214 protein-coding genes and 1 riboswitch (2 of these 215 cut by a window edge) are annotated in these 230,686 nt (G+C 33.8%); of the genes, 94 read left to right on the top strand and 120 right to left on the bottom strand.

From position 1 onward, the window contains the following. On the bottom strand, window positions 1–792 hold the 5' portion of the coding sequence (locus FDY99_RS09365; protein WP_139420975.1) for a hypothetical protein. Its footprint begins 111 nt before the window's first position; the window shows 792 of its 903 coding nt (coding positions 1–792); it begins with the start codon at window positions 790–792; the stop codon falls past the left edge of the window. 9 nt (window positions 793–801) lie between these two features. Further along, window positions 802–1,899 carry a Clp protease ClpP gene (locus FDY99_RS09360; RefSeq protein WP_139420974.1) on the bottom strand — a complete coding sequence of 366 codons (1,098 nt, stop codon included), beginning with the start codon at window positions 1,897–1,899 and terminating at the stop codon, window positions 802–804. A 171-nt stretch (window positions 1,900–2,070) separates the two neighbouring features. On the opposite strand from FDY99_RS09360, the gene FDY99_RS09355 reads away from it, so the two are divergent. The 7 genes from FDY99_RS09355 (at window position 2,071) to FDY99_RS09325 (ending at window position 8,413) form a co-directional block, all read left to right on the top strand. Continuing rightward, on the top strand, window positions 2,071–2,643 hold the full coding sequence (locus tag FDY99_RS09355) for a hypothetical protein (RefSeq protein WP_139420972.1): 573 nt from the start codon (window positions 2,071–2,073) through the stop codon (window positions 2,641–2,643). A 60-nt stretch (window positions 2,644–2,703) separates the two neighbouring features. Further along, window positions 2,704–4,221: a hypothetical protein gene (locus FDY99_RS09350; protein WP_139420970.1), complete on the top strand. Its 1,518-nt coding sequence runs from the start codon at window positions 2,704–2,706 to the stop codon at window positions 4,219–4,221. Continuing rightward, window positions 4,218–4,643 (top strand): hypothetical protein, encoded by a 426-nt coding sequence (locus FDY99_RS09345; protein ID WP_139420968.1) that lies wholly within the window; start codon window positions 4,218–4,220, stop codon window positions 4,641–4,643. Before FDY99_RS09350 ends, FDY99_RS09345 begins: the two co-directional genes overlap by 4 nt. Then, window positions 4,643–5,950 carry a phage portal protein family protein gene (locus tag FDY99_RS09340; RefSeq protein ID WP_139420966.1) on the top strand — a complete coding sequence of 436 codons (1,308 nt, stop codon included), beginning with the start codon at window positions 4,643–4,645 and terminating at the stop codon, window positions 5,948–5,950. The genes FDY99_RS09345 and FDY99_RS09340 overlap by 1 nt, the downstream gene beginning before the upstream one ends. An 8-nt stretch (window positions 5,951–5,958) precedes the next feature. Next, complete coding sequence (locus tag FDY99_RS09335) at window positions 5,959–7,242, top strand: minor capsid protein (protein WP_139420964.1); 1,284 nt, start codon at window positions 5,959–5,961, stop codon at window positions 7,240–7,242. Between the two features lie 78 nt (window positions 7,243–7,320). Continuing rightward, entirely contained in the window at window positions 7,321–7,842 is a 522-nt protein-coding gene (locus tag FDY99_RS09330; RefSeq protein ID WP_139420962.1) for a phage virion morphogenesis protein, read from the top strand. 1 nt (window position 7,843) lies between these two features. Next, window positions 7,844–8,413, top strand: a complete 570-nt coding sequence (locus tag FDY99_RS09325) for a hypothetical protein (protein WP_139420960.1) — start codon at window positions 7,844–7,846, stop codon at window positions 8,411–8,413. 327 nt (window positions 8,414–8,740) lie between these two features. Here FDY99_RS09325 and FDY99_RS09320 read toward each other — a convergent pair whose 3' ends face one another. From FDY99_RS09320 to FDY99_RS09250, 17 genes are all read right to left on the bottom strand, one after another. Next, the gene (locus tag FDY99_RS09320; RefSeq protein ID WP_139420958.1) at window positions 8,741–9,187 is read right to left on the bottom strand and encodes a hypothetical protein; all 447 of its coding nucleotides are present in this window, start codon (window positions 9,185–9,187) and stop codon (window positions 8,741–8,743) included. A gap of 50 nt (window positions 9,188–9,237) precedes the next feature. Beyond that, the gene (locus tag FDY99_RS09315) at window positions 9,238–9,435 is read right to left on the bottom strand and encodes a hypothetical protein (RefSeq protein ID WP_139420956.1); all 198 of its coding nucleotides are present in this window, start codon (window positions 9,433–9,435) and stop codon (window positions 9,238–9,240) included. Between the two features lie 62 nt (window positions 9,436–9,497). Then, window positions 9,498–9,743, bottom strand: coding sequence for a hypothetical protein (locus FDY99_RS09310; RefSeq protein WP_139420954.1), 246 nt, complete (start codon window positions 9,741–9,743; stop codon window positions 9,498–9,500). Then, window positions 9,740–10,120 carry a hypothetical protein gene (locus FDY99_RS09305; protein ID WP_139420952.1) on the bottom strand — a complete coding sequence of 127 codons (381 nt, stop codon included), beginning with the start codon at window positions 10,118–10,120 and terminating at the stop codon, window positions 9,740–9,742. The genes FDY99_RS09310 and FDY99_RS09305 overlap by 4 nt, the downstream gene beginning before the upstream one ends. Beyond that, entirely contained in the window at window positions 10,120–10,539 is a 420-nt protein-coding gene (locus FDY99_RS09300; protein WP_139420950.1) for a hypothetical protein, read from the bottom strand. The genes FDY99_RS09305 and FDY99_RS09300 overlap by 1 nt, the downstream gene beginning before the upstream one ends. Next, on the bottom strand, window positions 10,536–10,892 hold the full coding sequence (locus FDY99_RS09295; protein WP_139420948.1) for a hypothetical protein: 357 nt from the start codon (window positions 10,890–10,892) through the stop codon (window positions 10,536–10,538). The genes FDY99_RS09300 and FDY99_RS09295 overlap by 4 nt, the downstream gene beginning before the upstream one ends. A 156-nt stretch (window positions 10,893–11,048) precedes the next feature. Continuing rightward, window positions 11,049–11,516, bottom strand: a complete 468-nt coding sequence (locus FDY99_RS09290; protein WP_139420946.1) for a hypothetical protein — start codon at window positions 11,514–11,516, stop codon at window positions 11,049–11,051. 68 nt (window positions 11,517–11,584) lie between these two features. Continuing rightward, the gene (locus tag FDY99_RS09285; RefSeq protein ID WP_139420944.1) at window positions 11,585–11,818 is read right to left on the bottom strand and encodes a hypothetical protein; all 234 of its coding nucleotides are present in this window, start codon (window positions 11,816–11,818) and stop codon (window positions 11,585–11,587) included. After that, window positions 11,799–12,029, bottom strand: coding sequence for a hypothetical protein (locus tag FDY99_RS09280; RefSeq protein ID WP_139420942.1), 231 nt, complete (start codon window positions 12,027–12,029; stop codon window positions 11,799–11,801). Before FDY99_RS09280 ends, FDY99_RS09285 begins: the two co-directional genes overlap by 20 nt. Window positions 12,030–12,049: 20 nt before the next feature. Continuing rightward, the gene (locus FDY99_RS09275; protein ID WP_139420940.1) at window positions 12,050–12,358 is read right to left on the bottom strand and encodes a hypothetical protein; all 309 of its coding nucleotides are present in this window, start codon (window positions 12,356–12,358) and stop codon (window positions 12,050–12,052) included. Further along, the gene (locus FDY99_RS09270; RefSeq protein ID WP_139420938.1) at window positions 12,358–13,005 is read right to left on the bottom strand and encodes an ATP-binding protein; all 648 of its coding nucleotides are present in this window, start codon (window positions 13,003–13,005) and stop codon (window positions 12,358–12,360) included. Before FDY99_RS09270 ends, FDY99_RS09275 begins: the two co-directional genes overlap by 1 nt. Before the next feature lie 167 nt (window positions 13,006–13,172). Then, on the bottom strand, window positions 13,173–13,802 hold the full coding sequence (locus tag FDY99_RS09265) for a DUF3164 family protein (protein ID WP_139420935.1): 630 nt from the start codon (window positions 13,800–13,802) through the stop codon (window positions 13,173–13,175). Further along, complete coding sequence (locus FDY99_RS22985) at window positions 13,802–13,945, bottom strand: hypothetical protein (protein ID WP_162304157.1); 144 nt, start codon at window positions 13,943–13,945, stop codon at window positions 13,802–13,804. The genes FDY99_RS09265 and FDY99_RS22985 overlap by 1 nt, the downstream gene beginning before the upstream one ends. A gap of 17 nt (window positions 13,946–13,962) precedes the next feature. Next, entirely contained in the window at window positions 13,963–14,883 is a 921-nt protein-coding gene (locus FDY99_RS09260) for an ATP-binding protein (RefSeq protein ID WP_139420933.1), read from the bottom strand. A gap of 21 nt (window positions 14,884–14,904) precedes the next feature. Beyond that, on the bottom strand, window positions 14,905–16,998 hold the full coding sequence (locus FDY99_RS09255; RefSeq protein WP_139420931.1) for a DDE-type integrase/transposase/recombinase: 2,094 nt from the start codon (window positions 16,996–16,998) through the stop codon (window positions 14,905–14,907). A gap of 58 nt (window positions 16,999–17,056) precedes the next feature. Beyond that, window positions 17,057–17,185, bottom strand: coding sequence for a hypothetical protein (locus tag FDY99_RS23535; protein WP_262711396.1), 129 nt, complete (start codon window positions 17,183–17,185; stop codon window positions 17,057–17,059). Window positions 17,186–17,190: 5 nt separating this feature from the next. Beyond that, a complete protein-coding gene (locus FDY99_RS09250; RefSeq protein WP_139420929.1) occupies window positions 17,191–17,382 on the bottom strand; it encodes a hypothetical protein in 192 nt (63 codons plus the stop codon). A 54-nt stretch (window positions 17,383–17,436) separates the two neighbouring features. Here FDY99_RS09250 and FDY99_RS09245 point away from each other — a divergent pair, with 54 nt between their 5' ends. Beyond that, window positions 17,437–18,306: a S24 family peptidase gene (locus FDY99_RS09245; protein WP_139420927.1), complete on the top strand. Its 870-nt coding sequence runs from the start codon at window positions 17,437–17,439 to the stop codon at window positions 18,304–18,306. Between the two features lie 911 nt (window positions 18,307–19,217). Here FDY99_RS09245 and FDY99_RS09240 read toward each other — a convergent pair. Then, window positions 19,218–19,604, bottom strand: a complete 387-nt coding sequence (locus FDY99_RS09240; protein WP_139420925.1) for an HU family DNA-binding protein — start codon at window positions 19,602–19,604, stop codon at window positions 19,218–19,220. A 229-nt stretch (window positions 19,605–19,833) separates the two neighbouring features. Between FDY99_RS09240 and FDY99_RS09235 the strand changes: the two genes are divergently transcribed. From FDY99_RS09235 to FDY99_RS09205, 7 genes are all read left to right on the top strand, one after another. Then, the gene (locus FDY99_RS09235; protein ID WP_139420923.1) at window positions 19,834–20,259 is read left to right on the top strand and encodes a hypothetical protein; all 426 of its coding nucleotides are present in this window, start codon (window positions 19,834–19,836) and stop codon (window positions 20,257–20,259) included. Window positions 20,260–20,347: 88 nt separating this feature from the next. Then, entirely contained in the window at window positions 20,348–21,811 is a 1,464-nt protein-coding gene (locus tag FDY99_RS09230; protein WP_139420921.1) for a DUF5687 family protein, read from the top strand. Window positions 21,812–21,986: 175 nt separating this feature from the next. Then, window positions 21,987–22,730 carry an ABC transporter ATP-binding protein gene (locus FDY99_RS09225; RefSeq protein WP_139420919.1) on the top strand — a complete coding sequence of 248 codons (744 nt, stop codon included), beginning with the start codon at window positions 21,987–21,989 and terminating at the stop codon, window positions 22,728–22,730. A 272-nt stretch (window positions 22,731–23,002) separates the two neighbouring features. After that, on the top strand, window positions 23,003–23,563 hold the full coding sequence (locus tag FDY99_RS09220; protein WP_074230726.1) for an RNA polymerase sigma factor: 561 nt from the start codon (window positions 23,003–23,005) through the stop codon (window positions 23,561–23,563). Next, complete coding sequence (locus tag FDY99_RS09215; protein ID WP_139420917.1) at window positions 23,550–24,161, top strand: hypothetical protein; 612 nt, start codon at window positions 23,550–23,552, stop codon at window positions 24,159–24,161. Before FDY99_RS09220 ends, FDY99_RS09215 begins: the two co-directional genes overlap by 14 nt. Before the next feature lie 29 nt (window positions 24,162–24,190). Beyond that, the gene (locus FDY99_RS09210; RefSeq protein WP_139420915.1) at window positions 24,191–25,228 is read left to right on the top strand and encodes an outer membrane beta-barrel protein; all 1,038 of its coding nucleotides are present in this window, start codon (window positions 24,191–24,193) and stop codon (window positions 25,226–25,228) included. A 20-nt stretch (window positions 25,229–25,248) separates the two neighbouring features. Beyond that, on the top strand, window positions 25,249–26,277 hold the full coding sequence (locus tag FDY99_RS09205; RefSeq protein ID WP_139420913.1) for a S41 family peptidase: 1,029 nt from the start codon (window positions 25,249–25,251) through the stop codon (window positions 26,275–26,277). Window positions 26,278–26,406: 129 nt separating this feature from the next. Here FDY99_RS09205 and fumC read toward each other — a convergent pair whose 3' ends face one another. After that, entirely contained in the window at window positions 26,407–27,801 is a 1,395-nt protein-coding gene (gene fumC, locus FDY99_RS09200) for a class II fumarate hydratase (protein WP_139420911.1), read from the bottom strand. Window positions 27,802–28,010: 209 nt separating this feature from the next. Here fumC and FDY99_RS09195 point away from each other — a divergent pair, with 209 nt between their 5' ends. Together FDY99_RS09195 and FDY99_RS09190 are read left to right on the top strand one after the other, a co-directional pair. Next, complete coding sequence (locus tag FDY99_RS09195) at window positions 28,011–29,618, top strand: fumarate hydratase (protein WP_139420909.1); 1,608 nt, start codon at window positions 28,011–28,013, stop codon at window positions 29,616–29,618. Window positions 29,619–29,798: 180 nt separating this feature from the next. Continuing rightward, complete coding sequence (locus FDY99_RS09190) at window positions 29,799–30,089, top strand: hypothetical protein (RefSeq protein ID WP_074230732.1); 291 nt, start codon at window positions 29,799–29,801, stop codon at window positions 30,087–30,089. Window positions 30,090–30,189: 100 nt separating this feature from the next. On the opposite strand, the gene FDY99_RS09185 is transcribed toward FDY99_RS09190, so the two are convergent. Further along, a complete protein-coding gene (locus tag FDY99_RS09185) occupies window positions 30,190–31,080 on the bottom strand; it encodes a helix-turn-helix domain-containing protein (protein WP_139420907.1) in 891 nt (296 codons plus the stop codon). 123 nt (window positions 31,081–31,203) lie between these two features. On the opposite strand from FDY99_RS09185, the gene FDY99_RS09180 reads away from it, so the two are divergent. Both FDY99_RS09180 and FDY99_RS09175 read left to right on the top strand, forming a co-directional pair. After that, window positions 31,204–33,285: a T9SS type A sorting domain-containing protein gene (locus FDY99_RS09180; protein ID WP_139420905.1), complete on the top strand. Its 2,082-nt coding sequence runs from the start codon at window positions 31,204–31,206 to the stop codon at window positions 33,283–33,285. A 202-nt stretch (window positions 33,286–33,487) separates the two neighbouring features. Beyond that, window positions 33,488–35,557, top strand: a complete 2,070-nt coding sequence (locus tag FDY99_RS09175; RefSeq protein ID WP_139420904.1) for a T9SS type A sorting domain-containing protein — start codon at window positions 33,488–33,490, stop codon at window positions 35,555–35,557. Between the two features lie 97 nt (window positions 35,558–35,654). On the opposite strand, the gene trxA is transcribed toward FDY99_RS09175, so the two are convergent. Genes trxA through FDY99_RS09160 form a run of 3 tightly spaced genes read right to left on the bottom strand, consistent with a single transcriptional unit; the run spans window position 35,655 to window position 37,745 of the window. Then, a complete protein-coding gene (gene trxA, locus FDY99_RS09170) occupies window positions 35,655–35,954 on the bottom strand; it encodes a thioredoxin (RefSeq protein ID WP_066678943.1) in 300 nt (99 codons plus the stop codon). 15 nt (window positions 35,955–35,969) lie between these two features. Next, on the bottom strand, window positions 35,970–36,335 hold the full coding sequence (locus FDY99_RS09165) for a rhodanese-like domain-containing protein (protein WP_139420902.1): 366 nt from the start codon (window positions 36,333–36,335) through the stop codon (window positions 35,970–35,972). Continuing rightward, window positions 36,336–37,745, bottom strand: a complete 1,410-nt coding sequence (locus FDY99_RS09160; protein WP_139420900.1) for an MBL fold metallo-hydrolase — start codon at window positions 37,743–37,745, stop codon at window positions 36,336–36,338. Between the two features lie 381 nt (window positions 37,746–38,126). On the opposite strand from FDY99_RS09160, the gene FDY99_RS09155 reads away from it, so the two are divergent. From FDY99_RS09155 to prfA, 15 genes are all read left to right on the top strand, one after another. Then, complete coding sequence (locus FDY99_RS09155; RefSeq protein WP_139420899.1) at window positions 38,127–39,653, top strand: helicase HerA-like domain-containing protein; 1,527 nt, start codon at window positions 38,127–38,129, stop codon at window positions 39,651–39,653. A 123-nt stretch (window positions 39,654–39,776) separates the two neighbouring features. Then, on the top strand, window positions 39,777–41,000 hold the full coding sequence (locus tag FDY99_RS09150; RefSeq protein ID WP_139420897.1) for a 3'-5' exonuclease: 1,224 nt from the start codon (window positions 39,777–39,779) through the stop codon (window positions 40,998–41,000). A gap of 258 nt (window positions 41,001–41,258) precedes the next feature. Further along, a complete protein-coding gene (lysA, locus tag FDY99_RS09145) occupies window positions 41,259–42,458 on the top strand; it encodes a diaminopimelate decarboxylase (protein ID WP_180982805.1) in 1,200 nt (399 codons plus the stop codon). Window positions 42,459–42,637: 179 nt separating this feature from the next. Further along, window positions 42,638–43,879 (top strand): MFS transporter, encoded by a 1,242-nt coding sequence (locus tag FDY99_RS09140; protein WP_139420895.1) that lies wholly within the window; start codon window positions 42,638–42,640, stop codon window positions 43,877–43,879. A 60-nt stretch (window positions 43,880–43,939) separates the two neighbouring features. Further along, window positions 43,940–44,422: an energy transducer TonB gene (locus FDY99_RS09135; protein WP_102979682.1), complete on the top strand. Its 483-nt coding sequence runs from the start codon at window positions 43,940–43,942 to the stop codon at window positions 44,420–44,422. Window positions 44,423–44,425: 3 nt separating this feature from the next. Then, entirely contained in the window at window positions 44,426–44,839 is a 414-nt protein-coding gene (locus FDY99_RS09130) for an energy transducer TonB (protein WP_139420894.1), read from the top strand. An 89-nt stretch (window positions 44,840–44,928) separates the two neighbouring features. After that, window positions 44,929–45,657, top strand: a complete 729-nt coding sequence (locus FDY99_RS09125; protein WP_139420892.1) for a hypothetical protein — start codon at window positions 44,929–44,931, stop codon at window positions 45,655–45,657. A 127-nt stretch (window positions 45,658–45,784) separates the two neighbouring features. Then, window positions 45,785–47,224 carry a tRNA (N6-isopentenyl adenosine(37)-C2)-methylthiotransferase MiaB gene (gene miaB, locus FDY99_RS09120; protein WP_139420890.1) on the top strand — a complete coding sequence of 480 codons (1,440 nt, stop codon included), beginning with the start codon at window positions 45,785–45,787 and terminating at the stop codon, window positions 47,222–47,224. A gap of 69 nt (window positions 47,225–47,293) precedes the next feature. Further along, window positions 47,294–47,725, top strand: a complete 432-nt coding sequence (locus FDY99_RS09115) for a hypothetical protein (protein ID WP_139420888.1) — start codon at window positions 47,294–47,296, stop codon at window positions 47,723–47,725. 84 nt (window positions 47,726–47,809) lie between these two features. Continuing rightward, window positions 47,810–49,102: a sigma-54 interaction domain-containing protein gene (locus tag FDY99_RS09110; RefSeq protein WP_139420886.1), complete on the top strand. Its 1,293-nt coding sequence runs from the start codon at window positions 47,810–47,812 to the stop codon at window positions 49,100–49,102. A 15-nt stretch (window positions 49,103–49,117) separates the two neighbouring features. After that, the gene (locus FDY99_RS22980) at window positions 49,118–49,264 is read left to right on the top strand and encodes a hypothetical protein (protein ID WP_162304156.1); all 147 of its coding nucleotides are present in this window, start codon (window positions 49,118–49,120) and stop codon (window positions 49,262–49,264) included. 3 nt (window positions 49,265–49,267) lie between these two features. Next, window positions 49,268–49,825 (top strand): hypothetical protein, encoded by a 558-nt coding sequence (locus tag FDY99_RS09105; RefSeq protein ID WP_139420884.1) that lies wholly within the window; start codon window positions 49,268–49,270, stop codon window positions 49,823–49,825. A gap of 17 nt (window positions 49,826–49,842) precedes the next feature. Then, a complete protein-coding gene (locus FDY99_RS09100) occupies window positions 49,843–50,367 on the top strand; it encodes an LptE family protein (RefSeq protein ID WP_139420882.1) in 525 nt (174 codons plus the stop codon). A gap of 1 nt (window position 50,368) precedes the next feature. Further along, window positions 50,369–52,501: a hypothetical protein gene (locus tag FDY99_RS09095; RefSeq protein WP_139420880.1), complete on the top strand. Its 2,133-nt coding sequence runs from the start codon at window positions 50,369–50,371 to the stop codon at window positions 52,499–52,501. A gap of 117 nt (window positions 52,502–52,618) precedes the next feature. Further along, on the top strand, window positions 52,619–53,704 hold the full coding sequence (gene prfA, locus FDY99_RS09090; protein WP_074230753.1) for a peptide chain release factor 1: 1,086 nt from the start codon (window positions 52,619–52,621) through the stop codon (window positions 53,702–53,704). Window positions 53,705–53,962: 258 nt separating this feature from the next. Here the strand turns inward: prfA and FDY99_RS09085 are convergent, their stop codons facing one another. After that, window positions 53,963–54,796, bottom strand: coding sequence for a M23 family metallopeptidase (locus tag FDY99_RS09085; RefSeq protein WP_228448763.1), 834 nt, complete (start codon window positions 54,794–54,796; stop codon window positions 53,963–53,965). Between the two features lie 161 nt (window positions 54,797–54,957). On the opposite strand from FDY99_RS09085, the gene FDY99_RS09080 reads away from it, so the two are divergent. Further along, entirely contained in the window at window positions 54,958–55,716 is a 759-nt protein-coding gene (locus FDY99_RS09080; protein WP_102979728.1) for a type III pantothenate kinase, read from the top strand. Next, complete coding sequence (locus tag FDY99_RS09075; RefSeq protein WP_139420876.1) at window positions 55,716–56,258, top strand: GNAT family N-acetyltransferase; 543 nt, start codon at window positions 55,716–55,718, stop codon at window positions 56,256–56,258. The genes FDY99_RS09080 and FDY99_RS09075 overlap by 1 nt, the downstream gene beginning before the upstream one ends. Here FDY99_RS09075 and FDY99_RS09070 read toward each other — a convergent pair. The 18 genes from FDY99_RS09070 to FDY99_RS08985 form a co-directional block, all read right to left on the bottom strand. Next, window positions 56,247–56,678: a nucleoside deaminase gene (locus tag FDY99_RS09070; protein ID WP_139420874.1), complete on the bottom strand. Its 432-nt coding sequence runs from the start codon at window positions 56,676–56,678 to the stop codon at window positions 56,247–56,249. The two genes, FDY99_RS09075 and FDY99_RS09070, sit on opposite strands and share 12 nt — an antisense overlap. Before the next feature lie 131 nt (window positions 56,679–56,809). Beyond that, on the bottom strand, window positions 56,810–57,355 hold the full coding sequence (locus FDY99_RS09065; protein WP_228448762.1) for an energy transducer TonB: 546 nt from the start codon (window positions 57,353–57,355) through the stop codon (window positions 56,810–56,812). A 115-nt stretch (window positions 57,356–57,470) separates the two neighbouring features. Next, window positions 57,471–58,391 (bottom strand): helix-turn-helix transcriptional regulator, encoded by a 921-nt coding sequence (locus FDY99_RS09060; protein WP_139420872.1) that lies wholly within the window; start codon window positions 58,389–58,391, stop codon window positions 57,471–57,473. Between the two features lie 358 nt (window positions 58,392–58,749). Further along, complete coding sequence (locus FDY99_RS09055) at window positions 58,750–59,217, bottom strand: hypothetical protein (RefSeq protein WP_139420870.1); 468 nt, start codon at window positions 59,215–59,217, stop codon at window positions 58,750–58,752. 32 nt (window positions 59,218–59,249) lie between these two features. After that, the gene (locus tag FDY99_RS09050) at window positions 59,250–59,525 is read right to left on the bottom strand and encodes a transposase (RefSeq protein ID WP_228448761.1); all 276 of its coding nucleotides are present in this window, start codon (window positions 59,523–59,525) and stop codon (window positions 59,250–59,252) included. A 170-nt stretch (window positions 59,526–59,695) separates the two neighbouring features. Further along, window positions 59,696–59,986, bottom strand: a complete 291-nt coding sequence (locus tag FDY99_RS09045; protein WP_139420868.1) for a hypothetical protein — start codon at window positions 59,984–59,986, stop codon at window positions 59,696–59,698. A gap of 4 nt (window positions 59,987–59,990) precedes the next feature. Beyond that, a complete protein-coding gene (locus tag FDY99_RS09040; RefSeq protein WP_139420865.1) occupies window positions 59,991–62,606 on the bottom strand; it encodes a hypothetical protein in 2,616 nt (871 codons plus the stop codon). After that, window positions 62,599–62,961: a hypothetical protein gene (locus FDY99_RS09035; RefSeq protein ID WP_139420863.1), complete on the bottom strand. Its 363-nt coding sequence runs from the start codon at window positions 62,959–62,961 to the stop codon at window positions 62,599–62,601. Before FDY99_RS09035 ends, FDY99_RS09040 begins: the two co-directional genes overlap by 8 nt. A gap of 21 nt (window positions 62,962–62,982) precedes the next feature. After that, window positions 62,983–65,091 carry a hypothetical protein gene (locus FDY99_RS09030; RefSeq protein ID WP_139420861.1) on the bottom strand — a complete coding sequence of 703 codons (2,109 nt, stop codon included), beginning with the start codon at window positions 65,089–65,091 and terminating at the stop codon, window positions 62,983–62,985. Window positions 65,092–65,131: 40 nt separating this feature from the next. Beyond that, a complete protein-coding gene (locus tag FDY99_RS09025; protein ID WP_139420859.1) occupies window positions 65,132–66,955 on the bottom strand; it encodes a hypothetical protein in 1,824 nt (607 codons plus the stop codon). 281 nt (window positions 66,956–67,236) lie between these two features. After that, entirely contained in the window at window positions 67,237–69,876 is a 2,640-nt protein-coding gene (locus FDY99_RS09020) for a hypothetical protein (protein WP_139420857.1), read from the bottom strand. Between the two features lie 312 nt (window positions 69,877–70,188). Then, window positions 70,189–70,377, bottom strand: coding sequence for a hypothetical protein (locus tag FDY99_RS09015; protein ID WP_139420855.1), 189 nt, complete (start codon window positions 70,375–70,377; stop codon window positions 70,189–70,191). Window positions 70,378–70,610: 233 nt separating this feature from the next. After that, window positions 70,611–71,648: a patatin-like phospholipase family protein gene (locus tag FDY99_RS09010; RefSeq protein ID WP_139420853.1), complete on the bottom strand. Its 1,038-nt coding sequence runs from the start codon at window positions 71,646–71,648 to the stop codon at window positions 70,611–70,613. A gap of 149 nt (window positions 71,649–71,797) precedes the next feature. Further along, a complete protein-coding gene (locus tag FDY99_RS09005; RefSeq protein WP_139420851.1) occupies window positions 71,798–72,097 on the bottom strand; it encodes a hypothetical protein in 300 nt (99 codons plus the stop codon). Next, window positions 72,094–72,480, bottom strand: a complete 387-nt coding sequence (locus tag FDY99_RS09000) for a zincin-like metallopeptidase toxin domain-containing protein (RefSeq protein ID WP_139420849.1) — start codon at window positions 72,478–72,480, stop codon at window positions 72,094–72,096. The genes FDY99_RS09005 and FDY99_RS09000 overlap by 4 nt, the downstream gene beginning before the upstream one ends. A 398-nt stretch (window positions 72,481–72,878) precedes the next feature. Next, window positions 72,879–73,127 (bottom strand): hypothetical protein, encoded by a 249-nt coding sequence (locus tag FDY99_RS08995; RefSeq protein ID WP_139420847.1) that lies wholly within the window; start codon window positions 73,125–73,127, stop codon window positions 72,879–72,881. Window positions 73,128–73,144: 17 nt separating this feature from the next. Further along, entirely contained in the window at window positions 73,145–75,607 is a 2,463-nt protein-coding gene (locus tag FDY99_RS23195; protein WP_185148722.1) for a hypothetical protein, read from the bottom strand. Between the two features lie 66 nt (window positions 75,608–75,673). Then, the gene (locus FDY99_RS08985) at window positions 75,674–76,174 is read right to left on the bottom strand and encodes a M15 family metallopeptidase (RefSeq protein ID WP_139420845.1); all 501 of its coding nucleotides are present in this window, start codon (window positions 76,172–76,174) and stop codon (window positions 75,674–75,676) included. A gap of 268 nt (window positions 76,175–76,442) precedes the next feature. Between FDY99_RS08985 and FDY99_RS08980 the strand changes: the two genes are divergently transcribed. Next, entirely contained in the window at window positions 76,443–77,723 is a 1,281-nt protein-coding gene (locus FDY99_RS08980) for a Y-family DNA polymerase (protein WP_139420843.1), read from the top strand. Between the two features lie 73 nt (window positions 77,724–77,796). Here the strand turns inward: FDY99_RS08980 and FDY99_RS08975 are convergent, their stop codons facing one another. From FDY99_RS08975 to FDY99_RS08965, 3 genes are all read right to left on the bottom strand, one after another. After that, window positions 77,797–78,411, bottom strand: coding sequence for a YdeI/OmpD-associated family protein (locus FDY99_RS08975; protein ID WP_139420841.1), 615 nt, complete (start codon window positions 78,409–78,411; stop codon window positions 77,797–77,799). A gap of 172 nt (window positions 78,412–78,583) precedes the next feature. Beyond that, on the bottom strand, window positions 78,584–79,717 hold the full coding sequence (locus tag FDY99_RS08970; RefSeq protein ID WP_139420839.1) for a serine hydrolase domain-containing protein: 1,134 nt from the start codon (window positions 79,715–79,717) through the stop codon (window positions 78,584–78,586). 80 nt (window positions 79,718–79,797) lie between these two features. Further along, window positions 79,798–81,339, bottom strand: a complete 1,542-nt coding sequence (locus FDY99_RS08965) for a glycine--tRNA ligase (RefSeq protein WP_102979730.1) — start codon at window positions 81,337–81,339, stop codon at window positions 79,798–79,800. Window positions 81,340–81,621: 282 nt separating this feature from the next. Here FDY99_RS08965 and FDY99_RS08960 point away from each other — a divergent pair, with 282 nt between their 5' ends. Both FDY99_RS08960 and FDY99_RS08955 read left to right on the top strand, forming a co-directional pair. Then, the gene (locus tag FDY99_RS08960; protein ID WP_139420837.1) at window positions 81,622–82,317 is read left to right on the top strand and encodes a pseudouridine synthase; all 696 of its coding nucleotides are present in this window, start codon (window positions 81,622–81,624) and stop codon (window positions 82,315–82,317) included. A gap of 436 nt (window positions 82,318–82,753) precedes the next feature. Further along, window positions 82,754–83,791, top strand: a complete 1,038-nt coding sequence (locus tag FDY99_RS08955; protein WP_139420835.1) for a quinone-dependent dihydroorotate dehydrogenase — start codon at window positions 82,754–82,756, stop codon at window positions 83,789–83,791. A gap of 28 nt (window positions 83,792–83,819) precedes the next feature. Here the strand turns inward: FDY99_RS08955 and FDY99_RS08950 are convergent, their stop codons facing one another. Next, window positions 83,820–84,704, bottom strand: a complete 885-nt coding sequence (locus tag FDY99_RS08950; RefSeq protein WP_139420833.1) for a hypothetical protein — start codon at window positions 84,702–84,704, stop codon at window positions 83,820–83,822. Between the two features lie 27 nt (window positions 84,705–84,731). Further along, window positions 84,732–85,976, bottom strand: a complete 1,245-nt coding sequence (locus FDY99_RS08945; RefSeq protein WP_139420831.1) for a DUF445 domain-containing protein — start codon at window positions 85,974–85,976, stop codon at window positions 84,732–84,734. A 207-nt stretch (window positions 85,977–86,183) separates the two neighbouring features. On the opposite strand from FDY99_RS08945, the gene msrB reads away from it, so the two are divergent. Both msrB and FDY99_RS08935 read left to right on the top strand, forming a co-directional pair. Further along, entirely contained in the window at window positions 86,184–86,627 is a 444-nt protein-coding gene (msrB, locus tag FDY99_RS08940; protein ID WP_102979715.1) for a peptide-methionine (R)-S-oxide reductase MsrB, read from the top strand. A gap of 111 nt (window positions 86,628–86,738) precedes the next feature. Continuing rightward, complete coding sequence (locus FDY99_RS08935) at window positions 86,739–87,500, top strand: murein L,D-transpeptidase catalytic domain family protein (RefSeq protein ID WP_139420830.1); 762 nt, start codon at window positions 86,739–86,741, stop codon at window positions 87,498–87,500. Between the two features lie 205 nt (window positions 87,501–87,705). On the opposite strand, the gene fabF is transcribed toward FDY99_RS08935, so the two are convergent. From fabF to FDY99_RS08890, 9 genes are all read right to left on the bottom strand, one after another. Next, entirely contained in the window at window positions 87,706–88,947 is a 1,242-nt protein-coding gene (gene fabF, locus FDY99_RS08930) for a beta-ketoacyl-ACP synthase II (protein WP_139420828.1), read from the bottom strand. Between the two features lie 83 nt (window positions 88,948–89,030). Then, on the bottom strand, window positions 89,031–89,456 hold the full coding sequence (locus FDY99_RS08925; RefSeq protein ID WP_074230800.1) for a PaaI family thioesterase: 426 nt from the start codon (window positions 89,454–89,456) through the stop codon (window positions 89,031–89,033). 10 nt (window positions 89,457–89,466) lie between these two features. Continuing rightward, the gene (locus FDY99_RS08920; RefSeq protein WP_139420826.1) at window positions 89,467–90,072 is read right to left on the bottom strand and encodes a TetR/AcrR family transcriptional regulator; all 606 of its coding nucleotides are present in this window, start codon (window positions 90,070–90,072) and stop codon (window positions 89,467–89,469) included. A gap of 200 nt (window positions 90,073–90,272) precedes the next feature. Next, complete coding sequence (locus FDY99_RS08915; protein ID WP_139420824.1) at window positions 90,273–90,692, bottom strand: OsmC family protein; 420 nt, start codon at window positions 90,690–90,692, stop codon at window positions 90,273–90,275. A 150-nt stretch (window positions 90,693–90,842) separates the two neighbouring features. Further along, entirely contained in the window at window positions 90,843–93,536 is a 2,694-nt protein-coding gene (locus FDY99_RS08910; RefSeq protein WP_185148721.1) for a TonB-dependent receptor domain-containing protein, read from the bottom strand. A 106-nt stretch (window positions 93,537–93,642) separates the two neighbouring features. After that, window positions 93,643–93,969 (bottom strand): hypothetical protein, encoded by a 327-nt coding sequence (locus FDY99_RS08905; RefSeq protein WP_228418728.1) that lies wholly within the window; start codon window positions 93,967–93,969, stop codon window positions 93,643–93,645. 58 nt (window positions 93,970–94,027) lie between these two features. Continuing rightward, window positions 94,028–94,639 (bottom strand): hypothetical protein, encoded by a 612-nt coding sequence (locus FDY99_RS08900; RefSeq protein ID WP_139420822.1) that lies wholly within the window; start codon window positions 94,637–94,639, stop codon window positions 94,028–94,030. Window positions 94,640–94,803: 164 nt separating this feature from the next. Next, window positions 94,804–95,490 carry a response regulator transcription factor gene (locus FDY99_RS08895; protein ID WP_074230805.1) on the bottom strand — a complete coding sequence of 229 codons (687 nt, stop codon included), beginning with the start codon at window positions 95,488–95,490 and terminating at the stop codon, window positions 94,804–94,806. Between the two features lie 36 nt (window positions 95,491–95,526). Next, a complete protein-coding gene (locus tag FDY99_RS08890) occupies window positions 95,527–97,074 on the bottom strand; it encodes a sensor histidine kinase (RefSeq protein ID WP_139420820.1) in 1,548 nt (515 codons plus the stop codon). Window positions 97,075–97,255: 181 nt separating this feature from the next. Here FDY99_RS08890 and FDY99_RS08885 point away from each other — a divergent pair, with 181 nt between their 5' ends. Further along, entirely contained in the window at window positions 97,256–97,753 is a 498-nt protein-coding gene (locus FDY99_RS08885; RefSeq protein ID WP_139420818.1) for an SRPBCC family protein, read from the top strand. Window positions 97,754–97,897: 144 nt separating this feature from the next. Here FDY99_RS08885 and FDY99_RS08880 read toward each other — a convergent pair whose 3' ends face one another. The 5 genes from FDY99_RS08880 to FDY99_RS08860 form a co-directional block, all read right to left on the bottom strand. Continuing rightward, window positions 97,898–98,239 carry a hypothetical protein gene (locus tag FDY99_RS08880; protein WP_066676445.1) on the bottom strand — a complete coding sequence of 114 codons (342 nt, stop codon included), beginning with the start codon at window positions 98,237–98,239 and terminating at the stop codon, window positions 97,898–97,900. Window positions 98,240–98,286: 47 nt separating this feature from the next. Next, entirely contained in the window at window positions 98,287–98,469 is a 183-nt protein-coding gene (locus FDY99_RS08875) for a hypothetical protein (RefSeq protein WP_139420816.1), read from the bottom strand. Between the two features lie 36 nt (window positions 98,470–98,505). After that, entirely contained in the window at window positions 98,506–100,548 is a 2,043-nt protein-coding gene (locus FDY99_RS08870; RefSeq protein WP_139420814.1) for a S9 family peptidase, read from the bottom strand. 90 nt (window positions 100,549–100,638) lie between these two features. Next, on the bottom strand, window positions 100,639–101,379 hold the full coding sequence (locus FDY99_RS08865; protein ID WP_074231235.1) for a uroporphyrinogen-III synthase: 741 nt from the start codon (window positions 101,377–101,379) through the stop codon (window positions 100,639–100,641). Window positions 101,380–101,391: 12 nt separating this feature from the next. Next, complete coding sequence (locus tag FDY99_RS08860; protein WP_139420812.1) at window positions 101,392–102,060, bottom strand: DUF4271 domain-containing protein; 669 nt, start codon at window positions 102,058–102,060, stop codon at window positions 101,392–101,394. A gap of 75 nt (window positions 102,061–102,135) precedes the next feature. On the opposite strand from FDY99_RS08860, the gene FDY99_RS08855 reads away from it, so the two are divergent. From FDY99_RS08855 to FDY99_RS08840, 4 genes are all read left to right on the top strand, one after another. Next, window positions 102,136–102,852: a polyprenol monophosphomannose synthase gene (locus tag FDY99_RS08855; protein ID WP_074231237.1), complete on the top strand. Its 717-nt coding sequence runs from the start codon at window positions 102,136–102,138 to the stop codon at window positions 102,850–102,852. Continuing rightward, window positions 102,849–103,223 (top strand): DUF4296 domain-containing protein, encoded by a 375-nt coding sequence (locus FDY99_RS08850; RefSeq protein ID WP_139420809.1) that lies wholly within the window; start codon window positions 102,849–102,851, stop codon window positions 103,221–103,223. Before FDY99_RS08855 ends, FDY99_RS08850 begins: the two co-directional genes overlap by 4 nt. A gap of 41 nt (window positions 103,224–103,264) precedes the next feature. Beyond that, window positions 103,265–104,395, top strand: a complete 1,131-nt coding sequence (gene tgt, locus FDY99_RS08845; protein WP_139420807.1) for a tRNA guanosine(34) transglycosylase Tgt — start codon at window positions 103,265–103,267, stop codon at window positions 104,393–104,395. A 72-nt stretch (window positions 104,396–104,467) separates the two neighbouring features. After that, the gene (locus FDY99_RS08840; RefSeq protein WP_102980426.1) at window positions 104,468–105,580 is read left to right on the top strand and encodes an LptF/LptG family permease; all 1,113 of its coding nucleotides are present in this window, start codon (window positions 104,468–104,470) and stop codon (window positions 105,578–105,580) included. Here FDY99_RS08840 and FDY99_RS08835 read toward each other — a convergent pair. Next, window positions 105,574–106,290 carry a biotin--[acetyl-CoA-carboxylase] ligase gene (locus FDY99_RS08835; RefSeq protein ID WP_139420804.1) on the bottom strand — a complete coding sequence of 239 codons (717 nt, stop codon included), beginning with the start codon at window positions 106,288–106,290 and terminating at the stop codon, window positions 105,574–105,576. The two genes, FDY99_RS08840 and FDY99_RS08835, sit on opposite strands and share 7 nt — an antisense overlap. 86 nt (window positions 106,291–106,376) lie before the next feature. Between FDY99_RS08835 and rsfS the strand changes: the two genes are divergently transcribed. From rsfS to FDY99_RS08785, 10 genes are all read left to right on the top strand, one after another. Further along, window positions 106,377–106,745: a ribosome silencing factor gene (gene rsfS, locus FDY99_RS08830; protein WP_074230816.1), complete on the top strand. Its 369-nt coding sequence runs from the start codon at window positions 106,377–106,379 to the stop codon at window positions 106,743–106,745. A 16-nt stretch (window positions 106,746–106,761) separates the two neighbouring features. Beyond that, the gene (gene ftsH, locus FDY99_RS08825; RefSeq protein ID WP_139420797.1) at window positions 106,762–108,771 is read left to right on the top strand and encodes an ATP-dependent zinc metalloprotease FtsH; all 2,010 of its coding nucleotides are present in this window, start codon (window positions 106,762–106,764) and stop codon (window positions 108,769–108,771) included. A 139-nt stretch (window positions 108,772–108,910) separates the two neighbouring features. Next, window positions 108,911–109,492, top strand: coding sequence for an LUD domain-containing protein (locus FDY99_RS08820; RefSeq protein ID WP_074230818.1), 582 nt, complete (start codon window positions 108,911–108,913; stop codon window positions 109,490–109,492). Window positions 109,493–109,515: 23 nt separating this feature from the next. Then, on the top strand, window positions 109,516–110,388 hold the full coding sequence (locus FDY99_RS08815) for a phosphatidate cytidylyltransferase (protein WP_139420795.1): 873 nt from the start codon (window positions 109,516–109,518) through the stop codon (window positions 110,386–110,388). Between the two features lie 63 nt (window positions 110,389–110,451). Beyond that, entirely contained in the window at window positions 110,452–111,108 is a 657-nt protein-coding gene (locus FDY99_RS08810) for a phosphatidylserine decarboxylase family protein (protein WP_139420793.1), read from the top strand. Window positions 111,109–111,362: 254 nt separating this feature from the next. Next, on the top strand, window positions 111,363–111,779 hold the full coding sequence (locus FDY99_RS08805) for a transposase (RefSeq protein WP_139420791.1): 417 nt from the start codon (window positions 111,363–111,365) through the stop codon (window positions 111,777–111,779). Continuing rightward, on the top strand, window positions 111,758–112,111 hold the full coding sequence (locus tag FDY99_RS08800; RefSeq protein WP_228448760.1) for a helix-turn-helix domain-containing protein: 354 nt from the start codon (window positions 111,758–111,760) through the stop codon (window positions 112,109–112,111). The genes FDY99_RS08805 and FDY99_RS08800 overlap by 22 nt, the downstream gene beginning before the upstream one ends. A gap of 445 nt (window positions 112,112–112,556) precedes the next feature. After that, window positions 112,557–113,300 carry a helix-turn-helix transcriptional regulator gene (locus FDY99_RS08795; RefSeq protein ID WP_228448759.1) on the top strand — a complete coding sequence of 248 codons (744 nt, stop codon included), beginning with the start codon at window positions 112,557–112,559 and terminating at the stop codon, window positions 113,298–113,300. Window positions 113,301–113,452: 152 nt separating this feature from the next. Further along, the gene (locus tag FDY99_RS08790; protein WP_139420787.1) at window positions 113,453–115,252 is read left to right on the top strand and encodes an autotransporter outer membrane beta-barrel domain-containing protein; all 1,800 of its coding nucleotides are present in this window, start codon (window positions 113,453–113,455) and stop codon (window positions 115,250–115,252) included. 121 nt (window positions 115,253–115,373) lie between these two features. Next, window positions 115,374–116,144 (top strand): sterol desaturase family protein, encoded by a 771-nt coding sequence (locus FDY99_RS08785; RefSeq protein ID WP_228448758.1) that lies wholly within the window; start codon window positions 115,374–115,376, stop codon window positions 116,142–116,144. A gap of 2 nt (window positions 116,145–116,146) precedes the next feature. On the opposite strand, the gene FDY99_RS08780 is transcribed toward FDY99_RS08785, so the two are convergent. The 4 genes from FDY99_RS08780 to FDY99_RS08765 form a co-directional block, all read right to left on the bottom strand. Continuing rightward, window positions 116,147–116,497 carry a DUF1801 domain-containing protein gene (locus FDY99_RS08780; protein WP_109621314.1) on the bottom strand — a complete coding sequence of 117 codons (351 nt, stop codon included), beginning with the start codon at window positions 116,495–116,497 and terminating at the stop codon, window positions 116,147–116,149. 21 nt (window positions 116,498–116,518) lie between these two features. Next, on the bottom strand, window positions 116,519–118,357 hold the full coding sequence (locus FDY99_RS08775; protein WP_139420785.1) for an ABC transporter ATP-binding protein: 1,839 nt from the start codon (window positions 118,355–118,357) through the stop codon (window positions 116,519–116,521). A gap of 50 nt (window positions 118,358–118,407) precedes the next feature. Continuing rightward, entirely contained in the window at window positions 118,408–119,331 is a 924-nt protein-coding gene (locus FDY99_RS08770) for a M28 family peptidase (RefSeq protein ID WP_139420782.1), read from the bottom strand. Window positions 119,332–119,564: 233 nt separating this feature from the next. After that, window positions 119,565–119,954 (bottom strand): DUF4293 family protein, encoded by a 390-nt coding sequence (locus FDY99_RS08765; protein ID WP_139420780.1) that lies wholly within the window; start codon window positions 119,952–119,954, stop codon window positions 119,565–119,567. Between the two features lie 145 nt (window positions 119,955–120,099). Between FDY99_RS08765 and rho the strand changes: the two genes are divergently transcribed. After that, window positions 120,100–121,986: a transcription termination factor Rho gene (gene rho, locus FDY99_RS08760; RefSeq protein WP_139420778.1), complete on the top strand. Its 1,887-nt coding sequence runs from the start codon at window positions 120,100–120,102 to the stop codon at window positions 121,984–121,986. Window positions 121,987–122,043: 57 nt separating this feature from the next. On the opposite strand, the gene FDY99_RS08755 is transcribed toward rho, so the two are convergent. After that, window positions 122,044–122,637: a hypothetical protein gene (locus tag FDY99_RS08755; protein ID WP_139420776.1), complete on the bottom strand. Its 594-nt coding sequence runs from the start codon at window positions 122,635–122,637 to the stop codon at window positions 122,044–122,046. A 149-nt stretch (window positions 122,638–122,786) separates the two neighbouring features. Between FDY99_RS08755 and FDY99_RS08750 the strand changes: the two genes are divergently transcribed. After that, window positions 122,787–123,383, top strand: a complete 597-nt coding sequence (locus tag FDY99_RS08750) for a superoxide dismutase (RefSeq protein WP_074230833.1) — start codon at window positions 122,787–122,789, stop codon at window positions 123,381–123,383. 53 nt (window positions 123,384–123,436) lie between these two features. Here FDY99_RS08750 and FDY99_RS08745 read toward each other — a convergent pair whose 3' ends face one another. Both FDY99_RS08745 and FDY99_RS08740 read right to left on the bottom strand, forming a co-directional pair. Beyond that, window positions 123,437–123,856, bottom strand: coding sequence for a DUF6146 family protein (locus FDY99_RS08745; protein WP_139420774.1), 420 nt, complete (start codon window positions 123,854–123,856; stop codon window positions 123,437–123,439). 47 nt (window positions 123,857–123,903) lie between these two features. Then, window positions 123,904–125,103 (bottom strand): endonuclease/exonuclease/phosphatase family protein, encoded by a 1,200-nt coding sequence (locus FDY99_RS08740; protein WP_139420772.1) that lies wholly within the window; start codon window positions 125,101–125,103, stop codon window positions 123,904–123,906. A gap of 238 nt (window positions 125,104–125,341) precedes the next feature. On the opposite strand from FDY99_RS08740, the gene FDY99_RS08735 reads away from it, so the two are divergent. The 9 genes from FDY99_RS08735 (at window position 125,342) to FDY99_RS08695 (ending at window position 139,003) form a co-directional block, all read left to right on the top strand. Continuing rightward, the gene (locus FDY99_RS08735) at window positions 125,342–128,080 is read left to right on the top strand and encodes a TonB-dependent receptor (RefSeq protein ID WP_139420770.1); all 2,739 of its coding nucleotides are present in this window, start codon (window positions 125,342–125,344) and stop codon (window positions 128,078–128,080) included. A 12-nt stretch (window positions 128,081–128,092) separates the two neighbouring features. Then, complete coding sequence (locus FDY99_RS08730) at window positions 128,093–130,156, top strand: DUF5689 domain-containing protein (RefSeq protein WP_139420768.1); 2,064 nt, start codon at window positions 128,093–128,095, stop codon at window positions 130,154–130,156. 133 nt (window positions 130,157–130,289) lie between these two features. Further along, window positions 130,290–130,919 (top strand): NAD(P)H-dependent oxidoreductase, encoded by a 630-nt coding sequence (locus FDY99_RS08725; protein WP_139420766.1) that lies wholly within the window; start codon window positions 130,290–130,292, stop codon window positions 130,917–130,919. A gap of 30 nt (window positions 130,920–130,949) precedes the next feature. After that, window positions 130,950–132,527 carry an L-aspartate oxidase gene (gene nadB / locus FDY99_RS08720; protein WP_139420763.1) on the top strand — a complete coding sequence of 526 codons (1,578 nt, stop codon included), beginning with the start codon at window positions 130,950–130,952 and terminating at the stop codon, window positions 132,525–132,527. A gap of 20 nt (window positions 132,528–132,547) precedes the next feature. Beyond that, the gene (gene nadC / locus FDY99_RS08715) at window positions 132,548–133,408 is read left to right on the top strand and encodes a carboxylating nicotinate-nucleotide diphosphorylase (RefSeq protein ID WP_102980410.1); all 861 of its coding nucleotides are present in this window, start codon (window positions 132,548–132,550) and stop codon (window positions 133,406–133,408) included. A gap of 212 nt (window positions 133,409–133,620) precedes the next feature. Further along, window positions 133,621–136,269, top strand: coding sequence for a TonB-dependent receptor (locus FDY99_RS08710; RefSeq protein WP_139420761.1), 2,649 nt, complete (start codon window positions 133,621–133,623; stop codon window positions 136,267–136,269). An 89-nt stretch (window positions 136,270–136,358) separates the two neighbouring features. Further along, entirely contained in the window at window positions 136,359–136,790 is a 432-nt protein-coding gene (locus FDY99_RS08705; protein ID WP_102980408.1) for a hypothetical protein, read from the top strand. A 30-nt stretch (window positions 136,791–136,820) separates the two neighbouring features. After that, on the top strand, window positions 136,821–137,813 hold the full coding sequence (locus FDY99_RS08700) for an aspartate-semialdehyde dehydrogenase (RefSeq protein WP_074230843.1): 993 nt from the start codon (window positions 136,821–136,823) through the stop codon (window positions 137,811–137,813). Between the two features lie 194 nt (window positions 137,814–138,007). Further along, window positions 138,008–139,003 carry a cation diffusion facilitator family transporter gene (locus tag FDY99_RS08695; protein ID WP_139420759.1) on the top strand — a complete coding sequence of 332 codons (996 nt, stop codon included), beginning with the start codon at window positions 138,008–138,010 and terminating at the stop codon, window positions 139,001–139,003. 335 nt (window positions 139,004–139,338) lie between these two features. Here the strand turns inward: FDY99_RS08695 and FDY99_RS08690 are convergent, their stop codons facing one another. Both FDY99_RS08690 and xrtF read right to left on the bottom strand, forming a co-directional pair. Continuing rightward, entirely contained in the window at window positions 139,339–139,779 is a 441-nt protein-coding gene (locus FDY99_RS08690; protein WP_102980404.1) for an exosortase F system-associated membrane protein, read from the bottom strand. Next, window positions 139,766–140,296 (bottom strand): exosortase family protein XrtF, encoded by a 531-nt coding sequence (gene xrtF / locus FDY99_RS08685; RefSeq protein WP_139420757.1) that lies wholly within the window; start codon window positions 140,294–140,296, stop codon window positions 139,766–139,768. The genes FDY99_RS08690 and xrtF overlap by 14 nt, the downstream gene beginning before the upstream one ends. 50 nt (window positions 140,297–140,346) lie before the next feature. Here xrtF and FDY99_RS08680 point away from each other — a divergent pair, with 50 nt between their 5' ends. From FDY99_RS08680 to FDY99_RS08660, 5 genes are all read left to right on the top strand, one after another. Next, complete coding sequence (locus tag FDY99_RS08680) at window positions 140,347–141,369, top strand: aminoglycoside phosphotransferase family protein (protein ID WP_139420755.1); 1,023 nt, start codon at window positions 140,347–140,349, stop codon at window positions 141,367–141,369. Between the two features lie 164 nt (window positions 141,370–141,533). Further along, entirely contained in the window at window positions 141,534–141,944 is a 411-nt protein-coding gene (locus FDY99_RS08675) for a RapZ C-terminal domain-containing protein (RefSeq protein ID WP_074230848.1), read from the top strand. Between the two features lie 97 nt (window positions 141,945–142,041). After that, complete coding sequence (locus FDY99_RS08670; RefSeq protein ID WP_139420752.1) at window positions 142,042–142,755, top strand: nucleotidyltransferase family protein; 714 nt, start codon at window positions 142,042–142,044, stop codon at window positions 142,753–142,755. Window positions 142,756–142,760: 5 nt separating this feature from the next. Then, on the top strand, window positions 142,761–143,513 hold the full coding sequence (locus FDY99_RS08665; protein ID WP_139420750.1) for an LOG family protein: 753 nt from the start codon (window positions 142,761–142,763) through the stop codon (window positions 143,511–143,513). A 57-nt stretch (window positions 143,514–143,570) separates the two neighbouring features. After that, on the top strand, window positions 143,571–144,041 hold the full coding sequence (locus tag FDY99_RS08660; protein ID WP_139420748.1) for a DUF6702 family protein: 471 nt from the start codon (window positions 143,571–143,573) through the stop codon (window positions 144,039–144,041). A gap of 349 nt (window positions 144,042–144,390) precedes the next feature. Here the strand turns inward: FDY99_RS08660 and FDY99_RS08655 are convergent, their stop codons facing one another. The 13 genes from FDY99_RS08655 to FDY99_RS08595 all read right to left on the bottom strand — a co-directional run bounded on the left by FDY99_RS08655 (window position 144,391) and on the right by FDY99_RS08595 (window position 162,532). Continuing rightward, the gene (locus tag FDY99_RS08655) at window positions 144,391–146,661 is read right to left on the bottom strand and encodes a T9SS type B sorting domain-containing protein (protein ID WP_139420746.1); all 2,271 of its coding nucleotides are present in this window, start codon (window positions 146,659–146,661) and stop codon (window positions 144,391–144,393) included. A 196-nt stretch (window positions 146,662–146,857) separates the two neighbouring features. Further along, complete coding sequence (locus tag FDY99_RS08650; RefSeq protein ID WP_139420744.1) at window positions 146,858–149,110, bottom strand: T9SS type B sorting domain-containing protein; 2,253 nt, start codon at window positions 149,108–149,110, stop codon at window positions 146,858–146,860. A 156-nt stretch (window positions 149,111–149,266) separates the two neighbouring features. Next, window positions 149,267–149,743 (bottom strand): ribonuclease HI, encoded by a 477-nt coding sequence (gene rnhA, locus FDY99_RS08645; RefSeq protein WP_139420742.1) that lies wholly within the window; start codon window positions 149,741–149,743, stop codon window positions 149,267–149,269. Between the two features lie 81 nt (window positions 149,744–149,824). After that, window positions 149,825–151,402 (bottom strand): replicative DNA helicase, encoded by a 1,578-nt coding sequence (gene dnaB, locus FDY99_RS08640; protein WP_074230855.1) that lies wholly within the window; start codon window positions 151,400–151,402, stop codon window positions 149,825–149,827. Window positions 151,403–151,555: 153 nt separating this feature from the next. Beyond that, on the bottom strand, window positions 151,556–153,628 hold the full coding sequence (locus tag FDY99_RS08635; RefSeq protein WP_139420741.1) for a T9SS type B sorting domain-containing protein: 2,073 nt from the start codon (window positions 153,626–153,628) through the stop codon (window positions 151,556–151,558). 111 nt (window positions 153,629–153,739) lie between these two features. Then, window positions 153,740–155,818: a T9SS type B sorting domain-containing protein gene (locus FDY99_RS08630; RefSeq protein ID WP_139420739.1), complete on the bottom strand. Its 2,079-nt coding sequence runs from the start codon at window positions 155,816–155,818 to the stop codon at window positions 153,740–153,742. A 90-nt stretch (window positions 155,819–155,908) separates the two neighbouring features. Further along, the gene (locus FDY99_RS08625; RefSeq protein WP_074230858.1) at window positions 155,909–157,144 is read right to left on the bottom strand and encodes an MFS transporter; all 1,236 of its coding nucleotides are present in this window, start codon (window positions 157,142–157,144) and stop codon (window positions 155,909–155,911) included. 94 nt (window positions 157,145–157,238) lie between these two features. After that, window positions 157,239–157,601, bottom strand: a complete 363-nt coding sequence (locus FDY99_RS08620; RefSeq protein WP_139420737.1) for a hypothetical protein — start codon at window positions 157,599–157,601, stop codon at window positions 157,239–157,241. A 135-nt stretch (window positions 157,602–157,736) separates the two neighbouring features. Continuing rightward, on the bottom strand, window positions 157,737–158,114 hold the full coding sequence (locus FDY99_RS08615; protein WP_139420734.1) for a hypothetical protein: 378 nt from the start codon (window positions 158,112–158,114) through the stop codon (window positions 157,737–157,739). A 22-nt stretch (window positions 158,115–158,136) separates the two neighbouring features. Then, window positions 158,137–159,636: a GH3 auxin-responsive promoter family protein gene (locus tag FDY99_RS08610; RefSeq protein WP_139420733.1), complete on the bottom strand. Its 1,500-nt coding sequence runs from the start codon at window positions 159,634–159,636 to the stop codon at window positions 158,137–158,139. A gap of 124 nt (window positions 159,637–159,760) precedes the next feature. Next, window positions 159,761–160,006, bottom strand: a complete 246-nt coding sequence (locus tag FDY99_RS08605) for a hypothetical protein (protein WP_139420731.1) — start codon at window positions 160,004–160,006, stop codon at window positions 159,761–159,763. 79 nt (window positions 160,007–160,085) lie between these two features. After that, entirely contained in the window at window positions 160,086–161,936 is a 1,851-nt protein-coding gene (locus FDY99_RS08600) for a T9SS type A sorting domain-containing protein (RefSeq protein ID WP_162304155.1), read from the bottom strand. Between the two features lie 206 nt (window positions 161,937–162,142). Further along, on the bottom strand, window positions 162,143–162,532 hold the full coding sequence (locus tag FDY99_RS08595; RefSeq protein ID WP_074230865.1) for a hypothetical protein: 390 nt from the start codon (window positions 162,530–162,532) through the stop codon (window positions 162,143–162,145). 241 nt (window positions 162,533–162,773) lie between these two features. Here FDY99_RS08595 and mfd point away from each other — a divergent pair, with 241 nt between their 5' ends. From mfd to pth, 5 genes are all read left to right on the top strand, one after another. Next, window positions 162,774–166,136, top strand: coding sequence for a transcription-repair coupling factor (mfd, locus tag FDY99_RS08590; protein WP_139423786.1), 3,363 nt, complete (start codon window positions 162,774–162,776; stop codon window positions 166,134–166,136). A 124-nt stretch (window positions 166,137–166,260) separates the two neighbouring features. Further along, a complete protein-coding gene (locus FDY99_RS08585; RefSeq protein ID WP_139420727.1) occupies window positions 166,261–167,154 on the top strand; it encodes a hypothetical protein in 894 nt (297 codons plus the stop codon). Window positions 167,155–167,232: 78 nt separating this feature from the next. Next, window positions 167,233–168,114, top strand: a complete 882-nt coding sequence (locus FDY99_RS08580; RefSeq protein ID WP_139420726.1) for a hypothetical protein — start codon at window positions 167,233–167,235, stop codon at window positions 168,112–168,114. A gap of 231 nt (window positions 168,115–168,345) precedes the next feature. Beyond that, window positions 168,346–169,272, top strand: a complete 927-nt coding sequence (locus FDY99_RS08575) for a hypothetical protein (RefSeq protein ID WP_139420723.1) — start codon at window positions 168,346–168,348, stop codon at window positions 169,270–169,272. 90 nt (window positions 169,273–169,362) lie between these two features. After that, window positions 169,363–169,926, top strand: coding sequence for an aminoacyl-tRNA hydrolase (gene pth / locus FDY99_RS08570; RefSeq protein ID WP_139420721.1), 564 nt, complete (start codon window positions 169,363–169,365; stop codon window positions 169,924–169,926). 60 nt (window positions 169,927–169,986) lie between these two features. Here pth and FDY99_RS08565 read toward each other — a convergent pair whose 3' ends face one another. From FDY99_RS08565 to FDY99_RS08515, 11 genes are all read right to left on the bottom strand, one after another. Next, complete coding sequence (locus FDY99_RS08565) at window positions 169,987–170,622, bottom strand: carbonic anhydrase family protein (protein ID WP_139420718.1); 636 nt, start codon at window positions 170,620–170,622, stop codon at window positions 169,987–169,989. 51 nt (window positions 170,623–170,673) lie between these two features. After that, window positions 170,674–172,269 (bottom strand): SulP family inorganic anion transporter, encoded by a 1,596-nt coding sequence (locus tag FDY99_RS08560; protein WP_139420716.1) that lies wholly within the window; start codon window positions 172,267–172,269, stop codon window positions 170,674–170,676. A gap of 146 nt (window positions 172,270–172,415) precedes the next feature. Beyond that, window positions 172,416–172,715, bottom strand: a complete 300-nt coding sequence (locus FDY99_RS08555; protein WP_074230873.1) for a hypothetical protein — start codon at window positions 172,713–172,715, stop codon at window positions 172,416–172,418. A 23-nt stretch (window positions 172,716–172,738) separates the two neighbouring features. Beyond that, window positions 172,739–173,407 carry a carbonic anhydrase gene (locus FDY99_RS08550; RefSeq protein WP_139420714.1) on the bottom strand — a complete coding sequence of 223 codons (669 nt, stop codon included), beginning with the start codon at window positions 173,405–173,407 and terminating at the stop codon, window positions 172,739–172,741. Between the two features lie 344 nt (window positions 173,408–173,751). Next, window positions 173,752–173,994, bottom strand: a complete 243-nt coding sequence (locus FDY99_RS22975; protein WP_228448934.1) for a T9SS type A sorting domain-containing protein — start codon at window positions 173,992–173,994, stop codon at window positions 173,752–173,754. A 549-nt stretch (window positions 173,995–174,543) separates the two neighbouring features. Continuing rightward, window positions 174,544–175,095, bottom strand: coding sequence for a serine acetyltransferase (locus FDY99_RS08540; RefSeq protein ID WP_139420710.1), 552 nt, complete (start codon window positions 175,093–175,095; stop codon window positions 174,544–174,546). A gap of 11 nt (window positions 175,096–175,106) precedes the next feature. Next, on the bottom strand, window positions 175,107–176,258 hold the full coding sequence (locus tag FDY99_RS08535; RefSeq protein ID WP_139420708.1) for a glycosyltransferase: 1,152 nt from the start codon (window positions 176,256–176,258) through the stop codon (window positions 175,107–175,109). Window positions 176,259–176,268: 10 nt separating this feature from the next. After that, window positions 176,269–177,210 carry a glycosyltransferase family 2 protein gene (locus FDY99_RS08530; protein ID WP_139420705.1) on the bottom strand — a complete coding sequence of 314 codons (942 nt, stop codon included), beginning with the start codon at window positions 177,208–177,210 and terminating at the stop codon, window positions 176,269–176,271. Further along, entirely contained in the window at window positions 177,191–178,330 is a 1,140-nt protein-coding gene (locus tag FDY99_RS08525; RefSeq protein ID WP_139420703.1) for a glycosyltransferase, read from the bottom strand. Before FDY99_RS08525 ends, FDY99_RS08530 begins: the two co-directional genes overlap by 20 nt. 2 nt (window positions 178,331–178,332) lie before the next feature. Continuing rightward, window positions 178,333–179,229 (bottom strand): glycosyltransferase family 2 protein, encoded by an 897-nt coding sequence (locus FDY99_RS08520; protein ID WP_139420701.1) that lies wholly within the window; start codon window positions 179,227–179,229, stop codon window positions 178,333–178,335. Then, window positions 179,229–180,380 (bottom strand): glycosyltransferase, encoded by a 1,152-nt coding sequence (locus FDY99_RS08515; RefSeq protein ID WP_228448757.1) that lies wholly within the window; start codon window positions 180,378–180,380, stop codon window positions 179,229–179,231. The genes FDY99_RS08520 and FDY99_RS08515 overlap by 1 nt, the downstream gene beginning before the upstream one ends. 93 nt (window positions 180,381–180,473) lie before the next feature. On the opposite strand from FDY99_RS08515, the gene FDY99_RS08510 reads away from it, so the two are divergent. Beyond that, window positions 180,474–181,250: a class I SAM-dependent methyltransferase gene (locus FDY99_RS08510; protein ID WP_139420699.1), complete on the top strand. Its 777-nt coding sequence runs from the start codon at window positions 180,474–180,476 to the stop codon at window positions 181,248–181,250. A gap of 121 nt (window positions 181,251–181,371) precedes the next feature. On the opposite strand, the gene FDY99_RS08505 is transcribed toward FDY99_RS08510, so the two are convergent. The 3 genes from FDY99_RS08505 to FDY99_RS08495 form a co-directional block, all read right to left on the bottom strand. Then, the gene (locus FDY99_RS08505) at window positions 181,372–182,337 is read right to left on the bottom strand and encodes a glycosyltransferase (RefSeq protein ID WP_139420697.1); all 966 of its coding nucleotides are present in this window, start codon (window positions 182,335–182,337) and stop codon (window positions 181,372–181,374) included. Window positions 182,338–182,345: 8 nt separating this feature from the next. Then, a complete protein-coding gene (locus tag FDY99_RS08500) occupies window positions 182,346–183,368 on the bottom strand; it encodes a glycosyltransferase (protein ID WP_162304153.1) in 1,023 nt (340 codons plus the stop codon). A 225-nt stretch (window positions 183,369–183,593) separates the two neighbouring features. Next, complete coding sequence (locus FDY99_RS08495) at window positions 183,594–184,163, bottom strand: acyltransferase (protein ID WP_139420694.1); 570 nt, start codon at window positions 184,161–184,163, stop codon at window positions 183,594–183,596. 72 nt (window positions 184,164–184,235) lie between these two features. Here FDY99_RS08495 and FDY99_RS08490 point away from each other — a divergent pair, with 72 nt between their 5' ends. Further along, window positions 184,236–185,243 (top strand): glycosyltransferase family 2 protein, encoded by a 1,008-nt coding sequence (locus tag FDY99_RS08490; RefSeq protein ID WP_139420692.1) that lies wholly within the window; start codon window positions 184,236–184,238, stop codon window positions 185,241–185,243. Here FDY99_RS08490 and FDY99_RS08485 read toward each other — a convergent pair. From FDY99_RS08485 to FDY99_RS08395, 19 genes are all read right to left on the bottom strand, one after another. Then, complete coding sequence (locus tag FDY99_RS08485; RefSeq protein ID WP_139420690.1) at window positions 185,221–186,255, bottom strand: glycosyltransferase family 2 protein; 1,035 nt, start codon at window positions 186,253–186,255, stop codon at window positions 185,221–185,223. The two genes, FDY99_RS08490 and FDY99_RS08485, sit on opposite strands and share 23 nt — an antisense overlap. Before the next feature lie 22 nt (window positions 186,256–186,277). Further along, a complete protein-coding gene (locus FDY99_RS08480) occupies window positions 186,278–186,964 on the bottom strand; it encodes an NAD-dependent epimerase/dehydratase family protein (RefSeq protein ID WP_139420689.1) in 687 nt (228 codons plus the stop codon). Between the two features lie 11 nt (window positions 186,965–186,975). After that, complete coding sequence (locus FDY99_RS08475) at window positions 186,976–188,193, bottom strand: hypothetical protein (RefSeq protein ID WP_139420687.1); 1,218 nt, start codon at window positions 188,191–188,193, stop codon at window positions 186,976–186,978. Next, window positions 188,186–189,298, bottom strand: a complete 1,113-nt coding sequence (locus tag FDY99_RS08470; RefSeq protein WP_139420685.1) for a glycosyltransferase — start codon at window positions 189,296–189,298, stop codon at window positions 188,186–188,188. The genes FDY99_RS08475 and FDY99_RS08470 overlap by 8 nt, the downstream gene beginning before the upstream one ends. 9 nt (window positions 189,299–189,307) lie before the next feature. Continuing rightward, window positions 189,308–190,165, bottom strand: a complete 858-nt coding sequence (locus FDY99_RS08465) for a hypothetical protein (RefSeq protein ID WP_139420683.1) — start codon at window positions 190,163–190,165, stop codon at window positions 189,308–189,310. Next, window positions 190,162–191,025, bottom strand: coding sequence for a glycosyltransferase family A protein (locus tag FDY99_RS08460; protein ID WP_139420681.1), 864 nt, complete (start codon window positions 191,023–191,025; stop codon window positions 190,162–190,164). The genes FDY99_RS08465 and FDY99_RS08460 overlap by 4 nt, the downstream gene beginning before the upstream one ends. 3 nt (window positions 191,026–191,028) lie before the next feature. Next, entirely contained in the window at window positions 191,029–192,060 is a 1,032-nt protein-coding gene (locus FDY99_RS08455; RefSeq protein WP_139420679.1) for a hypothetical protein, read from the bottom strand. A 6-nt stretch (window positions 192,061–192,066) separates the two neighbouring features. After that, window positions 192,067–193,194 carry a glycosyltransferase family 4 protein gene (locus FDY99_RS08450; protein ID WP_139420677.1) on the bottom strand — a complete coding sequence of 376 codons (1,128 nt, stop codon included), beginning with the start codon at window positions 193,192–193,194 and terminating at the stop codon, window positions 192,067–192,069. 616 nt (window positions 193,195–193,810) lie between these two features. After that, window positions 193,811–194,701, bottom strand: a complete 891-nt coding sequence (locus tag FDY99_RS08445) for a glycosyltransferase family 2 protein (RefSeq protein WP_139420675.1) — start codon at window positions 194,699–194,701, stop codon at window positions 193,811–193,813. Continuing rightward, entirely contained in the window at window positions 194,698–195,621 is a 924-nt protein-coding gene (locus FDY99_RS08440) for a glycosyltransferase family 32 protein (RefSeq protein WP_139420673.1), read from the bottom strand. The genes FDY99_RS08445 and FDY99_RS08440 overlap by 4 nt, the downstream gene beginning before the upstream one ends. 10 nt (window positions 195,622–195,631) lie before the next feature. Beyond that, window positions 195,632–196,582, bottom strand: coding sequence for a glycosyltransferase family 2 protein (locus FDY99_RS08435; protein WP_139420670.1), 951 nt, complete (start codon window positions 196,580–196,582; stop codon window positions 195,632–195,634). Continuing rightward, entirely contained in the window at window positions 196,582–197,433 is an 852-nt protein-coding gene (locus FDY99_RS08430; RefSeq protein WP_139420668.1) for a glycosyltransferase family 2 protein, read from the bottom strand. Before FDY99_RS08430 ends, FDY99_RS08435 begins: the two co-directional genes overlap by 1 nt. 221 nt (window positions 197,434–197,654) lie before the next feature. Then, a complete protein-coding gene (locus FDY99_RS08425) occupies window positions 197,655–198,566 on the bottom strand; it encodes a glycosyltransferase family A protein (RefSeq protein WP_139420666.1) in 912 nt (303 codons plus the stop codon). Next, window positions 198,559–199,344 (bottom strand): class I SAM-dependent methyltransferase, encoded by a 786-nt coding sequence (locus FDY99_RS08420; RefSeq protein ID WP_139420664.1) that lies wholly within the window; start codon window positions 199,342–199,344, stop codon window positions 198,559–198,561. The genes FDY99_RS08425 and FDY99_RS08420 overlap by 8 nt, the downstream gene beginning before the upstream one ends. Then, on the bottom strand, window positions 199,331–200,572 hold the full coding sequence (locus tag FDY99_RS08415; RefSeq protein ID WP_139420662.1) for an ABC transporter ATP-binding protein: 1,242 nt from the start codon (window positions 200,570–200,572) through the stop codon (window positions 199,331–199,333). The genes FDY99_RS08420 and FDY99_RS08415 overlap by 14 nt, the downstream gene beginning before the upstream one ends. Window positions 200,573–200,640: 68 nt before the next feature. Further along, on the bottom strand, window positions 200,641–201,498 hold the full coding sequence (locus FDY99_RS08410; RefSeq protein WP_139420660.1) for an ABC transporter permease: 858 nt from the start codon (window positions 201,496–201,498) through the stop codon (window positions 200,641–200,643). A 171-nt stretch (window positions 201,499–201,669) separates the two neighbouring features. Beyond that, a complete protein-coding gene (gene rfbA / locus FDY99_RS08405) occupies window positions 201,670–202,533 on the bottom strand; it encodes a glucose-1-phosphate thymidylyltransferase RfbA (protein WP_139420658.1) in 864 nt (287 codons plus the stop codon). An 11-nt stretch (window positions 202,534–202,544) separates the two neighbouring features. Continuing rightward, entirely contained in the window at window positions 202,545–203,624 is a 1,080-nt protein-coding gene (gene rfbB, locus FDY99_RS08400) for a dTDP-glucose 4,6-dehydratase (protein ID WP_139420656.1), read from the bottom strand. 79 nt (window positions 203,625–203,703) lie between these two features. Then, window positions 203,704–205,014 (bottom strand): UDP-glucose dehydrogenase family protein, encoded by a 1,311-nt coding sequence (locus tag FDY99_RS08395; protein WP_139420654.1) that lies wholly within the window; start codon window positions 205,012–205,014, stop codon window positions 203,704–203,706. Window positions 205,015–205,308: 294 nt separating this feature from the next. On the opposite strand from FDY99_RS08395, the gene rimP reads away from it, so the two are divergent. From rimP to pckA, 11 genes are all read left to right on the top strand, one after another. Beyond that, window positions 205,309–205,776 carry a ribosome assembly cofactor RimP gene (rimP, locus tag FDY99_RS08390; protein ID WP_102980432.1) on the top strand — a complete coding sequence of 156 codons (468 nt, stop codon included), beginning with the start codon at window positions 205,309–205,311 and terminating at the stop codon, window positions 205,774–205,776. A 15-nt stretch (window positions 205,777–205,791) separates the two neighbouring features. After that, entirely contained in the window at window positions 205,792–207,027 is a 1,236-nt protein-coding gene (nusA, locus tag FDY99_RS08385) for a transcription termination factor NusA (RefSeq protein ID WP_074230906.1), read from the top strand. A gap of 78 nt (window positions 207,028–207,105) precedes the next feature. Then, window positions 207,106–210,114 (top strand): translation initiation factor IF-2, encoded by a 3,009-nt coding sequence (infB, locus tag FDY99_RS08380; RefSeq protein WP_139420652.1) that lies wholly within the window; start codon window positions 207,106–207,108, stop codon window positions 210,112–210,114. 301 nt (window positions 210,115–210,415) lie between these two features. Then, complete coding sequence (locus FDY99_RS08375; RefSeq protein ID WP_139420650.1) at window positions 210,416–213,175, top strand: SusC/RagA family TonB-linked outer membrane protein; 2,760 nt, start codon at window positions 210,416–210,418, stop codon at window positions 213,173–213,175. A gap of 11 nt (window positions 213,176–213,186) precedes the next feature. Beyond that, window positions 213,187–214,653: a RagB/SusD family nutrient uptake outer membrane protein gene (locus FDY99_RS08370; protein ID WP_139420647.1), complete on the top strand. Its 1,467-nt coding sequence runs from the start codon at window positions 213,187–213,189 to the stop codon at window positions 214,651–214,653. Between the two features lie 88 nt (window positions 214,654–214,741). Continuing rightward, on the top strand, window positions 214,742–216,682 hold the full coding sequence (locus FDY99_RS08365; protein ID WP_139420645.1) for a putative porin: 1,941 nt from the start codon (window positions 214,742–214,744) through the stop codon (window positions 216,680–216,682). A 12-nt stretch (window positions 216,683–216,694) separates the two neighbouring features. Further along, window positions 216,695–218,281, top strand: a complete 1,587-nt coding sequence (bshC, locus tag FDY99_RS08360; RefSeq protein ID WP_139420643.1) for a bacillithiol biosynthesis cysteine-adding enzyme BshC — start codon at window positions 216,695–216,697, stop codon at window positions 218,279–218,281. A 37-nt stretch (window positions 218,282–218,318) separates the two neighbouring features. Further along, the gene (locus tag FDY99_RS08355) at window positions 218,319–220,049 is read left to right on the top strand and encodes an amino acid ABC transporter substrate-binding protein (RefSeq protein ID WP_139420641.1); all 1,731 of its coding nucleotides are present in this window, start codon (window positions 218,319–218,321) and stop codon (window positions 220,047–220,049) included. Between the two features lie 56 nt (window positions 220,050–220,105). Continuing rightward, a complete protein-coding gene (gene fabD, locus FDY99_RS08350) occupies window positions 220,106–220,981 on the top strand; it encodes an ACP S-malonyltransferase (RefSeq protein WP_074230916.1) in 876 nt (291 codons plus the stop codon). Between the two features lie 11 nt (window positions 220,982–220,992). Next, window positions 220,993–221,898 (top strand): GYDIA family GHMP kinase, encoded by a 906-nt coding sequence (locus FDY99_RS08345; protein ID WP_139420639.1) that lies wholly within the window; start codon window positions 220,993–220,995, stop codon window positions 221,896–221,898. Between the two features lie 127 nt (window positions 221,899–222,025). Continuing rightward, window positions 222,026–223,642, top strand: a complete 1,617-nt coding sequence (pckA, locus tag FDY99_RS08340; RefSeq protein WP_102978855.1) for a phosphoenolpyruvate carboxykinase (ATP) — start codon at window positions 222,026–222,028, stop codon at window positions 223,640–223,642. Window positions 223,643–223,791: 149 nt separating this feature from the next. Here the strand turns inward: pckA and FDY99_RS08335 are convergent, their stop codons facing one another. Further along, window positions 223,792–224,199, bottom strand: coding sequence for a type II 3-dehydroquinate dehydratase (locus FDY99_RS08335; RefSeq protein WP_139420637.1), 408 nt, complete (start codon window positions 224,197–224,199; stop codon window positions 223,792–223,794). Between the two features lie 242 nt (window positions 224,200–224,441). Then, a riboswitch (SAM riboswitch) is annotated at window positions 224,442–224,538 on the top strand. A gap of 83 nt (window positions 224,539–224,621) precedes the next feature. On the opposite strand from FDY99_RS08335, the gene FDY99_RS08330 reads away from it, so the two are divergent. The 4 genes from FDY99_RS08330 to FDY99_RS08315 form a co-directional block, all read left to right on the top strand. Next, complete coding sequence (locus tag FDY99_RS08330) at window positions 224,622–227,540, top strand: SusC/RagA family TonB-linked outer membrane protein (RefSeq protein ID WP_139420635.1); 2,919 nt, start codon at window positions 224,622–224,624, stop codon at window positions 227,538–227,540. 19 nt (window positions 227,541–227,559) lie between these two features. Beyond that, window positions 227,560–229,053: a RagB/SusD family nutrient uptake outer membrane protein gene (locus FDY99_RS08325; protein ID WP_139420633.1), complete on the top strand. Its 1,494-nt coding sequence runs from the start codon at window positions 227,560–227,562 to the stop codon at window positions 229,051–229,053. Between the two features lie 119 nt (window positions 229,054–229,172). Next, window positions 229,173–229,592: a Fur family transcriptional regulator gene (locus FDY99_RS08320; protein ID WP_074230922.1), complete on the top strand. Its 420-nt coding sequence runs from the start codon at window positions 229,173–229,175 to the stop codon at window positions 229,590–229,592. Between the two features lie 44 nt (window positions 229,593–229,636). Then, window positions 229,637–230,686, top strand: the 5' portion of a protein-coding gene (locus tag FDY99_RS08315; RefSeq protein WP_139420632.1) for a heavy metal translocating P-type ATPase. 897 nt of this gene lie beyond the right edge of the window; only the first 1,050 of its 1,947 coding nucleotides appear in the window; its start codon is at window positions 229,637–229,639; the stop codon falls past the right edge of the window.

Here is a 230,686-nt window from a genome sequence, read left to right as displayed (position 1 = left end):
TTTGTCGATAGCATACCTCTCTGCTGTTCCTGGAGCCTTTGCAGTCATTGGAGCAAAGAAACAAACTGAAGCTTCCGTACCTGAAGTAGCGCTTCCATAAGGAATCTTTTCACCTGCATCCGTGAACTCAGGAGAATAAATATTATCATAGATTTTGAATCCGTAATATTTTTGAGCGATTACGCCCTCTTCGTGGTTCATGTAACGCTGATTGAATTTCTCATCCTGCTCAAGCAAATCATCTACGTGATCAGAACAAAGAACCAATACACGTCCTTTCTTTGGAACTTTCAGTTTATCCAACTTTTTCTTTAAAGTTCTAAGGTCTTTCGTAATCAGCCTTTTTCTACCTGCATCATCTACTGGACCAGTAGTAACGATTACCGGTGATGTAGCAGTATCGTTTTGTGGAGTAATTGAAAACAAAGCATGTTCTGCTGTCACATCTTCCAATGTTTCACGGTGCTGAACCTGAACATCATTTACCTTTTCATACGGTAAAGCATAAAGCTCATCTGTAGTTACTTCAGTATTTTCAGTTTCATATTTATTTAATGAAAGCTTTAAATGTCCATCCTCTCTCTGAGAGCCACTGATAGGATAAATCGTATTGTTAATTAATACTTTTGGAGCATCTCCCTGGATAGGAATTTTAATCACATCATTTCCGACCCATTGCGGTTTTGATGGTACTTCAGCAAGCCATGTATGCTCATGATTGAACTGTTTAATAAGTTCAGTGACTGCCAATTCGTTTTTTAAAGCGAGAACGCTTACTACTTTTTGTGACATAGTTATTAGTTATTTTTTAAGAGAATATGCTGCATTCATTTTTTTGACAGCATCAGGATCAGAAGCAATTAAAGCATCAAGAGCCTGAGGGTCATTTTTCAAATAATCATCAATCCCCCAGTTTTCTCTTCCTGTAGCAACTTCTTTTCCGGTAGCATTTTCCTGAATACCTGTAGATGCAGCAGTCACACCCTTCATACCATTTAAAAGCGCCTCAGTATTGGCAGGGTCTTGAATGTGCAGGGAAACGTAGATCGGTTTCTGATCTGCTGTGATTTTTTTATCCAGGATCGCCTTGTTTACAAAAGTCTCAGCATTTTGAGCACTTTTTTCCTTTGCGCTTGCTTCTGTTGCAGCAGCCTGATCTGCTTTTGTTTTGTTTTGTGCTAATCTGTCAAGAACTTCCTGTTCTGTTGCAGTTGCCGACATTCCTAATGCCGATCTTAATTGATTGATATCCATGTTGGTATTGTTGTTAGAATTTTCTGCTTTTTTTTCGGTCGGTTTGGGAATGTTGGGACAACCACATGCAACCATCATTGCTACTGTACTTTCATCGACTTCAACATCTTCATCGATAATTTCACTGATCAAGCCTATTTCTTTCGCTTCCTTTGCATCCATCCAATAATCGTTTTTCCATAACTCATCGATCTGAGCTTCCGTTTTATTGAATTTTTTGGCGTATGCTGTACGGTAACTATTGGTAATATTCCCTAAAGCTTTTAAATCAGCTTTAACCTGGTCCTCATTTCCCTGAACATAGGTGAGCGGCTTGTGGATCATAAATTGAGAAGTCTTGTAGCACTTTGCTTTAAATGCACATAAGAACTTTGTCCCGGCAGAAGCTGCTAATGCTCCGACTGTAATATTTACATTTTCTTCACCGAGTCGTAAGAGTTCATTGATAGCTTCTTCAGCTTCAAATACACTTCCGCCTTCCGTGTTCAGATACAGTTGTGCTGTCGTGATCTTTTGAGCCATAGCAGCATCAATTTCCCACTTGAAAGTACTAGCCAGTTCACCCTGCCAAATTCTTCCGGAAACTCTTAATATTAATACCCCATCAATTACTGAGGCTTCGATTTTCATCCGTTTAACTGCCATCCGTTTGCTTTTTCTGTGGCAAATTTTGGGATGTTTTTTTCATCTGTAAAATCGGCATACTAAATCAGTACGATTTACGGTACGATTTGGTAAGATTTACGGTCTGATTCAGTTTTGGAATTTTACAGACATCTTTATTGAATGCAATTTTGCTTCATTAATTCTATACTAATGGCAAAACAAGAGCAGAAGAACCTGGCGTTTTTCTACTTCACAGAAGAGAAGCTTGAAGCAAAGGAAATTGCGATTAAATGCAAGGTACGACCGAATACCGTTGGGGACTGGATCAAAAACGGCAATTGGAAAAGCATTCGTGATTCTAAAACAAACCAGTCAGGCGAACGCCTTGACCGTATTCAGCAGGTTATTGATGATCTCGCAATCGAAAGACTGGAGATCATGAAGCAAATCAAAGAGTATCCGGAACAAATTCGAGAACTGGAGAAAGAAGCCCGTGAAGTATCCAATAAAAACATTCAGGTAGAACTGAAAACACAGATCGCTGATCTGAAAGGTGAGGTCAAAGACATGAAAAGGCAAACCGTTTTTATCGACCAAGGAATTGCCATGTGGAATAAAACACTTTCAAACTTCCATACTGAAAACAAAATCACGCTTACAAAGTATATTGAAATTATGGAGAAGATCTTCTCTGATCTGAGAAAGCATGATGAAAAAACCTACATGAAAACCTTAGACTTTCAGCACGAACACATATTGCAAGCCGCCCTTGTTTACAAATAACGTTTAAAAGGCGTTTAAACGCTTTTTAAAACCTTTCAAAAACTAATACCGAACCAATACATGAAAAGACAGGATAAGGAAGCTTTAGAAGCGTATCTGAAGAAATTGGAATTTGCACGTTCTGCCGGATCACCTAACCTTAACGAAACAAAAAAAGAAAAAGAAGATAGAATAAAAACCTATCATACCGATATCCGTGGAATGGTTGAATACTATTTCCCACATTATGCAACATCAGCATGTGCTGACTTTCAGATCGAGTTTGCTGAACTTATTGGAAAACATAAAACTTTTAAAGGTTTTTGTCAGTGGGGTCGTGCATTGGCAAAATCTGTCTGGAGCAATATCATAATCCCTTTTTGGCGTTGGCTGTGTGGTGAACCTGTGTATTTGGTTATCATCGGAAACAGTTTCGATAAAGCAAAACAGCTACTCGAAGATATCAAAGCAGAATTTGAGGCAAACCCCAGGATCATTTCAGATTTTGGAGAACAGCATCAGATCGGAAGTTGGGAGGATAAAAGGTTTATTGCTAAAGGAGGTTTTATCGGTCAGGCTTTAGGTATGGGTCAATCCGTTAGAGGTCTGAGAGTAAAAAATCTACGTCCCACTATGATTGTCTGTGATGATATCGAAGATAAACAGCTTGTAAAGAATCCTAAACGTCAGAATGAAGTTGTAAAATGGATTGAGTCTGACCTGATTCCTACAATGGACGGTGAATATCGTAGATGGTGGCAGGCAAATAACAGATTTGCACCAGTAATGATTCAGACTAAGCTTCAGGGAAAACACCCGAAATGGATTGTTCATGAAGTTTGTGCTTACGATCCAATTACCTACAAACCTACTTGGCATCAGAAATATTCGGATGATTACTTCAGGGTTTTGATTGAGGATCCTTTTGAAGGAATTGGAACTCTTACAGGAAATGCTGAATACAACCATAAGCCACATGTTGAAGGAACAGTATTTAAGGATGAAATGTTCAACTGGATTGAAATGAACATGAAAGACTTTGAGCACATTGTAGGTCATTGGGATATAGCATACGCCGGAAACGAAAACAGTGATTACAATTCTGTGACTGTAGAAGGATTAAAAGAAAAAAAATTCTACATCTACGATCTTTTTTGCAAACAAACAAAAATGAGAGCCGGGTTACAATGGATGTGCAACTTTGAAAGAAACCTACCGTCAGGCATACGTGTGCATTGGCAGTTTGAATCGCAGTTCTGGAATGATGAAGTACAGAGAACAATTGATGAAGTAGAAGAAGAAGAAGGTATCAAATTACGGCTTGAAAAAGTAACAATCAAGGGTAATAAAGAAGACAGGATTATGTCAATGGTTTCTTATTATCAAAACAACCGGGTTTACTGGAATAACGCTATAAAAGGTAATAATGATACACAGGTAGCAGTAAGCCAACTTAAAGGTATAGAACCTGGATATAATGGTCATGATGACTTTCCGGATAGTCATGAAGCCTGTACCAAAAAACTTGAAAAATACACTCCTTCAAAAAAGGGTAAAATCAGAATGGGAAAAATGAAGCCTAAAAACGAAAGAATATGATTTATTTACAAGACAAAGATTTAAACGCTTATACACAGGAAAGACTTCTTAACGAAAGCACAAAAGATTTTGAAGAAGCGAGAGACGAACTGGAGACCCATAGAATCTCTGAGGTCAAGTCAATGATTTCAAAATACTACAACGTTGAATCCATTTTCTCAACACCTATCAGACATCCCCACATCATAAAGATTCTCGCAAAAATGGTCGGTTATGATATTAAAAAACGTAACGCTACAAGAAAGGTCCCAGATGATGTAAAAGAGGATTTAACCTGGGCTGAACGTGAATTGGATAAAATGCATCGGGGGATAATCAAGTTTGATGATTTACCTGCAAAGGTTAATGATCCAACAAGCCCCGGAACCGCTGCTTCTAAAATGTTGTACGGTAATCTTAAAAATGAAAACTTTTATATCTAATGAAAACACCTTTAAACCGTTTTAAAAACAATAAAATCTACAGAGCCGCTGAAGCTTTCTTTTTGCAAAACGCTTCCTATACTCAGCTTAATTCAATTGTAGCTGCTGGAAAGAGACAAAACACAGCAATGCCTTCAGATGTAGTAAAACATCAGGCAACAATGATGAAAGCTGAAGATTTGAATTCATGGAAAACGGCGGTAATGCTTGCAACCGACCCCGACAACCCGGATAAACAAAACCTTCACCTGTTATACGAGAATCAGAAAACTGATAATCATTTAGAATCAACGATTGAAACAAGAATCGCTAAAACACAACAATCTCCATTTAAACTGGTGAGTAAAACATCAAAAGAACGTGATGAAGAAGCTGAAAAGTTATTTAAAACTTTATGGTTTCAGGAATTTATCAAACTGATAATTGAATATAAATTTGACGGAACCAAACTGATAGAAGCCTTTAAAACAAATGAAGAAGGTTTTTTAACGGAAGTAACAGAAATAAAGCAGCCTTTTTTCAATCCTAAAAAAGGAATCATCCTGAAGGAACCAGGACAAACCACCGGTGAAGATTATAAATTTGGTCCTTTATCAAACTATTATATTCAGGTTGGTAAAGATTATAAAGATTTAGGAACCCGGGCGTTAATAGCACCGATTATCCTGGCTAAAAAATTAGGATTAGGATCATGGTTAGACTTTATTGAGAAATATGGTGTGCCGCCTTTATTTGTAACCACCGACCGTGAAGATGATGATAGGTTACTGGAACTTTTTGAAATGGCAACAAATTTCAAATCAAATAATTTCATGATCGGAAGAGGAAGTGAGAAATTTGAGATTCCAAACATATCCTCAACCAACAGTCAGGAAGCATTTGACGGTCTTATTAAGCGTGCAGATAATGAAGTTTCAAAACGTATTCTCGGTGGAACCGGATTAACTGACGAAAAAGGCTTTGTAGGATCAGTAGAAATACAATTTGAATTAGCACAATTCAGATTTACTTCAGATAAACTTTTGGTCCGAAACATTGTCAATGAAAAGTTGATTCCATTGCTCGTAAAACTATCACCGGTCTATTCAAACCTTGCAAACTTTGATTTTGAGTGGGATGATGAAGACGAAATGACCATTGATAAGCTGATCAAGATTGTACAGGCTTTAGGAGGTTATTTCGACTTTGATCCGGAACAGATTGAACAGATCACCGGATTGAAAATTTTAGGAATAAAAGATGCAGGTTCCGGAACTCCTACAGACAAGCCCGAACCAGGAGCTTCAAAAAAAAAAGTAGTAACATAAATGCTTTTTTGCAAACAAGATCAGTATTGAAAGATATTGAAGCTTCATACACTGCCAATGATTGCGACTGTGATGAATGTTCAACCATGAAAATGAATGCAGTCCTGGCAATCAGCATGGAACCATACACAAAGTTGATTGAAAAGATTGCCAATGATCTGCACGAAGGAAAGATGAAACCGTCAGACCTTAATGTCGATATGGTCAAACAGATGTACAAAGATTTATCAACCGCTACAGAAACGGTGTACGGCGATAAATGGGTAAAGTTTGATATTAAAGAACCTCAATCGCTTGTACAAAAGTTTAAAAAGAACCTTTGGCAGTTCTCATGTGCAAAGACATACGCTGAACTTCAGGAAATGAATAATCTGCTCCTGAATAAAGGAAAAATCAGACCGTTTCCGGAATATCTTCAGGAAGTCCGTAAAACAAATATGAAGTTCAATGAAAACTATCTTCAGGCAGAACACCAAACTGCCGTTAAAGGTTGTCAAGCTGCTGAACAGTGGAAAGCTTTTCTCAAGGACGCTGATTTGTTTCCGAACCTGGAATACAGAACCGTTGGCGATAACTTAGTGAGACCACAACATGCTTTATTAAATGGAACTATAAAACCTATTGGCGATGTATTTTGGACGCTCTACTACACACCAAACGGATGGCGTTGCAGATGTTATGTTGTTCAAACAGCAGCGAAAGCAACACCTGGAAAGATTGACGATCCATCAGTATCTCCTGAGTTCCGTGGAAACGTTGCCCTGGATGAAGAAATTTTCACGAACAAAGGCGGATTTTTCAAGCTTTTAAATATGGACCATAAAGCAAAAGTGAACGCTGAATATATGAAGCTGAATGCACCTTATGACGAAGCATATAAAGCTAAAAACGGCAAAAAAGTACATGCAAACATTTTTGCAGATGAAAGTGATAAGATCGCCAATATTGAGACAGCGATGATTATTGTTGAAAAATTGGAAAAGGATGTTTTTGTAAGACCTCATATTGAAGTACAAAATCATAAGAATCCCGAATACCTTATTGATGGTAAACTGGCAGATAGAAAGGAACAGAAGGGGAAAAACATTTCTTCAAACTTAAACTCAGCTAAAAAGCAAGGTTGTAAAACGGTTGTATTTGACATATCGGCAGATTATCCATATTCACTGGAATACTTCAAAAATCAACTTAAAGGACACATCCTGGCTCATTATAAAGATGCATTTGAGGAAGTGATTATCGTTACCGGAAAAACTGCTGTATCAATTAAAGTAAAGGATTTACTAAAATAAAAAAGGGCGCTTTTACCTTGCGCCCAAAAAAGGAAGAAGATCAGATCACTCTTCTCTTCGTTGCAAATATACAAAAAAATGGAACTAAAAACAGAAATACCTGACTTTGGCGAAATTGCAAAGAATGCTATTAATGATTCAAGACGATATGCAATGGTTTATTGTCTGAATTTCTTCAAAGACAGCTTCAGAAAACATGGTTTTACTAATCAGCATTTTGAACAGTGGGAAAATAGAAACAGTCCTGATTACAGACCGGGTGGGGCTTTGTTGGTTTCCACTTCTTTTTTATTGGAAAGTCTCAAGGTTTTAGCCGGAAACAAACATCAAATCGTTTTCGGATCATACGCTCCTTATGCTGAAATTCATAATGATGGCGGTGTACTGAAGATAAAGATTACAAAAAAAAGCAGGAAATACTTTTGGTACATGTTTAAGAAAACAAAGGATGTAAAGTGGAAAAAAATGGCACTTACTAAAAAAACTGAAATGCAGGTAAAAATTCCGAAACGTCAGTTTATCGGTGAAAGCGCCGTAATGATGGAAGGGCTTGATGAATGGTTCTTTGCTTATATAGTTAAAAAATTTCAAAATTTATAATATGGAAAGTTGGAGTGACTTATACCTCGAAATGGCTGAAATACTTTCAGCTGATCTTAATGAAAAAGAACAAGAAAAGTACGGAAGTTTAAATACTTTACACGGCTACGAAAACAAAACACCGGTCCGGTGGATTGATCTTTGGAAAAATCAGGTAAGCTTTTTATCTGAAGAACTTGAATTTCCTACTCCTGCTGTATTTCTTTCATTCCGTACAAAGCAGGTTGATGACCTGGCTGAAAAGGTTCAACAAATCACATTACAGGTCGATTCCTTTCTGTTTTATGAATCGTTCTCAGAAAGTTTTCAGGGTTCTTTTAACCAGGATGATGCAATGCACTTCCTGAAGATTCTAAACTTTATTAATGGGCGCTTTCATGGGTCCAGTGGCAGCAATTATAATTCAATGCGAAAAGTAGGATTTAACCAGGAAGATACAGGCGGGGCAGGAAGTCTTTACAAAATCGTTTTTGAATGTATTATCAGAGATGAATCGGCAGCGCAAAAAGCGGATGATGGAGCATTTACCGGAATTGAATTTGAAATTAATTATCAAACTACTGTACAATAACAAAGACCCGCACAAAGCGGGTCTTTTCTAATATTTTCTTAATTCTCGCACTCTAAACCCGATGAAAGATGATGTTTTCTACAGTAGCTGTACTGTAAAAAAACCTTTGGGCAACTGATGCTACAATCCAATCAAAAGAGTGTTTTTGCACCCCGAATTCCTGAATGTCCGATAACCGTTTATACTCCGTCCTAACGGCTTTATATCGCTCTTCAGTGGTTATTTTAGTTTTTTTTTTATGGGACATGCCGCAAAAATATAAGACTTTTTTTTTATGGTAAAATATTAAACAAAAAAAATACTGAAACTATTCAGTATTTAAAAATTTCACCAACTTAAAAATCGTATCATCCAATACTCTGGTGACGGTTCACTTATATGGTAATTCCCTTTTCTTTGAGGGCGATTAGTGGTTAGTTTAACCTTGTCAGCTTTAGGGTCTGCCAGTTTTTTCCAAATAGGAAATAATGATAAATATTTGCCTGTAATACTATTTATAGACCATTCTTCTATACCTTTAATTTCTAAGTTTTTATTTTCCCCACTCTTAGAACTTTCATAAAACACATAAATTAAATCGTCATTATTTAATACATTTTTATACTCAAGTATTTTATTGTTTTCATCTTTGTTGAAGGAATAATATTTATAGTTTTTACCAGTTTCACTTAACAAATTCTCAACTTTACTTTTAAAGGTTAAAGAATCAAGTTTACTATAATCGTTTTGAGCGAAAACAAATGTTGATATTAATAATAGTAAGAGTGTTTTCATAATTATTTTTTTGTAAAAATAGAAAAAATCCTGATATCAGGATTTTTAGTTTAATCTTTAGTAAAGTATCCGAACCAAAACATAGCTTCTAAATCAATAGAGCAACCCTCTTTTAAAGTAAAAGTGATTTTGTTGCCTATTCTTTCATAATCCCATGATCTGGCAATTGCCATCCCCATTGTGCCATATTGTAGATGTTCTATAACTTCATCAATAATGTTTCCTTGTTGTGATATTGTAAATGTCATATTGTTTTAATTTTATTCAAATTTAGTTTGTTAAACGATGTTAAAAAAACGGTTTTCCGTAACTAAACTAATTTTGGTTTTACAAAGGTTTGCTGTAACTCTTTTATTGCAACATTTTGCCAAATATTTTCATCTGCAGGTGGTTCTTCACCTTTTACTGCGCATTTGGTATCATACCAATCTTTCTCGAAACGACTGCCATGAATATGCCTTTCATGATAGGTTTTAAATGGCACAATTAAATAACCTTTTATTCTTAATGCTTCCAGAACCTCGCTTTCTGTATATTCAAATCCGTTTATTTTCATTGCCATATAATTTTATTACTATTAAAAAAATTATCTATCTGATCAAAGAACCATTCTAAAAGATATGCCTGATGTTCATCATCATATAGATTGAGTTCAATAGCACGATTTGCATAAAGATTATTAACTAAATGCACACATTCATGTGCAATTACACTTCCTTTAGGAGTTCCTTTGAATGCCACGATATATTGGTCTGTACCATTCTCTGTAATGGCTTCAAAAGCATATCCGTCATGCTTTTCATTTGGTTGTGTAGAATATTTTCGAAGAGCTTCTTTATAAACTTCTTTTAAATGTTCCCAATTTTCACACTTTACAATTGTTAAAAGACCACCATATAGCGGAATCTTTGTTGTTTCTGATCTTAATTTCATTATTCCCAATATTTACCATTTAAATAAGATGATGCATAAGGTATATTTGTACCTTCTTTGTGCTTTTTCGGAAGATATTCACTTAAATAAAGCATTGCATCCATTCGAGCTGCATCGGTAATTTTATCCCAAGCTTTTATTGCTTCAGGTTTCTTTCCTAATTTATTAGGATATTGCTTGTAAAAGCCATCAAATGAAAGATCAGTTACTTCTTTAAATATCCACTGGCTCAAAGTCGATTGCTCTCTAATTTGCGAGATGCAGTATTGAACATTTGCCGGAATTTTCACTTTGATACGTTCCACAAGTTCATCGGTCCATTCACCATCAAACTCTACACTTTTTAAAACACCGTTTAAACCGTATTTAAACGATATTCTAAGTCCTGTTTTTCGTCCAATTGCAATAAAAGTTCTCATAAGCCTGTCAATTTTTGATGAAACTGATTTTTGTAAGTGTCAATACAGTTTCTTTCAAAGATTTTTGTTTGGTTAATTCTTTGATTAAATTGGAAAGCTTCCAATAAAGCAGCTATATGATAACCTTTAAATTTCATAAGAAACTGTTTTCGGGATCCTGCCTTTTGAACTTCTTTTATTATCATTTTATCACGAATTTCTTTCAGTAGTATAATTGTAACTTTTCGTTTTATTTCGTTGTTTTCAACTATTGAATTACCAAATTCGTTAAGATAAATAATCATCACCCTCAAATCCTCTACATCGGTTCTGAATGAGATTTCGGAGTAGTTTTTGTCTAATACGTTGTTCATTTTTATTTATATAATTTTTGCTTGCCAATACCCAATGACCACATTCTCTGCAGTAATATGCTCGAAATGGTAATATGCTACGTTTTGAGGTTTTGCGAATGAAATTCTTTGCTGTATTCGCTGCCTTCTGCGAGAAATAACCTATTTTATTACACATTAATTAGCTGATGGAGGTATAAGTTTATTTTTATGATACCAGGCTTTTGTTCCTGGTGTATTTGCTGATCTTTCATAATTGGACTCAATACCCCGGAACTGAATTTGAAGAGCTTTCAATTCTTCCAGTTTATGATCGTTGAGCTTCTTTTTGTAAAGGCTACTTTTTAGCATCCAATCGTTGAATCTATTCCATGAATCAGGCTCTTTAATACCTAATCTCGTTGCAAGAGTTAAGATATTTGAACGGTAATACTTCAGGTTCTGCTGATTCTTAATGTTTACCAGCTCTTCTTTCGTTGATATTTCTGCTGGGAAAAATACATTGTAAAGAGCTTCAATTTCTTCAGGTGTAAGATCATCAATGTTTGTGGTTCTGCGAGTGTGCAGATACACAGTTTGGCTGATTGCAAACGCAGAATGGTTTGATTCAATCTTTTTTTTTAATGTTGTTAATCTTAAATTCATTTTGTGTGTATTTGTTTTGTTCCCATCGGCGGAATCGAACCGCCGGAAAACCATTTGGGAGCTGTTATTTACTTTGGTCTTATACCTGAGCTATCTTCGTTTACTTCGTAGTCAAGATTGTACATTCTACTATAAAGATTGCTCTTTTCGTTAGTATCATTGTAATTATTATCCCAATCTGAAAAATCATTTTCAAGTATTGCAGCCCAATTTCCAATCAACCAACCTTCATCATTTATGTAGTTGGCAAAGGCGTTATATAATTTATCGCCCCACATTTCTTTAATTTGTTCTTGATCCATATAATTTGTATTGTCTTTTAAGATTTTTAATTTGCTGTTGATACAGCTTTGTTTGCATTTTAGATTCCTTTTTCTTCAGTTCCATGAGTTCATTTTCCTGATAACTTACATACGTTTTACAAATAATGATAAACATCAAATAAACTGTGATAAACGTCCCTATTGCTATAATTAAAGCACGTCCGTAACTTTCAAATTTGTACTGATTCATTTTTGTATAATTTTTTGATTCTAATTTTCTTCATCTTTTAAATTTTGAGGATTTTCAACTTCAACATTTTCGTTGAACATTTTGTTTATGAAATCTATTTCTTCCTGAAAGACAAAAGGAGATCTGAGTTTCATAAATCGATGCCATTTATTGTTTACAAAAGCGTATCGATGTAGACCTAAATAAAGAAAATCCGTTTGCCTGTCATTAAATTGCTCCATTGCTTTGTAAGTATTAAATTCTTTGGAACGCATGTCCTTACCTTTCAAATACTCCAGTTTAAAAGAGGTAGCATTTTCTATGTTGATTCTTCTTTTGAACTTTTTCATTATTCGTCAAATAAAGAATGTAATTTTAACGGCTGATGTGTTGATCGTACAGTTTTAGTATTCGCATCTTTCCAAATCACAAACTCTTTATTCCCGCCAAAACGGCTTGTTGGCATCGGAATCCTGAATTTATCAACGAGCGACTTGATATCACACATAAATTCAATATCCTTTGCATGTTGACTTTTCGGACTTCCGTTTTTTGCCCATGCAACAATGATAAAAGCTTTTTTAGGATAGGTTTTAATTAGGATTTTGAACTGTTCAACCGTCAGTTTCATGTAATCCAGGCTGTCAATAAATATCGTTTTTGCACGACTTTTTTTAACGTATTGTAGCAATTCTTCAAAGGAACCTCCATTAAGAAACATTACCTTTCCAGAAACTTCGTCCATGTTATTACGGATAATTGCATCCTGTAAAGTCTTTGAGATTCCCTGTTCAAAACTGAAATAATACACTTTGCCAAAATTCGCCATGTACTTTGCTAACTTTACGCTCAGTTCGGTCTTTCCTTCACCGGAAGGACCGTACAGTAACATTTTAAAATTCTTTTCGGGCTCTCCGAAACTGTCTAACCATTCGCCTTCAAAAGCGAATGTGTCAAAGCTCTTTTCCATAAAGGCTTTTACTCCGATTGCTCTCATATTTATAAATTTTCTTTGTTCCCATCGGCGGAATCGAACCGCCGGAAAACCATTTGGGATTTATTTTTTTAAGCTTTTGGAAAAAATCAGATAACAGCTGATTGTTCCAAGAAGGAAGCCTGACAAAAAGCACGCTGTGCCAATGAGCATGGCTGTTAGCTCCGTAATCATAAAGCTGAAAAATTAAGTTCTACACCTTCATATTTGCCGTCTTGGTTCTTTACCCAAAGCTTGTAATATGATTTGCTTTTTGGGCGGTAAATAGCACTGTCAATAAGCTGCATTGTTTCGTCCCATTCCTTTTTTAAAGCTTCGTTTTTAATTCTTTGGGAGTGTTTTCTCAAGCCTAAAATCTTTTTTGGATCTAATCTACCGGAAGAAGTCTGAAAAGCATCTTCAGCAATTGAAATAATAAACTCATCACCGTTGATATTGGTTCTGATAAGGTTCATAAGCTTTTCCTTAGCTGAAGCGATTTTAATTTCATCAAATTTGATGGGCTCGCTAAGATCTACCTGTACTTTAATGCTTCTGTCGAAATTATACCAGGTGTAATTTCCTTTACCTTCAAGCTTTACATTGTTGGCTTCACGTTCAGCAGCCAAAACTTCTGCAGTTGCTTTGGCTACAGCTTCTTTCATTTCTGCCAAAAACTTTGTGATGCTTTTACCTTTTTTAACTAAAGCGAAAGCATTTTTCTCTTTCATCCTTTCAATTGCAGTGGTTCTATTATAAGGAATTTGGTTTCCGGATTCATCGATCCATACCTTGTCTTTTGATGTGAATTGTTTTACCATTACTTAAATACTTTAAATGAGTGAAAAACTCCGTTAGTTACTCCGTGAACAAGACCGTCCCAATCGCCGTTAAATTGCGCCGTTGGCTTTACTATCTTGAATGATGTTTTTTCTTTGTTGAAATAAATTGCTACTGATTTCATAAATGTTTAATTATTTGTTATGCGTATTGTAATTTTAATTTTTCTCGTTTTATAACTCGCTTTAGACGGCGTAAATCATCAATTACTTCGATTGTTTGGTTTCCGTCTCTTGTTTTAAGTGTTTTTTTTAGTGGATTACACTCAGAAAACAACTGATTTTGTAAAGCTTTGTCATGAATTCCGTTTGCTGTGCAAATCAGTTGGGTATCTTTCTGTGTAGTTCCGATAAGACCTAAATAAGTTCTTCCAAAACGGCTTTCTATTTCGTCAAAACCTAATTTTTTAAGTCTTACACCGTCTCTGATTCTTTTTTCTAAATATTCAGTTCCTGCAATAAGACATCCCATGTTATCTTCGTTTTCGTCGAATAAATGGATGAACCATCTTAAAGCACTGTCTCTGAGTTTTCCGGCATCATCCACGATTAAAAGCGGTTTTTTGCCTTTTCGCTGATTAAAAAATTCAGATACTTTTGCTCCTAATTTGTCTACGTGTACATAGTATTTTGTGCTGTCAATTCCCAAGCTTTTGCACAGTTCTACAAGGAACTCACGCTTTGCCCATTCACGACATTTGATGTAAAACACCTCATTATCAGAATTAAGCTCAAAGTAAGTTTTTAGAGGTGCAGTTTTACCCATTCCTGCAGGTGATGAAAGCATCATGAAAAAAGCTTCGTTCTTTGCATCAGTGCAGATGTTTGCGACTTTTCTATATCCTAAAGTTTCAGCAATCTGCCATTCGCTTTGGTCGTAACCTAATGCAAAACCAACTTTTAACCACATTTCGGGCTTAATAAGCTCATGGTTTCCGTTAACCATTTGAGAAATGGTTGCAGCACTTACTTCGCACTTTGTAGAAACTTTTTTTTGGCTTCCGAGTCTTTGTGTTTCGGTTTCAATGAGTTGAATTATCTCATTTTTTTGTAAGTTTGTCATATCTAAAATTTTTGAAGTTTTTTAGTAATTGCGATCATTCAAATAATCGCTTTCCAAATTATCCGGTTGTACATCACTTCCGGATACTTTTTTCATAGGTCTTTCGTAGTAATCATCTGCAGTATTGGCAATATCTTTTTTACCGTATTTACCAAGCATTAGATTCTCTTCACCAATCATCTGATCGTAATCAGCCTGCTTTCTATCTTCAATAGCTTTCTCACGAGCTTTAGCGACTCCTACTTGCTGAAGCATTTTATTTGGTCCTTTTGTTTTTGCAGGTTCAAAGAATTCAGCTTCACAAAGTGATTTTAAAAGAATTCCATGCTTTTCCCATAAATACACTACAGTTAAATCTTCGATATCGTATGAAAGAACTACAGATTCCAAATGATAATTTTTAATGATATCATAGTGGTAATCCTGATTTATGAAATAATGCATTTTTAAACCGTAAATCTCAGTAGCTATTTGACCGTTGTTGCTGATTTGAGCTTCTTTTTTAAGACCAAACAACATTGATATCGTAGCTTCTGAAACCTCTGTGATGTGTGGTTTTTCGCTATTTTCGTGAATTTCACGAGGTGAATATTTTACTTTTGAATGTTTACGGCTGTATTTTGAGTACAATGTATCTCTGAAGCTTTCAATGATGAAAGTACTCTCTTCAACTGCAGCATACATATCAAAACCTGCTTTTTTTGATTGCTTTTTAATTTCAGCAATGTATTCAGGAGACCTAAAAGCCGATAGACTTCTTGACATAATACCTTCACCATAATAAAGATCACTGTCAGGCATTGTAATTTGTTGTAGAGTTCTAAAGAATCTTTCAATACCCGCTTTATCATTCGCATTGTGAGAAATCTCAATTTTACATCCTAAAGCTTCCATTCTTGCAAACAGTTCTTCTACTTCAGGAGTGTTGTGACCAGGAAAACGGTCGGTCACTATTTCGAAAGGCAGATATCCCGTCTTTTTAACCGCCATTGCAATTGCATCTGTGTAAACTCTTCTATTTTCTGAATGATCAAAAGAATACCCTAATATATCGCCACTGTGAACGTCTCTGATAGCAACTACCATCAGGAACTTTTCTACTTTTTTCTTTTTACCAGTTGTTTCATCAACGATTTCAACACTGTGACCAGTGATATTAACTCTTGTTGCATCCATTTCCCAACAGTCACCGGCATATAACGCACCTTCTGTAGGAATGTAAGATTTATGAACGTGTGATTTTCTACTGGATCCAAAACGTTTTGATGTTAGAAACTTTGTAGATGGCTGTTGAAGAATACTCTTTTTAAACCAACTTTTAGAAGGCACACGCTTCATCATCATTTCGCACATATCTTCAACCTTACGAATGATATATTCATCACTGTAGTTTTTAGGCATTGATCTCAGCTGAATAATCCATGAAACCAATAGCGGATCTGTAAATACAGTTGAATTGCTGTTACCTGCTCTCGGTAGCTTTATGATATCAGGAATAGCGAGGCTTTCCGTTGCAAAAAGCTCATCAATTTTATCTTTCAGACGTAAATGATGGTGTGGAATATATTGTAGATCCAGTTTTTTAAGAACAGGTTCAAGATCTTTGTACAGTTTATTCTTAGTTCCGGGATAAGAATCTTTGTAATCAAGAATAAAATCAATTACTGCACATGCTTTCGCAAGCGCCGGACGTTGTACTTCATTAGCTTCAGAATAAAATTCTAAATACGATCTATAAACATTGTTTAAATGACGTTTAAATATCGTTTCAAACTCAGAACTTTGATTTCCTTTTGTGAAATCTTCATAGTTTTTCACCAATTCTGAAGCGTCACCGAAAAATTCTCTGTAGTTCTGAGGTGAACGGTTTGGAATTCGTGCAAGATCATAGTAAAAACCTGCATCCATTTTCGCCCAGCGCCATCCTTTTCCTGAATCAGGTAGTATATTATGGTGATGATAGCATTTTTGAACTGAGTTTTTATATGTTGCTCGGTTTTTTCTAAAATGCGAATCAGCAATATCACACACCTCCATTATAAAACGTTGTGAAAGCCAAACTGTTCGTTTGTCTCCACTCTGTTTTGTAATAATGTCGCCTTGTATGAAATTCATAATAATTTTTTGTTCCTATCGGCGGAATCGAACCGCCGAATAAAACCATTTAGGAGGTTTATTTGTAAGAAATGCTCATAGTGATTCCGAAAAGCATTAAGTAAGTTGCTTGTTGCTTTTGTCCGTTTTCTGCATCGATAACAGGTATTGTTCTGTAACTGATAATTGTTTGAAGTAATTTTTTCATAGCTTTTAATGTTTTGATAGTTGTATATTAATTTGTTCTTTAGCTTCTATTAGTTTTTTTTCGCACTTCAAATATGTTTCATATCTGTCTTTAGGTGATTTTCTATCCTTTATAGACTTCGCTGTAGTGTAACTCCAGCCCAACAAAGCGGCTACCTCGCTCACTTTTATTTTAATTTTCTCATTGGTAGTTGCCATATTTTCTTACTTTTGCATATAATTATTACGCAAATATACAAACAAGTTTGAAAAATGCAAACAAATTTGAATAAAGATTCAAACTTCTTTGAAAGAACCTTACGGATTGCCGTAAATTATGGATATTCGGGTATCCCTGAGCTTGCAAAGGCTTTAGGATATAGTTCTCCTGAGAAGTTATACCGTCTTAAGAAGGAAAATGCTAAACCTTCAGTGGATATTTTACAGGATTTATCAAACAAGTTTGAAGATTTGAATTTGAGTTGGTATATAACAGGTCATGGAAGTTTTTCACATAAAACTTCTGTGAAGGAGAAAAATGATATTGATTTAAAAGCTAATTTTATCCGTGAAAAGCAAGAAACATATACTCATCATGCGCCTGCTGTTGTCACTGTAGATTCTCATAACAGAGATAATATAGTTTTAGTTCCACAAAAGCTAAAAGCAGGATATTTGGAAGGGTACAATGACCCTGAATTTATATCTACTTTACCTGCTTTTCGTTTACCCGGATTGAATAACGGTATCTTCAGAATGTTTGAAGTAGAAGGAAATAGTATGTCACCGAGTTTTCCAAACAAAACCTATGTTGTTTGTCAATTTGTTGAAAATTGGATAACTGGAATAAAAGATAATAGGGTTTACGCAATTATTTCTAATGAGGTTCAGGATGGCTTTCTTAAAAGATGTCTAAACAAAATTAAGAAATACGACAATATTGTTTGCAAATCTGACAACCGTCGTCAATACCCAAATCAAAATATAAATCCTCATAGTATAAAAGAAGTCTGGGAGTTTAAAATTCACCTAAATGATCAGGTACCTGATCCAGCAGATATTTATGATAAATTGTATGATTTGGAAGGTGAAGTAGGTAGTTTAAAAGCTGTTTTAAAACGTGCAAATTTACTACTCGATTAATTCAACCAAAAGTAAAAAAAATGTTACCAAATTTTAAGGTAACATTTTTAGTAACATAAACAGTAACATTCTAAAAGTTTAAAAATTGTTACTCTATTAAAATAAGCAATTCATATCGGGCTTAAAAATTGATTATATCGTTTAATCGGTATGTAATATCGTAAAAACACCTTTAATAGCTTTATTAGCGGTTTTTTGCATTATAAAATAGCGGTTTAATAACGGTAAATATCTATTAAATAGCGGTTTTAAAAGCATTACAAAAATTACAATTTCGGTCTTTTTCGCCTGTTTTTCGGCCTTTTTCTAACACTATACTATTTATACATTTAGATATACCCCTTAAGAATATTAAAAACTGAACATCCAATTTTTGATGCTCTTATAAATCTATTTAATACAGAAAGTATTGATTTTTTTGAAAAAAATGAGAAAAATAAGAGTAGGATAGTTTTAGATGGTACCGGCGTGAAAATAACTGTAAATAATAAGGAGAAAATTAAAACTATTTGGTCTCATTCACCACGAGAAGATTCACATCCAGAAATTAGTAGCCTGCTTACTTCAACTCTTGAGATTTTAAGAGATAAAAAATTACTATCTGCAGATAAAAGAATAACTTCCGGATATTAATAACCATAATGTTCTTAATTCAGATAAGTTCTGCTATTTTTATATGAAGCCAAATATAAAGGTACTTAATATGAACAAAAAAGATTTCTACAAATAGATAAGAGAAATATAATATTATAAATAAGAAAAACTCTGCAGTTTTTGGTTGCTCTAAAGCATTTTTCAAACTCCTCTAAAGGATTATTACAAAAGCTCCCGTCGATTTACACAAATCCACGGGAGCTTTTAGAAAAAGCAAGCTTGCTTTTAAGAAATGCACGCCTGCTTTTTAAAATCGCTTACTTAGCTTTTTCAAATTTTATAATGGCAAGCATTTCTTTAAGGTCAATTCCTGGTCGGAAAGCTATTTTGGCGCTTTTAATCATAGAAGAATTAAACTTATCAGAAGTTTCTGCCCCTTCGCTGCTCAGCGAGATGCTGAAAGATCCAAAATCTCCGAATCTTACAATTCTTCCCTCAGAAAGATGCTTAGCAAGTGCTTTCGTCAAATCGTTCAACACGGCAAGAACATCGGTGTCACTCACTGTGGTAGAGCCTCCTGCAATCTCTTTACTGAGACTTCGGAAAGTAACTTCACCTGTAGATTTGGCATTGGCGTAGAATTTTTTTGGAGCTGTTTGATCAGAAGGGTTTCCTTTCTCACTTAGTGAATACTGTACTGGCATATCATTGTGTTTTTAATTGTTAACAGTATCAAATATACTATTTATAATAATATAGTGTTAATTATTTTTATTGATTGTGATGTAATATTGTGAAAAATGTATTTATCCGGGTGTTCTAATTTTAATTATGATATTAAAATATTTTATTATAAAATAAGAATAGTATACTTGAAAATGAATATCTTGGTCTTTACTCTGAAATTAAAAAACTTTTAAAACTATATTAGTGATGAAGAATTATACTTATTCTATTTGCCATCCGGATAAAAAAGAGATTGAATATAAAAAAGAAATACTCTCGCCGAAAAATGTTTTAGACATAGCAAAGAACTATCCATGGATGGAGCAATTGAAATTCTCAGACAGTTTAGATCAGGAATTGGTTTATTACAATCCGTCGTTAGATTTTACATGCATTCAGGATGGGAGGTCTTTTTGTTTAACATCGGATTATAATAAAGAAGAGGTATTAGAATTTTCCTTATGGTATAACAGGCCTAAAAATGTAAAAATCTTATTCGGACTTTTGGGAAAGCGAGAAAGAATGGTTCTTGATGAGGTTTGGTCAATTGATTTTCAGACTTCGTTACAACATCTTCAGTATTTTGTAGATGGAGAATATGATAAAATTGAAAGTCTTTTTATAAAATCTTAATTATTGTAAACTGCAACTATCCCCATATTTAGTGACAAATTCTGTAACATTTTTAAACTTTTCTTTACTAATATTTAAAAAGTAAATTATGTTTAAAAGATTTTTGAAGCTGGAATGGAAAAGTTTTTTTAGAGGATCTTCGGTAGGGATCAATCTTGCCATGAAGATTTTCAGAATGATCGGGATTTGCTTCTTCATTTTATGGCTTGCAATGATGTCTTTTATTGCGTACTTCTATGTACAGGAAGAAATGAAGGAAGATCCGTTGAAAATCATTTCGCGTTTCATGATTATTGGCTGGTTGATAGATTTAGTTTTTAAATATATGATTCAGCAGATTCCGACACAGAATATCAAGCCTTTTCTTACGCTGAATATTCCTAAAAAAGTTGTTGTCAATTATACATTAATTAAAACATTCCTTACGCCACTTAGCTGGTTTAATTCAATATTTATTGTAACATTTTGCGGAATTTTAGCTTTTAATAGTTATGGTTTTCTGGGGATTTTCACTTGGTTTATAGGAGTTTCTTCGTTGTTTTACCTTAATAATTTCATCAATCTTTTATTTAATGATAAAGAAAATATTGCAATCGGCGTAGGAGTTCTGATTGCTGGTTTTGCGGCTTTAAATTATTATGAAATTGTTCCTGTTTTAGCTTACTCAGAAAAGTTTTTCTATAATCTTTACGAGAGACCTTACTTTGCTGTAGTTCCTGTAATGCTCTTTTTCAGCCTTTGGAAAATCACCTTTAATTATATCCGAAAAAGCTTTTATCTGGACGAAGGTCTTGAAGCCAAAAAAGAAATCGGAAAAACCGAAAATATTGCTTTCCTTAATAAATATGGAGCGATCGGAACTTTTATCAATAACGATATTAAAATGCTGAAACGTAATAAAGTCACAAAAGGCGTTCTTATCGGAAGCTTTATGTTTATTTTTTACGGACTTTTGATGTTTTCTAATGACATCTACAGAACACCAACCATGATGATGTTTATGGGGCTTTTTGTAACGGGAGGTTTCCAGTTTACTTTCGGGCAAAGGGTTCCGGCTTTTGACAGTGCATATTATCCGTTGATGATGACGCTGAACGTTCCTTATAAAGAATATCTTAAAGGAAAATGGTGGCTGATGAATATTGTTACTGCAATTTCGATTGTCATTGCTTTGTTTTATGCCTATTTTGGCTGGAATGTTTACTTCGCATTTTTTGCTGCAGGATTATATAATATTGGTGTGAATTCTCAATTTACACTTTGGTCGGGGGCGTACAATAAAAATTTAATTGATCTTAATTCTAAAGAAAAAAGATTCGGACAAAAAAATACAATCACTTTCAAAGCATTTATTTTAATGATTCCCAAAATGCTTTTACCAATGGCTGTTTACGGATTGATGAATTATTTCTTCGGAATTTCTGTTGCCGTAATTTCTGTCGGAATTTTAGGTCTTTTAGGATTTATCTTCCGTGAAAAAATATTCGATATTATTATCAAAAAATATAAAACGGAAAAGTACAGCACTTTGGAAGCGTTCAAAAAAGATTAATTTTTGAAGAGCCTAGGCAAAAGTTAAAAGAGCCAAGTTAAAAAATTAAATATAAGACTTTGTGGACCTCGAAGAGGTCAAACTGAAATAGCCGTGGGTGGAACCCATGGTAATTGAAATGTAAATTAATTATTTAATATCATCACCCAACATCAAACACCCAACATTCAACAACATGATTACAATACAAAATTTAAAGAAAACTTACGGTACATCAACCGTTCTTAATATAGAAAATCTTGAAATTACAAAAGGCGAAACCTTTGGTTTGGTAGGAAACAACGGAGCCGGGAAAACAACGCTTTTCAGCTTAATGCTTGATTTGATTCAACCTACAACGGGATTTGTAAGCGTTGACGGGATTAAAGTAAACGAATCTGAAGCCTGGAAAAATAAAGTTTCTGCTTTTATCGATGAGACATTTCTGATTGGATATCTTACTCCTGAAGAATATTTCTATTTCATTGGTGAATTGAGAGGACAGAATAAAGCTTCTGTAGATGAGTTTTTAAAGCAGTTTCATGATTTATTTAACGGAGAAATCGTAAATGCAGGAAAATACGTTCGTGATCTTTCAAAAGGAAATCAAAAAAAAGTAGGGATTGTCGGTGCGTTAATCGGAAAGCCTGAAATTATTATTTTGGATGAACCTTTTGCTAATCTTGATCCTTCTACACAGATCAAGCTTAAAAATATGATCCGTGATTTTGCAAATGAAAACGGAGTGACATTTTTAATTTCCAGTCACGATCTTGCGCATACCACAGAAGTTTGTAATAGAATTGTGGTGGTGAATAAAGGTGAAGTTGTGCGTGATATTCAGACAACTCCTGAAACTTTACGTGATCTTGAAAAATATTTTGAAGATCAGGTAAATTCAGGAAAACAAGAAATTGTTTCTGAAGAAAAATCTATCTAATCATCATTGTGTTTTTAACCATAAAAGAAACAAAAGATGAAATTGAAAATAAGTGAATCAAAAGTCTGCAAAATGTAGACTTTTTTTTATTGCTTTGTTTGTTTTTGAACATCTTTTACAGTATATCTTTCTTTTGTTGTAAAAATATTTGAATAAATAATTTAATTTTTGGCGTTAATTTTCAGTGAGTTACATTGATTTAATTGAAAAAATAAAAATTTCTGTAACCATTTCAAAATTTCACTGTCTTTACTATAGAAACAGAATAAACCATGAAGCTTTTGTTTAAAAATAAAAAAGAAGATTTGCTGAGCCGGCTGAAGAAGCAGGATCCTGCTGCGCAGAAAATCTTTTATGACCAAAGTGTAAAAAAATTCCTGAGTGTGGCAAAAAGCTATGTCAGCGATTTGTATCAGGCGGAAGATTGCGTGATTAAAGCATTTTGTAAAATTTTTAAACATATAGAAAGCTTTCGCGGTGAAGGAAATTTTGAAGGATGGGCGAGAAAAATTGTAGTCAACGAATGTCTCAATTTTATCAAAAGCCGTAAAACGGTTTTCTATCTGGATGATGTTCACGCATCTGTTTTGGAAGATTTGCATGAAGAGGCAATAGATTTTGATTTTAATGCTCAGGAACTTTTAGATCAGCTTCCGGATGCTTACAGAATGGTTTTCAACCTTTATGTGATTGAAGAATATTCGCATCAGGAAATTGCAGATACGCTAAATATTTCTTTGGCAGTAAGCAAAACCCAACTCTTCAGAGCAAAAGAAAAATTGAGAAAGATTTACTTTCAACAACAAAAAAAACTTAAAAATGAACACGTTTAAAAATAATTTAGAATATCAGATCAAAAAACAAATTGATGAGCGAGAAGTGACTCCTGCAAGAGATTTGTGGTCTGAAATTCAGTCTCAAACCGAAAATACTAGTTCAAAAAAATCTAACCTGAACTGGGTTTTGCTTGCCGCATGTTTTGTTTTGGTATTTGGTTTGGGAGCAGTTTTGTTTTTTAATAATGAAGCCGAACCAAAAGTGCAGGTTGCTGAAACAGTTAAAACACCTTCTTTAAATGAAGAAAGTACAATAACACAACCCGAAAAAATAAATTCACAGGAAATTATTGTAAAAGAAGATCAGGGTAAATTAACTCAAATAAAAAATATTCCTTCAGAAGAAAAAATAGAAAAAATAGTTCCTGTAAAGAATAATTTGACATTAATTAAAGAAAATCCTTCAGGAATTGCTTCTCAGATAACACTGAATCCGCCAACGAAAATCATGGCAAAATCTGATTCTGCTAAAATTCAGAAGAAAAAAAGATATGTAGATCCTTCTACGCTGCTTTTCTCGGTAGAGCATAAAGATGTTATCGAAAAATCTAAGGATGGAAGCAATGTTGCGACGATCGACCTCAATACAAAATAATCCAATTTAAACTAAAAAAATATAATATCATGATTAAGAAATTTATCATCACAGGAATGTTGTGCCTTGTTGCGACCTCAATAAATGCACAAAGAAAATCGTTAAGCTTAAACCTTCAGTCAAAAGAAGATACTACGGTAAGCCCGATTGTAAAAGAGAAAGTCGAAGAATACGCTGCGAAAATCAATACAATTATTCAGGAAGAAAAGAAACAGATGGAAAGTGAATTGTTGGTTCTGCAGGCTAAAAATTTAGATAAAGCAGAATTCGACAAGCAAAAAGCTCAGGTTGCAGACAGTTATTCTCAAAAAATTGATGCAAGAATTGAAAGCTTAGGATTTGATTTAGATCAGGTAATTCAGAAGCAGGTAAGATATTCTTTGTTGAATTCTGATGTAACTTCAAACGAAGAATTAAAAGAAAAATTATTGAAGAAGTTCCGTCCTACAAAAAATCTTGATGGATATTTCTCTTACGGAATCATGACTTTGACGAATGATAAAGCAGATAATGATTTAGATAAAAATTTGGGTTACGCCAATAACCTTGAATTTGGTTTGAAATTTAATTATCAATTCAGCAGAACCAGTCCATGGGGATTGATTTCTGGTTTAGGTTTTTCCTGGAGAACCGTTCGTACAGATAATAATATGATTTTTGCGAAACAAAACGGAGATGTTTTTCTTACAAAATATGAAGGAAGTCTTGATAAAGCTAAATTAAGAACGGGTTACATTATGGTTCCGCTTGGTTTTCAATATAATTTTTCTAAGCTGAAAAGTGCAGGAATGGATGTTCAGTACAGACCTTATTCAGACGGTTTCAGAGTGGGAGCGAATGTTTATGGCGGAATTAAAATGGCATCGAATAATATTGTGAAAGGTGACAGTCAGGGTTTCAGAGATAAATCAAATTATCAGGTAAATCCTTTTGTTTACGGAGCACAGTTTACGCTTTCTTATGATAACCTTTCTCTTTTCGTGAAAAAAGATTTCAGCAATTACTTTAAAGGCTCTTATTTTCCAAACGACAAAGCTTTGGTTTTCGGAGTTGCTTTGGGATGGTAATTTAAGCTAACGAATAAATAATGAAAAAAGCTTTAGGATTAATTTGCTTGCTGTGTTTTGTGCTGAATGTAAATGCACAAAAGTTGAAAACTTTGCAGGATAGTACAAAAGTTTTTTATGATAAAATTTTTAAAGCATTAGAAGTTGCGTATATCTATAAAGAAGATTACGATTGGAAAAAATTAAAAACAGAAACATTTAAAAACCTTGAAACGGCAAAAGATTTTAAAAGTTCTTTAAAAGAAGTGAAGGTTTTATTTGATAAAATTGGAGCAGATCATTCTAAAGTAACCTATCAAGGGAAAAATTACGGTCCTTCAGTAGAGATTTCATGGGAAAATTTCAGCAAGCAATGGATGACAAAGTTTACTACAAAGCCACAATTCGAAGCAAAAGTTTTAGATGAAAAGTATGGTTATATTTTAATGCCAAGTATTTCATTTAATGATTTTAGTTCTGAAAATGTTCATAAAATTGCTCAGCCTTTATATGACAAAATAGCAGAATTGAAAACGAATAATAAATTGGAAGGTTGGATTGTAGATCTTCGTTTTAATACAGGTGGAAATTCTACACCAATGTTGTTAGCTTTATATGATTTGTTGGGAGATAATGTGGTTTGGGGAACTCTTGGTATAGATAAAAAGTTGATTAACTCGACTAAATTGAATAAAGGAGTTTATGATCAGGGAGAAAAGAAATCGGCTTATATAAAACCCAAAGGTGAATTGATCGATAAATCTAAAGTTGCTGTACTTATTGGTGGATTAACGGCAAGTTCTGGTGAAGTGACCGCTTTAGCTTTTAAAGGAAGAGCAAACACAATTTTTATTGGAGAAAAAACCTTAGGAAAAACTACTTCCAATATGGTTGTAACGCTACCTTTTGATGCAATAATGCCAATGAGTACAGGGTATGATTGCGATAGAAATGGAAATTATTACAAGCAAATACCTCCGGATATTATCATTTCGAAAGAAGATAATTTTGATGATTTATTGCAAGACAAAAACATTCAGGAAGCCATACAATTTTTCACTAAAAAATAATTTCATGACAAACTAACGAATATCTCAATTTGGCATAAGAATTGAGTAGTAAAAATCAACATTCACATTAACAAACAAAAACACTCCGCAGGATTTTCTACGGAGTGTTTTTGTTTGATGTTTTGAGCCTTATTTCAAGCTTCCCACCATGTCTTCTGGTTTTACCCATTCGTCAAATTGTTCAGAAGTTACAAAGCCAAGATTGATGGCTTCTTCTTTTAAAGTTGTTCCGTTTTTGTGAGCGGTTTTTGCAATTTTTGCTGCATTTTCATAGCCAATGTGTGTGTTCAAAGCGGTTACCAACATCAAAGATTTGTCAACTAATTCTTTAATTCTTTCATGGTTCGGTTCAATTCCGACTGCACAATGGTCATTGAATGAAATACATGCATCGGCAATCAATTGGGCTGATTGTAAGAAATTGTAAGCCATTACCGGTTTGAAAACATTCAGTTCATAATTTCCCTGAGTTCCTGCAAAAGAAATGGTTGTGTCATTCCCTAAAACTTGTGCACAAACCATTGTTAAAGCTTCGTTTTGAGTAGGATTTACTTTTCCGGGCATAATAGAAGAGCCAGGTTCGTTTTCAGGAATATGAATTTCACCAATTCCGGAACGAGGTCCTGAAGCCAGTAATCTTACATCCTGAGCAATTTTATATAAAGAAACCGCCAATTGTTTTAAAGCTCCGTGAGTTTCTACAATAGCATCATGTGCAGCCAAAGCTTCAAACTTATTTTCTGCCGTTACAAAAGGAAGGTTAGTGAATTTTGCAATATATTCCGCTACTTTTACATCATAACCTTTTGGAGTGTTCAATCCTGTTCCTACCGCAGTTCCTCCTAAAGCAAGTTCAGAAAGATGAGGTAATGTGTTTTTCAACGCTTTGATTCCGTAGTTTAACTGAGCAACATATCCTGAGAATTCTTGTCCTAAAGTAAGCGGAGTTGCATCCATCAAATGGGTTCTTCCGATTTTTACAATGTCTTTAAAAGCAACGGCTTTTTCGTTCAACGTATTTTTTAGTTTCTCAACTGCAGGAATAGTTACTTCAACTACTTTTTTGTAAGCTGCAATATGCATCGCAGTTGGATAAGTATCGTTGGAAGACTGAGATTTATTCACATCGTCATTTGGATGAACTTCTGATTTATCGCCTAAAGTTCCGCCATTGTTTGCGTGTGCTCTGTTTGAAACCACTTCGTTCACATTCATATTCGATTGTGTTCCTGAACCGGTTTGCCAAATCACCAAAGGAAATTGGTCATTCAGTTTGCCTTCCAAGATTTCGTCGCAAACTTTAGCAATCATATCTCTTTTTGAAGCCGAAAGAACTCCCAAATCCGTGTTGGTAAATGCTGCCGCTTTTTTTAAATAAGCAAAAGCTTCGATAATTTCGTGAGGCATAGAACCTTCCGGACCGATTTTGAAATTGTTTCTTGAGCGTTCCGTTTGTGCGCCCCAAAATTTGTCTGCAGGAACCTGCACTTCACCCATAGTGTCTTTTTCTATTCTGTAATTCATTGTGATTGAAATTTTTTTATTAAAGGTTAAGGCTGAGATTAAGTTTAAGGTAAAACTCAACCTAAATCTTAACCTCAACCTTAATTTATAAAATTACTCAATAATAAAAAACCTCGCAATTTATAATCATTATAAATACGATGATAAGTCGCTGATTTTGCTCATGTTTTTTTTCGTAAGCCGTATTTTTGCACTGAAATAGAAAGTAAATGGATTTTAAATATCAAGATCCGTATCCAATTTTAAAAGATGATACGGAATACAAAAAATTGACTTCAGACTACGTGAAGGTTGAAAAGCATGGGGAAAGAGAAATTTTGACGGTAGATCCGAAAGGATTGGAATTGCTGGCTGAAGAAGCAATGGCAGACGTTTCTTTCATGCTTCGTTCTTCGCATTTAGAAAGTTTGAGAAGAATTATCGATGATCCTGAAGCGACTGATAACGACAGATTTGTTGCTTATAATTTATTGCAAAATGCTGCGGTTGCTGTGGAAGGAGCTTTACCTTCTTGTCAGGATACAGGAACGGCAATTGTAATGGGTAAAAAAGGTGAGAATGTTTACACAGGAGTTGACGATGGTGAATATTTAAGCAAAGGAATTTACAATACCTACCAAAAAAGAAACTTAAGATATTCTCAGGTGGTTCCTTTAACAATGTTTGATGAAAAGAATTCTGGTTCAAATCTTCCGGCACAAATTGATATTTATGCTAAAAAAGGAGATTATTACGAGTTTTTATTTTTAACAAAAGGTGGAGGTTCGGCTAATAAAACTTTCCTTTATCAAAAGACAAAATCTTTGTTGAATGAAAAATCTTTGGAAGCTTTTGTAAAAGAAAGAATTTCAGATTTGGGAACAGCGGCTTGTCCGCCTTATCACTTAGCTTTGGTGATCGGAGGAACTTCTGCGGAAGCCAATTTGGCTGCTGTGAAAAAAGCATCAGCAAAATATTATGACAACCTTCCGACTGAAGGAAATGAAGCGGGTCAGGCTTTCAGAGATTTGGAATGGGAAGCAAAAGTTCAGAAGATTTGCCAGGAAAGTGCAATTGGGGCTCAGTTTGGTGGAAAATATTTAACGCATGATGTTAGAGTAATCAGATTACCGCGTCACGCAGCATCTTGTCCGGTTGGAATGGGAGTTTCTTGCTCTGCAGACAGAAATATTAAAGGAAAAATTACCAAAGACGGTATTTTCTTAGAGCAATTGGAGCAAGACCCGAAAAGATTTTTACCTGCAACTCCGCCACATTTGGAAGAAGCGGTTGAAATTAATTTGAATAAACCAATGCCTGAAATTTTGGCTGAACTTTCGAAATATCCAATCAAAACTAGATTAAAATTAAACGGAACTTTGATCGTTGCAAGAGATATTGCTCACGCAAAGATCAAAGAATTATTGGATGCCGGAAAACCAATGCCTGAATATTTTAAAAATCACCCGATTTATTATGCAGGACCGGCAAAAACTCCGGAAGGCATGGCTTCAGGAAGTTTCGGACCAACAACAGCTGGAAGAATGGATGTTTATGTAGACGAGTTCCAAAGTCATGGCGGAAGTATGGTGATGTTGGCAAAAGGAAACAGAACCGCTGATGTAACCAACGCTTGTCATAAATATGGCGGTTTCTACATCGGTTCGATCGGTGGACCTGCTGCAATTTTGGCAAAAGATAATATTTTGTCGGTTGAGGTAGTAGATTTCCCTGAATTAGGTATGGAAGCGGTAAGAAAAATTGAAGTAAAAGATTTCCCTGCATTCATCATCACTGATGATAAAGGAAATGATTTCTTTGCAAATCTTGCCCATTAAAATTTAGGATTAAAAGGTAGATGTAAGAATTTTAGACTAGCAATTGTCATCTAATATCTAAAATCTAACTTCTAATATCTCGATTAATTAGTTTAAAATAAAAATAAATTGCAAAATTTAGGTTCTATATCTTTTGATGAAAAAGAAAAAAGCCCTACTTTTGCTTAAAATTTAAGAAACATGATGTTATCAGCATTTTGGCCGTTTTACCAATTCCTTTGGACAATTTATTTCGTATGTATGTTCCTTGTAGGATTCTGGTGTATCTTAATGTTTTTCGGTTTTATCATTCCTTTGTGGTTAACTGAAGGTTTGAAAGAATATTTTGGTAAAGTAAAACCTTTTGATCCGGAACAGATCAGAAGTAAATTGCTTACTGAGCAGGAAGGTGTTGAAGTTATTTTCAGCCAGCCTAAAGGTCATGGTCCTTTCATTCACGAAAGCCACGGACACGATCACGGACATCATTAATTGATTGTCATTGCTTTCTCACATGAATTCCGAGGAAGTAATATCAAAGCAAAACAACATATATTAAACCACTAAATTTATTTTAGTGGTTTTTCTTTTTTTATCCCAATCTCAGTTTTTCCGGTGATACTCCGAATTTTTTCTTGAAGGCTCGGGTGAAATTCTGAACATATTCATAGCCGCATTCTATTGCAATTTCTTTAATCATAATTCTATTGTTAACGATCATTTTTTTAGCTTTCAGCATTCTGAGCTCTGAAATGTAATTTACAATGGTCGTTTGATATTGCTCTTTAAATTCTTTTCTCAATTTATTCTGATTGATGCCTATTATTTTTGAAATCTCTTCAATTTTTAGATTCTTATGATAGTTTTCATCTAAAAATTTCTTGATTGTTTCAGGAGTTTTAGATAGATCTTCTTCAATATCTTTTTCGTTAAACTGTTCAAATATCAGAATTAAAAGTTTGATAATTTTGGCTTCAATAAAGAGTTTCTGCATTATTCCTTTTTTAGAATATCCCAAAATCTCCTTTAAGATCATATGCATTTCCACCGTCATATTTGGTGGAGTCTGTTTATGAAGAAAAATAAAATTGTTATTCTTCATATTTTCCAGAATTTCTGCGCTTTCAATAGTAGAATGAGGATCAATTAAATCAAAAATGTATTTATAATTGACCTGTATCTGAATGTATTTTAAAACTTCCTGATTTTCTGTCCATAACTCAGCCCGGTTTTCCGAAGAAGAATAATGAAGGATGTACTGATTCTTTTTGAATTTAAATTGAGTGCCACAATCTGAAGCCTGCAAATTGATGTTGAGACTCAGTAAAAACAACAAATTAAAACTAGATTCTCCTTCAATAAAATAAGATTGTAAGTAATTTTCATTCGTTGCATCTTCATTAAAAATCACTTTAATGTCCTCAGATTTAAATAGTAATCCTCTTTTCGTCTGTTTAATTGTTCGAAGTGTTTTTGTTTCCATATTACTCAAGTAAGAGCCTGCATCCGATAAGTGAAAATTTGAAAATGATAACTAGGGATTTAAGATGCAATTTACTTTTGCAAAAGTAAATTAAATTTAGAATAATTAAAAACAATATGTATTATGTTTAGAAATTTATATTTTTCAGTTGCAAAACTCAGCTTAAGTGTTTTTGTGCTATCGATTGCATCAAGTGATTTTGTAAAAGCTCAACAATGGCAAAATGTGGGTTCATCAGCAAATGTTTCTGCAGGAGGAAGCAGTTATAATAATTTAGTGATTGATAATGTAGGGAACTATTATCTTTCGTATTATGATGTTTCGGTTCAGAAAGGTTCAGTTCAGAAATTTAACGGAACTTCATGGTCTTACTTGGGAGGAAGTGCAGGAATTACCTCAAGTTATGCAACTTTCAATTCATTATCGATTAATTCTACGGGAACAGATCTTTATTATACCAATCAAGGAAATGGGTTAGAAGTTCGCCAGTTTAGCGGAAATTCATGGACGCAATTGGTAAGCCCGACAACTTCAACGATTAATTATCACGCTTCAGCGGTTGCTCCGTCTGGAACATTGTTTACATACAGCACTCAAAGTTCAGGAATTGTAAAAAGATTGGTGAATGGAGCTTGGGAACAGGTTGGAAATGTTGGTTTTTCTAATGGAGCCGCATTTGCGGAAATGGTCATTGGCACAAATAATAAAGTGTATACTTGTAATGTAGCGAGTGGAGTAAGGGTTTATGAAAATACAACAACCGCTACAACTTCTGATAATTGGAACTTGGTAGGTGGAAGTATTGTAGATGCATCATCATCAGGTGAACAATATACTTCAGATGTTGCAATCGATAACAATAACAATTTGTATGTTGCTTATGTCTCAAACTCTGCAAATTCTAGAAAAGTAAATGTTAAGAAATTCAACGGCACTAGTTGGGAGCAAGTTGGGAATGCTTATTTTTCTTCGGGAGGGGTTCAGCATGTTGCAATTGCAGTAACATCTGCAGGGAAACCTTATGTTGTAGCAAGTCGTTGGGAAGATGATAATTTTTTGAGAAATACTGCCTATCAACTAGATACAGCTACCAATACTTGGTCTACGTTTGGGGGTGATTTTATTTCTGATGATGAAGCAACTTATAACGATTTGGCAGTTGATAATGCAAATAATTTTCTTGTTTTAGCCTATTCTCAGGATTTTACAAAGGTTAAAAGAATTTCTCTGGAACCTTCAACTCCGGTTTGTAATAATACAGATCCGGGAACCAATCCGGGAGATATTGGTTGTGTAACCTTTAACTACAGAGGTCAATCGGTCACTTACACTACGGTCAGGGGAACGGATGGTAAAATCTGGCTTCAACAAAATCTGGGAAGTACAAAGGTGGCAACTTCACTTACAGATTCAGATGCATATGGAGATCTTTTCCAATGGGGAAGATGGGATGATGGTCATCAGTTGAGAAATTCATCTTTATCAGCTTCAGCTCCTTCACCAAATAATCCTTCAGGGTTAAACGGAGGAAATGCAACTTTCCATTCCGTAGCGTATAATTCGTCATCAAATTTCTGGTCTGGAGGAACTAGTTCTGATACCTGGATGGCTGAAAATGCTTCATCTGCAACCTCAACAAATGGAGCGGATCCTTGTAAAGCAATCGGTTTAAATTGGAGACTTCCAACCGTTGGAGAAATTGACGCAGCTATGACCGCAGAAAATATTTCAGAATATAATTCGGCACTTTCAAGTCATTTAAAACTGATTCCTGCAGGAATGAAAGACTACAGCGGTATTTTCTCTCCTGGAACACGACTTTATCTTTGGTCTTCATCAGCGTCACCTTATACAGGATCTGGTCAACATTTATATATCAGTGGATTCTCAACTTTGTCTAACAGCGCAAGCAGAGATGCAGGAATGTCTGTAAGATGTATAAAAGATGTTACCATCGGATTGGGTACTTCAGAAATTAAAAAAGTAACCATCGGAGTTTATCCTAACCCAACCAATGGAATTTTAAATATTAAAACAGATTCTGAAGTTAATGCCGTAAACGTAACCAATGTTGTCGGGCAAAGATTGAAAATTCAATATTCGAATAATCAAATTAATATGCAAGGATTACCAAGCGGAGTCTATATTGTAGAATTAGTATTGAAAAACGGACAAAAAATTTCTAAGAAAGTGATTAAAAACTAACATTCATTTAATATTTGACTCGCTTTAGACGGTTGTTTCTTTTTGAAATTGCCGTCTAATGCTTTTACAATCAGATGAATGACAATCATCATGTTTGATATGATAACTAAAAAATGGGAAATGATAACTCTTTATTTGGTTTCAGGATTAATTTTGCCGAAAATTATAAAATAATTTAGAATAAATAAAAATAGAATTATTTATGTTTAAAAATTTACAATCAAAAATAAAAAGAATGGGAGCCGGATTTGGTGTCCTCTCTATCGCAATAGGTTTACTGAATGCTCAACAATGGGTTGATGTAGGTTCTGCGGGAAGTATTTCCACAGGTGGAAGTAGTTATAATAATCTGGCGATTGATGCACAGGGAAATTATTATGTTTCTTATTATGATGTTGCTGTTCAAAAAGGTTCTGTACAGAAATTTAACGGAACTTCATGGTCATATCTTGGAGGAAATGCAGGAATTACTACTGCGACTGGAACCTATAATTCGCTTTCATTAGATACTTCTGGAAATGTGTATTATACCAATCAATGGGGTTATCCCAACTCAGGAATGGAAGTAAGAAAATTTGACGGAACATCATGGAGTTTACTTTCTCTTCCATTTACAGATACAACAAATTATCAGGCATCGGCAGTAGCTCCGAATGGTATTCCGTATGTGTATGCTTCTGTAGGTTCAGGAACTGTAAAAAGACTGGTCAACGGAGCTTGGGAACAAGTAGGTCCTACAAATATTGCAGGGGGAAATCCAACTCATGCAGAAATGGTTATCGGAACAAACGGAAAGGTTTATGTTTGTCATATTGCATCCGGAGTAAGAGTTTTCGAAAATAATTTAACCGCATCTGCAACGGATGCGTGGTCTTTAGTTGGTGGAGCTTCAGTGGGTAGCGCATTCACAGAGGGTGCAAATGCAACTTCGGATATTGCAATGGGCTCAGACAATACTTTGTATGTTGTATATTCATCAACAGCAGCAAATAATAGAAGGCTGAATGTGAAGAAATTTGACGGAACAAACTGGGTACAGGTTGGTAACGCCGATTTTGGAATTTCAAATGACTTGTATAATGTTTCTATTGCGGTTACTCCTTCTGGTAAACTGTATACTGTAGCAAGTGGGTGGGCTGTAAACGGAGGGAAAAACACAGTTTACGAATTTGATGCAACAACCAATACGTGGACAACTTTTGGTGGAGATTTTGTATCAGATGGTACCGCTTTATATAATGATTTACAATGTGACGCAGTAAACAATACTTTGGTTCTTACTTATTCTCAAAATGGAGTAAGAGTGAAGAGGGTTCAATTGCCTACTACAACACCTACATGTAATAACGCAGATCCCGGAATGAATCCAGGAGATACAAGCTGTGTAACTTTCACTTACAAAGGTCAGCAAGTAACTTACACGACAGTAAGAGGATCAGATGGTAAAGTTTGGCTTCAGCAAAACTTAGGAAGTAGACAAGTGGCGACTTCTATGGCAGATTCAGAATCTTTTGGTGATCTTTTCCAGTGGGGAAGATGGGATGATGGTCACCAAAACAGAAATTCAGCAATGGCTAATGTTCCTTCACCAAACACTCCTATAGGTTTGAATAATTCCACTTCATTCATTCTCGGATCATGGTGGGGAGGAAACGATCTTAGTGATCAATGGACAGCGACTTCTAATTCTTTTAGCTCAACCAATGGAGCAGATCCTTGTAAAGCAATAGGACAGGATTGGAAGATGCCGTCACAGGCAGACTGGACTGCTACTAAAAACGCTGAAGGAATAAATAATCCTGCAACTGCATACGCAAGTAAACTTAAACTTCCAGCCGGAGGTAACCGATCTTTTGTAGATGGTACTTTTGATTATGTGGGACAAAGAGGTTATTTCTGGAGCTCAACCACAACCGGACTAGGAGCTAAGTATTTTTATGTAGGTACTACTATTGGAAATCCTTCAGCTGGCGGACCAAGAGCTCAGGGTCAATCTGTAAGATGTATAAAAAATGTTACAACTGGTTTGGGAACTTCAGATATCAAAAGAAATGTTATTGGAATTTACCCAAATCCTACGAACGGAATTTTAAATATTAAAACAGATTCTGATATCGATAAAGTGAACGTTACCAATGTTGTAGGACAAAAAATGAATGTACAGTTTTCAAATAATACAATCAATATGCAACAGCTTCAGAAAGGAGTTTATATTGTTGAATTACAATTGAAAAACGGGCAGATAATTTCTAAAAAAGTGATTAAAAACTAATCCGTTTTTAGAATTAAATACTGTTTCAAAAAAAATAAAAGGCTTAGATTTTATAATCTAAGCCTTTTTTCTAAGCCAATATTTAGGCTTAACATTTTTACATATACTGTTCCAACAGTTGCGTCAATCGATTCACATCATGCACGCCGCTTTCTTTGTACAGCAATTCTCCTTTTTTAAAAACCGCCAATGTAGGAACTCCACGCACTCCATACTGAGAAGCGATTGAAGGATATTGATCGACATCAATTTTTATAATTCTGGCTTTTTCGCCAACGTTTTCTTTCACTGTATTCAGAACCGACGACTGCACTTTGCATGGTTGACACCAAGTAGCAAAAAAATCGATTAAAACCGGTCTTTCAGAATCTATTATTTCTTGGAATTTTTGAGACATCGTATTTCGTTTTTATTATTTTTCTTCCTGAATGGCTTTTACATTTTTCCAGGTGGTTCCGTCATAAACCTCAACTCTGTTTTTCTTCAAAATTTCTACAGCCTGATCCGCCTGTATGCCTTTGTTGCAGAAAACCACTACTTTTTTTCCTTTCAGATTTTCAATATTATTTTGAAGTTCAGCCAAAGGAATATTTACAGCATCTTTCGCTGTTGCTTCAGAGTATTGTTCCGGAATTCTTACGTCAACCAAAACAACATCGGAGCTTTTTACAACTTCCTTGATATTGGTTTTAATGGTATTGTCAGATACCGCTTTTGTTTTACAACTATTTAACGCAAATACTGAAATCAGAATTAGCGTACCTATTTTTACTTTCATCTACAATGTTTTAGATTGACATACAAAATCTGAAACAGGAAGTTTTTCTGTTTTTTTGATGCCGTTAAAACCGCCTTCTATTTCTGTGAAATTCCTGATTCCGTGCGAGTTAAGGATGCTTGCCGCAATCATGCTTCTGTAACCTCCTGCACAATGCAAGAAGAAATGTTCAGAATCATCAATGGTAGAAACCCAGTCGCTGATGGTATCTAAAGGTCTGCTGTAAGCGTTGTCGATATGTTCCGCCGAATATTCTCCGATTTTTCTTACATCAATAATTTTTGAATTTTCATTAAATGCTTCTGCAAATTCGGCAGGGGAAATTCTTTTTACTTCGTCGATTTCTTTTGTTGAATTTTTCCAAGCTTCAAACCCACCTTTTAAATATCCTAAAACATTGTCAAAACCAACTCTGCTTAATCTTGTTATAACTTCTTCTTCAGTTCCTTCGTCAGAAACCAGTAGTAGAGGATGTTTTACATCTACAATAAGACTTCCTACCCACGGTGCAAAATCACCTTTTAAACCGATATTAATTGCATTTGGAATATATCCTTTATGAAAATCTGCAGGCCCTCTTGTATCTAAAATCAAAGCTCCGGTTTCTTCAGCAAAACTTTCAAAATCTTCTACCGAAATAGGATTTAAACCTCTGTCCATCACCGTATCTAAACTATCGTAACCACCTTTGTTCATGGCAACATTCATCCCGAAATATTTAGGTGGAGCAGTTAATCCATCTAAAACTTCTCTTATGAATGATTCTTTATCAGGCTGATTCAGTGCGTAATTTGTTCTTTTTTGATTTCCTAAAATATCTACGGTCTCTTTCTGCATGTTTTTCCCACAAGCAGAGCCCGCTCCATGAGCCGGATAAACCGTAATACTGTCATCTAAAGGAAGAATTTTACTGTGTAAACTTTCATATAAAATTCCTGCAAGATCTTCCTGTGTAACACTTCCCGCTTTCTGAGCAAGATCAGGTCGCCCTACATCACCTAAAAACAAAGTATCACCTGTGAAAATGGCAGTTTCTACACCGTTTTCGTCAATTAAAAGATAGGTCGTACTTTCCATCGTGTGACCCGGAGTGTGAAGTACTTTTATTTTGATGTTTCCGATTTCAAAAATCTGGTTGTCTTCAGCGATAATCGCTTCAAATTCAGGCTGTGCAGTGGGTCCGTAAACAATAGGAGCGTTGGTTTTTTTGCTTAAATCTAAATGCCCCGAAACAAAATCTGCATGAAAATGAGTTTCAAAAATATATTTTAAAGTGACATTGTCTTTTTCAAGACGATCAAGATATGGTTTTACTTCTCTCAGCGGATCTATGATTGCTGCTTCATTTTCTGATACGATATAATATGCGCCTTGTGCTAAACAGCCTGTATATATTTGCTCAATTTTCATCTTTAGGGTGAGAATTTTTTGTTCTTTAATCTACAAAAATCGGATTTTATTTTTTAATACCCGCTAAAATAAAATATCTGTTGTAATAGAATAAATCTATAAAGACTTATTTAGTCTAAATTATAAAAGATCTTATAAAATTTCATTGGAATTTTCAGAGATATATTTATCAATTTTAAATTACCTTTTCTAGATTTGTTTTCAGGTTGATCATTCACTCAGATATGTTTATTACTTTTTTGAGAGATTATCTTCTGAAATCTGCTCTAACTGCTAATTTAAATTTATTTTATTACAAACTGTAAAAATGAATGTGATAAAGTAAAAGAGATTATTAAAACTTTTACAAAAAACTTTATCTTTAGGTGTTAAAAATATCAAATGGCAGACAAAACAAAATTTATCGAAGAACTTTCTACAAGATATACTCCAAAAGGAGAACATATTATTTTAGGAAAAGGAATGTTGGATGGTGAAGTGGTTACTGAAGTCAACGTTACCATTCCTTTAAAAACCATTAACCGTCATGGTTTGATTGCCGGAGCTACCGGAACCGGAAAAACAAAAACACTTCAGGTTTTCGCAGAACAGCTTTCTCATGCAGGAATTCCGTCTTTGGTTTTAGATATCAAAGGTGATTTTTCGGGAATTGCACAGGCGGGACAAATGAATCCTATCATTGAAGAACGATATGCAAAAACACAGCTTCCATACAATCCGCAGGCTTTTCCCGTAGAATTGATGAGCATTTCGGGTGGAAAAGGTGTGAAATTGCGTGCAACGGTTACCGAATTTGGACCTGTTTTGTTAAGCAAGATTTTAGAATTGAATGATACTCAGCAAAGCATCATGTCAATTGTTTTTAAATATTGTGATGACAAAGGTTTACCGTTAATTGATTTAAACGATTTAAAGAAAGTTCTGCAATATGTAACCGACAATCCGCAAGGTAAAGCAGAATTGTCTGCCAATTATGGTTCTATTGCTCCAGCTTCTTTAGGCGCAATGTTGAGGTCGATTGTAGCTTTGGAACAACAAGGTGCCGCAGATTTCTTTGGTGAACTGAGTTTCGATGTTCACGATTTATTGGAAACAAGAGATGGAAAAGGAGTTGTCAATATTTTAAGAGTTGCCGATATTCAAAACAAGCCACAACTGTTTTCCACATTTATGCTTTCACTTTTTGCTGAAATTTATATGACTTTCCCAGAAGAAGGCGACAGTGGAAAACCAAAATTGGTTCTCTTCATTGATGAGGCGCACTTGATTTTTGATGAATCTTCAAAAGCATTGGTTTCACAAATAGAAACGATGGTAAAACTGATTCGTTCTAAAGGGGTCGGAATTTACTTTATTACTCAGATTCCTGGTGATGTTCCTGAAAATGTGCTTTCACAATTGGGTTTAAAAATCCAGCATGCATTGAGAGGTTTTACTGCAAAAGATAAAAAAGAGATTTCTAAAGCTGTAGAAAATTATCCTACAACAGAGTTTTACAATGCTTCTGAGTTGATACAGAATTTAGGAATTGGGGAAGCTTTTATCACCGCTTTGGATGAAAAGGGAATTCCAACACCGCTTGTTCACACGTATCTGATTTCTCCAGAATCAAGAATGGATGTGTTGAATGATGCAGAAGTTTCAGAATTAACATCAAGATCTGCTTTAGTTTCAAAATATGAAAAACCAATCGACAACGAATCTGCCTACGAAATTTTAGTAAGAAGAATGGAACAGGCTGTTGAAAATTCGGCTCCAACCCAAAAAACAAAACCCATCAAAGAAGAACCCGGAATGTTTGAGCAGGTTCTTAAAAGCAGTGCAGGAAGAACTTTCGCCAATACTCTAATGAGAGAAGGTGCAAAAGCGATTCTGGGAATGTTTGGCTTGGGCGGAAGAAAAAGATAGTATTTTGAGTGGTTGGTTTTTGGATTTCTTAGTAATTTCATTATTTTAGCAGAATTGCCTTTTAGTAAAATCAAAATTTCAAAAGGTTTGATTTTTGATTATAGAAGATTAAGTTAGATTATAATGTATTCAATTATAGATATAGAAAGCAATGGTGCAGGTTTTAGAAAAGAATGCATTATCGATATCGCCATTTTCAAATATGACGGTCACAAAATCGTAGACCAATTTATTTCGCTCGTTAATCCGGAAAGCGAGATTACTCCCTTTGTACAAAAGTTGACGAATATTAGCCCGAAAATGGTGAAAACTGCTCCGAAATTCCATGAATTGGCTAAAAGAGTAGTGGAAATCACGGAAGGAACAACTTTGGTAGGTCATAATATCGATTTCGATTACAGAATGCTTCGTCAATCATTTCAAAGGCTTGGTTATGATTTTAAAATCAATACTTTAGATACAATTCCTTTAGCGAAAAAGCTGATTCCGGATGAGGTTAGTTATTCTTTGGGGAAACTGGTGAAATCATTAGGAATTCCGTTGGTTAATGCGCATCGTGCAGAAGGTGATGCAAGAGCAACTTTAGAATTGTTTAAATTATTACTTTCAAAAGATACGAATAACGAGATTATTCAGGAGCAGCATGAGGAAACGAATGCTAAAACTTACATTAATAAAATCAAGCTATTAACTCAGGATTTACCAAGTGAAAAAGGGTTTGTGTATTTCCAGAATGAAGCCGGAAAGATTATTTTTTCAGATTATGTGCAGGATATTAATAAGTTTTCTAAAAAGCTTTTTAATTCTAAATCAAAAAAATGGGAAAATATTCAGACTGAGGTTGAGCAAATCAATTTTGAATTGACAGGAACTGATATTATCGCCAAGTTGATTTTAAATTCAAAAGGAATAAAAAAGAGAGAAACTTTATCTTTCGGACTGTATTTTAGAAATAATAAATATTTAGTCGAAAAAAATACGTTAAATAAAACTGAAAAACCAATCCTTAAATTTAAAGCTTTCACACAAGGCTCAAAAGCAGTGCAGTTTATCAGCAAAATAGAAGAATTTAAAGACATCAATGTTTTCAAAAAGAAGATCGATTTCAGAAAAAGAAACGAGCTTTGGCTGGGAAGCGGTAGAAAGCTTGGTGAAAAACTTTTCCTGATCATTGATAACGGAAAAGTGACTTCTTATGGTTTTTATGAATTGTTTACTCAAATTCAGACCATGAGTAAAATTTCAAAACTGAAAATAGACTTGCCTTTGCCGACTGGCGACCTCATCAATGATTTACAATTGGCGCTGCTTCGAGGTGATTTTGAGACGTTACCGTTACCAAAATAAAAGAACTTTTTTGGATGAATCTGTATTTTGGTCAAGAAGAAAACTTTTTTCAAATTAATGTTTTCGCAAAATAAATAGTACTTTTGCAAAAGAATAAAAAAAGCAATGCAAAATTTTAAACAAAATAAAACTGGTAAAAAGGGAACTGTAAGGTTCTCTAAGGTTTGGAATATTTAAGGAGTTGCCTTGCATAAAAAATAATTATTGCGGCAGACTCTTTTGGGAAGAATCTGCCTTTTTTTATGTAAAATTGAAATTATGAATTCAAAAGAATTATTAAAGATTGCCAGCGAATTTGGCACACCGGTGTATGTTTACGATGCAGAATCGATTAAAATCCAATACGAGAAACTTACATCTTCTTTTTTAAAACACACAAAGTTCTTCTATGCTGCAAAGGCATTGACCAACATTAATATTTTAAAATATGTAAAGAACTTAGGTGCTTCTTTGGATTGTGTTTCAATTAATGAAGTTAAATTAGGTCTAAAAGCAGGTTTCCCGAAAGAGAAAATCTTGTTCACTCCAAACTGTGTTGATTTGGCTGAAATTGAGGAAGCAATGACACACGGAGTTCATATCAATATCGATAACATCTCTACTCTTGAGCAATTCGGTAACAAATACGGAAACACCTATCCAATTTTGGTAAGAATCAATCCGCATATTTTTGCCGGTGGTAATTACAAAATTTCTACAGGTCATATCGACTCTAAATTCGGAATTTCTATTCATCAGGTTCGTCATATTGAAAGAGTGATGAAATCTACTAATCTGAATGTAGAAGGTCTTCACATGCACACCGGAAGCGAAATCAAAGATCCGGATGTTTTCCTTCAGGCTCTTGATATTATGCTTGAATTATCTGAACATTTCCCGAATCTGAAATACCTGGATATGGGAAGTGGTTTCAAAATTCCTTACCAAGACAGCGAAGAAGAAACCGATGTGAAAACTTTAGGTAAAAAAGTAGAAAAAGTAATCGCAGAATTTTCAAAATCTACAGGGAAGAAATTCGAACTTTGGTTTGAACCTGGAAAATTCTTAGTTGGAAAAAGCGGTTATTTATTAGTGAAAGCTAATGTCATCAAGCAAACTACTGCAACCGTTTTTGTTGGAGTAAATTCAGGATTTAACCATTTGATTCGTCCGATGTTCTATGATTCTTACCATCAGATTGAAAATTTATCTAATCCAAAAGGGGCGGAAAGAATTTATACCGTGGTAGGAAATATTTGTGAAACCGATACTTTTGCTTGGGACAGAAAACTGAATGAAGTAAGAGAAGGCGATGTTTTGGCATTCCACAATGCAGGAGCTTATGGTTTTGAAATGAGTTCAAATTTTAATTCAAGATTAAAACCTGCGGAAGTTCTTTTCTTAGACGGAAAAGCGCATTTAATCAGAAAAAGAGATGAATTTGAGGATCTTTTGAGAAATCAGATTGAAATTCTTTAAGAATAATATGACTCCACAAGAAATTGTGGAGTTTTTTGTTTAATTTAAATCTCAGAAAACAATCATTGATTCTTTTGGAAGCTTAACAAATGCTTACATTTGATTTCTATAAAATGGTTTAAAAATTTTGGTAAATAACTGCCAAAATATATCTACAAATACAATAAAGAATAGTTATAATGAGTAGTTCTCTGAAGAAATTCTATATCATCGCTTGGGCATTCGGATTGGTCTTTTATTTTTTAGATTATGTGATTCGGTCTGCTCCTGCGGTAATGATCCCTCAATTGGTTGATAATTTCAATACCACCGAGCTGAAACTTATCAGCATGATAGGAACCTATTACTACACATATTCTACCTGTAGCTTGATTGCGGGGATTGCTCTAGATAAATTCGGGGCAAAAAAATCTCTTTTTGTAGGAACTTTAATTTTAGGAATTGGATGTTTGTTATTTTTACTTTCAACCCAGTTTGCGGGAGTTTCAGGAAGGCTTTTGCAGGGAGCGGGTTGTGCATTTGCTTTTCCGGGATGTGTTTATCTTGCGAGTAAAGGATTTTCGTCAAAATCTTTGGCAACAGCAATTGGAGTTACTCAATGTATAGGAATGTTGGGCGGAACAGCGGGACAGTTTGTGGTTGGACCATGGATAGAATCAGGAGTCAGTATTCATACTTTTTGGCTTTGGTCCGGAGTGGCAACTATTATTACAGCATTTTGTTTATTTTTTGTTATTCCTAAAGACCAGAAAAGCGAAAACATTTCTGATGATGAGCCGAAACATTTAGGATATTTGGAACCTTATAAAATCGTTTTTAAAAATCCTCAATCCTGGCTTTGCGGAATTATTTCAGGATTACTTTTTGCTCCGACAACTATTTTTGCGATGACTTGGGCGGTTGCTTTTTTCGAAAAAGACAAACAGTTTGCTTTTCATGATGCGGCAGTAACGAGTGCGATGGTTGCTTTTGGTTGGGTTTTCGGATGTCCTTTGTTAGGTTTTATTACAGATAAAATAGGGCGGAGAAAACCTGTTTTAATTGGCGGTGCAGTTTTAATGATCTTAAGTTTGTTGCAGATGATTGTATTGCCAGATTTATATTCTGCAAAAGTGAGTATGTTTATTTTAGGATTAGGTTCGGGAGCGGCAATGATTCCGTATTCTGTGATAAAAGAAACCAATCCGGATTACGTGAAAGGAAGCTCTACAGGAGCAATCAATTTTATAACTTTTGGTGTGACTACATTGTTAAGTCCTGTGTTTAGTAGCTTTTTTGGTAAAGACTTAGGTTTGTCTGAAGCAAATATTCATTTTCAAAATTCTCTTTTTTTCTGGATTGGAGGAATTGTTTTAGCAATTGTTATTTCGTTAATGCTTAAAGAAACAGGAAGTAAGGTTCAGGTTGAAAATAAAATTTAGATAAAAAAGACAAGCTACTTTTTTTGGCTTAATTTTTTATGTAGTTTTAAAAAATATTTTATGAAAACACTAGCATTATTTATAGGGCTTTTTGCTGCAAACTTCGCGTTTGCTCAGGATCTTGAAGACAGAGATGAATCTTTCATCGTAGAAAATAATAAAAATCTATTAAAAATAGACATTAAAGAACCTTTTATGCAGGTTGCCGTGAAGGGTTGTAACGATTTTCAGGCAGCAAGTTTTGAAGGAGGAGCTGCAGCTTACAAGACTATTCTCAGAAAATATATGTACACATATCTGAATTCAGATTTTTATACTTTAACAGGCGATTTTACATTTACACTCACTATTGATGCGATGGGCAGAGTAATTGATGTAGCTGGAGATCCCAAAGTTTTGAACAGTGATGTTTTCTTTGATGATATGCAATACGTAGTAAGAAGAATTAAAAAAGACTGGAAACCTGCAATGTGTAACGGACAACCCGTAAAATCTGAAATGAAACTTAAGATGAGCTTCTCATCATTATCTGCCGATATGTAAATTATGAAAAAATATTTTTTTGTACTTGTTTTATTAATAGGGTTTAAAAGTTTTGCTCAAGAATTTAAAGTTGAATCTGAAAAATTTACTATAACAGAGAAAGCTGAATTTCCAGGAGGTGATGATGCTTTCAGTAAAGAGTTTTTAAAAATGATTCATGGCTATATTGATATGGATAAATATGCGGTGAATGGTAAGTTTACTTTTCTTTTTGATGTCAGTACAGAGGGGAAAGTTGAGAATCTTAAGGTTTTGCCTAAAGTAAAAGACAGCGAATTGTTTATAGATGATATGAATTTCGCCATTAAAAGAGTTAAGAAAAAATGGAAACCGGCAATGCGGAACGGAGAACCAATTGTTTCAAAAAAAGTAATCAGAATAAATTTTACTTCAGATCAGTTTGATGAGGGAGATTAATTATTTTGAAAATACATTGATAAGTGAATTAATTCATTTATTTTAGTCATTGCGTTTTGTAATGACTTTTTTTATTAAATTTTTTCACGATGAGATATAAATTATGCATTTTTCTATTCCTTTTAAATACAATTTTATTCAAAGCTCAGTTTTTAGACGAATATCCTAAAGGGCAACGTTTTTATGAAGGTGGAGTTGTTCAGTTTTATAAAGAAATTAATGAATATTTAATTAAAAATAAAGTTCCGGAATGTGATTCTAAAGAGATTTATCAACCGAGAATCATCGTTATGCAAGATAAGACGGTAAAACTGGTTCAGGATAATGATACAGATTATATTTCTAAAAACAAATGTGCTTATGACATCTCATTGGATTTGATAAAAAATCTTAAAAACTGGAAGCCAGCTGAAGTAAAAGGAAATAAATTAGGAGCAGTAACGGAGTTTATTATTTATCCTAAAGATTTAATCAGTGGTTATAAAGCTGGTTATAATCCCTATAAGAATGTTACTCGGGCAGAATATCCAAACGGATACACGGCTTTTGATAGCGATTTTGTAAATAATTTCAAGTTTCTTTTCCGAAAATATGCTCTGAATGATGATATTAATCTGGAATTTTACGTTAGTAGAGAAGGTGAGATTGTAAATGCCAGAATCTATCCCGAAGTAAAAAATGAAGCATTTAATATTGATTTTAAAAAAGCCTTAAGTGGTCTTAAAAAGAAATGGAAACCAGCTTACTATTCTGATATTCCTATTAAACAAAGAGTCGCTTTTCCCGGAAAGTTTTCTGCTTATTTTCAGAAAAAATAGTTCTGCCATTCTGGCATAAGATTTTGTATCTTTGCAAACTAATTTAATTTGAAATTAAAAATTTGCAGCCTTAAATTATTTTATTAGTTTCAAAAATTACTAATTTCAAATCTCAAATTTTGAAAAAGTGCAGGAAAAATATATAGACGAAACCAAACAGGGAGAAGCTTTTGCTATTGCAGAAAAAGATGGAAATTCTAAGAAGTTATTCTTGGAAAGCTATGGTTGTCAGATGAATTTCTCTGATTCTGAAATTGTTGCGTCAATTCTTAATGAGCAAGGCTATAATACCACTCTTAAAGTGGAAGAAGCTGATTTAATTCTTCTTAATACCTGTTCTATTCGTGAAAAGGCAGAGCAAACTGTAAGAATGCGTCTTGCTCAGTTTAAAAATCTAAAAAAAGAACGACCAAACATGACGGTTGGTGTCTTGGGTTGTATGGCTGAAAGGCTTAAAACCAAATTTTTAGAAGAAGAACAGCTTGTAGATTTGGTTGTTGGTCCCGATGCATACAGAGATTTACCTAATCTTTTAAAAGAAACCGAAGACGGGAGAGATGCCATCAATGTTATTCTTTCAAAAGAAGAAACATATGCAGATATTAATCCTGTTCGTTTAGGCGGAAATGGCGTTACAGCTTTCGTTACCATTACGAGAGGTTGCGATAATATGTGTACTTTTTGTGTAGTTCCTTTTACCAGAGGTCGCGAGAGAAGTCGTGATCCGCATTCGATTATTGAAGAATGTAAAAGTTTGTGGGAAACCGGTTATAAAGAAATTACTTTATTAGGTCAAAACGTTGATTCTTACCTTTGGTATGGAGGCGGTCCGAAAAAAGATTTTGCGAAAGCATCAGAAATGCAAAAATTAACAGCAGTTAATTTTGCTCAACTTTTAGATATGGTTGCGGTTGCAGTTCCGCAAATGAGAATCAGATTCTCTACTTCCAATCCTCACGAAATGACGGAAGAGGTTTTCAAAGTGATTGCTAAGCACGATAATGTTTGTAAATATGTTCATTTACCGGTACAAAGCGGAAGCGATAGAATTCTGCAATTGATGAACCGTCAACATACACGTCAGGAATATTTAGATTTAATTAAAAGAGGAAAAGAAATCGTTCCGGATATTTCGTTTTCACAAGATATGATTATCGGATTTTGTACCGAAACCGAAGAAGATCATCAATTAACGATGAGCTTAATGCGCGAAGTAGAATACGATTACGGCTATATGTTCTCTTATTCTGAGAGACCGGGAACTCCGGCTCACAAGAAGATGGAAGATGATATTCCGGCAGATGTGAAGCAAAGACGTCTCGCAGAAATAATTGCTTTGCAAGGCGAGCTTTCAAGAAAAAGAATGGAAGGTTATGTTGGAAGAGTTCACGAAGTTTTAATTGAAGGAATTTCTAAAAAGAACAAAAACCAATGGAAAGGAAGAAATTCCCAAAATGCGGTTTGCGTTTTTGATATGCAGGAAGGTCAAAAAATGGGTGACATTGTGAACGTTTTTGTATTTGATAATACACAAGGCACACTTTTAGGGGAAACTGTAAAAAATTAATTAGTTTTTAGTTCATCAGCTTTAAACTTTAGAATAAAAAATATTATCAATTAACAAATAAACAAGACAATGGAAAAGTTTCAGAAGTATTGCCTTAGTGTTTTATTGGTAATTATCTGCAGTAATATTTCGGCACAAATCAGCAGTGGGAATCTTCGAAGTGAAGATTGCAAACAGCTGTATGAAATTTACAATCAATTTCTAAATTCTAAAGAAAGTCATGCGTTAGAAAAGATTTTTTTAAACGAAAAATCGAGACGCAAGTTCGCAATCAGTGACAAACAGAGTGCTGTGGATCTTTTAGGGAATATTTTCTCTAAGAAAAATCAAAACTATTCTCATCATAAAACAGGCATCGCATTTTCTGAAAAAGAAAAGCATTGTCAGATTTTAATCAATTTTTTAAAAGAAAGTAAAGAGAATGTCTTTGCTGAAGTTTTATATTTTAAAAGTAAAGTTTCGAAGATTAGAAACAAAGATTATTTGGATTTGGTTGCTTAAAATTTAAATCAAATTATTTCAACTAATTAAGAATCTACGATGATAAAGTAGACGAAATTTAATCAAACAATCTAAATTTTACTCATGAGTAACGAGCTTCAAAATATAAAAAACCGCTTCGGGATTATCGGAAATTTTCCGGCTTTAAACCGAGCTTTAGAAAAATCTATTCAAGTAGCACCCACCGATATTTCCGTTTTGGTCGTCGGGGAAAGTGGTGTAGGGAAAGAATTTATCCCAAAAATCATTCATTCAGAATCTAAAAGAAAACATCAACCGTACATTGTCGTTAACTGTGGTGCAATTCCGGAAGGAACCATCGATTCAGAACTTTTCGGGCACGAAAAAGGAGCTTTTACAGGAGCAACTGCAACCAGAAAAGGATATTTTGAAGTTGCCGATGGTGGAACTATTTTCCTGGATGAAGTTGGTGAATTGCCTTTGCAAACGCAGGTTCGTTTGTTGAGAGTTCTGGAAAGCGGAGAGTTTATGAAAGTAGGTTCTTCACAGGTACAAAAAACCAATGTAAGAATCGTTGCCGCAACCAATGTGAATATGATGAAAGCAATTCAGGACGGAAGATTCCGTGAAGATTTGTTTTATCGTTTGAATACGGTGCAGATTGATATGCCTGCTTTGAGAGAAAGAAAAGGTGATATTCATTTGCTTTTCAGAAAATTTGCGATCGATTTTGCCGAAAAATACAGAATGCCGGAACTTGAACTGGAACCAAGCGCGGTACATTACATCGAAAATTATACTTTCCCGGGAAATGTGCGTCAACTAAGAAATTTGGTTGAGCAAATGACGGTTGTAGAACGTGAGCGAAATATTTCGGTTGCAAAATTAACAGAGTATATTCCGATGGATGCTCATTTGCCAATGGTTGTGAACCAACCAAGCGGACAAAAGCAGACCGATTTTGGCAACGAAAGAGAAATTATGTATAAAATTCTCTTCGATATGCGGAATGATATTAATGATTTAAAATCCTTAACTTCGGAACTCATTAAGAATCGGGGAACTGCAGATCTGAGCAATCAGGAGAAAAATTTAATAAGCAGAATTTATACACCTGAACCTCAGCAAACTGCAAATGCTAATTCGTTGCTGTATTTTGAAAATAACAACAACGGGAATCAGAATGTTCAGAATCCTACAATTATCTCAAATTCTGACGATACTTACGAAGATTTTGAAGATATTGAAGTGGAAGAAAACAGACCAGAATCTTTATCTCTTCAGAACAATGAAAAAGATCTAATTGTGAAAGCTTTAGAAAAGCACAATGGAAGAAGAAACAGAGCGGCAGATGAATTGGGGATTTCTCAGAGAACTTTATACAGGAAAATAAAACAATATAACTTAGAAGAATAAACAACACCTAAAATCATGAATGTAAATTTAACACCTAAACCGATCAATTTTAAATTTGGCGAATACATCAACAAAGGCTTTGAACTTTTAAAGAAAGACTTTGGAGGAGTTTTTGTTGGCTTTTTGGTCACTTTCTTAATGTCTATTATCCCGTTTTGCTGACTTTTGGCAGTTGGAAACTATTATAAATATCTTAGAAAATTAACTAAAAACCAACCAGCAAGTGCAGGTGAGATTTTTGATTTTAAAGATTTTATGCCGTATTTTATTTTCCAGTTAATTATTATTGGTGGAATGATTGTTCTTTACATTCCGATGATATTTATTGCAGTAATAGGAGGAGCAGCTTCTTATGGTAGCGATGAGCAAAGTGTAATGGGCCCGATTTTAATGTTCCCATATATGTTTATAATGTTTGCCGTAATTCTATATTTTGCTTTAAAGGGATTTTACATTCCTGCCTTAATTACTTTTAAAGGAGTTGCAGACATTAAAACCGCTTGGAATATCTCAAAAGTAATGACCAAAGGAAATCTTTTAAATATTTTCTTGTTCTCTTTTGTAATTGGAATTTTATCACAGATTGGTGTCATAGCTTGCGGAATCGGACTTTTACTAACATTGCCATTTATGTATACTGCAAACTATTTTGCATTTGAAGATGCAATTCAACAAATTGAATACGACGAAATTACCGAAATTGGTATTACCGAAAAATATTAAGTTTAAATTATTTAAAAATGAATCAGTTGAAAAATCTTTTCCTTTTAATCATATCTGTAGGATTTTTAAACTCTTGCTATTCTTTTACAGGTTCATCTCTTACAGATGAAAAGACCGTACAAATCAATGAGTTTCCCAATAATGCAGCGTTCGTAAACCCTACTTTGGCGCAGCAGTTTTCTACAGATATTCAAAATAGGTTTTTGCAGCGTACCACTCTGAAAGGAACAAAACAAAATCCGGATATTTTGATTGAAGGTGAAATTACAGATTATTCAATTTCCCCGACTACCATAAGCTCTACAACTCAGCCGACTTCAGGAGGTGGAACGATTCAGGAGTCTCAGAATAAATTGACAATCACAGTGAAAGTTCGTTATGAAAACAAATTGCATCCAGAGTTGAGTTTTGATAAAAATTTCTCTGATGAAGCTGTATTCAACAGCAGTCTTTCTCAAAGTGATATTGAGGCTTCTCAGGTGAAGATTGTTACGGATAGGGTTATCAATAAAATATTTAATGACATTGTAGCGAACTGGTAATATGATGAATACTAGAGTTTTAGAATTATTAAAAAATCCGAAAAACATACAGTCAGAAGATCTGCATCTTTTGAAAGAAGAAATTAATTCTTTCCCTTATATTCAAAACATTCGTGCTTTGCATTTGTATGGTGTGCACCTTTTTGATAAAGAAAATTATCAGAAAGAATTGTCTACAACTGCGGCTTATACCACAGATAAGAAGATTCTGTATCAGTTGATTAACGGGAAAATTCAGCAAAGAAAAGCTGAATCTATTGAAAAAGAACCTCAAATTATTGCTGATAAACTTGAGGAAAATAAACCTCAGAATACCAAAGAGCCTTTTTGGTGGGTAAAAGAGAAAAAAACGTTTCCGAAACATGATTATAAAGCTGCTTCAGAAGATTTGGCGACTCCAAAAGCTGAAATAAAACATGTAGTTGTTAACGGTGAACGTAACAGAATTTTATTTGAAGGTGAAGAGAATTACCTGGAAGAAAAAAATGCAGATACCATCGATTTGGAATCTACACTCGAATCTGGAGTAATTGTAACTCAAAAATCTTCTTTCCCAATTAAACGTACTGTTGAAGCGGAAGAAACAACAAGTGAAACACCTTCTGTAGCAACTTCTAATGAAATTATTCATGAAGAAATAATTGATTCAGAAAAAATCAAAGAAACTGAGCTTAACGTTCTTGAAACGGAATCTTTTGAACCTGAAACAGAAGTTCTGGAAGAAAAACCTGTTGAAAATAAAAATTCTACAGAAAACACTGATACAGAATACGTTGAAGAAGTTGCAAAATCGGAAGCAATTATCAGTGAAGATACAATTGATTCTGAAAAAATTGCAGAAAAAATTAATGATGAATCTGAGGTGAGTTTTCTAGAAGTAGAATCTTTTGAAGCTGAAAAAGAAATTCAAACAGAAGAATCTATTGATAATGAAAATTCAGAAGAAAATGTTGAAAAAGAAGAGATTACTGAAGTTTTAAATCAGGAAGTCATCATCAATGAAGATGAAATTAATTCTAAAGATGTTGCTGAAAAAATCAATGATGAATCTGAATTAAGTTTCCATGGAACAGATGCTTTCTTACCGGAAGTTAAAATTGAAGCTCCCGTTTCAGAACAAATAAATCCTGCTGAAATAACAAATTCTAATATCAATAAGCATGAAGACGAAATGCGTCGCCTGATTGAAGAAGTTGAGAAAAAGATGAAAGCTGCTCATAAAAAGGAAGCTGAAGCAAAAGCAAACGAACCGGAAGAAGAAAGTGAAAAAGAAATAAGTTTTGCTGAAACCCAGGATTTTGTTGTTTCAAATGAAAATGAAACTAAAGCTGAAGAAAAAGCAGAGGTGATTCAAGCCGAAACTTCAGAAGAAAAAAATCATGCACCTGTTATAGAAGAGGTAAAAGAAGAACGTTCTGGCTGGAAACCAATGAGCATTGAATCTCATATTCCAGATTCATTCAGCAAAAAAATTGAAATAGAATCTGTACAGGAAGAAAAGCCTGAAGAAGTAAAAGAAGTTTTGGAAGAGATTATTTTAGAAGAAGAAAAATCAGAAACTGTTGCAGAAAACATTTCGGAGGAAATTGTGAATGAAGTTGAAAATCCAGAACCTGAAATCGCTGATTCTACTGAAAAAGAAGAAGCTCGTGTGATGAATGTTTCTTTCTTTGGAACTGATATTTCAAGTTTAGCCATAAAAAAAGAAGTAGAGGAACAACAAGATTCTCCAAAAGAAAAAGTTGAAGAATTACCTTTAAAAGAAGAAAATAAAACGCTTTTAGACAGTAATGTTCCGGGCTTTATCAATACTTGGCAAAGCTGGCTGAAAATTGACAGAACCGAAGAAGTTGAAAAGGTAAAAACCGAGACTAAAAATAAAGTGATTGAATCTTTCATAGAAAACAATCCAAAAATCAGTCAGTTAAAAGATGTGGTGAATTTCGTTGTGAAAGAAAAAACAGACGATATTTCTCATTTAATGACCGAGACTTTAGCGAATCTGTATATTGAGCAAAAATTATATACTAAAGCAATTAATGCATTTCAAACATTAATAAAAAAGCATCCTGACCGAAAAGAATATTTTGAAAACAGAATTCAGGAAGTAAAGGATAACAGAGGAAAAAACTAAAATTGAAATAGGTATTTATTCTTAATTCGGATTAAAAAAATTAAAAATCAAAGCTCATGAAAATGGGCTTTTGTTCTTCGTTGTCAATTCCGTATCTTTGCAAACTAAATTTTTAATATGTCTAAATCATTAATTCCAAAATTAGAAGCGATAAAGCAGAGATATAATGAGGTTGCCGATCTTATTATTCAACCTGATGTCATTTCAGACCAGAAAAGATATTCTTCTTTAAACAAAGAATATAGTGATTTGGGGAAAATTGTAAGAGTTTACGATCAATATAAAGGAGCTTTAGATACCATCGAAGAGTCTGATGAAATCATTGCAGATGGTTCAGATAAAGATTTTGTAGAATTGGCAAAAATCGAAAAGAATGAAGCTTTAGAAAAGATTCCAGGTTTGGAAGATGAGCTGAAAGTTCTTTTGATACCTAAAGATCCTGCAGACGATAAAAACGTTATTGTAGAACTTCGTGCCGGAACTGGTGGAGACGAAGCTGCAATTTTCGTGGAAGATGTCTACAGAGCTTATACCATGTATTTTAAAACCAAAGGTTGGAAGCACGAGATCACAGATTCCAGCGAGGCAGCTAAAGGATACAAAGAACTAATTCTAAGAATTGAAGGAGACGGTGTTTACGGAATCATGAAATTTGAATCTGGTGTACACCGTGTACAAAGAGTTCCTGAAACAGAATCTCAAGGTAGAGTACACACTTCTGCGATTACCGTTGCCGTTTTACCGGAAGCGGAAGAAATAGATTTTGAATTGAATCCTGCAGATATCGAAATGCAGACATCACGTTCTGGTGGAGCAGGTGGACAGAACGTAAACAAGGTTGAAACAAAAGTACAGTTGACGCATAAACCATCAGGAATGGTTGTCGTTTGTCAGCAAGCCCGCTCTCAGTTAGCAAACCGTGAGTTGGCAATGGAAATGTTAAGAACTAAATTATACGATATCGAAGTTCAAAAAGCGGTGGGCGATATCGCTGCACAACGTAAATCGATGGTTTCTACAGGTGACCGTTCTGCAAAAATCAAAACCTACAACTATCCTCAAGGAAGAGTTACAGATCACAGAATTGGTAAATCAATGTACAACCTTGATGCCTATATGAATGGTGATATCTCTGAAATGATTGATGCTGTAATCATGGCAGAAAACGCCGAAAAAATGAAAGGAGAAGAAGATAATTACTAAATTATTTCTTTTAATAAATACAAAGCTTCTGAGTAATCGGAAGCTTTTTTGTTTAACAATCTCTGGAGAGTCCCGAAGGGACGATCTATTAAAGGATAGGATAAAATCCTATCAACATTATTACATTGCATTTAGTTACAATTACCATTGTTTGTAATCAAAGTAAAAGTTATTTGATTACAAGCAGTAGCAGTATTGTTTCAACCCAAAGTAAAATATATTTAGCCATAAATAGACCTGCTTGAGTAAAAACGAAACCTAATACGCTCTCGAATATGATTTTCTCTCTTCCAAATATTCAACTTTATCCCCGTATCCGGTTTTAAAAAGAGTTTTTACAGTAATTCTGTTTTTATCACCCGTTGCACTTGGCAAATAAGTGACGAAATGTAAATGCGGACCGCTGCTCCAACCCGTATTTCCACTTAGAGCGATAGGTTGCCCTTTCGTTACAGTATCACCAATTTTCACCTGCGCTCCGTTTTGCTGTAAGTGATAATATTGTGCAATCGTACCATCCGAGTGCAAAATTGAAACGTAATTTCCATAAGGAGCACAATTTCTGGTTGGGCAGCCCTGATTATTGTTTTCTACAACATCGATGACTAAGCCTTCTCTGGAGGATAAAATTTCTGTTCCTTCAGGCATGATAAAGTCTAAAGAATTTTCGTTCTGATGAGAAAATGTTCCGTTATATCCCTGATGTATCCAAAAAGCTTTTCCTTTGCCAAAGGGTAAGTCGTAGGTGTAGTTTTTATCGTAATTTTTAATAGTGATGTCTCCAATATAACTATTATAACCAGGCATTTTCTTTACGCCCCAACCTTTTTGATTGTCATTCACCACAAAATAGGCTATTCTCATTTTTGTGGTTTTTGCAGGAATTACCTGTGTCGTTTTAAAAAGCTCAGGCTTTTTCATATTATTTACTTCAGGTTGACCTCTAAAAACCAAAGAAACAGGATAAATTTCGAGATTGTCTGCATAGTACGTAATAGAGTCGCCGTTTCTTTCGGGATACATTTTTATATTTTTCTGAGCCATTATTGTTACAGCCTGAATAATAAGAATAAATGCAAAAATATTTTTCATAAGTGTTTGGTTTAAAACAAATCCATTACAAGTATAGACCATTTTCATTGATTTTAAAAGCTTATTTTAATGAAAAGTATTATTTTTACCTCTGAAAAATTAATAGGAGCTTCATCTTTCGTTAATAGATTTTGATGAGTTTCCGGCTGAAAAATATGTCAATGAATTCTATCGTAATCAATGTTGGAAACAGCAATATCAGATTTGGTCTTTTTGATGACGACAACTGTGATATTTCATGGATAATCAATACAAAACCTTACCGTACCGCAGACGAACTGCATGGTCAGATGTTGATTTTATATCAAACCTATAAAATTGATCCTAAAGACATTAAAAAAATAATTATAGGTTCGGTAGTACCGCAATTAACAAGAGAAATAACTTCTGCGATCAGAAAAATTCACGGGATCGCTCCTGTAATGGTTGATAGAACGACTCCTTCTGAAGTTGTTGCGAAATCTAAACAGATGGGAACCGATATTTATGCTAATCTCGTTGCGGCACACAATATGTATCCCGGAAGAAAGAAAATTGTTTTAGATTTTGGTACAGCACTTACTGCAAGTTGCGTTGCTGAAGACGGCGAATGTTTAGGCGTAATTATCGCTCCCGGAATTGTAACTTCTTTAAATTCTCTGATCAGTCAGACCGCTCAGCTTCCCGAAATTGAACTTGTAAAGCCAAAATCTGTTTTAGGATTAGATACGATTACCTGTATGCAAAGCGGAATGGTGTACGGTTTTCTCGGAATGGTAGAAGGTTTTATTGACAGAATAAACAATGAAGTGAATGATGAGTGCTTTGTAATCGCAACTGGTGGAGTTTCTCATGTTTACAAGCCTTTAACAGAAAAAATTCATATTGCAGACCGGTTGCATACATTAAAAGGATTGTACTTTTTAGGAAAAGATTTGTAATGAAAAAATTCCCAAGAATAGAAACAGAACGACTTATTTTATCTGAATTAAAAGAATCAGATTTGCCTTTTGTAGTTGAATATCTTCAGGATAAAATTTTCTCCGATCTTACTTCCAATATTCCTTATCCTTATCATATAGAAAATGCAGAATTTTGGTTGAAAATATCAAGAAAAGCTTTTGATAAGAAGAAAGGGTTCACGTTTGCAATTCGAGATAAAGAAGAAAAAATTATAGGTGCAATCGGACTTCACGACGAAGGTTCTGATAAGGCAGAACTAGGCTATTGGATGGCAAAACCTTTTTGGAGCAAAGGTTATGTAACCGAAGCTGCAGAAGCTATTATTGACTTTGGTTTTAAAGAATTAGGCTTTAATAAAATATATGCAACTTACTTTCCCCACAATCCCGCATCAGAAAGAATAATGCAGAAAGTAGGAATGAAACAGGAGGCTATTTTGAAACAGCATATGAAGAAAGATGGAAAATATTATGATATTCTGATGTATTCTATTTTTAAGAATGAAGTTTTAACGCTTTGATTTAAAAAACTCTTTCACAATCATAGAACATTCGTTTTCCATAACTCCTGAAACAATTTCTGTTTTGGGATGAAGGTTTAAATTTTTATTGATAAATCCGCGTTGCTCATCTCTTGCGCCAATCACCACTTTTGAAATCTGTGACCAAGAAAGTGCTCCCGAACACATTACGCAAGGTTCTAAAGTCACATACAAAGTACAGTTGATTAAATATTTTCCGCCCAAATAATTGGCTGCTGAAGTGATTGCCTGCATTTCGGCATGTGCTGTTACATCGTTTAACGTTTCGGTAAGATTATGAGCTCTTGCAATCACACGATTGTTTGCAACGATGACACATCCAATAGGAACCTCATCTTTTTCTAATGCAATCTGGGCTTCCTGAAAAGCCATTCTCATAAAATATTCGTCTGTAAACATAAAAATAAAAGCTTAGTGCAAAACTAAGCTTTTCAATATAATATTTCTTGGAATTTAGAATCTATAACCAATATAAAATTTACCATCGAGTAAAGCAAATTTAGCTAATGATTGTAATGATTATCTTTTGATTAGTCAAAATTAAGTACTAAAGGCAGTCTGAAGCGGTATCTTACAGGATTTCCGTTAGTGTAGGCCGGAGAAAATTTTTCAGAAACAGAGTACAATGCAATTTCTGCCTGTCGGTTGAAAGTGAAATTATCACCTTCAGCTTTTACATCACTGATCGTTCCGTCTTTTTCAACAATAAAAGCAACGTTGGTTTTTAAATTTCCAGTTTCAGAAAATACGCCGTCTCCATAAAAAAGCTGTGCAACTTCTTTTCGTAAAGCATTTATTCCGCCGGGGTAATCTGCAGTTTTTTCAATCGACTTTGGAAAATCCTGTTGTGGTAAGAGAATCGTTTTAGAATTAATTTTTTTTAAATCTTCAAGATTTTTTACTTTAAGCAGGGCTGTAATCAAGGCTACATTTTCAATGCTGTCCATTTTTTTCATAAAAAAAAGGAAGTCATTTTTTACAGCAGCTTTATATAAAGGATTTTTTTCGGCATCAAACTTTTTCTTAAACTCGGTATTCAGCATTGTTCTGTGCTGATTATAATATTTTTTTACCATCTTGAATTCCTCGGTTTGTTGAGAAAAACAAAATGTTGAGATGAGTATAAAGAGAAGATATAAAGCTTTCAATACATGATTATTTATGTAAATGTAATCAAAAAGATGCAAAATTCTACTCTTTCAAATAACTGTTTAGCGATTCCAGTAAATGTTTTTTGATGTCTTCAACTAGATTTATAGGTTCAAGAACTCTTACCTCTTTTCCGTACGATAAAATTTCCTGCATAAAATCGTAAGTAGGGTGGAGGAAAAACTCAAAATAAATATCTTCCGGAGTTTCTTTGGTCTCTTTCTGAGATTGGTGTAAAGGGAAACTTCTGATGTATTCTCCCTGATGTCGGCTGCATTTCAACACAATTTTTTGAGGGTTTTGCTCGGTAAGATTCATTACGCCAAAAGCATTTTTGAAATGTTCTCTAAAGTTGTATTTGTATTTTTCCCTGAATGTTTGTGGAGAAACATCCAGATAATTGATCCTGTCTAAACCGAAAGATTTCAATGCTTTGTCTTTGGTGTCAATCGCAATCAGATACCATCGATCCTTAGATTCTTTTAACGCTAAAGGATGAACTTTTCGGGAGGTCATCAGTTTGTTTTTATAATTGTAGTGCTCAAACAAGACAATTCTTTTGTTTCGGATGGCAAAGAAAAGATCATAAAAATGCTCAACTCCGGTAGGTTTTCTGCTTTCAAAAAAGATAAAATTGGCAAAATCGGGATGATTATTTAACGCATTGCTTACCTGAAAAGATTCGAGTAATTTTTGGTTGTACTCATCGACTTCCATCATCGGGCGACTTTCAATATAATACCGATTGTCACCTTTCTTTTTGTTGTGAATAGAAAGATTAAAAAGATCTGAAATCTCACGAATATCCCTTTGCAAAGTACGAATAGAGTAGCTCTTAATTCCCGCATCCTGAAATTCGAAGGAATTCAAAAGATAATCTTCCATCTGCGAATACGTCGCCGGAGCGCTCTCTAATTTTTTAATGATCAAGGCATATCTCGTAAGGTAAAAATCTTTTTTCATTTCGTATAGTTTTCTAAAACAAATATATGCGGTAAATGCGACAAATGGTGTCGTGTTTTATTTTTTCTTGAAAAGTTTTTTGGAATTTGTTTTTTAATGGTTGGTTGTAATTAAAAAAGCCACACGATAGAATCGTGCGGCAGCAGGGACGAGTTTAGGATTACTCGTTTAAGGGTCTTAATAATCTTCCACAAAACTATAATGCAGTCAGCTAAATGAAGTTTTTTATTTATTTCTACTGTTACGCATAGCTTTATTTAGAAATAATATAGAATAAATGTTGATGTTGAATAATTTCAAAAAATAATTGAATATCATCTCTTTTAAATTATTTTGGATATCAACAAAAAATAACTTCCTATTTTGAAATAACTTCTCCATTTTTATAAAATACTTTTTGACCATCTTCATCCCAGAATCCTTCCTTTTCATGATTTCCATTAAAATTACCTGTACCTATTCCATAACTTAATTTAGGATTTACCGGAATGGTTCTATGATGTAAAACTTGCTCATTATAATCTAATCTTTTCGAAATATATTTTCCAACAGGTAAATTATTTTCATAATTGGCATAAAATAGAGTATCATTATTTTTCGCGATGATCTTAAAAACGCCATTAAATTTTCCCTTTCGTAAATTATATTCCGTCCCCAGATTTGGATATTGAAAAGTACCTGTTTTTTTTGCGGATACATTTTTTTTAATATCACTTTCTACAGTCCATGTTCCTTTTAGCATCGGAGCATCACTCACAACCATTTTACTTGTACAGCTGGTAAAAGCTAAAAAGAAGATCACTTTATATGTGGTTAAATTCTTCATGTAATTCTTTTCTACTTTCTGTAGGATTTTCTTTAATAGCTTTTACAATGGCTTTGCTTGTAAATCTCTTTATCACCTATGAGAAGTTCCGGTTTTTGCCCGTCTATACTTCGAAAAATCAAATGTACATGACTAGACATAATGCACCATGCATGGATTTCTAAACCTTTATTCTTCTGACAAAATCTTAAACTTTCTAAAAGAATTTCTTTGTATTCATTTCTGATAAATACATCCAGCCAGCCTACGACGGCAAAACTTATGAAGTATAAACCTTCGGGATTATGAAATTTGTAATTTCTACTCATCTTTATGTTTTTTATAAAGATAAAACTTTTGAGAGAGAGTTAGTAAAATAAAAAGCCACGCGATGCAATCGTGCGGCAGCGGGGGGGTAAGTTCTCCACGCAAAGATAACATTTCTATTAATCCTCATTTCACAAGAAAACCACCCGAAGGTGGTTAAATTAGATTTTAATTAAGGATATCTCCCAGCTTCATATTCTTGAATATAATCATCCATTCCTCTTGAAGTTCCAAACTCAATTATCTTACCATCTTTATTTTCTACCAAAAATGGTGCATTACCTAAAAGCTTATACTCCCAATTTTTGGTTTCATAATATTTCTTTGAATGATATATAAAATAAATTCCATATTTTTTTTTAATCATTAAGTTTTCAGGTAATATTAATTCTTGTCCTATTTTTTCTTCAATAGTTTTAATATAGTTATTAGCTATATCAATTAATTTTTCTTCAGATATCATATTATTAATTTTTCTTTGTTTTTAATAGTTTAAAATTCTTATATTCTTTTTTTAAATACTCTTCTACAGCAAACTCTTGTAATTCAGATTGAGCATCTTTAAAGATCAATCCTTCTTTTGTCATAAAAACAGATAATACATGATCATAATCATCAGCTCCTCTTTCACAATATAAAATTCCTCTCTCTCCAACTTTAAAATAATTAGGATTTTTAATTGAGTCTATTTTTACAGTTAAAAAAGTACCTCCATATTTATTGCTCAAAACAATAAGTTCTTGCGCTTCTGATGATTTAGCCACTATTATTTTACCTGTTCTTAAGAAATCTTCTACAGCTTGCACAACATTTACACAGTTCCTATCAGCAATCTGTACAACTATTCCATTTACTACATGATGATTAAAATAAATTAAGGCTTGATCAAGATATTTCATAGCATTTTCTGGAGTAATCTTAATTGCAAGAAGTTTTTGTAGTCCCTCTTCAAACTCTTCTGCAGACATTTTAATGTACTTATCAATGTCTTCAGCCATTCCGGCTTTTATCCTAAGCTCATCACGAATCTTTTTTTTCTCTGATTCTGTTAATTTTCGTCTTACTCCATTTTCTTCAACTATAACTTCATCCAACTGCTTTTCCAGCTTAGCAAAATCTTCTTCTTTACCTACAAGCTTAGTAGCGGAACGTTTAAGACCATTTCTAATTGCAAGGGTAAGTTCTCCACTCAAAGATAACATTTCTATCCAAAATAAATACTCTATAAACGATCTTCCAAGAGCTGACTCTTCTGCATTTGCCAATTTTAGTATCAGATTGGCAACAGAGCTTGTGATTGCTGCTGTAGCACCTATTCCACGCGCAACAGCTAAAGCACTGATAACTTCGGCTGCTGCTAATCCTGACAGGGTACCGAAACTTAATGCAATTACCCCAATATCAAGTGCATATTCTCCGGATTTTATCACATTATGCCAAAACTGTTGATTAGAATTCGCAAACAGCATAAACGCAGGCACAATGGCATCCAATTTTATAGCCGTTTCCTGATCTTGATTATCTTCATCTGCATTTTTTATTTTCACAGGATAGAAAGGATGATAATAGTAGTAATCAATGATTTCTTCATCTTCTTGATATGTTAAACCTGATTTAGGCTCTACCTTATTAACTTTTCTTGTTTTCCCAGTATCAAATTTAAACTGTAAAAATCGTTCTTTTTTATCATTAGGATTATCTTCAAAACTTGCCGAAAGATTACTAAAAAAGAAACCTGCTAATTTTTCGGAATGATAAGGCAAATGCTTAGGTCCGTTAGTAGAAGTAAATTTGGAGTTGGTTTTTGAGCTAGAATCTACAAAACTTGTTTTCCTCCAAGCTTTATTTATTATGTCTGCAAACTCTATAAAATTACCACCATGTATTCTTTCATAAAAGAACTCCAAAAGCATTTGAGGATTATTATCACTTACATTCTTACTTAGTTTTTCTATAAGTAAAACAGCATTCTTTTCTGTTGATGCTAATACTTTCAATATTTTAAGGAAAATATCTTCTTCTTTAGAATAAGGCTTATTTGTAAAACTATCGTTAGCAATTGCTTTCTCAAAAAATGTCCATAAGAATCCTTCAGGAAGCATATAGAAAAGACTTTCAGGAAGATAGTATAAAGCCTGTAGCGCATCATAATACGAAAATGTCGATTTACTTTCTAAATTTCTTATCAAAGGAAGAACGACAATTTCATAGTACTGATTAAGAAAAGTTTTTCTTTTACCAATAGTAAAATTTTCTGTCTGACTAAAAATAGTATCATTAAAATAAGACATAAAAGCTCCCAAACTGTTGAATATTAACGTGATTACAGGAATGCTTTCGTCAGAAAAATGATTTCTATTCTGATAAAAAGGAACAATTTTTCTGTCATCTTTCTTATATAGATTATAATAGACAAAATATTTTCCCATTGATTCTTTTATGACAGGAATTATATCAATAACTTGTGTTATTCTTATTTGTGTGACAGATACATCACTATCAGAAACTTGCTTTGCAAAAGGATCTCCTTCCGGATCATTATTTGGAATAAGAAGACTGACAAAATCATATACCCAAGTTTTATGAGTATTATAACTGTAGCTCAAGGTTTCTTGATGGCTGAAATCTTCAAAAAAATCAGAATGTGGATCATATCGAATACTTTCAGGAAAAATCTGTATATTTTTTATCAAAAACATATCAAAAACAACACAATTTTTTACTATGTCATAGAAGTAAATCTCAGCAGGGAAATCTTCTAAAGAAACTGCATACAAATCTAGCGGTGTAATATTTGTGTTGATTTGTTCAGTAGCTAAATTAAAATATGTCCCTGCATTTGTTTTTACATAAAATTCTTTGCCTGAAAAATTATTTAATATAAAAACCTCGGTTGCTGCAAAATTTTGGAAAATATCTCGTAAAAGCTTCAGACCATTGTAATCCTGAGTATTTATTTCATAATCTTCTTTTGTTTCCAGTATGGTTAATGTTTTTTTATTGTTTTCTGAATTTATTTTATTTGCTTCTTCTGATTTTCTATTAAGTCTAAAAAATTCAACAATATTTTTAAAATCACTCATTTTCTGTGTTTTTAGTTATTAAACATTCCAATTCATTTACAGGGAAAATCTCTTTAACTGTTCTGTTTTGGCAAAACTGATGTGTTTGCGCTGCATCCAATACCAAAAGATCTAAATGATAATTTTTATTTACTAAAATTCCTGCATTTTTCACCTTGCATCTTGCCTGTATCAGAATATCCCAATCTTTTCCTTCCAATTCGTTCCAACGTTCCACAGGAAGCCTTCCTCTGCTGCCAAAAATGATAATTTTTTCAACTGTAGCAATGTCATTAATCTTGTCCTTTAAGGATGTGAGAATATAAGGCAGCACTTTGTCGTGCTGCCAAATAGACTCAGGTTTTACCTGACTCATTGTTTGAAATTTAGTTTTAAATTATACCAAGAACTTGCTTAAAGGCACTTTGTCTAAATATTCTGCTTGAGGAATAACTTGCCCGTCTTTGTCCAGAATTCTTATATCTCCATAGCAATTATATTCGGGAGACATAATTTTCAATGTAGAATTACTTAAGTCGACTGAAAATTTGAACAAATCATATTCGTCTGTTTGCCCTGGCTTTTTGAAAGTAAAAGTTGGAATTTTACTTATATTTACTCTAAAAGTAATACCATCATTTCCTAAGGTGTAAGCTTCAATCCCTTCAATTGAGGAAATTTCATCAGCTAATACTTTGTGAATTTTAATTGTTGAATCGGTGGGTAGCCATGATGCGTCTTTGTCAATTGTAATTGTATTGTTTAGACATTCATAGATTCTGGGAAAATCCATTTGTTCAACTCTGGAATATCTGGAGTAGCCGGAATCTAAATTGTCAAAACTAACTTCAATCCATTTATCTGCAGACTGACCAATCTGATTATTGTTCAGTTCAAAATTAGTTGCGCACATTTCACCTAGCTGATCATCAAATTTCACTCCCGGTTCACAGTTGCAAGGCAAAGCTTTTTCTACTTTCAAACCGATAGAATCTGCCTGAAGAATTGTTAGTGAAGTAGGGATTTTCTCTCTCCACGGTTCGCCTTGTTTTTTACCTAATGCAGAACGCATTTCGTCTACAATTGATAAGAATAATGGGTCGTCGATTACAGGAACTTCACCACCGTTCCAGATTTGTCCGGTTGCTAGGAAATGTCTTACAGCTTCTTCAAATCCTGGTCTTACGGTAACAATTACTCTCGCCATTCCTGACTGCATAAATGCTCTGAATGTTGGGTCGTTATCATCAAACTGATACATTTTATCCCAGTTATTTCTACTACCCCAATAGTAAGGATAAAAATAATAGCTCATAATATCCCATTCGAATGCCTGTTCCATAAACTTCACAAAAGCTGCATACTGATCTAAACCAGAATCTAACTTAATTTCGGTATTGGTAAAGCTTTCTGTAGCATTATTGGTATTATAATATTTGTTTTTACCGAAAGTGAGATCAGTTGTAGGATCTTGATTAATCATATAAGAAATACAGTTTCTTCTTAAAATTGTATTCTCAATTTTTCTGTAGAAACCAGGATTTGATCCTTTGATCTGTACACCTAAAGCTTTTGCTTCTGCTAAAGCCTGGTTGTATTTATCCAATTCAACATTATATGCTTCGATAATTTTGTTAAATGCTGTTTGTAACCATGCATTTTTAGCTTCTTGAGTTAATTCAACATCAATAACAAAGTTTGATGTACCAGAGAACTCATTGAATCCAGTAGATGAAATAGGTATAGATTTAGAGTAAGGTTTTGAAAAAGTCTTTCTACCTCCAACGGCCGCTTGGCCCCAATAACCTGGCCCAAAATGGTAATGAAGATCTCCTAAAAGCAAGTTTACATTTGCACCATCACCATCAGAAGCAGCTGAAAAACTAGCTAATCCTCCTTTTGCAATATAACCTTCTGGTATTTGAATTTCATCCTTTATACTATAAAATTCAATTTCTGAGATATGCGGGCCTGTTTGTCCACTGAGAGATTTTCCAATAGAAAAGAATTCTAATGGCTTTTCTCCAATTTCCACATTAAATTTGCTCAACCAATATTTTAATTTTGTCTCATCTCCTAGAGAAGAAAAATTATCCAATTTATGAACTGAAGATTCTCTTGGATCAATAGGTTTAACCAATTTTTCTGATGTATCAATCATTTTAATTCCTAAAGTATGCAGTTTTGCTGGTTCGGGAATCATAAACTCAAACATCATACGTTTACCATAGTTGTAAATTTGGTTTTTCACAACTTTGTCTACCCACCTGTAAACACCTACAACATGGTTGCTTCCTTTGGTATTGTCGAAACCGTGTTTGTTATTTTCTTCGTATTCTTCTAAAACTTTGTCAATACGTTCTTCTTTTACCTTTGTAACAATTCTGTCTAAAGCTCTTGCTGTAATATCTTTTGCTTCAGTTACAGCCAGTCTGTTGCTTTCTTCTTTGGAGTTATGAGTGGCATAATTTGCGTTGGCCGTAATTCCAAACTTGTTATCATTCACTCCCCAATTTGCATAGGCTCCGGCTTGTACAGAAAAATCTTTAGATTCCTGCAGAATTTAATCTTCTGGTAGAACGCTCTTTATATTCACGAGCCATGATATTTTCGATATGGGCAACATCTCCTTCTACGTAACAGTATGTACTTTGCTCTACTTTTAAATAATCTGCGACACCAATATTTTTCATTCCAAATCCTGAGGGAATAAATGTACTTATTTCTATTGGCGTTGCAGGAGTTCCTGGATTCTCTGGTTCTTGTGGTTTTGGTGGATTTTCAACTGGCAAACATCCGTCTGCGCCACGGAAATGATTTTGTTTTGTTGTTCTGTCTAAATCATTAGGATCAACAAACAATGTAACATTAAAATCGTAAACAGTACCATTAGCTGATGTAAATTTACCTTCGAGAACAAACATCTCAACTATATTAGTTTGAGAAGTTAAAATTTTAGGCATATCAAACAAAAGGTATGATCCTCCACCTAAAGAAGAAAGGCTGGTTGATGAAATCTCGGTATTGTTTACTGTAGCTTTATATTGTGCAGAAACCAAGTCTATTGTATCGCTAAATGCCAATATCAGACTCCACTCCGTTGTGCTTCTTGCATATGTTTTAATACTAAAAGGGAGATATCCTGATGTAGACGAATTGGTAGTAACTGGAATTACAACTCCTCCAATTGTGGCAGAAACCTGCTGGTCAAGAACTGTATTATTCAATATCGTTTGCTGTAAAGCCTGATTATTTTGAGTAATATACTGATTCAATTCTTCAAATGAAGTAACTTCGGCTAGAGCTTCTATAAGGCTAGTTTCTCCAAATAATCTATTTAATGAGTTTTGATCTTGTGATTTTAAGGTTCTGCCTAATTGCACAGCATCAATCTCCGGAGTTTCAAAACTGAAATCAAATTCCGGCATTTCTACATCAGGAACCGTTATTTTCATGATTTCATCTTTGATACGATGAAGTTCCATATCCAATTCACTGTTTGCATAAAATTTTTCAGGATTGGCGACGCTAAGCTGGGTAAGGTAGTTGATTCTGTTTTCTAAAATTGATTTTTTTCTATCTGCTTCAGCCGAATTTTTTCGAACAGACTCAATAATGGGTTTTAATTCCCTTTCATATTGAGTATAAGCTTCTGTATATACTTTATCATAGTTTTTTCTGTATATTTTTTCTAATTTTGATAAAGAGTTTTTAAGATCCTCATTTTCTTTAAGAATTACAGTAGCTTCTGCAAATTTCATTGCTCGATCATTGAAAATCATTCTCTGTGTTGCAGGGGATGTTGATATTCCATTGGAATTTGTAGGAGATACCTTAAATAGTTCTTTTGGTAAAACTACTTTTGCTCTCTTCATGTCCTCAAAAGACTCTTCGGAGCCATCATAATTATCAAGAATATGAGCTAAATGCAGATACTGCATAATCAGTTCTTTTGCATAAAAATCTTTTTGGGTAACTACTTGATAACTAAGATTATCCCAAAGTACATCGGTGACGGTTAAGACACCTAAAGTTCTGCAAATTTCAATTTGTACGTCGAACTCTTGTTTAGTTGCTGTCGATTTATTTCTTGCCACCCAAACTGCAAAATCGTAAAAGTCAGGATAAAGAGTTTTTAAAGAACCTTCAGTGTGTACAGTGAGATTGATTGCTGAAGGATTCTTAAAGAGTGATTTTAAATCAGTTGAGGATGTTACATTGGGATCAATCTTACTCGTATTTTTTGCTTGTAAGCTTCTGAAGATAAATCTTCTTTCTTTGTTTTTTGGATCAGAAAGTTCTGGATTTCTCATTGCTGCAAATCTGAATAGCGTTTGCGAAGAGTTATTTGTGTTTAAATTTGTTGACATTTTAAAATTGTTTGGTTTTTAAGATTAAAATTTGGAAGCTCTTTTTCTTAGGATTCTTCCCAGGATAGCGTTATTTTTTTAAGTGGTGTAAGGCTATGAAATATCCACTCAAATTCTTAATCATAGATAGGGGAAACGATTTATTGTGAACACAATATTAATGTCTGAAGGCGACAAAATTTGACGTGAAATAATAGAAAACAATTTTTAAATTAGTATCTGAGCGCTTTTGTAAATACCTTTCTATTAATCTTTTGCCTTTATGCTAATTATTGTTTTCGTTAAATTATTTTTGCTTGAGTAGCATCTGTTCTAATTATATCACCATCAGAGTCTAGGTGAAATTCTGCCCAACTGATCTTTTCTAAAGCTGTATTAGTAGCTCCACTATTAAAGTTTATATTTATATCATTATCGGTTGTATTACTAATCTTAACTGTCATTCCGATTTCAAAGTGATTAATGTCTAAACTATAACCGCCACTACCTTTACAAACTATATTTGTTATTTGTGGACTGCCATATTCTACTAAATCATATTCATTTGAATCATTTGTGGTTCTTGTTAAGAATAATGACGCACTTGTCTCTTGTGAAATCTCCCTAGCTTGAGATAAAGACCAGGCTTCTGTAGCAACTCTTATTTCTGTTCCATTTAAATGTTTAACATAAGGTGTATCAGATGTACCACCAACAAAGCCTAATGCTAAAGCACCATTTTCTGAAAGTACTCTGCTTAAAATAATATTTTGAACATATTCTTTAGGTGCAAGTTCAATTGAGCCAGCTATTGAATGTTTAAAATAAGGTCTAAATTCACTATTACCTGTAAACCCAACGCCTATAATTGAAGAATCTTCTCTTTGAACATATCTTCCATCAGCTTGAGTTATATTCAAATAATTTTGTGATAGTATCCAGTCATATCTTGCTAATCTTACATTACCTGCTGTTGAATGATAAATATAAGGTGCTTTTTCTAAACCTGCTATGAAACCAATAGCTGTGGCATTACCTACAGCACCAGCATAATCATTAGGATTGAAATTACCTTCATGCCATATATTTTGATTTTTATAAGTAAATCTGCTATCTGATATTGCTAATGAATTCTGTGTCTGCCAAGGACTTTTACCCCATCCAATGTATGAATATTCAAAACCTCCATTAAGTGTAAGTGTACCAATACCTGATATATTTTGAGTATCATCAATAGACTGCCAAAACATTCCTGTTGCATAACCACCTACTTCACCTTGTTGTACAATAATATTACCTCTTTCATCAATTTTACCACCACTTGTTAAAGTACCACCAGATAAGGGTAAATAGTTTCCTAATTGTACTGATGTAGCAAAATCTGAAATAGCCTTATCACCACCACCACCTAAAAGTAAATAATCATTACTTGAACCTTTTTTTGTAAATCTACTTGCTTGTACGTACCCTTCTTGAGTAAATGTAACAACATCACCTTGTGTATTACCTCCTGTAACATAAAAATTAATACCTGTATTCGTTTGGTATATACTCCAATCTTGAGGTACACTTGGGTCATTTAAAACTAAACCTTGATTTAAATGCAATATACCAAGCATAGTACCACCTGATAGAGGTAGATAATTAGTTGTAGTATAATCATACATTTGACCTAAGTTAACAGCATGGTCATTTTGAATAGCATTTGGTATAGATAAATTAGTATAGAAAGTAGTTAATAAATCTTCTACTATAATCTTTTCAACAGAGTTTTTATAAATAACAACATTTTTATTATTTAATGTACCTATATTAAATTGATTAGGCAGTGACTGTACAAAGCCAATTGCATTATTATCATCATCATTTAACGACCATCTTGTATAGGCACCAGTAAAACCTTTAATTCCATCAATATTTTGGTTCACTGTTGTTCTTACATAACCAGCTAATTGACTTTGACTTACTTTAGCATTCCAATCACTTGCAGAACCAAAATTAGATGTTAGTATATTACCATCAGGTTGTATTAAAACTTTTTCATCATAAGTTGCACCATCATTTGAAGAGAATTGGAAAGAATAGCCTATATTATCTGTACTACCACCTCTTTTATTACCTACTAACCATTTTGTATCATAATGTGTATATTCATGTCCTGAAACTATACTGTAAACACCTGCTGACCTATATACATTAACATGATTTACATCACTTCCTAAAAAACTAACTTCTGATGTTGGAGCAAATGTTTTATCTGCAAATATACCTTGTGGTGTATTCGTTGTAACATAATCACTCAGATTAGCTGTTGTAGCAAAGTCTGAAATTGGCTTGTGTCCACCACCACCAGTTAAAATATAATCATCATTTGAATTTGATTTTTTGAATCCTTTTGCGTTGGTATTAATATAGTCTGATGCTTGACCATTTACAAAATTAAATCCATTTTCGTTAAAATTGATATTTCCCGATTCATGATCATGCTTATAGAAAGTTACTCCTGGAAGTGAGTGATCTAATGATGCAATTACTAATGTATTGTTTTCATCTCTATTTCCACCTGATGTTATAAAAAACTTTTTTCCTGTGACATTTTGCTTTGTATTCGTAGTCATAAAATACTCATCAGAATTAAGCTGAATATATTCCGAGCCACTCCATCTGAATTGAGTATTGTTATTCGTTATTACATATATTTTTCCTTTTTCGCCGGAGCTGGGTAAGCTTTCAAAAGTATCATATTCGAGTACGTCATCTACATAACTGGGGAGCTGTGACGAAGGGACTTTCCCGTCAACTAAGTCTGCTTTTCTATTCAGAGAAGCTTCTGTACTTTCTGGAAATTCTCGATTACTGTGCCAGTAATTTTCCATGTAATTCCAAAACTCTTCAGATATTAGGAATATCTTCAGGATTAAAATCAGAGTCAAATTCTTCATTTTCTTCCATTTTTATTATTTTTGTTAAGGTTTTTAAGATTAAAATTTTGAAACTTCTTTTTATTAGATCAGCTTCAGGTTTTAGCCTTATTTTTTAAGGTGGTTTCCGGCAACGGATTTCCACCTTTATTTTTAATAGGAAGATTCATTTTGTGTTTTTTTGGTTGATGTTTTTAAGCATATCTCTGGCTGTTCAACATTTTGGCGATGCTAAATTCAAAGATTTGTTCGTGAAAATTGATATGATGAGTTGTGTATGGTTATTATACTAAATGTAAGAGCTCATGGCGACAGAACTTGACGTATTTGAAATTAAATTTCATCTTTTTTAGTATCAAATTCTTCCTCAAGAATATCATTTTCAAAATCTTCTCTGAAGAAATTTTCAATATCATCGAGGTAATTTTCGTAATCTATTTCTACGTTTTCGATGTCGGCCCAAGTAATCGTATAGAGATCTTCATTAAAAACAATATCAGAATTATGATTGGGTGTTTCCATGTTTTGTGTTTTTGATTTTTGGATTGATTTTGAACATGTTTTGAGCTGTTCAGCATTGTGTAATGTCGAATTCAAATGGCTTTGAAAGTTTTTAAGATTTGCTTTTGTGTCTTTGTTTATACTGTAAAGATAAGAGCGGGGAGCGACAAAACTTGACGTGTTTTAAACTCTAAAATTTTATTTTTTAATTATAATAGAATAAGCTTATATTAATCAATTATAATCTTAAGAGCTTATATTTTATTTCTAATTAATTTCTGCACAATTTGGTTTAAAACTTCTCTGTTGTCATCAATATAGCTCAATCCTGCCTGAATTAAATTCTCAATATTAGATCTTCTTACATTATCCATCGCAGGAGAAGCGTTTTTCAACGAAGGATTTAGTCGATAATAGTTTTTCTGATTTCTTAATCCTAAAGTATTAAACATCTGGCAAAGCTGATAATCTACCGTTTCTGCATTGGCAGACATCAGAATATCAATAATCGGTGTTACCCAACCGAGTTTTCCTGCTTTTTCCATTTTTTTGAACGGATATTTTTTCGATTCAATTCCGGTTCCAATTGAAATAATAATCATGTCATTCACGATCGGATAATTGGCTTTCTGATGATTTTTCAAAACTTCAGCAAAAGGAACTTTTCTTGCTTCTGCGTAAGCACAAAGTGCCGGATTATTGGCAAACATTCCGCCATCAATTAAGCTGAAAATCTGTCCGTACATCGATTTTATCTGAACCGGAGTAAAATAAGTTGGTGCCGCTGAAGTCGCTCTGCAAACATCTTTTACATAAAAATTATCGGTGATTAAATGGGCTTTCCAGGAGTTGAATAATTTTGCTCTTCTGTTTTCTATGTCATAGCTTGTTATTAAGCAGGGTTTTATCAGTTCTTTTAATTCTAAATTTCCAAAAAATTCGTTGAGGTTTTTTTCTAAAGCTTCCTGAGAAATTTTTTCATTCAGCAGTCCAAATGGGTTGATCAGTTTTTCCCAAAAAGAAACCTGAAAGATATCGCCACCTTTTTCAGAATACAATTCCAAACCTTTCTGAATAGAATATTTTGCTTTTCTATGTTCGTCGGGACACAAAATAATCGCTGCAATTAATGCTCCGGTGCTGCTTCCTGCAACCAGATCAAAATAATCTCCAAGCTTTGCGCTCGGCTTATCATGAATCTGAATCTGCTCTTCTATGTAACGTAAAATAATACAGGTGATGATGCCTCTTATTCCGCCTCCATCTAAAGAAAGTAGGGTTGTCTTTTTCATTTTTCTACTGTTATTTTGGTAGAATAAAGATAGGAGTAGGAAGCGACAGAACTTGACGTGTTTTATTTTGAATAAATAACTTAGAATAAAAACTGCAAAGTATTTTTACTTTGCAGATTGTTTTTTGTATGTTCAATTATTCTATTTTTTTAAACATGGTAATTTCCGGCATTATCTTTTTTAATCTCTTGGACTTGATAGGTAAAGCGACGAATAAAAATGGGTTCAGCTGTTTCATCAGAAAGAGTTAATATATCTATATTTTTAAATAATACTTTTAGATAAATTAGCCAAACACCCTCAATTTCTTCTCCAGACTTTAAAAGCTGCTTATTTTCACTAAAAACAATAGACTCTATACAATCCGGTTTAAAATATTTACCATCATTATTTAGGTCAGATATTATTTTTTTAGCTTTTTCTCTTATTTGTTGTTCTGTATGTATCATTTTATTTTACTATTTAATGGTTGTAAATTAAACCTTTCCCTAATATCATTTATATAATCTAAACTTACTTGTAATTCTTTTAGTGTCCATCGTTCTTTTGTTGCGTATATTTTTTTCCAGACATAAGCCTCTTTTACCAATGTATCTTCCGCAAGATATTTTAATCTACCAATTTCCTCAAAATGTTGTACATGCATCATTTCATGAAAAACCGTAAGTTCAGATGGATTTTTTGTGAAAATGACCTGCATAACTTCACTACTAAAAGCACCACCAATAATCTCCTCTTCTTTTAAAGTTTTAAAAAGCTCATCCGCCGAATTAAAACCATCTGATGGTTTAAACAAAGATTTTATCTGGGCTGTGTCTGTTTCCACTATCATATGTATTCCCTTTTTTGAAAGTAAAATTCTTAGTTTTTCTATTTCTACTTTAGAAAGTATTTTACCTCCTAAATCATCAAAAAACTTTACCCAATCAGCTTGTTTTCCTTTAGTATCTTTTCAATCTCACTTTGCAATTGCTTCTCTGTCTTCCAAAAATTATCTTTCAGAAAAGCCCCAGCTTCATTGACATCTGTAGCTGTAACCAATTTACCATTATAATAAATTTCATAAAGATTATCTCCTGCTTTTTTTACTGAGATTTTTCTTTTTGAAAGTTGCTCTATAGTGTATTCTAGATTGGCATCAGAGCTTAAAAATGATTATTAAATAACAACTTAGTTTTTGTCATGATTCAAAAATAACTGCTTCTAAAAATTAGAAAGAGTTTATTAAAACTAATCTTCATAGTGCTCTTGTAAGTAATCTAAGCCTTTTTCAGTAATAGAATAATACCATCCATTCTCATCAGATTTAATAAGTTTTCTTTGCTTCATATCTTTTAATAACTGAATGAAATATCCACCTAATAAAGGCTCTCCAATATCTTTATTTGATAAAATCTCTAAATTATTTAGTGCAATTTTTCCACTTCCTTTATTTATTAATTCTAATACTTTTAATACTTTTAATACTTTTAATAACATGTTAATATTTTTTTGAGTTAATATCCTAATAATTTTCTGTCGGCATCTGAAATAAAATCTATATCAGAAATTTCTGGATGGTATAAATTTGATTGTCCAAAATTATCCTGGTCAGTAATTCGATAGTCTTCAAGGGTAGCTGTATGCGTGTTATTCCAAACATCTCCTCCATCAACAATCTCTTTTTGTAATGTAGATTCATGTCCAAGAGCTTTATATCTTTGAAATTCTCTCATTTCATGTGTGTAAAAACGTTTATCCCAATCTGTAGCTTTTATGTCCCCACTTATAATATCCTCAAGGCGTTTAATCATTGTTCTATTACATTGTATATCTTCAAATCTACTCAAATGCTTTTTAACAATCTCAATACCTTTTTTAGTAATTTCTGCATTTTTCCAAGAAAGATTAAGAATTTTACCTCCTGCTTTGTCAGGATTAAAAGGTCTTTTACTGTATTTTCCAATTACCTCTCCTTTTCCTAAAGGACCTTTACCTCCTAAAGGTTTTTCCTTTGTTTTTACTTTATCAATCTCTTTTTGTAATTGTCTTTCCGTTTTCCAAAAATTATCTTTCAGAAAAGCCCCAGCTTCATTGGCATCTGTAGCTGTAACCAGTTTACCATTATAATAAATTTCATAAAGATTATCTCCTGCTTTTTTTACAGAGATTTTTCTTTTAGCTAGTTGCTCTATAATGTATTCTAGATTGGCATCAGAGCTTAAAAATGGTTTTAAAAGCTTCTCTAACAATGCATTCTTCTTAGCCGTAATTACTACTTCTTCTATGACATTGGTTGCTGTTCTGGCTTTGTAGGCGTCGAGCTCGATAATCAGTTTTTCCAGCTGCCTTGTAAAAATAAGATAATTTCCTTTTATGTCTTTAAGATTTTTCAATCTTCTCAAAAGTGCAGGGCCATGTGTAAGAATACCTTCCATTATTACAATGCTCATTATTCCAGCACCTACAAAAGCATAGATTAAATCCCAGTTTTCTACAAACCATTTTCCTGCAGAACCTTGATCAGATAACCACTTTTGCACGTCTTCATTCATCAGAGCCAAATCTATACCCGCCAAACCTATATCTGCAATAGCCAATACAGAAAACTCAGCAGTTAATCCCATTGTCATAAACCCTGCGATTATAGCCAAAATATCCCCACCAATACGGATATGATGCATCACTTTTGCCCATTCTTTCTCATCGGCAATCGCTTTTATAAATAGTGCAGTCACTAAATGTGAATTTCCTTCTTTATCGAAATAGGTCACCGGACTCATTGGATTGTAGAAATAACCTGGATCTACATTCTCCTCTACAGTAATTGTTTCATCTGTTGAAATATCATTTATTGGCTCTCCGTCTTGTCCTATAAGTGGACGTTCTCTAGTTTTTGCTACCGTTCTTTTCTGTTGTAAGAAAATAGCATCTTTATAATCAAAATCCCAATCGAAACTGACAATCCCTTTAATGGTATTAAGAGTATCATTTAGCTCCAAAATATTTGATTCAATATAGTAATTACCGTAACTGGTGAGAACATTGGTAATTTTTGTTTTTGCATCTTGATCTTGTTGCGTAAACAAATTTAAGGTGGATGCAAATAGTATACGGTTAGAAATTGGCTGTCCCAAAATTTCAGAATGCCCATCAAGATTATCATAAATTTCATTAACGAATTTTGGATTTTCATTTAGATAATCTACTACTTTGTCATAATTCCGAAACATTGCCAATACTGTAATTAATAAAGAACTTGTATCTTTTGTCCAGCTAAACCAGCCTGTATCATCCACATCTGTAAGAATTCTGAGATGCTCTACAACTTTTTCAGTAGTAAGATGTATATGTACGATAAAACTTTTTGGCAAATCTGCATATACTTTGTATAAATAATCTGCGGTATTTTTAGTGTCATTTAGAAAGTCAGTAAATTCTTTGATAAAAAACTTGGATGCATCATAATCGGTTTCCACATCTCCGTAACCCAAATAAAGTAATAGATTTCTATATTCTTTAAAGCTATATGTTCTTAGCATTATTGCGACTTGTCTAGATCCTGAGTAACAAAAAGAAAGGGAATAGGTTAAGCGCCTTTTACTATCAAAAAATACTTCCATAAAAGGTTTGTCATTTCCGAGATTTTGAGAAACTTTTATAGAGCCATTTTTTAATGCGATTTTTGCTGAAATGTCAATATGGTTCTTGTTATCATCCACAATGTACATTTGTGGTGTATCATTGAAATATTCTGCAAATGTATATTGCATTTTACTTCCATTTCTGTAAGCGAGCCTAATGCTGTCTAAAAGATTTTTAAGATTAATATATTCATCATCTTTATATTCTGCACTTTCTGGATTTTTTATACCTTGTAAAGGATTTTTATTTCCTTCGAACCCATTGCTCACTTCTTCAAAAGAAAGCATTTTAAATTCGGATAAATTATCACTCCATTCATCGTTAAATTGTTTCATAATTTTAATTCTTTTGGTTTTTACAAAACTATTCTCTCACAACGCCAAAACTCGACGTATGATTTTTTAAAAAACCACATATCCATTATCATCCCTTTTCAGCTTTGCAAGCGCTCTCCAACTCGTTTTTACCAAACCTTTTTTAGTCAGGAAATTCTTCTTTTCAAAGTGGGGAAGGTCTTTAAAAGTTTTCCAGTTTCCGCCCCAATCCCAACCGTGTTTTGCGAAAATTTTTACGCATTCGTACCAGTCGGCAACTTGGTCATTGTCCCAGTCTTTTGCGGTGTCCCAACTTGCTGTTTTTCTGTCAATAATTAAACAGATATCAACGGCTAATCCGTAATTGTGAATGCTCTGCCCGGCTTTGGCGTTCGTTACTTTTTTTCCGTTTGTAATTCTTCCGATAGCATAGAGTTTTTCCTGCTCCTCAAAACTTCGAAGTCCCTGAGTAATTCTTATTTTGGCTTTTCCGGTTAATGCTTCATCACATTCTTTGATGATTTGTTTTACTTCCTCCCTCACAAAAGGATGTAATTTTTCTATTCTCTGTAAGGTTATTTTGTCCATATTTTTAGTTTCTTTAGAAAACAAATGTAGGGGTGCAATACGTCAAAACTTGACGCATTGAGGATAAAAAAGGTGTCATTTTAAATGAAAAAATAAACTTTCTGCAAACACTGATTAATACATTATTGCGACAAAACGTGACGTGTTTTAAAGTATTTAATTGTTTGATTTTGAATTAAATAGACGTGGTGTTAAATTTTTATTGAAATATGAAATTCTGTTTTAAAAGTTATAGATTTGTACTTTCAAACAGTTGTTTTTTCATATCATGTACGCTTTAGTCGATTGCAATAATTTTTTTGTTTCCTGTGAAAGAACTTTAGATCCTTCGCTTGAAAACAAACCTGTTGTGGTGCTTTCCAACAACGATGGATGCGTTGTGTCTCGAAGTAAAGAAGCGAAAGATTTGGGGATTCCGATGGCGGCTCCTGCGTTTAAGTACAAAGAACTTTTTAAGGAACATGATGTAAAGAGTTTTTCTGCTAAATTTGAATTGTATAATTTTAAAAGTCAGAGAGTTATTGAGATTTCAGCCTCTTATGTTGATAAAGCTGATTATGAAGTATATTCGATTGATGAATTATTTTTAGACCTCACAAGTTTTAAATACATCGACACTCATGATTATTGTGTTAAAATTAAAAAAGAAATTCAGGATAAAGAAAATATTCCTGTAAGCATCGGTATTGCGCCTACAAAAACCTTGTGTAAAGTGGCCAACAGAATTGTAAAAGACTTTCCTGAAAAATTTAATGAAGGAGTTTATATTTTAGATACTCCCGAAAAAATTGAAAAAGCTTTAAAATGGCTCAACATCGGTGATGTTTGGGGAATAGGTAGAAAGCTTAGAGCAAAAATGAATGACAACGGAGTTTATAAAGCATGGGATTTGCTCCAAAAACCGGAAATGTGGGTTCGCAAAATCATGGGAATTCATGGCGTAAGAATGATTAATGAACTGAAAGGAATCCGTCAATTGGAATTAGATACTCCGTCTCCTAAAAAATCGATTGCAGTGACGAGAAGTTTTATGGAAATGCTTACCAAAAAAGAGGACGTACGCGAACGTGTAGAAACCTTTGGAATGTATTGTTCAGAAAGACTGAGAAAGCAAAACACCTGCTGCAAAATGGTCACAGTTTTTGTACAAACCAATCGTTTCAGAAAAGATTTACCAGAATATAGAAATGCTAAAACTCAGATTCTGCCAAACCCTACCAATTCATCGATTCTTATTGGCAGAGTCGTGAATGATTTGTTTGAATCTATTTTTGAAGAAGGTTTTCATTATAAAAAAGCAGGCGTTATCGTCAACGATTTTGTCCCGGAAGATCAACGGTTGATTAATCTATTTGAAGAAGACAGCCAGAATCAGCATTTGCCTGTAATGAAAGCAATGGATGCAATGAATAAAAAATACGGTAAAGATAAAGTGCGTCTCGGAAGTATGAGTGGGCAAAATACTTTCGGCCGAGCTCAAATGTCACCTGAATACGAAGCTTTTCTTAAAAACAATACGCTTCCCGAAGCGAATTTCAGATTTCACTAAAAACCTAGTTTAAAAGCAAAAAATATTTTCAAACTTGTAAACCTCCAGCTTCCATCACCCAACTTCCACTAAATTATTTCTTTTTCTCATATTTCCAGTTTCTGCCTTTTCCTTCTGAGATCCATTCTATGGCTTGTTCCATCCTTTTATTTCGGGTGGTTTCTGTTTTGGCTTCCGTGATCCAGTTGATGTATTCTTTTCTGAAAGAAGGCGCTGCTTTTTGAAAAATATCCAAAGCTGTTTTATTTTGATTTAAAACATTCTGAAACTCATGAGGAACTGCAGTTTCTGTTTTTGTGGGCGCTGCTTTTTTCAATTTAACTCCCATATCGGTAAGTTCCATTGCCTCAAGAATAATTTTTTTAAGCTGAGGTTTTGAAGGAAGATCTTCGAGTTTGGTGATCTTTCCAAGGCTAAACATATTGGTTTTCTCAACGTCCGTTTCAAGATTTTTTATCGTCTGCATTTCACCATGCAACCAAAATCCCATGCTGCAATATTGCTTAAATGAAACCATTGAACAAAGAATTTTTCCTTTATACATAAAAGTCGGAAACTTCCATTTGATCGCTTCTTCCATGTCGGGATAACATTCATGTACAACTTCCCGGATATGGTTTAAAATAGGCTTTGAAAAATCCGGAGATTTCTCAATATATTCATCCACCAAAGGATTGTATTTTATCATAAATTTTAATTTTTAAAATAGTAAAGGTCTTTTAGTTTTTAAGGTTAAGATATTTTTGAATTTAGTTTTGTGCTTAATGTAAATATTTTCAGGTATTTCCTTACCCTTTCTTTACCTTAATATTCATGAGTCAAAATATTTTCAAACTCGAACTTAGCCTCAACCTTAACCTTTATACAAACAATTTCACAGTTTCATTCACCAAAAATTTCACCTGATCCGGTCTTCCTCTGTCTGTTTTTGGTAAATTATTGTAGCTTCCGGTTCTTACAATCACCATTTTATGTTCAGGAATCATAATAATATATTGACCTTGAAGACCGAGGAAATAATAATGTTTGATAGGATTGTCATGGTTAATCCAGAGTCCCATTCCATAGATTTCATCAGATTTTTTGGTAGGAGTTCTCATTTGTTCAATAAAATCTAAATTTAAAACCTGTTCATTTCCTACTTTTCCGTCATCTAAAAATAGCTGCCCCAATTTTGCAAAATCCCTTGCGTTGGAGTGAATACAGCAATATGTTTTTTCCATTCCGCTTTCGTCAACGCTCCAATCTGCGTTTTGTTCCATTCCCAACGGAATCCAGAATTTTTCAGATAAATAACTTGCTAAAGTCTGATTGACTGCTTTTTTCACTGCAAACCCTAAAAGTTGAGTAGAACCGCTTTGATACTCAAATCTTTCACCAGGTTTTTCTTTAAATGGTCTCGAGAATGTAGCCTTTATCAAGCTTTTTCCGTAATACGCTCGAGCGTTTGGAAGAAAAGGATTTTTATAATTTTCATCCCAGTTTAAACCAGATTCCATTTGAGCAAGATGCTTTAAAGTTAAATCTCTACCGAAAGGTTTGCTTTTAAATTCATCATAAAACTCAGAAAAGTTATTGTCAATATTCTGAATTTTTCCTTCTTCTAAAGCTTTCCCGAAAAGCATAACGGTAACCGCTTTTGCCATAGAAAACGAATTGGTTTTCGAAAGTTCGTTATAGCCGTTCCAGTATTGTTCATGCAATAATTTTCCATCTTTTATGACCAGAAATGAAGCCGTGTTTGACTGAATTAAATCATCGACGATATTTTTAGGTAAATCTTTTTTGTTGTAATCAGTATGTTCATCCCAAAGAACAGGTTTTGTTGTGTGAATGATGTTACTTGTAAAAAGTTTTCCGTCATCAATATTTGCGCTCGATTTTCCACGAAGATAGGTTTTCGAAATTCCGCTAAAGAGATAAGCATATCCGAAAATGTAGAATAAAACTACCACGGTTACCAGAAAAAGAGTAATATAAAAAAGAATAATCATAAGAATTTGGTCTTAAACAAATTTAGAATAATTTTAAAACCAAGCATCAAAAAAGCCCTGAAAAAATCAGGGCTTATTAATTATATCTTAGAAAGTAAATTTCTGAAGTTCGTTTTCTCGTCGATAATTCGTCTCAATTCAGAAACCGGAACTCTTTCCTGCTGCATCGTGTCTCTGTCTCTTATCGTTACAGTGTGATCTGTTAGAGAATCATGATCGATGGTGATACAGTAAGGTGTACCAATTGCATCCTGTCTTCTGTAACGTTTTCCGATCGCGTCTTTTTCTTCGTAGAATAAATTGAAATCATATTTCAAATCATCGAATATTTTTTCTGCATATTCAGCTAAACCGTCTTTCTTCATTAATGGAAGAATTGCTGCTTTAATTGGCGCTAAAGCTGGAGGTAAAGATAAAACTGTTCTTTCTGAACCGTCTTCCAATACTTCGTCTCTTAAACAATGAGAGAAAATTGAAAGGAATAATCTGTCTAAACCTACAGAAGTTTCAACAACATAAGGAACATAGTTTTCGTTTCTTTCAGGATCGAAGAACTGTAGTTTTCTTCCTGAATGCTCTTCGTGAGCTTTTAAGTCGAAATCTGTTCTTGAGTGAATACCTTCAAGTTCTTTAAATCCGAATGGGAAATTAAATTCAATATCAGCCGCAGCGTTTGCATAATGCGCCAGTTTCTCATGATCGTGGAATCTGTAATTGTCATTTCCTAATCCTAAAGCCAAGTGCCAATTAAGACGTTTTTGTTTCCATTGTTCGTAGAATTCAAGTTCTGTTCCCGGAGCAACGAAAAACTGCATTTCCATCTGTTCAAATTCACGCATTCTGAAAATAAACTGTCTTGCAACGATCTCATTTCTAAATGCTTTTCCGATTTGAGCGATACCGAAAGGAAGTCTGTGACGTGAAGTTTTCTGTACGTTTAAGAAGTTGACGAAAATACCCTGAGCGGTTTCCGGTCTCAAATAAAGATCCATTGCAGAATCTGCAGAAGCTCCTAATTTAGTTCCGAACATCAAGTTAAATTGTCTTACTTCCGTCCAGTTTTTAGAACCCGTATCAGGATCAGCAATTTCCAATTCTTCAATTAAAGCTTTTACATCAGCAAGATCTTCATTTTCCAAAGATTTAGCCAATCTTGAAAGGATTTGTTCTCTTTTTGCTCTGTATTCTAAAATTTTAGGATTGGTCGCTTCAAACTGTGCTTTATCGAAAGACTCACCGAATCTTTTGGCAGCTTTTTCAATTTCTTTATTCTCTTTATCTTCAATTTTCAAACAGTAATCTTCCACCAAAACATCTGCTCTGAAACGTTTTTTAGAATCTTTATTGTCAATCAAAGGATCGTTGAATGCGTCAACGTGGCCCGAAGCTTTCCAAGTAGTCGGGTGCATCAGAATTGCCGAATCAATACCTACAATATTTTCGTTAAGCTGTACCATCGCTTTCCACCAATATTGTTTGATATTATTTTTCAGTTCTGCGCCATTCTGTCCATAATCATAAACAGCGGATAAACCGTCATAGATCTCACTCGAAGGGAAAATAAAACCATATTCTTTAGCGTGAGAAATCACTTTCTTGAAAACATCTTCTTGCTTTGCCATAATTTTTTTACGTCTGAGTTGCAAAAATAGTGAAAAAGCGGGAAGTAGGGAGATGGAAGATGGAAGTTTTTAACTTTGAAATTATTAGGAGCCGGGAACCTGCTTTCGCTACTCGCTATTTTATTAGGTTTTGCGCGGCGGCGGAGCCGCCGCGCAAAACCTAATAAAATGAGCTCAAACATGTCGCTCAATCAGGGCTAAACTTATCAAAAATTGAAAAACAGACTTTTAAAGTTGAGTAAAGGTTTTAACAAATAGATTTGAAATCTCTACTTTTGCCGGATGTTAGAAATTCTTTATCGAGACGAACATCTTATTGCCATCAATAAACCAAGCGGATTATTGGTTCACAAGTCTTTTTATTCGGGCGAAGCAGATACGTATGCAATTCAGGAATTGAGAAATCAAATCGGGCAAAAAGTGTATCCTGTGCATCGTTTAGACCGAAAAACTTCGGGCGTTTTGTTGTTTACTTTAGATAAAGATACGCTGAGAATGATGAGCACTCAATTTGAGGAAAAAGTGGTTGAAAAGAAATACATCGCCATTTTGCGAGGCTGGGCAAAAGAAGAAGAAACGATCGATTATAATTTGATTAATGAAAATGAAGTCAAGCAAAACGCAGTTACACGCTATCGTCGTTTACAGACTTCAGAAATAGATTTACCTTTTTTAAAACATCAAACCTCGAGATATTGTTTGGTAGAAGCAATTCCTGAAACTGGAAGATTTCATCAGTTGAGAAAGCATTTTAAGCATATTTTACATCCGATTTTGGGATGCCGTAAACACGGTTGCAACAAGCAGAATAAATTGTGGCTTCAAACATTTGATATCAACAAAATGACGCTTCACGCTCATCAATTGATTTTCAACCATCCTATTTCTAATGAAAGAATCAAGGTAAATGCCACGATAGATGATGAGTTTAAAAGAGTAGGAGATATTTTAAATTTTGATTTGAGTTCATATTTGTAATTATTTCTTATTTACATAAAGTTTGTCATTCAGAGCGTAACGAAGTGAAGCGTAGAATCTATACTTTTTTTACTTTTCAACTGTTGAAATTCCTACGGAACGACAAACTTTGCGGTTATTCTAACGCAAAGATTTTATTATTCAAAATTTTGATTTTAGAAAAGCTAAGGCAAATAAATTTGCTACGCAAAGCTTAAACATTAGCTTCATCAAATCAACTTGTTGATTAATTCTTTGCTCCTTAAAATATATTTCAGTAAATAAAATCTTTGCGTTAAAAAAGCTCTCGCAGATTTAGGAAATTAAACAGATTTTAATTGTCTATTCGTGCAAAATATTTGTGTTTAAAAGAATCAATAACCCTTATTCAAATAAAATATCACACATCAAGAATTCATTCAATTTAAAATGAGTATTTTTGTAAAACTTTTTTTCAATGTACAAATCGCTCATTCGTCCGATTCTTTTCAAATTTGATCCCGAAGAAGTGCATCACTTTACTTTTTCGATGCTTAAAAATTTTGGATTTCTAACCAAATTATTCTTACCAAAACCTATTGTTGACAAGCGTCTGGAAAGAGAAGTTTTCGGATTAAAATTCAAAAATCCAGTTGGTTTAGCTGCAGGTTTTGATAAAAATGCTGTTTTGTTCAACGAATTGGGAGATTTAGGTTTCGGATTTGTAGAAATTGGAACGGTAACTCCAAAAGCCCAGACTGGAAATCCTAAGAAAAGATTGTTCCGTTTGATTGAAGATGGTGGAATTATCAACAGAATGGGTTTCAACAATGACGGTCTGGAAGCTGCTATTCAAAAATTGAAAGGCAATAAAGGAAAAATCATCATCGGCGGAAACATCGGAAAAAATACCAACACAACGCCTGAAAATTACACTCAGGATTACTTAGATTGTTTCGAAGGTCTTCATCCTTATGTAGATTATTTTGTACTGAATGTGAGTTGCCCGAACGTGGGAAGCCACGCAAAACTGGAAGATGTAGAATATCTGAGAGAATTGATTACTGCTGTTAAGGGAATCAATCAAACTAAAGTAAATCCTAAACCGATTCTTTTAAAAATCGCTCCGGATTTAAATAATCAACAATTAGATGAAATTATCGAACTGATTGCAGAAACAAAAATTGATGGAATTGTGGTTTCAAACACATCAGTCAACAGAGAAGGTCTGAAAACTTCGCCTGAAGTTTTAGCCGAAATCGGAAACGGAGGACTTAGTGGAAAGCCAATTCGTGAGAGAAGCACAAAAATGATCAAATATCTTTCAGATAAAAGCAATCGTGCATTCCCAATTATCGGAGTTGGCGGAATTCACTCTGCGAAAGATGCGATTGAAAAATTAGATGCAGGAGCAAGTTTGGTGCAGTTATATACAGGATTTATCTATGAAGGTCCGCAATTGATCAACGATATTAATCAGGAACTTTTGACCAGAGCGAGTCGAATTTCGAGATAAATTAAAAGAGAGTTTTACACTCTCTTTTTTATTTTGACTTTCTAATAGACGCATTTTTTACATCAACCGTAAATATATAAGCAGATGTAGATTCCGTTTTGTTTACTTTAAAAGTTAATGTTTTTCTGTCTTTGGATTTTGTTTCTTTCGTATCATATATGTTTTCAAGACAGCTTTCTGTGGGAAATTCTTCATAGTTTTTGTAATTCCAGTCTTTGGTAAAGTACAAAACGCGATACCCTTTTTCACCTTCACCTGCCCCGCATCTTCCGCACGCATTGAAATTTGATGATTCTTCAAAATACAATAAAACACGATTTCCATTTTCTCCCGAAGCGTAAGAAATTAATTGATTGCCTCCATGTTTATTAATAAAGTCAAAAGTGTTAATCTTTTTATTGTTGGGTAAAATCAGGTAATTATTATAACGGTAAATCATATCGTTGCCGGTGAATAATTTTGCTGGTTGAGTTTTTCCATTCAAATAAAAGTTACCCAAAAGAGGATTTTCTTTATCGTTTTGCTCAAAAAGAATAGATTCTTTAGGATGCAAAACTTCTGCAGTTTTTGCAGTTTTCTCTACTTTTTGAGGTGAAGTAACGCTATCTCTGAAACTTTTAGAATTCTGCTTTTGCTTAGTGCCAAAATTATACAAAGACAATTTTCCATAATCGTAAATGCCTGTCAAAGGAATTTTTTTTTGATATTTATCGTAATAATACCATCCGTCTACAAAATATTGATAGAGGCTGCAATCGACAATTCCTGCAAAATAAAGTTGCATGGTGATGGGAACTCCTGCAATTTCTCCTTTGAAAATCTGAGATGAATCTGTTATTTTTTTTAATTCAACTTTCTGGCAGAGAAAAAGTGTTAAACTTAAAGAAAATAAGAACGTTAAAAGTTTTTTCATGGTTGGGTGAGCATAGTTTTTAGTTGATTAGAGGAAGAAATGTGAGATCGTATAAATGATCAAACCAACCAATCCACCAACTAAAGTTCCGTTCACACGGATAAATTGCAGATCTTTTCCAACTTCCAGTTCCAGTTTTTCGCTGAGTTCTTTTCCTTGCCAGTTTCCGACGGTTGAGCTGATGAGGTTTCCGGCTTGATGGCTATTTTTAAGGATATATTTATAAGCGGTTACTCTTACCCAATGATCGATTTTATTCTGAAGATTTTCATCAGTTTTCAGATTTTGAGAAAACTCATTCAGGTTTTTTGTGATGTATTTTTTTAATGAAGATGCTTCTTCCTGCAGTTCTGTGCTCAATGTTTTTTTGATGGAAAGCCAAATGTCATTGGAATATTCTTCCAGCTTATCATTTTTAAGGAAGTCATTTTTAATGGTTTTAAATTCATCATTCCATTTTGGGTCTTCTTTTAAATCATTAGAAAATTCGTAGATTTTTTTTGTAATTAAACCTCTGATTTCGTGATTTGGATCTTCTTCCACTTCTCTGAAGAAATCTGAAAGTCCACTCGCAATTTTTTCAGCAATTTTATTATCAACAAATGATGGAATAAAAGAGTAACTACCTTTTTTTACCCTTTCCTGAATCATTCCGTCATTTTCAATAAGATATTCTTTAATCTGCTTCGAAAGATTAGTGACGATTTTCTGATGGTCATTTTTATCTAAAAGATAGATAATGCCATTTCCTAAAATTTTATTAAGCTGAATATCGTCGGTCATTTCACTCACTTTTTTGCTGATAAAATGACTTACTTCAGAATCATCCAATTTATTGAGAATATCAAGAACAATATCCGAAAGATTTTTAATTAAAGCTTCCTGATTTCTTTCTTTTGTGAGCCATTCCCCAACAAAATTTGAAATTTTAATTTTCTGAATATAAGGACGAATTGTTTTTGGAGAAAGGAAATTAGAAACCACAAAACTCCCCAGATTATCACCTAGTTTTTCTTTACTGTTTTCAATCAGATTGGTGTGTGGAATCGGAAGACCCAAAGGATGGCGGAAAAGCGCCGTTACAGCAAACCAATCTGCTAAAGCACCAACCATTGCTGCTTCAGAAAATGCACGAACATAACCAATCCAGTGAGAATCGTGAGTCTTTTGTAAAATTGTAGTAACAATGAAAATAATCGCCATCAAAACAAAAAGTCCTGTGGCAAAAGCTTTATATTTTCTGAGCTGTTTTCTTTTGGCTTCATCATTCATATTCTCAAATTTAGTAAATTTGGTTGTAATTCTTTTACCACAAAAGTCACAAAAGAATTTAAGCTTAATACTATTTTAGAAAAGTACACATCAATGTTTACAGCCTGTGAGCTTGTCATTTCTAAGAATCAAAACTTTAAGAAAAAAAGCTTTTGCGACTTTTGTGGTTAGATTTTACATTAATTTCTAATATTTAAAATAAATTCTATGCAAAACGAAGCAAAAAACAATCCATATTATTCAAGAACAGATACTGCAAAACTGAATGTCTCTAATGACGAATGGTTTAAAATTCTTTCTCCAGATTTATACGCTATTGCAAGAGAAGCGGCAACAGAAAGACCATTTACCGGAACGTACAATGAGTTTGATGAACTGGGAGAATATTATTGTGCGGTTTGTGGAAATCACCTTTTCCGTTCTAACCAGAAATTTATGAGCAGCTGCGGTTGGCCAAGTTTTTTTGAAGCCGATAAAAATGGAGTAGGATACAATCGCGATTCTTCTCATGGTATGGAAAGAATTGAAGTGGTTTGCAAAAGATGTGATTCTCATTTAGGTCATGTATTTAATGACGGACCGGCTCCAACAGGGACAAGATACTGCATGAATTCTATAAGTTTAGAGTTTGTTCCAGATTCTGAGAATTAATCTCTGAGAGTTAAAGTTTCTTAAATTGAGTTAAACTTTTTTCATTTTAACTCATTGATAATTATGATTTTATAAATTTGTACCCGGAATTTTAATTTAACATAATATTTAATGAAAGGATTTTATAGCTTATTAGGCATTGTGTACATGGTAACGACTTCTTTTTATGTTTCTCCAAAAAATGAGAATGTAAAGAATGAAAATACCAACACAAAAAAAATAGAAACTGCAGTTGAAATTAAATCTAAAAAAAGCACAAATGAAATGAGTTCTTCTGAAGAACTTTACAATTCTATCTTATTCGAATCTGATCATAAACTCAATTTTGATGTTTTTTCTAAAGCTATTTTAGGATTTAATAATCTTAAAAAGGCTGGGAAACTGGATGAAAATGCACACTTATTAACAGTTTGTGATTTTTCAATGTCATCAAATACCAAAAGACTTTGGGTGATTGATATGAACGAGAAAAAAGTTCTTTTCAATTCTTTGGTTGCTCACGGGAAAAATACAGGGGAAGAATTTGCCACCAATTTTTCTAACACAGAAAGCTCTCTTCAAAGCAGTATGGGTTTCTACATAACAGAATCTACCTACAATGGAGATAATGGATATTCTTTAAAACTTTTAGGAATGGATAAAGGATATAATGATGCAGCTTACAGAAGAGCTGTTGTAATGCATGGAGCAGATTATGTAAGTGAAGAGTTTGCTGCAGCACACAAAAGAATCGGAAGAAGTTGGGGTTGTCCTGCAATTCCGAGAGCATTAACGGAGCCGATAATTAATACAATAAAAGGTAAAAATTGTCTTTTTATTTATTATCCTGATCAGAATTATCTTTCTTCATCAGAATGGTTGAAAGAAGCATAAAACAAAAGCAGTCAAAAAAAATGGCTGCTTTTTTATTTGCATTAAAATTGATTCTAATTTTTCCAATGTAATGTCATTCTGATGAAGATAGAATCGATTAAATTGTGAATCTTAAAAATTTTTTCTCTCGCAGATTTTACAGATGACGCAGATTTTTTATAAATAATTATCTGCTAAATTAGCATAATCTGCGAGAGAATACAATTTAAGAAAACTTCTTAAACACTAAAGTCGCATTATGTCCTCCAAAACCAAAGGCGTTACTTAATGCAAATTGAATATTTTTTTCTTTTGCTTCACCAAAAACAATATTTACATCTTTTGGAATATTTTCATCAATCTTATGAAGGTTAATTGTTGGCGGAATAATTCCTTTTTCAATAGCTTTAATCGAAAGAATAGCTTCTGCTGCTCCTGCCGCTCCCAACAAATGACCAGTCATTGATTTTGTGGCACTTAAATCTAGATTTTTACTTCCCTTAAATAATTTGCTGATTCCTTTTAGCTCAACCAAATCTCCAAGTGGAGTAGAGGTTGCATGTGGATTCAGATAATCAATATCTCCAATGTTTGCTCCTGCTTCATGTAATGCCAATTGCATTGCTTTTATTGCGCCAACTCCATCAGGATGAGGTGCGGTCATGTGATAGGCATCTGCAGTCATTGCGGCTCCTACTAATTCTGCGTAGATTTTTGCTCCTCTTGCTTTTGCGTGTTCATATTCTTCCAAAACCAAAGCTCCGGCTCCTTCTCCCATTACAAAACCATCTCGTTCTTCATCATAAGGTCGGCTTGCTGTAGCAAAATCATCATTTCTTGTAGACATGGCTTTCATTACAGAAAATCCACCAATTGAAGCGGGAGTAATCGCCGCTTCAGAACCTCCACTAATGATTACTTTGGCTTTTCCTAAACGGATATAGTTGAAAGCATCCATTAAAGCTGTATTTCCTGTTGCACAAGCTGAAATCGTTGTGTAATTGATTCCCTGAAGACCAAACTTCATAGAAATCATTCCCGAAGCCATATTGGCAATAAATTTTGGAACAAAGAAAGGGTTGAATCTCGGATTCTGATCATTGGCTGCAAAATTCATCACTTCGCTTTCAAAAGTCCACATTCCGCCTTGTCCGGTTCCCCAGATTACGCCTGTATCAAACGGATCCATTGTTTCAAATTCTAATCCTGAATCTTTAATCGCTTCTGCAGATGAATACATTGCGTATTGTGAAAACAAATCACTTCTTTTTATTTCATTGTGATTTAAATATACTTTTGGATCAAAGTTTTTTACTTCACATGCAAAGTGTACTTTAAATTTTTCGGTATCGAAATGAGTGATTTTGTTTGCTCCACTCACTCCGTTGATGCTGTTTTGCCAGAATTCTTCAACATTATTTCCTAAAGGCGTTACTGCGCCTAATCCTGTAATGACAACTCTTTTCATAGGTGGTCGTTTATATTTTTAAGTCATTTAAAATCACAATTTTTACTGTTTATAAAAGATATTCAGTAATGATGATTTTATTTTTAGTTATTAATTTTAAATAGATTTGAGGTTCCTCTTGCGATGAGTCTTGTTTTGTCTGCATTCCAAATCTCACATTGCGCATTCACAAATTGTTTTCCTCTTTTAATGATTTTTGTTTCAGCTACAATAGTATCATTTTCTTTTGCCGTTGAAAAATAATCGATGCTGTTATTTACAGTTACAATAAAGTTTTTTTCATTTAAAGAAAACATCGTTGCCCCAATAATATCGTCCATAATTGCTGCCGTTACTCCGCCGTGCATATTTCCCATCGGGTTTAGCCATTCTTCTCTTACGGTATACTGAAATTCAATTTGACCTTCTTCAGCCGAAATAACCACAGGATTCAGCCATCTCATAAAAGGAGAAGGAGATGCGGTAAATTCTTTTCCGACAAATGATTTTAATGCCTGTAATTTATCCATACCATTTATTTTATAAAGGATTCTTTTTAATTTCTTGGTCGATGAGTATTAAAATTCTGTCTAAAGCAAGATTTAAATGTTTCTCGTCGCCTGTTGTTTTTGAAAGCAAAATTCCGCCTTCAATAAGAATAATGAAGAGCGAAGCGTATTGTTCCGGATCTATTTCCTGACTGAACTCATTATTGGTTTGGCCGGTTTTAATAATTTTAGAAATGTTTTCTGTCCAGTCTTGAAAAGATAATTTTACCTGATTGTTCAGTGCGGGGAAAGTGTCATCAGATTCTGTTGCTGCATTCATTAGAGGACAACCGCCATGTAGAAAAACCAATTGCCAGTTTTTTCGGTAAAAAGATACAAAAGCGTATAGTTTATCAGACATTGTCGGAAATTCTTCGCTGAATGATCTCATTAAACTTTTTTTGAGAATTCCCGAATTGTATTTATAAACTTCAAGAGATACTTCGTCTTTATTTTCAAAATTTCCGTAGATGCTGCCTTTGGTAAGGCCGGTTGCTTCAGTAATGTCGGATAAAGACGTAGCTGTATAACCTTTGGTATTAAACAAAGTTGCCGTTTTCTCGATAATGAATTGTTTTGTCTTTTCTGCTTTTGACATCTTCAAAAATCAACGTACAAATATACGTAAATATACCGAATGGTATATTTTATTTTGAAAATTAAAATTTAATTGCTGAATTTATTGAAATTTAAAACTAAAACTTGAGGTTTTGGCTAAAGCCAATTGATTTTGTTTTAAACTGAAAAACGGGCTAAAGCCCGTTCCTATTGATGATAATTCCTATTTTATCTTTGTAATTAGTTTTCCAAAGTAGCATTCAAGCTAATCTCAAAACTGAAAGCCTGACTGACAGGACAACCTTCTTCAGCGATCTTCGCATACTTTTGAAAATCTTCTTCAGAAATTCCAGGGATTTTAGCGGTTAATGTCAATTCAGATTTTGTGATTTTCCCTGCTGCAGGATCTAATGTGATTACTGATTTTGTAGTTAATTCTTCTGGAGTAAAACCGGCTTGAGTCAATTCTGCACTCAGTTTCATGGTGAAACATCCTGCATGAGCTGCAGCCAATAATTCTTCAGGATTGGTTCCAACTCCATCTTCGAAACGACTTCCGAAAGAATATTGAGTTTGATCTAAAGTGGTGCTTTGTGTTGTTAAATGTCCTTTTCCTTCTTTTACGGTGCCGTTCCAAACGGCTGTTGCGTTACGTTTCATATTAAAATTTTTGATGTTTAAATTTAACATAAAGATACAAAAAAGCATGATTTCATAATCATTAAATTATCGAAACCATGCCTTTTTAATTTGAGAATTTGAAAATGAGATAATTTGGAAATTACACAAACCTCCCAATCTCAGTTTACATTAAAATGTTACATCAAACCCAACGTAAAAGTTAGCTTTCATAATGGGTGCGTAAACCATTCCGCCATCAAAATAATTTCCGAAAGGATTTCTAAAATCCATAATCGCATTTTCTTGGTGATAAGAAGTTAGGTTTTCACCTCCTAAATAAGCTCTTAATTTTTTATTGAAATTTCTAGAGATTTGTGCATTCAAAACTGCATAAGATTCAGAATACATCGGTAATTGAAATTCTGTCGGATTGGTAGAAGTATTTGGAAGTCTTTGTTTTCCAACCCAATTCAATGTCGTATCAAAACTCCAGAATCCTTCGTTTTTATTTTTGTTGGTAGCATAAGCAAGGTTTACAAAACCTCTGTGTTTTGCCATAAAAGGAACTTCACGTCTTCCGTCTAAATAATCTGCCTGAACATCATAATATTTGTATGCCAATCTTACATCAAAGTTTTTGAAAGGAGTAAAATCCCACTGTGTTTGGAATGAGTTGGCAAAAGATTTTCCATCAAGATTATAGAACGTCAATTGCTGAGGTGAACGGTCAAGATCTACTAAAACCTGATCTTGGAAATCTGTTCTGAAAAAATCGGCAACAATAGTAGATTTTTTACCGAAAATTTTAAACTCCTGTTGTAAACTTACCCCGTAATTCCAAGCAATTTCCGGTCTTAAACCATAAATGTCTCCGCCGTTTTGTAAAATCTGAATATTTCTGTTTGATGCAAAATATTGCTGGCTTTCTGCAAAAACATTCGCTGTTCTGAAACCTCTTCCCGCAGAAAGCCTAAAAATAGTTTGCGGAGTAAAATCATATTTGAAATTCAATCTCGGTGTAAACTGTGTTCCTGCCAAGTTGTGAAAATCTGCTCTTGTACCTGCAACCAAAGTATATTTTAAGCCCGTTAAAGTATATTCAGCAAAAACTCCCGGAACAATTTCGTTTCTTTTAAAGTTATCAACTAAATAATTTTCTTCATAACCATCGTATAAGAAACTCGCTCCGGCTTTGTATTTATGATTGGTATTTCCTAAAATACTTTCAAAAATCAAATTAGAATAATAAGTGTGTTGCTGTCCTGAATAATTTCTCAAACCGAAAAAGCTGTCTTGCTGATGATACACATATTGATTCATCCAACCTAAGCTTTGATAAGGTTTTCCTTTAAAAACATACCCCGTTTTATTCCAAACCTGAAATCTCGAAATGTCAATTCCAACACCGTAAAGTGATTGCTCACTTTGAGGAAGTTTTTTATCAAATCCTATTTGTCCTGCAGTTCGTTCGTCTTTAATGAAATTAATTCCGAAATGTGACCCAAAACCAGAACGCTCCAAGTCGTTATAATTCAATAAATAAGCTGCATTGATCTGAGTTCCTTTCGGACGGTCAAGAAAATTGTCATCATTCATATCGGTGTCTCCAAAAGTTCCGTTTCCATGAAGGAGAAAAGTTTGAGACCATTTATCATTAATCGCTGCTACGTGCGTAACGTTTGCTTCAGCTCTTCCGTTGAAATCGGCAAAAAGGTTTAATGAAGTTTCAGGTGTTTTAGAATTCTTAATAAGTTCTGTGTTGATTTGCCCGGTAATACTTTCGTAACCGTTGGTTACAGTGCTTCCTCCTTTTGTGAGCTGAATGCTTTCGATCCATCTTCCCGGAATGAAATTCAATCCGTAAGCGGAAGCCAAACCTCTGATTTCCGGTAATAATTCTTTCGTTAAACTCGTATATTTTTGGTCTAAACCTAACATTTTAAGCTGTTTCGTTCCCGTTACAGCGTTACTGAAAGAAACATCAACAGTTGCGTTCGTTTCAAAACTTTCAGACAAATTACAACAAGCTGCTTTTAAAAGCTCTTTAGAATCGATATTAAATACCAAGCTAGCTTCTTTTTTACTGATAGAAGTTGCTGCTTTTGAGGCAGTAATGGTTACTCCTTCTATGTTTTTTTCACCGGTTGAATGAGAACTGTGATTAGAAATTTCTGTGTTGGCTTGTTTTTCTGCAAATTCCTTTTCTGTTTCGTTATAGTGTACCTTTTCGTTTTTTTCTCCAAACTCGATATCACGGTCGTAAAGACAACATCCCGGAAGTTTTTTGTAAACATCATCAGTTGTTTTGTACTTCTCATTATCATGACCTACTTCTGCAATTTTTTTAAGAATTTGATCGGCAGATGTTTTAGAAGAATCAAAGTTTAACGTTACTGTTTGTTTTTCAGCGCTCCATTCTGCGGAATTTGCTCCGGCAGATTTTGCTGCTTTTTCTATTCTGGCTTTACAAGATTCGCAATTTCCTTTCACGAAAAATTCGTTTTCACCTTTAGAGTGATTGTGATTTTCTACGTTCGAATTTTCCGTTTTTAAATCTCTGTCGTAATGACAACATCCCGGAAGTTTCTCATATGTTTCATCAGGAGCTTTGAATTTTTCATTGTCATGACCAGCTTCTGCGACTTTTTTTAGAACGTCTTCGGGTGAAACTTTTTCTGAAGTTTCGATGGTAAGGATTTGTGAATCTATTGAATATTGTGCTGATTTTGCACCTGCTTTTTTGGCAGTTGTTTCTATTCTTTCTTTGCACATTTCGCAGTTTCCTTTTACCTTAAACTGATTTTTAGAAAGATTTTGAGCTGATACAAATGTTGCGAATAGTAAGAATGCGCCAAGGATTACCTTGGTAAAATATAATTTCATTTTGTTTAAAATTTAGATTAATAGAATTTAATGTAACAATTTAACAATGTAGAAGTATAACAATCATTGGTAAATTGTTTGAATGATACATTGTTACATTTTTAAATTAACCTAGTTTAGGCGGTTGCCAGATTTCTTTTAAACCGTTTGAAATATAAGGATCAGCGTACTGAACCTGAATTTTTGAGATTGTTTTGAATGAGGGAATTCCCCAAGTATTGTTTTTCGCAAAATTATTTTCTACGAAAGTGTTGCAGGTCATGCAAGAAGAGCAACAATCATCATTACATGATTTATGTTTGCTTTTACCGTCTTTAGAATTATGGTTGTCGTGGCTTTTTTCACAACACGACATTTTAGATTCAGATTTGCAACAATTTTCCTTTGAAGCCTGAGCATAAAAATTATCTTTAGGAATTAAAAAAATTCCCAAACAAAAGATAATTAATAATAGCTGAATCGGTTTCACAGTGCAAATTTACAAAAAATAATTAAAGTGGTGCACCTACTTGTTTTGCGCAGTCATGCCAAGGTTGGCCATGCGCAGGATTATTTTTTGGTTTTGGTCCTGTATTGGCAACTACCGGTTGCGGAGTTGGAACTGGTTGCGGAGCTTGTACAGGAGTAGTATTCTGAGCTGTAGGTTTACTATTCAAAGGTTGTCCAACAGCAATATCACATCTATGACCAGGTTCTCCGTGTGGAGGATTCATTCCTGGAGCAGTTTTTACAGGTTGACTATTTTGAGTAGGCTTTACAGAATTTGGATCAATCTGAATAGTGTTGTTACCATTTACCTGAACTGCTTGAGGTGTGGCATTTTGAGCTGCAGGAGCGCTGTTTAAAGGTTGACCAACAGGTATTTCACATCTGTGACCTGGTTGTCCATGAGGAGGATTCATTCCTGAAGCAGTAACCATTGTAGATCCACTGGAAGTTTTTATTCCTGCCTGATCAATTAAAGAAGGTTTTGGAGTATTATTCATTGCAACATTGGGTTGCTGAGTTCCATTTTCATCTTTTAAATATGTTGGTTTTTCGTCTTTTTTACATGAAACAGCAATTAAAGAAGTTGCCAAAAGCCCAAAAAGTAAATTTTTCATAATTAGATTTCTATTTTTCCTGACAATGGTTTTTGAATTTTTGTATTTACTTTTATTCAAAGTTTAGAATTTTACATCAAAAATTGCCCTGAAAAACAAAATTAGCAAAACATTTTGAATTGTTTTGCTAATTTGAATTTTTATGTTGCTATTTTAACGTTCGGTTAGTTCTTAACCAAAAGTCTGAAACCTTCACCATGTACGTTGATGATTTCTAAACCTTCATCGTCTTTCAGCAATTTTCTAAGTTTGGCAATATAAACGTCCATACTTCTTGCTGTAAAATAGTTTTCTTTTTTCCAGATTTTTCTCAATGCCAAATCTCTAGGCATAAAGTCGTTTCTGTGAAGACAAAGTAATTTTAAAAGTTCATTTTCTTTAGGCGAAAGTTTGTATTCGTTATCGCCAACTCTCAATTGTCTCAACATAGAATCAAAGAAAATATTGCTTATTTTAAATTGCTCCTGCTCTTCGTTTTCCAATGTAGAGCTTCTCTGAAGAATCGCTTTAATTTTATATAAAAGCAATTCAGTATCAAATGGTTTTGTGATGTAATCATCTGCTCCCAACTGATATCCTTTCAAAATATCTTCTCTCATGTTTCTTGCGGTCAAGAAAATGATCGGTGTATTTTTATCAATCTTTTTTACATCTTCAGCTAATGAAAAACCGTCTTTTTTAGGCATCATTACGTCGAAAATACAAATGTCAAATTCGCTCTCTGTAAACTCTTTTAGACCTTGTTCGCCATCTACGGCAAGGGTAACCTCAAAATTGTTTATTGTAAGATAATCTTTCAGTACTGCACCAAAACTCTGATCGTCTTCTACTAATAATATCCTGTTGCTCATATGTTTTTATATTTTATTATTTGTTTAAATTATTTTTTATGCCATTGGAAGTTTAATGATAAACTTACTTCCCATATCTTTTTCTGATTCTACAATGATTACTCCTTTATGAAGTTCTACAATTTTTTTTACGTAAGAAAGTCCCAAACCTTGTCCTTTTACATTATGAATATTTCCAGTTTCTTCTCTGAAGAATTTTTCGAAAATTTTGGTCTTATTGTGGGTTTCCATTCCCATTCCTTTGTCTGAAATTTCCAACACGTACCAAAGTCCTTCGTTTTTAGTTTTAATACTGATTTCAGGAGCTTCCGGAGAATATTTGTTGGCGTTGTCTAAAAGATTCACCAGCATATTTGAAATATGGAATTCATCAATTTTAAAATTATAATGAGTTGCATTAAATTCTTGAGTAAGCTTTCCGTTTCTCTGCTGAATAATCAGATTAAATGATTCTGTTGTCTTCTTAATTAATTCTCTTACATTGGTTTCTTTTAGGAATAATTCTACTTCATTTCGTTCTAATTTAGACATGTTCAGAACGTTTTCAACCTGCTTTTTCATCCTCAGATTTTCCTGTTTAATAAGGTTTGAGTAATATTTTACCTTATCAGGATTGGTTGCAATTTTATCATTCGCCAAAGAATCTGTAGCTACAGAAATTGTTGCAAGTGGTGTTTTGAATTCGTGCGACATGTTATTGATGAAATCCGTTTTTACTTCTGCCAGTTTTTTCTGCCTCATCATATAATTAATTGAAATAATATAAATTCCCAAAATCGTCAGAAGAGAAAGGAAAGTTCCCAAAAGCATCGGCCAGTTATTCATTGCCAAAGAATATTCTTTTTTAGGAAAAACCAATGCTAATGTATATAAAGTACGATCTTTGGTATCGGTAAATAAAGGATAAGAGTAAGAATTAGCATCTTTTTTCTCTTTAAAAACTTTGTTTACAATATTGGTTAGTTTATTGTTTTTATCTGAAACTCCGTACCCAAAATCGGCAGTAATCCCTTTCATTCTAAGCTCTTTTGTAATCACAGAGTCCAAAATTTTGGGATCAACTCTTTTATTGATTGGTAAATTGTTTCCGTTTACTTTTAAAAATTCTTTAAAATTATAATCTCCGGTTGCAATGTCATTATTAATTTCGGAGGTGAGCAATTCTCGCTGCGAAGTATCCCTTTTGACGGTGTATGCTGCATCATCGGTATACATTTTCGTAAGAAGAAGCGAGTCTCCTCTTTTTGAAAGTGGAAGTTGTTGCGTCTCAATAATATTTCTGTAGTAAACAATCGATTTTTGAGTTCCGGAATCCTGAGTTTGCTGAATTGTGGTAAGAGAAGGCTTTTTGCTGTTTGCTTTTACATTGTCCCTTAAATTTGCATAATTCTCATTAAAAAGCTTATCTACTTCAATTTCTGCTACATTTTTTGAAGTATTTTCCAAAGCGGAATAAACTTTGTTAGAAAACTCTTGTTCTAATGCAACGTAATAATTTTTAAGCCAATAAAACTGCAGCGTGACAAATACAATAAGAGATATTGTCATAAAAACCGAGATTATCGGGATGAATTTGTTATTCATTGCATTGGAAAATTAAAGTTGTGAATGTTAAAATTACTCATTTTAAGATTTGATAAACAAAAAATGCGCCAAAATATTGTTTATTTTTTCTTAAAAATAAAGCTTTTAACATTTTATTATAAATTTTGTGTAGATTTCTTAAAGAAACTTGTGATAATTATTAACCAAAATCAAAATAACTATGAGCTCAAAAATTGTTTTTAATCAAGATTTTCATACAAAAAGCATTTATGTGATGAAGGTCTATTCTGCTGAAGTATCGGAAGTATGGGAGTATTTTACAAAATCTGAATTGCTGGATTTGTGGTGGGCTCCAAAACCCTGGAAATGTGAAACCGAGAAATTAAATTTTGAAGAAGGTGGCGTTTGGCTATATTCGATGAACGGACCAGAAGGAGAGAAAATATTTTCTCTTGTGAAATACGGAGAGATTAATGAACATCGGAGTTTTGATGGAATTGATGCGTTTTGTGATGCAAACGGAAATGTTGATGCAAGATTTCCACAAACTCAATGGCTGATTGGTTTTACAGGAACTGATGAAGGAACAAAGGTTTCTGTGAATATCCATTTTCAATCGGAGGATGATATGAAAAAACAATTGGAAATGGGATTTGAAGAAGGTTTTAAAATGGGTTTAAACCAGTTGGAAGAGATTTTTAATAATTTGAAAAGTTGAGAATGTATTGATTTGAAAATTATTTTTTTTATTCGAATGAAAACTTCTCGATATGATTTTTCAAAATTTACTTAAAGTAACGATGTGTAAAAAACAAAATGGAAAGTAAAACTTACTTTCCATTTTTATATAATTAATCAATTTTCAAATTAATTCTTCATCCTGAAAATACTGAATAATAGCTTTTTTCATCAGGATTTGTTGTTCGTTCGGTTTCAGTTCCGGAAGTTTTTCCGTCTCCTCAAAATGGGGATAACCGTCGTCGTCGTAATGTGAAAACTTAAAATACCCGAAAGGTTCCAGCAAACGGCAAACTGCAATGTGAAGGATATTTAGTTTATCGTCTTTGGTATATTTTTGTTGTCCGCTTCCTAATTCCTGTATGCCGATTAAGAATAAATAGGTCTCAATCGGAGCGTTTTTTTCGGTATCAAAATTTTCAATAAAAAATTGTTCTATTTTTTGCCAAATTTCACTTTCTGTCATAATATATGGTCTGTATTCATTCAGTTTTTAGAATGATACATTTTTATTTAGAGATTATTTTGTTCTTCTTTTTTCTTTAAATCTTCTTCTTTTGCCATTTTTAGAAGTTCGGCAAGTTTTTCTTCCTGTTTAAATTTTAAAATCTCCCTCTTTTCATTTCTAACGATTCTTTCTCTTTGGATAAGATAGTAAATGACAGTAATCGTAATCATTATTATAATTAATATCATATTATTATAATTTGAGTTTAATTGAAAGTTTAAAATTTACATACCGTCAATCTTTAGAAGAAATGCATATTCCAGCGCATCTTCTTTTAATGATTCAAATCTTCCGCTTGCGCCACCATGTCCCGAGCTCATGTCGGTTTTAAAAATTAAAAGATTATTGTCCGTTTTTAATTCTCTCAGTTTTGCTGTCCATTTTGCCGGCTCCCAATATTGTACCTGAGAATCGTGGAAACCAGTCGTAATCAATGTGTGCGGATAATCTTTTGCTTCAACATTATCATATGGCGAATATTCTTTCATATAATGATAATATTCTTCGTCATTCGGATTTCCCCATTCGTCATATTCTCCGGTTGTCAGAGGAATGGTTTCGTCCAACATCGTAGAAACTACATCCACAAAAGGAACTTGTGCTACAATTCCGTTGAATAGAGTAGGTTCGTAATTCATCACAGCTCCCACTAATAATCCTCCTGCGCTTCCGCCCATTGCATACAAATGCTTTGAAGAAGTGTAATTTTTTTTAATTAAATGCTTCCCGGCATCAATAAAATCGAAGAATGTATTTTTCTTAAACAGCATTTTTCCATCTTCATACCATTCTCTTCCTAAATATTCTCCACCACGAATATGAGCGATTGCATAAATAAATCCTCTGTCTAAAATTGATAGCCTCACATTTGAAAAACTTGCATCAACAGTGTGACCATAACTTCCGTAACCGTACAAAAGAACCGGAGTTTCAGCAGATTTTTTAGTGTCTTTATGATAAACTAAAGAAATCGGAATTTGTTCTTCGCCATCTCTTGAGTCTGCCCAGATTCTTTCAGAAATATAATTTTCAGGGAAAAATTTTCCACCCAACACTTCTTGTTGTTTCAGAAGTTTGGTGGTTTTATCTTTTAAATTATATTCGTAAGTCGAGTTTGGCTGTGTTAAAGAAGTGTAGCCATAACGCAGAACTTCTGTATCAAATTCTAGATTTGTTCCTATATATGCGGTGTATGTAGGATCTGAAAAAGGTAAATAATATGATTCCTGAGTTTTTTCGTCGATGATTTTTATCTGAAGCAAGCCCTCTTCTCTTTCTTCAAGAATGAGATAATTTTTAAAAATTTCAAATCCTTCCAGTAAGACTTCTTCACGGTGCGGAATAACATCTACCCAGTTTTCCATTCCGCAATTGTCGATTTTCGCTTTTACAATTTTAAAATTGGTAGAATCATCTGCATTGGTAATGATGTAAAACTCGTCTTCATAATGTTCTACCGAATATTCCAGATCATCAATTCTTGGCTGAATAACTTTCCATTCTGCAAAAACATTATTTGCCGGAATAAAATGATGCTCATCTGAAATCGTACTCGAGCTCGCCATGAAAATATATTCCATAGACTTTGTCTTGAAAACATTCACATCAAAAGTTTCGTCTTCTTCATGGAAAATTAAAACATCTTCAGAAGTGTCGGTTCCTAATTTATGTCTGTAAACTTTATAAGCTCTTAAACTTTCATCTTTTATGATGTAAAAAACATGTTCGTTATCATTTGCCCAAACTGCTTTTCCTGTAGTATTTTCAATTTTATCAGAAAGAATTTCATTGGTTTTTAAATCTTTAAAATTTAAAGTATAAATTCTTCTCCCAACATTGTCTGATGAAAATGATGCTAATTTGTTATTCGGGCTTACCGCAACATTGGCAACTTCAAAAAAATCTTCTCCTTCTGCAAGAATGTTAACATCGAGAACAATTTCTTCTTCGTTTTCGAGAGTTTTATATTTACGGCAGAAAATCGGGTACTCTTTTCCTTCTTCATAGCGCACGATATACCAATATTGATTAAAGAAATAAGGCAAAGATTCATCATCTTTTTTATAACGGGCTTTCATTTCCTGAAAAAGCTCTTCCTGAAATTCCTCAGAATCTTTCATTATAAAGTCTGCATAGGCATTTTCTTCTTCAAGATATTGTATAACTTCGGGATTTTCTTTTTCATTCAGCCAGAAATAGTTGTCAATTCTTCTGTCACCGTGTATTTCGAGTACTTTTTCTATTTTTTTTGCCGTGGGAGCTTTCATTAATGTTAATTCTTGTTCAAATTTAATTAAAAAAAAACCATCTTTTCTTTTTATCGAAAAGACGGCTGTTTTGTATCAAATATTTTAAAACTATTTGTGTAGGCTTTTGATGTATTTTTCAAGAGCCATAGTCATAGAAGGCGTTTCTTTTGTTGGAGCCATTAAGTCTATTTTTAAACCTGCATCTTCTGCTGCCGCTGAAGTAGTAGGTCCGAAAACTCCTATTTTGGTATCTTCCTGTTTGAAATCGGGGAAGTTTTGCTGTAGAGATTTTATTCCTTGCGGACTGAAGAAAATCAACATGTCATAATCGTTAATGTTGATATCTGTTAAATCACTGCAAACCGTTCTGTACATTATCGCTCTCGTCCATTCAATGTTGGCCGCATCCAAAGTTTTTGGAATATCCGGACTCAAAACATCCGAAGAAGGCAATAAGTATTTTTCGGAAGGAAACTTCTTGAAAAGTGGTAAAAGATCTGCAAAGTTTTTCTCACCAAAACTGATCTTTCTTTTCCTGTATACAATATGCTTCTGTAAATAATTGGCAATCGCCTCAGACTGACAAATATATCGCATTGTGTCTGGTACGGCAAACCTTAATTCTTCAGCAAGTCTGAAATAGTGGTCTATCGCATTTTTACTGGTAAAAATAATACCAGTATGTTGCGTAAGATCAATCTTTTGTGTTCTCAGTTCTTTATTGTCTACTCCTGCGACGTGGATAAAAGGGCGGAAGTCAATCTTTATTTTTTCCTTCTTTGCAATTTCCAAATATGGAGAAGACTCACTAGGCGCTGGTTGAGAAACCAATATTGACTTTATTCTCATCATGTACTTTTATTAAATAAATAATAACTTCCAAAGCATCAACAGCGGTGCAATTTGGAGGGTGCAAATATACAAAAATTTATAATACCATTTCTGGGGTAAGATGTTGTTTCTGTGAAACAAATAGAAAAACACCTTGAAAATGAAGACAAAAGAGAAAAAATAAATATAATAAATAAATGCGCTATTTCTGTCTATCGGGAAATAGTAGTGGGTTACACACAAAATAATCAGTAAAACTGACAGGATGAAGTGAAATTTTGTGGAGGTAAAATAAAAAATACTCCATTTTTTGCCGTCACCTATCGCTTGGTAAAATAAAAAGCCCAATGCTGTTCTGATGAAATAAAAAAGTGAAATAATTATTAAAGTATATCCTATTTTATTAAGTTGATAGCCGAAAGGCTGAAAGTCGGCAATATATTTTGGGATAATCGGGACATATTGAGAAACCAGAACACTTAAACTTAAAGCAGTAACAAGCGATGTAATGATCCAACTTGGAAGATTATTACTGGAGTCATAATATTTCTGCAGCAGAAAATCTTTAAGATTGGCTTCACGCTCTATCACATTCATCATAAAAATGTACAGAAAAAGGCAGCCGATAAGGATAAAAACTACCCAATCATTATTTTCAGGTATTCTTACTTCGTTTTTGAAAGTTTGTAATAATGGCAAAGGAAATTTTTTGCAAAATTATAGATTATTTTGTATAAAATAAAAAACTTAAATAAACTATCTTTGCAAATTGAAATGAAAAAACTCGTCATAATTCCGACCTATAACGAAAAGGAGAATATAGAAAATATAATTTCCGCTGTTTTTGCATTGGAAGAAGAGTTTCACGTCTTGGTCGTAGACGATTCTTCGCCAGATAAAACGGCAGACATCGTAAAAGAACTTCAAAAAAAGTTTCCTCATACGCTTCATCTTTCCATAAGACATATTAAAGATGGCTTAGGAAAGGCATATATTCATGGTTTTAAATGGGCACTTCAAAATAATTATGATTACATTTTTGAGATGGATGCCGATTTTTCTCATGACCCGAAAGATTTACCGAAACTTTTTGAAGCCTGCAAAAATGCAGATATGGCAGTCGGTTCACGTTATTCTAAAGGAGTAAATGTTGTGAATTGGCCAATGGGAAGAGTTTTGCTTTCTTATTTTGCTTCAAAATATGTAAGATTTATTTTAGGCCTTCCAATTCATGATACAACGGCAGGTTTTGTATGTTTTTCAAGAAAAGTTTTAGAAGAAATAGGTTTAGATAATGTAAGATTGAAAGGGTATGGCTTTCAGATTGAAATGAAATTCAGAGCTTTTAAAAAAGGTTTCAAAATTGTAGAAGTTCCGATTATTTTTACCAACAGAATTTTGGGTGAAAGTAAAATGAATGGCGGAATTATACATGAAGCGGTTTTTGGTGTTTTAAATTTAAAATGGAAATCAATTATTAACAGGTTATGAAAAAGCTGATTTTCTTTTTTGTTTTATTGAGTTTATTTTCATGTAATGAATATATAGATAAGCCGAAAAATCTTGTTGGGAAAACCAAGATGGCAGAAATTATTGCTGATTTGGCGATTAATGATCAGGTTATCTATTTGTATCCCAAAACAAATTTAGAAAGCGGAACAAGATTTATTCTAAAAAATCATGAAGTTAAGAACGAAGATTTTCTTGAAAGCTACCGTTATTATATTGTAAAGCAAAAAATGAAGGGGATTGTGGAAGATGCCCAGAAAATTATTATAGAAAAAGACCCGAAGTCTGAAAAGAAAATAAAAGGTAGTATTCAATTGAAAGATACAGAACTACCAAAACCGGAAAGACAATAATGAAGTAATGCTTTCTCGCAAAGCAGTTAAAATGTATAAGAATGAATTTTTTTAATATAGAGAAAACCTCAGAAGGCAAAGCAAGAGCCGGAGTTTTGAATACAGACCACGGAACCGTTCAAACACCGATTTTCATGCCTGTAGGAACTGTCGCAAGTGTAAAAACCGTTCACCAAAGAGAAATAAAAGACGATATTAAAGCTCAGATTATTTTGGGAAATACGTATCACCTTTATCTTCGTCCGGGAATGGAGGTGATGGAAGCTGCAGGAGGTTTACATAAATTTATGAATTGGGATCTTCCGATTCTTACCGATTCAGGAGGTTTTCAGGTGTTTTCACTTTCAGGAAGCAGAAAAATGTCTGAAGAAGGGGTGAAGTTCAAATCTCATATCGACGGAAGTTATCATTTATTTACTCCGGAAAAATCAATGGAAATTCAGAGACAAATTGGAGCTGATATTTTCATGGCATTTGATGAATGTGTTGCTTATCCCGCACACTATAATCAAGTGAAAAAATCGATGGAAATGACGCATCGTTGGTTAAAAAGATGCATCGACTGGAATGCAGAAAATCCTGAACTATATGGTTATAAACAAAGATTTTTTCCGATTGTTCAAGGTTCAACGTATTCAGATTTAAGAAAAATTTCTGCAGAAGTAATCTCAGAAGCAGGTGCAGAAGGAAATGCAATTGGCGGTCTTTCTGTAGGTGAACCTGAAGAGGAATTGTATAGAATTACCGATGAGGTAACCGATATTTTACCGAAAGACAAGCCAAGATATTTGATGGGAGTCGGAACTCCTTGGAATATTCTTGAATCAATCGGTTTGGGAATCGATATGATGGATTGTGTGATGCCAACAAGAAACGCAAGAAATGGAATGCTTTTCACTTGGCAAGGGGTAATCAATATGAAAAACGAAAAATGGAAGAAAGATTTTTCTCCATTAGACGAGTTTGGGACAAGTTTTGTAGATCACGAATATTCGAAAGCTTATGTGCGTCATTTGTTTGTGTCTAAAGAATATTTGGCAAAACAAATTGCATCAATCCACAATCTTGCATTTTATTTAGATTTGGTGAAAGTAGCAAGAGAACATATTTTAGCAGGAGATTTCTATCAATGGAAAGATTCTATAGTTCCTATATTGAGACAAAGACTTTAGAAATAAAAAAGAATTCCTAGTAAGGATGATTTAAAAGAAAATAGGTGTAACTCTATTTAAAAATAAATAAAAATGCTTAAAATCGTAGACGGATATATCGTAAAAAAATACCTTGGAACATTTAGTTTCATGTTGATATTGCTGTCTATTGTGGTTTTGGTAATTGATGTTCAGCAGAAAATTCCTAGAATAGAAAAAGCAACTGAGATTGATCCTAAACTAGATTTAACGTACTTTCTTATTCATTTTTATCCTTATTGGATTATCAATTTGGTGATCACATTCTTGGCGATTCTTGTTTTTATATCGGTGATTTATTTTACCTCAAGAATGGCAAATAATACCGAGATTGTTGCAATTATCAGCAGTGGTGCAAGTTTTCACAGATTTGCAAAACCATATTTGCTGACATCTCTATTTATTGCCCTTATTTCTTTGACGGTGAATCATTTCGTTTTGCCTTGGGCGAATGTTAAGAAAAACCAGCTAGAAGCCTATACTTACAATGCCGCTGCTAAAGAGAAAATTCTGGGAACAGCTCCTGTTTCTGCACAGCTAAGTAAAACGGAATATATTTTTATAAATTCTTGGAATAAAAGAGAAAAAAGAGGCTATGGATTTCTTTATCAAAAGTTTGATAAAGACCGAAAACTCATTTATGAACTTAAAGCAACTGATGTTTTCTGGCAACAGGACAAAAAAAGTTTTGTGTTGAATAGTTATTTGGAAAAGACCATCAATAAAGATGATTCTGAAAAATTGGGACAGGGTTTTGAGTTGAAAAAAAATTACGGACAAGATCCTGAAGAACTGTTTCCAAACGAACTTTTAGGTCAAAATAAAGTGACCCCGGAGCTTATAAAGTTCATTGAGCGTGAAAAAGATAAAGGAAACAGCAACCTGAATTCTCACCTGAATGAATTGCATCAGCGTACATCAATGCCGGTTTCAATTATTATTCTGACATTTTTGGCGCTTTCTCTTTCATCACAAAAGAAAAGGGGAGGTTTAGGAATTAACCTTGCGATAGGGATTTCTCTGGCATTTGTATTTGTGTTCTCTTTTGAAGCTTTAAAAGTGGTTTCAGAGAACAAAAGTATGTCACCCGCATTGGCAATGTGGTTCCCTAATATTATATTCTTTCCGATCACCTTATTTTTATATCTAAAAAGAGCCAATCAATAAAGTAACTTAATTTCTTTGTGGTAGAAAGACTGTAATCCGGATTGTTCCATTTCTATCCAGATATTACCTTTTTCGTCAGCGTTTTTAATGATGCCATTTTGTCTTACATTGTCCAATTCGAAAACTGAAATTTCATCTTTTCTGAATAGGTCTGAATTAAACTGAGCCAAGATTTCTGCGTCATCAGGAATATGGGTCAGCTTTTCAATTAAAAATGAATGCAGATCTTCTGTAAACTGTTTTAAATTAAATCTTTTTCCTGTTTGCGTTAAAAGTGATCCTGCATTAGAAATTTCGTTAAATTTTTCTTGTAAAATGTTAATTCCTATTCCAATAACAAAATAGTTTTCCTGATTCATTTTCTTCTTTTCAATCAGTATTCCGACAACTTTCTTATTTTTTACGATAATATCATTTGGCCATTTTATTTTTACTATCTTTTCAGTCAGATTGGCAAGATAATTTTGTACAGCAATTGCGGTATAATAATTGAACAAGAAATCCGAGTGAATAGAGCATGAGGTTTTTACGGCCAATGTATAAGCTAAATTCTGTTCCGCTACTGATGTCCAGGAGTTTCCGTATTGTCCCCGTCCTTTTATTTGATTAAATGTATAAAGACCAACAAAATTTGATTGCGGATAAAGTAAAACGTCATTTATTTCGTCATTAGTAGAAGAACATGCATTGCGGTAAAATAGCTCACTCATTTAAGAAAACTTTAAGACTTTAAAACCCTAAAAGTAAGGCTAAAGTAAAAGAAAAACAATAAATTTGCAGATTATAGTATATTTTAATGAATAAAACAGCAGAAAAGCAAGCGCTAATAGATAAAATTGTAGAGGCAATTCAAGACGTAAAAGGTGAAGATATTATGATTTTTGACCTTACTAAAATCGAAAATTCAGTTGCAGAAACGTTTATAATTTGTAGCGGAAACTCAAATACACAAGTTTCGGCATTAGCAGGAAGTGTAGAAAAAAAGGTAAGAAACGATCTTCAAGACAGACCTTGGCATGTAGAAGGTACAGAAAATTCAATGTGGGTGTTGGTAGATTACGTTTCAGTGGTGGTACATATTTTCCAGAAAGAAACTCGTGAATATTACGATATTGAAGAACTTTGGGGAGATGCAAAAATCACAAGGATAGAAAGTGAAGTATAAATTTTAAAAGTAATAAATGAATAATAAAGGATTTAACTGGTTTTTCCCTGTAATGATTATAGCACTTGTGCTATTTTTTATCGCCACTTCTATGGGTGACAACAGTGCAAAATCGATCGATGAAGATTCGTTCTTCAAAGAGATGCAGGCTGGGAAAATTCAGAAAGTGTTGATAGACAAGCAAAAACAAAATGCTGAAGTTTATTTAACGCAAGCTGCTAAAACGGAAACGGTAAAAACTCAGGATAAAAGTTCTAACCCATTCTCATCACTGGGAATGACTCCAAAAGCAGATTACACACTTAAATATGGTGATTTACAGCTGTTTTTATCAAAGTTTGAAACTTTGAAAGCTGAGAATCCCGCATTAAAGACAACAAAAGATTATGCAGAAGGCGAAAGCCCTTTAATGAGTATTCTTATTCAGGCATTGATTTGGATTACAATTTTGGGTCTTTTCTATTTCATTCTTTTCAGAAAAATGGGCGGCGGTGGCGGTCCTGGTGGACAAATTTTCTCAATAGGAAAATCTAAAGCTAAACTTTTCGACGAAAAAGAAAAAATTCAAACAACATTTAAAGATGTTGCAGGTTTAGAAGGTGCTAAAGAAGAAGTACAGGAAGTTGTTGATTTCTTGAAAAACTCTGAAAAATATACCAAACTGGGAGGTAAGATTCCTAAAGGGGTTCTTTTGGTAGGGCCTCCGGGAACAGGTAAAACTTTATTGGCAAAAGCCGTTGCAGGTGAAGCTAAAGTTCCTTTCTTCTCATTGTCAGGTTCAGATTTTGTTGAAATGTTTGTTGGGGTAGGTGCTTCAAGAGTGAGAGATTTGTTTGCTCAGGCTAAAGCAAAATCTCCGGCAATTATCTTCATCGATGAGATTGATGCAATTGGTAGAGCACGAGGTAAAAATAATTTCTCTGGCGGAAACGACGAAAGAGAAAATACGCTTAACCAGCTTCTGACAGAAATGGATGGTTTTGGTACCGATGTCAACGTTATCGTTATGGCAGCGACCAACAGAGCAGATATTTTAGATAAAGCATTAATGAGAGCAGGTCGTTTTGACCGTTCAGTTTATGTTGACCTTCCGGAATTGCATGAAAGAAGAGAGATTTTTGATGTCCATTTAAAGAAAATCAAATTAGACGAAAATATAGACAGAGAGTTTTTATCTAAGCAAACTCCTGGTTTCAGTGGAGCAGATATTGCAAATGTTTGTAACGAAGCAGCACTTATTGCAGCGAGAAATAGCCACGAGTCGGTTACTAAACAAGATTTCCTTGATGCGGTAGACAGAATTATCGGTGGTCTTGAAAAGAAAAATATGGCAATTAAGCCTTCTGAGAAGAGAAGAGTAGCCTTCCACGAAGCAGGTCATGCGACAATTTCTTGGTTGGTAGAGCACGCTTCACCGCTTCTTAAAGTAACCATTGTTCCGAGAGGAAGATCTTTAGGAGCAGCTTGGTATCTTCCAGAAGAAAGACAATTGTCTACGACTGAGCAGATGCTAGACGAAATGTGTGCTACTTTAGGAGGAAGAGCTGCAGAGCAGGTAATATTTGATAATATTTCTACAGGTGCCCTTTCTGATCTTGAAACAGTGACAAAAAGAGCTCAGGCAATGGTAACAATCTACGGATTGAGTCCTAATATCGGAAATATTTCTTATTACGACAGCTCGGGTCAGTCTGAATATAGTTTCGGAAAACCGTATTCTGAGGCAACAGCCTCTAAGATTGATGCCGAAATTAAAGGTATTATCGAAAACCAATATGAGAGAGCGGTAAGAATTCTTACTGAGAATAAAGATAAGCTGAATGCTTTAGCAAATAAACTGTTAGAGAAAGAGGTTATCTTCCGTGAAGATTTGGAAGAGATTTTCGGTCAAAGAGCTTGGGATCCTGAGTTGACTGAAAAACCGGTGACCAATACAATTCCTATTCTTGAAAAAGAAGAAGAACAACCGAGCGAAGAACTGAAGGATAGTGAAATTCAAGCTCCTGAAAGTTCAAGTCAAATCTAAGAATATCCTTATTGGATTTAAAATAACTCCCGGCAAATAAATCTATTTGTCGGGTTTTTTGTTATTTAAACTATATTCTTAGACGAATTATAATTATATTTTCTATTTTTGTATAGAAGTTGACCAAAAATATACTAAGTTGAGTTTATTTAAAAGAATTGTAAGCAGACTTACCAACCAGCCAGAAGATGATGAGAAGCAGAGCCTGGAAAAGCTTGGAGATTCACTGAAAAATGCAGATCTCGACTATAAGTTTGCGCAATTATTTACGCATTCTGGTGGCTTTTTCAACTATTGCGCAGATGAGGCAGAAGCATTGCAGACCTTAAACCAGATTTTAAAAATCGAGGGGATTAACTCTGTTTTTTGCTGTGATAAAGATCTTCAGGGATTTTTAAATGTAATTAAAATCAATAATACGCCCGAGCTGGAATCGCGTAACGATGCCGCTTTTATATCATGCGAATACCTTATTGCGTACGACGGCAGAATCATGCTTTCGCACAATAACATTCTGCACTATCATTCTTCAAGATTACCCGGTAAAATAATTATTATGGCAAATGTTTCTCAGATTGTCAATAATCTGAATGACGCGATGGGCAAGATCAAACGCACCGGAAACATCAAAAACCTTACTTCAATCAGCGGAAACCACTCTAAGCTGGATGCTGCTGCAAACAATAATACGAAGCTATTTTTACTTTTACTGGAAGATTAGCATCGCTTTCTAAATTTTAAATTTTGGACAAAAATCTTATTCAGAGAACGCTTTCAGGGCTGGTTTATGTAGCCGTAATATTTCTTTGTGCAACACCTTTTGGTGCGCAATTGCTAGATTCGGTTTCTCCCGGTCTCGTTCAGCAGCAATATTTGTATTATGGTTTAATAAGCTTTCTTTTGCTGGTTGGAACATGGGAATGTATGAAAATTATGAAATTCGGAGACGGCTACGAAAAGTGGATTGTTTTTCCGTTAGTCATTTTTATTTTCTATGTTTTCTCTAAACGATATTTCCAACACGGATTTTATTTTGACTTCAGGCTGTCGGAAATCTTGGCAATTTCATTAACCCTTATTGCGGTAATTACTTTATTTAAATTCTCAAACGAACTTTATATCGACAACGGAAAGCTTATTTTTACCGTAATCTATATCGCTTTACCATTTTCTTTTGCCTTAGGTTTGCCTAAATATTCTTCAATTGAAAATACATTTTCACTGGAAGTTATTTTCTTATTTATTTTAATTTGGAGTAGCGATACCTTTGCTTATCTCGTTGGAAAATTCTTCGGAAAACATAAAATGGCACCGAAAATTTCACCAAAAAAAACCTGGGAAGGTTATATCGGAGGTGTTGTTTTAACATTGGTACTTTCATATTTCGTTGAGCAGTATCAACCACAGCTTCGCGGAAACTGGATGGTTGTAGGTTTTCTGATCGCTGCATTTGCACCTTTAGGAGATTTGGTAGAAAGCCAGCTGAAAAGAAATTTTGGCGTAAAAGACAGCGGGAATATCATTCCGGGGCACGGTGGAGTATTAGATAGACTGGATAGTTTTTTAATTTGTGTTCCTGTCGTATATTTGTACTTTATTTTAGAAAAATTTATTTAAACTTATATTACTGTTATACTTCGGAAACTTCGTTGCTTATAACAAACAACAATTAGTATCATTATGAAATTACATAAAGAGTCGAAAGGAACCATCACGGTAGCGTCTATACTTTTCGCAATTATTGCTGCGGCATCTATCTATTTTCTTGAAATGTGGTCGCTTCTGATCATCGTACCATTATTGGTTATTTACAGTTTGGTATTTTGGTTCTTTAGAGTTCCGAATCGTGATATTTTAGATCACGTAGAAAATGTAATTGCTCCGGTTGACGGAAAAGTAGTGATGATTAAAGAAGTAGAAGAGGATGAATTTATCAAAGGAAAGGCAATTCAGGTTTCTATCTTTATGTCTCCGCTGAATGTTCATATTTGTAGATATCCGGTTTCGGGAGATGTAATTTATAAAAAATATCATCCAGGAAAATATCTGGTTGCATGGCACGAAAAATCGTCTACAGAAAATGAAAGAACAACTGTTGCGGTACAGAGTTTAACCAATCATAAAGTCGTTTTCAGACAGATTGCGGGATATGTGGCGAGAAGAATTGTTTTCTATTGTAATAAAGGGGATAAAGCAAAAGCTGGACATGAATTCGGGTTTATTAAATTTGGTTCAAGAATGGATATTTTCCTTCCACTTGATACAGAGATTATCTGTAAGATCGGAGATATAGCAAAAGGAGGTCTGGATGTTATTGCAAAGTTGAAGCAGAACTAGTTTAATCTAATATATAATAAAAGGAGAAAATCTTAAATGGTTTTCTCCTTTTTTTGATTATAACATTCATTTTGTTGCACTTACATTAAGTAGAACAATTAAGTATATGAGTTTTACTACTCGTGCGTGGTATTGCGTAGTATGTTACGCATGGCTTTTGCTGCTTTCTTGATACTTTTATCCCATCAAAATAATTGGCTTTTCAGAAGATTTATGAGTCCTCTAAAAAGTTTCAACACAAATGACTATTGAAAATGAACTTAAAGGAGATACATATTGGTGAGTTTATTTACCATCGTATGAAAGAACTTCAAATTTCTTCGGAAAGAGTAACAAAATTTTTAAAATGTACTGAAGCTGATATTGAAAAAATGTATCAGCAAAGTAGTCTTGATACAGATCTCTTACTTAGATGGAGCAAGCTTTTAGAATATGATTTTTTCAGGCTTTATACGGGACATTTGATTCTTTATGCTCCTTTAAAAAGTGTAGGTAATCTTGTTTCTCAAAAAAATGATTTTCCGGTTTTTAGAAAAAATATATATACTGAAGAAGTTAAAAGCTTTATTCTCAACAAAATTTCCACAAAAAAGATGACCCCGCAACAAGTGATTCTTAAATATAGAATACCGAAAACTACTTTATTTAAATGGATGAAAAAAGAATTATGAAGAATATGTGTCCGGATTACAGGCAGATATATACAGATATTATTGATGAATTATACCCTGAAAAGAAAGGCAATGCGCAGATTAATAATAAAATAGAATGTATTGAAACAGTGATGGATGTTCTTACTCTTAACACACTTATTTTTGGATCATCTAAGCAACTAACTGAATCTAAAAGCCGTAGGCTTCGTTCTTATGATAAAAATTCTATTCTAAAGATTCTTGAATATCAAAGAAGTAATAAACTGAATAATATAACAACTGCCAGACATTTTAAAATAAGCAGAAATACACTCACAAAATGGCACAGAATCTTTAAGGATAAAGTTTAAAACTCCTTATAAGTGACTATTAAATTATGAGGTTTTTTGCTTTTTTATTATTTCCTATAAAATTCTTTATTTCGATAAAAATCTACTATTCTCCTGAATGGGGGATTGCTTTTTTTTATAAATTTAAAGTACCAAACCCTAATTGGGCGCCCCTGTGAAAGCCCCTTATTCAATCTTTAAATAAAAATTTTAGAATATGATAAGTAAAGTATTTTCTAAAATAATTACTTACAATTTTGAGCCATCTGCTAATGATTTTGAGTACCAGTATTTAGCTCTTATACAGCGCTATCTTTTGTTTTTGTTTTTAGTGTTTTTATTTTATTCAATATTTATCATTTTCTTCTTTGGAGATATGGTAAGTTCTACTTTTTTAATCATTATTACTTTCTTTTGGTTCGTTTTAATTAGTATCAAGGGAAAAATAAGTCGATTCAAAAAAATTTTGAAAACAGTCATTACTAGTGTTTTTATCATCCTTACATTTATTGTTAGTTTCTTCTATATATATACTTGGAAAAATGCAGGTGTAGAATATTTTTATTTTTCACTTTTGTTTGCTATTCCTTTCTATTTCAATTATAAGGAAGATTCTTTTTTTATATTACTGATTGTCACGATTATCACGATCAATTTTATAGGATGTTTGTATTTTGACATGGGCTTTATATCTAAGAGTAAGTTTATAAAAACAGAAGATTTTAAACTTATTGAGCTTCTTAATATCATTTTTGCCATCAGTACTTTTTTAATTGATATTTATTTTATTTCACAAAAAGATAAGCTAATTTATGGTCTTCTCAGAGAAACTGAAATTAAGGATTCTACTATTGGAGATCTTTTGAAAGTAAATAATGAACTGATGAGACAGCGGATCATCATTAATAATTTAACAGAAGATAATGTTACAGAGATTATAGAGCTTGCAGAAAATGATTCTCCGATTTTTTTTGAACGGTTTCAATTGTTTTTTCCTGAATTCATTCCTAATATTTTAAAGATTAATCCGGGGCTTATTTATTCTGAACTGCATATTTGTGCTTTAATGAGATTAAATTTCGATACCAAAAAAATAGCTCTTTGTACAAATAGTAGTGTAAGGGCAGTTGAGAGCAGGAAATACAGGATTCGAAAAAAAATGGGCTTAGGTTCAGATGTTAATATTAATAATTTTATACTCAAAATTTAAGTTTTACCCCCTCCGAATGAGTATTAATACTCATGAGTAGTATTACGTAGTGATATTTTTAGTTAAATCCCAAATGCATTATAGTTTTGTGATGCTAAACCAAGTGTTTGCAATTTGAGAAAATAATTAACAATTAACGCAAAAAAACAACGATGGATGTGAAATTTACAAAAGTAAAAATTAGGACGCTTTTTTTGGTCCTCTTTATGATTTTCGGAAAGTTTTATTCACAGGTAAACAATGGAGCAGTTGGTATCAATACCTCTTCTCCCAATCCCAATTCTGTTTTGGATATTGTTTCTGGAAATAATAATAAAGGAATACTTGTTCCACGCCTTACAGAGGCTCAAAGAAATGCAATAACAATAAACCCTACTAGTGATGATGGTCTCACGATCTTTAACACCACTGAAGACTGTTACAATTATTGGAGCCTTTCAGATAATGAATGGAAAAGTGTATGCGGGCAAATTGGAAAATCTGTTTTTACAATTGATTGTTCCAATACAAAGGCAATGGGTGCGTATGTTCAGACGAAAGAACTTACAGCTTCTAATTATCTTAGTGTAACTGTTAATGTAACTAAAATTGGAAATTATACCATTACAGGTACTACAACTAATGGATATAATTTCTACGGGACAGGGGTATTTCTTAACACTGGAGTACAAAAAATCCAGGTTCCGGGACAAGGAGTGCCGGCTACCATTCAGGTAGATACTGTAGAGCTTTCTGCAAATGGAACAGATGTTACATGTACACCTCCTGTTACAGTGAATGTTCTTAGTCCTGCAGGAACTTATACAATGAGTTGTGGTAGTGCTACTGTAAATGGAGTCTATAAAGTAGGGACAGCTTTGGCTGCTTCCAATACAATTACTCTTCCTGTAAATGTTACAGCCTTGGGAAGTTATACAATTACGACCAATACTGTAGATGGAATCTCATTTAGTGGTTCAGGTACGTTTACTGCTACAGGAAATCAAAATGTTACTCTTCAGGGTACAGGATCACCCAGCTCTACTACTGTGAAAAAAATGACCATTACTTCAGACAGTGGGGGTGGAGTTTCTACTACATGTAGTGTAAATGTGATTGTAGTTATTCCTGCAAAAAAATTACTGGCTATAGGATTGGGAAATACGTATGGATATAATCTAAGTAACTCGGGAAGACCATCAAATACTTTAATAACAACGAATACTAATTACGGAACGTTGGCAACAAGTACGGTAAAATATGAAGGATGGTCCCAGGTTATTGATGGAAGCAATTCTCCAAGTACAGCACAATTGAATACATGGCTGCTGGGTTCGGCTCCGGTTGATATTGTTGTAATAGGATATAGCTATGGAATGAGCACCAATGATGCAGCAGTATTTTTACAATATCTACAAAAAGGGGGAGTAATTCTTTCTTTCTGTGAAGATACTACCGGAAATCAGAACTTTTTCAGAACCATTTTTAATGATCCGAGTTTGAGCCAGTCTACAACAGGAGGCTCAGGAGATGGAAGAACCTATACATTACCTATTACAAGTGATGAAATTACCAACGGACCTTTTGGAGACATCCGAGGTAAGCTTTGGGGAGATGATGCAACAGATGTTGTATATTTTACAGGATTACCATCTGGTGAAATTTCTTCATATTCTAATGCAACCAATGCTAACAATAATACAGGTACTGTAGCCGGATCTGTGACTGCTTTTAAACATAAAAGTTTTAATTTAATATGGGTCGGAGAAGGTGGCTTTAATTCACAAAGTGGAAATAGTGGAGATCAGGCTTCCAGCACAATATGTCCTTTTATTTTGGATACAAATAAGAAGCCCGTTCCTAAAACTACTTATGGAACATCAGGCACACTTATCTATAATTCTACTTTTACAGCCAACGCATTTGCATGGGCTCTCAATCAAGCAGAATTTAAAGGGATAAATACCAAATAAGACTATTTTTTCTCCGATTCGATTTTAAAAACACGAAATATAAGTTTATAAAGATGGAAACACTGATGCTATAGAAATATAACATTGGTGTTTCTTTTTTCCCATCACAAAATATTATATTATGAAACACCTGAAATATTTTTTTGATCTGAGTTTCATGGGCTTCTTGCAGTATTTCTTTTTAGCGGGATTTTGTTATTGGATTTGTTACTTTTTATTTAAGAAAGCCCTTTATAATGCAAAAATTCAACAGCAAGAAGTTAAGAAGTTGGATATTGTAAGGGAAGTGCTTCACTCCGCAGCCTCCTCGTTGATCATGGCGTTCATGATTTTTTTAGTAATCTATACTCCATTAAATCAGTTTACTAAAATCTACAAAAATGTTGATGATTATTCTGTATATTGGTTTGTGGGAAGTATTGTTACGGGACTAGTTATTCATGATACTTACTTTTATTGGATGCACAGACTTTTGCATTATAGGAAAATTTTTAAGCATGTACATCTTATCCATCATAAATCAACCAACCCAAGTCCTTTCGCAGCTTACTCTTTTCATTTTTTCGAGGCCGTAGCTGAGGGATTGATTTTACCACTCCTACTTTTTGTTATTCCTTTACACCCACTCAGTATTTCTATATTCGTAGTGAGTTCTTTGATCATCAATGTATATGGGCATTTAGGATATGAAGTAGCTCCGAAATGGCTAAGGAAATCAATGATATTTAAAATATTGAATACATCAGTACATCACAACCTTCATCATAATAAATTTAAAGGAAATTATGGTCTGTATTTTCGATTCTGGGATCAGATCATGAAAACTGAAAACCCTGATTACGTAAAGACCTATGATAAAATACAAGAAAAGAGATTTGGAAATGAACAATAAAATTATCCTTTAATATACTGCTTTATCTCCTCCAGTAGACTCAATATAAACTCTACGGGAAGATCCTCTTCAATATCAATTAACAGAATCTTAAACTTTTTTCTTCCGTCTTGGGTCAGCTCAGGGTAGTCCAGTTTATCACCATGATAAAAACTGATGTAATGCTTTTTATATTTTTTGCTGTAATAAAAATAACACAGCATTTTCTTTTTGTACTTTATAAAGGGAAGTCCGAAGCTTAACGTTTCAGTAATGTGTTCTGTGTCAGATGCCAGAATTTTTTCACGCAAAAATAAAAGAGTACTTCTTTCAGGTTCTTGTATTCTGTAGAAGTACTCTTGTATGGGGTTCATTTTAAAATAATTTAAATTAGTTTAGTCGAAATTTTGAAGCTCCACAAGCTTGTGATAAGTGCCTCTCCTTGTCATTAAATCTTGGTGGCTTCCCTGTTCTACGATATCACCTTTTTCCATAACTACAATCCAGTCTGCTTTTTGAATGGTTGAAAGTCGGTGAGCGATAACCAGTGAAGTTCTGTTTTCCATCATTTTTTCAAGGGCATCCTGTACAAACTTTTCAGATTCTGTATCCAAAGCAGAAGTTGCTTCATCCAAAATCATAATCGGTGGGTTTTTCAGCACGGCTCTTGCAATAGAGACTCTTTGTTTTTGTCCACCTGAAAGTTTTCCTCCATCATCACCGATATTAGTGTCATAACCATTCGGAAGTTGAGTAATAAAGTGATCCGCGTTGGCAATTTTTGCTGCAGCAATTACTTCGTCTCTCGTTGCTTCAGGTTTACCCATCAAAATATTGTTGTAAACAGTATCATTGAACAATACAGATTCTTGGGTAACCATTCCTAAAAGTTTTCTGTAATCGGTCAATTTTAGATGTTTGATATCAGTCTCGTCAATTAAAATCTGACCTTCTGAAACATCATAAAATCGCGCCAAAAGATTGGCAATTGTAGTTTTTCCACTTCCACTTTGACCGACCAATGCAACTGTTTTTCCTTTTGGAATCGTCAGACTGAAATTTTTTAGGATTAAATTAGATTTATCGTAATAAAAACCAATATTTTTAAACTGTATTTGTTTATCTAAAGTAGAAATAGAAACCGGTTCTGCAATTTCCTCTATTTTCACATCGGCTTCAAGGATTTCCAAAACTCTTTGTAGAGAAGCTTCCCCTTTCTGAACATTAGAAATAGAAGATGATAAACTTTTTACCGGAGGTAAAATTTGGAAGAACATGGCTAAAAATACAAGAAAATCTTCCGGAGCAATACTTTGATCTACAATGATTTGCTTTCCACCATACCATGCGATTATTAAAAAAGTAACTGACCCTAAAAACTCACTCATTGGCGATGCTAATTCTTTTTTTCTACCTAATCTTATAGAGCTGTTGATCCATTTCTGCATGGAACCCATAAAGCGGTTGTCCATTATTTTTTCAGCGCTGAAAATCTTGATCACTTTTGATGATTTCAAGGTTTCATCTACAATAGAAAAGATATTTCCCATTTCGTTCTGCGCTTCATGAGAATCTTTTTTAAGACTTTTTCCAATTAAAGCAATCATAGTTCCCATTACTGGTAAAACCAAAAGAGAGAATAGAGTAAGTTCAGAACTTAGCCAAAAAAGACTTATCAATGTACTGACTAACATAAACGGAGCGTTGATCAAATCAACCAAACTTCCCAAAATATTTCCTTCTACTTCACCTACGTCATTCGACATACGAGACATCATATCACCTTTTCTGCTTTCTGTAAAAAATGAAACAGGCAAAGACAAAACCTTACGATACATCTCGCCTCGAAGATCTTTGGTAACACCGACACGATAGTTAATTAAAAGGAAAGATCCTAAGTATCTGAAAATATTTCTCAGTAAAAACATGAATGCCGTGATGACGCAAAGCCAAGCTAAAACATTCAGCGTACCATAATCATCAACTAGAGTCTGGATATAATAATTAGAATAGGTCTTTAAGTAAGAAAATAAATCTACAAGCTCTCCAGAATATACAGGAGCAGATTTGAAGTTTTCACGTTTGATGGTGCCAAAAAGCATCCCCAAAACCGGAAGTATGGTTCCTAAAGAAGCAATCTGAAACACAGAATATAGCAAGTTGAAGAATAAACTTCCGTAAATGTATTTCTGATGCGGACGGGCGAATTTGAGTATTTTTTTATATTCGTTCATTCAATAAAATTGGAAAGCAAAATTAATTAAAATATAATGATAAGACGTTTTTAATTGAAATTTACTTTATCATTATACTTCGGATTGAAATTTTTAGGGCTTAATTTCTCTAAAGTTTTTGCAAAGTTATTGATAATCTGCGTCATATTTTCAGAATTTACAATGCTCATATCATCGTTTGCCTGATGATAATGAGTAATTTTGCTCATGTCTGCAGTGGAAATAGAATGGGCAATAATTTTCTTTTTCACAAAGCTTACATTGTCTGATCTGTAAAATAATTGTTGCTTCGCATAAGGATCGGGATAAATTTTTAATCCGTTTACCGCATTTTTATTAAACAATTCATCAAGGTCAGAAAACTCATCACCGGTAATAAAGACTGTGTTTTTTCCAAACTCAGCTTCTGTGGCAACCATTTCAAAATTAAATAACGCTGAAAGATTATTGTAGATGTGATCTAGCTTTTTGTCTTCAGAAATAGCGATTGAACCCAACATTCCTTTTTCTTCTCCATTAAATGCCATGAAAACCATTGAGAAGTCGGGTTTTTTATTTTTAAAATAATCGGCGATACCTACCAAAGTCGTGATTCCGCTTGCGTTGTCATCTGCGCCATTGTTAATATTGTCCCCGGATTTATTGCTTACTCCGATATGATCAAAGTGACCAGTAAATCCTAAAAATTTTTCAGATTTTCCTTTTTTAACTGCGCAAACATTGTAAGCTGTTTTTCCTTTATAATTAAAAGGAACGAGATAAGAATTGCCTGTACAATATTCCAGATTGTTTTCTTTAAAAAGTTGTGAAATGTATTCTGCAGCTTTGTCATTTTCCGGAGTTCCAATTTCGCGGCCTTTCATTTCATCTGAAGCCAGAGTTGTGATGACGGTTTTTACTCTCTCTTCGGAAACATCCTGTGCAAAAGCCGAAGTTGCGAAAAATGATAGGGAAAGATAGATTAGTTTTTTCATATTTAAATTATATTATTTCTTTATACTAATTGAATAAGTAGCGGTTTTATATAAAATGTTGCAAGTAATCTTAATTTATTTACATCCCACAGATTTCACGGATTCTCACAGATTTTATTCTCTATCTGAAATTAATAATATTATTTTGTTTTAATCATCTGCGTAAATCTCTGGGAAATAAAAAAAACAGCTCCCAAAAGGAAGCTGTTCTCACTCAAAAAATCGTTGTAAGGTTATCGTAGTCTGTCTACAGATTTTACGAGCCTCTCATCTTTCTTGATAAAAATATTTGCCAAAAACAAACAAATTACCGCAATCGATGGGAAAACCGGCTCAATACCCTTCTCAGGAAAATCTATTCCTCCGGATAAGTTTTGCATCCAGTACACCAATACACCAATCAACAAAGCGTTTATAATGATGCTGATATTATTCAGCAAGATTTGTCTTTTTCTGTTTTTAAAACTGAATAAACTCAATGCTCCTACCAAAACTAAAACAATTGACGAGATACTGATAATCGGATTTTTTCCGAAAACATCTACATCTTGTCCCGTAATATATAAGAAAGCTGCTGCTAAAACAGACAGCAAAATCCAAATGGTCTGTATTCTCTGTAACATAGAATTTCAAATTCAGAAGCAAAAATAACATAAATTTTGCACAATTCAAAAATAAGTGTAGATTTGCAACATACAATGTACTTGAAAACAAAAGTCACCCGACTTACTTTTCTTACTCACAACTAATTACATTTTTACATTAAATATGTTTAACATAGAAACGTTAAGGTCAAAATCTGTAACGGAATTGACTAAAATCTTAAAAGATTTGGGCGTTAAGGTTGCAAGAACCAGCAATGAAAATGATAAAATTTTTGCTATTCTAGATTTTCAGGCTTCCAACCCTAAAGTTACAAAAGATTATTTCAATACCACAGAAACACCGACTGTTGTTGTAGAGGAACAACCGGCAGAGAAGGTAACTAAACCAGCTCCTAAAAAGGCTGCTCCTAAAAAGACCGCAAAACCTAAGGTAGAACCAAAAGCTGAAACTGAGCCAAAAGAAACTCAGCCTGCAAAAGAGCCGGAAGTTATTAAAACAGAAGAAGTTCCTGTAGAAGAAGTAAAAGCAGAAATACCACAGACTGAAGCTGAAGAGAAAGCTGCTCCTTCTAACAACAGACAAAAAAGAAAAAGAGTTTCGCCTCCTGCGCAAAGCAGTGAAATTGAAGCAAAAGGAACAATAGAACTTCCTTTAAATATAGATTCTCAGCCAAATGCACCTGCACAAGCTAAAGAGGAAAGACCTAAAAGACCGCAACAAGCACAACAAGGTCAGCCTCAACAACAAAAAGGTCAAAACCATCCACAACAAAACAGTGGAAATTCTCAAAATAGAAATCAGAACAATAACCAAAATCAGAATTCTAATCAAAACAACCCTAATCAAAACCAAAATCCTAATCAGAACAGACAGCAACATGCTGAAAGGCCTGAAAGACACGAGGAGCAGCACGAACAGAAAAAAGAGTTCAGCTTCGACGGAATGGTTAGTATTGAAGGGGTTTTAGAAATTTTACCAGACAACTACGGATTTTTACGTTCATCAGACTTCTCTTATATTTCTTCACCGGATGATGTGTATGTTTCTACAGCACAGATCAGAAATTTTGGTTTAAAAACCGGAGATACCGTAAGAGGAATTGTAAGACTTCCGAAAGAAGGTGAAAAATATTTCTCATTACTAAAACCAACAGAAGTTAACGGTCGCGATTTAGCATATATTAAAGATCGTGTTGCTTTTGAATATCTTACGCCATTATTCCCTGAAGAGAAATTTAATCTTTCGGGAGATAATTCTACGATGTCAACAAGAATTGTAGATCTTTTTGCACCTATCGGAAAAGGGCAAAGAGCGATGATCGTTGCTCAGCCGAAAACCGGTAAAACAATGTTGCTTAAAGATATTGCAAACTCTATCGCAGCCAATCACCCAGAAGTTTATATGATGGTTCTTTTGATCGACGAACGTCCTGAAGAAGTTACCGACATGGAAAGAAGCGTAAATGCAGAAGTAATTGCTTCTACATTTGACGAAGCTGCAGATAAACACGTAAAAGTGGCTAACCTTGTTTTAGCGAAAGCTCAGAGAATGGTAGAATGTGGCCATGATGTGGTGATTCTTTTAGATTCAATTACAAGATTGGCGAGAGCTTACAATACCGTAACTCCTGCTTCTGGAAAAGTACTTTCTGGTGGTGTTGATGCAAATGCTCTTCACAAACCAAAAAGATTCTTCGGAGCTGCAAGAAAAATTGAAAACGGAGGATCGTTAACGATTATCGCAACTGCTTTAATTGATACAGGTTCTAAAATGGATGAGGTTATTTTTGAGGAATTCAAAGGTACCGGAAACATGGAGCTTCAGTTAGACAGAAAAATTGCGAACAGAAGAATTTATCCTGCCATCGATTTGGTTTCTTCAAGTACAAGAAGAGACGATTTATTGCTTGATGAGGTAACTTCACAGAGAATGTGGATTTTCAGAAAGTATCTTTCAGAGATGAATCCTATCGAAGCAATGGAATTTGTCAACAAAAACATCAGAGGAACTTTAAATAACGAAGAGTTCTTGATGTCGATGAACAGATAATAAAGTATTTTACTTTAAAAATATAAAAGCAGTCAAAATTTTGACTGCTTTTTTGTATTAACTTCTTTTAACCCATTCGTTATGAATTTTTCGGAAGCGGATAAATCTTGGCATACAATCGTTACCGGTAATGTTCTTACATTTCTGATAATAAATAATTGCCTTCTCGCCCGATTTGTCGATGATGGGTCTGCTTAAAGTGATCTTGCCAAGAAATTCGCCATTTTCGCTTGGTTTTTCTACCTTCTCGTAATTTTCAGGGAATTTTATTTTAGTTAAATCTAAACTCGTTGCTTTTAAATTTTCTTTTGCGGGAACAATGCTATCTAATTCTAAAAGAGAACGGTATACGTTACTTTTCGCAGAAGAAGCTTCGATGCTGTCGGAAATAGCAAACTCAAATTTTCTTCTCATTGCAATTGCGTCTTCAATGATTTTTGCATCTTTTTCATTCATCGTTCTGTTTAAATCAATTCCGTTATTGGCGGCAATTTCATTCATTTCATCCTGTGAAAGATAGGTCATTCCGTATGGCTTTAGAATTTCGCTGACTGATTCATTGAGTAAAGCGTATTCATCTTTAGAAATACGGTCAGAGTTACAGCTTATCAATAATAAAAATAATGCAGAGATTGTATAAATTTTCTTCATAACGACAAATTTAAAAAAATAATGGATTTATCGACATTTAGACACCTTTTTGTTATTATCAATGTTAAAGATTTATTAAAGTAATCTTCAATTTTTGATATTGGCTTGAATATTGGCTAACTTTGAGTCATAACATTAAAAATAAACTTATGTCATTTGAATTACCAAAATTAGGATATGCTTACGAAGCTTTAGAGCCAACAATTGATGCAAAAACAATGGAAATCCACCATTCAAAACATCACCAAGCGTATGTTGATAACTTAAATAAAGCAATCGAAGGAACTGATCTTGAAGGATTGTCTATCGAAGAAATCTGCAGAACGGGTGTTGAAAAACCTGCTGTAAGAAATAACGGTGGTGGTCACTTCAACCACTCTCTTTTCTGGGAGATTTTAACTCCAGGAGGAAGCAAAGAGCCTGTAGGGAGCGTAAAAGCTGCTATCGAAAATTATGGTGGTTTTGAAAAATTCAAAAATGATTTTTCTGAAGCTGCTAAAACAAGATTTGGTTCAGGATGGGCTTGGTTGGTGAAAAATGAAGACGGATCTGTTTCTGTAACTTCTACTCCAAACCAAGACAATCCATTAATGCCTGTTGCTGATGCAAAAGGAACTCCGGTTTTAGGATTGGATGTTTGGGAGCACGCTTATTATTTAAATTATCAAAACAGAAGACCTGATTATGTATCTGCCTTCTTCGATGTTGTAAACTGGGATAAAGTAGAAGAATTATTCAACAAATAATCTTCTATTACTTCAAATAAAAAAAGGTTCAGAATTTTCTGAACCTTTTTTTATTACCTGAATGTGTCACTTGCGCTCAATCCATTCATTCTCAGTTTGTACTTCCAATTAACATAGGCGAAAACCTGATACAGTTTGTACTCAAATTTAATTCCGTATTTCTCTCTTGGGTCATAATCTATTGAAGATTCAATGATATTATGATATCTTCCCGACATGAAATAAGAATTCCATTCATTGACCAAAATTGCATTTCTACTTTTCAAATTAGCTTCAGTATACTGATTCATTGGTCTTGCAATAGCATTCATAAAATAATCAAACTGAGTGTCGATTACAATCAGATCCCATTCTCCATCATCGTTTTTTGATGGTTTCATTGTAGAATCTTTCTTTTCGTTTTTAGGATTATTCTGAGCGAATGAATGTAATGGAATAAGAACTGTAAATAATATGATGATTAAATTTTTCATAATGAGTAATTTACACAAAAAAAGCACTCCAAATAGAGTGCCTTGTTTTATTTTTTGATGTATTCTTTCTGAAGAACCGATACAGCCGGGAAGTGATCGCTGTAACCACCGGTGAATCTGTCACCATCCCAAGAACGAAGCGGGTAACCTTTCCATTGTCCTTCTTTATTAACTAAATAAGACGGGGCATAGATTTCTGCTTTAAAAATACTGTAAGTAGGAGTCAATTTTTCTTTTGAATATAAATTCTGAGAAACGATAATCTGATCAAATAAATTCGGAGCGTCTCTATAGGCTAAAGAAGCAACTCCTGCTTTATATAATTTGTACATTAAATTATAGTAAGGAGTTTTATCAGATAAATCTTCAGGATTTTCTACTGCACCTAAATGTTTTTTCAAACTCGGACTTACCGGATCGTCATTGTAATCACCCATTGAAATTAATTTAATTCCGGGAAATTCTGCAGATAATTTATCCATTTCCGCTTTCAAAACGGCAGCAGCAGCATTTCTTTTTGGCAGGGAAGCAGCTTCACCACCACTTCTTGAAGGCCAGTGATTCATAAAAACTGCAATTTTTTCACCATCTAAAAGTCCGATTGCTACCAAAACATCTCTTGTGTATTGTCTTTTACCATCTTCATTATAGATTTTTATTTCTTTAGTATAAGTGTTCTGAACTACAAATCTGTTTTTCTGATAAATAATTGCAATGTCAATTCCTCTTGCATCGTAAGAATTGTAGTGCACAATTCCATAATTGCTTTTTGCTAAAACAGGTTGCTTAATAAGGTCTTCAATTACCTGTCTGTTTTCTACCTCAATTAAACCACAAATTGCAGGGTTGTCGTTGGTGTACTGTCTTCCAAGCTCAGAAATTACCTTTGCTTCGTTAGCTAATTTTTGGTTGTAGTATTTCGTTCCCCATCTTTTTGGGCTGTTTGCTGTAAAGTCGGTAGCTAAAATTTGATGACGAATTACTTTCTTTCCAACTAAAAGTTCATTGCTCCATTCTCCCTTGTAGTCTTCAGTTGTTTCCAAAAACTTCAGAGAATCGATAGGTACGCTTCTGTGAAATTTAGGATTAGAAAAAGGAAGTGTTCCGTCAATATAATCTGCAGACGCAATAGTGTCCCAAAGATTTTCTACATTCAGGAAAGCTACGGCCGCTCTTTTAACTTGTTTCTGCTGAGAAAACCCAAAATTAAAACACAATACCGCAAAAATGATAAGATATTTTTTCATGTTGTTCAAATATTCAAAAAATTGAGGGGCTAAAATTACAAATTTTAAAATCATTTAGAGATTAAATTAATCTTAAGAAGCATTTTTGAATTAAATCATAATACTGACTTTTTATTGAGGGTATTATTAAGTGTTAAGAATAATTAATAGAATAAAGTACTAAAAATGTTTTAGTTAATGAAAATAATCCTAAATTTGTTGCCCCTTAAATAAAGAAGGTGTAAAAAATAAGTTTATTATGATTAAAAAACTATCCCTAATCTCTTTGTTTACACTATTACCTGCCTCTTATTATTATGCGCAAACTACTGTTTATGCGTATGTTAAAGGTCAGGATGGTAAGCCTGTAGAGAGAGCAGAGGTTGATCTTGAACAATCTGTCGATGATGTAACTGCAGACAAAATCGGTTACTTCCAGTTTGTAGATTTGAAGCCAGGACATTATCTTATTACAGTTACAAAACCAAATTTTGAATCTAAAATCTTAGAGTTTGATGTAACAGCCGATGAGAAAAGAAAAGACTTAGGTGTTATTGTGCTAAACAATAGTTTGGGAACAGATGCCGGAGTTGTTGTGATTGATGACTCTGCAACTGATACTGAAGACGGAGGATCTGCAATGCAGCCTACTGTAGGGCTTTTGAGCTCAGGTAGAGATGCATTTCAAAATGTTTCTGCTTTTGAATTGGGAGCATATTGGTTCAGACCGAGAGGGGTAGATAACCGTTTCGAAGACGTAATGTTTAATGGTGTTTCGATGTCTAAAAATGATGATGGAAGAATTGACTTCAACAACTGGGGTGGTTTGAATGATGTAACAAGATATCCTTATGAAAATGTAGATAACATTACCCCTTCAGAATATGCTTTCGGTAATTTAGGAGGTGTTGCTTATTACAATACAAGAGCTTCTTCTTACAGAAAACAGACATCTTTAGCCTATTCATTTACGAATAGAAGTTATTTGCACAGAGCAATGGCAACTTATTCTTCAGGAATGACTAAAAATGGTTGGGCCTTTACAGTTTCTGGAAGCAGAAGATGGGGAGATCAGGCAATCATCGATGGTGTTTACCAAGATGCTTATGCTTATTTTGCTTCAGTTGAGAAAAAATTCAGCGAAAGACATTCAATTAACTTCACTGGTTTTGGTTCTCCTACTTATAGAGCATCAAATTCTCCAAATACTCAGGAAGTTTATGACATTATGGGTAAAGATTACAACTCATACTGGGGATGGCAAGATGGTGAAAAGAGAAACTCAAGAATCAGAAAAGTATTCGAACCGATGTTTATGCTTACTGATTATTTGAAGATCGGTAAAAATTCAAACTGGATCAATACAGTTTCTTACCAAATCGGAAGCGATGCAAGAAGTAGGCTAGACTGGTTCCACGCAGCAGATCCAAACCCTACTTATTACAGAAAATTACCAAGTTATGGTCTTTTAACAGCTGACGAATTCAGAGCTCAGTCACAAATCGACTGGAATAGTCTTTATCAGGCAAACTACCTTAACAATCAAAATATGGATGGCTCTCAAAGAGGTGCCGTTTATACAATCGTAGAGGATGTAAATAGAGATAAAACGTTCAACTTTGCTTCTCACTTTGATACAAGATTAAAAGAAAACTGGAAATTAAATGTTAACTTTAATTATCAGAATTTAAGATCAGATAACTTCAGAAGGGTTAAAGATTTATTAGGAGCGAATTATGCTAATAATCTTAATGCATTCAATAACGATGTGCAATACAATACGGATGATACAAATACACAAGTAAGAGTAGGAGACAGAACACAATATTCTTATGAGCTTTTGAAAGATCACTATTCATTAAATGTTTCTACAGAAGTAGATTTCAACAAATTTAATGTTGTAGCATCTATCTTTAGTTCTTACTCAGAATCTCAGAGAGATGGTGATTACAGAAGTGGAATTGCTGCTTTTAAAGATAATTCTAAAGGGAAAAGTGCAATTTATGATGCTTTAGATGCAGGTATTAAAGGTAAAGTGACTTACAAGATCAATGGTAAAAACTTTATTGTTTATAATGGTGCATTCTTTAGCTTAGCTCCTACGTTGAATGAATTGTACATCAATCCAAGAGCGGTAGATTTTTTGACTCCCGGAGTTAAAAACCAAATCATTAACTCAAATGATTTAAGCTATATTATGAGAGGTCAGGTTCTTAAACTAAGACTTTCTGGTTATTATACTAAAATAAGTAATTCTACAGAAATTTCTAGATATTATGCTGCGGTAAGTGACCAGACAGGATCTGCAAATACTTTGATTAATGAGGCTATGACGGGTGTTGATAAAAGATACATTGGTGCAGAGCTTGGTTTTGACGTGAAAATTACACCAACATTAAATGCAACTGGAGTTGCTAGTATTGGGGAATACAAATACACAAATCGTCCAGATGTATATTCTTTTGATGATTTAAATACTATATCGAGATATAGAAGTTATGGAAAAGCAAATATCAAAGATTATAAAGTCGCAGGAACTCCACAAAAAGCATTTTCATTCGGTTTAAAATATAATTCACCTAAATATTGGTGGGTAGGAGCATCGGCAAATTATTTGATGGATCAATATCTTGATTTCTCAGCATTGAATAAGACTCCTTATATGTATACAGATCCTGGGACAAATGATCCTTATGCAGGTGTTACACCAGAACTTATTCAGCAATTAACTGCGCAAAAGAAATTTGATGATCAGTTTATGTTAAATGCTAATGCAGGAAAATCTTTCAGAATTGGTGAATACAGATTGGGGATAAGTGTATCGGTAAATAATATTCTGAACAACAGAAATTATGTTACAGGTGGTTTTGAACAAGGGAGATTGGCTAATTTCCCCGGTGTTCTTGAAGAATCTCAGAGACAAACACCATATTTTGGACCAAAACTTTGGTATGACAGAGGAACTACTTTCTTTACAAATGTTTATTTAAGATTCTAAAACAAGGTAATAATGAAAAAATATAATTCAATTTTAAAGTATATTTTCGTGATGATTGCAGCGTTGGTAATTGCCGGTTGCGTACACGATGATAAATATAATGAGCCCAATCTTGATGGCTATCAGTGCGCAGATCTTACTGCGACAATGACGCTTACTCAGTTGAGAGCGAAATATACAACTACATCTTTCACTTTTCCAGATAATTCTACTGATATTGTAGAAGGATATGTTTCATCAACAGATGAAACAGGAAATATTTACAAAACAATTTACATTCAGGATAAGCCTGAAAATCCTACTCAAGGATTTGTGATCAGTGTAGATGCTGTAAGTACATATACAAACTATCCTCAAGGTTCTAAAGTTTATATTAAACTTGCAGGTTTATCTTTAGGAACTTATGGTGGTGTTGTACAATTAGGAGTGAAAAATGGAACTGAAACTGCAGCAACTTCAGTATCAAGAATTCCTGAAAAACTTGTACCTGCAAAAATTTTCAGATCTTGTTCTGTTAGAGCGAATATTGTTCCTAAAATCATGACTTCATTACAGATGGTTTCTGCGAACGATCAGTATATCGGATGTTTGATTCAAATGGATAATGCTGAATTCGACAGCAGAATCTTATGCACAAATTATGCTCCAAACGGAGTTACGGTTGATAGACTTATCAGAGATAACAGTACAGCTACAACAAGAGTGGTAAGAAACAGTGGTTATGCATCATTTGCAAATCAAATCTTGCCTTCAGGAAATGGTAAATTTGTTGGTATTTATAGTAAATTCAATAGTACATACCAAATGTATATCAATAAGGCTACAGATCTTGAGATGACTAAATTCCCAAGACTCGATGGTATTGCATCAAACCCTTGTGAATACAGCGATAATGGCTTAACTCAGAAAACAGTTGCAGAAGTAAAGCAATTGGTAACAAGCCCGCTTACTTTAATCACTGGTGATTTTGTATTGAAAGCAAAAGTAATCGCTAATGATAAATCTGCAAACCTTTTCAAATATATTTATGTTGAAGATGCTACAGGAGGTATTAGAATTAATATTGATAAAGCAGATATGTTCAATGATCCTCGATTTGTTGTAGGTAAAGAAGTTTATGTGAAGCTTAAGAACTTATATGTAGGAGCTGTTAACGGAGAGATTCAGTTGGGAGTTCCATTCAGTGGAGCAGTTGGTAGAATTGCTGAAGCAGATGTTTACAAATATTTCTTCGATTCTAAAAAAGCAATTACTGCGGTTACGGCTACTGAAAAAGCAATCACTCAATTTACAATGGCTGATGTTGGTAGATGGGTTAAGATCAAAGATCTTCAATTCATTGCCGGAGATTTAGAAAAAGTATATGCTTCTGGTGCAGTTACAAACAGAACTTTAGAAGACTGTTCAGGAAACAAAGTTTTATTGAGAACAAGTAACTTTGCTGATTTTGCAGGTCAGGTTATTGAATCTGGGAAAGGTGATGTTTATGGGGTTTTAAGTATATTTAATGGTACTTACCAACTTTGGATTACAGATGTTTTGGGTGCAGATTTAGATGATCCAAGATGTGATGGCTCAGTTTATACACCACTTCCAGTATTGTATAGTGATGGTTTTGCTGCAGGTGGTTTTAGTTCAGATTGGACGGCTGTTAATGTTGCTGGTACTCAGGTTTGGAATACTTCAAGCCAAGGTAATGGAACCAATTATTATGCGGTAATGAGTGCTCCACTAGGAAATGCTGCAAACGAAGACTGGTTAATTTCTAAATCAGTGAGTTTAGTAGGTAAAACTAAAGCAGCTGTAAACTTTATTAGTGATGTAAGATACGGCGGAAATGCTTTACAGGTTTATGCTACAGAAAATTATACAGGAAATCCTGCAACAACTACTTGGGTTCTTTTACCTGCTGCATTAGATACAAACAATGCTGCATTTGGTGACTGGGTAAGTTCAGGAAACGTAGATTTATCAGCATTCTTAGGGAAAAATGTAAGAATTGCATTTAAATATACATCAACATCTGCTGCTGCTGCAACGTGGGAAATTGATGATTTCAAAATTAAAGGCCAGTAATTAACTGATTCATTAAGATTTATAAAGGATCTGTCTCATCATTGAGGCAGATCCTTTTTTATTTAGAGAATTTCCAAATAGATATTTTACTTAAAGCAGGCTTTATTCAGCATCAATTCTTAAATTTGTTGTTATGAATTATTTGGAAGCTTTAAGCAGAAGATATTCTGTAAAAAAATTCAACCCCGAAATGATTATTCCGCAAGACATCCTTCTCAATATTCTTGAGTCTGGAAAACTGGCGGCAAGCTCACTGGGACTTCAGCCTTATAAAATATTCGTAGTGGAAAGTTTAGAAATGAAGGAGAAGTTAATACCGGCTTTCTACAATCCTTCACAAATTTCTACATGTTCACATCTCATTATTTTAGTTTCAAAAAAAAATATTGAAGAGACATATCTTGATGGATATTTCAGACACATCTCCGAAGTGCGTCATCAGCCTGTAGAAAGTTTAGATTTATTCAGGAATAGTATTACAGGTCATTTTGGAAGACAGGAACACGATGATATTTTAAACTGGGCAGAAAAACAATCTTATATCGTTTTAGCCAATTTAATGTATGCAGCTGCGATTGAAAGTGTTGATACATGTCCAATGGAAGGTTTCAGGCAAGATATCATTGAAGAGATTTTAAATATAGATTCTGAAAAAGAAAAAGTAACGGTTACTTTGGCTTTGGGCTACAGATCAGAAGAAGATCAATTCCAACACATGAAAAAAGTAAGAAAACCAAACGAAAAATTGTTTAAATTTATTTAATTATTTAGACGATTGTCTTAAAGCAAGAATATGATAAAAGCGGATGTATTAGTGATTGGTTCCGGAATTTCCGGATTATCTTATGCCATAAAAGTTTCAGAACAATTCCCCGATGCCAAAATAATCATTGTAACAAAATCAGACGAGGACGAGAGCAATACCAAATATGCTCAAGGTGGTTTGGCGGTGGTTACCGATTCTAAAAATGATAATTTCGAAAAGCACATCGAAGATACCATGAGAGCCGGCGACGGCGAAAACAAACGTGATGTTGTAGAAATGGTGGTAAGAGAAGCTCCTGCAAGGTTTAATGAAATTGTAGAATGGGGTGCCAATTTTGATAAGAAAAATGGCGAATTTGCTTTAGGAAGAGAAGGAGGTCATACGGAAAACAGAATTGTACATCACAAAGATATTACTGGTTTTGAGATTGAAAGAGCTTTGCTTCAAACGGTTAAAAATAGCCCGAATATAGAAATTCTCGATCATCATTACGTAATCGATATCATTACGCAGCACCATGTTCCCGGAAAAGAATTAAATGAAGGTGAAATTAATTGTTATGGTGCCTATATTTTAGATGAAAAATCAAAAACAATAAAAAAAATTACTTCCAAGATTACGTTGGTTGCTACTGGTGGAGCAGGGCATGTTTATAAAAATACGACCAATCCTACCATTGCAACCGGAGACGGAATCGCTTTCGTTGCTCGTGCAAAAGGGAAAGTGACCAATATGCAATATTATCAGTTTCATCCGACTGCTTTGTATAGCAAAATCGATGGAATGTTGTTTTTAATTTCTGAGGCAGTTCGTGGTGACGGAGCAAAATTGAGGACCAAAAGAGGGGAGAAGTTTATGCAGAAGTATGATGAGAGGGAAGAATTGGCTTCTAGAGACATCGTTGCAAGAGCTATTGATGCCGAAATGAAAATCACAGGTGATGAATATGTTGGTCTCGATTGTCGTGAAATGAATCAGGAAAAATTTCTAGAACATTTCCCAAATATTTATAAAAAATGTAAAAGTGAAGGGGTTGATCCTTTCACTCAATTGATTCCTGTAGTTCCGGCATGTCATTACTTGATGGGTGGGATTGATGTTGATAAAGACGGACAATCTTCATTGAATAATTTATTCGCTGTCGGAGAATGCACCAATTCCGGACTTCATGGAGCAAACAGACTGGCTTCAAATTCTTTATTGGAAGGTTTGGTTTTTGGCCACAACGCAGCGATGAAAACGGTAGAATTATTAAAAGAAAATAATTTTAATTTTGATGATTTAAAAGCCGTTCCGGAATGGAATGAAGAAGGAATGAAAATCATTGACGAAATGGTGATTGTTTCTTACCTCAGAAAACAGCTTCAGGAAATGATGAGTAATCTGGTAGGAATTGTTAGAAGTAATAACAGGCTGAAAATGGCATTGCAGAAACATGCAGAAATTGCTGCTGCCGTTGACGAAATTTATCATTACTCTATCCTCTCGCCGCAACTTTCAGAATTAAGAAACCTTACAACAGTTGCACATCTGATTATCACCCAATCGATGGAAATGACTCAAAATAAAGGTGCATTTTACAATAAAGATTTAGTTCAAGCATAATTGATTATTAAATAAGGATCATGAAAAGACCAAGCTACGCTACAGATAAAGTTTTAAAGCAGTTTATAAAAAATGCTTTAGAAGAAGACATTCAGGATGGAGATCACTCTACTTTGTCTACAATTCCTAAAGACCTTCAGCAAAGTGCAAAACTTTTGGTAAAAGAAAACTGTATTTTGGCAGGTGTTGAGCTGGCCGAAATTATTTTTAAAACTTTTGATAAAAATTTAGTAGTTGAAAATTATATTAAAGACGGTGACGTTGCAAAAGCAGGCGATATCGCATTTATTGTAACAGGAAGTGCAAGATCTATTCTTTCAACGGAAAGATTAGTTCTCAATTGTATGCAGAGAATGAGTGGGATCGCTACATTAACTCATGATTGGGATTCTAGATTAATCGGTACAAAAACAAAACTTTTAGATACGCGAAAAACCACACCTAATTTCAGGGTTTGTGAAAAATGGGCAGTTGCTATCGGTGGCGGAACCAATCACAGATACGGTTTGTATGATATGATTATGTTGAAAGACAATCACATTGATTATAACGGAAGTATTACCAACGCCGTAAAAATGGCAAAAGACTATGTGAAAAAGTCGAAGAAAAAGCTGAAGATTGAAGTCGAAACCAGAAATCTTGAAGAAGTACAGGAAGCAATTAATGCAAAGGTCGATAGAATTATGCTCGATAATATGGATGTTGCCACAATGAAAAAAGCAGTTAAGCTAATCGATGGCACGTGTGAAAGCGAAGCTTCCGGTGGAATTACAAGAGATCAGCTGAAAGATATTGCTACCACAGGAGTTACTTTTATCTCTGTCGGAGCACTTACTCATTCTGCTAATAATATCGATTTAAGTTTAAAAGCTGTTATGTAAAACATTATATTTTTAATAAAAACAAAGGTATTTTGTTAAAAATTAAATAATATGATTTTTTTCACCTCATAATTCGGTTTTTGTATTTTGTTCTGAAAATCAACAGATTAAGCTTTGTTAAGAATAGTTAAAAATTAACATTCAGTTAATAATAGTTAAATTTTATTTGTCGAATTTTGCATAAAATTTAATTCTAACTATTACTTACGATTATGAAATTAATCAACAAATCGATGCTAACTGTGTTAATCACGCTTTCTACGGCAAGTGTATATTACGCACAAGAAACTCAAGACTCGGTAAAAACCAAGTCTAAAGACATTGAGGAAGTTATTTTACAAGGTGTAACCGATATCGCTAAAGATAGAAAAACACCAGTTGCTGCTTCTACTATTAAGGCAGCACAAATCATCGAAAGATTAGGAAATCAGGAACTTACTGAGATTTTAAACACAACGCCATCAGTGTACGCTACAAAATCAGGAGGTGGTTTTGGAGATGGAGGTATCACCATGAGAGGTTTCGAATCAAGAAACATCGCTGTAATGGTAAACGGTATGCCTGTAAATGATATGGAAGGTGGTTCTGTTTATTTTTCTAACTGGACTGGTCTTGCTGATGTAACTAGTTTCATGCAAACTCAGAGAGGTTTAGGTTCTTCTAAATTAGGAATCGCTTCTGTTGGAGGTACAATGAACTTCATTACTCGTACAGCAGATATGAAGAAAGGTGGTGTAGTACGATTAGGAGTAGGTAATAATGATTATTTAAAAACTTCATTCGCTTACAATACCGGAAAAAGTGACAATGGTTGGGCTTCTTCATTCTTAATGAGTAGAACTGCTGGAGGTACTTATATTGAAAATACTGACTTTGAATCATATGCTTATTATTTTGCATTAGGATGGGAGGCAAACAAAAAGCATAACTTCCAGTTTACTTTGACGTCTTCTCCACAATGGCACGATCAAAGAACATACGCTTCAACGATTTTTAATTATATTAAATTCAATCCGGATAATGATGGTTCTCCGTACAGACAATACAATTCTGATTTCGGATATAAAACTGGAGCTAATGGCGACAGATATGCTATTGCAAACAGATCAAACTATTATTCAAAACCGGTAATGATGTTAAACTGGGACTGGACGATGAATGAAAAGTCTAAGTTAAGTACAGTTTTATATATGTCTAACGGTAGAGGTGGTGGTACCGGTGACCTAGGTAGAGTCGCAAACAAAGGTATGACTGGTTTCTACGATAACACAGGTCATTTCGATTATGATGCAATTTTCGCAGCTAATGCAGCTGTAAACCCATATGCGCCTAATGCAGCAAATGGTGGAACACTTATTAGAAGAGCAAATGTTAATTCTCACAACTGGTATGGTATTTTAGCTAATTTCCAACATAAAGTAAACGACAATTGGAGTTTCTCAGTAGGAACTGATGACAGATATTATTACGGATATCACTATCAGGTAATATCAGATCTTTATGGTGCTACAGGTTACAAAGATAACAAAAACGCTAATGTTGCTCCTAATGTAGTAAGCAATGTATATGATTACAAAAAACTTTCTTGGAACCCTTTTGGCGGGAAAACAGCTCCTATAACTGACCAAGTAGGATTTAGTAATGATGGAGAAGTTCTTTGGTATAGCGGTTTTGCTCAGGTAGAATATACTAAAGATAAATTATCTGCATTCTTACAAGGATCAGTATCAAACCAATCTTATCAGAGAATAGATAACTTCGTTAAAGACGGTGTAACTAGACAACCTAGTCCAACTACAGGACAGATTGTGAATACTAAAACAGGATTTAAAGATCTATTTGGTTATAACATCAAAGGGGGAGCTAACTATAACATTAACGACTATCACAACGTATTTGCAAACGTAGGTTATTACAGCAAGCAGCCGTTTATGAACTCTGTATATCCTAGCAACTATCAGGTATTGAATCCTAGTTTGACTAACGAGAAAATCTTCTCAGCAGAAATTGGGTACGGTTTCAGGTCTCCTAAATTATCAGCAAATGTTAACCTTTACAGAACTGAATGGAAAGACAGATGGTTAAGAAGAGGTAGTCAAATATTCGATATTGCTGATCCAGCAGCACCTGGAGGAATTGCTCAGGTAAATGGATACTCTGAAATCAGTGGTATTACCCAATTACACATGGGGGTAGAAGTAGATGCAGTTTATAAACCATTCCATTTCTTAGAATTCCAGGGTATGTTATCTTATGGTGACTACCAATATAAAGGTAATGCTACAGGATCTAATTTTGATGACAACAACAATCCAGTTGCTGTAGTAGGTAATAAAACTACCAACACACTTTATTTGGATGGAGTAAAAGTAGGAGGAAGTAGTAATAACAGTATTCCACAAGTTACAGCATCTTTAGGTGTTACGGCGAGACCTGTAAGAGACCTTAATATTTATGGTACTTGGAGATATGTTGGGAAGTTATATTCTTCTATCGATGCAGCAACGTTCACTACGGTCGCTAATCAAGAAAGAGGGTCTCTTCAATTGCCAGATTTCAATCTTTTTGATATAGGAGCGTCATTTAAAATCAGATTAAAAAACACAGCTCAGTACTTTACAGTAGGAGCAAACGTTTATAACTTGTTTGACACTACTTACATCGCTGATGGAGCAACAAATAATTTTGTGAAAAATGTTGGAGATTTCAAAACTCCTACAAATACAGATGCACAAGCACAGGCATTGTATAATACTTACATCAACAATCCAGCGAATTTCTACAAAGGTATTGATACTTCAAACAGAGTATTCTTTGGATTCGGAAGAACTTGGGCAGCCAATTTATCTTTCAACTTCTAATAAATTCATTTTTATTACATATCAAATCCCAGCTTTATCGCTGGGATTTTTTTATATTTGTATACTTTAAAAATAGAAAAAATAGAAGTATGGATTTTTACAAAATTTTACTGAGTGCCCATAAAGGATTTGCCTATTTGGAACTTGGATTAACAGCACTATTCATCGTCGCTTTATTAACCGTAATGTTCGGATATAGCGGGAAAGTAAACAAGTTACTGAAGAAAGTTACTTTATTTACTATGATCTTCTTCCACGTTCAGTTTACGATCGGGATCGTTATGCTGATCATGAACTTTACTAAAGGATTGGATATGGGAGCTGTTATGAAAAATGCGGATCTTAGATTTCAGTATGTAGAACATCCATTTTCTATGTTAATTGCTGCAGTTTTGATGACCATCATCAACAAAAAAGTAAAATCTAATGATACCATTTCTTTAGGAATTGTAATCATGGGATTAATTGCAGTAGGTTTATTTGCTTTTGCATTTCCATGGACAAGAGTCTTTGGAGCTTAATTATATTAACTTAATTTTTTTTAAACAACAATGAAAGTAGCTGTAGTAGGTTCAACAGGAATGGTTGGACAAGTGATGCTTAAAGTTCTCGAAGAGAGAAATTTCCCTGTAACAGAATTAATTCCGGTAGCTTCGGAAAGATCTATTGGTAAACAGGTGAAGTATAAACAGGTAGATTATACTATCGTAAGCATCGACGACGCTATAGCTGCCAAACCTGATATTGCAATTTTCTCTGCAGGAGGCGATACTTCTTTAGAATACGCTCCCAAATTTGCTGAAGCAGGAATTACCGTAATCGATAATTCTTCAGCTTGGAGAATGGATCCAACTAAAAAATTAGTTGTTCCGGAGATCAATGCTGATGTTTTAACAAAAGAAGACAAGATCATTGCCAACCCAAACTGTTCTACCATTCAGTTGGTAATGGTTTTAGGTCCGTTGAATAAAAAATACGACTTAAAAAGAGTCATTGTTTCTACCTATCAGTCTGTAACTGGAACCGGAAAAGCTGCTGTAGATCAGTTGAACGGAGAAATTAGCGGAGATGATTCTGTTGCTAAAGTTTATCCTTATCAGATCTTCAAAAATGCATTACCGCATTGTGATGTATTTTCGGATGATGATTATACTAAAGAAGAAATTAAATTAATGAAAGAGCCTAAGAAAATTTTAGGTGACGATACATTCAATTTAACAGCAACAGCGGTAAGAGTTCCCGTTCAGGGAGGTCATTCTGAAAGTGTAAACATCGAATTTGAAAACGAATTTGAATTGGATGAGGTAAGAAAAATCTTATCTGAAACTCCGGGAGTTGTCGTAATGGATAACGTAAAAAATAACGAATATCCTATGCCGTTCTATTCAGAAGGCAAAGACGAAGTTTTCGTCGGAAGAATCAGAAGAGATCTCTCGCAACCGAAAACACTAAACCTCTGGATTGTAGCAGACAATCTGCGAAAAGGCGCTGCAACCAACGCAGTACAAATTGCAGAATACTTGGTAGCAAACAACTTAGTATAAACTAACAAAAAAGAAAAGAGTCTCCAAAAGAGATTCTTTTTTTTATCAAATAATTTTTGGTTGATAGTAATTAGTTGTCAGTTGATGGCTAAACAAGTTCTGAAAGGACGATTTAACAAAGGATAGGATAAAATCCTATCAAAAAAGCATTGAAAATTTTGATATTTATTTAAATTTCAAACTATTAAAGAAAAATGGCAACAAAAAATATCAATAAAGACAAAATAGGCTTCCAGAAAATCATTGCCGTTTTCGGAGTCATTTTATTCATCGGAAAAATCATCGCGTGGAAACTCACAGATTCCGATGCTGTATTTTCTGATGCTATGGAAAGTATTGTTAATGTTATCAGTGCTTTTATGGGATTATATTCTTTGCATTTGGCATCAAAACCAAAAGACGAAGACCATCCTTACGGACACGGAAAAGTAGAATTTGTCACCTCCGGAATTGAAGGAGCATTGATTGCCATTGCAGGAGTAATGATTATCTATGAAGGGATCCACAGTTTGGTGACCGGAAAAACGCTTAGCGAATTAGATTGGGGAATTGCCATTATTGCAGCAACCGCCATTATCAATTATATTTTAGGATATATTTCAGTTAAAAAAGGGGAACGAGAAAACTCTTTGGTTCTCATATCATCAGGAAAACATCTTCAGTCAGATACGATTACCACATTGGGGGTGGTGATCAGTTTAATTATCGTGTATTTCACCAAAATCTATTGGATTGACTCTGTTGTTGCCTTAATATTCGGTTTCTACATTATTTTCGTAGGCTACAAAATTGTTAGAAAATCGCTTCGTGGGATTATGGACGAGCAAGATCCCGAACTTCTAAACAACATTATTGATCTTCTCGAAAAAAACAGAAAAATAGAATGGATTGACATTCACAACATGAAAATCCAGCAGTTTGGTTCGTCACTTCACATCGATGCGCACATCACTTTGCCATATTATTACAGCCTTCGCGAAGCGCATAATCAAATGGAGCAGGTGATACTTCTTTTAGCCAAAAACACCAAACGTACCGTAGAATTCAATTTCCATATGGATGATTGCAAGACCATTTCTTGCCCACTTTGTCAGATCATGGATTGCCCTGTACGAAAACAACCATTTGTAAAAAGAGTAGAATGGACGGCAGAAAATGTAACAAGAGTCGAAAAACATACTGTCGATTAGTTTTTTTAGAAGCTGTTTCCCGCTCTACGCTCATACTCCTCACACAACCGCATTTCCATCTCTTGTTGCGGGGTAACCGCTGCGATCGGGGCTATAAAAACGCAAACCTAACAGGTTTTCAAAACCAGTTTGTCTTAACTATGTATAAAAAAATTGTGTTTACGGTAATGTAGTCAGGAATAGTTGCTGTATAATTCATTGAATCTATACAAAATCATTTATATAATTTTCACAAAAACACTCCGTAGGAGTGATATCTGTGTAGCAAAAATTAATATCATCACAGCGAGGCGCTCCGTAGGAGCGCTATCTTAATATTTAAGATTTCTTTTAAATTAATTTGAATTCCTCAACATCATTTGCTTTCTGTAATAAAACAAAGGAACAATCAAAAGTAGAATCAAAGGCTGTATCACAAACCTCCTCATATAAAAAGAGAAAAGATAACCAATATCAAACCTGTCTGAAATACAAAACAGATAGATCGGAAACGTAATCACGAAAATAATCGAAATTAAGACCGCTCCTTGAACTGTCCATTCCTTATTTTTAAATAAAAAATGAATGATAACACATGAAAAAAATAGGTTTAAAACAAACCTGAAAATATGACTGATAATCAGTTTTCCCCATTCAAATTCAGGAAAAGGAATATCTTTATTGCCTTCATGGAAAAAATTCAAAAAAGGATCGTAGAAAATCTGGTCTTCCAGCATTCTCACTCCAACTAGTCCGAAAACTCCAACGATAACCAGAAACCAATTAAGAATTTTCATTTTTCAAAGCAAAAAATTTAATCCAAACTAACCAAAGCAAAACCACACTTCCGTAAATAACGGCCGGAAATAGATAATCATGTGACATTTTGCTGTATTGCGGGTGATCACTGGTTACAATATTCAGTCCGACAATTCGTAGAACATTCATGACGTATAGTGCTATGATACTGGCTGCAACGAACACGAAAGTTTTAATTCCCTTATAAAATGCAAAAATAAAAGACATAAAAAGAATGATTACCGAGACAGCATTACAACCTTCAACCATTCTTGTTACATATTGGTTTTTTACAATATAGCCAACCTGTTCATTGGGAACATCATCAAAAAGATGGGTCGGGAAATTCATTTTATTCTGAATAAACATCACATGATCGGCAATTATTCGCGAATAAGGATCAAGACCTTGTGCTTTAAAACTGGTAAGATAAAACTGATACGCAAAAAGCAGCACCAAATAAATGATGATAAAGCGTAGCAAAATACCCAAAACAGGCTTAAAGTCTTTTAACATGCTGCAAAGATAGCAATTAGCACGTAAATTAGTATATTTGTTACCATATTATGACTTCTGAAAACGCAAAAAGATTTTTTGAAAACCATTTTGGCGAAAAATCAACTCAATTTCTTACGTTAGCTCAAAGCGGTTCTGCAAGGGTCAATTTTTTGGCTCAAAATCAAATCGGGAAATACATCATTACTTATAATGAGAATATTGCCGAAAATGAAAGTTTCCTGTATTTCTCAGAACTGTTTTCTGAACTGAATCTAAACACACCGAAAATATTCTCTGTTTCAGAAGACCGGAAATTATATATTCAGGAATTTTTAGGAGAAAAAACTTTTTCAGAAATCATTGCAGAAGAAGGTTTGTCTGAAAATGTAAAGACTTTGGTAAAGCAAACTCTTAAAGAGCTTTTTGAACTTCAGGAAAAAACAAACGGAAAAATAGATTTCCAAAAAACTTTTGAATACGAAAGTTATGACGAGCTTCCGGTAATGCATGATTTGTATTACTTTAAAAATTTCGTTGCTGATGTTTTAGAATTAGAATATCACAAATCATCTCTACTGAAAGAATTTAAAGAAATCATCAATCTGATACAAAACCTTGAGCCGAAAGGTATAATGATTCGGGATTTTCAGGCAAGAAATATAATGGTCAATAATGAAAATAAAGTTTCTTTTATTGATTATCAGTCTGCAATGAAAGGTCCTTTAATGTATGATGTCATTTCATTTTTGTTTCAGGCTAAAGCCAATTTTCCTGAGAATTTCAAAAACAAAATGCTTAATTTTTACATTCAACAGTTTGAAGATAAAGAAATTCAGTCTCAACTAAAAAAATCGGTAAAACCGATTCAGATGATGAGGTTTTTACAGGTTTTGGGAGCATACGGTTTCCGTGGACTGATTCAGAGAAAGCAACATTTCATTGCAAGCCTCGATAAAGGCATTCAAAATATTACAGAATTTTCAGAAGGTTGGGATGAGATGAAAAATTACCCAGAGCTGAAAAAAGTAATTGAACAGCTGAGTTCTGAAAAAGTCAAATTTAAAATATTAGAAATATTAAAGGTAAATTAAACCATTAAGGATTAAGGTTGATTAAACTCAAGGTTTGTCATTCCGTAGAAATCTCAACTCTTGAATAGAATTAACTTCGCTTAGATTCCTACGGAATAACAAAGAGAATTTAAAAACGAATAATCAATTATCATTTATCAACAATCAATTATAAATAATAAAACATGCTACACATAGACATTCACAGTTTTTCATATAAAAAAGGAGGAATCCCTAAAGACGACTCTGGAAACGGAGGTGGTTTTACATTCGATTGCCGAGGAATTTTAAATCCGGGAAGAGTAGAAGAATATAAAATCCAGACCGGAAACGATATTGGAGTTCAGGAATATTTAGAAACAAAAACAGAGATGCCTCAGTTTTTAGAATTAATTAAAAACTTAGTTTCAATTAACATTGATAATTATTTAGGAAGAGGTTTTGAAAACCTGCAAATCAATTTCGGATGTACCGGAGGACAACACAGATCGGTTTATTCGGCCATTAAAATTGCTCATTTTATTGAAGAAAAATATGGTGATAAAGTAGAAATAAGTCTTCACCACGACGAGCAACACCAACTTAATCATAAGTAATGGGTGATGTGCAATAAGTAATATATTAGTTTTCGCTATTATTATTTATTTACATGTTTTTAAATTACTTATTACCAATTATTTATTACCCATAATTATGAAGGCATTAATTTTTGCAGCAGGAAAAGGCACCCGATTGAAACCTTTTACGGATCATCATCCTAAAGCTTTGGCTAAAGTGAATGGCGTTCCGCTTTTAGAAAGAAATATAAAATATCTCAAAAGTTTCGGGATTACTGACTTTGTGATCAATATCCATCATTTTGGGGATCAAATCGTTACGTTTTTAAAGAAAAATGATAATTTTGGTTGTAAGATTGAAATTTCCGATGAGTCTGATGAGTTACTGGAAACAGGCGGTGGTTTGATTTTTGCTAAAGAATTCCTCAATCATAGTGAAGACTTCCTGATTATGAATGCCGATATCCTTACCAAGATCAATATTGATGATTTTGTAAGCTATCACAAAGAAATTAAAGATTTTGCTACCTTAGCGGTTTCAGACAGAGAGAGTTCTAGAAAATTGTTATTTAATGATGACTTGGTTTTACGAGGCTGGCTTAATGTACAGACAGGAGAACAGCGTCTTGCAGAATTCAACAAGGGATTCAGACCTTTGGCTTTTAGCGGGGTGCATTGCATTAATCCTGTTATTTTTGACAAAATAAAAAGAAAGGGAAAGTTTTCTGTGATGGAAGAGTATCTGGATTTGATGCAGACTGAAAAAATACACGGTTTTGTGCACGACAGCATTTTAGTTGACGTAGGAAGACCGGAGTCTGTAATTGAAGCAGAAAAATATTTTAAATAATTTGAATGAGAACTGAAGGAACAAGAGACGAAAGTTTAGAAAATACAGAATTAGATATCAACGAAACTAAATTACATAATAGTTTACGCGAAAAAACCTGGGACGAAACCATTACCAAAGACAGCTGGATGGTTTTCAAAGTAATGGCAGAGTTTGTAGATGGCTACGAAAAAATGGCAAGAATAGGACCTTGCGTTTCTATTTTCGGGTCTGCAAGATTGAAACCTGAAAGTAAATATTACCAAATGGCTGTTGAAATTGCTGAAAAAATCACCAAAATAGGTTTCGGTGTAATTACAGGAGGTGGTCCCGGAATTATGGAAGCCGGAAACAAAGGAGCTTTCAATGCAGAAGGAAAATCAATCGGGCTAAATATCGACCTTCCTTTCGAACAACATTTTAATCCGTATATTAACAAACTGTATTCGCTGAATTTTGATTATTTCTTTGTAAGAAAAGTGATGTTTGTAAAATACTCTCAAGGATTTATTGTTATGCCGGGAGGATTTGGTACATTAGACGAACTTACTGAGGCAATGACTCTTATTCAAACCAATAAAATAGGACGTTTTCCAATTGTTTTGGTAGGATCTGAGTTTTGGGGCGGTTTGCTGGAATGGTTTAAAGAAACATTACTAAAAGAAGGAATGATCTCTGATGGTGATCTTGATCTTTACCGTGTGGTAGATAGCGCAGACGAAGCAATAGCTCACATTAAGGCTTTTTATGACAAGTACTCTGTGAACGTTAACTTTTAATTGGCATCAAATTTGACCAAATATATTTAGCAATATGCTGTAAATCTATAAATTGAGATGAAAAAAATTTTATATATATCGGGTATTTTTACATTGATTATACTGATGAGTTTTTCTGTGGCAGACTTTTTCTCGTCCATGACAAAAGCAGATTATGTTGATGGTAGCAAAACGCTAAAGTTTACGATGAAAGTAAATACAAGCCATATTTCTGATGCGATTAAAATCAACAGAAATACTGCAGGATTTGAAGCTGAAGTAAAAAAATATGTAAATAATAATTTTGATGTATTTGTAAATGGCTCTCCTCAAGCCTTAACCTTCACGGGAAGTCAGGTAAGCGGAGAAACGGTTTGGGTGTATTTTGAAGCCGGAGGTATTTCTGATATTAATACTTTAAAAATAAAAAACACATTACTTTTGAGTGCGTTTCCTAAGCAAATAAACCTGGTAAGCATTGCATATAAAGGAAACCAGAAAATGATGAATTTTCAGCGCGGAAAAGAGGTAAATGAAGTTTCTTTTTAAAAAGAATTTCTAATATGAATAATGAAATCATTGCTTTTGCAGTGGTTTTTTGTTTTTCTTATGATACTTAATAATTATTTGTAAAACTTTTAATGAGAATTTTAATACTGGAAGATAAACAAAGCTGTTTGACTACGTAATTTATTTCAGAAAGACAAAATTTAAAATGCATAATGGGGTGAGAATTATATTTGAAGATAAATTAAGCTTTCTTAATTTCTTTTAATCGTTCAATAACATAGATTATTTAGTATTAAAATTATACTAACGGATGACATTAAATAAAAAAAGAATCCATCTCACGAATGAGACAGATTCTTTAAAATTAAGTATAGTTTGAAAAAAAAAATTATTCCCTGTTTTTTACAATAATCCAACCAGATAATTTTACCGGAGTTTTGGTTTTATTGTTTTCGTTCCATGTTACAGAATACCAGTAGCTTCCTGTAGGAACTTTTCTTCCATTTGCAGTTCCGTCCCATTTGTAATTATTGGTTTTGTCCCCCTGATGAATTTTTGCTCCATATCGGTTGTAAACACTGAATGTTAAATCTATTTTACTTCCCAATGCAGAATAATCTATCACATCGTTACGACCGTCTCCGTTTGGAGTGATTACGTTAATGATATTAGGAACCGTAACTTCAGTTTCCATTGGTTCACAATCGTAAGAATCTTTTACAAAAATCTTGTGTACTCCTCTCGAAAGTCCTTTAAATACATTAGAAGCTTGCCAAGTTACATTATCTAAAGAATATTGGTAAGCAGGAGTTCCACCATTAGCATAAACTGTAATTGTTGTTGCAGCGACATCAACTGATGTAATTACAGGTTGCTCCGAAGCAAATACTTTTACATTTTGAAGAGCAGTACAGTCTCCTGTTTTCAGTTTCACCCAGTAAGTTCCAACTCCTACGTTTGAAATAGTTTGAGTAGTCGCACCTGTGCTCCATTCGTAGCTATCAAAACCTGTTCCTGCATCTAATGTCGTTTTATCTTCTACGCAGATGATTTTATCTTTTAAAACTGTCGAATATACTGGTGGAATTACCGTTAAAGTAACCTTCGCAATTGCATAACATCCGTTTGCATTGGTTACTTTGATGTAAACTACACCATTTGGAGCAATGTAAGGATTAGTCGTGATTATTTCGTTGCTTCCGTTGATGGCATCTTGTAATGACGGGTAATATTTTTTTGTTATTCCGGTCTGTGGGGTTACTGTCGCATTGGTAAGATTAAATGATCCCATTGAAACATTATTTTCCAGGAAACATGATCTGAGAGTTGCATCGTTTACAACAACAACAGGGAAGTGATTAAGAGTAATAACTGCATTATCTGTACATCCTTGTGGAGTGGTAACTTTTACATGAACTGTTGCTCCGTTTGTGGCAGGATAATTTGCCCAGTTTAGGATTTCACTAGTTCCTGCATTAAGGTTAGCAAGGGTAGGATAATATCTTTTTGTAACACCCGGAAGTGTAGTTACAGCAGCGGTACTCAAATCGAAGTAAGCAAGTCCTGCATTGTTATTGTTACAAGCTGTTATCGTGGCATCATCTGCGGCAAACGGACTCGGATTTAAAATAATTCTTGCATCACCATTATCACATAACGTAGATGAAGGATCTTTTATAACTACAGAAATTGTAGTATTCCCAGAATATTGAAAATTTGTAGGAGTTGCAATAGGCGTAGAGCTTCCTAAAACATAATAAGTGATGATATAGTTTCCCGGGTTGTTTACAAACTGATTGGCATAAGAAGTTAAATCTACAAATCCGTTTCCAGTCGCAGGGTTTGTACATACAAACGGAGTGATGCTGTTTTGTAGAATCGGAACTTTATCAATAAATATTTTCGCATTTTTTATAGAATGTCTTGCACTTGCTAATCCTGTCCCTGCGGAAAATCCGAAATACCCTTGAGTCATTCCAATTGCACCTCCTGAAGGAGCGAAAGAAGTATCAGTGATAAGCACACCGTCTATTCTTATTTGAATTTTCCAATTATTAATATTAGCAGCATCTACTTCACCATTTACTTCAACATGCTTATAATTAGCTCCTACAAAGGCTTGGGTAGGATTAAGATCCGCAGAGTGAAAAGTACTATTAGCCGTCACATTATATTCAATATTTGGGCTTCCGGAAGGCACATTATTTGTTCCATATAGAACATGGACTTTACTCATCTGTCCTTCTGTAGAGTTGTTGAATATATCAAACGCAACCATTAATCCGTTTGCATTTGCAGGGATTCCGAGTCCGCCTCCGGTTGTAAATGTAGTTGGAGGATTAGAAAGATACCAAAATGTTAGACCGTCACCTCTTCCGTAAGCGGCTGTTCCGTTTCCGTCTATTCTGAAGTCAAATTCAACTTTCCATTTGTCACAATATTTTAGGTTGATAGGATTAGAAAGCTTAATCGCTCCAAACTTACTTATTTGATCTGCAGTAAGCTGTACAAAGTCTCCAGTTGCTGTTGCAGACGGAACGATGTCCCATCCTGTTGTATTGATTACAGGTGTACCGGTGAGTTGATAAGTTTGGGCATTGATTTGGGTATTGAATATTGTTAGTATTAACAGAAAAGTGGTGAGTAAAAGTTTTTTCATACTTACTTTAATATTTATTATTTGGTAAAATTATTCGTTTTTTTGTTTAAAATAAGGTTAAAAAGGTAAGGAAGTAGCTATTGAGTATTAAAAAATAATAACTGAATATAGTCTGCTTACTGCTTATTATTGCTTTGTTGATGAGGGTTTTGAAATTTAAAAAACACCACGTTAAAGTAAGTGGTGCTTTTTAGGATTACTCCCTATTTTTTACCAATACCCAGCCGTCATATTTTGTCTCTGTATTGTTTTTGTCGTTTTCTGTCCAGGTTATAGAGTACCAGTAAGTACCGGTTGACAATTTTTTACCTCCGGAAGTTCCGTCCCAAGTATAATTTCTTAGTTTGTCTGCTTGGTACTTCATGTTTCCATATCTGTCATAGACTGTGAAGATAAGATTCTTCTTATAAGCAAGAGCTGAATAATCAATGAAGTCGTTCACATTATCGCCATTTGGTGTGATTGCATTGATAAGATTCGGAACTGTTACCTGAATGTGTGTAGGATCACAATTATAAAAATCTTTCACAAAAATTTTATTTTCACCTCGTGGAAGTCCTGTAAATACATTAGAATCTTGCCAGTTGATTCCGTCTAAAGAATATTTGTATGGAGCAACACCACCGGAAACATTCACAGTAATGGTATTGTTAGTAATATCTATGCTTGAAATGACTGGGTTTGTTGCTAGTTTTACAGTTACAGCTTGTAATGTGTAGCAGCTTCCTGTTTTTAATCTTACCCAATAATCTCCCACTGCTACGTTTGAGATAGATGAAGTTGTAGCTCCTGTGCTCCATTCGTAACCATCAAATCCTGGACCTGCATATAATGTTGTTCTGTCATCAATACAGATTGTTTTATCTTTTAAAACTGAAGATCTTACCGGAGGACTTACTTTCAAAGTTATTTTTTTAATAATATAACAGCTGTTTGTACCCGTTATTTTTACATAGACCTCTGTAGATTGAGAAATGTACGTAATAGGAGTGACGATTTCGTTGGTTCCGGCTAATGCATTTGCCAAAGTAGTATAAAACTTTTTAGTAATACCAGCTTCAGTAGAAACATTTGCTGTGGTCAGATTAAATAATGCTGCAGTTGGAGTTGCTTCAATAAAACATGATTCTAATATAGCATCAGTTGACACAGGCAAAGGATAGAATACAAGTGTAATCTCTGCATTTCCGGTACAACCTTGAGGCGTAGTTACTTTTACATAAACCTTTCCTGGAGCCGAAACGTAAGCTGTAGGATTTGTGATTTCATTTATCCCTGCATTTAAATCAGCTAATGTTCTGTAATACTTTTTAGTAACACCGGGAACTGCTGTCACATTCGCTGCAGAAAGATCAAATGTTGCAGTAGTTGCACCATTATTGTTACATGCAGAAAGTGTTCTGTTGGTTGCCGTAAACGGCGAAAGGGTAAGGATGATTTTTCCGTCAGGATTATCGCAAAGGATTGCACTATTATCTCTGATGATAACATTTACCGTTGTATTGGCATTAAACTGATAATTGATAGGTGTTGTAATAGGAGTACCACCAACAGAATAAGTGAAAGTATAGTTGGCCGGATTTGCAACAAACTGAGAATTAAATGATGTTAAATTCGCCGTTCCGAAACCTGTTGAGGGATTAGGGCAAAATGATTGTGTTACTGAAGATTGTAGAATATTTACTTTGTCAGTATATATTTTAGCATTTTTAATAGAGTGTCTTGAGCTTGCAGCACCTGTCGAAGCAGAAAACCCAAAATAACCCTGAGTCATTCCTATAGCAGCACCTGATGGAGCAAGTGTTTGATCAACCACCAAAACATTATCAATTTTTATCTTAATAATCCAATTTGCAGGATTAGCACCACTTACCTCTCCAGTCACTTCAACATGTTTGTAGTTTGTTCCTACAAAAGGTTGTGTAGTAATAAGATCGGGAGTGTGGTAAGTGCTTCCTGGAGTATTGTTGTATTCGATATTGGAGCCTGTGGTATTGTTAACACCATATAAAACATGTACTTTGCTCATTTGTGCTTCTGTGCTATTGTTGAAAGTATCAAAACCAACCATCAATCCTGTTGCATTTGCAGGAATTCCTAAACCACCACCCGAAGTATAAGAAGTAGGAGGATTTGATAAATACCAAAAAGCTAATCCATCTCCTTTACCATAATTGGTTGTTCCGTTTCCGTCAATCCTAAAATCGAATTCTACTCTCCATTTGTCGCAGTACTTAAGATTAATTGGGGCATTTAATTTAACACCACCCACTTGACTTATTTGGTCCGCTGTAAGCTGAATAAAGTCTGTGTTAACGATTGCGCCAGGTACAATATCCCAACCCGTTGTTATGACAGGATTCCCTGTGAGCTGATAAGTTTGGGAGGAAAAATTTCCGGAAATACAAAGTACAAAAAGGGTAAAATAAAACAGTAATTTTTTATTCATTTATTAGGATACTTCTATTAGACGTGTAAAGATATTGAATCTTTGCTAATAAATGTATGCATAATGTTAATTTTGTAGAAAATTTTGATTATTTTGTAATGAAAAATATTAATGATAACGAAAAGTTGAATATGATAAGCGTTATGTTAGTTTGATTCAAAATAGAGAATTTTTTTCCAAGTCCTCAAAGTAAGTATCTACTTCAAGATTTTGCGAGCTTGCGGCTGCAACTGCCAGTTTATCACAAAGCTCGTTTTCAAAATGCCCTGCATGACCTTTTACCCAATGCATTTTAGGAGTATGCTGATTAAAAAGTACAACAAATCTCTTCCAAAGATCCGGGTTTTTTACGTTTTTCCAGCCTCTTTTAATCCAACCTGAAATCCAGTTTTGGTTGATGGCATCAGATACATATTTGCTGTCGGTAAAAACGTGAATGTCATTTTCTGTAGATTTTAGCTTTTCTAATGCAGTGATTACAGCCAGAAGCTCCATTCGGTTGTTGGTGGTTTTTCTGAAACCTTTTGAAAATGTTTTCTGATAATTTTTTTCGGGAACACGCATCAAAATTCCGTAACCTCCTTTCCCGGGGTTTCCGCTACAAGCTCCGTCAGTATATATTTCAATTCTCATTTAAGATAAGTTGCCACGAATACACGAATTTCTTTTTTAAAACATTCGTGCATTCGCGGCATTAATTTATTGAATTAATTTTTAAAACGGAAAATCTTCTTCATCATCAAGATCATTCATAGAAGATCCTGAAAGTTTAGAATTGTCTGGTAAATCAAACGCAGCTCCTGGCTGTATCGTTGTTTTAATTTTTTCAAAACCACTTGGTTCGCCAAGCGTATTTGAATAGCCCATTCCATTGGTTGCCTCTTCAATATTCCCAAATTTTGCAAAATGCTTCAGGAAAGATAATCTTACATCCGCGGTAGCACCATTTCTGTGTTTTGCAATAATTAATTCGGCTTGGTTTTCGGTAGAAGTTTCAGCTCCATCTTCATCATTATCCCAAACAGTGATTTTATAATATTCAGGTCTGAAAATAAATGATACGATATCTGCATCCTGCTCAATTGCTCCGGATTCCCTTAGATCAGAAAGCTGAGGTCGTTTTCCAGGACGCGTTTCCACACTTCTTGAGAGCTGAGAAAGTGCTATTACAGGTACATTTAATTCTTTTGCAATCGCTTTTAATGAACGTGAAATCATGGAAATTTCCTGTTCACGGTTTCCGCCGCCTTTTCCGCCACCTCCTGCAGTCATCAGCTGAAGGTAGTCGACCATGATTAATCTTACTCCATGTTGCATTACCAGTCTTCGGCATTTTGCTCTAAAGTCAAATATGGAAAGGGAAGGAGTCTCATCAATATATAAAGGAGCATTTTCTAATTCTGATACATTGGAAAATAGTCTTTGCCATTCTTCATCGTCCAACGTTCCTTTTCTTAGCTTTTCTGATGAAATTTTTGTTTCGGAAGCAATCATCCTTGTGATGAGCTGCACCGATGCCATCTCTAATGAGAATAGCGCCATCGGAATTTTGTACTCTACGGCAATATTTCTCGCCATTGAAAGAATGAATGCTGTTTTTCCCATCGCAGGACGTGCTGCGATAATGATAAGGTCAGAATTTTGCCAACCTCCGGTTTCTTTATCAACATCTCTAAATCCTGATGGTACACCAGAAATTCCTTCTTTGTCTTTTAAAGCTTTAATGATGTCAATAGCTTCCTTTACTAAAGTATTGGCGGTATCGAATCCTTTTTTGATGGTTCCATTTGTGATTTCAAAAAAAGACTGTTCAGCCTTATCTAAAAGTTCGAAAACATCGGTAGATTCTTTATAAGAATTGTCAATTACGTTTGCTGAAACATTAATTAAACTTCTTAAAATATATTTTTCAAGAATTACACGTACATGGTATTCGATATGGGCAGATGAACTTACTCCCATCGTAAGCTCGATTATATAATGGTCTCCTCCTGCAGAACTGAGTTTGTCTGTTTTTCTCATTTCCTGAATAACAGTCATAATGTCAACAGGGTGGTTTCCTTCATACAGTTTTAAGATAACAGAAAATATAACCTGATGTCTCGGATCATAAAAGACTTCAGGAGTAAGCAGGTCGATAGAATGATCGAGCCCTTTTTTATCAATTAAAAAAGTACCAATTACCAATCTTTCAAAATCTATTGCATTAGGAGGCATTTTTCCGTCTGCAATCGATAGTTCCCTTGCAAAGTTCCCTTGTGTAAGAGAAGAGAGTGTTTCTTTCTGCGCCATTGTGCAAAGATAGTTTTTTTAAAAAATAATTTAAAAATAGTAACTAACAATTCTATGAAAAACATAACTCAAGTATCGTAAACAGATGAGGTTGAGTGTTAATAAAAAAATCACCCCATTGCTGAGGTGATTTTTTATGATTGAGGAAAATTATTATTCTCTGTTTTTTACCAATACCCATCCGTCATATTTGGTTTGTGTATTGTTTTTGTCGTTTTCATTCCAAGTAATGGTGTACCAGTAGGTTCCTGTAGGGATTTTTTTACCTCCTGAAGTTCCATTCCATTTGAAGTTTCTTATTTTGTCAGCTTCATAGATTTTATTACCATATCTGTTGTAAACAACGAATAATAAATTCTTTTTGTAAGCTAATGCAGAATAATCTATTTCGTCATTAACGTTGTCCCCGTTTGGTGTAATTGCATTGATAAGGTTAGGAACGGTAACTTGTATCTGTATAGGGTTACAATCAAACGAATCTTTTAGGAAAATCTTACTTTCACCTCTTGGTAAACCTGTAAATATATTAGAATCTTGCCAATTAATTCCATCCAATGAATATTTGTATGGTGCAGTTCCTCCTGATGCATTTACTGTAATTGTATTATTTGTAATGTCGATACTTGCAATCACGGGTTGTTGTGAAGCGTAAACATGTACTTGCTGAAGTGTAAAACATTTACCTGTTTTTAATTTTACCCAATAAGCTCCAACACCAACACTTGAAATGGATTGTGTTGTAGCACCTGTGCTCCATTCGTACCCAGTGAATCCAGGTCCAGCATCTAGGGTAGTTTTATCTTCCGGACAAATAGTTTTATCTTTAAGAACAGATGATTTTACTGGCGGTAAAACTTTTAATGCGATTTTTGTAATAGCATAACACCCATCATTATTTGTTACTCTCACATACACATCTGTACTTGTAGTGATATAGTTCGTAGCTGGGATAATTTCGTTAGTTCCGGCTAAAGCATTAGCTTGAGATGTGAAAAATCTTTTAGTAATGCCTGTTTGAGATGTTACATTAGCTTGTGTAAGATCAAAAGAAGCAGTTGTGGTTGCGCCTTCAATAAAACATGATTCTAAAGATGCTGGTGTTACCACTACAACAGGGAAGAAGCTTAGGGTAATTGTAGAATTAGCTGTGCAACCTTCTACTGATGTTACTTTTACATGAATTGTTTTAGGGGCAGATACATATGCTGTAGGATTTGTAATTTCGTTGGTTCCTGCATTTAAATCTGCCAATGTAGGATAGTATTTTTTCGTTGCAGTTGGATCAGCAAAGACGGCTGCTGTTGTAAGATTAAATGTTCCTGTTCCTGAACCATTATTATTACATGCTTGGATTGTAGCATTATTCGGAACAATATTTCCTTGTCTGAATTTGAACTTTCCTGTTTGAAAACATCCGTTGGCTGGATTATTCGGGTTAGCAGGATCTAAATATTTTATTCTATAATAATAAAGTGTCGTGCCATCTACAATGGTTGTAGTTAATGGGTTAGCTCCTGTAATTGCATCATTATTAACATTATGATATGTCACAATGAAATTTGGGTTACCATTCAATATACCGGTTGTTAAAGTTGTGAAATTAAACTGTGTAGGTAAGTTACACTTTAGAATTTCATTAGGAAGGGTAGGGTTTGTTGCATTAGGAACTCCAGGTGTAATGAATGGGTTAGGCGTTAATGCCGGGTCGTTAAAAGCAGACGTTAATGTTGCTGTACCACCCCATGTAAGAGAAAACCCTAAATTACTTGTGGGAATATAGTTGTCTATAAGAAGATAATAAATTTCTCCTGCAACTACTGGAAGTGGAGGCCCCCACTGTGATCCTGTTTGAGTGGAACTTAATCCTGTAGGACCACTTGTTCCTGAATAATTACAACGAATAGCATCTCCGAAATCCCAGGTTGTACAGTCTATATTAGGACCATAAACTGCAAAATCGTAATCATAGCGAGTAACACCAGGAATCGTATCGGGGTTTATTGTAAATTCAATTGTTCCTGATGTTGCAGCTGTAAAAACGTACCATACAGAATAGTTTTCCATACCTAAACAGCTTCCCGAAGTAGCCTCCTGAATAAGTCCCGAGCTACTTGGGTTGTATGAAATATCAGAGTTACCACAAACAGGTATTGCACTAATACAGTCTGACTGTGAATAAAATAGCTGAGATGTTATTAAAATAAAAAAAAGTAGTAGTTTTCTCATTTTCAAATGATTTTAATTACAAATTTAACAAAAATTTAATTAATTATGCGAAATATCATTTAAAATCAAAAAAAAGTCGCTAATTAAGCGACTTTCTATTTGTTATGGTTATTATTCTCTATTTTTTAATAATACCCATCCGGAGAATTTAATTGGAGTGTTTTGCTTGTTGTTTTCATTCCATGTCACTGAATACCAGTAGTTTCCTGTTGATGCTTTCTTGCCTCCATTTGCTGTACCGTCCCACTTATACCCATTAGTTTTGTCTGCTTGGTAGATTTTTGATCCGTACCTGTCAAAAATACTGAGAACTAAGTTTTGTTTTCCTGATAATGCAGAGTAATCAATTACATCATTTACACCATCTCCATTTGGAGTAATTACATTTGTAATATTTGGTACAACGATATTTACCTGAATAGGTTTACAATTGTAGTTGTCTTTGACGAAAATAGTATAATCTCCTCGTGATAAATTGGTGAAAACATTAGAATCCTGCCAATTTATATTATTAATCGAGTACTTATAAGGAGGTGTTCCTCCGATAACATGTACGGTAATTGTGCTGTTTGAAATCTCAATATTTGAAATAACAGGCTGCTCTGAGGCATATACTTTTACAGTTTGCTTTACAGTACAGTCTCCAGTTTTTAATTTTACCCAATATGTTCCTATTCCCACATTTGAGATGACTTGAGTTGTAGCACCTGTACTCCATTCATATCCATCAAATCCTGAACCTGCATCTATAGTTGTTTTGTCTTCAGCACAGATAATTTTATCTACAAGAATTGTTGAATAAACAGGAGAGATAACAATTAAATTTATTTTTGCTACATTGTAACATCCATTAGCATTAGAAACTCTCACATATACATATCCTGTAGGAGCAATGTGAGTCGTCGGAGTTAATATTTCATTGGTTTGGTTTACAGCATCGGCCATTGATGGATAATACTTTCTTGTCATGTTCGCTTGTCCATTAACAGGTGCCGCTGTAAGATCGAATTGGCCTGTTGATGGATTTGTTTCGATGAAACAAGTTCTCAAAGTAGCATCCGTTACGATGATTTCAGGATAAAAATTCAGCTTGATTTCTCCTACATCTGTACATCCAAATGGTGATGTAACCAAAACGAAAACAGATCCTGCTGCAGATACATATTGATAGGGATTGGTAATTTCACCTGTTCCATTGTTCAGATCAGCTAGTGAAGGATAGTATTTCTTTGTGACTGTAGGGTCATTTATTACGTTTGCTGTAGTTAAGTCATATAATGCTGTTCCCGCATTATTATTGTTGCAACCTGTTAAAGTAGTGTCAACAACATTAATTGCACGCTGTACAAATTTAAATGTTCCGGGTAACCTACATCTGCTGATGGCTCCACCTGGTGCACTTGGGTCAGCATAAGTAATTACATAGTAGTAAGTGTCTGTAGTATTTACGGGAATAGAGCCCAAGATAGGGTTGTTTCCACTGATGGCATCATTTGAATTTTTATAGTATGAAGCCACAAAATTAGGATTGCCATTTATAATTCCGGCAGATAATGAGCTGAAATTAAATACAGGAGGCTCGGTACAAACTATTACTTCGTTAGGAGCGGTTGGGTTTGCTGCGGGACTTCCTGGCGGAATAAAAGGATTAGGTTGAAAAGCAGAGTTAAATGGCGATACTAAGGTTGCTGTTCCACCCCAGGTTAATACAAATCCATTAGCAACACTAGAATAATTGTCTACAACCAAGTAATAGGTTTGTCCGGCCACTACATTCATAAATGAACAAAATGGAGAACCTAAGCCATCTGCGGTAGTGTTAGTGTTTGTAAAGTTTAAACCAGTAACTCCTGAAGTTCCCGAAAAATTACATCTGATTGGATCTCCAAGGCTGCTACAGCTTACATTAGGCCCATAAACACCCCAATCGTAATCATTGGATAACACATTAGGTGTGATGGTAAAAGTTAAAGTTCCTGATGTTGCAATGGTAAAAGTGTACCATACAGAGTAATTTTCGTCATCAGTAAGGCATCCTCCTAAGTCCTCCAAAACATCACCTGGACCAGTTGGTGTAAAAGAGATGGGGGTGTTTCCACAGACCTGCACAGTACCACCGCAGTCAGAACTGGATTGTGCAAAAATCATTTGTGATATAATAAGTAAACTGATGAGTAGAATTTTTTTCATTTTTTCAAAAATTTGGTAACACAAATATAAATAAATTATTAATCTTTCATTAAATATTATTGTCTATCATAGGATAACGATAGAATGTGTTTAATATTGCATTTTTCTCAATTTAGAGTTGGTGCTTCCTACGATTAATGCAATTAATACGGTCATACTTCCCCCAAAAATTACAGACCGCACTACACCTAAAAGTTTAGCCATCAATCCACTCTCAAATTGACCCATTTCATTGCTCGACATAATGAAAATTGAGTTTACACTTAAAACTCTTCCTCTAATGTGATCCGGCGTTTTCAACTGTACGATTGTTCCACGGATGACCACAGAAATGCCATCCAGCATGCCACTTAAAACCAAAAACATAAAAGAAAGCCAGTAATAGTGTGACAAACCGAAACCGATAATGCAGACTCCGAAACCTGCTACAACAGCCAATAAAATTTTTCCCTGATTTTTTCTTAATGGAACTAAAGATAATGTAGTAATAATAATCATCGAACCTATATCTGAAGCCGCATTAAGCAACCCGAAACCTTCAGCTCCTGATTTTAAAATATCTGTTGCAAAGACTGGAATCATCGCAACGGCACCTCCAAAAAGTACGGCAAACATATCAAGACAAAGCGCTCCCAAAATTTCTTTAGTTTTAAAAATATAAGCAATTCCTTCACGCATACTTTCCATGACTTTGATTTCTTCTTTTTTATGCTCAGAAAACTGTTGATTCAGTTGCCAGAAAAACAGAGAAGCGACCAGCAAAAGCGAAACAATGACTACTAAAGTCCATTTTACGCCAAAAAAACCGATGAGAAATCCTCCTGCAGCGTGACCGCAAACTGAAGAAATCAAAAATGTGGCTTGGTTTAAAGTAATTGCACTCGGAAGATTGACTTTCTTTACGATTTTAGGAATCATCGATGGAACAATTGGTCCGATAAAGGCTCTTGCAATTCCGGTAAAGAAAATAACGCCGTAAATGAAATAGGTAATTTCGTGACCTGTAAAATGAAGTTCCACATCAAAAAATGCTGGAATCATTAATAAACTGATCAGAAAAACATAGACGTAATTGCAAATCAAAAGAAGTCTTTTCTTTTCGTTCATATCGATCACGTGACCAGCATACAAAGCGCAACTTACCGCAGGAATTACCTCAGATAACCCGATAAGTCCGATAGAAAAAGGATCTTTAGTTAATTGATACACCCACCATCCAAGTAAAGTAGCGAGCATTCTGAAAGCTAAAACAATAAAAAATCTCCCCGTAAGAAGATTTCTGAATTCTACATTTTGTAATGTTTTGAGCGGTAGTAAAGAAATCATTCCACAAAAATAGCCCTAAATATTCATTTAAGGCTATCGATATTTTCGGTTTTCAAAAGATAAATAAAATACCTTCTGAAAGATAACGTCTATTTTAGTCAGCTCTCAAAGAACCTACTACAATGGCAGCAGCAGCGGCAGCTCCAATTACAACAGCACCTCCTGCAACTCTTGCTTTTGATCTGTCTTTTACAGCGGCAACGTTAGATTTAGGGATGATTACTTCTGTACTGTCTTTTTTTCCTGCTGTACCAATGATGTTGTCTCCATCAATATTACGGAATAAGAATTTCTGTTTTTTGGTTCCGTCTTTGTGAGTAACGATGTAGGTTTTACCAGCTTCAAGGTTAGAGTAATTATTCTGTGCAATATCTTCGCTGTACTTTGTTGTTGCACAAGATGAGATTACAAATAAAGACGTTAATAATGATGATTTTAAAAGTACAGATGCTTTCATTATAATTTTTTAGTTTTCCAAATTTATAATTTTTTTTGAATATACGTTTTCATTAAAAGGGAAAATCTTATATTTTTTGTAATATTAAAGTAGAAAATGAAGAAATTTTATATTTGAAAGATTGTTTTTTGCTCATTAATTTAAACCGGTTCCAAATGCTGTTGCAACATCTTCTATATCGTCAGTAGCATTTTTTATACCGATAACAATTATGGTAGCGGCAGCAACTCCTCCGGCTGTGGCAACTACAGCAATTGCAGTTTTATCTTTTCTTATCTCTGAAATATTATTTTTTGCAATCGAAATCCTTTCATTTCTTTTGGTTCCAATGATACTGTCTTTAGAAATTGAACTGATTGTCATAGGAGTTTTGCTTCCGTCTGACTGATGAAAAGTATATTTATTCCCAGTCTTTATATTTTTATAATTGTCAGGGTTTTTTGTAGCGCTATATTTTAGCGAGCTACAAGAGGTAAATGAAATAACTACTAAAAGGAACAAGATTCTTTTCATAGAATGTGATTTTTATGGTGTCTTATTTTTTGTAAATTTTTAATAAATCTGCAATTTTCCTATCGTTTGCTAATCTTGGGATTTTATTTTGCCCGCCTAATTTTCCTTCGGATTTTGCATATTCCTGAAAAGCATTTTTTTGAAGCTTAGAAATATGAAGCTTCTGCAAAATATTTCCTGAAATCAAGTCATCATAATAAGTGTTGCGTTTTCTCAACTGATCATCCAGTTCATTTTTAAATACATCTAAATTTTCAGGCTCTTTTTCAAACTCAATAAACCATTCGTGATAAGGTAAACCCTCTTCCGGATTTACTTCCGGAGCCAAATGAAATTCTGTAATCTGCGCAGGAAATTTTTCTACTGTGGCTTTTATCGCTTCTTCCACTTCAAAAGCAATAACGTGTTCGCCAAAAGCAGAGGTGAAATGTTTCGTTCTTCCGCTTACCAAAATTCTGTGTGGATTTTTATCAATAAACCTCACAACATCGCCAATGGAATACGCCCATAAACCGGAGTTGGTTGTTAAAATTAAAGCATAATCTTTATTAAGCTCAATATCTTTTAGTGTTAATCTTTGAGCATTGGGTTTTCCGTATTGTTCTAAAGGAATGAATTCGTAAAAAATTCCGTGATTGGTTAAAAGTAATAGTCCTTCTTTGGTGTAATCATCCTGAAAAGCAAAAAATCCTTCCGAAGCCGGAAATGTCTGTACAATATCTACTTTTCCGCCTAAAAGTTCTTCCATTTTCTCGCGGTAAGGTTCGTAATTTACGCCACCTGTAACGATGAGTTGAAGATTGGGGAAGATTTGTTTGATTTTTTTTCCGTTTTTCTCAATCAATTTTTCAAAATACATAATCAACCAAGGCGGAATTCCTGAGATCAAGGTCATGTTTTCTTTTTCGGTTTCCTCAACGATTTTATCTACTTTGGCCTCCCAGTCTTCCATCAGATTGGTTTCCCAGCTTGGTAGACGGTTTTTCTGAAGATAATTGGGGATGTGATGCGCTACAATTCCTGAAAGTCTGCCGGTTTTTACGCCAAAAACTTCTTCCAATTCCGGGCTTCCTTGTAAGAAAATCATTTTTCCGCCTACGAAATCAGCATTGTTTTTCTTAGCAATATAATGGAAAAGCGCACTCTGAGCTCCTTTCACCTGAAAAGGCATTCCTTCTTTAGAAATAGGAATATATTTTGACCCGGATGTTGTGCCGGAAGTTTTTGCAAAATATTCGGGAGTTTCTATCCATAAAATATCTCTCTGTCCGCGTTTTACTTTTTCGATGTAAGGTTTCAGATCTTCATAATCTGCAACGGGAACTTTTTTCTGAAAATCTTTTACAGACTTGATGTTTTCAAAATCATATGTTCTTCCAAAAAGAGTTTTTTTAGCTGTATTGACAAGAGATAGCAATAATTTCTCTTGATTCTTTTCCGCATTTTTCTTGAATTCTTCTGCTTTTTGAACATGTTTTTTTGCCCAAATCAACGCTGCATTTTTCTTTAGAAAGTTTAACATGGTTCAAATTTATAAATAAGTATAGAATTCAAAGAATATTTTAAAATTTAAAAATAAAAAAACCGATGATCTAGGCATCGGCTTATTGAAAATTTGATTATGAATAGCAGCTATCTGCCTTTTTTTATTTGTTTACTTTATATCTTTTATCAGGAGTACCGTCTTTTTTCAGTTTCTGATTTTCTTTGTATCGTTTATCGGGAGTACCGTCTTTTTTCAACTTTTGTGCTGGTTTTGCTGCTTTGGTTTCAACAGCTTTTACGGGTTTTACAGCTTTTGTAGTTGTGGTTTTAGTTGCCGGAGCAACTTGTTGTGCGCTTGCGAATCCTAATCCTAAGATGATAGACATTGCAGTAAGAAATTTTTTCATTTGATTGATTGTTTTTTGTTTAAGTAAAGTTAGATAAAATCTCAAAATGAAAATCAAATTTGACAGATTTAATTAAATTTTAATTTTTCACAATCATTTTAATATTGGCGAGATTGTTATTCTTGCTATCATTCACTTGTACCATATAAGTGCCTCTTAGAAGTTTTTCTTTTAAATAGATGTTCTGAAGTTTGTTCTTTTCTAATGTTTGAGAATGTACTATTTTTCCACTCATATCATAGAGCTTAAGTCTACAAATTTCTTTTTCAAGAATACTACCTTTTAATGAAAAGTTACCATTGTTTGGGTTATCATAAAGCGTCAGTTTCTCAGGTTTATTATTCTCAGATGTAGAAAGATTCTTAAGGTCAAATTTTGCAACAAAAGCAACATTCTTTTTTTGGCTGTTTGGGTCTATGATTTGTGGTTGCCAACTGTTTGGAGTTGAATAACCCGTGGTTGCAAGTGTTTCTCCATATAAATATAAAGATGAATTATTAACAGCGATGTTTATAGGAAGATTATAGCCAAGACTTGAATCTCCATAATAAGAGGCCCAAATTCTTTGTCCGTTACTATTGAATTTTACAAAAAATTGATTGGTAGCCAAATTTGTATTTAATGTTGGTGATGATTTGTAGGTTTCTGGTGTTGCCAGATTATTTCCAAGTCCGTATGTCCAGCCAGTAATATAAATGTCATTTCCGTTTAAAGCGAGCGGTTGCATACAAGAGTAGGCCTGGTCTAAACCAGTGCCCCCAAAATAAGTACTCCAGATGCGTTCTCCGGAATAATTAAATTTACTAAGAAATAAATCATAGCTTCCAGCATTCGTTGTTTGGTGTGTTCCCTGAGTTCCAAAGTAGCCTTGTGTAGCGGTATTCGATTGTGCATCTCCCATTACATAAACTCCGGTTTCGTTAACGTCTATGCTGCTAATTCTGCTGGATCCGTCAGAATGCCCATAATAAGTGCCCCAAAGTCTTGTGCCGTTTTCTGCATTGAATTTTTGAAGGTTAAAATTGGCAGGAACCGATTGGAATGCATTTGTAGATGCAATGTTGTATTGATTACCTGTTGGTTCTTGTCCTCCTACAATATATACTGAATTGTTGTAGTATTTTAAGTTATAAATTTGGCTAGGGAAATAAGTACCCCAGATTTTCTCACCATTGGAGTTTAGTTTTACAATGTATCCGTTAAGAATTTCAGTTGTTTGATTGTATAAGAGTTGATAAGTGTCTTGAAATGTACCTGGAGTTGCAATATTTTGTTTAATATCACTGGAGCCTGCGAGATAAATATTTCCCGATTCGTCTTCAGCAATACTTATGTTAGTCAAAAGACCATAAATATAAGTTTGATTACCTACAGGTAGATAAGTTGCCCAAAGTAAAGTGCCATTTGGGGCATGTTTGGCTAAAACTGTACCTAATTGTGGATGATTGGAATTTTGCAGCCAGGCATTTTGTGTCGGTGCAATGGGTAAATTATTTATAAATGCAGCATATTCATAATAGTAATTATTGTTGTGGTCAATATATTTTAGTTTTTTCTTATAGCCGTCATTGTCTAATAAATAATTGTAATATTCATAAGCTTGTACATTACCAGACGGATTTATTTTTGCTACAACAGTATTGGTTGTACTCATTATTGATGGGTTTATCTTAAAACTCTGACCACCATTTCCAACTCTGAACTGGTCATAATAAGAAGAAGGGTAGTTGTTGGGATATCCCATTGCTGTACCGGTAAGATGGATGTTATTCTGGCTGTCAAATAGCATTGTTTTCGTTGCGCTTTCTGTCCAAGATGTAGCTCCTACAGGACCTATGTATGTTCCCCAGGTTCTTGAGTATTCAAAACTTTGAGCGTTAAGTGAGATAAATGCAATAAGATTGAGAAAAAAGAGTAAAATTTTCGACATATTTGATATTGTTTTGAGTGTTTGATTGCAAAAATATGAAAAATATTGTGTATTTCCCAATTTGATGATGTTTTTTAATTTACAATTGTTCTTTCGAAATAATTTCAAATTATATTTTAAAGCTTTTATTTTTAGAAAGTTAGATTCAAAATAAAGCCCGCCTCCAAATTTGGAAACGGGCAACATATGAATGAATAGTTATTGTATTATCGTGTACAGTTGGCTCTCCATGTTTTTCCATCTGCGGTATAAAGCATTTTAAGCTCATTGTTGTCGATTCTTACATAAACAAGTGCAGTAGAATTCACCATAACTAAAGTATTGTCACCTTGTTTTTGAAATTCTAATCCGTTAAGGTCAGGAATTCCGTTAGAAAATCTAAAGTTGTATTTGGTTCCGCTTGCAATTTTTGTTACGAAAACTTCACCATTATCTGTTGCAATATCATTGTCGTTATCTTTATAGGAAATACTCCCTTTATAAGTTCCTGCGAAAAAATCATTGTCGGCCGGATCGTCATCGTTACTGCACGAGGAAATCGACATGAAGGTAAACAGAAGCATTAAAGCCCCCAGAATTTTGAATGCATTTTTCATAATATTTTATTTTTTGGTTTATAATTGATAAGTTCCAAAGATTGTGCCCGAAAGCAAATGCTTTAATTTTTTAACTTATTTTAAAACATTTTGTCTTGGTATTAAGAAATAAGCTCTTTTATGTTAAAAGTTGATTAAACTCTGATGATTTTAAAAATAAAAAAATAACGTATCTTTGATAAAATCAAACGGTTTCGGAGCGCTCCCGAAATCGATTTTGTCGTTTATACCTACATTATTTATGCAGTTAAAAAATATCAACGAAAAATTCCTTCCCGATTTGCTTAAAAATGAATTTGGAAAAGAAATTTTCTCACAAATTGATACCCAGCCGCATCTTTCTGTAAGAGGAAGTGCAGGTTCTTCAGCTTCTGTTTTTGCAGCCGAGCTCTTTCTTACTCACAAAAAAACGGTTCTTTTTCTTTCAGATGACAAAGAGGAAGCATTATACATTAACAGTGAAATGGAAGATTTGCTGGGAAAAGAAAGTGTACTTTATTTTCCGGCAACTCACATGGAGCCTTATCAGGTCGAGAAAACTCAGAATGCCAATTTGGTATTGAGAACTGAGGTTTTAAATAAAATAAATTCAGAAAAATCTCCAAAAGTTATTGTGGCTTACGTGGGAGCTTTGTCTGAAAAAGTGTTGAAGAAAGAAGATTTTAAGGCGATTTCTCATAACATTAAAACAGGAGATCAACTCGATTTTGATTTTGTGGATGAATTACTGAATCATTATCAGTTTCAGCAAACAGATTTTGTTTCTGAGCCGGGAGAATTTTCCGTTCGTGGCGGAATTGTCGATGTATTTTCTTACTCCAATGAAAAGCCTTATCGTATTACTTTCTTCGGAAATGAAGTCGAGAATATTAAAACTTTCGATATAGAAACCCAACTTTCTATTGATAAAGTAGAAGGTTTTCAGTTGGTTTCTAATATGAATTTTTCGGTTTCGGGAACAAGGGTTTCTTTTCTCGAAATTTTGCCCAAAGAAAGCTTTGTTATTTTTAAAAACGGAATTGTTGGTCTTCAAAAACTTAGGACATTTTACGAAAAATCTTTAGTTAAGTATGAAGATTTAAATAAAGACATTGCACACCGTACTCCAAAGGAACTTTTTATATCCGATGAAGAGTTTTTATTTGATTATAAAAAATTTAAAACCGTTGATTTCAGCAGTGTTGGAATTGAGAGCATAAAATTTCAAGAAGTAAAGCTTAATCAAACTGCACAACCTTCGTTTCATAAGAATTTTCAGTTACTGATTGAAGATTTACAGGAGAAAAAAGAAGAAGGTTTTGATATCTGGATCTCTTTTTCTACAGAAAAACAAAAAGAAAGATTGGTGTCTATTTTTGATGAATTAGGACATCAGTTGGCTTTTAAAAGTTTTAAATCTGAACTTCATGAAGGCTTTGTAGATCCCAATCACAAAATTCTGGTTTACACCGATCATCAGATTTTTGACCGTTACCAACGATATAAAGCGAAAAATACATTTGCTAAATCTGAGCAGTTAACGCTGAAAGATTTAATGTCGCTGAAAGTTGGGGATTTTATTGCCCACATCGATCATGGGATCGGGAAATTTATGGGATTGGTAAAGGTAAATAACGACGGAAAAATTCAGGAGTGTTTTAAACTGACTTATAAAAATGGGGATTTATTATATGTAAGTATTCATTCGCTTCATAAAATTTCAAAATACAACGGTCCGGATGGAAAAGAGATTGTTTTAAGCAAGCTTGGTTCTCCTGCCTGGAAATCATTAAAACAAAAAACAAAAGCGAGAGTTAAGCAAATTGCTTTCGATTTGATTAAATTATATGCGGAAAGAAAAACCGCAAAAGGATTCCAATATTCGCCAGATTCTTATCTTCAAAATGAGTTGGAGGCAAGTTTCGCTTATGAAGATACACCGGATCAGGAAAAAGCGACTCTTGATGTTAAAAAAGATATGGAAGATGAAGGAGTGATGGATCGTTTGATTTGCGGCGACGTTGGTTTCGGAAAAACAGAAGTTGCCATTCGTGCTGCCTTTAAAGCTGCTACAGATGGTAAACAAGTTGCAATTTTAGTTCCGACTACTATTCTGGCTTTTCAACATTACAGAAGTTTCAAGGAAAGGTTGAAAGATTTTCCGGTGACTATTTCTTACTTGAACCGATTCAGAACAGCGAAACAAAAATCTGAAACTTTACAGGGATTAGACGATGGGAAAGTTGACATCGTTATTGGGACGCACCAGTTGGCTGCAGATAAAGTGAAATTTAAAAATTTAGGTTTATTAATTATTGATGAAGAGCATAAATTTGGAGTTTCTGTAAAAGATAAACTGAAAACGATGAAAACCAATGTTGATACCTTAACATTGACTGCGACACCGATTCCGAGAACTTTACAGTTTTCTCTGATGGCTGCACGAGATCTTTCGGTGATCAAAACACCACCGCCAAACAGACAACCGGTTGATACAAATATTATTGGATTTAGTGAAGAAATTATTCGTGATGCAGTTTCTTATGAGTTGCAACGTGACGGACAGGTTTATTTCATCAATAACAGAATCGAAAATCTGAAAGATATTGCAGGTTTGATCCAAAGATTGGTTCCCGATGCTAGAGTTATTACGGCACACGGACAAATGGAAGGGAAGCAAATGGAACAGAACGTCCTGGATTTTATGGATGGAAAATATGACGTTTTGGTCGCAACCACGATTATTGAAAGTGGAGTAGATGTTCCGAATGCGAATACGATTTTCATTAATGATGCGCAACGTTTCGGAATGGCAGATCTTCACCAAATGAGAGGAAGAGTTGGGCGAAGCAATAGAAAAGCATTTTGTTATCTGATTACGCCGCCGTTTGATATGATGACTTCCGATGCGAGAAAGCGTTTGGAAGCGATTGAGCAGTTTTCAGATTTGGGAAGCGGTTTCCAGATTGCGATGAAAGATTTGGAAATTCGTGGAGCAGGAGATTTATTGGGTGGTGAACAAAGCGGGTTTATCAATGAAATGGGATTCGAAACCTATCAGAAAATGATGCAGGAAGCGCTTGAAGAATTAAAAGATGATGAAAATTTTGAAAATCTTTTTGAAAATGAAGAAGATAGAAATAAACTTTTCAAATCGGTAAAAGAAGTAAATATTGATACTGATTTGGAACTGATGCTTCCGGATTTTTATGTTTCCAGTACCGAAGAAAGATTGCTGCTTTATCAGAAATTAGCCGAAATAGATAATGAAAAAGATCTGCAGAAATTTGAATCTGAACTGAAAGACCGTTTTGGAAATCTGCCAAGTGAAGCTGTTAACTTACTGAAAAGTGTTGCTCTTAAATGGTTAGCTTCCGAAATTGGCTTCGAAAAAATCGTAATGAAAAACGGAATTTTCTTAGGGTATTTCCCAAGTAATCCTCAAGATAAGTTTTATCAAACCGATAAATTCAGACATATTATTTCTTATTTAACTCAAAATCCTGCGCAAGCTCAGTTGAAAGAGAAAGCAGGCAAAGACGGAAATAATCTGATGATGCGAAAAGATAAAGTGAAGAATGTAGATGAGGTGAATATTTTGCTGAAATCGATTTTAGGAATTTAATTAGCGATTTCCTTAATTTATAAAAGATCTAAAAGTTGTTTTAGGTCTTTTTTATTAATGATTTAAAATAAATCCTTTGATATTGAAAATAATTTATATTTTTGAGATTAATAATAAACAAAATATGATTAAAAATTTATTCAAAGGCTTATCGGTCTTGCTTCTTGGTTTCATGTTTTCATGCGATAACACAACCGCAGATCCTATTAATAATACACTTAATAATCCTGGAGGTTCAGGAAGCAGTGGTGGAAGTGCACCAACAATTACTGGTCCTCGAATTTTACACAAAGTTGTTGCAAATAATGTTACCAATCAGGAATATGTAACTACCGGAAATGTTTTAGAAAAAGCAATATTTAAGGAAGCAAGTGGTTCTACTTCTTTTATTGTCGGAAGAGTTACTTATACTTCAGGGAAAATTACAAAAGTTAAATTTGAGCAGGAAGTTAATGGTGCTGTTCCTGCAAACAGTATAACACAAGAGTATAATATAACTTATGATTCAAATGGAAGAATCAATTATACAACATGCAATAGAATGTTGGGTAGTACACCAAATTTCGATAGTGAATATACTTACACCTATGACAGTGCAGGGAAGATGACAAAAATTGTAGAAAAGAAAAAATCGGGAAGTACTTATACCCATTTTTACAACTATAACCTGACAAATACAGGAGATAATATTACAAAAATGGTAATGGAATACGGAGCTACTAGTTCTACAGGTGTTCCGGATATGTCTACAGCAATTACTATTACCCATAACTTCGATGGTTACGACAATAAAATAAATCCATACACCACTTTGCCTAAAACGTTTTTTGTGATGTGGAGCCTATTTCATCCTTTAAATTTTTCATCTCTATCTGCTAATAATATTACAAGTTTTAATATTGTAAATCCCGCTCCGGCTCCGATATTTCCTGTAACATATACTTATTTATATGATACGCAAAATTATCCGGTTTCAGATCAGACGCAAACTCAAAAGTATATTTATAAGGCTTTGTAAGATGATGTTGGATGATAGTTTAGTAATCTCGTAAATAGTAAGATGGTTTTTATTCAAAAAAAACAAATTAAATTATCGTTGCTGGTATTCGTATTAGGGATAATTGTTTCGTGCAATAAATCAGAGAACAATACGGCTGGAAAAACGACAGAACTTCTTAATGATTCTGAAGGTTATTTCAAAGGAGTCATTGAACTTGAGGAGAAAGATATGCTCGGAACGCATTCCGATATCGTCTTAATATTTAACGAAGGTGATGTGAAAAGAGAAGTAACAGAAAGGCTTTTGAAAAACATTTCTTACGGTATGATTTATCGAAAAAAGCATGATTCTGTAGATTATTTCTATACTAAAGATCAAAAATCGTGGCATGCTTCGATTGCAAAAAAAGATTTTCGGAAATGGGTTCAGGAATTGGAAAAACCGGTTATTGATTCTGAAAACATCGGTAATACAAGCTTTGCGATACAGCCCCCGTTTGGAACTATTTTTAAATATTTTGATAGCTTCGGAAAAGGTGTAGTTTCTACAATTGCAAGTTCTCCTCTCAAAAATTATACTTCTGTGAAATGCCAGACTTTTTTAGTCCCGGATAGTAAATCTTGTAATGTTTGGTACAGTGATGCAATAAAAATTCGTCCGGATGTTTTAGAAATTATTGAGCATAACCAACCAAAATCAATCAATACCTTAGCGTTGCAGGTAGAGTATTTTTCACCGGAATCTTCTAATCAAAAAAATACTTTAGATAAAGTTTTAGATAAAGTGGATAAGGTGCTTGTGAAAACAGACAAAAAAATATACTTAAGTAAAATAAATTCCAGTAATAAAATATCGATTGATTTACCAAAAAATAGTGAAAAGGTTTCCCCGCAAAAACTAAATGAAATAATTTATCCTGTGGAAGAAAGTAGTGGGAGTAGAAGTGGAGGAGGACATCACCATCATGATATTTTCTAAAATTTAATACTTGAAGCTAATGAGTTTTACAATAGCAGATTAGAAAATAATATTGTAATGGAATATATTGGAAAAAATAGAATGAGTATTTTTCAGGAGTTTATCGGAATGAATATTTGAGTACTAAATTTTTTGAATTTTCACTATTATTTTGCGATAATATAAAGTAAAACGCAATTTTTATACAAAAAAAAATTATATTTGTGGAAAAATAAATAATCCCATTACATAATGAAAAGACTTTTCTATTTTATTTTGCTAATAGCAGGTTTTTCTTCAATACATTCTTGTAAAGATTTGACTGATGAAGAAGGGAATCCACTTCTGGATTTGAATGACAATACGGGTTTGAATGGTCCAAGAGCATTATCCAGAGAGGCGACCGACTTTGGACTGATTGCACAGTATGAATATAATGGTCTACTTCTTTCAAGGGTTATTACAGAAAAAGCTTCTATAACAAATGTAGAGTGGAGTGGTGACAAAATCAGTAAAGTAACATTCAATGGCTTTTTAGATTTAGATAGTGATGGTACAATAGATACTGATAGTGTTTCTTATACTCAGCAATATACTTATGGTAATTTGGGAAAATTAACATTGATCTCTGAAAACAGAACAATATTTAGAAAAGCACCTCCTGTACCTCCTTCGACAGTACCGGGTCCTTATGCTGTTTTTTCAAAAACAAAAGCAATCTATACTTTAACGTATAGCTCAACAACATCAAAATTGGCTTCTATTGTAATGAAAAGAGGTAATGATATTCCTTCTTTTGTTTACACAGATTATACTAAAGCAGCTTACAGTTATTTAGGAGATAACGTTTCTTCGGTAACCAAAGAGGTTGGTAAATTGACAGGGAATGTTTTTGAACCTGCTACACAAAACTATAAGTTTGATTTTAACAGCTATGATTCTCAAATCAGCGGATATACTCTGTTGCCATTCGAATATAAAGTTTCAGTACTTATTTCTACAGATATTAATGACGACAGAAGTTTAATGTTGTCACCAAATAGTCCTAAAAGAGCTGCTGTGACAGATATGACGCAACCGGTTCCTACACCAATTGTAGTTTCTACTAATTATAGATATGATCCACAGACTTATATGACTCAAGGATTTGGAATCAATTATTTCTACAAACCTTTGTAATTAATAAAATTTTAAAAAAATATTTAAGCTCAATCCTTTTCAGGGTTGAGTTTTTTATTTTAGAACTCTTAATTTTGCAAAAAATTTCTCATGAAATATTTAATTGTCGGTCTTGGAAATAAAGGCCCGGAATATGAAAATACACGCCACAATATAGGTTTTAAAGTTGCTGAAAAAATTGCTGAAACTTTAGAATCATCATTCAATACCACCAATTTCGGCTGGATGGCGGAAGGAAAGTATAAAGGAAGGAAAGTATTCGTTTTAAAACCTGATACTTATATGAACCTTTCCGGAAATGCTGTAAAATACTGGGTGCAGAAAGAAAATATTCCTTTAGAAAATGTCATGATTATTACGGATGATCTGGTTTTGCCTTTCGGAACATTAAGAATGAAAATGAAAGGTTCTGATGCCGGTCACAACGGACTTAAAAATATTCAGGAAGTATTGCAAACTCAGAATTATGCAAGGCTACGTTTCGGTATTTCTGCCGAGTTTTCTGAAGGAAGACAGGTGGATTATGTTCTTGGAACTTGGAATGAAGAAGAACTTGAAAAACTTCCCGAAAGAATAGAAAAGTTTTCAAAAGCTTGTCTGTCTTTTGTTTTTGCAGGAATCAATAATACGATGTCTGCTTTTAACGGAAAATAAAAAATAAATTCGGGCGGAAGCAAAGCTTCCGCCCGAATGATTAATGAAAATGAATGTTTATTATAACCAAGTTACGACGCCGGTTTCAACATCATAGTTAGCTCCGACTATTTTAATTTTACCTTCTTCTTCAAGTCTTTTTAATGTAGAACTTTGTTTGCGGATCTCATCAATCGCATTTTTTACGTTGTGCTGATTTAGCCTTTCAAGAAGATCTGCATTCGCAGAAGAACGTTCTTCACCATCTTCAATGATTGTATTGATGATTGGGTCGAAATGACCGATTAAATGGTTCAGATTATCCATTCCCATTCCCTCAATTTTAGCAGCATCAAGTCCTCCCTTTAAAGCTCCACATTTTGTGTGGCCTAAAACGACAACCAATTTAGAACCAGCTACGTTACAGCCAAATTCCATAGATCCTAAAATATCCTGATTAACAAAATTCCCTGCTATTCTGATACTGAAAACATCACCTAGTCCTTGATCAAAGATTAATTCTGCAGAAGTACGGCTGTCTATACAGCTTAGAACCACTGCAAAAGGCCACTGTCCTTCACGGGTAGCATTTACCTGCTCCAAAAGATCTCTGTTTGCCTTTAGATTACCTACAAATCTGTGATTTCCTTCTTTTAAAAAGTTTAATGCTTTTTCAGGAGTAATCGTAGACTGAGTTTCTGATGTATGTGCTTTCATATAATTTATTTATTTTTTGAATTATTAAAGTTAAAAAAATATTTTTTGAGCTTACATTGCTCTTTTATGGGTAATGACGATGTGAGAGTCCTCATCGGTTTCGTAGTCTCTGTACGAAGTTTTGAAGCCTAATAGTTCCACATTAATATCTTCTTCTTTTGCTCGGATGTTGGCAAAATCCTGAATCATTTCCAGTACATCTGTTGCGATATATGACGTTCCTCTTGCATCAATCTTTACCGCAGAGTTTGATTTAATGTTTTTCAATGTCTTTTTAATAGCGGCTTTATTCAGAAAAGATACCTCTTCTGCCAATTTCATCGTAATGCCGTCTGCATCAATCAGTTTTTCTCGGCTTAAATAATAAGCACGTTTCATGTTTCCTTGCAAAATATAGAAAACAGAGATTGCTAAACCAATTCCTACTCCTTTCAGCAAATCGGTAGCTACAATAGCAACGACAGTTGCCACAAACGGGATAAACTGGAACTTTCCTAAATGCCAGAAATGTTTGAATGTAGCTGGTTTTGCCAATTTATATCCTACTAAAAGTAAAACTGCAGCAAGAGTAGATAAAGGAATCAAATTTAAAATAAAAGGAATAGTCAACACACAAACCAATAATAAAACACCGTGAATCATTGCTGAAACCTTCGAAGTTGCTCCCGCATTAGCATTTGCTGAGCTTCTTACCACTACAGATGTCATAGGTAATCCGCCGATAAATGAACTGATAAGGTTTCCGATTCCCTGAGCTTTTAATTCTAAATTGGTGTCGGTAATTCTTCTCTGAACATCTAATCGGTCTGAAGCTTCAATACAAAGTAGCGTTTCAATAGATGCTACAATAGCGATTGTTGCTCCTACAATCCATACTTTAGGATTTGTAAAACCGTTAAAATCGGGTAGTATTACCAGGTTTTTAAAATCATCAAGACTTTGAGGAATAGGTAAAGAAACCAAATGCTCTGTACCGATTGCCAAAGAACTTCCCGACATTTTAAATGCTTCATTAAGTAAAATTCCAACAGCTACGGCAACTAATGCACCTGGTAACATTTTCATTCTTTTTAAAGCAGGAATTTGATCCCAGGCTAAAAGTAATCCTACAGAAACCAGAGTAACTATAACCGCTCCCGGATGTATTGCACCCATTAATTCACTGAAATAGTTGAAATTGATTCCGTTGGAAAATAATGTTTCATTTCCTTCATAGTCGTTATCAAAACCTAATGCATGCGGAATTTGCTTGATAATGATAATAATCCCGATAGCAGCAAGCATTCCCTCAATCACATTATTTGGAAAATAATTGGAAATACTACCTGCTCTGATGAAGCCTAAAACTAACTGTATAAGACCAGCGATAATACCGGCGCAAAGGAATAGTTCGAAAGCTCCAAGATCTGTAATTGCAGTTAATACGATTGCAGTAAGACCTGCAGCAGGTCCTGAAACCGAAATGTTTGAATTACTGAGTGCTCCAACGACTAAACCTCCCACAATACCTGCAATAATACCAGATAATGGCGGTGCGCCAGATGCTAAAGCAATTCCTAAACATAGAGGAAGAGCTACTAAAAATACAACGAGGCCTGAAGGGAAATTCTCCTTAATTCCTCCAAATAATGAATTTGATTTTTTCATGACAGCGAAAAATACTTAGTGTAACCGATTAATCTTAATTAAATAAAATATTTAACCAAAATCATCAGCGATAAAATTGAAATTAATTTAAAAAAGGGCATCATTCAACATCAAATCTGATATGAATATTTGCTAATGTATTTCAACTAAGCTTCGGGAGGTGGAGAAAATATGGTAAGAAATGGTGAAAGATGAAAAGAATCATCAATCAGCACAAAAGATCTGCGCTCGAGATCAGGCTCGAAAAACTTTAGAAAATCATGTACGTTTAAAGTCTTTGGTAAAGTCTTTTCGTAAACCGTAAATGATGAATAATGAGAGTGTGTTTCTTCTTCGTTTAAAATTACATTCGTTCTCTGTATTTCCCAACCGAAAACCGCAGCGATGCTCGGCAAGGCTGTGAAGTTTAGGATAAACAGTAATGTAATAATACTCCAGAATTTCATTCACTCAATTTTTTAAAGAAAGATTATTTCGTCTTTCTGCTCATCACCCAATCTGAGCCTGTAAGATTATAAATCTTCTGAATATCTTTTAAGATTTCCTCAAAATCAATTTCAAGATCGATAATTTTACCTGTTCTTAGGTCAAAAACCCAGCCGTGAACAATAGGATATTCTTCTAAAATATATCTTTCCTGTACACAGGCCATTTTAATTACGTTAATACACTGCTCCTGAACATTCAGCTCTACAAGCCTGTCATAACGTTTACTCTCATCTTCGATAGAATCTAGTTCTGCTTGATGCAATCTGTAAACATCACGAATATTTCTCAGCCAAGGATTTAAAAGTCCTAAATCTTGAGGGGTCATCGCTGCTTTTACGCCACCGCAGTTGTAATGTCCGCAAATGATAATGTGTTTTACCTTCAAGTGCTCTACGGCGTACTGTATAACAGCTGTGGAGCTCATGTCTAATGTATTAACAACATTTGCAATATTTCTGTGGACAAAAACTTCTCCCGGTTTTGCTCCCATGAGTTCTTCTGCGGTTGCTCTGCTGTCTGAACATCCTATGTAAAGGTATTCAGGATTCTGAGTTTTTGCAAGATCCTCAAAGAAGTGGGGATTGTCTGCTACTTTAGATTCTACCCATTTTCTGTTGTTCTCAAAAATAACTTCGTACGAATTCTTCATTAATTAAATTTTAAAGATTATAATTATTTATTTCGTTTAAATTATTTTCAAATTCAATAGACTGAATCAATAATTATGCAAAAATATAATTTTTGCCGAAAAGCCAATCAGTTTTAACAATATTTAATATTAAAATATGCTTAAAATCATGTTTGAAACAACCGATATATACGGTTTTTTGTATGAATTCACCTGAAAAAATTAATAAATTAAACTTAAAAATTAATATAAAATTACAAACTATAAATGATAAAATTTAAATTGAAGATTAAAATACCTTCAATTCTTAAAAAAAACACCTCAATGTACATTAAGGCGGTTCATGTTTATCAGTAACGATTTATTTATTGCTTAATAATTTTTACTATGGTTTCAGAATTATTGATTCTTAGCACATAAACTTCTGATAGTAAAGAAGAGAGGTCGGTACTTTCATTTTCAAATTTTCCTGACTTTACCAATTGACCGGAAAGATTATAAATCTGATAATAGTAATCTTTAGATTTGTCATTTCCTTTGATATGCAACAAACTCTTTACTGGATTAGGGAAAAACTCAAGTTTGTTTTGAGCTACTTTTTCCTCAATTACTGATTTTGCTAAAACAGTTTTAGCTTGTCCTGAAGTTATGGTTGTTATCTGTAGTCTTGGTAACGGCTCCTATTCATTTCCATTATTATCATATTTTACCTACACATCTGCAATTTATTCCCAAATAAGGATCATTGTTGTCGTGGTATGCAAAGAAATAATTTTTTGCAGAATCCTGATTGTATACCTGAAACAGAATATTAATGGGTCTTCCTTTATAATTGGAAGCCAAACTTGCTGTCCATATGTCTGAGAATGAAGTATCAATGACATTATAATTTAGGGTTGTATTTGCCGTAACGTATACTATAATCAGTGTTTTAAATCAGATTCTTGAATGTGTAAATCAGAGCTAATGAAGAAAAGTGTAGGAAACAGTCTCATATGTTTTTTAATTTGTGTTGTGTTTTGAAGATTAATATTAAAGCAAAGCTTCAATTCTACAAATCTCTAAAACAAAAATATATAAAATATATTTTTCCTATAATAGGGATATATTTTTTCATAGAAAAAATGTTTTTAGATATGAATTTATAGAAAAAACTTTTATACTTTATTGTTAATGTATGCTTCTGTAGCTCTTTCTGTTGAGGAAATAGTTCCGGGATTTCCAATGACTACAGAATTGGCAGGAACGTTGAAGTTAACGTACGAATTGGGCGCTACTAAAACATTATTTCCAATAGTAATTCCACCTACAATGACAGCATTTGCTCCAATCCATACTTCATCACCGATTGTTGGAAATCCCTGGAGTCTACCACGATTTTGCTGACCAATAGTTACCCCTTGTGCAACATTACAGTTTCTGCCAATTTTAGCCTTAGGATTTATGACTAGGCTTCCCCAATGCCCCAAATAAAAGCCTTCCCCAATTTCAGTTTCTGCATAAATCTGATAGCCGTATTTTATTTGATAATGTCTGAGAAGGAGCTTCCAGAATATCCTTAGAACGGGCTTTTTATTATACTGTTGAGTTTTTCTCAAAATATAAACAAAATGCAGGTTCGGATTGATACATTTCTTCCAGATCTCAAATGAAGAGAGCCATTTGCCACTTTCTCGATAAAAATCTTTTTGTATAACTGTGTAACCCATTTTTTTAATATTTATAATCCGTCAATGATTTCCTGAAGCTTCACTACTGATTTCTGTAATACAAAAGGTAAATCAGTTGCAATAATTTCTTTTTCGTAATGACTAACAAGTTCTGGATTTGTAAGAATTTTTTTCATTCCCTCATAAATTCCTTCTTCTGAATTGGGAGTAATAACTCCTAATTCCCCTTCCTGAAGTAGATCTTTTATTCCTGAAACATCTGTAGATATAACTAGCTTATTCAAAATTAATGCTTCTGCAATAATCGTAGGGAAACCTTCATGTCTAGAAGACATCACATAAAAATCAGCTTTTTTCAGATAAGGATACGGATTGCTTCTGAAGCCCAGCATTTTAACCGTTTCTTGAAGCCCCAATTGATTCAGTTTCGCATGAATATTCATGTAATCAAAACCATCACCAATGATAATGATTTGGTGTATAATCCCTTCGTCAATCAATTTTTTATGGACATTCAAAAGTCTGTCATAACCTTTTTGTGGATAAACTGTTCCAATGGTAATAAAGGTAGGAGTCTTATTGGAAAAAGGATAATCTTCGATTTCTGTATTCGCTTTCTGTAATGTATCTGCTTTATCGATCGGGTTGAATATTTTAATGATTGCCTGCTTCTCATAGTCATATTGTGCCATCTTCTGCATATCTTCTTTTAGTTTATTGGAAATGACCAAAATTCTGTCAAATTTGAAGAAATGTCTAATTACATCAGGTGTAAACTCTTTAAGGTTAAAAATATCATTCTGAATCCAGATTATCTTTTTTGATTTCTTTTGGGGGCTTGATAGGAGTTCTTTGTACAGACCATGTATTGCAGCAATCTCTACATCATATTTTTTGTTTTTTAAAACAAATTGATATAAGAGAAAAGGAAACCAGAGAAACATCTTTTGATACAAAACTCTAAATATTTTTATAGGAATCTCATGAGGCTTGTTAGTAGTGATCATTTCACCTTTTAGCAGATGAAACATATTGACCCATGACGGAACTTCTTTGATGTACATTCCTGTATAAAGGTTGATTAATAGATCTACGTCATATTTGTCTTCAGGAAGATTTTTCAGAAAATTTATCAATACTTTTTCTGCACCGCCATGACGAAGTGAACCAATACGGATGAGGATTTTCTTTTTTTGAGACATTTATTTTAATTTATATTCTTTTTATTAATTTATCTTTTACTAATTTATAAAAAGCTAAATCAGTTAATAACCTGTATGCAACGAAGAGAATAATAATCTTTTTTTTCTGCAGTACATTTTGGCTTTTTGTATATCGGTTAATAAGTTTCTTTTTAGGTTTTTGCTGAAAAAGAATGTGATTTATTCCATATAAAAAAGAACTCCATTTTCTGTTATCATACGAAGTAGAAAACGGATTATAATGGTTTTGATGTAAAACAATCATATCATCAACAAACTTTATATTAAGCTCGTTTTTTACTCTTCTTACAAATTCATTGTCGTCATAAGCGATTCCCAAAGCTAATAATTCGTCAAAACCTTGTAACTTGTCTAAATCTATCTTGGTTAAAGCAACACAGAAATGATAAGCATGAGGTTTGTGCACAGAATGATTGTACCAGATGTTTCCGGCTATTGTAGAGTTATGTAAACTTGGGTGGGCAATACAGCTGTGAATAATATTTTCAGGATAATTGGTCTTATGACTATCTGTAGTTTGTTTATCTAAGGCAAAACAGCCAAAGCTTAAATAATCATCTTCAATGAGATTTTTTGATGTAAATTCAATTACATTATCAAAATGGTAACATTCAGGATTTTGAATAATAATTTTATTGCCTTTTGCATGACGAAAACCTTCGTTGAAAGGGATGCAGGAATTTTGATACCATTTATCTTTCTTTTCTAAACGAATCACTTTTAAGAAAGGAAAATCAGCCACCAAATCTTCAATACGCTCTTCTTCTTTACTGCCATCATCTACTGCAATAAATTCTATAGGTTCGGAATATTTGAACCTTGCAATACTCAATAAGGTTTTTCGAAAAAGTTCTTTTCTGTTATAATAGGCTGTAATTATGGAGATCATAAGAGGTTTAATTTTTATAGGATCATGACTTAAAAATCTCATTCCATTTTAATAACACTTTATTTTTCTTCCATTCAAAAGAGTTATGAAAAGAAGATTTGTTTAAATTATTCAATAGCTCATCATTATCAATAAGATTTTGTAGATTTTCCTGAAATAGCATTTTATCATTCATCGGAATTAAAAAACCATTTTTGTCATTCACAATGTCAGAAGGTCCGTGATTGCAATTATAAGATATTAGAGAATTTCCACAAAACATGGCTTCTAATAATACCATTCCAAAAGCTTCTGTTTTGCTCATAAAAAGAAAGATTTTACTATCTAAAAGTTCGTTTTTAATTTGAACTATAGGTAGTTGATCTGTGAAAATTATTTTTGATTGAAGGTTTTTGTCTTTAGCCAGTTTTTTTAAATTTTCCAATTCAGGCCCATCACCAATAATTTTGAAAATAAAATTTTTCATGTCTATATTTGAGATAGCATCAATAATACTGCTTACATTTTTGTCTTCATCAAGTCTTCCCACATACATAAGGTTATTTTTTTTAGCCTCAAAATCAATTTTTTCAATACTTTCAAAGGGTTCACCAATAAGATTAGATATGAGAAAAGTATTAGGATTTAAAGTTTTATAATAATCAACAGAAGTTTTGTTGATACAGACGATTCCTTTTAAGTTTTTATATTTTGGTCGTAAAAGATTTCCCCAAATTTTTCCGCCAACTTCAAAATTAGAATGCTCCCATGCAAATGTTTTTGATGCGATTGTTTTATTTACGGAAATTTGTGCTGATAATTTATACCAACAAGAAATGATAATATCAAATTGAGAATGATTGTTTTTCAGCCACTTGTTCATCACATCCCACTGTCCAAAATCATAAACATATTTTTTAAGACTATATTTGTATCGAAATTTTTTTAAATATTTATCCAGTAATGGATTGATGTTATTAACACCCCAGTGTCCAAAAGAATTAAGAGTATGAATTTTTATCTTTGGATTGATTTCATAAAATGTATTCGCTCCTTCCATCAAAAATAAAATACTTGTATCATATCCGTTTTCGCAGAGTTCATTTGCAAGGTTGATCATAACTCTTGCAACACCACCTGCTTTAAGATTCTGATAATAAATAAAAAGTATTTTTTTTGACATTTCTAAATGAATTTTGAAAATGGATATAATAGACTTACTAGTAGTTTCATTTCTGTTGATTTTAATTCTGAGGTGATTTTTCTGAAAGATCTTCCGTCAATTTTTGAAAACTTCAAATAACCTCCTAAATTCCTAAGAATAGGTATCGGATTGCTCCAAATCTTCAAACTGTATGTATTTAGAAAAGCTTTATAATTTTCTGCGAGCCCAAAAGCATTTTTTTTATCGTAAAATTGATTGGCAAGAGACTGCTCATCATTCTTATCACGAAAGTATATTCTGGTCACTTTATTTATACAATAATGAAAACCAAGCTTATCAAACTGAAACTGAAAAACACCTTCCGGAATAAAACCTTTTCCAGCAAGATCCCCGAAATTTAGTTTCATTTTCTTGTAAATTTCAGTTTTTCCCATTCCCCACTTGTCGCCTTTAATTTTATATTTGTAGCGCATATCAAAAATGCTGCAAATGAATGGGTCTTTCGGGAAACTGTCTCCTACTTTATTCCCAAATTGATCTTCACACAGTGTTGAGACAAAAACAATATTCTGACTATCCGAAATGCTTTCCCATGTATTTACTAAAATCTCCATAGAATCTGAGGGCAGAGCATCGTCTGAATCCAAAGGTGAAAAATATTTGCCTTCTGCCAGATCAATTCCGCGAAAAAAAGTTAGAAATTTGTGCTGGTTTTTCTGATGATAATAACGGATTTTAAAATCTGTAATTTGTTGAAATTCTTCAACTATATTTTTAGTATTATCAGTTGAGCCGTCATCAATTATAAGCCATTCAAAATCTTTAAAAGTCTGCTTTTGCAAAGATTCAAAAACCCGTGGCAATGTATGTGCACGATTGTAGGATGGAGTAAGAATGGTTACTTTTGGAGCATTCATTATTTAAGTTGATATTGGCTGAGAAATACTTTAGTCACTTCATCATAGATTTTTTGATTGTCAAACTTCCTTATTGCTTTTTCGGTATTATCTTTTATTTTTTGAGGAATTTCAGAATTTGCCAGAAACAGTTTCATTCCTTCGTAAATAGAATTTTCGTCGGAGTTTACCAGATAACCATCTACTTGATGATCAATCATTTCTGGAATACCACCTACATTGGTACTGATGATTGGGATATTAAGACCCATTACTTCTCCAATCGTAAGAGGATAAGATTCCGATTCTGAAGGTAACACAAAATAATCTGAATTTTTAATATATGGGTACGGATTTGTTTGTGTATCAAGTAATAAAAATGTCTTTTCAACATTCAATTCTCTAGCCTGCCTTTTTAAATTTTCCATTTCACCACCACCACCGATTACCGCTATTGAATGTGAAAATCCTTTATCTAATAGCATTTTATGAATTTTCATCAAGATATGATAATTTTTTCGACTGTGTAACCTTCCCATTGATGAGAATACAGGATGCAGATCATATTTTACAGGAAATTCATCGGCTTTTTTTCTTACATCATTAATTTTAATGGCATTGTAAATCACTGAGCTGTTAGGATATTCTATTTGGTAGAGATCTTTAATGATGTCTCTTGTCTGTTTTGACCCGAAAATCACCCAATCAAATCTTTTCAAATGATTTACTCGGGTCATAACTCTTTTCTGATCAGGATCATAACTTACATCAGTGTGAAACCATGCAATTTTTTTTGATTTTAAAGGACTTGATAAAATATTTTCAAACTCTGTATAGGTGGGAGCAATTTCTAAATCAAAATCATTCTTAATAATGTTTTTGTAAAGTAATTTTGGGTTTTTCCGGTAAAAAAGGAGCGTTAGATTTCTTTTAATAAGTTGAAGTGTTCTTAGCAATTTATTAGTGCTCATATCCTCTTTTCCTTTTTGAAAAGTAATGATTTTAATATCTTTCGGAATATCAGCTCTTAATTCACCCTGATTCAGGGTAAGAAAGAAAGTGATGTCAAAGAGATCTCTCGGAAGATTTTCTAAAAGATCAATAACAACTTTTTCTACACCTCCCATTTCCATAGATCTGTGGCGGAAAAGCACTTTTATTTTTTGATGCATTTGTGTAATTTTCAAAAAAATAATTCTTAAAGAAGCAAATATAAGATTGTTTGGGCAATTCTTTTGTATTTTTGCACCTTAAAACATAACTGTATGAATAAAGTCGCTGAAATTACAACAACATTTTTTGGATACCTGAAACGTCCCGATTTATATCCTGAGTTGAGACGGAAAATTTGGAAAAACCTTTTCAATCGTTCATCAGCTCTGCGTGGCAAAGAAGAAGCGGAAATTTGGTGTAAAAACTTAGCGGTTTCTGAAAAAGATTTTATTGAGAAAGTATTAAAAATTACTTTTGCTCCTTTCCACGATATTTTTCCACAAGAATATGAAGCGGCAGTACAAGCTCAGGAAAAAGCACCTATAAAAATGGGAGGAGCAGGCTCTTTAAGTGTTATTTATTACATCAACGAATTTGCAAAGGCTCAAAGTTCTGTAGAAACAGGAGTTGCTTATGGTTGGTCATCTTTTGCGGCTTTAGCGTCTTTAGTTTCGAGAAATGGAACGCTTTACAGTTCAGATATGCCATATATTCTTCAAAATCAAAGTGAAGATTTTGTAGGATGTGTGATTCCCGAAAAGTATAAAAATAATTGGGATCTTTATCGCTTTGCGGATAAGGAATCTCTTCCAAAAATTTTTGAAAAAACAGCAACTTTCGATGTGGTGCATTACGACAGTGACAAAACATATGACGGAAGAATGTGGGCATATAAAATTCTCTGGGACAAACTGAGAAACGGAGGTGTTTTTATGAGTGATGATGTAGGAGATAATGCTGCTTTTAAAGACTATTGCGAACAAAATAGCAGAAAGCCATACATTATAGAATTTGACGGTAAATATGCAGGAGTTATTATAAAAGAATAATTAAAATACCACAGATTTTTTCTGTGGTATTTTTAATCTATTTTACAGCCTGTGATGACGTCAATTGATTGAAATGTTTTGATTTGTGTGTGTATTCTTGGAGTTATATTCAAATTTGAATCTAATATTTTTCTAGTTTATTAAGAAATTTTGAATTAAGATTGAAAAGGGACTTCCCAAGTAATAAAAGTAATTTATTTTTAATGTAGAAAATGTCTGTACTGATATTTCCATATATCTTCAACATTTTTATAAAACCTTCGTAATCATGATATTTCTTAGAAACAATAATAGATTTTCGTACCAAATTTTGTGAGGGGTTGATGTAAATGTTCAAATATTCGTCAGGGTTAAATGTTTCATAAGAGTCTTTACTATTTAGTAATCTTTCTTTATAAAATTCTTTCATTTTATTTATAAAAAGATTTTTAATTACTTTATCTTGCTTTCTGGATAGTGAATTATCTAAGATCCTGTATTGTAGTAGATTATCTTGTAGATTTGCCATTTTTAGAGAACTAGTAATAGCTCTAAGGTAAAGATCATAATCTTCACAGTATCTCATTTTTTCTCTGTAATTAAGATTGTTATCATTTCGAAACATAATCACAGGATGAAACATGGATATCCTTTTAGGCATCTCTTTTTTTATTTCTGCATCTCTTTCTGGGGCTTTCATAATTCTTAAAGCTTGGTTGTTTTCATTTATTAGTTCTATATTTGAACCAACCATGTAAACATCACCATTTTTTTCAAGAAATTGAAATTGTTTCTCGAATCGGTTCGAGAGTGAAATGTCATCAGCATCCATTCTTGCGATGTACTTTCCCTTAGCTGTTTTTAACCCAATATTAAGATTTTTGATAAAACCTTCCGTTCCTTCATTTTTATCTTTAAATATAAGTTTTATGCGTAAATCTTCTTTTGCAAGTTTTAAGAGAATGTTTCTAGAGTCATCTGTGGAACAGTCTTCAATAATAATAAATTCAAAATCTGTAAATGTCTGATTAAGAATGGATTTTACTGCTATGTGTAAATGTGGATCAGCATTATAGACAGACATGACGACAGATATAGTTGGTTGCATTAGTATTGTTAATTATTATTTTTTAATGTTTTGAAGAGTAAGTTCCACTGTTCCATAATTTTATTTAAATCAAAAATTTTAGACTTTTCAAAAGCCTTATGCCCCATAGTATCTCTAAGATCTTTACTATTCATTAAAGCAGACAGTTTTTCTACATAAAGTTGATTGTTTCCTAGAGGAATCAAAAAACCCGATTCATTATCATTAATAATTTCGCTGGGTCCAGAATTACAGTCAAAAGCTATTGCAGGAAGACCAAAGCTAATGGCTTCACTGAGTACCAGAGAAAATCCTTCATTAAGTGATGTCATTGTGAAAATTGAAGCATTTCTATAAACATTTTCAATTTCTTTTGTGGGTGGAAAAATATACACTGATTTCTCTAAACCTAAATTAATAATCTTTAGCCTTAGTTTTTCTTCGTTTTCTCCTGTTCCATAAATGTGCAATTTCCATTCGCTCTTTGTTTTAAGAATTGCTTGGCTCCAAATATCAATTAAGCTGCTGAAGTTTTTATTATCATTTAAAGTTCCTACCGCAACTACAATGTTTTTCTCTAAAGAAGAACGTGAATTATGCTGAAGAGACAAAGGGTTGTAAATGTAATCTACGTTATTGACTTTCTTATTCCAAAATAAAGTATCTCTTTCAGTTAGGGCAATAAATTTTGTGTATTTATTGCATTTTTTGATAAAGTTTGTATGATGGTAAAAGAGTTTTAAATCTTGAATATTTCTTAACTGCCAAAATGTTTTGTAATTTTTAAGAGGAGACGATTGATAACTAAAATGAAACTCTGCAATTTTAACGCTTCCATCTTTAATGGTAGGTAAAAAATCAAAATCTTTTCCAAATAAAGTTGAGATACAGATATCTGCTATGTTATTCGATAGATATTGTACTGTTTTCTCTTTGTAGAAATTATAAAAATCTTTTACCTTTTCTATACGTTCTTTACGGCTTAGTTTTTTTAAATCATTAATATTTGGTTCATATCTATCAAATTGAATCACTTTAATTTTATCGCTCAAGGGGAAAAAAAAAGGTCTTCCAAACTGTCTGTAAGTAATAATTGTAATATTGTAATTAAGAACATCTGAAAGGTAATTCATTTTTGTTGTAAGTATTCTCTCTGCGCCGCCTGGGTAATGAAGACTTGGATAAAAGTATACGATATTCATTCCTTAAATTTAATCTGATTTAAAAATTACTTAAGATCAAAAAATTAATAAAATAATTGTTATCCAATTTGGATATTATTGTTCTATTTTTTTTACTAAGTGTTCTTGTTTATTAATAATAATAGAATTTGCAGGAATGTCTTTATGAACTACACATCCAGCTCCCAAAATTACGTTGTCACCTATTGTAACATCTTTCAAAATTACCACATTAGCACCTGTCCAGATATTATTTCCCATTTTTACCTTTCCAATAGTAAAGTCAGTTTTTGAAACGGAAAAGGGGTCTTTCGTGTATGAATGATTATGGTCTACAATTTTCATTCCTTCTCCTAAAATGCAGTTTTTGCCAATTTCAATTTCTCCAAGGCAAGAAATTGTTGCTCGTGTAATATAAGTATTGTCACCGATGGATAATTTCGCATTCGATTTTACAGTAATGAAGTTGGATTGATTAATTGTCACATTTTGTCCGATATTGAATTCGGCATCAGAAGAAATATCTAAAAAATTATCTCTACCAATTTTAAAAGAATGATGAATGTTACTTTTTTTTGTAAAAAAAAGACTTTTATTGCTTTTTGTAATACAACTGTTTATAAAATTGTTTAATTTTATAAAGATAGAGCCTAAAATACTTTTCATCCAACAATGTTTTTCAGTCAAAAGTATTAAAATTCTTTATAATTTCGCCATTTATTAATAGCAAACAATGTGATGAGTATCATTCAGCCTTTAATCAGTATTAATATTCCGATTTTTAAATGTGAAAAGTATATTCTTCGATGCCTTGATTCGGTGAAGAATCAGACATATAAAAATTTAGAAATCATCCTTATTAATGATTGTACACCTGATGGAAGTATGATTATTGTCCAGGAATTTTTGAATACTCATCCTGATCTCAATATAAAAGTTATTGAGCTTGAAGAAAACTCCGGGCTTTCTGTTGTAAGAAACATAGGTATAAGAGCTTCTTCAGGGAAGTATATTTATTTTTTGGATAGTGATGACGAAATTACTAGAGACTGCATTGATGTGTTGGTGAAAAATGCTCTGCGAACTGATGCACAGATTATTATTGCTCAAAACCGTTGGATTAATACTTTTGATAATACGATAAAAGATTTTGGTTTTCCGACAACAGCACCAAGAAAGTATTACAATAATAATTTGGAAATATTTTCTGTATACAGCGATGGAGGATTTCCTTCGTCATCATGGAATAAATTGATAAACAGAGATTTTGTGGTTGATAAGGGTGTTTTTTTTGTTCCTGGATTATTTGCGCAGGATGAACTTTGGTTTTTTAATTTGCTTTTGAAGACTGATACTTTGGCGATAATTGACAATATTACTTATCTATATTATCTTCACGCAGAATCGGTAATATTTAACAGAAAGAAAAAGAATTTTGAAAATTTTCTGACTATTTTAGAACATTTCTCCCAATCTTATAAAGATGAAAAAGATGTTGTTCTAAAAAGATTGATAAAAAAGAAAATTATTTTTTTCAAAGAAATGGTGCTTATCATGCAGTGGAAAGCTCTGAAAGATAAAGAATATTTGTGCACTAATATTTCAAGAATGCAAAAAATGGTGCGACTAAACATTACAGATTATGTAGGTTCGAATTTTTGTATGGATATTAAAAAGAAAGATCTTTTTCAGAATTTACCGTCTGCATTTGCAACAAAATTATTCATTTGGCGCTTTGAAAGATAAATCGGTTTTTCATTTTATAGAAAAGCGAAAGAAGAGAAAAGTTTGCGAGTAAAATTGAGTTGTAAATCTTTGTGAAACCAACAAACTGAGAAATTACTGTTTTCTTGTCAAGTTCAGCATAAGAATCTGAAAGTCTTGTTTTCTGTTTCAATTTTTCTTCTGAACTCATCTCATTTGAGAAGTAATGGAATACTTTAACAGCGTTCACCAAATTTTTATAAGCTGTAAGTTCAAAAATGGGCTTTCGAGGCTCATAAATTTGTTTTTCTTTAAATATTTGTCTCAGTAAATAATCTGTTCTTACGATATCAATTTTTTTAGGAGATAGAAGTTTAGCAGAAGAATCTGGATGAATGTAATGGGTGTAAACAGCATCGCAATTTCCTATCCATTTTGCTTGCTCCAGAATCAGTCTTTCAATAATTTCGTCTGCATTTAGCAGGGGTTCTGTAAAGCGGAATGAATGAGATTTGAAAACGTCTTTTCGGTACAAACCTCTAATATGACAGTCATATCTTCCTACTGTTTTCCGAATAATCTTATAGCCGGAATATTTTTTAAATTCAAACTTCAGAGAATCTGAAAGATAAATATTATGAATGTTTTTGATTTTCCCGTCAGTGAATTTTGTAATGACAATAGGGGTTACAATATCAAGTTCAGGATGATTAATAAAAGTTTGCCAACATTTTTCAATGGTATCTGAATCAATAAGATCATCATGGTCAAACAAAAAAATAAAATCTCCGGATGCTTTTTCCTGACCGTAGGCTTTAGAATACTGTGCGTATTTTTGGTTTTCTTTCGAATACACTTTTATGCGAGAATCTTGTTTGGCAAAATTTTTCAACTCTTCTAATGTAGAATCGGTAGAACCGTCATTTACACAAATGAATTCAATATTATTATACGTTTGATTGAGAAGGCAGTTCATCGATGATTTTACAAAATCTCCCAATTGCACAGAGTTGTAAAATGTGGTAATGACAGAAATGAGTGGCTGTGTTTGCATAAACTATATTTCTAAAAAACGATTACAATTGTGAATAGTATTTTCTCAATATATTTTGAATATAAAGTTCTTTATTATTCAAATTGTATTCGTTGAAATAATTTTCAACATCTGGTATGTTAATATCATATCCTGATCCACTTTTGATGAGATTAATGTCGACTTTTTTATTGTAGAAACGTTCTACAATCTCAATAATTTCAATAATAGAGTAGTTTCTATTGTAAGCTATATTTACAATTCTATTCAATGCTTGATTCTCAAGAATGTCAAACGTTATATTTTTAATGTCATCAACATCGATTAGATTACGCGTTGCTTTGGTATAAACATTTATTGTTTCATTATTTTTTACGGCCCTTACAATATAATTCATCAAAAGATTAGGGTTGCCACCATTTCCTACTGCATTACTTATTCTTAGAATAAGAAACGGGTGACAAGATTTTTTTATCAGATGTTCCATCTTTAGTTTGTGAAGAACGTAATCGCTGCCTGTTTTTGACGAGTCATAAATACTACAGGTAGAAAAATAGATAAATATCTTGTCTTTGTTTTCAGCAATAGTGCTTTTAATGAGATTTTCCTCACGCAAAAATTCTTCGGCTCTTGTTTCTAAAGAATTTGAAACGCCCGATGCGAAAAAGATAACATTTTCTTTGTCTTGGCTTTTAAAAAGGGTAGCAATAAGCCCGTTACCGATAATCATACTTAGTTGTTCTATGAGAAAGAAAAATACAAAATTTTAGAGAATAAATTGAATATTAAAAGATATGAATTTGTGTAAAGATAATCCAAATTACCAAGTTTTAAATGAGGGACTAAAATTACCGTTGAAAAAAGAATGGTTAATCCTTTGTTTTTCGGAATAAAATATCTAGAAATTATCTTGTTGAAAATCAAATTAATATTTGTAATTGCTTTATAGTTTAAGGGTTTAAGTTCAATACAAAAAATAAAACTGCTTAGTATTGAGAAGTTAATAAATCTTTGCCAATCTACTGCAACAAAGAATAAAGGGATTGTTGCTAAAATCTGAATTAAAAAATAAAACAAAATGTCTTTGGATTGTATATAAGTATGATTCGTAATACCAAATACTTTGATATTTAAATCCTTGTACCTGCTAAAGCATATTATTAAACTGAAAAAATAAATAATATACATTAATCCTCTAGAAAAACCAATGTTCATTTGTTTGAAATTCTCAAATATTAATGATTCTGCTTCTGTATTTATAGCTCGCAAAGAGAAAGGTAGTTCATTAGAAAAATCGCCATTAGGAATAATCTTTTTTAAATCTTCAAAAATTATATACCCACTATTTTCACTTCCATGAAAAAAAGTCACAAAAGCAAGTGTGAAAATAGGTAATATGAAAAGGCTTATATATGTATATTTTATTTTATTTAAAAAAGCGTATAAAGCAAAAAAAGGAACTGTGTAGAAAAAAAACATTTCATGCAGTAGCGTACCAAGTGAGATTATGATTGAAGTAAAAAAATATTTATAAAAGGTTTCTATTTTTTTTAAAGAAATTATTTTACAGATTATAATGATTAATAGTAACAACAGCGAATCTCTAAACCTTATTCGATTATCCAAAAGCAAAAAAAATAATCCACTTGGTAGTAGGAGAAAAAAAAGTGAAATTCTTTTTTTATAGAAAGATGCTATGAAATATATGATGAGTGATGAGTATGCAATTATACTAAAGATTTTAGTAAGATAAAGAATTGGAATATGGGTGTAAAGATGTACGTATTTAAAAAGCTCTCCCAATAGTCCTCTTCTGATAAAGCCACTTGAGTAATTAATTAGCAACTCAGCATCAAAATAGTCAAGATTGTTAGGTTTGTATATACAATATTTTACAAAATCAAAAGTATAGATTGCCAAAAGTAAAATGACAATTGTATTAATAAATTTACTAGACATAGCGCTTTAAAATTTTTGTAAAATAAGATACTGTAATATTATTATCCATAACTTTAAGATAGTCTTGGCGCGTATTTTGAGAAAAATCTTTTAATTTTTTTCTGTGATCATATAATTCAATGATAGCTTTTTCTAAACTTTCTATTGTACGCTCGATAAAAATACCATTTTTATTTTCGATTAAAAAAGACAGGGGCAGGCCTACTTTTGTAGAAATTACGGGGACAGAAGACAAGCTGGCTTCAGCATACATAGAGGGTCCTGAATCTGCATCAGATGCAATGATTACGCAATCTACATCAGAATAAAAATCATACAGTTCCTCATAGGATCCCGAGAATTTTGTTTTTAGGCGAATTTCTCTGCCGCTTTTTCTTACGTTTTCAATTGCGGGTTCAATGATTGTTCTGAAACCTTTCATAGGTCTGTCCGGTGTTCCGGTCCATCCTATGGTTAAGCCGATTTCTTTTCCTACCTCCTTGTTTTCAACAAAATTTTCTTGACCATAAATGCCGTAAACAAAATCAACGTTTTCTGTTAATTTTCGATAATCATTTAATAGATTTCCTCCTCCTACGATAATATGCTGATATGATTTTAGATAGGTGTTATAAAAGTTTTCTCGAGACAAGAGATTGCGGTCATTATTCTGTTTGATATCCCAATTTGGACCGTCATGCGGGAATTTATCAGTGAAAATACCTACGATTTTTTTTGAAGATTTAAATGGCAATTGTGAAATATACTGAAAGTAAAACGCCATCTCTGTAATAAGATCAAAATCTATCATTTCAGAAGAGATTTTATCTAAATTCTCATCGTACCGATATACCGGAGCTGATTGGTAAACAGGATAAAAATAATGGCCATCCGTCGATATTTGGTGTATTTTTGTTGTCTGTGAAAGCCTGATTCTTATTTTGTTGAGAAAATTGTAGACACTTTTTTTTAATCCGAAATGAGTTCTATTTGGTTTTATGGCAAAGTCCTGTTGGTAGGCGATAAAGCAATTGTACTCTTTCTGGAGATAAGGAACCCATGTTTTGATCATAAATTCGTAGGCCCAATCTGGTTTGTCGGCAATAAAAAGAATATTTTTTTTCACGGTGCAAATCTAGAGTTTATAGTATTGTTGTACGCTCTTATGGCCAACGTGGAGCATAATTTCATCACCGCAGCCTTCATCACCATCGCAAACACAAAATTGCTTGGGAAGAACATAAGGATAAAGTTTTGTTTTCCATGCCGCTTTCCACATAATCAATGAAGCTCTTGATGGGGCTTTTTGCATAATTTCTGCACAATTTCTGAAAAATGTGATTCCATTCGCATCATGTTTCCAAATGGTCATTGGGCTTTGGTTATAAGAGTATCCATTTCCCAAACTTTCATCCCGTATTGGCTGTGTGTCTTTAGATATTCTCATGTCTAAATTGAAAATTTGTCTCACATTCTGTGCAGCACAAAATCCGAATTTTTGGGTGAGAAAAACTAAAGAATAAATATTTTCGTTGACAAAAAACATATCGCTGTCTAAAGCACAGGTGAAATCTGCTGTTGCTTGAGACAATGCTAGAAACTTGAAATAATCTACTGTTCTGTATCCGTATCTTGGGTTTTCAGAGTCTGTTATTGGAGAAATTACTTTTTTTACTGTTATTCCTTTAGCATCATCCCAGTCAAAATCCGTATAAACAGTTATTCGGGCATTGGGGAAGTATTTTTTTATACCTCCAAGAGATGGATGTAAACGTTGCTTTTCATCTAATTGAGATCCACCACCGTTTACACGTTCTTTTCCAAATTCAGTAAATACAAACTCAATGTCTAGTTGATTTATAAATTGCACTATTTGATTGTCAATCTCCTTTTCAAGAACCAATTTTTTACTTCGGGTGTCCGGAATGTATTTTATTTTTCCTGTAAGAAGCTGCCATGCAATTTTCAGACGATATAATAAAGTGCCGATCATTTGAGCTTTTTTAAAATGAAATCAAAGATAATGTCTTTATTTTTAACATGAAACAAACGCTGTAGTAATGAATGTTGTTTTGATATATTTTCAAAATACCAATAATGACTGAAAGCCTCTTTTCTTTCTTCGAAGCTCAGGCGTTTGTCATTCACGATTTCTAAATAAGCCAGAGCACTTCCTTTAGGATTTTTTTCCATTAAATTTCTGAAATTAGAAGATAGTCCGCCTTCAAGATATTCAGCTTTTACAATAGACTGATTAACGTACATGTTTTTATAAATACGATCTATTCTTTTATAAACGACAGATTCTTTAACGAACTTTTCTCCTGCAAAATAAGGAAAAGGATATTGTTTTAAAATTTTTGTTTTAAATAAATATGTGAATTCGCCGGTGATTCCATAATTATTTTTCAACTCTATCGAATTTAACACCGCCTGATTGAATTCAATTTCTTTGTTTGTTATTGTCTTTTTAGTGTTATCTGAATATATTGGGAAGCAGATAGCAGCGATGTTTTGATTTTCTAAGAATGACGGCAGTAATACAAGTGTTTTCTCTATTGCATTTTCCATAATTTCATCATCGCTGTCGACTGTTAGAAATAATTCGGTTGAAGCGTTTTTCACTCCTGTGTTAATAGCTACATGTTTTCCTTGATTTTCTTGATAAATATAGTTAATAGGGAAATTGGTTTCTTTCTGAAATTTCGCCACTGTTCCTACAGTATCATCTTCTGACCCATCATCTACAATGAGCCATTCAAAGTTTTTTATACCTTGCTTTTGAAGACTAGAGAATAGTGAGGGTAAAAGATGAGCTCTGTTATAAGTAGGTGTAAAGATGGTGAGTAGCATAAACTATTGTGTGATTTTTGGTATTGGAATAGGAATATAATCTCCCATTTCAAAGATGTTTTTAATCCAATTTTCTAAGCTATACATTTTTACAATATCGTTAGGCATGGGATGATATGTTTTTTGCATAAATTCCTCTAATCCGTCAAAACTTTCATAATCTGTAATAAAAATATTATCAGGGTGATAAAAATTATAATTTTTCACCGAATGATTGTTGGTTATAATCTTTTTTTCAAGGTTTAAACCTTCAAAAAAACGGAAAGATAAGCCATTGTGTATTGGGGATTTTAAATCAATTATAGCTTTAGTGTTTTTAATACTAAGCAAATAATCTTTATAATCTATTGCTTGAGTTATAAATTTAATATTTTCATTGTCTGAGATTAAGTTTTTAGGAGCTTGAATATTTATTTCCTTATTATATTTTTGTGTACAATTTATAAAATTTGTGAGGTTAGTTATTCTCTCATCACTATGAGATCCGAGATAGTAAAAATCGTATTTCTCATCCTCTTCGCCCGATAAAATAGTATAATGATAATTGGTTATAAATTTAGCGCCTTCTATTTTAGCAAGATCAATATGATCAAATAAGAATATATTTTTTACATATTTCTGATTTTTTTTTAGGATTAATGCTCGTGAATTATATAGACCATCATATTCGTAAAGACTAATTTCTGAAGTAAGTTTCGTAAGATGCTTATAAAACTTTGAGGAAAAGCCATGTGGTCTAAATATTAAAGCGTAGTCTATCTTTGTTTTTTGTTTGATAATATTTTCAAGAAGATCTTCTGTATATTTTTGGTAAAATTTTTCTAGCAAAACATGATAATAATTGTTATTTTTAAAAAAGAATCTGTGAAAGATATTTTTTAATTTATCAAATCTTGAAACTTGAGAATAATCAAATGATTTCATTTTTTCTTTAAATAGAGGAATAGCATTATAATCTAAATTATTTAGTTCTTCTATTAATATTTTACTCATTTTTTCAAAAGGATCAACAATTAGAATTGATTTCTTTTCCATACTGAATCATAGATTTTTATTAATTATTTTTTCAAATTCTATTCCCCAAACTTTCCAATTCAATTCTTCTACATATTTTTTTCGTGAGGCAATCGACATTTTTTCTATAATACTTTTATCTCTTAATAGAGGTTCTATAATCTCTGCATAATCTTTTGCTGTTGCAATCTCAGAAAGCAGAATTCCTGTTCTTTTATTTTCGACATGAGCGGAAACTCCACCAGTATCAGTAGAAACTACAGGAAGCCCATATCCAGCAGCTTCACAGAATGCAATTGGCGTACAGTCTGCCTGTGTTGGTACAAAAAGAAAATGAGAATTAAGAAGATGATTTTGAATTTCTAGTAATTCGTCAGGGTTATTTTTGTTTAAAAAAGGAATAATATTTATCCATTCTTCTTCTAGATTAGGATCACATCCAATAATCTGCATTTTCACATTATACCCTTTTTCTCTTAAAATTTTAAGGACTTGATAGGCAAGATTTCCTCTCTTCCTAATCCAGTCTACGGCAAGAAACAAGAATGTGATTTCATGATGTAGATCTTTATTGAATTGCCATCTTTCCGGAACATTCAGATTGGCACCGAATTTTACTACTTTCACTTTTTTACGGTCAATTCCGTAATGCTCGACTGCATAGTTTGCTGCCCATTCCGATGAAAAAATATTTATTACAGCTTTCTGCAACATTTTTTTTTCAATGAGCATTGTTTCTTTTTTCGATAGCCATCCAAATCCTGAATAATATGGATAATAATTCAAGAGCTGGGCAATGTTGGCATCATTAAGGTAGATAATTGGAATGTGGGTTTTCACCAATGCAAAATCGTTGAGGTACGTTGGAACAAAAATCAGATCAAAATTTTTGTGTCTGAGAAAATTGGTTATTTTTTTTCCTAATTGAAAACAAGAATACAGATTTACCTTTGTATTATACCCTCGGCGGAAAGTACGGTAAAAAAGATCTTGAATGCGGCTCAGTTTTTTCGTTTCATTGTTATTGAGTTTTTGCTGAGGAATCCATTCTATTTCATGACCATTTAACAAAATCTGTTCATATATTTTGTACATAGTGCCTGACCAGTTTCTTTTATCATCTAAAGGCATGGAGCTATAAAAACCTATTTTCATTGATTATAGAATATCTTTGTTAAATATACTTTGTTTTTTATAAAATAATTTTCTTAAATGTTTAAGAAAGATTAATTTTTAAATGACTTTGCTTTCAATATTTTATTTCTAAATTGAATGATAGACCATTCAAAATATTTGTAATTAAGAGTGGAAAGAAATATTGTAACTCCCCAAAAAATCAAATATTTTATAAAGCTTTTGGTATATCTTCTATAATTCGATACAAAAAGCCCCAATCAATGTACCCATCAGCCCATACTTTATAACTGAATAATTTAACAGACACATAGAATATGAAATAATACTGATATGAGTAATTATTTTTTATGAGAAGGTCGTGTCAAAATAGTAGACAAATACTACGGCATCAAGGATCATTGAAAAACTACTAAATAAAATACATTTACCATTTCTGAGTTTATTGCAATTTGCTGAGTTATACTGTAGAGTAGACGATAAAAAAACTTTTGCTATGCAATAACATTACCATAATAATAGCAAATGCTCTCAAAAAATCTAATCCCCAGTTTTTTACCTATTTTTTCTAAAACTAATAGTTTTATATTCATCCATATTTGGGAGTTTGATAGTTTTTTAAATTAATCAACATCGTTTATTTTATTTTTTTAATCAAATAGATTTTCAAATTTCCTTTTTTCTTTAAAATCCATTTAAGGTGTTTTAATGCTAATATGAATTGTCCATTTTTCAGACATGCACTCAGTGCAATTCTACTGCGGGAAAAAATTTGCCAATTGGCAGATTCTCTGATTTTATTACCATAGTAATCCCCAATAATTTGATCTAATTGGTTGTGTCTCAAATCTCGCTTGTAATTAATTCCATGAGAAAGTCCTACTTCATGTCTGCGATAGGCAGTCATGGTTTCAGCCAGCCCTCTGATTTTACCGTTTAACGAATTCGCCATATACAAAATGGTGTCAAAGTATAATAAATCAGTTTTCACCAATGTTTTTTTTACAGCATCATTTTGCAGAGCTTCTGTTTTCATAAAAACGGAAGTAGTGTGTACCAGCCAATTATTATAAATTTCAAGTGTAGAATAATCACGATTCTCTATTTTTGAAAATGGAGTGTTGTTAATAATGGGATCTGGTGAAATATTAATAACATTATGAAAACACATAGAATAATCGGGATGAGCTTCCAGAAAATTATATTGAATCTGTAATTTGTTCTCATCAAACCAATAATCGTCGCCTTCGCAAAACGAAAGATATTTTCCGGTCACTTGTTTCAATGCGAAATAAAAATTAGGAGTCGATCCTAGGTTTTGGGGATGACTAAAATATTTAACCGTAATGTTTTGAGGCGCATTTAGAATAGTTTTTTGAATAACCTCATCAGTTTTGTCTGGTGAACAGTCGTCACAAATGATTAACTCAATTGGATGGTTGCCCTTTTGCGTATATACCCCACGAATTGCTTTTTCTATAAATTGCTCCTGTTTATAAGAAAGAATAATGACCGATATTTTTTTCATTTTCTCGTTGTTATTTTATTTAACAGGTTATTGAAGATATACTTGATATAATATAATTTATACTGTAATGAACTATATTTTTTTGAGGGATTCGGAGATAATTTATATAAAAGAGATTTTTTAGAAAGCAAGCCTTTATTAATAAAATCATCCATCATTTCTCTCCCTCTTCTTTCGAATTTTACCAGAGGTAAATTGTATTTCGCGTTTTCGTTAAGCAAGAATTCTTCAGCTAATTGATGAGGTTTTAATTTTAATTTAAAATTGTAATAGTGAGCATGATCATTAGCGGAGAACATCAATAATCTATATTTATGATTTGTTCTCATTGTTTTAATTGCAGAAATGTAGCAAATAAGATATTTTGCTAGATTTTCATCAATGCCTTGAATCCATTCTTGAGGTATATCTTTGTAGTATACTTCAGGATTATCTGATGTATAACAACTTAGGTATTCATAATACCAATCTTTTATAAAATGATTATTTTTTGAAGCAGCCAAAAACCAAGTTTCTAATATAGGAAAATCTAAATCGGTAGTTATAAAATCGGCGAAAAAACCAATCACGTCTGTTTTATAATCATTTTTGAAATTAAATACCCAGTCTAAATTGTTGGTAATCAAAATACTAGCATCAATCCAGATGCCGCCGTATTTTTCAAGTAAGGCAAGCCGGATGATGTCAGAATAATTAGCGAAAGGTAAGGCATCGTTTTTTTGCGGCACATTTTGTAGGAAAGATGATAAAGTGTCTTTATTAACAATGTTCACTTTATAATCCGGATGTAAAATTTGTATTTGTTGCAGACAGATATCAACGAGAGGCGAATCCTTAATCGGATCCCAATAGATCCAAATTATTTTAGGTATTTGATCTTTGTTTTCTGAACCTTGACCCCAAAGTATATTTGTATCCATTATATAAATATTAACTGTTAAAAAAATAATTAAATATTCTTCCCAGATATTTGTACTCTATTTTATTTTTAAGGTCTGTCTTTCTAATTATCTTCTTTGAAGAGGGAGATAAGTTTTGATGAAATAATTTTTCTGTTTTAGCAATTACACCTTCGTCAAAAGGAAATTTGCTGTACTTAAATCTTAGATAATGTTTTATAAGAGCATTTTGATATTGCCCATCAGTAATGTATCGCTTTTCTTTAAAGTGTTTCAAAACTTGAATTTCCTCGGTATAATTTAAGCCTTGCCTCTTACTTTTCATCGATACCTTAATGTCATGCTGTTGAAAATAATTAAGATATTTACCACAAACAGCGACATCACAATGCTGGCTGACTTCTGCCCAAAAAAACCAATCTCCAGCCAATCTGTATTTGGTATATTCATCAGAAACTTTAAGGTAAATTTCTTTTTTAAAAATTACTGCACTTGCATTTATAATTGTAGTAAAGGGAATCATTTTTTTTTGAATAAACTCTTTACTTTCTATCAGTTCTTCTATAAATGAAGTGGAATTTTGTGCAGATTGTATATTCTCATTTTTATTATAGAAAACTGACATGCAGTAAGCTAGGCCTACTTTTGAATTTTTGCCTGCCACATCTATTAGGTTTGCAAGAAAACTGTTTTCACACCAATCATCACTTTCAGCAATCCAGATCCATTCTCCCTTAGCCAATTCTATTCCTTTTTTCCATTGTTTGAAAGTTGAACCGGAATTTTCTTCGTTGTAGATTATATGAGAAACTTTTGGGTGATTTCTGTACTGTTCAATAATCTCTTTGCTATTATCAGGAGATAAGTCATCCAGGATAATGACTTCAAAATCCTGAAAGGTTTGCTGTAATACCGAATTTATACGCTGCTTAAGGTAAGATGCATGGTTGTAGTTCGGAATGATAACAGAGACAAACGACATTATTTAATTTTTAATTTTTCCAGCATGGTAACTATTTTATCTCCTAATTTATAACGTTTGCTTTCATAAGCTTTTTTATAAATGTTTTTTTCCTTTTCAAGAAGGCGAGTTTTATAAAGCAAATCAAAATAATCACCGATATATCTTTTGTAAGTTGCATAATGTTTACTTAAAACATATGACTGAACGTTATTAAAAGTACTACTTTCAAAATTTATTTTTTGATTTTTCGACTCTTTTTTGATGCGATAATAAAATAAAATTTTATCGAATTTGTATATTTTTATATCGGATAGATCTTGCGAAATATAACTTATCCAAAATTCCCAATCTTCTAAGCCATCTACCATCGTTTCGTCAAATAAAACATTCTGCTTCTTCCTAAAAATGGCCGAGCAAAATATAATGTTATGATATAACAAGGTCACAAAAGAGAACTCGTCTAATTTCCAAATATCATTTTTTTCGCCAAAATATTGAGCATTAGAGTAGATAATGTCATAATCTTCCCGGATTTTTTCATTTGCATATTTTAGATAGTCTTGATGTACTTTATCATCACCATCCAAAGGCAAAATCCATTCTCCTTTTGCGTTTTTGATACCATTATTTCGGGCTGCCGAAACTCCTTTGTTTTCTTGAAAGATGTATCTAAAACGATTATCCTTATCAAGCCAGTACTTTACAATTTCTTCGGTATTGTCTGGTGAACCATCATTCACGATGATACATTCCCATGTTTGATAAGTTTGATCCATAACAGACTGCAAACACTCATCAAGATATTGAGCCTGATTATAGCAGGGAACGATTATAGAAATTAATGGTTGAAACATACTGTGTTTTTTCATTAGCAAAGATATTAAAAATACTCTAGTAAGATATTTTGTCACTGCGTTTTAATCATTGTTGGCTGCATTGTCGGTTTATGTAAGTCCTGCTTTTTGTAAAGCTTGGGCTTAGTAAGTGCAATTTTTATTAACTGACAAATCGTAAATAACAAAAAAGCATGATACATCATATCTTAGAGATTGATTTAATATGTGCTATACAGCCGTCGCTGTGGTATTGATCAGCCATTACGCTTTTTGTGTGCGTTTACATAATGGATTTTTTTTATGGTTTTAGCGAAGTGAAAAAGTTTGAAATTTCTGAGATAATAGTATGAAACAGAATAGTTGGCACTCAATTTTTTAGAATAACAGTACTGTAAATATTTGGTCAAAACTTCATCTACGAAATCGATAGGAAAATGTGCGGAATATTTTGTTAAAAATGTTTCTCTGAACACATTATATGCATCAGATTTTTGCTGTTGCAGCCTTTCAGATCCGGAGATACTGTAATCAGAAATCCTTACATGTACAAAAGTATTTCTGTTGTAAAATATTTTACCCACTCCTGAGAATGCTAATATGGCAATATCATCACTACCCCATGCCAGCGGTATTTTTTCAAATCTGTATTTTTTATACATACTGGTTTGAAATAGGTTCTCAGAAAGACTGCTGCTTACTTTACCTCGGTATTTATTCTGAAAAAAATCTATCGCATTAAAGACTGATGTATTGTAATCGTTGATGTTGATGAGATTTCCTAAATCATCGATATGGTGATGCACAGTCTTTATTACGCTGATTGTATTTGCTTGTACATAGGGAAGTGATTTGTAGAATTCATCTACAAAATTTTCTGCTATAGTATCATCATCCCCCAATATCTGAAACCAATCTTCATGTACATTTTCTAAAATTCTTTCCCACTGCAATGCAAGATTTTCCCCACCTAAATTTTCTTTATAATGATAATAATGATATTTTTCAGGACTAAAATATAGATCAATAACAGGAAGAGGGTTTTCAGGAGCCGCATCATTTCCTATATACAGCACGAAGTCTTTATTGCTTTGGGCGGCAATACTTTTGATGGTTTCTTCAAAAAATTCTATCTTGTAATAGGGGATGACAATGGCGAGTTTAGACATTTCTTTTTCTTCTTAATATCAATGTTTGATATCCTTGATTGCACAGATTCATATCATATTGATTGGTAAATTTTTCTATAGGCTTACCTTGTATGTACATTATTTTTTCCTTCGAAATTTTATTAAGAAGACGGTTTTTGAGATTATATTCTTTTCTTTTACGTTCACCAACTATTTTGATTTCCTGAACAATAATATCAACGATTTCAAATTTTTCTTTAAATAAAGTGTGAAAATCATAAAAATTCCACTCAATAACATGAAATGGATTGTCTGGTTTTGTAGTTGTGATTTTTGTGATAGGTGTTGAGATAAGTAGAACTCCATCATCACTTAAATTTTCATAAAGATTATTGATGAAATCAAGATAATTGGGTATATGCTCAACCGTTTCAAAGCTTACAATAACATCAAATGGTTCTTTGTCTTTATATTTGGTGCCATCTTCTACAAAGCGACTAATACTTTCGTGTGCATATCTGTGATTGCCATATCGAATTGCATCTTCACTTAAATCAACTCCTACTACCGATTTTGCCTCTCCCTGAGTAGCTAATAAGTAAGTGCCGTAACCACAGCCGCTAGCAATATCTAAAACCTTTTTGCCTTTTGTATAATTGATCGCATAATCGTATCTGTTCAAATGCTCATCTTCGTATTTTTTTAGCATAAAACCATGTACCCATCTTTCAGCTTTCCCATAAACAAGTAAGTCGGAAAGATTTCTTAACTCAAAATTTGTACAGAATAATTCTTCTTCAATATTATTTTCTTTCATTAGTCCATTGTTGATTTATAGTGAAATATCCTTGGGAATAGTCTGGTTTTTCTAATTCGAAGTTATCTTTGACATTAACTGTAAGACCTTTGTCATAATAGTCGTGAGTTTGAGAATTATCACCTATATAGATTTCACAATTGTATTTTCCTGATTTTAAAGGAAATTTCATAATCTCACAACATATGATGTTTTCTCCAGCAGACAAATCAAAAGATTGCTGGAAATGCGCAGAGAAAGGAGTAAACAGTCTGTTTCCAAGATCGTCATTAAATCCAATTCCAATATTGATGTTTTTAATGTTTCTATTGGATTGTATGTGAAATTCTAATATGCCATCTTGAACAGTCTGCAAATTGCTCGTAGGATCATTTTTTTTATAAGATTTAAAATCTTTTAGAAAGATATCCTGGTCAAAGTTTGGTAAAATCTCTTCACTTCCTGCATTCGAATTATATAGGTTTACAATGGAATTAATGTCTGAATCTCCTTTTAAAAATCCATTTTCTAAAAGGATCCCTTTTTTGCAAAGTTTCAAAATACTATGTAGATTATGGCTTACGAACAAAATGGTCCTCCCTTCTCCCTTCGTTACATCGCCCATTTTTCCTAGACATTTTTTCTGAAATTCAGCATCACCCACTGCTAAAACCTCATCTACAATTAAAATTTCAGATTCTAAGTGCGCAGCAACAGCAAATGCCAAACGTACATACATTCCGGATGAATATCTTTTTACAGGGGTATCGATATATCTTTCAACACCCGAGAAATCAACAATCTCGTCAAATTTTCTCGTGATTTCCTTTTTAGTCATTCCTAAAATGGCACCGTTTAAGAAGATGTTTTCACGCCCTGTCATTTCAGGATGGAATCCTGTTCCTACTTCCAATAATGAAGCAATTCTTCCGTTGGTATGAATCTTCCCGGTGGTAGGTTTGGTCACTTTGCTGAGAATTTTCAGTAAAGTAGATTTCCCGGCACCATTTCGTCCGATAATTCCAACTGCATCACCTTGCTCAATCTCGAAGTTAATATCTCGAAGTGACCAGACGTAGTCGGATATCCCTTTGGACGAGCGGTCATTAGACTCACCAATTTTAAGATACGGATTCTCTTTTCCTCTTACTTTATGCCAAAACCGGTTGAGATCATGCGTTAAAGTTCCTGTACCCACTTGTCCAAGACGGTATTGTTTCGATATGTTTTCTGCCTTTAATGCAAGCATGTGTTTTAATTTAAAATTTTAAAAATAATCTGGCTCGGTGATCACTAATTATCTCATTATCTATTATATTACACGGTGTCAATAAAAGATTTCTCCGATTTATTGAAAACAATGATTCCAAATAACAATACAATAATGATAAAGAAGAAGCTGATTAATAATCTGGTCATGTTAAAGTCTCCGGATCCGATGAAGCCATATTTAAAGCATTCAAAAATAGGTGTAAGAGGGTTTAGGTCTGCCAAATAACCATAGTTTCCTAATTTTTGTTTCACCAAAGATGTTGGAAGAATCACAGGTGTGAACCACATGAGTAAACTAACTCCAAATCCTAATAATAAAGACAAATCTCTGTATTTGGTAGTCAGTGACGAAAATATCATCCCTAATCCTAGTGAAAATAAGGCAAGAAAGATAATCAATACAGGAAAGAAAAATGCCCATGAATTGGGTTGTACATCGCCTCTATAAATATAATATGCCAATACAGTCCAAAATAAGACCAATTGAATTCCTAGGCGCATAAAGCTTGAGATAATGGTAGAAATAGGAGTGACCAGTCTGGGGAAATATACTTTCCCGAAAATTCCTGCATTTCCGGTAAATACATTAGAGACACTTAGCATGGTTGTGCTAAAATATCCCCAAAGTGTATTTCCTGCTAAATAAAATAATATGGGTGGAATACCATCAGTAGGTAGATTTGCAATATTTCCAAAAACTAGTGTAAAGACAATAGTAGTCATGATAGGATTGATAAAAAACCAAAGAGGACCTAATATGGTTTGTTTGAAGGAAGAAATAAAATCTCTCTTTACAAACATGAATACCAAATCACGGTATTGCCATACTTCTTTTAAATTGAGTTGGAATAAAGAGTGATTAGACTCTATTGTATCTGTCCACTTTTGCTGTGGTTCATTCATTTGTGGGAATTTTTACAAATTTAAAATAATTAATTGATTTTCAATTCGCTGAATTTTGAAATATTGTTCATATTCTGGCAAAAGCATAGCTAATATATTAATAATTATTTCTTTAAACAAAAAAAGCTACTGATTTTAGACCAATAGCTTTTTGTATTTTAGATTGTTTTATTATTTATTCACGAGCTTTTTCAGATATTCTCCATATCCGCTTTTGCCATATTTGGTTGCGGTTTCTAAAAGCTTTTCTTCATTAATGAAACCGTTTCTGAAAGCAATTTCTTCAATACAGCCGATTTTGAAACCTTGTCTTTTTTCGATAACGCTTACAAATTCTGAAGCATCATTCAAAGAATCGAAAGTTCCGGTGTCTAACCATGCTGTTCCTCTGTCTAAAACAGCAACTTCCAGTTTTCCTTTGCTTAGATAAACATTGTTTACATCGGTAATTTCCAATTCTCCTCTTGAAGAAGGTTTAATGTTTTTGGCAATTTCTACAACTTCATTGTCATAAAAATATAATCCCGGAACGGCGTAATTCGATTTCGGTGTCAAAGGTTTTTCTTCGATGGAAACAGCTTTAAACTCGTCATCAAATTCTACGACACCATATCTTTCAGGATCTGAAACGTGATACGCGAAAACGACACCTCCTTCCGGATTCGTTTTGTTTTTTAATAAAGTCCCCATTTCTGAGCCGTAAAAAATATTATCTCCTAAAACTAAAGCTACAGAATCGTCACCAATGAATTTGTCTCCAAGAATAAAAGCCTGTGCAAGACCATCTGGACTTGGTTGTACAACATATTCAATATTACAGCCAATTTGTGATCCGTCACCTAAAAGCTTGATAAAACCAGCCTGATCATGAGGAGTTGTAATAATCAGAATATCTTTAATTCCTGCTAAGAGCAATGTGGAAAGAGGGTAATAGATCATCGGTTTGTCGTAAACAGGCATCAGTTGCTTGCTTACAGCGATGGTAAGAGGATAAAGTCTTGTTCCGGAACCTCCGGCTAAAATGATACCTTTCATCTTTTGTTTGATTAGTTATATTGCTTTTCGTAATATTTCTCATAATCTCCGCTGGTTACATTTTCCAGCCATTCTTTATTCTCTAAGAACCAGTCAATTGTTTTTCCTAATCCTTGTTCGAAGGTTACAGAAGGTTTCCAGCCTAGTTCAGAGTTCAATTTTGTTGCATCAATTGCATAACGTTTGTCGTGACCCGGTCTGTCTTTTACATAAGTAATTAATTTTTCTGAATGTCCTGCAGGATTTCCAAGCTTTTCATCCATTTGCTTAATTAATTCTTTTACCAAATCAATATTTTGCCATTCGTTGAAACCACCAATATTGTAAGTTTCTCCCGTTTTAGCCTCATTAAAAATCTGATGAATAGCTTTGGCGTGATCGATTACAAATAACCAGTCTCTTGTATATTTTCCGTCACCGTAAATTGGCAAAGGTTTTTCGTTAATAATATTCGAAATACAAAGCGGAATCAGTTTCTCAGGAAAATGATTTGGACCATAATTGTTTGAACAGTTTGAAACAATAAAAGGCATTCCGTAAGTGTTTCCGTAAGCTCTAACCAAATGGTCTGAAGCTGCTTTTGAAGCCGAATAAGGGGATTGCGGATCGTAAGAAGTCGTTTCTAAAAAAAATCCTGTTTCGCCTAAACTTCCGTACACTTCGTCTGTGGAAACGTGGTAAAAAAGATTGGTTCTTTTTTCGTTTGGAAATCTTCCGTGCGTATGATCCGGGTTTAAAGTCCAAAATTCTTTACAAAGATTCAAAAGATTGGCAGTTCCGTTAACGTTGGTATTAATAAATGCCATGGGATCTGTAATGCTTCTGTCTACATGACTTTCTGCAGCTAAATGAATCACCGCATCTGGATTATATTTTTCAAAAACCTTTCTTAGTTCTTCCGGTTTTGTGATATCTGCTTTTTCGAAAACATAATTAGGCTCATTTTCAATGTCCTTTAAGTTTTCAAGATTTCCGGCATAGGTTAGAGCATCCAAATTGATGATCGTAGAATCCGGATTGTTTTTTACAAATTCTCTTACAACATGTGAACCGATAAATCCGGCTCCGCCTGTAATGATAATGTTTTTCATATTGATAATATGCGTTTACCGTAAGTTTTTGGCTTTTGGTGTTTGTTTTTCTTTTTACTTGAGTCTTTTTCCTTGACTCTTATTGAATCGTTTTTCTTCCGATACTCTTATAATAGAAGCCATTTTGTTCGGGAACTTCTAACGGATACATATTTCTTCCGTCGAAAATAGCTTTATTATTCATCTTCTTCGCCATCATTTCAAAGTTCGGATTTTTGAATTCCGGCCATTCTGTAGCAATAAATAATGCATCTGCATTTTCTAAAGCATCATACATGGTTTTTGCGTAAGCTATTTTATCTCCTAATAATTTTCTTACGTTTTCTTCTGCAATAAGATCGTAAGCTACAATTTTAGCACCTTTTTGAAGAAGTAAATTAATGTTGTCTAGCGAAGAGGCTTCTCTGATGTCGTCTGTATTTGCTTTAAAAGCCAATCCCCACATTGCAATCGTTTTGCCTTCAATATTTCCACCGAAATATTTTTCAATTTCAGAAACCAAAATTACTTTTTGTGAAATATTGACGTTTTCTGTCGCTTCCAAAATCTGGAAATTAAAATTGTCGTCTTTTCCTGATTTAATTAAAGCTTTAACGTCTTTAGGAAAACAGCTTCCTCCATAACCGATTCCTGGAAACAGGAAACGGTGACCAATCCTGTCGTCGCTTCCCATTCCTAATCTTACTTTATCTACATCTGCGCCTACTTTTTCACAATAATTGGCGATTTCATTCATAAACGTAATTTTTACAGCTAAGAACGAGTTGGATGCATATTTTGTAAGTTCGGAAGACTTTTCATCCATAAAAATAATAGGAATTCCGGTATTGGTAAATGGCTGATAAATTTTCGCCATAATATCTTTGGCTTTTTCAGAGCTCGATCCTACAACAACTCTTGCAGGATTCATAGAATCTTCCACTGCAAAACCCTCACGTAAAAACTCAGGATTTGAAACGACATCAAAATCAATAGTAGTTTTTGCGGAAATAGTTTCTCTTACTTTATCGGCCGTTCCTACAGGAACGGTACTTTTGTTAACAACCACTTTATATTCGGTCATCAGTTCGCCTATATCATTGGCTACTTTCAAAACGTAAGATAAATCTGCCGAACCGTCTTCTCCGGGTGGAGTGGGAAGAGCAAGATAAACGACTTCACTTTTATCTAAAGCTTCTTTTAGGTTCGTTGTGAAAAATAATCTTTCAGATTGAATATTTCGGTGAAACATCTCTTCAAGATTAGGCTCGTAAATAGGAACGATACCGTTTTTCATTCCTTCTACTTTTTTTTCATCAATATCAACACAATAAACCGAATTGCCAAGTTCTGCAAGGGTAGTTCCTGTAACCAAACCTACATAGCCTGTTCCTACTATCGTTATATTCAAAATGTATGTTTTATAAAATTCCTGACAAAAATACTAAAAATTGTCTCATGGTCTTTTTTAAATAATGATAACTTATTAAAGATGACAGATTAAAAAAGAATTTGTAGCGAAAATTAATTTTTATGAGAGTAGAGTTATTGTAATTTTTTTTGATGAATTCTTATTCTGTTGATTATGAAGAGTATTTGTGTATTTTATAAAAATGTCATATATTTGCAGGAGATTTACGGAAAAAATGGAAAGGCTTCTAAGAGAAAGCCTTTTTTCGTACTGTTAAATCAGGATATATATTATATGGAGTTTAGAAAAAATATTGAAACATTATTAAATGATTTCCTTCAGACAAGAGAAGATCTGTTTCTTATTGATTTGAAGTTTTCCGCAGGAGATGATATTACAGTAATCTTAGATGGAGATCAAGGTGTTACTGTGCAGGATTGTCTGGATGCAAGCCGTGCAATAGAATTTAATATGGATCGTGAAGAGCACGATTTCAGTCTGCAGGTAATGTCTGCAGGATTAAGCGAGCCGCTTTCAATTCCGAGACAGTTTCGTAAAAACATCGGAAGAGAAATTGAAGTTTTGTTGACAGATTCTTCAGAAATAGAAGGTGAGCTTGCAGAAGTAGACGAAGAGAAAATTACTCTTGTACTGCGTTACCGCAAACCGAAAGAAGTAGGTAAAGGTAAAGTAGACGTAGAGGAGGAAAAAGAAATTCCTTACTCTGACATAAAAAAAGCTTTGGTAGTACTTAAATTTTAAAAGAAAAAAAGATAAATGGATAATATAGCGTTGATTGAATCCTTTGGTGATTTTAAAGACGAAAAGGGGATCAGTAAAATTGATCTGATGGCGATCATTGAAGATTCTCTAAAGACTTTGTTGAGAAAAAGATTTGATTCTGATGATCACTTTGATGTAATTGTAAACCCTGACAAAGGTGACTTTCAGATTTTCTTAAATAAAACCATCGTTGAAGACGAAATGTCTGAAGATGATGATTTGGAAATTGAAATCACTGAAGCTAAAAAAATAGATCCAACTTTTGAAGTTGGTGAAGATTTTACCATGGAAATTCCGGTAGCGCAGTTGGGAAGAAGAAATATTTTGACGCTGAAGCAGATTTTAGCAACAAAATTGCAGGAGCATAACAATGCGATGTTGTATGATCAGTTCAGAGACAGAATCGGAGAAATTGTAATCGGAGAAATTCACCATATTCGTCACAAACATGTGATCTTGTTGGATGATGAAGGGAACGAGTTTATCTTGCCTAAAGAAAACCAGATTCCATCAGATTTCTTCAAAAAAGGAGAAAACATCAGAGCAATTGTTGAAACGGTAGATTTTAAAGGTTCAAAACCACAAATTATCATTTCAAGAACAGCTCCTAAATTCTTGGAAAAATTATTGGAATTAGAAATTCCTGAAATCCAGGACGGAACAATCATTCTTAAAAAAGCAGTGAGAATTCCTGGTGAAAAAGCGAAAATAGCAGTGGATGCTTACGACGACAGAATCGATCCTGTAGGAGCTTGTGTCGGGGTGAAAGGTTCTAGAATTCACGGTGTCGTAAGAGAATTAAGAAACGAAAATATAGATGTAATTCAGTGGTCTAAAAACCCTGAGATTATGGTGAAGAGAGCTTTAGGAAATGTTACCATCAATAAAATTGACATCAACGAAGAGACAAATTATGCATTGGTTTATACTCCAATTGAAGAGATTTCTAAAGTTATCGGTAAGCAAGGACAAAATATCAGATTGGCTTCTTGGCTTTCTGGATACGAAATTGACGTGTTTAGAGAAGCAAGTGAAGATGATGATGTTGACTTGAGAGAATTCAATGACGATATCGAACAGTGGATTTTGGATGAGTTTAAGAAAGTAGGTCTTACAACTGCAAAATCTGTCTTAGATAAAGATACGACAAGTCTTTTAAACATGGTAGACTTAGAAGAGGAAACCATCGAAGACGTGAAACGTATATTGAAGGAGGAATTTGAAGATTAATATTTAGAAATAAATTTTAATAACAGTAAAAAAGAATACTTTAATTTTAAGAATTAAAAAAAACAGTAAATAATATAGATGCCAAAAATAAGATTAAATAAAGCGGTTAAGGAATTTAACATATCGATGTCTAGGCTGGTAGAGTTTTTACAGTCTAAGGATATTGTGGTTGAAAACAATCCTAACGCTCAATTAGAAGAAGCGGCATATTCTGCATTGGAAGCTGAGTTTGCCAAAGACGGTGAGCAACGTAAAGCTTCCCATGAGGTGGTTATTTCTAAAGTTCCGGAAGAAAAACTGGAGATGGAAGAAAAGAAAGCACCTGAAGTAATAAGAGCTAAAGCTAATACAAAACCAGAAACCAGAATTTTAGGTAAAATCGATCTTGAGCCTAAAAAAGCTGAACCTGTTGCGGAAGAACCAACTCCTGCACCAGCTGCACCTGTAGAAGAAAAGAAAGAAGAGAAAGTAAAAGTGAAGGAGGTGAAAGAAGAGGTGAAAGCTGCAAAAGAAGAAATGGTACCGGTTTCTGAAGTAAAAGCAACTCCTGAAAGGCAAGAATTCAAGGTTTTGGATAAAATTGATCTTTCTCAAATAGAAGGAAACAGAAACAGACCTGCAAAAAAAGATAAACCTAAAACAGAAGAGGTGAAAGCTGTAGTAAAACCAGCTGAACCTGCTAAAGAAACACCAAAACCGGTTGAAAAACCTGTAGAAAAAGTGGAAGAAAAGAAACCTGAATCTACTAGTGAGGAACCTCAGGAGCCTCAGAAAATAGAAACTGTTTATCAAAAACTTGACGGTCCTAAAATCGTTGGTGAAAAAATTGACTTAACTCAGTTTGCACCAAAACCAAACTCAGGAGCTAAAAAGAAAAGAAAGAGAATTGAAAAGCCGGGCGGTCCTAACCAGAATACTGGGAACAACCAACAAGGTGGAAACAATCAGCAAGGCGGTCAAAACCGTCCTCAAGGTCAAAATGGACCGGGAGGAAACCGTCCGCCAGGACAAGGTGGTTATCAGGGAAACAGACCTCCAGGACAAGGTGGTCAAAACCGTCCGGGTGGTCCTCAAGGTAACAGACCTCCGGGACAAGGTGGTCAAAACCGTCCTCAAGGACAAGGTGGTGGAAACCGTTTCGGAAACAACAGACCGGGACAGAGAACCATGCCTGTCGAGTTAACTGACGAGCAAGTTAAAAACCAAATCAAAGAAACCCTTGAAAAACTAACCAATAAAGGAGGTAAATCTAAATCTTCTAAACATAGAAAAGATAAGAGAAGTTTCCGTAGAGAGCAAGACGAGCGTCAGCAAGAAATTGATGCAGCAGACAGAACATTAAAAGTAACCGAGTTCATCACTGTTGGTGAATTGGCAAGTTTAATGAACGTTTCTCCTACTGAAGTTATTTCTGCTTGTTTCTCTTTAGGAGTAATGGTTACCATGAACCAAAGATTAGAAGCCGATACTTTGTTATTGGTAACTGATGAATTTGGATATAAAATTGAATTCTCGGATGCTGATCTTGAAGATACAGATGCTGATGACGAAATCGATACAGAAGAGAGCCTTGTTTCAAGAGCGCCGATTGTAACAGTAATGGGACACGTTGACCATGGTAAAACTTCATTGTTGGATTACATTAGAAAAACTAACGTAATTGCTGGTGAATCAGGTGGAATTACACAGCACATCGGAGCCTACAACGTGAAGTTGGAAAATGGTCAAAGAATTACATTCTTAGATACGCCAGGTCACGAAGCCTTTACTGCGATGAGAGCTAGGGGAGCACAGGTTACTGATATTGCAATTATTGTAATTGCTGCGGATGATGATGTAATGCCTCAAACGAAAGAAGCAATTTCTCACGCACAAGCTGCAGGAGTTCCTATGATTATTGCAATCAACAAAGTTGATAAGCCGAATGCAAATCCTGATAATATCCGTCAACAACTTTCCGGAATGAATATTTTGGTAGAAGAGTGGGGTGGAAATGTACAGGCTCAGGAAATTTCAGCTAAAATGGGTAATAATATGGATCTTTTATTAGAGAAAGTATTGTTACAGGCAGAAATGCTTGAATTAAAAGCTAATCCTGAACGTGCTGCAAACGGAGTTGTAATTGAAGCATCTTTAGATAAAGGTAGAGGTTATGTAGCAACAATGTTGGTACAAACCGGAACTTTAAAAGTTGGAGATTATGTAGTAGCAGGTAAAAATCATGGTAAAGTAAAAGCTTTATTGGATGAAAGAGGGAAAAACCTTGAAGAGGCAGGTCCTTCAATTCCAGCAACAATCTTAGGTTTAGATGGAGCGCCTACTGCAGGTGATAAGTTCCGTGTTTATGCCGACGAAAGTGAAGGTAAAGCTATTGCTAATAAGAGAGAACAGCTACAAAGAGAACTTTCAATCAGAACGAAAAAACACACTACGCTTGAAGAATTAGGTAGACGTATTGCTTTAGGAGAATTCAAAGAATTGAATATTATCCTTAAAGGTGACGTGGATGGTTCGGTAGAAGCACTTTCTGATCAGTTACAAAGATTATCAACAGAAGAAATCAGCGTGAAAATCCTTCACTCAGGTGTTGGGCAGATCACAGAATCTGATATCAACTTAGCGGCGGCATCTGATGCAATTATCATCGGATTCAACGTAAGAGCTGGAGCAAATGCTAAAGATCTTGCTGACCGTGAAGAAATTGAGATCAGAACATATTCTGTAATCTATAAAGCAATCGACGAGGTGAAAGAAGCGATGGAGGGAATGCTTTCTCCGGAGATTCAGGAACAAGTAATTGGTAATGTTGAAATCCGTGAGGTATTCAAGATTTCTAAAGTTGGAACCATTGCAGGTTGTATGGTTCTTACCGGAAAAGTAACGAGACAGTCTAAGGTAAGATTACTAAGAGATGGTATCGTGAAATTCGACGGAGAGCTTGAAAGCTTAAAACGTTTCAAAGACGACGTAAAAGAAGTTACAAAAGGCTACGAATGTGGATTGAACCTTAAAGGCTATAATGATATCGAACAAAACGATATTCTTGAAGTATACGAAGAGGTTGCTGTGAAGAAGAAATTGAAGTAATTTAATTTTATAAATAATTTAAAACCATTCCGAAAGGAATGGTTTTTTCGTAAAAAGACATTTGTTTGGATTGATTCTAAATAATTTTTTTTGTTTTGGTTAAAATTTCTTAAAACTATATGATTTAGTTGAAAGATTTTATTTTTAATGATTTTTGTTAGACTTTATTATTGAATTTTAATTAATTCTTTATTTTTCTAGTATATCAAGTAAAAAAAAAGAATTTATATAAGTTAAAAATTTGCATATGTTAATATTTATTAACATATTTGCTCATTAAAAATATTAAAATTTTGTTAATATGAATGTTAAATTACGTGTATTAAGTGCGGGGGCGTTGTTCTTTATAGGATCAATGGCTTATGCGCAAACAACAAAAAAAGACACAGGCAATGTTAAAACTGAAAAAATAGCAAACATTGACGAAGTTGTTTTAGTAGGGTATACTCCAAAGAAAAAAGGAGATATTACTACTGCTGTAGCTACAATCAAGTCTTCAGAAATTAACAATGTACCAGTAGGTAACTTTGTACAGAATTTAGGAGGAAGATTAGCTGGGGTTGATGTCATGGTAGGTTCTGGTCAACCTGGGACTGGTGGTAATATTATTATTAGAGGGGTTGGATCTATCAACGGAGGTACTACTCCTTTGTATGTAGTTGACGGTGTACCTTTAAACTCTACGGCTTTTGCAGCATTAAACCCAAATGATTTTGAAGAAATAACTGTTTTAAAGGACGCGGCTTCTAAATCTATGTATGGAGCGGCGGCTGGTGCTGGGGTTGTAGTAATTAAGACAAAATCTGGTAAGGCTGGTTTTCAAGTTCAGTATACGGGGCAGGCGGGTATTGCTCAAAAAAGCAAATATAAGTATCAGCTAATGGATGCTGATCAGTGGCTTTCATGGAATAACTCTTGGGGGAATTTCAGCGATGCTGAAGTTGATATGTATAAAGCAACAGGGGTTAATACAGATTGGACTAAATCATTTTTAAGAACAGGGTTCTCATTAACAAACGATATCGCAATTTCTGGTGGAGCAAATAATACTAATTATTATTTCTCTTTAGGACAATTTAGTCAAGATGGAATCGCTCAAGCTTCTAGTCTAGATAGATATACCCTAAATGCTCGTATCAATTCAGGGAATGGAACAAACTTTAGGTTTGGTACACAAACTAATTTAAGTTTTAACAAACTAAAAGGGATTGCAGGAGAAGCCGGAGTATTTACAAACAACCCTTTCTTTGCAGTAAATACAGCGCCTGTTTTAGCACCATATAATGATAACGGAACTTTTGCGACAGGTAAAGGGCTTTTTGGAGAGCCTAACTACGGAGCGCGTTCTTTAGAACAAGCACTAACTGGAGAAAGAGGAAGAAATCAAATAAAAATAATTACAAGTGCATTTGGGGAATATGATATAAACTCAAATTTCACTGCAAGAGTATTTGGAGGTATTGACTATACACAGAATAATACGACCAATTATGTACACCCTAATACTTATTACGGGTCAACAACTTCTCCTGGACAAGCCGGGTTATTGACAAGAGCTCTAGCAAGCGCATCTACAATTACAACAAACGCAAGATTATCATATAAAAATACTTGGGATGATGTACATAATTTTAGTGCATTCGTTTTAGGTGAGTATGTAGGTAGATTTAGAGAGAACTTTGGTTATACGGGGTATGGTATGGATAAGGCAATGGGAGCTACACCAGCAGGAATTACTGTTGCTCAAAATATTTTACCAGCACTTAGTGGGGGAAGTACAAGGTTTACAACATTAGCTGTTTTGGGTTCATTGTCATATAACTATGATAGTAAATACTATATTGATGCTAATATTAGAAGAGATGTTAGTTCGCAATTTGCAATGGGCAAAAAAGCTGGTACTTTTGGTGGTGCTTCTGCAGCTTGGGCAATCAGTAAAGAAGATTTTTTATCTGATACAAAAGTTAACAATTTAAAATTGAGAGCGAGTTGGGGGATTACAGGTAATTTTGGAGACCCAACAACTATAAATCCATATAATGATCAGCAATATTATAACTCCGGAGGATTATATAATACTACAAGATCACTTTCTGTAGGATCACCATTAAACCAAAACTATTCATGGGAAAGAGAGACCCAGTTGAATATAGGTTTAGACTATGGCTTATTTAATGATAGGATTTGGGGATCAATTGATGTTTATGATAGACAGACAAAAAATTTGTTTTTAGATTATAATTTATCTGCTACTTCAGGATTTACTACAATTACCAATTATAACTCAGGTAAAATGAGTAATAAAGGTGTGGAAGTTGATCTTCATGGAGATATTATTAAAAATTCTGATTTAACAGTTTCATTATTTGCAAACTTCTCATACAATAAAAATAGAATTTTAGATTTAGGTCAGGTTAATCAATTTGAATCAGGTACATCAATTATTAGAGTTGGTGAGGCTTACGGTAGTCACTTTATTGTAGGTTGGGCTGGAGTTAATCCTCAAACTGGAGCACCAATATATCAAGATTTAAACGGTAATTCTACTGAAGTTTATGATGCAATCAACAATAAGACTGGATGGGGTACTTCATATGCTCCATATACCGGAGGGTTTGGTCTGGATTTAAAGTATAAAGGGTTCTTCTTAAATTCTCAATTCCAATGGAAAAGCGACTATTCAAGATTTAATAACCAAAGATTCTTCCAAGAGAATCCTGATTTCTGGTATTTGAACCAAAACGTAAACCAATTAGATATTTGGACTACACCTGGTCAAATTACAGATGTGCAAAGAGCAGGAACCAAAGTTGAATTTACATCTAAATTTATTGAAGATGCTTCATTCTTAAGGTTTAAAAATGTAAGATTAGGTTACGATTTCAAAAAATCATTCTTAGCAGGTGCAGGTATTAAGGGAATAACTATATTTGCTGATGTCAATAACGTCTATACGTGGACTAAATGGACTGGTTTCGATCCTGATGATGATAATAATATTGCACAGTACGAATATCCTACTCCTAGAATTATCACTATCGGAACTACATTAACTTTCTAAATAGATAAAAAATGAAAAAAAGAATATTAAATATTATATTAATAGGTGCAATAGGATTAACATCTCTGAACTGTACAGATTTAATTGAAGATGTGTCTCCGGACGCATTACCAGAAAGCAGCCAAACATTAACTGATGTTACCATTTTGGAAAGATTGCTTGTTAATACATACCAAACAATGCCGATAGGACAAGAGTCTTTTATACAAGCACTTATGTCTGATGAAGCGAGAATTGCAACTACAAATAATGGGAGTGGTGTTTTTCTATGGGGCAGAACATTTACTTCTCAAGATAACGATGTTGAAGCTCTTTGGAATAGTTCTTACAGAACAGTATTTACAGCAAATAAAGTATTAGATAATATTGATAATGTTACCAATAATGGTGCTAATGGTCTTAATAAAAATCAAATTAAAGCCGAAGCATTAGGAATGAGAGCGTTTGCACACTTTATTGTTTTAAAGAACTTTTCGCCTAAATATAGCCCTACGGCATTAGGATGCGCCTATATGAAGTCTTCAAACATTGAGAATATCTATGATACTCCTCCTAGAAGCAATATGCAAGATTCTTATCAAAATGTTCTTAGTGATTTAAATGCAGCATTAGCTTTAAATCCAACGAATAATTTGAACATGAGAATGAGTAAGGATGCATTAAACGCAATTAAGAGCTTAGTTTATCTTGAAATGGGAGATAACGCAAACGCAATTACTTTTGCTAATGCTGCTATAGGAACTCGTGTATTAAAGGGTGGACCTGAAATTGTGACTGTACCAGCTACTAATCCAAAGCAAGCTGAGATTACTAATATTTGGACTGATCCTATTACAAGTGCAGGAACTAATGCTGCTCCAATTGATGGAAGTGAGGTTATCTTCCAACAAATAAATATTGCCGGAGCTGTTAGTTTTAATATGGGAGCTCTTTACAGATCACCTGCTTTAGGTGTATTTTGGAATGCTTCTACAACACTAAAGCAGAAATATAATGCTGGAGATTATAGAATTGCAGCTTATTACAGAACTTTCGGGACGCCAACATCTTTAACAACAGTCTTTAATAAATATTATGGACCAGCTGCAACCCCTGGAATTGCAAATATTAAAGCGATAAGGTTAGCTGAAATGATTTTAGTAAGAGCAGAAGCTAAGGCTAAGACAGGTGATTTGGCAGGTGCATTTGCTGACTATGATTTAATTAGAGTATCTCGTAATGCTGGAGCTAGTGTTGCATTTACTTCTACACAAGATGCAATTGATAAGATTTTAGACGAGAAATTTAGAGAATTCCCGTTAGAAGGAAAGAGAATGATCGACCTTAAGAGAAATGGTAAGATAGTTACAAGATTATCAACTGATACTACAGTTGCTTATCCAAATACATCTTTCCCTAATGTAGATAAGATGACTTTACCAATTCCTTATTCTGAAATATTTGCTAATCCAAATATGAAGCAAAACGTAGGATGGTAATTTAAATATTACAAACCTATAACCCACATGATTCATGTGGGTTTTTTATTGCCTTTTATTTCTTATTTTTGCTGTACAAAAAATATTCATGAAATACCTTTTTCTAATCATATTTTTCCTTGCCTCATTTACTAAAGCACAGGTTATTGTCAATAAAACAGACTCTAACATGCTTGAGAAAAAACTAAAAGACACCTTAGTAATAGATTCCGGGACAAAAGATTCTCTTAAAATTTTTAAACCGACGATTAATGATTATCAGTATCAGACCCAGTTTTCTGAAAAGAAAATCTTTGATACAGCGATGACTTTTAATAAATCGTATATTTTTTCTCAATATAATAATAGAGATAACTTTGGAAGAGTGCAGTTTGCAAACATCGGATCGGGATTCAATCCTTTATCTTATGAAGTAAATGCCGAACAAAACCTTTCTCTTTTACCAACAAATAAATCGTATGGTATTTTAGGGATTAATGACATCAAATATTATGATGTAAAAACTCCTACGGCTACCTTTATTTATCATACTGCGATGAAAAACGGTGCGGCTTTGCAGTCAACTTATACCCAAAATATAGGGAAGAGATTCAATTTTGCTTTAGATTATATGGGACTTCGTTCTCAAGGATTTTACAGAAACTCTTTGTCAGCAAACAACAATACCTTGTTTTCTGGACATTATACATCCAAAAGTGGAGATTATGAATTATTCGCTCATTACCTTCATCAAAATGTAAACAATCAGGAGAATGGTGGAATTGTAAATGATGACCTTTTCCAATCAGGAGATAGTGAGTTTAGAAATCGTGACAGAGCTTTGGTGAATTTGGCATCATCCAGCTCGCAATATTCTTATAGAAGATATTACCTGAGTCATCAGTTTACTCCTTTTAATGCTGAAAAATTCCCTTTTAGAATTAGACACACCATCTTTAATCAAGGGAATAAATATTATTACAACCAAGGTAGTTTAGAGCCATATTGGTACACTTCTGAAGCCGAAATTGTTAATGGTTTTCCTCTTGCAACCAAAAAGTATTCAAATAATTTCAGCAATACCTTCAGTTTAGTTTTCGATAACGAACGCTTCAAATTAGATGCAGGATTAAGATATCAGATGCTGAAATTCGGAGTCGATCAAATTACATTGCCTATTCTTCAAATTCCTTCTGAAATGAAAGAAAACAGATTAGGAGCTGTCGGAAATCTACAGATTAAACTTTTCGATAAATTCCAGGTCAATTCATTCTTGGAAATTTCAAAAGGAAATCAGTTTGGAAATTATTTGAAGACGACAAACAATATCAAGTTTGAGCCGATTAAAGATTACTTTGTGAATGCAAAAGTAAATTTCCAAAGTTCATATCCGTCATTTAATTATCTTGCGAATGCTTCGGTATACAACAACTTTAATTATTTCCTTAGTGATGCAAAAAATCAGTCAGTAACAGAAATTGGTGGAAATGTTAATTTAAAATGGTTCCAAACTCAACTTTTTGCCAACTATTTTAGAGTAGATAATTATACTTATTTTGATGCTGCAGCAATGCCGAGACAGAGTGCAAATTCTGTAAATATTTCTCAGATTGGAGGTGATGCTACTTTCAGTTATGGTAAATTTCATTTAAATACCAGATTGCAGTTTCAAAATGTTTTAACCAATAAAGAATTATTGCCATTGCCTTCTTTTATTGGTAGAGCCAACTTTTTCTTTCAGTCTAAAGCATTCAAAAATGCAGCAGAAATTCAGGCTGGTTTAAAAGTATATTATTTTTCAAAATTTGCGACACGAGAATATTTCCCGATTCTTAACGAATATATTTTGCCAAGCGCAGATTCTTTCTCAATCGGAGGACAGCCAATTGCTGATCTATATGTTAATATGAAAGTGAAAAGAATGTTTTTCTTTATCGAAGGTCAGCAAATAGGAACGGTCGTTTCACCAAACAAATCGTATGCATTCCCACATTATCCGGTCTATGATTTTAGACTGAATATTGGAATTTTATGGTATCTGTTCAACTAAAATTTAATCAGGTTGAAAACAATAAACAAAATAGCATTCAGCGAAATCGGAAGTATTCCAAAATTGGTAAAAGATTTCCTGAATCATGATATACAAGGATTTGAAGCACAGGCTTTTTCGCTTGAAAACTTTGCTCAGCAAATTCATTTAAAACAAAACTCTTTTATAGTAGAAAAAAGAGAAATTCTATCTGAAACAATAAAATCACAACTTTCAGATTTTAAGTTGTCTTCTAAACAGACAGAAAATTTAGAAAATCTTAAGCATAAAAATACATTCACCATTACAACCGGGCATCAGCTTAATCTGTTTTCCGGACCTGTTTTTTTTGTGTACAAAATTCTTCAGACGATAAAAACCTGTACTTATTTACAGCAGAATTTTCCTGATTTCAATTTTGTTCCGGTGTATTGGATGGCTTCTGAAGATCACGATTTTGCGGAAATCAATCATTTCAAAACCGAAAATAATTATTACGAAATCAATGAGAAATCGGGAAGTGCAGTTGGAAGAATTCAAATCAACGATACTTTTTTTATTTCTGAATTTGAAAAAGAATTTAAAGATTCTGTTTTCGGAACTGAGCTTATTTTAATGCTTAAAGAAGCTTACAAAAATGGAAATACGTTAACGAAAGCAATTCAGACTTTGGTTAACAGGTTGTTTTCAGACTTTGGTTTGTTGATTCTTGATGGTGATTCCAAAGCATTGAAAAATCAGATTAAAGATGTTTTTAAAGACGAACTGGAGAATTTTAGCTTACATAAAAACTCAAAAGATAAAGTCGATTTTCTGACGGATAAATATGGTAAAGTTCAGGTAAATCCGCGTGAAATTAATTTATTTTATCTTTCTGAAACCCGCGATAGAATAGATTTTGACGGCGAAAATTATATCGTTGTAGATAAAAATATTCAGTTTACGAAAGAAGAAATTTTAAACGAGCTTGAAAACTATCCCGAAAAGTTTAGTCCAAATGCATTGATGCGACCTGTTTATCAGGAAAATGTTTTGCCGAATCTGGCTTATATCGGTGGGAATGCCGAAATCATGTATTGGCTTGAGCTGAAAGATTATTTTACTCAACTTAATTTACCGTTTCCAATTTTGATTCCGAGAAACTCGATGTTGTTTTTAAAAGAAAAAACAATCGGTAAAATCGAAAAACTGAATTTAAAACTGGATGACTTCTTTCAGAATTTCACAAAAATCACGAATGATAAGATTTTAGATAATAATGAGATTCTTCATTTGCTTAATCAAAAAGAAAATCTTCTTACAAAGCAGTTTTCGGAATTGAAAAGTGCAGCCGAAAATACAGATCAGTCTTTTGGAAATCTTGTAAAAGCGGAAGAAACGAGACAGCTTAAGTCTTTCGAAAGAATGAAAAAAAGACTTCTTCGTGCAGAAAAAATAAAACAAAACGAATTGTTGGAGCGTTTAGAAAATCTATTTTTAGATGTTCATCCTTCAAAAACGTGGCAGGAAAGAATATATAATTTCTCTGTATTCTTTGCAGATTTCGGATATTCTTGGATAGAATTTTGCATGGAAGAAATGGTGGTAGAAGATTCAAAATTAATAATTGTTGCCATTTAATTTTAAAGAAGTATTTTTGTAAATTATAATATCGAAAATGATTAAGAGGTTTTTTGTACTATCTGGTTTATGTTTGTTTCTTGGTTTAACTGCTCAGAAAACACACACGGTTATAAAAGGTGATACTCCCTACAATATTTCAAAGAAATACGGAATTTCTGTAGACGAGCTGTTGAAGTTGAATCCTAAAGTTAAAGACGGAAAACTGGCGATTGGAGATGTAGTCACCGTAAAATCGAGAACTGCAAATGCGGTTGCAACAAAAACTCCTGTTGTAAACGCCTCTTCTAAAACCGGGAAAATCATTCTTCAGCCTAAACAAACGGTTTACGGAATTACAAAACAGTATAAAATTTCTGAAACTGATTTGAGAAAACTCAATCCAGATTTAGATTCTCACATGAAAATCGGTGACGAAATCACTTTACCTCTTGATAGCATCAAAAAATATGGTGGAAATCAGGCTGTAGCGACTACAGTAACAAAACCTGTCGAAACGGTTACTGAAACTGCTCCGGTAAATAATAACAAAACTAAAATAGATTCCGGAAACGAAAGATCTTCAGCCGGAAATTCTCATTCTAATCAGGATGAATACGCTACTTATACTGTTGAACAAGGCGATACCGTTTTTTCAATTGTGAATAAGTTCGGAATTACAATTGATGAACTGGTTTCATTAAATCCTGAATTATCAAAAGGTTTAAAAGCTGGAATGGTTATCAAAATCAGAAAGCTTGATGCTGCTTATATCAAAAAGAATGGCGATGCTTTAAGTGTTGTTTTGATGCTTCCTTTCGGTTACAATACTGGTGAAACGCAATATCGAGCAATGGCGACAGATTTCCTTACGGGAGCTAAATTAGCGATTGAAAGAAATGCTTCAGCAGGACAAAAATTAGATATTAAAATTGTTGATTCTGGTAACGAAGCTTCATTTAAAAGCTCTTTGTCACAAATTAATCCAAATAATACCGATTTAATTATCGGGCCTTTCTTCAAGTCGAATGTAATTGATCTTTTAGATTTTACTAAAACTCAGAAAATTCCTGTTGTTGCACCATTTGCAAACTCACCGGAATTATATAATTACAGCAACCTGATTATTGTTGAAACCAACGATCAGACGTATGCCGATAAAATTGCGGAAGAAGTAAAATCGGTGTATTCTGATCAGAAAATTTATATTGTTGCAGACGCTAAAAAAGACAATGCCAATTATCTGAAGTCAAGTCTTGAGAAAAATGTTAAAAATGCTCAGATTATTGTTGTAAATGCTGCTTCAGAAATTCAGCTGGATCAAAATATGATGACAGGACAATCTGCTCCGGTTATTGCAATTTTGGCAAGTGATAATGATACGGTAGGTGAAGCTTTTTCAAATAAAGTAATTGCTTTGTCTAAAGAAGTTCAGGGTATGAAAGCATTCAGTATGTATGCTGTTCCGAGTTTCGATAAAAAAGTAGATGAGTTGAGCCAGGCAAGTTTGGTGTATCTGATGGACAGAAAAATCAACGCTGATGGAAATTTTGAAAAAGAAATCTTAGCTGCTTACAAATCAAAGTACTGCAAAACTCCTGGTAAATATGCGGTAATTGGTTTTGATGTGGTAAACGATATGTTGACAAGAGAAAACAAAAAAGGAGAAATCTTTAAACAAATCAATAAAGTACAGACTCAGTTGGCTACTAAATTTGAATTTGTAAAATCTAAATCAAACGGAGCTTATGTAAACACAGGCTTCAGAGTGATCAGATTGGTTCCTTAAATTCTTTAAGGACTTTATATTAAACGATATTTTTGTATTAAACTTTAAATAAATAAATGAAAGCACTTGTATTTCCTGGTCAGGGATCACAGTTTGTAGGTATGGGAAAAGAATTATACGATTCCCGTAAAGACATTAAAGATCTGATGGAATCTGCTAACGAAATTTTAGGTTTTGATATTCTTTCCCTTATGTTTAGCGGGACAGATGAAGATCTTAAGAAAACGGAGGTTACTCAACCTTCAATATTCATACATTCAGTTGCTGCTTTAAAAGCGGTAAACGGTCTTGGTGCCGAAATGGTTGCAGGGCACTCTTTAGGAGAATTTTCTGCATTGGTTGCCAATGGAGTTTTATCTTTTGATGACGGTTTGAAACTGGTATCTGAAAGAGCTAAAGCAATGCAGGCTGCTTGTGATGCAAACCCAAGTTCTATGGCTGCAATTCTAGGTTTGGATGATGCTAAAGTGGAAGAAATTTGTGCATCAATCAGTGGAGTAGTGGTTCCTGCAAATTACAATTGTCCTGGGCAATTGGTAATTTCTGGTGAAACGATCGCTGTAGAAGAAGCTTGTGTTAAATTAAAAGAAGCTGGAGCAAAAAGAGCATTATTATTACCGGTAAACGGAGCTTTTCATTCACCATTAATGCAACCTGCACAAGAAAGATTGGCAGCTGCAATTGAGAATACGAAATTCAGAAAGGCAACTATCCCTGTTTATCAGAATATTACAACAACTGCTGTTACAGATCCGGATCAGATTAAAGCTAATCTTATCGCTCAGTTAACGGGGCCTGTAAAATGGACACAGTCTGTTCAGAATATGATCAAAGATGGTGCTACAAATTTTGTAGAAGTTGGTCCTGGAAAAACACTTCAGGGATTAATCAAAAAAATTGATAGCGCAGTAGCATCTGCTTCTGCCATCTAATTAAAATAAAAATGGGCGAAATTTATTCACCGGGAAAGCTTATGCTTACTTCAGAATATTTCGCTGTAGACGGAGCTCTTGTCTTAGCGGTACCCACAAAGCTAGGACAGGAGTTTTTTTTTGAAGAAAAGCAAGACGGAAAATCAATTGTTTTCTGGGAAGCTTATCATCAAAACAAATTATGGTTAAAAGCTGTCATCGATTATAAAACATGGCAGATTCTTGAAACCAATATCAATCAAAGCGCAGAATTTATTCTTAAAACTCTTAAAAATGTTCAGAGTCTTTCTGAAACTAAATTTAAAAGCACCGATACCTATCAATTAAAAACAAATCTTCAGTTTCCATCAGATTATGGTTTGGGAAGCAGTTCTACTTTAATGAACAATCTTGCCGAATGGTCACAGATTGATCCTTTCCATTTAAATTCTATAAGTTTGGGTGGAAGCGGATATGATATTGCGGTTGCTAATGCAAAATCTGCGGTGTTGTTTCAGAACAAACCCGAAATACATTTTGAGAAGATAAATTTCAATCCAACATTTAAAAATGACTTGATTTTTATTCATCTCAATCAGAAGCAAGACAGCCGCGAAGCAATTCAACTTTACAGGTCAAAAATAAAGTCTCAAATTATGGTAGATGAATTTTCAAATCTCACAAGAAATATTTTGTTATGTGATGAATTGGAAAATTTTTCAGAACTAATGATGTTACATGAGCAAAAAATTTCAGATTTTATTGAAATTCCGACAGTTAAGTCAAGGTTTTTCTCAGATTGCCCTAGTTTTGTTAAAAGTTTGGGAGCTTGGGGTGGCGATTTTGTAATGAGCTCAAAATTTGTAGGGTTTAAGGACTATTTTTGGGGAAAAGGTTTTACTACTGTTTTTGAGTGGAATGAAATAATCGGTTGTTAATCAGGTTTTTATAGTTGTCATTTTTTATTTGTCATTTTCGCTTATATGTTTATATTTATCCACGTTTAACAATTTGTTAATATTCATAATGTTAAATAGGCAAAAAGAAAAAGAAAATATAAGTAAAATGAAAAACGCTAAAATCGTCCAAGATTTACAAAAATTAGGAATTAAAGGAGATTACGAATTAATTTATAATCCTTCATACGAAGAGTTATATCAAGCGGAAGTTTCACCTGAAAATCAGGGTTTTGAGAAAGCTGAGCTTACAGAATCTGGTGCAGTTTCTGTAAAAACGGGAATTTTCACTGGCCGTTCGCCTAAAGACAGGTATATTGTTCAGGATGATGTTACAAAAGATACTATTTTCTGGGATGGTAAAGTAAATTTACCTACAACACCTGAAATTTTCGAATCATGTAAAGATTTGGTATTGACTCAACTTTCTGATGCGAAAAAGATTTATGTAGTGGATACTTTTTGTGGAACCAATATCGACACAAGATTAAAAGTAAGATTTATCGTTGAAGTTGCTTGGCAGGCACATTTCGTTACCAATATGTTTATCCGTCCTTCTCACTTCGAATTAGAAAACTTCGGAGAACCGGATTTTACAGTAATTAACGGATCAAAAACGACAAACCCTAATTGGGAAGCACAGGAATTAAATTCTGAAAACTTTGTCATGTTTAACCTTACTGAAAAACTTCAGATTATTGGAGGAACTTGGTATGGTGGTGAAATGAAAAAAGGAATGTTTGCAATGATGAACTATTATCTTCCGTTAAAAGGAATGGCATCAATGCACTGTTCTGCAAACGTAGGAGAAGAAGGAGATGTAGCGTTATTCTTCGGACTTTCGGGAACAGGAAAAACTACTTTGTCTGCAGATCCTAAAAGATATTTAATTGGTGATGACGAGCACGGTTGGGATAACAACGGAGTTTTCAATTACGAAGGTGGTTGTTATGCTAAAGTAATCGATTTGTCAGCAGAAAAAGAGCCGGATATTTTCAGAGCAATAAAAAGAGATGCACTTCTTGAAAACGTTGTGGTACACGACGGTGTTGCTGATTATACAGATGGATCTATCACTGAAAACACAAGAGTTTCTTACCCGATTTATCATATCAACAAAATCGTTTTACCTTCTAAAGCAGGTCACGCAAGTAAGATTGTTTATCTTTCTGCTGATGCTTTCGGAGTATTGCCTCCAGTTTCTATTTTAGATGAAAACCAGGCTCAATATCACTTCCTTTGCGGATATACTTCAAAATTAGCAGGAACTGAAAGAGGAATTACTGAGCCAGAACCATCTTTCTCACCTGCATTTGGTGAAGCCTTCTTAACATTACATCCAACAATGTATTCTAAAACATTGATCGGGAAAATGAAAGAGCACGGTGCAAAAGCTTATTTGGTAAACACTGGATGGAACGGTACCGGAAAAAGAATTTCGTTAAAAGATACAAGAGCAATCATTGATTCTATCATCGACGGATCAATCGAAAAAGCTGAAAAAACAACAATCCCGGTAATGAATTTAGAAATTCCGACTTCATTGCCAAATGTTTCTGAAGGGATTTTAGATCCTAGAGATACCTACAGCGATGTTGCAGAATGGGAAGAAAAAGCAAAAGATCTTGCTGCAAAATATATCAAAAACTTCGAGCAGTATTGCAATACTGACGAAGGCAAAAAGCTGATTGCTTCTGGTCCTCAATTGCAGGAACAGACCATTTAGAAATAGTGAAGAAAGGCTCATCAATTTGATGAGCCTTTTTTATTTTGGTATTTAAAAAATAATCTGCGTAATCTCCAAAATCTGCGAGAGCAAAATTCATGAACCATTTTACACGATCATCTGTGAAAATCTGAGCGATCTGTGGGAATTTACTTCAAACTCAAAACTGCCAATCGATATCCGTCCATTCCAAAGCCGGACAAAACTGCATCTGTACAAGCTGCCGTTACAGATTTCTGTCTAAACTCTTCTCTTTTGTAAATATTGCTGATGTGAACTTCTACTTTCGATTTTTGAATATTCTTTAAACAATCTGCAATTGCATAAGAGTAATGCGTGAAAGCTCCAGGATTAATAATGATCGCATCAAAATCATCTAGCTGAAGCCTGTTAATCAGTTCACCTTCAATATTCGATTGATAATAATTCAATTCATGTGCAGGAAATTCTGACCTTAATTTTTCTAAGTACTCTTCCATAGAAACACTCCCGTAAATTTCGGGTTCTCTCGTGCCTAACAGATTGAGATTAGGACCATTTATAATTAAAACTTTCATAGTATAAATTTAGAAAGTTTTTTTAATAAGTCGAAAGCTTTTCTATTTTAAATCATTTTTTAGAATTACATTATTTTTAATGATATTTGTCATATTTAAGAATTTGATAATCTCTATAACTCTCTATTTTAGTGTTTTTTAAGAATTTATGAAGTTAATTTTTATTAAATAATGATTTAAAATCACAAAGTCTACTTGTTTTGTAGACTAATTGTTTTTAGATTTGCAAACATATTTCGATCGGCTTATAAAGAAAGATGGAGGGAACTGACCCTATGAAGTCTTAGCAACCTGCTCTTTGCAAGGTGTTACATTCAGCCTTTAAAGGAAAAATAAGCAATTGGTTAATCGTATTTATCGATGCCCTTTGCTGTCTTTTCTGCAAAGGGTTAATTTTTAAAATTTGATAAATGAAATGAGTTATGATTAACAAAAATTTAATTAATTCTAAAGCTTGGATTCCACCTATTGCAGTGTTTTTCTTAGGAATAATCAACATTAATGGTCAGGAAGCAAAAAAAGATACACTTCGCGAACAGGATATAGATGAAGTAGTAGTTGTCGCTTACGGAAAAGCGAAAAAAACAAGTTACACAGGCTCTGTGGCAACGATTTCGAGCGAAAAAATAAATAACAGACCGGTTACCAATATTACCAAAGCTTTGGAAGGACAGGTTCCGGGTCTTCAGGCGGTAAGTGCTTCTGGACAACCGGGTGCAACGGCATCTATTCGTATTCGTGGAATTGGCTCGGTAAGTGCTTCAAGTAATCCTTTGTTTGTGGTAGACGGAATTCCTTTTGACGGGAATATCAACTCGATAAGTCCGAATGATATTGAATCGATCAGTGTTTTGAAAGATGCTACAGCAAGCTCACTTTATGGTTCAAGAGCAGCCAACGGAGTAATTATTATTACAACAAAATCCGGAAAAAAAGGTGAGGCTAAAGTGAATTTTAATATCAGTCAGGGTTTTTCTACAAGAGCGGTTAAAGATTACGAACAGGTAAATACAGATCAGTATTTTCAATTGTATTGGGAAGCTTTGAGAAATGGCTACAAATCAAGTCAGGTTACTTCTCAACAGGCGGCGCAAATGGCGAGTGATGCTTTGGTTTCCGGAAGCAATGGTTTAGGAATAAATCCATACGGATCAAATTATGCAAAACCTGTAGGAACCGATGGGAAGCTTTTGCCTGGAGCTACTGCTTTATGGAATGATGACTGGAGAGATATTCTTCAGAGAGTGGCAGCAAGAAGCCAGGTCGATCTAGATTTCAGTGGTGGAAGCGAAAAAAGCAATTACTTCTTTTCATTAGGATATTTGGATGATAAAGGAATTGCTATTGGATCAGGTTTTACAAAATACAGTACAAGACTTAAAATAAACTCTGAAGTTAAAAAATGGTTAAATGTTGGGGCTAATTTAAGTTATACGAACAGTCTTCAGGAAGCGCCACCTTCTTCAGATTCCAGAACGGATAATATTATTAATGCAGCAAGAGTAATTCCTTCTTTTTATCCTTATTACGAAAGAAATGCAGACGGAAGTCACCGATTAGATGCCAATGGAAATTATATCTATGACTTTGGAAAATACCGTCCTACAAGTGCTTTACAGAATCAAAATGCTGCAGCGACATTACCTTTAGATAAAAATGAAAACCGTGAAGATAACTTTTCAGGAAAAGGGTTCTTAGACTTTACTTTCTTACCGGAATTAAAGTTTAAATCTAGCTTTTCTGTTGATTTGGTTAATTACAACGGTCACTTTTATTCCAATCCTTTGATAGGGCAGGGAAGTGAAATCGGTGGTTCAGTAACAAAAACAAACTCAAGAACGCTGTCTTATACAACCAGTAATATTTTGACTTTTGATAAAAAATTCAACCAGCATCACTTTAATATTTTAGCGGGTCAGGAATTTTATCATTACGAATTTCAAACTATTTCTGGAAACAGAAGCCAATTTTCACTTCCATATTATTATGAGCCAGATGCGGCAGCTTTGTTAGGTGGATTTAGCGGAAGCAGTGATAAATTGGGACTTTTAAGTTACTTAGGAAAAGCGGAGTATGATTTTAAAAATAAATATTTCATTTCCGGATCGGTAAGAGCAGATGGCTCTTCAAGATTTTCGCCCGAAAACAGATGGGGAACTTTCTGGTCAGTTGGTGGATCATGGAAAGCTTCGAGCGAAAATTTCATTAAAGATTTAAATATTTTTGATCAGTTGACGCTTCGTGCAAGTTATGGTGGTCAGGGAAATGACAAATTGAGCACGTATTATGCGTACCAAAGTTTGTACACATTTTATAACAATCTTGGTGAAGGCGGTACGGTTGCAAGCAGACTTCCGACTCCGGATCTGAAGTGGGAAACCAATCTCAACTTAAATGTGGGGTTAGAATTTGCCATTCTGAAAAACAGAATTAAAGGTAATGTAGAATATTTCCAGCGTCAGAGTAAAGATCTTTTGTTTGATATGCCTTTGGCTCCATCAGTTGGTTTCAGCGGTTATCAGGCGAATATTGGAGAATTAAAAAACACAGGTTTTGAATTTTCTCTCTTTACAACACCTGTTAAAACAGATGATTTCGAATGGAATGTTGATGTGAATCTAAGTACTTTAAAAAATGAAATTACAAAGCTTCCGAAAGGTTCAATTGTTAGCGGGACAAAACGTTTGCAGGTTGGAGGTTCTATTTATGATTTCTTTATTCCTGAATGGATGGGAGTTGATCCGACTAACGGAAATCCGCTTTGGAAAACAATTACAACTGATGCAAACGGAAATACAGTAGAAGGAACGACTTCTGAGTATGCAAAAGCTACGAAAACTCTGCAGGGTTCTTCTTTGCCTAAAGTAATGGGTGGTCTTACAACAAGCATCAGATATAAAGATTTTGATTTTTCAGGATTACTGACTTTCAGTTTGGGAGGTAAAATTCTTGATACCGATTATACGATGTTGATGCATAATGGAAGTGCTGCGGGAAGAGCATGGAGCTCTGAAATGTTAAACCGATGGACTCCCGAAAATACCAATACGGATGTTCCGGCTTTAAGCACAACAACCAATAACTGGACTTCCGCTTCGTCAAGATTCTTATATTCCGGAACGTATGCAAGAATTAAAAATGTAAGCTTAGGATACACCCTTCCTTCAGATTATTTTGAAAAAATCGGATTGAAAAAGCTGAGAGTTTATGTTCAGGCAGAAAACCTTTTCACATTCTATAAGCATAAAGGAATGGATCCTGAGCAAACTTTAGACGGAACAACGTACTACAGATATCCTGCAATGAGAACGGTAACTTTTGGTGTGCAGGCTACTCTTTAAAATATTTAAAATCTTACATATGAAAAAATTAAAATATATATCTTTTGCTTTAATTGCTGCAGTTTCTCTGATAAGTTGTGAAAATGACCTTGAAACTGCCCCGACAAATCAGGCAGATGAAGCCGAAATTTTCAAGACTGCTGAAAGTGCTGAAACGGTGATCAACGGAACCTGGGCAAAATTTAATGATGACGGAACAACGTATGCCAATATTGGATATTCAACGGTTTTAAGAACCAGCGATGCAATGGGAAGTGATGTTGCGGTTTTGACCAATAAATATGGTTTTCCATCGGCTTATGCATTTACCGATTTGGTGAATAATACAGGTAGTAGATCGCTTTATATCTGGACATCTTTATATTCTGTTATCAATAATATGAATAACGTGATCGCTAAAATTGATGCAGCAGAAGGAACTCAGGAAAAGAAAGATCAGGTGAAAGGCCAGGCGAAAGCTTTGCGTGCTTTTTGTTACTGGAATCTTGCAAGTTTTTATCAGTTCAGTTATTTAAAAGATAAAAATGCACCAACGGCTCCAATTTATACAGAACCAGCAACGACCAATTCTGTAGGAAAGAAAAAAGCGAGTCTTGAAGAAATTTATAATTTAATTAAAAGTGATTTAACTGATGCCAACCAATTGCTTCAAAACTATTCTAGAAATAATAAAGATAAAATCGATCGCTCTGTAGTTAACGGGCTTTTGGCAAGAGTATATCTGAATACAGGAGAATGGACGAAAGCTGTAGCTTCTGCACAAATTGCCAAGACAGGATTTCCGCTAATGAATGCCGAGAAATATAAAGAAGGCTTCAACGATATTACCAACGGAGAATGGATCTGGGGACATGCACAAACTCAGGAACAGTCTGGTGAAAGCTATGCATTCCACTATTTGGATGTTTCATCTTCGGGAAGTTATTATTACAGTTTTATGGCCGATCCTTATTTTAAAGATCTGTTTGATACGAATGATATCCGTTCTTCTCTATTTTCTTGGGATGGTTTACCGGGAAGAGAAGGGCTTTTGAGATATGCTAAATTTAAGTTTAAAGCTAATTTAATTGCCGATATCGTTTTCATGAGAGCTGCTGAAATGTATTTAATTGAAGCTGAAGCTGAAGCAAGAAGCGGAAATGTTGCCAATGCTGTTGCAATTTTAAACCAACTAAAAACAGCAAGAAAAGCCAATGTTTATACGGGTTCAATTGCACAAAATGATGTCATTAAAGAAGTTTTGATTGAAAGAAGAAAAGAATTGTTCGGAGAAGGTTTTTCTCTTTCAGATATCATCAGAACACAAGGTAAAGTGGAAAGAAAAGCTTATGTAAACTCAAGTGGACAACCAATCCCGGTGCAGATTACAACGCCAAATGGTACGGTGAAAACGGTTAATGGAAGAGGACATTCTGTTTTTGCATTTCCTGATCAGTCAGCTTTTGCGCCCAATAGCAGATATTATTTGTTTTCAATTCCGCAGAAAGAAATTGAGAACAATCCAAATTTATAGTTTTGATTTTATTTTGGAGTCTTTGTAGAAATGCAAAGGCTCTTTTTTTGATTTAAAACATTAAAATATATTCTAAAAAGCTAACTTTGAAAGGCTTTTACCAATGAAAGCTCAATATCATGAAACAAAAAATCGAAAATAAGCTCATCGACAAAAATACCAAACCTACAAGCATGAGGATCTTGGTTTACGATTTTTTAAGTTCACAAGAAACAGCTTTGTCTTTGTCCGAGATCGAAAATTATTTTGAAAATGCCGATCGAACCACAATTTACAGAACATTAAAAACCTTCGAAGAAAAAGGAATTGTTCACAGCATTCAGGAAAATTCGACCACGAAATATAAATTGTGTCATGATGATTGCAACGAAAAAACGCATAAAGACTGGCATCTGCATTTCTACTGCAAGATCTGCAAACAAACGACCTGCAAAGAAGATATTTCTTTCCCCGAAAGCATGAAAACCAATTTTAGAATTGATGAAATAAGGCTTTTTGCCAAAGGTATTTGCGAAAACTGTCTCGAAAGTTTGCAATAGTATTGCATTCGCGTTCACTCTATATTTGTTTAAAATTATTTGTTATGGAAGAATGTTGCACTACAAAACCTAAAAAAGAGCACAACCACGAAGATCACGACCATGATCATTCTCACGAGGTTCAAGACAGATCAACGCTTCAGCTTTTCTTACCCGCAATTATATCATTTGGTCTGCTTTTGATCGGAATTACGTTTGATAATTTCATTGAAAACAATTGGTTTAACGGTTGGGTGCGTCTTGTTTGGTATTTGATAGCCTATATTCCTGTGGGAATTCCTGTTTTAAAAGAAGCCTACGAAAGTATTGTTAAAGGTGATGTTTTCTCAGAATTTTTCCTGATGGGAATTGCTACGATCGGTGCTTTTGCGATTGGAGAATATCCTGAAGGTGTTGCGGTGATGTTGTTTTATTCGGTGGGTGAAGTTTTTCAGGCAATGGCAGTTACCAAAGCTAAAACCAATATTAGATCTCTTCTCGATCAGCGTCCTGATGAAGTGACCGTTTTAGAAAATGGAACTCCCAAAGTAATAAAAGCTGAAAAAGCGAATATTGGAGATATTATTCAATTAAAATCTGGTGAAAAACTGGGTTTGGATGGTGAATTACTTTCTGAGAAAGCCTCTTTCAATACCTCCGCTCTTACCGGAGAAAGCAAACCTGATACAAAATCGAAAGGTGAAATGGTTTTAGCAGGAATGATCAATTTAAATACAGTCAGTCAGGTAAAAGTGACGACCGCTTATAAAGACAGTAAACTGAGCAAAATTTTAGAAATGGTTCAGAATGCGACCTCTCAAAAAGCTCCGACAGAATTATTCATCAGAAAATTTGCTAAAGTTTATACTCCTATTGTTGTATTTCTGGCGATTGGAATTACTTTTTTACCTTACTTTTTCGTTGAAGATTATGAGTTTAAAAGTTGGCTGTACCGAGCATTGATTTTCTTAGTGATTTCTTGCCCATGTGCGTTGGTGATTTCTATTCCATTGGGTTATTTTGGTGGAATTGGCGCAGGAAGTAAAAATGGAATTTTATTTAAAGGAAGTAATTTTCTGGATGTTTTGGCGAATGTTCAAAACGTTGTGATGGAT

It is taken from the genome of Chryseobacterium mulctrae, assembly GCF_006175945.1.
GTDB classification, from domain to species: domain Bacteria; phylum Bacteroidota; class Bacteroidia; order Flavobacteriales; family Weeksellaceae; genus Chryseobacterium; species Chryseobacterium mulctrae.
Note: the sequence above shows the minus strand (reverse complement) of the source record. Positions and strands in the feature narration are given on the sequence as shown.

Coding starts and splice junctions, on each gene's coding strand:
- FDY99_RS08900 (WP_139420822.1), bottom strand. CDS start 94,639: ATGAAAAATTTACTTTTTGGGCTTTTGGCAACTTCTTTAATTGCTGTT.
- FDY99_RS09255 (WP_139420931.1), bottom strand. CDS start 16,998: ATGAATTTCATACAAGGCGACATTATTACAAAACAGAGTGGAGACAAA.
- FDY99_RS08615 (WP_139420734.1), bottom strand. CDS start 158,114: ATGAAAAGAATCTTGTTCCTTTTAGTAGTTATTTCATTTACCTCTTGT.
- FDY99_RS08740 (WP_139420772.1), bottom strand. CDS start 125,103: ATGAAAAAATATCTTATCATTTTTGCGGTATTGTGTTTTAATTTTGGG.
- FDY99_RS08700 (WP_074230843.1), top strand. CDS start 136,821: ATGAAAGTAGCTGTAGTAGGTTCAACAGGAATGGTTGGACAAGTGATG.
- FDY99_RS09300 (WP_139420950.1), bottom strand. CDS start 10,539: ATGAGAACTTTTATTGCAATTGGACGAAAAACAGGACTTAGAATATCG.
- FDY99_RS08870 (WP_139420814.1), bottom strand. CDS start 100,548: ATGAAAGCTCCCACGGCAAAAAAAATAGAAAAAGTACTCGAAATACAC.
- FDY99_RS08730 (WP_139420768.1), top strand. CDS start 128,093: ATGAAAAAATATAATTCAATTTTAAAGTATATTTTCGTGATGATTGCA.
- FDY99_RS09155 (WP_139420899.1), top strand. CDS start 38,127: ATGGCAGACAAAACAAAATTTATCGAAGAACTTTCTACAAGATATACT.
- FDY99_RS09160 (WP_139420900.1), bottom strand. CDS start 37,745: ATGAAAATTGAGCAAATATATACAGGCTGTTTAGCACAAGGCGCATAT.
- FDY99_RS08555 (WP_074230873.1), bottom strand. CDS start 172,715: ATGAAATTCTGGAGTATTATTACATTACTGTTTATCCTAAACTTCACA.
- rfbA (WP_139420658.1), bottom strand. CDS start 202,533: ATGAAAGGTATCATTTTAGCCGGAGGTTCCGGAACAAGACTTTATCCT.
- FDY99_RS08630 (WP_139420739.1), bottom strand. CDS start 155,818: ATGAAAAAAATTCTACTCATCAGTTTACTTATTATATCACAAATGATT.
- FDY99_RS08550 (WP_139420714.1), bottom strand. CDS start 173,407: ATGAAGAATTCGTACGAAGTTATTTTTGAGAACAACAGAAAATGGGTA.
- FDY99_RS09355 (WP_139420972.1), top strand. CDS start 2,071: ATGGCAAAACAAGAGCAGAAGAACCTGGCGTTTTTCTACTTCACAGAA.
- FDY99_RS08965 (WP_102979730.1), bottom strand. CDS start 81,339: ATGGCAAAGCAAGAAGATGTTTTCAAGAAAGTGATTTCTCACGCTAAA.
- FDY99_RS08785 (WP_228448758.1), top strand. CDS start 115,374: ATGAAACACCTGAAATATTTTTTTGATCTGAGTTTCATGGGCTTCTTG.
- FDY99_RS09265 (WP_139420935.1), bottom strand. CDS start 13,802: ATGGTAAAACAATTCACATCAAAAGACAAGGTATGGATCGATGAATCC.
- FDY99_RS08460 (WP_139420681.1), bottom strand. CDS start 191,025: ATGCTACTCACCATCTTTACACCTACTTATAACAGAGCTCATCTTTTA.
- FDY99_RS08605 (WP_139420731.1), bottom strand. CDS start 160,006: ATGAAAAAATTTCTTACTGCAATGTCTATCATCTTAGGATTAGGATTC.
- FDY99_RS09190 (WP_074230732.1), top strand. CDS start 29,799: ATGATGTTATCAGCATTTTGGCCGTTTTACCAATTCCTTTGGACAATT.
- FDY99_RS08680 (WP_139420755.1), top strand. CDS start 140,347: ATGACTTCTGAAAACGCAAAAAGATTTTTTGAAAACCATTTTGGCGAA.
- FDY99_RS08610 (WP_139420733.1), bottom strand. CDS start 159,636: ATGTTAAACTTTCTAAAGAAAAATGCAGCGTTGATTTGGGCAAAAAAA.
- FDY99_RS09075 (WP_139420876.1), top strand. CDS start 55,716: ATGAAAAAATTCCCAAGAATAGAAACAGAACGACTTATTTTATCTGAA.
- FDY99_RS09330 (WP_139420962.1), top strand. CDS start 7,321: ATGGAACTAAAAACAGAAATACCTGACTTTGGCGAAATTGCAAAGAAT.
- FDY99_RS09180 (WP_139420905.1), top strand. CDS start 31,204: ATGTTTAGAAATTTATATTTTTCAGTTGCAAAACTCAGCTTAAGTGTT.
- FDY99_RS09345 (WP_139420968.1), top strand. CDS start 4,218: ATGATTTATTTACAAGACAAAGATTTAAACGCTTATACACAGGAAAGA.
- FDY99_RS08440 (WP_139420673.1), bottom strand. CDS start 195,621: ATGGATACAAATATACTTTGGGGTCAAGGTTCAGAAAACAAAGATCAA.
- FDY99_RS08355 (WP_139420641.1), top strand. CDS start 218,319: ATGATTAAGAGGTTTTTTGTACTATCTGGTTTATGTTTGTTTCTTGGT.
- FDY99_RS08365 (WP_139420645.1), top strand. CDS start 214,742: ATGAAATACCTTTTTCTAATCATATTTTTCCTTGCCTCATTTACTAAA.
- FDY99_RS08745 (WP_139420774.1), bottom strand. CDS start 123,856: ATGAAAAATTTAATCATCATATTATTTACAGTTCTTATTCCATTACAT.
- FDY99_RS08770 (WP_139420782.1), bottom strand. CDS start 119,331: ATGAAAAAACTAATCTATCTTTCCCTATCATTTTTCGCAACTTCGGCT.
- FDY99_RS09035 (WP_139420863.1), bottom strand. CDS start 62,961: ATGAGTCAGGTAAAACCTGAGTCTATTTGGCAGCACGACAAAGTGCTG.
- FDY99_RS08465 (WP_139420683.1), bottom strand. CDS start 190,165: ATGATCGGCACTTTATTATATCGTCTGAAAATTGCATGGCAGCTTCTT.
- FDY99_RS08480 (WP_139420689.1), bottom strand. CDS start 186,964: ATGATTATCGGTAACGGGCTTATTGCTACCCTTTTTAAAAGCCAAGAC.
- prfA (WP_074230753.1), top strand. CDS start 52,619: ATGTCTAAATCATTAATTCCAAAATTAGAAGCGATAAAGCAGAGATAT.
- FDY99_RS08420 (WP_139420664.1), bottom strand. CDS start 199,344: ATGAAAGAAAATAATATTGAAGAAGAATTATTCTGTACAAATTTTGAG.
- FDY99_RS08895 (WP_074230805.1), bottom strand. CDS start 95,490: ATGAGCAACAGGATATTATTAGTAGAAGACGATCAGAGTTTTGGTGCA.
- FDY99_RS09010 (WP_139420853.1), bottom strand. CDS start 71,648: ATGAAAAAGACAACCCTACTTTCTTTAGATGGAGGCGGAATAAGAGGC.
- FDY99_RS09110 (WP_139420886.1), top strand. CDS start 47,810: ATGAGTAACGAGCTTCAAAATATAAAAAACCGCTTCGGGATTATCGGA.
- FDY99_RS08425 (WP_139420666.1), bottom strand. CDS start 198,566: ATGTCTAAACTCGCCATTGTCATCCCCTATTACAAGATAGAATTTTTT.
- FDY99_RS08485 (WP_139420690.1), bottom strand. CDS start 186,255: ATGCAAACACAGCCACTCATTTCTGTCATTACCACATTTTACAACTCT.
- FDY99_RS09165 (WP_139420902.1), bottom strand. CDS start 36,335: ATGAAAGTAAAAATAGGTACGCTAATTCTGATTTCAGTATTTGCGTTA.
- FDY99_RS08885 (WP_139420818.1), top strand. CDS start 97,256: ATGAGCTCAAAAATTGTTTTTAATCAAGATTTTCATACAAAAAGCATT.
- FDY99_RS08890 (WP_139420820.1), bottom strand. CDS start 97,074: ATGAATAACAAATTCATCCCGATAATCTCGGTTTTTATGACAATATCT.
- FDY99_RS09310 (WP_139420954.1), bottom strand. CDS start 9,743: ATGAAAATAAACGGATTTGAATATACAGAAAGCGAGGTTCTGGAAGCA.
- pckA (WP_102978855.1), top strand. CDS start 222,026: ATGAAAAACGCTAAAATCGTCCAAGATTTACAAAAATTAGGAATTAAA.
- FDY99_RS08705 (WP_102980408.1), top strand. CDS start 136,359: ATGGATTTTTACAAAATTTTACTGAGTGCCCATAAAGGATTTGCCTAT.
- FDY99_RS08600 (WP_162304155.1), bottom strand. CDS start 161,936: ATGTCGAAAATTTTACTCTTTTTTCTCAATCTTATTGCATTTATCTCA.
- FDY99_RS08910 (WP_185148721.1), bottom strand. CDS start 93,536: ATGAAATTATATTTTACCAAGGTAATCCTTGGCGCATTCTTACTATTC.
- FDY99_RS08920 (WP_139420826.1), bottom strand. CDS start 90,072: ATGTCAAAAGCAGAAAAGACAAAACAATTCATTATCGAGAAAACGGCA.
- FDY99_RS09130 (WP_139420894.1), top strand. CDS start 44,426: ATGAAAAAATATTTTTTTGTACTTGTTTTATTAATAGGGTTTAAAAGT.
- FDY99_RS08335 (WP_139420637.1), bottom strand. CDS start 224,199: ATGAAAGTTTTAATTATAAATGGTCCTAATCTCAATCTGTTAGGCACG.
- FDY99_RS08325 (WP_139420633.1), top strand. CDS start 227,560: ATGAAAAAATTAAAATATATATCTTTTGCTTTAATTGCTGCAGTTTCT.
- FDY99_RS08445 (WP_139420675.1), bottom strand. CDS start 194,701: ATGAAAAAAATATCGGTCATTATTCTTTCTTATAAACAGGAGCAATTT.
- FDY99_RS08725 (WP_139420766.1), top strand. CDS start 130,290: ATGAATTATTTGGAAGCTTTAAGCAGAAGATATTCTGTAAAAAAATTC.
- FDY99_RS08475 (WP_139420687.1), bottom strand. CDS start 188,193: ATGTCTAGTAAATTTATTAATACAATTGTCATTTTACTTTTGGCAATC.
- FDY99_RS08625 (WP_074230858.1), bottom strand. CDS start 157,144: ATGATTTCTTTACTACCGCTCAAAACATTACAAAATGTAGAATTCAGA.
- rfbB (WP_139420656.1), bottom strand. CDS start 203,624: ATGAAAAACATTATCATTACAGGCGGAGCCGGATTTATCGGTTCACAT.
- FDY99_RS09245 (WP_139420927.1), top strand. CDS start 17,437: ATGCAAACAAATTTGAATAAAGATTCAAACTTCTTTGAAAGAACCTTA.
- lysA (WP_180982805.1), top strand. CDS start 41,259: ATGAATTCAAAAGAATTATTAAAGATTGCCAGCGAATTTGGCACACCG.
- FDY99_RS09080 (WP_102979728.1), top strand. CDS start 54,958: ATGAATTCTATCGTAATCAATGTTGGAAACAGCAATATCAGATTTGGT.
- FDY99_RS09140 (WP_139420895.1), top strand. CDS start 42,638: ATGAGTAGTTCTCTGAAGAAATTCTATATCATCGCTTGGGCATTCGGA.
- FDY99_RS08775 (WP_139420785.1), bottom strand. CDS start 118,357: ATGAACGAATATAAAAAAATACTCAAATTCGCCCGTCCGCATCAGAAA.
- FDY99_RS22985 (WP_162304157.1), bottom strand. CDS start 13,945: ATGAAATCAGTAGCAATTTATTTCAACAAAGAAAAAACATCATTCAAG.
- FDY99_RS09025 (WP_139420859.1), bottom strand. CDS start 66,955: ATGTCAACAAATTTAAACACAAATAACTCTTCGCAAACGCTATTCAGA.
- FDY99_RS08495 (WP_139420694.1), bottom strand. CDS start 184,163: ATGAAAAGTATTTTAGGCTCTATCTTTATAAAATTAAACAATTTTATA.
- nadB (WP_139420763.1), top strand. CDS start 130,950: ATGATAAAAGCGGATGTATTAGTGATTGGTTCCGGAATTTCCGGATTA.
- FDY99_RS09230 (WP_139420921.1), top strand. CDS start 20,348: ATGTTTAAAAGATTTTTGAAGCTGGAATGGAAAAGTTTTTTTAGAGGA.
- rimP (WP_102980432.1), top strand. CDS start 205,309: ATGGAGTTTAGAAAAAATATTGAAACATTATTAAATGATTTCCTTCAG.
- FDY99_RS08665 (WP_139420750.1), top strand. CDS start 142,761: ATGAGAACTGAAGGAACAAGAGACGAAAGTTTAGAAAATACAGAATTA.
- FDY99_RS08980 (WP_139420843.1), top strand. CDS start 76,443: ATGTACGCTTTAGTCGATTGCAATAATTTTTTTGTTTCCTGTGAAAGA.
- FDY99_RS08320 (WP_074230922.1), top strand. CDS start 229,173: ATGAAACAAAAAATCGAAAATAAGCTCATCGACAAAAATACCAAACCT.
- msrB (WP_102979715.1), top strand. CDS start 86,184: ATGCAAAACGAAGCAAAAAACAATCCATATTATTCAAGAACAGATACT.
- FDY99_RS08925 (WP_074230800.1), bottom strand. CDS start 89,456: ATGGATAAATTACAGGCATTAAAATCATTTGTCGGAAAAGAATTTACC.
- FDY99_RS08675 (WP_074230848.1), top strand. CDS start 141,534: ATGCTACACATAGACATTCACAGTTTTTCATATAAAAAAGGAGGAATC.
- trxA (WP_066678943.1), bottom strand. CDS start 35,954: ATGTCTCAAAAATTCCAAGAAATAATAGATTCTGAAAGACCGGTTTTA.
- FDY99_RS08800 (WP_228448760.1), top strand. CDS start 111,758: ATGGATGAAAAAAGAATTATGAAGAATATGTGTCCGGATTACAGGCAG.
- FDY99_RS09015 (WP_139420855.1), bottom strand. CDS start 70,377: ATGGAAACACCCAATCATAATTCTGATATTGTTTTTAATGAAGATCTC.
- FDY99_RS08455 (WP_139420679.1), bottom strand. CDS start 192,060: ATGGAAAAGAAATCAATTCTAATTGTTGATCCTTTTGAAAAAATGAGT.
- FDY99_RS09175 (WP_139420904.1), top strand. CDS start 33,488: ATGTTTAAAAATTTACAATCAAAAATAAAAAGAATGGGAGCCGGATTT.
- FDY99_RS08690 (WP_102980404.1), bottom strand. CDS start 139,779: ATGAAAATTCTTAATTGGTTTCTGGTTATCGTTGGAGTTTTCGGACTA.
- FDY99_RS08945 (WP_139420831.1), bottom strand. CDS start 85,976: ATGAATGATGAAGCCAAAAGAAAACAGCTCAGAAAATATAAAGCTTTT.
- FDY99_RS08650 (WP_139420744.1), bottom strand. CDS start 149,110: ATGAATAAAAAATTACTGTTTTATTTTACCCTTTTTGTACTTTGTATT.
- FDY99_RS08515 (WP_228448757.1), bottom strand. CDS start 180,380: ATGCATCAAAAAATAAAAGTGCTTTTCCGCCACAGATCTATGGAAATG.
- FDY99_RS08840 (WP_102980426.1), top strand. CDS start 104,468: ATGCTTAAAATCGTAGACGGATATATCGTAAAAAAATACCTTGGAACA.
- FDY99_RS08435 (WP_139420670.1), bottom strand. CDS start 196,582: ATGTCGTTTGTCTCTGTTATCATTCCGAACTACAACCATGCATCTTAC.
- FDY99_RS09070 (WP_139420874.1), bottom strand. CDS start 56,678: ATGTTTACAGACGAATATTTTATGAGAATGGCTTTTCAGGAAGCCCAG.
- FDY99_RS08735 (WP_139420770.1), top strand. CDS start 125,342: ATGATTAAAAAACTATCCCTAATCTCTTTGTTTACACTATTACCTGCC.
- FDY99_RS09260 (WP_139420933.1), bottom strand. CDS start 14,883: ATGACAAACTTACAAAAAAATGAGATAATTCAACTCATTGAAACCGAA.
- FDY99_RS09100 (WP_139420882.1), top strand. CDS start 49,843: ATGAATCAGTTGAAAAATCTTTTCCTTTTAATCATATCTGTAGGATTT.
- FDY99_RS08330 (WP_139420635.1), top strand. CDS start 224,622: ATGATTAACAAAAATTTAATTAATTCTAAAGCTTGGATTCCACCTATT.
- fumC (WP_139420911.1), bottom strand. CDS start 27,801: ATGAATTACAGAATAGAAAAAGACACTATGGGTGAAGTGCAGGTTCCT.
- fabF (WP_139420828.1), bottom strand. CDS start 88,947: ATGAAAAGAGTTGTCATTACAGGATTAGGCGCAGTAACGCCTTTAGGA.
- FDY99_RS08960 (WP_139420837.1), top strand. CDS start 81,622: ATGTTAGAAATTCTTTATCGAGACGAACATCTTATTGCCATCAATAAA.
- FDY99_RS09235 (WP_139420923.1), top strand. CDS start 19,834: ATGAAGAATTATACTTATTCTATTTGCCATCCGGATAAAAAAGAGATT.
- FDY99_RS08530 (WP_139420705.1), bottom strand. CDS start 177,210: ATGAGATTTTTAAGTCATGATCCTATAAAAATTAAACCTCTTATGATC.
- FDY99_RS08565 (WP_139420718.1), bottom strand. CDS start 170,622: ATGAAAGCACATACATCAGAAACTCAGTCTACGATTACTCCTGAAAAA.
- FDY99_RS09115 (WP_139420888.1), top strand. CDS start 47,294: ATGGAAAAGTTTCAGAAGTATTGCCTTAGTGTTTTATTGGTAATTATC.
- FDY99_RS08575 (WP_139420723.1), top strand. CDS start 168,346: ATGAAAAGACTTTTCTATTTTATTTTGCTAATAGCAGGTTTTTCTTCA.
- FDY99_RS09095 (WP_139420880.1), top strand. CDS start 50,369: ATGATGAATACTAGAGTTTTAGAATTATTAAAAAATCCGAAAAACATA.
- FDY99_RS09215 (WP_139420917.1), top strand. CDS start 23,550: ATGAACACGTTTAAAAATAATTTAGAATATCAGATCAAAAAACAAATT.
- FDY99_RS09210 (WP_139420915.1), top strand. CDS start 24,191: ATGATTAAGAAATTTATCATCACAGGAATGTTGTGCCTTGTTGCGACC.
- FDY99_RS08755 (WP_139420776.1), bottom strand. CDS start 122,637: ATGAAGAAAATTTATACAATCTCTGCATTATTTTTATTATTGATAAGC.
- FDY99_RS08970 (WP_139420839.1), bottom strand. CDS start 79,717: ATGATTATTCTTTTTTATATTACTCTTTTTCTGGTAACCGTGGTAGTT.
- FDY99_RS08950 (WP_139420833.1), bottom strand. CDS start 84,704: ATGAAAAAACTTTTAACGTTCTTATTTTCTTTAAGTTTAACACTTTTT.
- FDY99_RS09280 (WP_139420942.1), bottom strand. CDS start 12,029: ATGAATCAGTACAAATTTGAAAGTTACGGACGTGCTTTAATTATAGCA.
- FDY99_RS09225 (WP_139420919.1), top strand. CDS start 21,987: ATGATTACAATACAAAATTTAAAGAAAACTTACGGTACATCAACCGTT.
- FDY99_RS09350 (WP_139420970.1), top strand. CDS start 2,704: ATGAAAAGACAGGATAAGGAAGCTTTAGAAGCGTATCTGAAGAAATTG.
- FDY99_RS08670 (WP_139420752.1), top strand. CDS start 142,042: ATGAAGGCATTAATTTTTGCAGCAGGAAAAGGCACCCGATTGAAACCT.
- FDY99_RS08660 (WP_139420748.1), top strand. CDS start 143,571: ATGAAAAAAATTTTATATATATCGGGTATTTTTACATTGATTATACTG.
- FDY99_RS08595 (WP_074230865.1), bottom strand. CDS start 162,532: ATGAAAAATGCATTCAAAATTCTGGGGGCTTTAATGCTTCTGTTTACC.
- FDY99_RS09250 (WP_139420929.1), bottom strand. CDS start 17,382: ATGGCAACTACCAATGAGAAAATTAAAATAAAAGTGAGCGAGGTAGCC.
- FDY99_RS09325 (WP_139420960.1), top strand. CDS start 7,844: ATGGAAAGTTGGAGTGACTTATACCTCGAAATGGCTGAAATACTTTCA.
- FDY99_RS23195 (WP_185148722.1), bottom strand. CDS start 75,607: ATGAAACAATTTAACGATGAATGGAGTGATAATTTATCCGAATTTAAA.
- FDY99_RS08430 (WP_139420668.1), bottom strand. CDS start 197,433: ATGAAAAAACACAGTATGTTTCAACCATTAATTTCTATAATCGTTCCC.
- FDY99_RS08865 (WP_074231235.1), bottom strand. CDS start 101,379: ATGAGAATAAAGTCAATATTGGTTTCTCAACCAGCGCCTAGTGAGTCT.
- xrtF (WP_139420757.1), bottom strand. CDS start 140,296: ATGTTAAAAGACTTTAAGCCTGTTTTGGGTATTTTGCTACGCTTTATC.
- FDY99_RS09055 (WP_139420870.1), bottom strand. CDS start 59,217: ATGAAGAATTTAACCACATATAAAGTGATCTTCTTTTTAGCTTTTACC.
- mfd (WP_139423786.1), top strand. CDS start 162,774: ATGCAGTTAAAAAATATCAACGAAAAATTCCTTCCCGATTTGCTTAAA.
- FDY99_RS08810 (WP_139420793.1), top strand. CDS start 110,452: ATGAAATTACATAAAGAGTCGAAAGGAACCATCACGGTAGCGTCTATA.
- FDY99_RS09040 (WP_139420865.1), bottom strand. CDS start 62,606: ATGAGTGATTTTAAAAATATTGTTGAATTTTTTAGACTTAATAGAAAA.
- FDY99_RS08505 (WP_139420697.1), bottom strand. CDS start 182,337: ATGCAACCAACTATATCTGTCGTCATGTCTGTCTATAATGCTGATCCA.
- FDY99_RS08540 (WP_139420710.1), bottom strand. CDS start 175,095: ATGGGTTACACAGTTATACAAAAAGATTTTTATCGAGAAAGTGGCAAA.
- FDY99_RS08850 (WP_139420809.1), top strand. CDS start 102,849: ATGAAAAAGCTGATTTTCTTTTTTGTTTTATTGAGTTTATTTTCATGT.
- FDY99_RS08620 (WP_139420737.1), bottom strand. CDS start 157,601: ATGAAAGCATCTGTACTTTTAAAATCATCATTATTAACGTCTTTATTT.
- FDY99_RS08375 (WP_139420650.1), top strand. CDS start 210,416: ATGAATGTTAAATTACGTGTATTAAGTGCGGGGGCGTTGTTCTTTATA.
- pth (WP_139420721.1), top strand. CDS start 169,363: ATGAAATATTTAATTGTCGGTCTTGGAAATAAAGGCCCGGAATATGAA.
- FDY99_RS09000 (WP_139420849.1), bottom strand. CDS start 72,480: ATGATAGTGGAAACAGACACAGCCCAGATAAAATCTTTGTTTAAACCA.
- FDY99_RS09220 (WP_074230726.1), top strand. CDS start 23,003: ATGAAGCTTTTGTTTAAAAATAAAAAAGAAGATTTGCTGAGCCGGCTG.
- FDY99_RS08765 (WP_139420780.1), bottom strand. CDS start 119,954: ATGTTACAGAGAATACAGACCATTTGGATTTTGCTGTCTGTTTTAGCA.
- FDY99_RS08790 (WP_139420787.1), top strand. CDS start 113,453: ATGGATGTGAAATTTACAAAAGTAAAAATTAGGACGCTTTTTTTGGTC.
- FDY99_RS08585 (WP_139420727.1), top strand. CDS start 166,261: ATGATTAAAAATTTATTCAAAGGCTTATCGGTCTTGCTTCTTGGTTTC.
- FDY99_RS08975 (WP_139420841.1), bottom strand. CDS start 78,411: ATGATAAAATACAATCCTTTGGTGGATGAATATATTGAGAAATCTCCG.
- FDY99_RS08655 (WP_139420746.1), bottom strand. CDS start 146,661: ATGAAAAAACTTTTACTCACCACTTTTCTGTTAATACTAACAATATTC.
- infB (WP_139420652.1), top strand. CDS start 207,106: ATGCCAAAAATAAGATTAAATAAAGCGGTTAAGGAATTTAACATATCG.
- FDY99_RS09290 (WP_139420946.1), bottom strand. CDS start 11,516: ATGAATTTAAGATTAACAACATTAAAAAAAAAGATTGAATCAAACCAT.
- FDY99_RS08410 (WP_139420660.1), bottom strand. CDS start 201,498: ATGAATGAACCACAGCAAAAGTGGACAGATACAATAGAGTCTAATCAC.
- FDY99_RS09270 (WP_139420938.1), bottom strand. CDS start 13,005: ATGAGAGCAATCGGAGTAAAAGCCTTTATGGAAAAGAGCTTTGACACA.
- FDY99_RS08520 (WP_139420701.1), bottom strand. CDS start 179,229: ATGAATGCTCCAAAAGTAACCATTCTTACTCCATCCTACAATCGTGCA.
- FDY99_RS09020 (WP_139420857.1), bottom strand. CDS start 69,876: ATGAAGAATTTGACTCTGATTTTAATCCTGAAGATATTCCTAATATCT.
- FDY99_RS08535 (WP_139420708.1), bottom strand. CDS start 176,258: ATGTCTCAAAAAAAGAAAATCCTCATCCGTATTGGTTCACTTCGTCAT.
- FDY99_RS09050 (WP_228448761.1), bottom strand. CDS start 59,525: ATGAGTAGAAATTACAAATTTCATAATCCCGAAGGTTTATACTTCATA.
- FDY99_RS08915 (WP_139420824.1), bottom strand. CDS start 90,692: ATGAAACGTAACGCAACAGCCGTTTGGAACGGCACCGTAAAAGAAGGA.
- FDY99_RS08510 (WP_139420699.1), top strand. CDS start 180,474: ATGAATAAAGTCGCTGAAATTACAACAACATTTTTTGGATACCTGAAA.
- FDY99_RS08780 (WP_109621314.1), bottom strand. CDS start 116,497: ATGAACCCCATACAAGAGTACTTCTACAGAATACAAGAACCTGAAAGA.
- FDY99_RS08710 (WP_139420761.1), top strand. CDS start 133,621: ATGAAATTAATCAACAAATCGATGCTAACTGTGTTAATCACGCTTTCT.
- FDY99_RS08695 (WP_139420759.1), top strand. CDS start 138,008: ATGGCAACAAAAAATATCAATAAAGACAAAATAGGCTTCCAGAAAATC.
- FDY99_RS08875 (WP_139420816.1), bottom strand. CDS start 98,469: ATGATATTAATTATAATAATGATTACGATTACTGTCATTTACTATCTT.
- nusA (WP_074230906.1), top strand. CDS start 205,792: ATGGATAATATAGCGTTGATTGAATCCTTTGGTGATTTTAAAGACGAA.
- FDY99_RS09005 (WP_139420851.1), bottom strand. CDS start 72,097: ATGATACATACAGAACAACAAATAAGAGAAAAAGCTAAAAAAATAATA.
- FDY99_RS08345 (WP_139420639.1), top strand. CDS start 220,993: ATGGGCGAAATTTATTCACCGGGAAAGCTTATGCTTACTTCAGAATAT.
- ftsH (WP_139420797.1), top strand. CDS start 106,762: ATGAATAATAAAGGATTTAACTGGTTTTTCCCTGTAATGATTATAGCA.
- FDY99_RS09360 (WP_139420974.1), bottom strand. CDS start 1,899: ATGGCAGTTAAACGGATGAAAATCGAAGCCTCAGTAATTGATGGGGTA.
- FDY99_RS08955 (WP_139420835.1), top strand. CDS start 82,754: ATGTACAAATCGCTCATTCGTCCGATTCTTTTCAAATTTGATCCCGAA.
- FDY99_RS08855 (WP_074231237.1), top strand. CDS start 102,136: ATGAAAAAACTCGTCATAATTCCGACCTATAACGAAAAGGAGAATATA.
- FDY99_RS09205 (WP_139420913.1), top strand. CDS start 25,249: ATGAAAAAAGCTTTAGGATTAATTTGCTTGCTGTGTTTTGTGCTGAAT.
- rsfS (WP_074230816.1), top strand. CDS start 106,377: ATGAATAAAACAGCAGAAAAGCAAGCGCTAATAGATAAAATTGTAGAG.
- FDY99_RS08560 (WP_139420716.1), bottom strand. CDS start 172,269: ATGAAAAAATCAAATTCATTATTTGGAGGAATTAAGGAGAATTTCCCT.
- FDY99_RS09305 (WP_139420952.1), bottom strand. CDS start 10,120: ATGAAATTAAGATCAGAAACAACAAAGATTCCGCTATATGGTGGTCTT.
- FDY99_RS08750 (WP_074230833.1), top strand. CDS start 122,787: ATGTCATTTGAATTACCAAAATTAGGATATGCTTACGAAGCTTTAGAG.
- FDY99_RS08490 (WP_139420692.1), top strand. CDS start 184,236: ATGAGTATCATTCAGCCTTTAATCAGTATTAATATTCCGATTTTTAAA.
- FDY99_RS09060 (WP_139420872.1), bottom strand. CDS start 58,391: ATGAAAAAAGATTTTTACCTTACGAGATATGCCTTGATCATTAAAAAA.
- fabD (WP_074230916.1), top strand. CDS start 220,106: ATGAAAGCACTTGTATTTCCTGGTCAGGGATCACAGTTTGTAGGTATG.
- tgt (WP_139420807.1), top strand. CDS start 103,265: ATGAATTTTTTTAATATAGAGAAAACCTCAGAAGGCAAAGCAAGAGCC.
- FDY99_RS08995 (WP_139420847.1), bottom strand. CDS start 73,127: ATGTTATTAAAAGTATTAAAAGTATTAAAAGTATTAGAATTAATAAAT.
- FDY99_RS08415 (WP_139420662.1), bottom strand. CDS start 200,572: ATGCTTGCATTAAAGGCAGAAAACATATCGAAACAATACCGTCTTGGA.
- FDY99_RS09275 (WP_139420940.1), bottom strand. CDS start 12,358: ATGAAAAAGTTCAAAAGAAGAATCAACATAGAAAATGCTACCTCTTTT.
- rho (WP_139420778.1), top strand. CDS start 120,100: ATGTTTAACATAGAAACGTTAAGGTCAAAATCTGTAACGGAATTGACT.
- FDY99_RS08985 (WP_139420845.1), bottom strand. CDS start 76,174: ATGGACAAAATAACCTTACAGAGAATAGAAAAATTACATCCTTTTGTG.
- FDY99_RS09150 (WP_139420897.1), top strand. CDS start 39,777: ATGTATTCAATTATAGATATAGAAAGCAATGGTGCAGGTTTTAGAAAA.
- FDY99_RS09085 (WP_228448763.1), bottom strand. CDS start 54,796: ATGAAAAATATTTTTGCATTTATTCTTATTATTCAGGCTGTAACAATA.
- FDY99_RS08935 (WP_139420830.1), top strand. CDS start 86,739: ATGAAAGGATTTTATAGCTTATTAGGCATTGTGTACATGGTAACGACT.
- dnaB (WP_074230855.1), bottom strand. CDS start 151,402: ATGGCGCAGAAAGAAACACTCTCTTCTCTTACACAAGGGAACTTTGCA.
- FDY99_RS08635 (WP_139420741.1), bottom strand. CDS start 153,628: ATGAGAAAACTACTACTTTTTTTTATTTTAATAACATCTCAGCTATTT.
- FDY99_RS22980 (WP_162304156.1), top strand. CDS start 49,118: ATGAATGTAAATTTAACACCTAAACCGATCAATTTTAAATTTGGCGAA.
- FDY99_RS23535 (WP_262711396.1), bottom strand. CDS start 17,185: ATGAAAAAATTACTTCAAACAATTATCAGTTACAGAACAATACCTGTT.
- FDY99_RS09125 (WP_139420892.1), top strand. CDS start 44,929: ATGAGATATAAATTATGCATTTTTCTATTCCTTTTAAATACAATTTTA.
- FDY99_RS09315 (WP_139420956.1), bottom strand. CDS start 9,435: ATGACATTTACAATATCACAACAAGGAAACATTATTGATGAAGTTATA.
- FDY99_RS08805 (WP_139420791.1), top strand. CDS start 111,363: ATGAACTTAAAGGAGATACATATTGGTGAGTTTATTTACCATCGTATG.
- FDY99_RS09135 (WP_102979682.1), top strand. CDS start 43,940: ATGAAAACACTAGCATTATTTATAGGGCTTTTTGCTGCAAACTTCGCG.
- FDY99_RS09065 (WP_228448762.1), bottom strand. CDS start 57,355: ATGGTAAAAAAATATTATAATCAGCACAGAACAATGCTGAATACCGAG.
- FDY99_RS09240 (WP_139420925.1), bottom strand. CDS start 19,604: ATGCCAGTACAGTATTCACTAAGTGAGAAAGGAAACCCTTCTGATCAA.
- FDY99_RS08835 (WP_139420804.1), bottom strand. CDS start 106,290: ATGAGTGAGCTATTTTACCGCAATGCATGTTCTTCTACTAATGACGAA.
- FDY99_RS09285 (WP_139420944.1), bottom strand. CDS start 11,818: ATGGATCAAGAACAAATTAAAGAAATGTGGGGCGATAAATTATATAAC.
- FDY99_RS09195 (WP_139420909.1), top strand. CDS start 28,011: ATGGATTTTAAATATCAAGATCCGTATCCAATTTTAAAAGATGATACG.
- rnhA (WP_139420742.1), bottom strand. CDS start 149,743: ATGAGAATTGAAATATATACTGACGGAGCTTGTAGCGGAAACCCCGGG.
- FDY99_RS08880 (WP_066676445.1), bottom strand. CDS start 98,239: ATGACAGAAAGTGAAATTTGGCAAAAAATAGAACAATTTTTTATTGAA.
- FDY99_RS09045 (WP_139420868.1), bottom strand. CDS start 59,986: ATGATATCTGAAGAAAAATTAATTGATATAGCTAATAACTATATTAAA.
- FDY99_RS09320 (WP_139420958.1), bottom strand. CDS start 9,187: ATGAAAACACTCTTACTATTATTAATATCAACATTTGTTTTCGCTCAA.
- FDY99_RS09295 (WP_139420948.1), bottom strand. CDS start 10,892: ATGAACAACGTATTAGACAAAAACTACTCCGAAATCTCATTCAGAACC.
- FDY99_RS09185 (WP_139420907.1), bottom strand. CDS start 31,080: ATGGAAACAAAAACACTTCGAACAATTAAACAGACGAAAAGAGGATTA.
- FDY99_RS09340 (WP_139420966.1), top strand. CDS start 4,643: ATGAAAACACCTTTAAACCGTTTTAAAAACAATAAAATCTACAGAGCC.
- FDY99_RS08525 (WP_139420703.1), bottom strand. CDS start 178,330: ATGTCAAAAAAAATACTTTTTATTTATTATCAGAATCTTAAAGCAGGT.
- nadC (WP_102980410.1), top strand. CDS start 132,548: ATGAAAAGACCAAGCTACGCTACAGATAAAGTTTTAAAGCAGTTTATA.
- FDY99_RS08450 (WP_139420677.1), bottom strand. CDS start 193,194: ATGAAAATAGGTTTTTATAGCTCCATGCCTTTAGATGATAAAAGAAAC.
- FDY99_RS08370 (WP_139420647.1), top strand. CDS start 213,187: ATGAAAAAAAGAATATTAAATATTATATTAATAGGTGCAATAGGATTA.